Below are 227,286 nucleotides of genomic sequence, written 5' to 3' on the forward strand. Positions count from 1 at the left end.
TTTTGTATACAAGAATTGCAAACAATAAATCGGTGGTCTCGCTGAACGTGCGTGGCCTGTGCGCGCTGACGAATTTGCGCGTAGGAAAACTTGAGGCTGTGAATTGTGCACAAGGTTAACGGCGTTTCAGCGTATTTATTTGTCCAGCGAACTGCCAGTAGCGGCGCGAACCCAGTAAAGTTCGGCGTTGCCGACACCTCATTTGCGAGCCATCGATGAACGAACAGTTGCAGCCCCTGAAGAAGCCGACCAAGACCGGCAAGACTCGCACCGGGACGCAGGACGATATCGTTTATGCGCACATCTTCGATGCCATCCTCGAGCAGCGTCTGGCGCCGGGGACCAAGCTCAGCGAAGAGGCGCTCGGCGAGATATTCGGCGTCAGCCGCACCATCATCCGCCGCGCGCTGTCGCGTCTGGCCCATGAAGGGGTGGTGCTGCTGCGGCCCAATCGCGGCGCGGTGGTGGCCAGTCCTAGCGTTGAAGAAGCGCGGCAGATCTTCTTCGCCCGCCGTCTGGTGGAAAAGGCCATCACAGAGCTGGCCGTGCAGCACGCCAGCGACGCGCAGCTCGCCGAGCTGCGGCAGATGGTGACTGATGAGCGTGATTGTTTCGACCGAGGCGATCGCGGGGCGGGTATCCGCCTGTCCGGCGAATTTCACCTCAAGCTGGCGGAGGCGGCGAAGAACGCGCCGCTGGTGAGCTTCCAGCGCAGCCTGGTTTCGCAGACCTCGCTGATCATCGCCCAGTATGAAAGCGGCAATCGCTCGCACTGCTCGTACGACGAACACAATGAACTGATCGACGCCATCGCTGCCCGCGACAGTGACAAGGCGGTGCGCCTGATGATGCACCACATGGACCACATCGACAGCAAGCTGAACCTCGAGGAAGACAGCGCCTCGGGTGATCTGCATGCAGTCTTCTCGCACCTGGGCCTGGCGAAGAAGAAGCCTCGCACGGCTCGCTAGCGTTGCCCCGCGCGCTGACTCGTTCTGAGTCAGCTCCGTCAGTCATCACCTGCCGCGGTGGCGGCAGAGCCATGCCGGCCTGCCAGTGCCGGTCGCCCGCCAGGACCGCACGCTGCAACCCGATTCAGCACTGATCACGGCATCAGTACGCTTCCCGACTCCGATCCGATGCGCATAGCCGCGCTGTTCAGTGAATCGGCTTGAATTTATCTCGTTAGTGTTATGTTATAACTATTATATGTTGCGCGCTGGCGTCTCTCGTTCCTGTTCCCCGGAGGCCTGAGTGGTGCGCATTGTCTGCATTTGAATGCTGAACACCGAGGTGACGATGATCGAATGCCACAGCCTGCAATGGGGCTCGGGTAGGCACCCGCTCACGCCGCCATTGGATTTGCGGTTGGCTGCGGGCAGCCTGACAGCTGTCATCGGCAGCAACGGATCGGGCAAGAGCAGCCTGCTCAAGGTGTTGGCCGGGTTGGATCGGCCGCTGGCTGGGCGGGTCGATGTGCGCGTACCGCGCATGGGCGGGGTGGCTTATCTACCGCAACAGCAGCATGTGGATAGGCAGTTTCCGATCCGACTTGCCGAACTGGTGAGCGCCGGTTTCTGGCGCAGCCGGCTCGGGCGTGACGAGCGTCGGGCGCGGCTGCGCCGGACGTTGGCGGATTGGGGCCTGCTCGATCTGCAAACCCAGGGGCTGCATGCATTGTCCGGCGGCGAGCTGCAGCGCGCCTTACTGGCACGGCTGAGCCTGACCGATGCCCAGGTGCTGTTGCTCGACGAGCCCGAAGCGGCACTGGACGATGTCGGCCTGGGCTTGCTCTGGCAGCACATTGAGCGTTGGCAGCAAGAGGGCAGAACCCTGGTGCTGGTCACCCATAACGTTGGTGGGCTGATCCAGAAGAATTGTGATGGTCTGTTGATCGCCCGCAGCGGCTGCAGCAAGGCACCGATCCGCCAGTTCATGGCCGAGCGGCAACGGCTTGGGCAAGTCGCTTGACGCCGGATTTCCTCTGGGCGCCGTTCGGCGAGTTCGCCTTCATGCGCCGGGCGCTGTTTGGCGGCGTTGCGCTTGCCTGCAGCGCGGGGCCGCTGGGCGTATTTCTGATTCTGCGTCGAATGAGTCTGATCGGTGATGCCATCGCCCACGGCATCCTGCCCGGTGCAGCATTGGCGTTCTGGCTGTTCGGCTTGAGCCTGCCAGCATTGACCGCGGGCGGCTTGGTCGCCGGTCTCGGTATGGCGGGCGCAGCGGCCTGGGTCACACGGCGCACCGGGCTACGCGAGGACGCCAGCCTCGCCGCGCTGTATCCGATTTCGCTGGCCAGCGGCGTGCTGCTACTCGGGCTGGCCGGGCGAAAGCTGGATCTGTTGCACCTGTTGTTCGGCTCGGCGCTGGCTGTCGATACGACCACGCTGTACGGCATGCTCGGTACTGCAGGGTTCAGCTTGTTAGTGCTTCTGGTGATCTTTCGCGCCTTGGCGCTCGACAGCCTCGATCCGCTTTTTCTGCGAAGTATCAGCCGTTTCGGTCCGTTGGCGCACGCCGCGTTTCTGACGCTGGTGGTACTCAATCTGGTGATCGGCTTTCAGGCCATCGGCGCGCTGATGGTGGTGGGGCTGATGATGCTGCCCGCTGCCGCAGCTCGCTTCTGGAGTCGTCGACTGCCGGTCCTGCTACCGCTCGCTGCGCTGATCGGCGCGGTGTGTGTCTGGCTGGGGTTGCTGCTTTCCTTCTACGCAAGTTTGCCCAGCGGGCCGTGCATCGTGCTTTTGGCTGGCGCTTTCTATCTTTTCTCGTTGGTAGCCGGCCCGGTTCACGGCCTGTTGCGCTCGACGTCTTTTCCAATGACCGTTTGAGGTGTTGATCATGCGTTACCTGCTTTTCGCGCTCGCTTGATGGCTCCCGCTCTCACTGCATGCGGCTGACAAGCTCAACGTGGTGACGAGCTTCAGCATCCTGGCGGACCTGACCCGCGAGGTCGGTGGTGATCGTATCGAGCTCACCAATCTGGTCGGTGCTGACGCCGACGCTCACCTCTACGAGCCCAGCCCGGACGATGCCAAGGCGCTGCTGCGTGCCGACCTGATCATCGCCAACGGATTGGGTTTCGAGCCTTGGCTGGAGCGCGTACTTGCCAGCAGCGAGCCCAAGGGCAAGCGCATCAATGCCAGTGCGGGTGTCGTTCCGTTGATGCTGGATGAAGATGGCGAGCGGGTTCCCGATCCGCATGCCTGGCAGAGCCTGACCAATGCCGAGATCTACGTGCGCAACATCGCTAAGGCGCTAGGCGAACTGGACCCGGCCAATGTCGATGCTTACAACCAGCGCCGCGACGCTTACCTGACCCGTCTGCATGCGCTGCTGAAAAAAGCGGACGCCCAGATTGCTGGTTTGCCCGCAAGCCAGCGCAAGGTGGTTACAGCCATGACGCCTTCGGCTACCTGGGGCAGGCCTGGCAGCTGAAGTTCATCGCGCCGCAGGGACTGTCCACCCATGACGAGCCCTCGGCGGCTGAGGTCGCGGCCTTGATCCGGCAGATACGCAATGAAGGGGTGCGAGCGGTGTTCGTTGAGAACATCCGCGATCCACGGCTGATCCGCCAGATCGCCGACGAGGCCGGCGCCAAGGTCGGCGGCACGTTGTATTCGGATGCGCTGGCCAGCGAAGGGCCGGCCAGTACCTATCTCGGCAGTGCGACCTGAAAGTCGCATGGGTTTCTGTTCCGCAGGTTAACGCCCGACGGAACCGACTGTTCCACCACTCGTTCCCTACCCAGACAGGCGTGGCCGGCAACAGCCGGGTCTGAAGCTCTGGGGACAATGTAACCGCCGATATTTCGGTAGGTCGAACCGCGAGGCCAGACTGAATCTGCCAGCATCAAGGCGGAGAGGTGCTAGGGATGAACGGGTACGGCTAACACAAGTGAATCTCATATAAACGTCGTCATAGTAGCCAAGCCAAAGATGCTGACAGGCTTGAACCAAAAGGTGCGCGGCCAGGCAGGGGCTCTTACCGATAGCCCCTCGTGGATGTGGTGCCGCCGGCGAAATCGAGGAGCCCGACCCGTTCGGAAATCCATGCGGAACAGGGTAAGCCCGTAGCGTTGCCGATTTCGGCAGGTGAGCTGTAAAGCAAGCTGTTGATGCTGCGGGTAAAGGAATGTGGAAAAAGCGAAGGTCACCCTGTAATGGGGTGAATACAGATTGAAACATCATCTGGCGCGAAAGCGAGCAGACTTCCACACGGTCTTCCATGGCGAGAAAACCTGATCAATCGTTGTACGGAGGAAAGCAGATGGCAGTGTTCGCACCCAATGCGCAAGCAACGGCGAGCATTGGTGCGCCTTCGAACTTCATATCGGCCTGGCCCCAACACTGGAACCAGATCGAGTCGCAAGTGAAACGACTCCAGGTACGTATCGCCAAGGCAACACGAGAAGGCAGGTGGGGCAAGGTGCAAGCCTTGCAACGACTGCTGACTCGCTCGTTCAGCGGCAAACTGTTGGCCGTGAAACGAGTGACGGAAAACAGAGGCAAGAGAACACCGGGCGTTGATGGCAAGATCTGGTCGACTCCGGTGGCTAAATCGACGGGAGCACAAGCGTTACAGCATCGGGGCTATCGGCCTCAACCGCTGAGACGCATCTACATACCCAAAAGCAATGGCAAGAAGCGTCCGCTGGGAATTCCAACGATGCGGGATCGTGCGATGCAGGCGCTGTGGAAACTGGCACTTGAGCCGGTTGCCGAAACGCGTGCAGACCCCAACTCCTATGGATTTCGGCCGCAGCGATCCACTGCCGATGCAATCGCACATTGCTTCAATGCACTGGCGAAACGTGGTTCGGCGCATTGGGTACTGGAAGCTGACATTCGAGGCTGTTTCGACAATATCAGTCACGATTGGCTGCTCACCAACGTGCCCATGGATAAGGTGGTTCTGCGCAAATGGCTTCGAGCGGGGTATGTCGATCAGGGAGCCTTGTTCGCAACGGAGGCAGGAACCCCGCAAGGGGGAATCATCTCTCCGGTACTTGCGAATTGGACGCTGGATGGCCTGGAAGATGTCGTCCATGCAAGCGTGGCTTCGACAGCGCGCAAGCGTAAGCCATTCAAGATACACGTCGTACGATATGCCGATGACTTCATCATCACAGGGGCCACGAAAGCTGTTTTGCAACATCAGGTTCGTCCTGCAATTGAGGCGTTCCTGAAAGAGCGAGGCTTGGAACTCTCTGATGAAAAGACTCAGATAACGCATATCTCGCAAGGCTTCGATTTTCTGGGCCAGAACGTACGCAAGTACGCCGGCAAGCTACTCATCACTCCGGCTCGCAAGAGTGTGAAGGCATTGCTGGATAAGGTGCGGGAAATCGCGAACGCAAACAAGACGGCGACTCAAGCTAACTTGATCTTGACCCTGAACCCGGTGATCCGAGGATGGGCCATGTATCATCGCCATGTTGTCGCCGCCAAGCGTTTCGCATGGATCGACCATCAGATTTGGCAAGTGTTATGGCGCTGGGCAGTTCGCCGGCACGCCATGAAAAGTGCCCATTGGGTAAAACAACGCTACTTTCGTGTCGTGGGTCAACGGCACTGGGTTTTCGCCACCCAGGAGAAAGCGCGCGGCATGAGTCAACCCGCTTGGCTGTATGCCGCCGCCAGTGTTTCGATCGTGCGGCATATCAAAATATGCAGTGCAGCGAACCCGTTCGATCCGGCATGGACGTTTTACCTTGAGCGCCGAAGAGCGCATCGTCAGGTTACCCAGTCTCACTCAGGCTGCTGGAAGGCTTGAGCCGTATGAGGGGTGACTCTCAAGTACGGTTCTTAGGGGAGGCAGGAGTGGTAACACTCCTGCTTTACCCGACTGTTCGAGCACAACCTCGATACGCTGATGGCTGCGCTCAAACCGTAAGGTCGAACGCGAGTCATTGATTCTTGCGCCACCAAGCGTCGTGCGATCCGGCGGTGGATGTATAAGTGACATCCACCCTACGAACGGCGGTTGTGGTTCCGGCCCGTAGGGTGGATCACGCTTCACCGATCCACGCGGTCATCAAGCATGGAGACGACCGTTGATGATCAGGTTCGTGATCGGCTGGTCAGCACACCTTGCGGTGCACTGAAACCCCGGCGGCGAAGGTTTCCTTCACCGCGCGGTCGTCGCCGAGGATCATCAGGGCGAAGAGCTTTTCCTGCAGGGTCGTCGCCTGGCTCAGGCGATAGTCAATCAGCGGCGTCGCCTTGTAGTCGAGCACCACGAAGTCGGCCTCCTTGCCTGGCTGCAGGTTGCCGATCCGGTCGTCCAGATAGAGCGCCCGCGCGCCGCCAAGGGTGGCGAGATAGAGTGCCTTGAACGCGTCGAGCTTCTGGCCCTGCAGCTGCAGCACCTTGTACGCCTCGTTGAGGCTGGCGAGCTGCGAGAAGCTGGTGCCGCCGCCGACATCGGTGCCCAGGCCGACGCGCACACCGAAGCCTTCCACCTTGGCCAGGTCGAACAGGCCGCTGCCGAGGAACAGGTTGGATGTCGGACAGAACGACACCGCCGAGCCGGTCTCACCGAGGCGTTTGCACTCCTCGTCGCACAGGTGGATGCCGTGGGCGAACACCGAGCGCGGGCCGATCAGGCCGTGGTGGTCATAGACGTCCAGGTAGCCCTTGCGCTCGGGGAACAGCTCCTTGACCCACTCGACCTCCTGCTTGTTCTCGGAGATGTGGGTGTGCATGTACAGGTCGGGGAATTCGGCGAAGAGCTTGCCGGCCAGGCTGAGCTGCTCCGGCGTGCTGGTCGGGGCGAAACGCGGGGTGACGGCGTAATGCAGACGGCCCTTGCCGTGCCAGCGCTCGATCAGCTCGCGGCTGTCGGCGTAGCCGGACTCGGCGGTGTCGGTGAGGAAGTCCGGTGCATTGCGATCCATCAGCACCTTTCCGGCGATCATCCGCAGATTGCGCTTTTCGCAGGCCTCGAAGAAGGCGTCTACCGATTGCTTGTGCACCGTTCCGAACACCAGCGCGGTGGTGGTGCCGTTGCGCAGCAGCTCGCCGAGGAACAGCTCGGCCTGCTCGCGGGCATGCGCCATGTCGCTGAAACGGCCCTCGTTGGGGAAGGTGTAGGTTTCCAGCCAGTCGAGCAGCTGCGTGCCGTAGGAGCCGATCACGCCGACCTGCGGGTAGTGGATATGGGTATCGACGAAGCCAGGGGTAATCAGCGCATCCGGGTATTCGACTATCTCTGTGCCGGCCGCCAGGGTCGGCAGCAGCTCGGCGGCATGGCCGATGCGCGCGACCTTGCCGTCTTCGACGACCAGCAGGCCGTCCTCGAAGTATTCATGGGATTGCTCGACGCCCACGTCGCGCGGGTCGGCGAGGCAGTGGAGCAGGGCGGCACGGTAGGCTTTGGTGCTTGGCATGGTGACTCTCGAAATCGTTGTATGAGGGTGATGCGTTGACATGGCAGGCCGCCGCCGGAGGCGCGCCTGCAACGAGGTCGGATGGTCAGTTTCTCTGGGCGCGGCGCGAAGCGGGGACCAGCATCGGTACCGGCTTTTCACCGTCGGCGGTCTTCTCGCCGCCCTTTTCACCGAAATGCGCGTTGTAGGTGGCGATCACTTCGCCGGCGATGGACACGGCGATCTCCACCGGCAGCTTGCCCTTCACCTCGGCGATGCCCATTGGGCAGCGCATGCGTTGCACCGTTTCGGCCCCGAAGCCACGGTCGCGCAGGCGGTGTTCGAATCTGGCGCGTTTGCTCTTCGAGCCGATCAGCCCGTAGTAGGTGAAATCGTTGCGCGAAAGGATCGCGGCGGTCAGCTCCAGGTCCAGCTGATGATTGTGGGTCATGACGATGAAGTAGCTGCCGGCGGGCATGTTATCCACTTCCTCGACCACATCGTCGTTGACCACCTTTTCCACGCCGCGCGGAATCTCGGCGGGGAATTCGTTATCGCGCGAATCGATCCAGCGCACCTTGCACGGCAGGCTGGCTAGCAGCGGCACCAGCGCGCGCCCGACATGCCCGGCACCGAACACGGCGATATGCGCCTGCGGCTGGCCCATGGGCTCGAATAGCAGCACCGTGGCGCCACCGCAGCACTGACCGAGGCTGGCGCCGAGGGAGAAACGCTCGAGACGGGTGTCGCGGCTGCGCTTTTCCAGCATTTCGCGGGCGATCTGCTGGGCTTTGTATTCAAGATGGCCGCCGCCGATGGTGTCGTACAGGCGCTCACGGCTGACCACCATCTTCGAACCGGCATTGCGCGGCGTCGAGCCGCGCTCCTCGATGATGGTCACCAGCACGCAGGGTTCGCCTTGTTGTTGCAGTTCGGCGAGGGCGTCGATCCAGACCGTGTTGCTCATGGTTCTGTCCTTCGTATCGTCCGGTGGCGTGTGTAAAGCGCCGCCACCGGGACATTCGTGTTGCGCTAACGGTGGACAAGCACAGCGTTGTCCGCCCTACGTCAGGCCGGAGTCGTCTGCGTTGCCGCAGACGTGCTCGCCGCCTGCTTCAACTTGCGCATCTGCTCCACGCCCCAGAGCACGCGCTCGGGCGTCGCCGGTGCGTCGATTGTTGGCTGCGCTTTGTAGTCTGCCAGGCTGGCCACGGCGTCCTTGATCGCACACCAGACCGAGATGCCGAGCATGAACGGCGGCTCGCCGACGGCCTTGGAGTGGAACACGGTGTCCTCGGGGTTCTTGCGGTTCTCCACCAGCTTTACCCGCAGATCCAGCGGCATGTCTGCCACCGCCGGGATCTTGTAGCTGGCCGGGCCGTTGGTCATCAGCTTGCCCTTGTCGTTCCAGACCAGCTCTTCCATGGTCAGCCAGCCCAGACCCTGGACGAAGCCGCCCTCGACCTGGCCGATGTCGAGGGCCGGATTCAGCGAGGCGCCGACGTCATGCAGGATGTCGCTGCGCAGCATCTTGTATTCGCCGGTCAGGGTATCGACGATCACTTCCGAACAGGCCGCGCCGTAGGCGAAGTAGTAGAACGGCCGTCCGCGCGCCTGGCTGCGGTCGTAGTAGATCTTCGGTGTGCGGTAAAAACCGGTGGACGACAGCGAAACCTGGCCGAAATAGGCCTGCTGGATCAGCTCATCGAAGCTGATGTACTGGTCGCGCAGGCGCACCTGGCCATTCTTGAACTCGATGTCTTCTTCGAATATCTGCCACTTGCGCGCGGCGAACTCCACCAGTCGCTGCTTGATGGTCTGCGCCGCGTTCTGCGCCGCCTTGCCGTTGAGGTCGGCACCGCTGGAGGCCGCCGTCGGCGAGGTGTTGGGCACCTTGTCGGTATTGGTGGCGGTGATCTGAATGCGCTCGATATCCACCTGGAACACCTCGGCCACCACCTGCGCGACCTTGGTGTTCAGGCCCTGGCCCATCTCGGTGCCACCGTGGTTCAGGTGGATGCTGCCGTCGGTGTAGACGTGCACCAGCGCGCCGGCCTGGTTGAGGAAGCTGGCGGTGAAGCTGATGCCGAACTTCACCGGCGTCAGCGCCAGGCCCTTCTTCAGGATCGGGCTTGCGGCATTGAACGCGCGGATATCTTCGCGTCGCTTTGCATAGTCGCTGCTGGCTTCCAGCTCGGCGGTCATCTCCTCGAGCATGTTGTGCTCGACGGTCTGGTAGTAGTGGGTGACGTTGCGCTCGGTCTTGCCGTAGTAGTTGCGCTTGCGCACCTCGAGCGGGTCCTTGCCCAGCTCGCGGGCCACCGCGTCCATGATCTCCTCGATGGCGACCATGCCCTGTGGGCCGCCGAAGCCGCGGTAGGCGGTGTTCGAGGCGAGGTTGGTCTTGCAGCGATGGCCATTGATGGTGGCGTCGCCCAGGTAGTAGGCGTTGTCGGAGTGGAACATGGCGCGATCGACGATCGAGCCGGAAAGGTCCGGCGAGTAGCCGCAGTTACCGGCGAGATCGATCTCGATGCCGTGCAGCAGACCGTCATCGTCGAAGCCGACGTCGTACTCGACGTAGAAGGGGTGGCGTTTGCCGGTCATGGTCATGTCTTCCATGCGCGGCAGGCGCATCTTGGTCGGCCGACCGGTGAGGTGCGCGATCACCGCGCACAGGCACGCAGGTCCCGCGGCCTGGGTTTCCTTGCCGCCGAAGCCGCCGCCCATGCGGCGCATGTCGATGACGATCTTGTTCATCGGCACGCCGAGCACTTCGGCCACCAGCTTCTGCACCTCGGTGGGGTTCTGTGTCGAGGTGTAGACGATCATGCCGCCGTCTTCGGTGGGCATGACCGAGGACACCTGTGTCTCTAGGTAGAAGTGCTCCTGCCCGCCGATGTGCAGCGAACCCTGCAGCCGACGCGGCGCGCTGGCCAGGGCCGTGGCCGAGTCACCACGCTGGTGGGTGTGGCTGTCGAGCACGAAATGCTTCTTGTGCAGCGCCTCGACCACGTCGAGTACCGGCTCCAGGTCTTCGTATTCGATGATCGCGGCCATGGCCGCCTTACGTGCGGTCTCCAGGCTGTCGGCAGCCACGGCGATCACCGGCTGGCCGATGTACTCGACCTTGCCGTCGGCCAGCAGTGGATCGCCGGGCAATACAGCGCCGATATCCAGCTGCCCGGGTACATCCTGAGCAGTGATGGCAATCGCGACGCCCGGCACTTCATAACACGGCGCCGTGTCGATGCGGACGATGCGGGCGTGGGCCCGGTCGCTCATGCGCGCATAGATATGCAGCTGGTTGGGAAATTCTAGGCGGTCGTCGACGTACACCGCCTCGCCCGAGACATGCTTGGGCGCGCTGTCGTGCTTGACGCTGCGACCGACGCCGGTGACCAGGTCCTGGGTGAACAGCGCCGCGATTTCTTCCTGAGTGCGGGTGGTTACGTGGTTAGACATAAGCGGTCACCCTCGTCTCGGTCTTCGGTGCATGTTGTTCGAGGAAGCACTTGCGCAGCAGGTTCTGTGCGACCAGCAGGCGATACTCGCGACTGGCGCGGAAGTCGGTCAGCGGCGTGAAGTCTTCGGCCAGTGCATCGCAGGCCGCCTCCACGGTCTGCTGGTTCCAGGGCGCGCCGTTCAGGGTCGCCTCGCAGGCCGCGGCGCGCTTGGGAATCGCCGCCATGCCGCCAAAGGCGACCCGGGCATCGGCGACCACGCCATCGGTGATCTGCAGGTCGAACGCGGCGCAGACAGCGGAGATGTCGTCGTCCAGTCGCTTGGAAACCTTGTATGCGCGGAACAGGCGATTCGGTTTAGCGCGGGGCACTCGTACCTTCTCGATGAATTCTCCGGGCTGGCGCGCGGTGACCTTGTAGTCGATGAAGTAATCCTCGAGCGGCAGGGTGCGGCTGTTGGCGCCCTTGCGCAGGACGACGTCGGCACCCAGGGCGATCAGCAGCGGCGGCGAGTCGCCGATCGGCGAGGCGTTGCCGATGTTGCCGCCAAGCGTGCCCTGGTTGCGGATCTGCAGCGAGGCGAAGCGCTGCAGCAGCTCGCCGAAATCCGGATACTCGGTTGCCAGCGCGGCGTAACAGTCGGTCAACGGGGCGGCTGCACCAATCTCGATATGGCGGTCGGCGATCTGGACCTGCTTCATCTCGGTGATCTGACCGACATGGATCATCACCGGCAGCTCGCGATGGAACTGGGTGACCTCCAGTGCCAGGTCGGTGCCACCGGCAAGCAGCCGTGCGTCGGGATTGGCGGCGTAGACCTCGGCCAGTTCGGCGACGGTCAGCGGCGACAGGCAACGCTTTTCGCCGTCGCTGAGCTCGGCCATTTCACGCGGGGCGATGGCCTTGAGCTGGGCGATGGTCTCGGCTTCGCGGGCATCGAACTGGTCCGGCTGCTTGGCACAGCAGGCCTGTTCGGCGGCTTCGAGGATCGGCCGGTAGCCGGTGCAGCGGCAGAGGTTCCCGGCCAGGGCTTCGTGGGCCTGGTGCGGATCGTATTCGTTGACCGCGCCGGCGTTCTTCTGCAGGGCGAACAGGCTCATGACGAATCCGGGGGTACAGAAGCCGCACTGCGAGCCGTGACAGTCGACCATCGCCTGCTGGACGCTGTGCAGCTGACCTTGGTGCTTGAGGTCTTCGACGGTGATCAGTTGCTTGCCGTGCAGGGCGCAGACGAAGGTCAGGCAGGAATTCAGGGTGCGGTAGCGCAGCCGATCGCCGACCAGTTCGCCGACCACAACGGTACAGGCGCCACAGTCGCCGGAGGCACAGCCTTCCTTGGTGCCCGTCTTGCCGCAGTGTTCGCGCAGGTACTGCAGCACCGTGGTGTTGGGGTCGAGAGTCTGCTCGCTGCGCAGCTCACGATTGAGGAGAAACTGGATCAAGGCGGTGCCTCCGACTGTTGTTGTTCTGACGCGCAAATTATCGCTATCTGACTTTTCGGTCAACTTATTCCTGACTCAAAAGTCAATGCGGCATGCGCGCGCAGGTCGGGCGAGGGCTAGGTGGCCATCGCCCGGTTTTTCTTACTGCAAGTAAAGCCCGCTCAGGCCGATTCGGCCTCGCTCTGCCGTCGGTAGGCGTAGGTCTCGGCGAAGCGCGAGAGCATGTACCGGCTGCAGGTGGTGCTCGGGTATTTCGGCGGGTTGGTTTCGTCGTAGCAACCGGGCAGGCAGGCGATTTCGGTGTCCGGATGCGGCTCGGCGAAGAACGGCATGGAGTAGCGGTCCACACCCAGCGGGCTGATCACGCGATGGGGCGTCGACTTGTAACGGTCGTTGCTCCAGCGCGCCATCATGTCACCGATGTTGACTACGTAGGTGCCCTCGATGGGCGGTGCGTCGATCCACTCGCCCTTGACGTTCTGCACCTGCAGGCCGCCGGCCTGGTCCTGATAGAGCAGGGTGACGCAGCCGTAATCGGTGTGCGCGCCGGCGCCTTGCTGATCGGCGCTGGTGGCGGTCTGCCGGGGCGGGTAGTGGATCATGCGAAACACGCTGATGGGCTCGACGAAACGCTTGTCGAAGAAGTTCCGCTCGATGCCAAGGGCGAGTGCGATGGCACGCAGAAGCGTGCAGGCAAGGTCCTGCATGTCGCGGTAGTGCCCTTCCATCAGCTCGGTCCAGCCTTCGATCTGCAGCGGATGACGGTTGGGCCCGCGCAGTGGTTTGCCGGCCAGTACCTCGGGATGATCGGCAGGCATATGGAAACCCATGTCGAAGGTTTCCTTGAGGTCGCACGGCTGGCTCGGGTCCAGCTGCTCGGTGGCGACGGCACCGTAGCCGCGGTGGTGCTGGCTCTTGGTGATGTCGATCTTCAGCTTTTCTTCGGCGGGCAGCGCAAAGAAACGCTGAGCATGGTCGGTGAGGGCGGCGATGCGCTCGGTGCTGATCGGATGACCCTTGATGTAGAAGAAGCCCCACTCGCGGCAGGCGCGGTCGATCGCCTCGGCGACGGCCAGATGGCCGGCCTCGTCGGCGTTATAGAGCGGGGAAATATCGATGATGGGCAGTGAATTCATGGCTGACTCCGGTACGGCGCCGACGGTCTTCTCGTACCGGCGGCTTTCGAGGGCAATGCCCCCTGCGTGCGGTTCGCCAGGTGGCGGGACGGCACGCAGATTCCGCAGTGCACCGGGCGGGGCCGGCGCGGGTAACGCTTACTTCGGCATTTCAGCCTTGACGCCTTCGACGTAGTAATTCATCGAGGCGAGGTCCTTGATGCTGGCGGTCTCGCCGTCGGCGATGCGCACTTTCCCAGCCTGGTCCTTGATCGGGCCGGTGAACGGGTGGAATTCACCGCTCTTGATGCTGGCGATGATCGCTTCGGCTTCGGTCTTCACATCGGCTGGCACCAGATCACTGATCGGCAGGCTGATGCTGTCCTGGGCCAGACCACCCCAGAAGTCTTCGGATTTCCAGGTGCCGGCCATCACCGCTTCGGCGGACTTGGTGTAGTGCGGGCCCCAGTCGTTGACGATGGAGGTCAGCACGGCCTTCGGTCCGAAGTGCTGCATGTCCGAGGCGTAACCGACGGAGTAGACGCCACGACGCTCGGCGGCCTGGATGGGGGCCGGGCTGTCGGTGTGCTGGAAGATCACGTCGACGCCCTGGTCGATCAGCGCGTTGGCGGCATCGGCTTCCTTGCCCGGATCGAACCAGGTGTTGACCCACACTACCTTGATCTCGGTGCCGGGGTTGTACTTGTCCAGCGCCAGCTGGATGGCGTTGATGTCGCGGATCACTTCCGGAATCGGGAAGGAGGCGATGTAGCCGACCTTCTTGGTCTTGGTCATCTTCGCCGCGAGGAAGCCGCCGACGTAGCGGCCCTCATAGGAACGGGTCAGGTAGGTGCCGACGTTCTTCGCCTGCTTGTAGCCGGTGGCGTGCTCGAAGGTGACCTTGGGGAACTGCTTGGCGACCTTCAGCGTGGGGTTCATGTAGCCGAAGGAGGTGGTGAAGATCAGGTCGTAGTCGCTCTTGGCCATGTTGCGGATGACCCGCTCGGCATCGGCGCCTTCCGGCACGTTCTCGACGAAGCTGGTCTTCACCTTGTCGCCCAGTTTTTCTTCCATGTACTTGCGGCCCTGCTCGTGCTGGTAGGTCCAGCCGTGGTCGCCGATCGGGCCGATGTAGACGAAGCCGACCTTCAACGGATCGGCGGCCGACGCTGCGGCGGTCGTCAGTGCGGCGCTGAAGCCGATCGCTGCGGCGAGTGCACGCAGCAGGGTTTTCCGAGTGTTGTTCTGCATGGCGGATGACGCTCCTGTTTGTCTAGCTACAGAGCCTGTGTTGGCTGATAGCTGGTTAGCAAAAAGCTGACCAACTGGACAGATACCTTCGTTGTGCCGGATTGCGGGCGCTTCGACTCGACGCTGATGCCTGGTCGGGGCTTGCGCTGGTGCGCCAGTAATCCACGGCGCCCAGCTTTGGTGCAAGCCTCGATCATTGCCGATTAGCCGTTTACCAGCTGCCGGGCCGCCTGCTGGTGATCGGCGATCAGCCTCTGTACGTCGAGGCCTTCGACCTGGCCGTCGATGACACGCCACTTGCCGCCAACCATCACCCGGTCGGCGCGGTCGGCGGCGCACAGCAGCAGCGCGGCGACGGGATCGTGGCTGCCGGAGAAGCGCAGTTCGTCGAGCTTGAACAGGGCAAGGTCGGCCTGCTTGCCAACCGCCAGTTCGCCGATGTCACCGCGCCCGAGCAGGCGCGCCGAGCCGCGGGTTGCCCAACCGAGGACCTTCTCTGGCGTGATCTTCTCGGCGCCGTAGCGCAAGCGCTGGATGAACAGCGCCTGGCGCGCCTCGAGCATCATGTTGGAGGCATCGTTCGAGGCCGAACCGTCGACGCCCAGGCCGATGATGGCGCCCTTGTCCTCAAGCTCCAGCGTATGGCAGATACCGGAGGCCAGGCGCATGTTGGAGCTTGGGCAATGGCAGATGCCGACCCCAGCCGCGCCCAGGCGGTGAATCTCCACCTGGTTGAAGTGGATGCCATGGGCCAGCCAGGTCCGCGGGCCGAGCCAGCCGACGCTCTGCAGATAGTCCACGGTGCGCATGCCGAAGCGCTGCGCGCAGAACTCCTGCTCGTCGAGCGTCTCGGCCAGATGGGTATGCAGACGTACGTCGCGCGCTTCGGCCAGCTCGGCGCAGGCACGCATGATGTCGGTGGTGACCGAGAAGGGCGAGCAGGGCGCCAGGGCGATCTGGATCTGCGCGCCGTCGCCGCGCTCGTGGTAGCGATCGATCAGCCGCTTGCTGTCGGCAAGAATCGTCTCGGCGTCCTGCACCACGCTCTTGCAGGGCAGGCCGCCGTTCTCCTTGGACAGGTTCATCGAACCGCGGGTGAGCATGGCGCGCATGCCCAGCTCGCGGACGGCCTCGACCTGAATGTCGATGGCATCCTCGAGCCCGCCCGGAAACAGGTAGTGGTGATCCGCCGCCGTGGTGCAACCAGACAACAGCAACTCGGCCAGCGCCACCTTGCTCGCCAGCTGCAGCGCCTGTGGCGTGAGCCGCGCCCAGACCGGGTAGAGGGTCAGCAGCCAGTTGAACAGCGGCTCGTTGACCACCGGCCCCCAGGCGCGGGTGAGGGTCTGGTAGAAGTGGTGGTGGGTGTTGATCAGCCCCGGCAATACCACGTGTTCACGGGCGTCGAAGGTTTCATCCACCGGCAGCGTGGGCGTGGCGCCGGCGGCAAGCAGTTCGGTGATGACACCGTCTTCGATCACCAGTCCGCCTTGGGCTTTCTGGTCGTTGGCAGTGAAGAGGGCGAGGGGGTTCTTGATCCAGATTCGATGAGCAGCCATGGCCGGCTTTCTCCTGAATGGTTGAGTTCAGAGTAGCCAGCTCAGTTATGCCCTGTCTGCTGATCCAGGAGGCGGAGCGGTGGATGCCTCGCCGGGGGAGGAAGATAAAGGGTTTGGGGTGGGTTTGTCACAGGGCTGCCAAGGGTTGGGTAGTGGGAGCGGCCAATCCGACTCCCGAGATAACCCTTGTGGCCGTCATCACCAAGGCAGCGGATTGCCCTGGTAATCCAGGTACCGATGCCCACCCTGTCCAATGGCCTGGGTAACCTGCTCGAGCATACCGCGCGTGCTGGTCTCGACATCCAGTGGCGCCTGGTCGCCGCCCATGTCGGTCTTGACCCAGCCCGGATGCATCGACAACACGGTCAGCCGGGTCTCGCCCAGTCCGGCGACGAAGGTTCGGGTCATGTGATTCAGCGCGGCCTTGCTCGCGCCGTATAGGTCCATGCCCATGCCCGGACCGGTTTCGACGCTGCCGAGGATGGAACTCATAAAGACGATCACGCCCTGCGCAGGATCGACCAGCGGCAGCAACCGCTCGGCCAGGCGCACCGGTGCGACGGCATTGGTGAAGAACAGCTGGCCGACTTCTGTTTGAGTGGCTTGCGTGGCCGGTTTGTCCTGCGGGCCGGCGACGCCGGCGTTGACGAATAGCACGTCGAGTCTGGTACCGGCCAGGCGGGCGGCCAGCTGGTCTACGCTGCCTGCATCGTCCATATCCAGCGTTTCGACGCGCACCTGCGGTATCTGGCTGAGGGCTTCGGCGTGCTGCGGGTTGCGCACCGTGGCGATCACCTGCCAGCCTGCGGCGCAGAACTGTTTCGCCAGGCCGAAACCCAGACCGCGGGAAGCGCCGATGATGAGTGCTGTTTTTTGCATGCTGCGTCCTCGGTAGGTCATGACTGACCGGCAAGAATAGCGCGGCTGCGACGCGCGCGTGCAGCAATGCTGGGGTGCGACATCTGGTCGTCGTGCGAGTGTTGCAAGCGGTTTCGCGGTGGTGGTCATAGGGGCGCTGTTTCGGCTCTGATGGGCCAGCGTTGCCGGTGTTTCCGGCATCATCGAATCAAGATCAGGGGGATCCAATGCCCGACCCGCAAACACAGTCGAACCGCTGGCATGCTCGGCAGAGCGATGAGGCGTTGCTCGAACTGGAGTCCTCGAGCGCCGGCCTCAGCCACGAACAGGCCCGACAGCGCCTGCTGCAATACGGTCCCAATAGGCTCGATGAGGCCAAGCCGGCGAGTTTCTGGCAGCGCCTGCTGCGTCATCTCAACAATCTTCTGCTTTATGTGCTGATCGCCGCGGCGCTGGTAACCGGTCTGATGGGGCATCTGGTCGACACCTTCGTGATCCTGGCGGTGGTGGTGGTCAACGTGGTGATCGGCTTCGTTCAGGAGGGCAAGGCGGAAAAAGCGCTGCAGGCGATTCGGCATCTGCTGGCGCCGCACGCGGTGGTGTTGCGCGATGGTCGCCAGCAGAACCTCGATGCCGCCGACCTGGTGCCCGGGGATGTGGTACTGCTGGCTTCCGGCGACAGCCTGCCGGCAGACGTGCGGCTGCTGCAGGCGCGCAACCTGCGTATCGACGAGGCAGCGTTGACCGGCGAATCGGTGCCAGTCGACAAGCAGGTCGAGGCCGTGGCCGCCGATGCTTCCATCGGTGATCGGCTTTGCATGGGCTATGCCGGCACGCTGGTGACCCAGGGCCAGGCGCGTGCGGTGGTGGTCGCCACGGGCGCGGCGACCGAGATCGGGCGTATCGGGACAATGCTGGAATCCGTCGAACAGGGCACCACGCCGCTGCTGCGCAAGATGTCCGATGTTGGCCGGGCGCTGACAGCCGTGATCCTGGCCGCGGGCGTGCTGCTGTTCCTGTTCGGCACGCTGGTGCGCGGCATGGGCGCCGGCGAGATGTTCATGGCGGCGGTGGGGCTTTCGGTCGCGGCGATCCCCGAGGGGCTGCCGGCGATCATGACCATCACCCTGGCCATCGGCGTGCAGCGTATGGCCAGTCGCAATGCGGTGATCCGGCGCCTGCCGGCGGTGGAGACGCTGGGCTCGGTGACGGTGATCTGCTCGGACAAGACCGGCACCCTGACGCGCAACGAGATGACGGTGCAGGAAGTGATCTGCGCCGGGCAGGCACTGGAGGTCGAAGGCGCGGGCTATGCACCGCAAGGTGCGTTGCTGTTCGAGGGCGTGGCAGTCGAACCGGCGGCGCTGGCAGCGCGCACGCCGGCAGCCAGCGCGCTTGCTGAAGCCGCGGCGCTGTGCAACGACGCCAGCCTGCACGAGAAGGACGGACTGTGGACCCTTGCCGGCGACCCCACCGAGGGCGCGTTGCTGACCCTGGCGATGAAGGCAGGACTGTCGCCGGCCAACCTCCACGTCGACCGTCCGCGGCTGGACGTGATCCCCTTCGAGTCGGAACACCGCTTCATGGCGACCCTGCATGCCTGCGAAGGCGGCAGCGAAGTGCTGGTCAAGGGCGCGCCGGAACGGATCCTGGCCATGTGCGCGCGGCAGCTCGAGGCCGACGGCCAGGAGCGGCTGCTGGATCAGTCGCACTGGCATGAACAGGTCGAGGCGCAGGCGCGGGCCGGTCGTCGCGTGCTGGCGCTGGCGCGGCGCAGGCTGCCGGCCGGCAAGGAGGCGATCGAGCATGCCGACGTTGCCAGCGAGCTGACCCTGCTCGGGCTGGTCGGCATTATCGATCCGCCGCGTGACGAGGCGATCCGTGCGGTGGCGCAGTGCCGTGCAGCTGGCATTCGCGTGGTGATGATCACCGGCGACCACGGCGTCACTGCCAGTGCCATTGCCAGACAGCTGGGCATGGGGGATGACATCAAGGCGATCACCGGGCCGGAGCTGGAGCTGATGGATGAAGCGGCCATGCGCCAGGCCGTCGCCGAGGCCCGGGTGTTCGCCCGCGCCAGCCCGGAACACAAGCTGCGCCTGGTGCGTGCGCTGCAGGCCAATGGCGAGGTGGTCGCCATGACCGGCGATGGCGTCAACGATGCGCCAGCGCTGAAGCAGGCCGATGTCGGCGTGGCCATGGGCATGAAGGGCACCGAGGCGGCCAAGCAGGCCGGCGCCATCGTGCTCGCGGACGACAACTTCGCTTCCATCGCCCATGCGGTGGAAGAGGGGCGCACCGTCTACGACAACCTGCGCAAGACTGTGACCTTCCTGCTGCCGATCAACGGCGGCGAGTCGCTGTCGCTGCTGCTGGCGGTGCTGCTCGGTATCGCGCTGCCGATCACGCCGGTGCAGGTGTTGTGGGTCAACATGGTCAGCTCGGTGGCGTTGGCCATGGTACTGGCGTTCGAACCGACCGAGGCGGATTTAATGCAGAGGCCGCCGCGGCGGCCGGACGAGCCGATGCTGTCGCGCTTCGTCATCTGGCGGATCTTCTTCGTTTCCGCGCTGTTTCTCGCCGGCATCTTCGGCATGTACCAGTGGATGCTGACGCAGGGCGCGTCGATCGAGGCGGCGCGCACCGTCGCAGTCAACACGCTGGTGTGCATGGAGGTGTTCTATCTGTTCAGCGTGCGTTATCTGAAGGCGCCTTCCTTCACCGTGCAGGGCGTCAAGGGTACGCCGCGGGTGCTGGTGGCGGTGTTCGGTGTGTTCGCCCTGCAGCTGATGTTCACCTACGCGCCGTTCATGCAGTCGCTGTTCGCGTCCGAGGCGTTGCCGCTGGCGACCGGTGTGCTGGTGGTGCTGGCCGGGGTGGCCGTGCTGGTGATTCTGGAGATCGAGAAGGCGCTGTTGCGTCGGATGGGCGTTGGCCCGGCGTGAGTCAGGCTTGCGCAAAGGTCAGAGCGGCGGCAGCTCTTCCATCAGGTCGGTCGTGTACACGCCGGGGATATGCAGCTCGCTCTTGGCCAGCTGCTGGCCTTCCATCTGCGGCTGGGTTACCCAGGTGAGGATGTCGTAGTAGCGGCGGATGTTGGCCACGAAGTGCACCGGCTCGCCGCCGCGGGCATAGCCGTAGCGGGTCTTGCTGTACCACTGCTTCTGTGCCAGGCGCGGCAGCATCTGCTTCACGTCCAGCCACTTGTTGGGGTCCAGCCCCTCGGCTTCGGCGAGTTTGCGGGCGTCTTCGAGATGCCCTCCGCCGACGTTGTAAGCAGCGAGGGCGAACCAGGTGCGATCGGGTTCCTGCACGCTTTCGGGCAGGCTGGCGTGCACCTTGACCAGGTATTTGCCGCCGCCCTGGATGCTCTGCACTGGGTCCAGGCGGTTGGTCACGCCCATGGCGTTGGCGGTGCGCAAGGTCAGCATCATCAGCCCGCGCACGCCGGTCTTGGAGGTGGCCTCGGGCTGCCAGTGGGATTCCTGATAACCGATCGCGGCCAGCAGGCGCCAGTCGATGCCGTGTTTCCTGGCGGTCTCGCGGAAGGCTTTCTCGTAACGCGGCAGACGCTGCTGCAGATGCTTGGCAAAGGCGTAGGCGCCGACGTAGCCGAGTACGTCCACGTGACCGTAATAGCGTTCGCGCAGGCGCTGCAGCGTGCCGTTCTCCTGGGCCTGTTCGAGGAAGGAGTTGGCGGCCTTGAGCAGGCTGTCGTCCTCGCCCTTGGCCACGACCCAGGCCAGGCTGTTCTGCTCGCCGACATCGAAGCCGGCGCGGATGTTGGTGAAGTACACCTGGTTCATGGACATCTCGTTGGATTCCACCAGGGTCAGGTCGATCTGCCCCTCGTCGACCATGCGCAGCAGGTCGACCACTTCCACGGCGTCGGATTCTTCGTAGCGCAGGTCGGGATATTCGGCCTGCAGTGTGGCGAGCTTCTCCGCCTGGCTACTGCCTTTGAGCACGAGGATGCGCTTGCCGATCAGGTCCTTGGGGCTGGTCGGACGGCGCTGGCCGCTGCGGTAGACGACCTGGGTGGTAACGTCCAGATAGGAGCGGGTGAAGCGTGCCAGTTCCTGCCGGCCTTCGCTGGCGACCAAGCCGGCGGCGGCGAGCGCCGGGCCGCCGGGCCGGTTGAGACGGTTGAAAATGTCTTCGATGTTGTCGGCGGTTTCGATCTGCAGCTCGACGCCGAGATTGCTGGCGAAGCGCTTGGCCAGCTCGTACTCGAAGCCGGCTTCGCCGTTGCGGTCCTGGAAATAGGTGGAAGGGCTGTTGCGGGTGATCACGCGCAGTACGCCTTCCTCCTGTATACGCTCAAGCTCGCTGGGCTTCTCGGCGCAGCTGCTGAGCATCAGGAAGAGTCCGGTCGCCAACAGCCAGATGGCGCAGCGCTTGCGGAACACGGTTTGGGCAAACATCGGCGCAGTATACGCAAAGGCGAACCGCCACCATATCTGGACAGCGGTCGGGCTCTCTGCTAAGCGAGCACCTTCCTACGGCAGGGAGATGCTGCCAAACGACCGTGGCGCGCAAGTTCGGCATAATGCCGGCCCGTGCCGCCACCGACTCCGAGAGTTTTGCGAAACATGACCGAGGTTCAGCCCAAGCCCTGGTTCGTCTATCTGGTGCGCGCCGCCAACGGTGCGCTGTATTGCGGTATCAGCGACGATGCACAGCGTCGTTTCGCCGAGCACCAGCGCGGGCGCGGCGCGCGTTTCTTTCACTCCAGTCCGGCGCAGGCGCTGGTCTATGTCGAGCCTTGCGCCAGCAAGGGCGATGCGTTGCGTCGCGAGATCGCCATCAAGCGCCTGGACAAGCGTGCCAAGGAACGCCTGGTGAGCCTGGCCAGCCCCGTTGCGTGAATGACGCACCAATCAGCCGGTAGGCTCGGTGGAGCGGAGCGTCTAAGCTGATGCTCTTCCACGGGGCGACGCCCCATCTCGAGACCTCTGGCGGAGCCTGTCATGCACGAGCTGATCCTGCACCACTATCCCACCTCGCCCTTTGCCGAAAAGGCGCGCCTGATGCTGGGGTTCAAGCAGCTGTCCTGGCGCTCGGTGATGATCCCTCCGGTCATGCCCAAGCCCGATCTGACCGCGCTCACCGGTGGTTATCGACGCACGCCGGTGTTGCAGGTCGGCGCCGACATCTATTGCGACACCGCCCTGATCGCGCGTCGGCTCGAGGCCGAAAAGACCACCCCGGCGCTGTTCCCGGAAGGCCAGGAGTTCACCGCCGCGACGCTTGCCCAGTGGGCCGATTCGGTGCTGTTCCTGAACGCCGTGAGCCTGGTGTTCCAGCCCGAATCCATGGCCGTCCGCTTCGCCCAGGTGCCCAAGGAGTTCGTCCAGATATTCAGCAAGGACCGTGCGCAGCTGTTCTCCAACGGCTCGGTCAGTCGCGTTCCGCTGGAGCAGGCGAAGAGTGATTGGCCAACCTTCATGACCCGCCTGCAGCAGCAGCTGGCGCGGGAGGAGGGCGAGTTCCTGTTTGGTGCGGCGCCGTCGATTGCCGACTTCGCCGTCGCGCATTGCCTGTGGTTCCTGCGTGCAACGCCGGTCACCGCGCCGCTGGTGGATGGCTACCCGGAGGTGGCGGCCTGGCTTGGCAAGGTACTCGGCGTGGGCCATGGCTCCAGCAGCGAGCTATCCGCCGAGGATGCGCTGCGCATGGCGCTGGAGGCCGAGCCTGCGCCGCTGCCGGACGAAGCATTCAGCGAGCCGAATGGTTTTCAGGAAGGGCAGAATGTGGCCATCGCCGCAGTTGATTACGGCGCCGATCCGGTCGAGGGTGAGTTGGTCTTCGCCGGTAGCGAAGAGCTGATCCTGCGCCGCAGCGATGACCGCACCGGGGTCGTGCACGTGCACTTCCCGCGTGTCGGCTATCGCATCGAGGCGCGCTGAAGACGCCTCAGTGCGGCGTCGGTGATTCGCCGGCGCGCAGCTTCGGCAGCTCGCGGGCGAGCGTGCGGAAGTAGGCGATGCGCTCGTAGCACAGCGTAAGCTCACCGCTGATGCGGTTGAACCAGGCGTCCGGCGCGCCGCAGGTGGACATGCGCAGGGTCAGGTCGCGGGGCAGCTCGAAGGCATCGCTGGCCTTCGCCGCGACCGCTTCCAGCTCGCCGCTGGCGCGAATCTTTTCCAGCAGTTCGGTACCACCCGGCAGATGTCCGGGGGGTGTGTCGTAGATCACCCGAATGCGGTGCCGCGCCGGTCGCTCGTCGCTGCGGCCGAAGTGCTCGCGAAACCACTGCACTGCGTGGGCCGCCTGTTCGTATTCCTCGGGACAGTACAGCGCGCGTTCCACCGGCAAACCGCTGACTTCCAGCACCCAGTCGAGCCGATCCGGGTCGCTGCCGTAGGCCAGGCAGGCGATGTTGTAGAAGCGCTGGGCGTCCAGCGCATGGCTGTCCCAGACCGGTACCGGGGAGCCGTCGCGTTCCGCGTTCTGCCATTCCAGACGCCAGTAATCGGCGACATCCATCAGTTTGGCGTAGAAATCGTCGCGGTGCTGTTCCTGCTGCAACAGGAACAGGCCCATGAAGCCGAGCTGGTCGGCGGCGTCTTCCTCACGCCCCAGTACCGGCAGCTGCAGTTCGCTGATGAGCAAGTGCCCCATCTCGTGCATCAGGGTGAACTCGGAGTTGGCGACCGTGAAGCGGACCTCGTCCACCGACAGTTCCGGCGCTGTTTCGCCTTGCTGCGCCTGCGCCAGCAGCGGCAGAAGCAGCAGTGGCAGTAGAGCGAGGCGCTTCATGGCGTGCTGTCCAGATCGGCATGGGTGAACGGCGCCGGACGTGTCGGCCAGTCCAGTGCCAGGCGCTCGAACGTGCGGGCGAGCAGACTGGCGACGAGCAGGTCGCGCAACCAGCGGTGGTCGGCCGGTATCACGTACCAGGGTGCTTCGCGGCTGTGGCTTTTGCTCAGCACGGCCGCCCATTGCGCCTGCTGCTGGGCGAAGTTGCGGTGGTCCTGCAGATCGCCGAGGGTCAGCTTCCAACGATTTTCCGGCTGCTCCAGGCGCCGATGCAAGCGGTGCTTCTGCTCGCCGGCAGACAGCTGCAGGTAACACTTGAGCGGCTGGATACTGGCGGCCGGCAGCTCGCGCTCGAAAGCCAGGATTGCGGCCTCGCGCTGCGGAATATCGGTAGGCGAGCACAGGCCGTCGCGCAGATCGCTGACCAGCGCTTCGTAGTAGCTGCGATTGAATACGCCGAGCATGCCGGGCGCCGGCAGCCGCTCCCGGTAGCGCCTGAGGAAGTCCTGGCGACGTTCTTCTTCGCTCGGCGCCTGGAAGCTGTGCGGCGACAGCCCCAGCGGGTCCAGGCCACCCAGCACGTGGCGGATCACGCCGTTCTTGCCGGAGCAGTCCGGCCCCTGCAGCACGAGCAGCAGGGCGTCGCGGCGGTTGGCCCAGAGCATGGTCTGCTGCACCCGTAGCCATTCCTTCAGGCTTGCCAGCTGCGCTTGAGCCTGTGCTTTGTCCAGGCCGTGGCAGCGTGCCGGATCGCGCGCCAGCGGCGCCGCCGGGTCGCAGAGGCAGTCATCGAGAATGGCGTCCGCCAGGCGCATGGCGCGGTCAGTCCTTGCGCCGCTTGAGCTGGTCCTTCAGTTGGGTCGGCAGCTGGCGGATGATCAGCATGTCGCGCGCCTCGTCGTACTCGACCTTCGAGCCCAGCAGATGCGACTCGAAGCTGATCGACAGCCCTTCGGCGCGCCCGGTGAAGCGCTGAAACTGGTTGAGCGTGCGTTTGTCGGCGGGAATTTCCGGCGACAGCCCGTAATCCTTGTTGCGGATGTGCTCGTAGAAGGCGCGCGGGCGTTCTTCGTCGATGACTCCGGACAGCTCTTCGAGCGACATGGGTTCGCCGATCTTTGCCTGACTACTGGCGTAGCCGACCAAGGCGCTGGTCTTCTCCCGCGCTTTTTCCTCGGGCAGGTCCTCGCTTTCGACGTAGTCGCTGAAGGCCTTGAGCAGCGTGCGCGTCTCGCCCGGGCCATCGACGCCTTCCTGGCAGCCGATGAAGTCGCGGAAGTACTCGGACACCTTCTTGCCGTTCTTGCCCTTGATGAAGGAGATGTACTGCTTGGACTGCTTGTTGTTCTGCCACTCGGAGATGTTGATCCGCGTCGCCAGGTGCAGCTGGCCGAGGTCGAGGTGCCGGGCTTCGGTCACGTCCAGCGAGTCGGTAACGGTGACGCCGTTGCTGTGGTGCAGCAGGGCGATGGCCAGGTAATCGGTCATGCCCTGCTGGTAGTGGGCGAACAGCACGTGGCCGCCGGTGGACAGGTTGGATTCCTCCATCAGCTTCTGCAGGTGCTCGACTGCCTGGCGGCTGAATGCGGTGAAGTCCTGATTGCCTTCCATGTACTGCGCGAGCCAGCCGCTGAACGGATAGGCGCCGGACTCCTCGTGAAAGAAGCCCCAGGCCTTGCCCTGCTTGGCGTTGTAGCTCTCGTTGAGATCGGCCAGCAGGTTCTCGATAGCCTGGGAGTTGCCCAGCTCCGAGTCACGGGCGTGGAGCACGGCAGGGGTGCCGTCCGGCTTTTTCTCGATCAGATGGACGATGCAGTGGCGGATGGGCATGGTGGTCTCACGGCTGGAATGCAACAGGTTGGGCAGTTTACCCGAGAGCGGGTGGTACGTGCCTGCAGCCGAAGCTGCGGTCTGGCGGAGTCGATCTGTGTCAAGGACGCCTCGCGGCGTTGGGGTTAGCCTGCCGTACACAAGACGATAGCGGGAGGCGTAGATGAGCAGAACCTTGGCATGGCTGGGTGTGGTGCGAGGTCGTTTCCTGCTGCTGACGCTGAGCTGCGTGGCGCTCGGGGTGGCCTTGGCGGCGCGCGGGGGCGCGGAAGCGATGTCCTTCAGCGATGCACTGCTGGTGCTGCTCGGCGCCCTGGCCGCCCATGTGGCAGTCAATGCGCTCAACGAATGGTGCGATTACCGCAGTGGACTGGACCTGCAGACCCGCCGCACGGCGTTCAGCGGTGGCAGCGGTACCTTGGTGACCCATCCGCATCTGCTGGGTCGCACATTGCTGCTCGGTCTCGGCAGCCTGCTGACCTGCGCGCTGATCGGCGTGTTGTTCCTGCTGCGCCAGCCGCCGCTGTTGCTCAGTCTGGCGCCGATCGGTCTGGCGGGACTGTTGCTGGTGCTGCTTTACACGCCTTGGCTGACCCGCCACCCCTGGCTGTGCCTGTTCGCGCCGGGCTTGGGCTTCGCGCTGATGGTGCTGGGTACGCGCATCGTTCTCGGCGGCGCGCCGGATCTCGGCGATCTGTGGTTGATCCTGCCCCCTCTGCTGCTCTGCAACAACCTGCTTTTGCTTGGCCAGTTTCCGGACATTGATGCCGACCGCGCTGTCGGCCGGCGTACCCTGCCTATGCATATCGGCTGTACCAACGCCGTGCGCGTGGCGTTTGCGCAGTGGCTGCTGGCCTATGGCGTACTCCTGGCTGTGCTGGCGCAGCCAGGTCTGGCCGGTGGCGCACTCGGCTTGTTGACCTTGCCGTTGGCCCTGCGAGCGGCATGGTTGCTGCGTCGCGAACCGCTGCAGGCGCAGCGCCTGCTGCCGGCATTGGGGCTGAGCGCTGCGGTCAGCGTGGCGGCGCCGTTGTTGATGGCCGTAGGGTTGCTGGCGCTTTAGCGTTCCGCGAGAGCGGAGGGCACCCGATCGGACACATGGGGTGACGAAAGAAAGGCTTAACTGAGTAAACTGGTCGCCTTTTCTTCGAGGAATGACCCCCATGACCGCTGCATGGCGCAACTCTGCCTGGATTCTCGCTGGTGGCTCGCTGATCCTCGCGATTTCGCTGGGTGTGCGCCACGGCTTCGGTCTGTTCCTGCCGCCCATGAGTGCCGAGTTCGGCTGGGGTCGCGAGGTGTTCGCCTTCGCCATCGCGATACAGAACCTGATCTGGGGCCTGGTGCAGCCGGTGACTGGCGCGCTGGCCGATCGCTTCGGCGTGGCTCGTGCGGTGCTGATCGGCGGCATTCTCTACGCCGTTGGGCTGGCATTGATGGCGGTGTCCGATTCGCCGACGACCCTGACGCTGAGTGCCGGGCTGCTGATCGGACTGGGGCTGTCAGGCACCTCGTTCTCGGTGATCCTCGGCGCAGTCGGGCAGGCGGTTCCGCCGGAGAAGCGCAGCATGGCGATGGGCATCGCCAGCGCTGCGGGCTCCTTCGGCCAGTTCATCATGCTGCCCGGCAGCCTGGGGCTCATCGAGTGGCTGGGGTGGTCCTCGGCGCTTATGGCGCTCGGTTTGCTGGTGGCGCTGATCGTGCCGCTCGCGGGGATGATGCGCAGCCCCGCGCGGCCTCCGGCGGCACCCGGAACTCAGCAGTCGCTGGGCGAGGCGCTGCGCGAAGCGGCCGGGCATTCCGGGTTCCGTCTGCTGGCGCTGGGCTTTTTCGTCTGCGGCTTTCAGGTGGTCTTCATCGGTCTGCACCTGCCGGCCTATCTGGTCGATAAGCATCTGCCGGCGCAGGTCGGTACCACGGTGCTGGCACTGGTCGGGCTGTTCAACGTCGTCGGCACCTACACTGCGGGCTGGCTGGGCAGCTGCTACTCCAAGCCAAAGCTGCTGGCCGGGTTGTATCTGATTCGCGGTGTGGTGATCAGTGTTTTCCTGCTGGCGCCGCTGAGTGTCTGGAGCGCGTACGCATTCGGCATCGCCATGGGCTTGCTGTGGCTGTCCACGGTGCCACTCACCAACGGTACGGTGGCGACCATGTTCGGCGTGCGCAACCTGTCGATGCTCGGCGGTATCGCCTTCCTTTTCCATCAGCTGGGCTCGTTCTTTGGCGGCTGGCTGGGCGGCTGGCTGTACGACCGTACCGGCAGTTACGATCTGGTCTGGCAGATCGCGATCGCGCTGAGCCTGATGGCGGCGGTACTCAACTGGCCGATTCGTGAGCAGCCAGTCGAGCGCCTGCGCGAGGCGCAGGTCAACTGATGCGGCCGCTCTGGCTGGGTATGAGCGTCGCCCTGGTGCTGGGTCTGCTGATGCTGGCCTGGTGGGGCTGGCAGCGTGGCGGCCTGGCGCTGCTGCAGATTGGGCTGGGCACCTGCTGATTCAGCTGGCCTGCGATCTCGTGATTCCTTCTTTTCCGCGTGGCCGGTTTATCCGGTCGCGCCAAAGCTGCCATGCCCGCAATAGTGATCCCATAGCCTTGCTTTCCAGTTCGAAAAACGGCGACGAACGTGACGGAATCAATTCGGTATTCATCGCTCCAAAGCGAAGCGGCGTAGAAGAAGTTAAGAACAAATCGCCGGTTCTTAGCAGCAACCTACCGGCTTTTGTGCATACGCCTGCGATCGAGTGGCAGCCTGGCAACCCTGTTCTAAGCTCGGCTGTCGCATAACCGTCATCAACAGTTGGTAAATACCTGCGGCACGCAGTCAATGGAGCAACAAGCAATGTCCACCCTTACCGAACTCGCCCAACAAATCGCCAAGCTCTATCCGTTGAAGGACAAGCGTGTAGGCAAGCGTTATCGCGTGGTAGGCGAGCTGGCCGGGATGACCGAACTGGAAGAGATCAACGGTGAACCGCGCTATATCCAGACCATGGCGCTGAAGAACAAGCAGCTCTGGGACGTGGCGGTCTAAACCTTTCCGTTGACGCCTGCCTGAATTTCACCCTTTCGCCCAGCGCTCGGCGCGCCAACTCGCTTGCTCCGTTTGACTCAGGAAGGTCCAGGCGACGAAGCGGCTCTTCTTCTGCCCCTGAGCCATGTCCAGCGTGTGCATCTGGCGGGCACCGAGGCGTTTCAGCCGCGCCTCCAGCGGCGCCACGTTGGCGCCCTTCGATACCAGGGTACTGAACCAGTAGACCTGTCTGGCGAACGCGACGCTTTCCTCCGCCATGCGCGCGACAAAGGCCGCTTCGCCACCTTCGCACCAGAGCTCCGCCGCCTGACCGCCGAAATTGAGCGCGGGTAGTTTGCGGCTCGGATCGAGCTTGCCGAGGTTACGCCACTTGCGCTGGCTGCCACTGCTGGCTTCGGCCTGCGATGCATGGAAGGGCGGATTGCACAGCGTCAGGTCGAAGCGATCCTCGGGCAACATCACCCCCTTGAAGATGTGCTTCGGCGCCGCCTGTTGTCTCAGCTCGATGGCCTTGACGAGGCCATTGGCCGAGACGATGGTGCATGCCGAGGCCAGAGCGGTGGTGTCGATATCGCTCCCGGTGAAGTGCCAGCCGTACTCCCGATGGCCGATCAGCGGGTAGATGCAGTTGGCCCCGGTGCCGATGTCCAGTGCGCGAATCGCGGCGCCGCGGGGTATCGCGCTGGCCTTGTGCTCTCCGAGCAGGTCGGCCAGGCCGTGCAGATAATCGGCGCGCCCCGGCACCGGCGGGCACAGGTAGCCCGGCGGGATATCCCAGTGCTGGATGCCGTAGAACTGCCGCAGCAAGGCGCGGTTGAATACCCGCACCGCATCCGGGTTGGCGAAGTCGATGCTTTGCTTGCCGTAGGGATTGAGGATGACGTACTCGGCCAGCTCCGGGCAGCCAGCAATCAGCGCCGGGAAGTCGTAGCGGCCGGTATGGCGGTTGCGTGGATGCAGTACGGCCTTGCCGGGTTCGGCACGGCCGGGCTGCGGAGTCGAGGACGGGGATCTGCGCGGCATCTGATCAGCGGGAGGTTGGCGGCTGGGGCGCGCATTGTCCCACAACCGCTGCCCGCGGATAGGTCTCGTTGCTAACGGCGGCGCGGCACCATCAGCATCCACAGCAGGCCCCAGAGCAGTGCCCCGGCGCCGAGCCAGAAGGCGCTGTGCAGGCTGCCGCCCATGCCCATCCAGATGCTGGTCAACCAGGGGGCGGCGAGCTGGGTCAGGCCGTAGAGTGCGATCAGCGCCGCTGACAGCCGCGGCCCCTGGTGTGGATGCAGCGCCCGCGCCAGGCGCTGGGTCAACAGCACGGTGCCGAGAAAGGTGCCGCCGACCAGTACCGCACAGAGCAGGATGCCGACCGCGCCGGGCAGCAGTAGCGCGGCCAGTACGCCGAGCAGTTGGGTGAGATAGCTCAGGCGCAAGGCGATGTCGTCACCCATGCGCACGCCGAGACGATTCCACAGCCAGGGCGCCGGCAGCGTCGCCAACGCCACCACCAGCCAGCTGCCACCGATGAGGAAGTCACCGGGCTCCACCTGCAGACGCGCGACCATCGGCAGGAAAGTCATCGGCAGGATGTAGCCCATGCCGGCGCCAGCGTAGGAAAGAAACAGCGGTGTGCTGGAGCGATCGAGCAGCTTGCCGCTGGGTGGCTCCTCCGCAGAATGGGCCTTTTCCTCGTCAGGCATGTCCAGCTGCGACAGCTGCCGCCAGCCCCACCAGGCCAGCGGTATCGAAAGCAACGCCGCCGGCCACCAACGCTCGGCTCCCATCAGGTACCCGTCGCTCAGGCTCACCAGCAAACTGGAGAGAATCAGCCCGACGCAGACACCGAGATAGACCAGGCCGCTGGAGGAAACGCGCTGCTGTCGCGCCAGCCATTCGAGGATCAGCGAGGGCGCCTGAACGAATACCAGACCGTTGCTGATGCCATTGGCCAGGCGCAATGCGGCGAGGGCGTCAGCGGATTCCGCCTGGGTCTGCAGCAGGGCGCTCAAGACGTGTAGCGCCAGTGCCCAGGGCAGCGTACGGCGGATCTGCGCGACGCGATGCCAGCGCACCGCGAGCAGGGCGCCGATCAGATAGCCCAGGTAGTTCCAGCTGGCGATGCTGGCGCCTTCCTGCACGGTCAGCAGGCCGTCCTCCACCAGCCAGGGCAGCAGAGGGGTATAGACGAAGCGGCCAAGGCCATGGACGACCAACAAGAGAACGGCACCGGCCAGCAGGACCGGAAACAGGGCGACACGCTGAGGCATGGAATCTGTTCTTCTTAGAATGAGAGCTGGAGCTTAACGGCTGGCCCTTTCAGCCGCCATGCCACTTTTCGCTGGCTACCCGTCGGTGGGTGTCCCGAGGCAGCCGGCATTCATAGCGGAAACAGCAGCGGCACCAGCAGCACCGAGACGATCATGACCAGCGCGGTAAAAGGCACGCCAACTCGGACGAAGTCGGCGAAGCGGTATTGCCCAGGACCGAGCACCAGGGTGTTCACCGGCGAGGAAATCGGCGTCATGAACGCGGCGGAGGCGGCCAGCGCGACGATCATGGCGAACGGATAGGGCGAGGCGCCCAGCTGCTCGGCGGTGGACAGCGCAACGGGTGCCATCAGCACAGCCGTCGCCGTGTTGGAGATGAACAGCCCGATCACTGCGGTCAGCAGAAACAGGCAGGCGAGCAAGGCATGCGGTCCGGCATCGCCGAGCAGGCCGACCAGCCCCGATGTCGCCAGGGCGATGCCGCCGGTCTTCTGCAACGCCAAGGCGAACGGCAGCATGCCGACGATCAGCACCAGGCTTTGCCAGTGAATCGCCTTGTAGGCGCTGTCCATGTCGATGCAGCGGAACAGGCCCATGACTAGGCAGCCAATCAGCGCCGCCAGCACGTTGGGCACCAGGCCGCTGACCATCAATGTCACCATCACCGCCAGCCCGAGCAGCGCGAACGGTGCCTGGTTGGCCGCGTGCGCCACGTCGTCCACCTCGGCCGGCAGGCTCAGCACGAGGAAGTCGCGGCTCATGCCCTGCAGACGGTGAATATGCTTCCAGCTGCCGGCCACCAGCAGCGTATCGGCTGGCTTGAGCTTTTCATCCACCAGCAGCCCCTGCAGGGCTTGGCGATTGCGGCGCAGACCGACCACGTTGAGCTTGTGCCGGCTGCGAAAACCCAGTTGCTGGATGGTCTTGCCCGGTAGGCGCGAATCCGGTGGCAGCGCCACTTCCGCCAGCCCCAGCTCGCGACCGTGCACCGAATAGTAGGAGGTGCTGAGTTGCAGGGGTTCGAGGCCCAGCTCCTGATAGGCGCCGAGCAGGCCGATGGCCGGGCTGGCCAGATCGACCAGCAGCACATCGCCGACGAACAGTTCGGTATTGCCCGTCGCGATCAGCAGAAGGTTGCGAAAGCGGTCATGGCGCTCGACGGCGATCACGTTGATGCCGTACTGAGTTCGCAGCTTCAGCTCGTCCAGCGCCTGGTTGGCGAGAATCGATCCCGGCATCACCCGCAGTCGCCGCTCGCGTTCTTCCAGTCGATACTCCCGCGCCAGATCCGCCAGCGTATGGCGATGTTCTGTCGTTTCGCTGCGCTTGTCGCTGCCCAGCCAGCGGCGCGCCAGCAGCATATAGCCGACGCCGAGCAGCAGAATCGCCAGGCCGATGGGGGTGAAATCGAAGAAGGAGAAGCCGTCGAGCCCGGCGCGGCGCAGTTCGCTGTTGATCACCAGGTTCGGCGGCGTCGCCACCAGCGTCAGCATGCCGCTGATCAGGCCGGCGAACGCCAGCGGCATCATCAGCCGCCGTGGCGAGACCTTCATGCGATTGGCGATGCCGAGCACCACGGGAATGAAGATCGCCACCACGCCGGTCGAACTCATCACCGAGCCGAGCGCCGCGACGGCCAGCATCAGCAGAATCAGCAAGCGGGTCTCGCTGCTGCCGGCGGTACGCATCAGCCAGTCGCCCAGGCGATAGGCGATGCCGGTGCGCACCAGGCCGTCGCCGATGACGAACAGGGTGGCGATCAGCACCACGCTCGGATCGCTGAAACCGGCCAGTGCCTCCTGCACGCTGAGCACACCAGTGAGCGGCAGCGCGACCATGGCCAGTACCGCCACCACGTCCATGCGTGGCTTGTTCAGCGCGAACAGGCCGATGCAACCGGTGAGCAGGCCGAGAACCAGCAGCAGGTCGCCACTCATGGTCGATCAGGGATATTCGAGAATGGATTTGATACGCGGCAGGTTGCGCTCGATCCAGCCCTTGTCGATGGCACCCCAGTCGCGGATGGCGTAGTGGCCGGCATTGTGGCGTTCGCCGTCGTCCTGCTCGAAGCTGCAGTCGATGTCCAGCTCCGCGAGCGCGGCAAGGGTGTCCTGGGCGGTGCGCCGCGGCATGCCGGTCGCGGCCATCAGTGCAGGGACACTACAGGCGGTGCCGCTGTCGATCAGCCAGGCGACGTAGAGTCGGCGATAGAAACTGGTTTTGGTCTTGCTGACGGTCATGGAAGGTCCCTGGCCAGGTCGTCTGTGGGGGCAGCGACCTGGCCAGGCTCGCTGCGGTTTAGCGCAGGGCGAGCATGCCGATGTAGGTCGCGGCGCCCGCAGTGTAACCGAGGAAGGCCAGCAAGCTGACGCGCTTGACGTACCAGGTGAAGCTGATCTTCTCCATGCCCATCGCCGCGACGCCCGCTGCCGAGCCAATGATCAAGGTGCTGCCGCCGGTACCGGCGCAGAAAGCGAGCATCTCCCAGAAGTTGCCATCGACGACGAACTGCGACAGCCAGCTGGTCTCCTCGGGGCTGGCAGAAGCCAGTACGGCAGGGCTGACCAACGGATACATCTTCATCGCACCGGCCACCAGCGGCACGTTGTCGACCACGGCCGAAAGCAGGCCGATGGCGTAGGTGATCGGGTAGATGTGGCCGAGCGATTCGCGCAGGGCGGTCGCGACCTGGGTCAGGTGGCCCGCGGTAGCGAGACTGGATACGGCCAGCAGAATGCCGAGGAAGAACAGCACGCTGGGGGTGTCCACCTTGCGCAGAACGCCGACTACCGAAAGCGGGTGCTTGTCTTCGGCATTCTTGTTGCGGTGGATGAACTCGGTGGTCACCCAGAGCACGCCGAGGCCGAAGAGGATGCCCATGTAAGGCGGCAGGTGGGTCACGGTCTTAAACACCGGGACGAAGAGCAGGGCAGCGAGGCCAAGACCGAGTACCAGATTGCGCTCGAATACGGTGGTGGTCGGTGGGTGCTTCTCGGCCAGGTGAGCACGAGGACGTGGGCGTGGTGCCTCGCCGCGCAGACGGAAGCTGAGAATGATCAGCGGCACCAGCAGGCACACCAGGCTTGGCAGGAACAGACCGGTGATCACGCCGGAAGCGCTGATCTGGTTACCGATCCAGAGCATGGTGGTGGTCACGTCACCGATCGGCGACCAGGCACCACCGGCGTTGGCGGCGATTACCACGACGCCGACGAACAACCAGCGCTCGGGACGGCCGCGGATGAGCTTGCGCAGCAGCGAGACCATGACGATGGTGGTGGTCAGGTTGTCCAGTGCTGCGGAGAGGAAGAAGGTGAGGAAGCCGATGATCCACAGCAAGTGCACGCGCTTGCGGGTCTGGATGCGGTCGGTGATTACCTTGAAACCTTCGTGGGAGTCGATCAGCTCGACGATGGTCATCGCGCCGAGCAGGAAGAAGAGAATCTCCGAGACTTCTCCCAGTTGATGACGCAGCGATTCGACCACCACCGCCGAGGAGTCCCCGGGGTTGTGGCTGCCGGGTTGCAGCAGCGGAAGTATCTGGTCGGCGCCCAGCACCAGAATGGTCCAGGTCACAACCGCGGTCAGGATCGCGGCAGCGGCCTTGTCTATCTTCAGGGGATGTTCAAAGGCTATGCATAGATAGCCTATGACGAACACGACAGCCATGAGTGCATACATCGGAGGGACTCCATCTTGAGGAACCTTGCCGGGCATGCGGGTGTGTCGACGCAGCCTCAGCGGCTGGCAGGGGAACGATTCGCTAGCGAGGTGAAACAAATCGGGGCGGTGGACTGCCCTGGGAGACGGTTGCGCGTTCGGCGAAATACGTGGGGCATTGCGCTTCGCAGCAGGGGGCTCATTTCACATCGTCGAGCTGTTCGTCTTGGCTTTAACGGCCTGCCAGTTTGAAAAGGGGTGTTTCATGTGCGGCATAGTGTATCAGCGTTGCCGGTAATAACTTGTCATCAATCAAGATGACCTCCTTAAGCAAAAAGGCCAGCACCTTTCGGGCTGGCCTTTTGCGTTTACCGCGTCCTGATCAGAGCGTGGCGATGCGGTCGCGCTGCTCCTGCAGCCTGGCTTTGGCCTGTTCGGCCTCGGCCAGTTTGGCGCGTTCCTTGTCGATCACCTCGGCGGGTGCCTTGTCGACGAAACCGGCGTTCGACAGCTTTCCGCCGACGCGCTTGACCTCGCCGTCCAGCCGGGCGAGTTCCTTGTCCAGGCGAGCCAGTTCGGCATCCTTGTCGATCAGGCCAGCCATCGGCACAAGCACCTGCATGTCACCCACCAGCGCGATGGCCGACAGCGGTGCTTCTTCGCCGTCGTTGAGCAGGCGCACGCTTTCCAGCTTGGCCAGTTTCTTCAGCAGCGGCTCGTTGTCGGTCAGGCGGCGTTGATCGGTAGCCGAGGCGTTGCCCAGCACCACGTCGATGCGCTTGGCCATGGAGATGTTCATCTCGCCGCGGATCTGGCGGATGCCCAGCATGAAGGCCTTGAGCCACTCGATATCGCCTTCGGCGGCTTCGTCGATACGCTCCGGGTTGAACTCCGGCCACGGCTGCAGCATCAGCGTTGGACCGGACTTGCCGGCGAGCGGCGCGACGCGCTGCCAGATTTCCTCGGTAATGAACGGCATGAACGGATGCGCCAGGCGCAGCGCGGTTTCCAGAACGCGCACCAAGGTGCGGCGGGTACCGCGCTGGCGTTCGGCGCTTGCGGTCTCGTCCCACAGCAGCGGCTTGACCAGCTCCAGGTACCAGGCGCAGTACTCGTCCCAGATGAACTCGTACAGCACTTGAGCGGCCAGGTCGAAGCGGAACGCCTCCAGCTGTCGATTCACTTCGCTTTCGGTACGCTGCAACGCGGAGATGATCCAGCGATCCACCGACGAGAGCTCGACGGGCTCGCCGTTGACCCCCGTGTCCTTGCCCTCGGTGTTCTCGAAGACGAAGTTGGCGGCGTTCCAGATCTTGTTGCAGAAGTTGCGGTAACCCTCGACGCGGCCCATGTCGAACTTGATGTCGCGGCCGGTTGAGGCCAGCGAGCAGAAGGTGAAGCGCAGGGCGTCGGTGCCGTAGCTGGCGATGCCTTCGGGGAACTCGGCGCGGGTCTGCTTGGCGATCTTCTCGGCCAGCTTGGGCTGCATCATGCCGCTGGTGCGCTTGGTCAGCAGTTCATCGAGGGTGATGCCATCGACGATGTCCAGCGGGTCGAGCACGTTGCCCTTGGACTTGGACATCTTCTGCCCCTGACCATCGCGTACCAGACCGTGCACGTAGACGGTCTTGAACGGAATCTGCCCGGTCAGGTGAGTGGACAGCATGATCATCCGGGCGACCCAGAAGAAGATGATGTCGAAGCCTGTGACCAGCACGTCGGTGGGGTGGAAGGTCTTCAGGAACTCGGTCTGCTGCGGCCAGCCGAGTGTGGAAAAGGTCCACAGGCCGGAGCTGAACCAGGTGTCCAGCACGTCCTCGTCCTGACGCAGTTCGACGTTGTTGCAGAGGTTGTACTTGCTGCGTACCTCGACTTCATCGCGGCCAACGTAGACGTTGCCGGCTTCGTCGTACCACGCAGGAATGCGATGGCCCCACCAGAGCTGACGGCTGATGCACCAGTCCTGGATGTCGCGCATCCAGCTGAAGTACATGTTCTCGTACTGCTTGGGCACGAACTGGATCTCGCCGCTTTCGACGGCGGCGATGGCCTTCTCGGCCAGCGGTTTGGTGGAAACGTACCACTGGTCGGTCAGCCACGGCTCGATGATGGTGCCCGAGCGATCACCTCGGGGGACTTTCAGCGCGTGGTCGTCGATCTTTTCCAGCAGGCTCATGGCGTCGAACTCGGCGACGATGGCCTTGCGCGCATCGAAGCGGTCCATGTGCGCGTAGCCGTCCGGCAGGTTGGCATCGATCTTGTCGTTCGGCGTCCCGTCGATGTTGAACACCTGGGCCTTGGCGAGCACCGCGGCGTTGCGGTCGAAGATATTGATCAGCGGCAAGTGATGACGCTTGCCAACCTCGTAGTCGTTGAAGTCATGCGCCGGGGTGATCTTCACGCAGCCGGTACCGAACTCGAGGTCGACGTAGTCGTCGGCGACGATCGGGATCAGGCGGTTGACCAGCGGCAGCATGACGTGACGGCCGATCAGGCTCTTGTAGCGCTCGTCCTCCGGGTGCACGGCGATGGCGGCGTCACCGAGCATGGTTTCCGGACGGGTAGTGGCGACCACCAGGTAATCCAGGCCGTCTGCAGTCTTGCAGCCGTCGGCCAGTGGATAACGCAGGTGCCAGAGATGACCTTTCTCGTCATGGTTCTCGACTTCGAGGTCTGAGATCGCGGTGTGCAGCTTGGTGTCCCAGTTGACCAGGCGCTTGCCGCGATAGATCAGGCCGTCCTCGTGCAGGCGAACGAAGGCTTCCTTGACCGCCTCGGACAGGCCATCGTCCATGGTGAAGCGCTCGCGCGACCAGTCCACCGAGGAGCCCAGGCGACGGATCTGCCGGGTAATGGTGCCGCCGGACTCTTCCTTCCACTGCCAGACCTTCTCGAGAAACTTCTCGCGTCCAAGGTCATGACGCGAAACGCCCTGCGCGCCGAGCTGGCGCTCGACCACCATCTGCGTGGCGATACCAGCATGGTCTGTACCTGGCTGCCACAGGGTGTTGCGGCCCTGCATGCGGCGCCAGCGGATCAATGCATCCATGATGGCGTTGTTGAAGCCGTGACCCATGTGCAGGCTGCCGGTGACGTTCGGCGGCGGGATCATGATGGTGTAGGGCTCGCCGGAACCTTGCGGGGCGAAATAGTTGTTCGATTCCCAGGTCTGGTACCAGGAAGTCTCGATGGCGTGCGGCTGGTAGGTCTTGTCCATGCGGCGGGACCCTTAAAACGGCTGGTCGGAAAAACGGGCAAGTATAAAGGCAAACGGCCGCGAGATTTCGCGGCCGTGCTTATTAACTGCGCATTGTCGCGGATGACTCAGGAGCGAGGCGGGGGCGTGCGTACCAGGCGCTCGATTCGGCTCTCGAGGCGACGCTTGAGTTCCGCCTCGATCTGCGGCACGAAGTCGTCGATCACTTCCTGCAGGATCAGATTGGCCGCGGTGCGCAGTTCGTGGTCGATGTGCCGTTCGGCCAGGGAGCGAAACGCGCTGCGCACGCTGGTTTCCCGCGGCTCGTCGTCGCTGGCGCTCGCGGCCGGAACGGCAGGCGCTGGCTCGACGATATCGGACAGCAGCGGAATGCTGTCCGGGTCCAGCGCGGCCGGAGCCTCGTCTGGAAAATCGTCACCGAGCAGGGCGCGGATGGACTCGAGATCGCTCAGCAGTTCGGCGGGTTTGTTCGGGGCTTTCGGTGTCATCTCAGAAGTTTCCGGGGCTTGAGCATCCCGGCGGCTGCCAGGGGTTTTCCCTTGCTGTCGAATGGTTGGTCTTAAAGCTCGACCCGTTTCGGATCATAGCCCTGGCGTCGATACAGGCGGAAATTCTCCCGGCAGGCGGTCAGCAGTTGCGGTTCCTGGTTGACGATCTCGATGACCCGGCTGAACTGGTCGATGTGCGACGAAAGCGTCGATGCCAGGTTGATCAAGAGGCCCTGCGTGAATTGAGGTGCCTGGTCGACACCGATCACCACCGGGGCCTTCGGGTCGTCGACGTGCTGCTCGTGGGGAATGAAGCGCTCGGCGCGAAAGTCCCAGAGTAGCTCGTCGACTTCGCTCGACTGCGTTTCATCGACGCAGCGAATGAATACCTGCATGCCGTGTTGCCAGCCCTTGGCCGCCAACTGACAGGCCGCCCGCAGGCGGCCGGTCGGGTTGGCGTCGGGCAGGACGTAGAATTCGATCCGCGTCATGGGCGTGCTCCGCTCTGGCCGGGCAGCGCAAGGCGGCTCCGGCCCGAGGGATCAGGCGCGACGGCCAGGTGCATCTCAGTTGACCCGGTCCAGCAGGTACTGGGTCAACAGCGGCACGGGCCGGCCGGTGGCGCCTTTTTCCTTGCCGCCGCTGGTCCAGGCGGTGCCGGCGATATCCAGGTGCGCCCAGGCGAACTTCTTGGTGAAGCGCGAGAGGAAGCAGGCAGCCGTGATGGTGCCTGCTTTGGGGCCGCCGATGTTGGCGATATCGGCGAATGGACTGTCCAGCTGTTCCTGGTATTCGTCGAACAGCGGCAGCTGCCAGGCGCGGTCGGCAGCGTTCTCGCCAGCCTGCAGCAGTTGCTGCACCAGGGCGTCGTTGTTGCCCAGCAGACCGGAAGTGTTGCTGCCCAAGGCGACGATGCAGGCACCGGTCAGCGTGGCCACGTCGATCACCGCGCGCGGTTCGAAGCGTTCGGCGTAGGTCAGCGCATCGCACAGCACCAAACGGCCCTCGGCATCGGTGTTGAGGATTTCCACGGTCTGGCCGCTCATGGTAGTGACGATGTCGCCCGGACGGGTGGCGCCGCCGCTGGGCATGTTCTCGGCACAGGCCAGCAGGCAGACCAGGTTGATCGGCAGCTGCAGCTCCAGCACGGCCTTGAGTGTGCCGAGTACGCTGGCGGCTCCGCCCATGTCGTACTTCATCTCGTCCATGCCCTGGCCCGGCTTGAGGCTGATGCCACCGGTATCGAAGGTGATGCCTTTGCCCACCAGGGCATACGGCTGCTCGCCCTTCTTGCCGCCGTTGTACTGCATGACGATGATGCAGCCGGGCTGGTCGCTACCCTGGGAAACCGCGAGGAAGGCGCCGGCGCCGAGATCGCGCAGCTTCTTCTCGTCGAGCACGTCGACCTTCAGGCCCTTGTAGGCCTTGCTCATCTGCTTTGCCTGTTCGGCGATGTAGGTCGGGTGGCAGACGTTCGGTGGCAGGTTGCCGAGGTCGCGGGTGAAGGCCATGCCACTGGCGATCGCCGAGGCTTCGCGGGTCGCGCGTTCCACGTCGGGCTGCTCGCTCTTGTCACACAGGAGGATGATCTTCTGCAGAGCGCGCGGGTCGGCTTTCTTGCTCTTGAAGCGATCGAACACGTACTGGCCGTCGGCAAGGATTTCCACCAGCAGGCGAGTGCGGCCGTAATTGTCGCGGCCTTTGATCTGAACATCCTGCATGGCGAAGGCCGCATCGGCACCGCCGAGACCCTTGATTGCGGCAAGTGCGGCATTGGCGATCTTGCGCCACTGGCGGTTGTCCAGTTCGTCGACCTTGCCGATCCCGACCAGCAGTACGCGCTCAGCCTTGAGGCCGGGCAGGCCATGCAACAGCAGGGTCTGACCCGCTTTGCCCTGGATGTCGCCACGCTTGAGCGCAGTGCTGAGCGCGCCGCCGCTGGTGCTGTCTACGTTCTGCGCGACGCTGCCGAGAAGGCAGTCATCGCCGAGCGGCAGAACCAGGGTGGCGGTCTTCTGGGTGGAGGCTTTGGCGCTTTTGACAACAAATTCCATGACGTGGTGTCCCCAAGACAAAGAGTCGGGTTTGCAGGATAATGCCGGGCTTATTTTTCCGGTGGTTCGCCTGTTCGGTCGTTGCTAACGACTGCGCTAGGCTAGAAACGTTGCAATCGTCGATGCTTCCGCGATTGTTTCGGCGCGGGGGTCCGCGTCCGCTCGGTGCGTCATTACCCAATTTCCAACGGCCCGCTCCGGCGGGCCGGCAACTGGCGGCTAGTTTGAGCGTTGCCGCCAGAGCCTGACAACCCTGGAGTGTCTGGTTTGATCGTCTTTCGTTACCTGTCCCGAGAGCTGCTGGTCACCATGAGCGCGGTCAGTGCCGTGCTGCTGGTAATCATCATGAGTGGCCGTTTCATCAAGTATCTGGCGCAGGCTGCGCAGGGACTGCTCGACCCAGGGGTGCTGTTGCTGATCATGGGCTTTCGTCTGCCCGGCTTTCTGCAGCTCATCCTACCGCTCGGACTGTTTCTCGGCATTCTGCTGGCCTACGGGCGCCTCTATCTGGAAAGCGAAATGACGGTGCTTTCGGCCACGGGCATGAGCCAGCGCCGGCTGCTGGTCTACAGCCTGGCGCCCGCCGCCCTGGTGGCGGTCGTGGTGGGCTGGCTGAGCCTGGGGTTGGCGCCGCAGGGCATCGCCGAGGTGGACCGTATCCTCAATCAGCAGGACTCCCTGACCGAGTTCGACACGCTGGTGCCGGGGCGCTTTCAGACGTTGCGCGGCGGTTCACGGGTAACCTACACCCGCGAACTGTCGGCTGACCGCAGCGAGCTCGGCGGGGTGTTCATCTCCGAAACCAATGTCTCGCGTCAGACCGGAAAGGAAAGCGGGCTGTCGGTGCTGGTTGCCGAGAGCGGACGGCAGGAAGTCCAGCCCGATGGCAGTCGCTATCTGATTCTGGAAAACGGCTATCGTTATGACGGCAACCCGGGGCAGGCCGGTTACCGCGCCATCCAGTACGACACCTATGGCGTGCTGCTTCCCAAGCCGGAGGTGAACATGGAGCTGAGCGAACGTGAGGCGCTGCCGACTCGGGAGCTGCTCGGCAGCGACAACATCCGTCATCGCACCGAGCTGCAGTGGCGCTTCTCATTGCCGTTGCTGGTGTTCGTCGTTACCGTGCTCGCGGTGCCGCTGGCCAAGGTGAATCCGCGGCAGGGGCGTTTTCTCAAGCTGCTGCCGGCGATCCTTCTGTACATGACCTACCTTGCGTTGCTGATCGCCGTGCGCGGTGCGCTGGACAAGGGGCGAATCCCGATGGCGCTGGGCCTTTGGTGGGTGCACGGGCTGTTCCTGGCGATAGGCCTGTTGATGCTTTACTGGGAGCCGATCAGGCTGCGGATGAAGAAGAGCATTGCGCAGCGGGAGGTGGCTCGTGGTTAAGCTGGATCGCTACATCGGAGTCCATGTCTTTCTCGCGATTCTGACTGTCCTCGGCATCATCGTGGGTCTGGCTCTGCTATTCGCGTTCATCGATGAATTGAGTGATGTAGAAGGCAGCTACGGGCTGGGCGATGCCCTGCAGTACGTACTGCTGACGTCGCCTCGGCGTCTGTATGAAATGCTGCCTATGGCGGCGCTGATCGGTTGTTTGATCGGTCTTGGCACGCTTGCCAGCAGCAGCGAGCTGACCATCATGCGCGCGGCTGGTGTCTCGCTGGGGCGCATCGTGGTGGCGGTGATGAAGCCGATGCTGGTGCTGCTCATTGCCGGCATTCTGATCGGTGAGTACGTTGCGCCAGCGTCCGAGGACATCGCCCAGGCGCGGCGCTCCCTGGCGCAGGGCGCAGGCGAGGCGCAGAGCAGCAAGCGCGGCCTGTGGCACCGGCAGGAGAACGAGTTTGTGCACGTCAACGCCGTGCAGCCCGGCGGCATGCTGGTGGGGGTGACACGTTATCGCTTCGATGACGAGCGCCGCTTGCTGTCGTCCAGTTTTGCCCGTCGCGCCAGCTATCAGGCTGATCACTGGCTGCTCGAGAATATCTCGACCACCCATTTTCGCGGCGATCACACCGAGGTGGTGCGCACGCCGCAGGAACGCTGGGATGTTCAGCTGACGCCGCAGCTACTCGGGACGGTGGTGATGGAGCCGGAAGCGCTATCAATCACCGGCTTGTGGCGCTATATCCACTACCTGGGTGAGCAGGGGCTGAACAACGGTCGTTACTGGCTGGCGTTCTGGACCAAGGTGCTGCAGCCGGCCGTCACCGTTGCGCTGGTGCTGCTGGCGATCTCGTTCATCTTCGGGCCACTGCGCTCGGTCACGCTTGGTCAGCGCATCTTTACCGGCGTAGTGGTCGGCTTCGTGTTCCGCATTATTCAGGATTTGCTCGGGCCGGCTAGCCAGGTGTTCGGCTTCTCGCCGTTGCTTGCGGTGGTGCTGCCAGCGGGCATCTGTGCACTCATCGGTGCCTGGTTGCTGCGTCGGGCGGGATGACGGGTGCCTCCGGCGCGAACCGCCGGAGGCGCTGTCGACAAGGTTTGGGTCAGTGTTGGCTCGGTGCGCAGAGCAAAGTCACTTCTTGTGAATGTTCTTCGGTAGCTGAACGGCCTGGCTCTCCGAGTACATGTCGTGCCAAGTGCGGTTCTGTTTGTCGAGCAGCATCCACCAATAACCCATGCCCAGGCACAGCAGCGAAACCAGTGCGATCAGAAAACGCAGAAGCGCCTGCCAAAGATCGATGGCGGTTCCGTCTGCATTCTGGATCCGGATGCCCCAGACCTGCATGCCCAGCGTTTGGCCGCTGTGGGTCCAAAACTTGGCGAAAAAGCCGAACAGGCTGAACAGCAGCAGAGTCGAGAGCAGGGGGTCGATGTCCAGGCGGCCGGCATCCGCGAGCTGCTGCAGTTGTTCACTGCCGTAGAGCAGGCGCAGCAGCACTTGCTGATAGAGCAGTGTCACTACCATCATCAAGGCGATGCACAGCAGGCTGTCATAAAACATTGCAGCAAGCCGGCGTACCAGGCCGGCGGCGGGAAACTGGCCCTGCGGGCTGAGCAGGTGTCTGCGCATTGGGTGTCTCGATCAAAGAGGTGGGCGGCGCATTCTACGGAATTGCGCGCATAAAAAAGCCCCTGATGTTGCCATCAGGGGCTTTTCGGAGAGGCTTAGCCCAGGATCTGAACCTGGTCTGCCTGCATGCCCTTTTGACCTTGCACTGCGACGAAACTGACTTTCTGCCCTTCTTTCAGGCTCTTGAAGCCGTTGCCTTCGATCGCGCGGAAGTGCACGAACAGATCCGGACCGCTCTCGGGAGTGATGAAACCAAAACCTTTCTCGTCGTTAAACCACTTGACGGTACCGTTCTGACGATTCGACATGTCTTTGTATCCTTGAAACTCAAAAGTAGAATTGCCCCTGCAGAGCAGGAAGCTGGAACTGGTTGCAAGGAGTAAGAGAGTCGAGCGGAGTAGCGGATCTGAAGATCTACTGCACCAGGTCACGAATCAACAGCGACCCATGCAAACACAGTGGGCACACTCTACGATAACTCGCCAGGGAATGCCAACCCCTCGGAGCCATAGAATTTGCCTGTCCAGGCGGCGCCATTTGGCGCTTTTTGACGTGGCTTTGACTCGCCTTATTCGCTGTTGCGAGAGAGGCAGTGCCACGAGTCGACTGCATCGATATCGAGTGTCAGTCTGAGGGAAAGCGATGTAGCTGACGTTGCTTGCCGTGCTGCCGATCCAGATTGTCCGGATGCTTGCATGCGGCCTGATGCGCTTTGAAGCTTCGCTACGGCGTTAGACTTGCATGCGATCCGGTTACCCGTTTCGCTAAGCATGCAGCTTGGCTGCGTTGTAGCGATTCACTGATGGTGCCTCGAGAGAGACTCGAACTCTCACGTTGTTACCAACGGCGGATTTTGAATCCGCTGCGTCTACCGATTCCGCCATCGAGGCACAGTGGGCGCGCAGTATAGGGATGCGCGACGGGGTGGTCAATCGCTTGGCGTGGTCAGGTCGACGTGTTTCGGATAAGATTTGCGCCCTTTCCGCGTCCCGACCTCCGATCCATGCAAGTTGCCGATTTTTTCTTCCAGCTGCCCGATGCCCTGATCGCACGACATCCCCTGGCGGAGCGGCGCGCCAGTCGTCTGCTGGTGCTCGAAGGCGAAACGGGAAAGCTCTCGCATCGCAACTTCGCCGATCTGCTGGACCATGTGCGGCCCGGCGATCTGATGGTGTTCAACAATACCCGGGTGATCCCGGCGCGCCTGTTCGGTCAGAAAGCTAGCGGCGGCAAGCTGGAAATCCTTGTCGAAAGGGTAGTCGGCAATCGCAGCGTTCTGGCGCATGTCCGTTCCAGCAAGTCGCCCAAGGCCGGATCGAAGATCCTGCTCGATGGCGGCGGCGAAGCAGAAATGATCGCCCGGCATGATGCGCTGTTCGAACTCGAGTTCGACGAGGATGTTCTGCCGTTGCTCGAGCGCATCGGGCACATGCCATTGCCTCCTTATATAGACAGGCCTGACGCCGCCGCTGACCGCGAGCGTTACCAGACCGTCTACGCGCAGCGCGCCGGTGCCGTGGCTGCGCCGACCGCAGGACTGCACTTCGATGAGGCGCTGCTGCAGACGCTGCGTGAGTCTGGCGTGGAAACGGCCTACGTTACCCTTCATGTTGGCGCCGGCACCTTTCAGCCGGTGCGCGTGGAGCGTATCGAAGAGCATCACATGCATCGCGAATGGCTGGAGGTCGGCCAGGATGTCGTCGATGCGGTGGCGGCCTGTCGCTCCCGTGGTGGGCGCGTGATCGCTGTCGGTACTACCAGCGTGCGTTCGCTGGAGACGGCGGCGCGCGATGGTGAACTCAAGCCGTTCAGTGGCGACACCGATATCTTCATCTACCCAGGCAAGAGCTTTCATGTGGTGGATGCACTGGTCACCAATTTCCATCTACCTGAATCCACGCTGCTGATGCTGGTTTCCGCCTTCGCCGGTTATCCGGAGACCATGGCGGCCTACGCCGAAGCGGTGGCTCAGCGTTATCGCTTCTTCAGTTACGGCGATGCCATGTTCATCACCCGCAATCCCGCGCCGCGCGGCCCCGAGGAAACCCAATGACTCGCTCCTGCCATATGTCCTTCGAGTTGCTTGCCACCGATGGCAAGGCGCGCCGCGGACGTCTGACCTTTCCGCGCGGCACCGTCGAGACGCCGGCGTTCATGCCAGTGGGCACTTACGGTACCGTCAAAGGCATGCTGCCACGTGACATCGAGGCGATCGGCGCGCAGATCATTCTGGGCAACACCTTCCATCTCTGGTTGCGCCCTGGCACTGAAGTGATCAAGCGCCATGGGGACCTGCACGACTTCATGCAGTGGCAGGGGCCTATCCTCACCGACTCGGGCGGCTTTCAGGTGTTCAGCCTGGGCGCGATGCGCAAGATCAAGGAGGAGGGCGTCTACTTCGCCTCTCCGGTAGATGGCGCAAAAGTCTTCATGGGGCCGGAGGAGTCGATGCAGGTCCAGCGTGACCTGGGCTCGGATATCGTGATGATCTTCGATGAATGCACGCCTTATCCCGCTGACGAAGACGTGGCGCGGCGTTCGATGGAGCTGTCGCTGCGCTGGGCCAAGCGCTCGAAGGTCGCCCATGGCGACAGTCCGGCTGCGCTGTTCGGCATTGTTCAGGGCGGTATGCACGAATCTTTGCGCATGCGCTCGCTGGAAGGGCTTTGCGAGATCGGGTTTGATGGCCTGGCGATTGGCGGCCTTTCGGTTGGCGAGCCGAAGGAAGAGATGATCCGTGTGCTGGATTTTCTTCCGCCACAGATGCCAGCGGATAAGCCACGCTATCTGATGGGGGTGGGCAAGCCGGAGGACTTGGTCGAAGGTGTGCGGCGCGGCGTCGATATGTTCGACTGCGTGATGCCAACGCGCAATGCGCGAAATGGGCATCTTTTCGTTGATAGCGGTGTGATCAAGATCCGCAACGCCGTTCACAAACACGACGATTCTCCGCTGGATCCGAGCTGTGACTGTTACACCTGCAAACATTTCTCCCGCGCTTATCTGCATCATCTGGATAAATGCGGCGAAATGCTGGGTAGCATGTTGAATACTATCCATAACCTGCGGCATTACCAGCGGGTTATGGCTGGTTTACGCGACGCCATTCAACAGGGTACATTGGCGGCCTTTGTCGACGCCTTTTATGCCAAGCGCGGTCTGCCAACGCCGCCGCTTGCGTGACGTGCCAGAACAAAACAATCCTTTCTGCAACAGGAGTGCTACATGAGCTTTCTGATTCCCGCCGCCTATGCCCAGGAGGCTGCTGCTGGTCCTGCTGGTACTGGTTTCGAGTGGGTTTTTCTGGTCGGTTTTCTGGTCATCTTCTACCTGATGATCTGGCGCCCCCAGTCCAAGCGTGCCAAGGAACACAAGAACCTGATCGCCGGCCTGCAGAAGGGCGACGAAGTGGTCACTTCCGGCGGTATCGCTGGCAAGGTCACTAAGGTCGCCGATGACTTCGTGGTGATCGAGGTGTCTGACAACGTTGAGCTGAAGTTCCAGAAAGTGGCGATCGCCGCAACGTTGCCCAAGGGCACACTGAAAGCCATCTGAGCTGACTTCATTCAATATCGACGGGGCGCGCAAGGCGCCCCGCGTTCATTAAACGGGCTGCGTCATGCTCAATAGATTCCCTCTCTGGAAATACCTGCTGATTCTGGCAGTGCTCGCGATCGCCTTTATTTACTCTGCTCCCAACCTCTATCCGGATGACCCGGCGATTCAGGTTACCGGTGCCAGCACATCGCAGGAGATCGGCGAGGCAGACCTCGAGCGCATCAGCAAAGCACTCGTGGATGGTGGTATCGCGGTCAAGTCTGCGTCCCTGGACGAGCAGGGCCGAGGTGGCCTTGTGCGTCTCGAGCGTCAGGATGATCAGTTGCCGGCAAAAGATATCGTGCGCCGAGCGCTCGGCGACGCCTACGTAGTTGCGCTCAATCTGGCGCCTACGACTCCCGACTGGTTGCGCAATCTTGGCGCAAGCCCGATGAAGCTTGGTCTGGATCTCTCCGGTGGTGTGCACTTCCTCCTGGAAGTGGACATGGACAAGGCAATTGAAACGCGCCTGAACGTCTCCGAGGGTGAGGTCAAGAGTCTGCTGCGCAAGGAGCGTGTGCGATACCGCAGTCTGCCGAATCTGAAGGATTCGGTGCAGTTGGGCTTTGCCGATGAGGCTACCTTGGATGCCGCCCAATCGCTCATCCGCAAGGAATTTACCGACTTCGAGCTGACGTCCGCAGAGCGCAACGGCCAGTACGTGCTGCGTCTGACGCTGACCGAAGCCAAGCTGGCGGAAATTCGCGAGTACTCGATCAAGCAGAACCTGACCACGGTGCGTAATCGCGTCAACGAACTCGGCGTGGCTGAGCCGTTGGTTCAGCGTCAAGGTGCCAATCGGATCGTCGTCGAGCTGCCGGGGGTGCAGGATACGGCCGAGGCCAAACGTATCCTCGGCAAGACGGCGAACCTTGAGTTCCGCCTGGCTGCCGATTCAGATGCATCGCGTGCTTCCACCGAAACCTTCGAGTTCCGCGAAGAGGGCCGCCCGCCGGTTCAGCTTGAACGCACACTGATCATTACAGGTGATCAGGTGACCGACGCCCAGGCCAGCTACGACGAGAATGGCCGTCCGCAGGTGAATATCCGGCTCGATGGCCACGGCGGCGATCTGATGAATCGCGCCACGCGCAACAATGTAGGGCGCAGCATGGCCGTGATCTTCATCGAGCAGCGGCCGATGACTCGCTATGTGCGGCAGACGGTTGATGGTGTTGAGCAGGAAGTGCGCGTCGAGACCTTCCAGGAAGAAAAGACGATCATCAGCCTTGCAACTATCCAGTCGCCACTCGGCAGCCAGTTCCGCATCACCGGCCTCGATGGCCAGGGCGAGTCGTCAGAGCTGGCGTTGCTGCTGCGTGCCGGTGGTCTGGCGGCGCCGATGTACTTCGCAGAAGAGCGCACCATCGGCCCGAGCCTGGGCGCGGAGAACATCAAGCTGGGCGTCCAGGCAGCCATGTGGGGCTTCCTCTTCGTCGCCATCTTCATGGTGCTGATCTACAAGTTCTTCGGTGTGTTGGCGACCATTGCGCTGCTGTTCAATATGGTCGTGCTGACAGCCCTGATGTCGATGCTCAATGCCACGCTGACCCTTCCGGGTATTGCCGGTATCGTGTTGACCATGGGTATGGCGGTGGATGCCAACGTGCTGATCTTCTCGCGAATCCGCGAGGAGATCGCCAATGGCATGTCGATCCAGCGCGCCATCCATGAAGGCTTCGATCGGGCCTTCTCGGCGATCGTCGACGGTAACCTGACCACTCTGCTGGTCGGCGGCATCCTGTTCGCCATGGGGACCGGCCCGATCAAGGGCTTCGCGGTTACCCTTTCGATCGGCATCCTGACGTCGATGTTTACCGCAATCATCGTGACGCGCGCCATGGTCAACCTGATCTACGGTGGCCGCGATCTCAAGAAGCTGTGGATTTAAGGGGCTAGCACGATGAAACGCGTAATCAATTTCATGGGTGTCCGCCATGTGGCCTTCGCCCTGACCGTGGTGCTGACCGTTGCGTCACTGGCGAGCCTGGTGGTCAAGGGGCTCAACTTCGGGTTGGACTTTACTGGCGGTACACTGATCGAGCTCGGCTATGAGCGCCCGGTTGAACTCGAGCAGGTGCGTGGGCAGCTGGTGCAATCCGGTTTTGGCGACGCTGTAGTGCAGAGCTTCGGTGCGACTACTGACGTGCTGGTGCGCATGCCGGGCGACGATCCTCAGCTGGGAGAGCGCATCGCTGATGCATTGCGCGGCGCTGACAGTGCCAACTCGGTGAGCGTCAAGCGAGTCGAGTTCGTCGGGCCTGCGGTGGGTGAGGAGCTGCGCGACCAGGGTGGCCTGGGCATGCTGCTCGCGCTGGGTGGTATTCTGGTCTACGTGGCCTTTCGCTTTCAGTGGAAGTTCGGTCTCGGTGCCGTGCTGTCGCTGTTCCACGATGTGATCGTCGTTCTCGGGGTGTTCTCCTTTTTCCAGATATCGTTCGATCTCACTGTGCTGGCCGCTGTGCTGGCGGTTATCGGCTATTCGCTGAACGACACAATCGTCATCTTTGACCGGATCCGCGAAAACTTCCGCATGCTGCGCAAGGCGGAGCTGCTGGAAAATATCAATATCTCCACGACGCAAACCTTGCTGCGCACCATGGCAACTTCGGTATCCACGTTGCTGGCTGTCGGTGCGCTCATGGTCTTTGGTGGCGAGAATCTGTGGGGCTTCTCGTTGGCGCTGTTGATCGGCGTTGGAGCAGGCACGTACTCGTCGATCTATGTCGCTGGCATGCTGCTCGTCTGGCTGAAGCTCACCCGTGACGACCTGATTCCACCAGTGGTGGAAGAGGAAGCGGACGAGCGCCCCTGATCTTCTTCGAACTTCCGCAGCCTAGAGGAGTCCAAGGCTGCGGAACGGGCGCAGCCCGAAGGAAGAGGAAGTCATAGTGAACAAGTCCATGTTGGTCGGTACGGCGCTCGGAGTGGTGGTCGCCACGGCTGGCGGCGCTTTCGCTACTTATAGTCTGGTTGATCGCGGGCCGAAATTCGCCGATGTGCTGGCGGTGGAGCCGATCAAGGAAACCATTCGGACTCCGCGAGAGGTTTGCAAGGATGTCGCGGTGACTCGGCAGAAACCAGTGCAGGATCAGCATCGCATCGCAGGTACAGCAGTGGGTGCGGTGGTTGGTGGCCTGCTCGGCAATCAGGTTGGTGGCGGTACCGGCAAGAAAATTGCGACGGTCGCCGGTGCGGTCGGTGGCGGTTATGCAGGCAATCAGGTGCAGGGCCGCATGCAGGCCAGCAGCACCTATACCACTACCGAAACACGTTGCAGCACGGTAACCGATTCGCACGACAAGATCGTCGGCTACGACGTGAAGTACGACCTCGCCGGCAAGGTGGGTCGCGTACGCATGGATCGCGATCCGGGTAGCCAGATCCCGGTGCAGGATGGACAGTTGTCGCTATCGCAGCAGTGAGTTGAGCGATTGTGCAGCAACAAAAAAACGCCCCGTTGGGGCGTTTTTTTATGCCGCTATCGTTCTCAGCGCTTGAGAGAAGGTGTCAGGTGCGGCTGGATAGTGGTCAGTACCGCCTTGAAGCATTTGGTGTTGCCGGCAACGATCTGGCCCTTCTCAAGGAAGTCATGGCCGCCGCTGAAATCGCTCACCAAGCCGCCGGCTTCCTGGATCAGCAGTGCGCCTGCCGCCATGTCCCATTCGGAAAGGCCAAACTCCCAGAACGCATCGAAGCGGCCTGCAGCGACATAAGCCAGGTCGAGGCTTGCGGCGCCGGCACGACGTAGGCCGGAGGTCTGGCCGACCAGGCTGCGGAACATCTTCAAGTAGCTGTCCAGGTTGTCCATCTGGCCATCCTTGAACGGAAAGCCGGTGCCGAGCAGTGCGCCGTCCAGGCTCTTGCGTGCGCTAACGCGCAGGCGGCGGCCGTTCAGGGCGGCGCCGCGGCCGCGGCTGGCGGTGAATTCTTCCTGGCGTACCGGGTCCAGCACGACCGCGTGTTCCAGGCGCCCGCGGTACTTGCAGGCGATGCTGACGGCGTAGTGAGGAATGCCGCGGACAAAATTGGTGGTTCCATCCAGCGGGTCGATGATCCACAGGTAATCGGCGCCGTCCCCGCTGCCTTCGAGCAGTCCGCCTTCCTCGCCCAGGATGCCGTGATTCGGGTAGGCCTTGCGCAGCGCATTGACGATGCTCTGCTCTGCGGCCTTGTCGATTTCGGTGACGTAATCCTTCGCTTCTTTCTCGTTGACCGAGATTGCATCCAGGCGATCGGTGGAACGGACAATCAGTTCGCCGGCGCTGCGGGCGGCGCGCAGCGCGATATTCAGCATGGGCTGCATGGATCAATTACCTGGTCGTTAAAGAAAGCGCGAAATTCTATCAGGAAAGCGCCGGCGCATGTAGCGTCACGGTGGTGGTTGCAGGGGGCGGCAGATGGCGGATCGGGAGCCGCTTCCTGTAAGCTTTCTGCTCGCTTTCAAGCAGAGAATTATTGTGTCGCTGCAGAACATTCGTGTCGTGCTGGTCAATACCAGTCATGCCGGCAACATCGGTGGTGCGGCTCGCGCCATGAAGAACATGGGGCTTTCGCGCCTGGTCTTGGTCGATCCCGAGGATTTCCCGAGTCCCAACGCCGTGGCCAGAGCGTCCGGTGCAACCGACATTCTCGATAGTGCACGGGTCGTTGCAACGCTGGAAGAGGCGCTGGCTGGTTGCAGTCTGGTGCTCGGAACCAGCGCTCGTGATCGGCGCATTCCCTGGCCGTTGCTCGATCCTCGGGAGTGCGCGTCGGTTTCCGTGGAGCAGTCTGCAGGGGGCGGCGAAGTCGCATTGGTATTCGGTCGCGAGTACGCGGGGCTGACCAATGAGGAGTTGCAGCGCTGTCAGTACCACGTCCATATCCCGTCTGACCCACAGTTCAGTTCATTGAATCTCGCTGCGGCCGTGCAGGTGCTTACCTACGAGGTGCGCATGGCCTGGTTGGCTGCCGAGGGGCGGCCAACCAAGGTCGAAAAACTGGAAACCACGGCGATGCTGGATGCCCAGCCCGTGACTGTCGACGAGCTGGAGAATTACTTCGGTCATCTTGAGCAGGCTCTGGTGGATATCGGCTTTCTCGATCCGGCCAAGCCCAGGCATCTGATGCCCCGATTGCGTCGGCTCTACGGGCGCAGCGGTATCAGCAAGCTGGAAATGAATATCCTGCGCGGTATTCTCACCGAGACACAAAAGGCTGCCCGCGGCGAGCCTCACAAGCGGAGAAGTGATTGATGTTCGAACGCATGCGCGAAGACATTCAAAGCGTTTTCCATCGCGATCCGGCGGCACGCAATGCGTTCGAAGTTCTGACCTGTTATCCGGGGCTGCACGCCATCTGGATTCATCGCCTGTCCCATTGGCTGTGGGTGCATGAATTCAAGTGGCTTGCGCGGATGTCCTCGAATCTGGGGCGCTGGCTGACCGGGGTCGAGATCCATCCGGGCGCCAGGATTGGCCGGCGATTCTTTATTGATCACGGGATGGGCATCGTCATTGGCGAGACCGCGGAAATTGGCGATGACGTGACGCTCTATCACGGCGTGACACTCGGTGGCACCAGCTGGAATAAGGGCAAGCGCCATCCGACGCTTGAAGGCGGTGTAATCGTGGGGGCGGGCGCGAAGATCCTCGGGCCGTTCACCGTCGGCGCGGGCGCGAAGATCGGCTCCAATGCGGTGGTTACCCGTGAAGTGCCGCCGGGAGCGACGGCGGTTGGGATTCCGGGGCGGGTGATCGTCAAATCCAGCGATGAGCAGGAAGCCAAGCGCAAGGCCATTGCCGAGAAGATCGGATTCGACGCCTATGGCGTCAGCGAGGATATGCCCGATCCCGTCGCGCGAGCCATTGGGCAGTTGCTGGATCATGTTCAGGCCGTAGAGGAGCGCTTGGAGGGCATGTGTGGCGCGCTCAAGGCGCTGGGCAGCGATTATTGCGCCAAGGACCTTCCGGAGCTGCGAGAAGAAGACTTCGTTGAAGTGAAGTCCGACGCTGGCGATGCCCGCACCTGAAGTGCGCGGGCTGGCAGCAGCTGGTATCATGCCGGCCCGCTGCCTCCGGCCGGGCGTGGTCCAGACTAAAGACCTACTGAATTAATAGGTCTTATAGTTGACTCAAATACTCGGGAATTGCATAATTGCGCCAAACCGTAATGCTTGGTGCAGACCGATGCGATTAACCACCAAAGGCCGTTATGCCGTGACCGCCATGCTCGATCTGGCGCTGCATGCGCAGCATGGGCCGGTCTCCCTGGCCGATATTTCCGAGCGGCAGGGTATTTCCCTTTCCTATCTCGAGCAGCTTTTCGCGAAGCTGCGCCGCGGCAGCCTAGTGACCAGCGTGCGAGGGCCCGGCGGCGGCTATCAGCTTTCTCGCGACATGGCCGGCATTCAGGTCGCCCAGGTCATCGACGCTGTGAACGAGTCGGTCGATGCCACGCGTTGCCAAGGTCTGGGCGGCTGTCACTCTGGCGATACCTGCCTGACTCACCATCTGTGGTGTGACCTCAGCCAGCAGATTCATGAATTCCTTAGCGGCATCAGCCTGGCCGACCTGGTCAAGCGCCAGGACGTGCAGCAGGTCGCCCTGCGCCAAGACATGCGCAAGGCTGGCGGCACTTCGCCGCATATGGACAAGATAGAAACGTCCGCCATCGATTGAGCAGGGCGACTGCCTGATAGGAGATATCTGAATGAAATTGCCGATTTACCTGGACTACTCTGCGACCACACCTGTGGATCCGCGTGTTGCCGCCAAGATGATCGAGTGCCTCACCAACGAAGGCAACTTCGGCAATCCGGCGTCGCGCTCTCATGCCTTTGGCTGGAAAGCCGAGGAAGCCGTGGAGAATGCGCGCCGTCAGGTTGCTGAGCTGGTCAACGCCGATCCCCGTGAAATCGTCTGGACATCCGGTGCAACCGAGTCGGACAACCTGGCCATCAAGGGCGTCGCGCATTTCTATGCGTCCAAGGGCAAGCACATCGTCACCACCAAGATCGAGCACAAGGCGGTACTGGATACCACTCGCCAGCTCGAGCGCGAAGGCTTCGAGGTCACGTATCTCGAACCGGGCGAGGATGGCATCGTCACGCCAGTGATGGTCGAAGCTGCGCTGCGCGACGACACTATTCTTGTGTCGGTCATGCACGTGAACAACGAGATCGGCACTATCAACGACATCACCGCCATCGGCGAGCTGACCCGTTCTCGCGGCATTCTTTTCCATGTCGATGCGGCGCAGTCGACCGGCAAGGTCGAAATCGATCTGGAGAAGATGAAGGTCGATCTGATGTCCTTCTCTGCTCATAAGACCTATGGGCCGAAGGGCGTGGGTGCGCTGTATGTTCGCCGTAAGCCCCGCGTCCGCCTTGAGGCACAGATGCATGGCGGTGGCCATGAGCGTGGCATGCGTTCCGGTACGCTGGCTACGCACCAGCTGGTCGGCATGGGCGAAGCCTTTCGTATTGCGAAAGACGAAATGGCCCAAGAGAACGAGCGCGTTCGCTCCCTGCGTGATCGCTTCTACAAGCAGGTCGAGCATCTCGAAGAGCTTTATGTGAACGGTAGCCTGACCGCCCGTGTGCCGCACAATCTGAACCTCAGCTTCAACTACGTCGAGGGTGAGTCGCTGATCATGGCGCTCAAGGATCTGGCGGTATCGTCTGGCTCCGCCTGTACGTCCGCTTCGCTGGAGCCGTCGTACGTGCTGCGTGCCCTGGGTCGTAACGACGAATTGGCGCATAGCTCCATCCGTTTCACCTTCGGTCGGTTCACTACTGAAGAGGAAATCGACTACGCAGCGCAGAAGGTTTGCGAGGCCGTCACCAAGCTGCGCGAGCTTTCGCCCCTGTGGGACATGTTCAAAGACGGCGTCGACATTTCCAAGGTCGAGTGGCAAGCCCACTGACCGGCGTCAAGCGCCGCACAGCCTGATCTAAGAGGATTGCACCATGGCATACAGCGATAAGGTCATCGACCACTACGAAAACCCGCGCAACGTCGGCAAGTTCGACGCTGAAGACCCGAGCATCGGTACCGGCATGGTAGGTGCGCCGGCATGTGGCGACGTGATGCGTTTGCAGATCAAGGTCAACGAGCAGGGCGTCATCGAAGATGCCAAGTTCAAGACCTATGGTTGCGGCTCCGCCATCGCGTCCAGCTCGCTTGCTACCGAGTGGATGAAGGGCAAGACCCTGGAAGAAGCGGAAACCATCAAGAACACGCAGCTGGCTGAAGAGCTGGCGCTGCCGCCGGTGAAGATTCACTGCTCCGTGCTCGCCGAAGATGCGATCAAGGCGGCTGTGCGTGATTACCGCGAAAAGAAAGGTCTGCTTTAAATAGGGAGGTTGCGATGGCTATCACCATGACGCCCGCTGCAGCCCAGCACGTTCGCCGTTCGCTGGACGGGCGAGGCAAGGGTGTAGGTGTGCGACTCGGGGTGCGTACGACCGGCTGTTCCGGCTTGGCGTACGTACTTGAGTTCGTCGACGAAACGGCAGCCGAAGACTCGGTGTTCGAGAGTCATGGGGTCAAGGTGATCATTGATCCCAAGAGCTTGGTATACCTCGACGGCACGGAACTCGACTTCGTTCGCGAAGGGCTCAACGAGGGCTTCAAGTTCAATAACCCGAACGTTCGTGGCGAGTGTGGCTGCGGCGAGAGCTTCAATATCTGAGGACGCCGTGGGTACTCCCTGTCATTTTGCATTGTTCGAGTTGAAGCCCGAGTTCGAGCTGGATCTCGCGTCTCTTGCCGATCGCTATCGAGAGCTTGCTCGCCAGGTTCACCCTGATCGCTTTGCCGACGCTGGCGAAAGCGAGCAGCGTCAGGCCCTTGAGCGCTCCGCCAACCTCAATGAGGCCTACCTGACGCTCAAGAGTCCGAGCCGCCGGGCAAGGTATCTGTTGGCCATCGAGGGGCATGAGGTTCCACTGGAAGCGACTGTTCAGGATCCCGCGTTCCTCATGCAGCAGATGCATTGGCGCGAGGAGCTTGAAGAGCTCCATGAGCAGGCCGATCTGGATGGCGTAGCGGCGTTCAAGTCGCGCCTGAAGCAGGCGCAGCAGGGGCTTAACGATGATTTCGCCCGCATCTGGCAGGATTCTGAGCGGCGTGCCGATGCTGAGCGTCTGGTTCGACGCATGCAGTTTCTCGACAAGCTGACCCAGGAAGTGCGCCAACTCGAAGAGCGCCTCGACGATTAACCCCGCGCAGCGCCCGGCGTTGCGCCCGATATCAGACAGACATGGCCTTACTTCAGATTGCCGAGCCCGGACAAACCCCCCAGCCCCATCAGCGGCGCCTGGCTGTCGGAATAGACTTGGGGACCACCAACTCCCTCGTAGCTGCCCTGCGCAGTGGTGTCACTGCGCCGTTGGCCGATGCTGATGGGCAAGTGATCCTGCCGTCGGTGGTGCGCTATCACGCTGACCGCATTGAGGTTGGCGCACAAGCCAAACTTGCCGCGGCCACCGATCCGTTCAACACCATCAGTTCGGTCAAACGGCTGATGGGTCGTGGGCTGGCCGATGTGAAGCAGTTGGGCGAACAGCTGCCGTACCGCTTCCGTCAGGCTGAGTCGCAAATGCCGTTCATCGAGACCGTTCAGGGCGCCAAGAGCCCTGTGGAAGTCTCGGCTGAGATCCTGCGCGCACTCCGTCAGCGTGCCGAGGCGACCCTGGGCGGTGAACTGGTCGGTGCGGTGATTACCGTTCCTGCCTATTTCGACGATGCCCAGCGTCAGGCGACCAAGGACGCCGCGCGGCTCGCTGGGCTCAGCGTGCTGCGCCTGCTCAACGAGCCGACCGCGGCCGCCGTCGCCTATGGTCTGGATCGTCATGCCGAAGGCGTCGTCGCGATCTACGATCTCGGAGGTGGTACCTTCGATATTTCGATTCTTCGCCTGACCAAGGGCGTTTTCGAGGTGTTGGCCACTGGTGGCGACACGGCTCTGGGTGGTGATGATTTCGACCATGCCGTAGCGGACTGGATTCTCGAGCGTGCCGGTGTGTCCGACGATCTCGAGCCGGGCGCGCAGCGTGAATTGCTGAAGATTGCCTGCGATGCCAAGGAGCATCTGAGTGATGTGGATGCGGTGGATGTCGCGTATGCCGGCTGGTCAGGCGAGCTGCAACGCGAGACCTTCGATGCGCTGATCGAGCCGATGATTGCGCGCAGTCTCAAGTCCTGCCGGCGTGCTGTGCGGGACTCGGGTGTGGAGCTTGAGGAGATTACCGCAGTGGTCATGGTCGGCGGTTCGACCCGAGTGCCAAGAGTGCGCTCGGCAGTTGGGCAGCTGTTCGGTCGCGAGCCACTGACCGACATAGACCCTGATGAGGTTGTGGCCATTGGCGCGGCGATTCAGGCTGAAACCTTGGCTGGCAATAATCGCGATGGGGAAGAGCTGTTGCTGCTCGATGTGATCCCGCTGTCCCTCGGGCTGGAGACCATGGGCGGGCTGATGGAGAAGATCATTCCGCGCAACACCACGATTCCGGTGGCGCGCGCGCAGGACTTCACCACCTACAAAGATGGCCAGTCGGCCATGATGATTCATGTGCTGCAGGGCGAGCGCGAGCTGATCTCCGACTGCCGTTCGCTGGCTCGATTCGAGCTGCGCGGTATTCCGCCGATGGTCGCCGGGGCGGCAAAGATTCGCGTCACCTTCCAGGTCGATGCTGATGGCTTGCTCAGCGTGTCCGCGCGTGAGTTGGCATCCGGCGTGGAGGCGAGTATTCAGGTCAAGCCTTCCTATGGCCTCACCGATGGCGAAATCGCCAGGATGCTGGAGGACTCTTTCCGCAAGGCGGACGAGGACCGTGACGCCCGGGCGTTGCGTGAGCAGCTGGTTGATGCCCAGCGCCTGCTCGAGGCGGTCGAGGCTGCGCTGGCCGTCGATGGCGAGCGCTTGCTGTCTGCTGAAGAGCGCGTGGCGATCGACTCCCAGGTCGCCGAGTTGCGCGGATTGCTGGACAGCCAGGATGTGCTGGCCATCGAGCGCCAGACCAAGCGCCTGAGCCAGATCACCGACGCCTTTGCTGCGCGCCGGCTGGATTCGACCGTCAAGGCCGCGCTGGCCGGGCGGCGGCTAAACGATATCGAGGATTGACCCAGATGCCGCAGATCATTTTCCTGCCCAATGCCGACCATTGCCCTGAAGGCGCCGTTATCGAGGCGCAGACCGGCGAGACGGTGCTGGACGCCGCGCTGCGCAATGGCATCGACATCGAGCATGCATGCGAAAAATCCTGTGCCTGCACCACCTGCCACGTTGTGGTTCGCGAAGGCTTCCAGTCACTGGAAGCTTCCGATGAGCTGGAGGACGACATGCTCGACAAGGCGTGGGGGCTTGAGCCCAATTCCCGGCTGTCCTGCCAGGCAGTGGTGGCTGATGCCGATCTCGTCGTGGAGATTCCGAAGTACACAATCAATCAGGTTTCCGAAGGGCACTGAGGGTGGGCGTCATGCAGCTGAAATGGAGTGACGTGCAGGAAATCGCCATCGAGCTGGCCGAGCGCAAGACCGATGTAGATCCGCGCTATGTGAATTTCCTTGATCTGCATCGCTGGGTGGTGGAGCTTCCGGGCTTCGCCGATGAGCCCGGTCGGGGCGGCGAGAAAGTGCTCGAAGCCATCCAGTCGGCCTGGATCGAAGAGGCCGAATAGAGCGGTTTCGAAGTTTTCGTTTTCCTCCGGTTGGGTGTTTCGGGACCGTTCGGCGGTCCCTGGCGCCATCCGGGCTTCTACCCTCTACCCTTATGTTTTTTGACATGAACCCGCGTATAATCCGCGGGTTTACTCGTTCGCTTTAACCCATCAGTTTTGGAGTCCTACATGGCCCTGCAACGCACCTTCTCCATCATCAAGCCCGACGCTGTCGCCAAGAACGTCATCGGCGAAATCACTACCCGTTTCGAGAAGGCCGGCCTGCGCGTCGTCGCTTCCAAGATGGTTCAGCTGTCCGAGCGCGAAGCGGCTGGCTTCTACGCCGAGCACAGCGAGCGTGGCTTCTTCAAGGATCTGGTTGCTTTCATGACTTCCGGTCCAGTCATCGTTCAGGTTCTGGAAGGCGAAGACGCCATCGCCAAGAACCGTGAGCTGATGGGCGCCACCAACCCGAAAGAAGCTGCTGCCGGCACCATCCGCGCTGATTTCGCCGTTTCCATCGACGAGAACGCCGTGCACGGTTCCGATTCGGAAGCTTCCGCTGCTCGTGAAATCGCTTACTTCTTTGCTGCCACCGAAGTGTGCGCACGCATTCGCTGATTGAGCGAAGGTGAATTCAATGATTGCCACGACCGGTAAAGTGAATCTGCTCGGGCTTACCCAGTCGCAACTGGAGAGCTTCTTCGAGTCCATCGGGGAGAAGCGTTTTCGCGCCGGTCAGGTGATGAAGTGGATTCACCATTTTGGTGTCGATGATTTCGACGCCATGAGCAATCTCGGCAAGGCCTTGCGCGAAAAGCTCAAGGCCTGCGCCGAGATTCGCGGCCCGGAGGTCGTCAGTGAAGACATCTCCAGCGACGGCACCCGCAAATGGGTCGTGCGTGTCGCCTCGGGCAGCTGTGTGGAAACTGTGTACATCCCCCAGGGCGGACGTGGAACGCTGTGCGTGTCCTCGCAGGCCGGATGTGCGCTGGATTGCAGTTTCTGTTCCACCGGCAAGCAGGGCTTCAACAGCAACCTGACAGCGGCCGAGGTGATCGGTCAGGTCTGGATTGCTAACAAATCATTCGGCTCCATCCCGGCGAAAATCGATCGCGCGATCACCAACGTGGTGATGATGGGGATGGGCGAGCCGTTACTGAATTTCGACAACGTCGTCGCTGCCATGCACATCATGATGGACGACCTTGGTTACGGGATTTCCAAGCGCAAGGTGACGCTCTCGACCTCCGGCGTCGTGCCGATGATCGACGAGCTGGCCAAGGTCATCGACGTTTCTCTGGCATTGTCGCTGCACGCACCCAACGATGCGTTGCGCGATCAGTTGGTGCCGATCAACAAGAAGTACCCGCTGGACATGCTGCTGGCGGCATGCAAGGGCTATATCTCGAGGCTTGGCGAGAAGCGCGTGCTGACCATCGAGTACACCCTGCTCAAGGGCATCAACGATCAGCCCGAACATGCCGAGCAGATGATCACGTTGCTGGCGGATATCCCGTGCAAGATCAATCTGATCCCGTTCAATCCGTTCCCTCACTCCGGATATGAGCGGCCGAGCAACAATGCCATCCGCCGTTTTCAGGACATCCTGCACAAAGGTGGGCACAATGTAACGGTGCGTACCACCCGCGGCGAAGACATCGACGCGGCTTGCGGTCAGCTCGTCGGCCAGGTGCTGGACCGGACGCGTCGAAGCGAGAGATACATCGCTGTGCGTGAGCTACAGAGCGAGCCAGGTGCGGCGCAAACTGCTTCGAACCGATCCTGAGGGGGATGCTGATGATTTTGCGCGCTGCGCTGCTGCTTCTACTGACCGGCCTGTTGGCCGGTTGTGTGTCTTCTGGATCCACTGATCCGCTGAGAACCGACGAAGGTCGCCAGCAGGCCCGCGACGCCTATATTCAATTGGGGATCGGCTACCTGCAGCAGGGCGCCGCCGCGCGCGCCAAGACGCCACTGCGCAAGGCTCTCGAAATTGATCCGAACAGCGCCGATGCACACGCCGCCCTGGCTTTGGTATTCCAGACCGAAATGGAAAACGACCTGGCCGACAAGCACTACCGTGAAGCGCTCTCCAGTCGCAAGGACGCCCGCATACTCAACAACTACGGCAGCTTTCTGTTCGAGCAGAAGCGCTACCCCGAAGCCATGGAGCGTTTCCGTCAGGCTTCCGAAGACAACATGTATTCCGAGCGGGCTCGGGTCTTTCAGAATCTGGGTATGACTGCACTGCAGTTGGGCCAGCGTGAAGAGGCCGAACTCCATTTCACCCGCTCGCTGCGCCTCGACAGTCGCCAGCCCCGCGCGTTGCTCGAGCTTGCACTCATGGCCTTCGAGGACAAGCAATACGTTCCAGCCAAGCGTTACTACGATAGCTTCAGCCAACTGGCCGAGCAGAACGCACGGAGTCTGCTGCTCGGTATCCGTCTGGCCAACATCCATCAGGACCGCGACACTGCTGCAAGCCTCGCGTTGCAGCTGAGGCGGCTGTATCCCGGTACGGATGAATACAAGCAATATCTTTCGGAGCAACGATGACCGCGCCGCACCAAGAATCCGCTGCACCGATGGGCAACAACCCCGGCGAGACGCTGCGTATAGCTCGCGAAGACAAGGGCTGGCCGCTGTCTGCAGTTGCACAGCAGCTGAATCTCACCGAGCGCTCGCTGGCTCGCATCGAGGCCGGCGATTTCAGTCAGTTGCCAGGGCACACCTTTGCCCGGGGTTACGTTCGTGCCTATGCCAAGTTGCTGGGGTTGGATCAGAATCGCCTGGTTCAGGAGTTCGACCTGCACACCGGTACCAACGCTTCTGGAAGCAACGTCAACAGCCTGGGGCGCATCGAAGAGCCCGGCCGTCTGTCGCGAAGCTTCATGCGTTTCTTCGGCTTTGCCTTGTTGCTGCTCCTGGCTGCAGTCGCCTGGTATTGGTGGCAGGAACGCATGGCTCGAGAGGCCACGACGCCACCGGTGTCGGCGCTGGAGCGAATCGAAGTGGAAGGCGCGGATGGAACCACCGAGATCCATCTGCTTGATCGCGCTGACGAGGGTGCCGAGCAGCAGAGCGAACAGCCAGTCGAGCAAACAGCACCGCTAGCCGATTCGAACGAGAGTGAAGCGATCGAGTCTGAGCAACAGGCGCCAGCCACCACTGATGTGCAGGGCACCATCACCGAGCCGGCGGGCGAGGCCGCGGAGTCTCTGCCGCTGACGCTGCCTGACAGCCCCACGCAAAGCGCTGACGCAACGGCCTCCCAGGCTCCCACGAGTGCCTCGAACGACACCGCCCCGCCAGTAGCCGGCGAGGCGCAGCTGGAGCTGAGTTTCACCGCCGATTGCTGGACGCGAGTCAGCGATGCCGACGGACGAGTACTGTTCAGCGCGCTGGCCAAGGCCGGGACCAGCAGGGCGGTCAGCGGCAAGGCACCATTGGACGTACATCTGGGCTACGCTCGCGGCGCCCAACTCAGTTACAACGGCGAAGCTGTGAACCTCGCCTCTCATATGCGCGGCGAGACAGCGCGCCTCAAGCTCGGACAGTAAGCTGACCATGCATTCCGAATCTCCTATCAAGCGTCGCCAATCCCGCAAGATCTGGGTGGGCAATGTGCCGGTCGGTGGTGATGCGCCGATTTCCGTACAGAGCATGACCAATACCGAGACCTGTGATGTCGAGGCGACGGTTGCGCAGATCCAGCGCCTGGCCAATGCAGGCGCCGATATCGTCAGGGTTTCAGTGCCTTCCATGGAGGCTGCCGAGGCCTTTGGGCGCATCAAGCAACTGGTGCAGTTGCCGTTGGTGGCCGACATCCATTTCGATTATCAGATCGCTCTGCGCGTGGCCGAGCTCGGCGTTGATTGCCTGCGCATCAATCCGGGCAATATCGGTCGCGAAGATCGCGTGCGCGCGGTGGTCGATGCGGCGCGCGACAAGGGCATCCCGATCCGCATCGGGGTGAATGCCGGTTCGCTGGAAAAGGACCTGCAGAAAAAGTACGGCGAGCCGACCCCGCAGGCGCTGGTGGAGTCCGCCCTGCGCCATGTCGATCATCTCGATCGCCTGGACTTCCAGGACTTCAAGGTCAGCGTCAAGGCTTCCGATGTATTCATGGCGGTCGAGGCCTATCGGTTGCTGGCCGGGCAGATCGAACAGCCGCTGCACCTGGGCATTACCGAGGCGGGTGGACTGCGTTCCGGCACTGTGAAGTCCGCGGTCGGGCTGGGCATGCTGCTCGCTGAAGGCATCGGTGACACCATTCGCGTGTCGCTGGCGGCCGACCCTGTCGAGGAAATCAAGGTCGGCTTCGATATCCTCAAGTCGCTGCGTCTGCGTTCACGTGGTATCAACTTCATTGCCTGCCCGAGCTGCTCGCGGCAGAACTTCGATGTGGTCAAGACCATGAACGAGCTGGAAACCCGCGTGGAAGACCTGCTGGTACCGATGGACGTTGCCGTGATCGGTTGCGTGGTGAACGGTCCAGGAGAGGCGAAGGAGGCCCATGTCGGGTTGACCGGTGGCAGCCCTAACAACCTGGTCTACATCGACGGCAAGCCGGCGCAAAAACTGAACAACGAAAATCTCGTCGATGAGCTGGAGCAGCTCATCCGACGCAAGGCCGCCGAGAAGCTCGCGGCCGACGCGGCGGTCATCGCGCGCAGCTGATCTTTAAGGAATCCCATTGAGCAAGTCCCTGCAAGCCATTCGTGGCATGAACGACATCCTGCCTGCGCAGACCCCGACCTGGCGTTATCTGGAAAGCACCTTCGCGCAACTGCTCGACAGCTACGGCTACAGCGAGATTCGCCTGCCTATCCTGGAGTTCACCGACCTCTTCGCTCGCGGCATCGGTGAAGGCACCGACGTGGTCGACAAGGAGATGTACACCTTCCTCGATCGCAACGAAGAGTCGCTGACCCTGCGTCCTGAAGGCACTGCCGGCTGTGTGCGCGCCGTGCTCGAGCATGGCATGACCGGTGGCGGTCAGGTGCAGAAGCTCTGGTACACCGGGCCGATGTTTCGTTATGAGAAGCCGCAGAAGGGCCGCTATCGGCAGTTCCACCAGATCGGCGTGGAAGTCTTCAACCAGCCTGGGCCTGATGTCGACGCCGAGCTGATCGTGATGACGGCGCGCCTGTGGAAGCAGCTCGGCCTGGCCGACGCTGTAACGCTGCAGCTCAACAGCCTGGGCTCCAGCGAAGCACGTGCGCGCTACCGCGATGCGCTGGTGGCCTACCTGCAGCAGCGTTTCGATCAGCTCGACGAGGACAGCCAGCGGCGCCTGACGACCAATCCGCTGCGTATTCTCGACAGCAAGAATGCCCAGACTCAGGCGCTGCTGGCCGATGCACCGACGCTGCATGACTACCTCGACGATGAGTCGCGCGTGCATTTCGAAGGCCTGAAGGCGCGCCTCGATGCAGTCGGCATCGCCTACGAAATCAACCCGAAGCTGGTGCGTGGTCTGGATTACTACGGTCGAACCGTGTTCGAGTGGGTTACCGACAAACTGGGCTCGCAGGGCACCGTCTGCGCTGGCGGCCGTTACGATGGCCTGATCAGTCAGTTTGGCGGTAAGCCTACCCCGGGTGTCGGCTTCGCCATGGGCGTCGAGCGCCTGGTGCTGCTGCTGGAAACCCTTGGTCTGGTGCCGGACGCCCTGAGCCCGGCGCCGCATGCCTATATCTGCGCATTCGGTGAGCCTGCTGAGCTGGCAGCACTGGCTCTGGCCGAGCGCCTGCGCGATATGCTGCCAGGGCTGCGCCTGCTGGTGAACGCCGGTGGCGGCAGTTTCAAGAGTCAGTTCAAGAAAGCGGACAAGAGCGGCGCGCGCTTTGCGCTGATCCTAGGTGACGACGAACTGGCAGGGCGCGTGGTAGGTTGCAAGCCGCTACGCGACGACAGCGAGCAACAAAGCATTGCCTGGGATGCTCTGCCCGAGCGTCTGGCTGCCTGCCTCGAGCAGGTCTGAGACTAAGCGAATGAAAGGAGTGACAGCGTGACCTCGGGTACCGAAGAAGAAACACTGGCGCAGATCAAAGACTGGTGGCAGCGCAACGGCAAGCCTCTTCTGTTTGGGGCTGTGCTCGCTCTGGTCTTGGTGTTCGGCTGGCAATTCTGGCAGAACCATCAGGTCAACCAGGCGCAGGGTGCCTCGGTGATCTATCAGCAGCTGCTCGGCGCAGCGCTGGAAGAAGGTGAAGCCGATGCGGCGGAAGTTGCGCGATTGGGCAATCTGCTGAAGAAAGATTTCGCCGGCACGCATTATGCGCAGTACGGCAGCCTGTTCGTGGCGAAGGTGGCGGTCGAGTCGGGGCGGTTGGACGAAGCGGCTAGCGAGCTTCGCGCCGTGGTCGACAAGCCCGCCGACAAGACGCTGGACGAGCTGGCTCGTCAGCGTCTGGCACGCGTTCTGGCTGCGCAGGACAAGGCAGAAGAAGCGCTCAAGCTGCTGGACGGCAAGGCTGATCAGGCCTTCGCTGCCAGTCGCGAGGAACTGCGCGGCGATCTGCTGGTGCAGCTTGGCCGACGCGACGAGGCACATGCGGCCTACACCGCGGCGAAAGAGTCGCTGTCCCAGGATGCGGCCATCGGTGGTCTGCAAATGAAGCTGGATGATCTGGCCCGAGGGGAGGCGTAAACGATGCGCTGGAAGACTGCAGCATTGCTGACCCTGGCCGTACTGGCCGCGGGTTGTAGCAGCAAGGACACTAAAGAGCCGGAACCGGCGGAGCTGACCAAGTTCGAGGCGGAAATCTCCTTGAAGAAGGAGTGGAGTCGTTCGATCGGTGAAGGGCAGGGCAAGACCTACAACCTGCTGACGCCGGTGGTGTATGGCGACCAGATTTACGCCGCCGATGTCGAAGGGCTGGTGGTATCCATGGATCGCCTGACCGGCAAGGTCAACTGGAAGAAGAAGCTTGATACGCCGGTTTCCGGCGGGGTAGGCGCCGGGTACGGCCTGGTGCTGGTTGGCACCCTGCGCGGTGAAGTGCTGGCGCTGGACGTCAGCACGGGCGAGGAGCGCTGGCGCAGTCAGGTCAGCAGTGAAGTGCTGGCTGCCCCGGCCGTCAATGGCGACATCGTTCTGGTGCAGACGCAGGACGATCGGCTGATCGCGCTGGAGATGGATACCGGCGCGCAGCGCTGGAGCTACGAGAGCTCTCCTGCGGTGCTGACGCTACGCGGGACCGGCGCACCGCTGCTGACCAATCAGCTGGCCGTTGCCGGCCTGTCCAGCGGCAAAGTGGTCGCACTGGATACCCGTCGTGGGCTTCCGGTCTGGGAGCAGCGCGTTGCCATTCCGCAAGGACGTTCGGAGCTTGAGCGGGTCGTCGATATCGACGGTGGTCTGCTGCTATCCGGTGGCACGCTCTACGTCACCAGCTATCAGGGCCGTGCCGCGGCACTGGAACTGGAAAGTGGTCGTGTCCTATGGCAGCGCGATGCGTCCAGCTATTCGGGTGCTGCTCTCGGCTACGGTAGCGTTTACCTGAGCCTTGCCGACGGCACTGTCGAGGGGATCGACGAGCGCTCCACGACTGCTCTGTGGCGCAACGAGTCCATGGCGCGCCGCCAGCTTTCGGCTCCCGCAGTATTTTCCAGCTATGTTGTGGTGGGTGACATCGAAGGCTATCTGCACCTGCTGAGCCAGGTCGATGGTCGTTTCGTCGCTCGCGAGCGTATCGACAGCTCTGGCGTCCGCGCCCGTCCGGTAGTCGAGGGCGACTGGCTGTATGCCTTCGGCAATGACGGCAAGCTGGTGGCGTTGACTATCCGTCAGGCTGACTGACCGCAAGTTGCGCCCACGGCTCCGCCTGGCGGAGCCCTGAATATTCGGCCGCTGCAATGCAGCGGCCTTCGTGTTTTCTGAAATATCGCAGTGGAGAGCCGCATGGTTCCCGTAATCGCCCTGGTGGGCCGCCCGAACGTCGGCAAGTCCACCTTGTTCAATCGTCTGACCAAGAGCCGCGACGCCATCGTGGCCGAGTACGCCGGTCTGACCCGAGATCGCCAGTACGGCGAGGCCAAATGGCAGGGCCGCACCTACATCGTCATCGACACTGGTGGTCTGACCGGCGATGAGGAGGGCATCGACGCCAAGATGGCCGAGCAGTCCCTGCAAGCCATGCAAGAGGCCGATGCGGTGATGTTCATGGTTGACGCGCGTGCCGGCATGACGCCTGGCGATCAGATGATTGCCGAGCACCTGCGCAAGATGAACAAACGCCACTTCCTGGTGGCGAACAAGGTCGACAGCATCGATCCGGATATCGCCCGAGCGGAATTCAGCCCGTTGGGCCTGGGCGACGCCCTTCCGATCGCCGCCGCACATGGCCGTGGTATCACCCATATGCTCGAGCAGGCGCTCGGCATGTTCCCCAAGGACAACGCCGAAGTTGCCGAAGCCGAGGGTGAAGAGGGCGAGACGGTTGCCGAAGGAGAAGAGCTCAAGCGCATCCCTGGACCGAGCGAAAAGGATGGCATCAAGATCGCCATCATCGGCCGGCCCAATGTGGGCAAGTCGACGCTGGTCAATCGCATGCTCGGTGAGGAGCGGGTCATCGTTTATGACCAGGCCGGTACAACCCGCGACAGCATCTACATTCCCTTCGAACGTGATGACGCCAAGTACACACTGATCGACACGGCCGGTGTGCGCCGTCGCGGCAAGATCTTCGAGGCCGTAGAAAAGTTCTCGGTGGTCAAGACGCTGCAGGCGATCCAGGATTCCAACGTCGTGATTTTCGTCATGGATGCCCGCGAGGGAGTGGTCGAACACGATCTGAACCTGCTCGGCTTCGTGCTGGAAAGCGGTCGGGCGTTGGTCATCGCACTGAACAAGTGGGACGGCATGGAGCCGAGTGAGCGCGACTATGTGAAGACCGAGTTGGAGCGCCGGTTGTTCTTCGTCGAGTTCGCCGACATCCACTTCATCTCCGCCAAGCATGGTACCGGCGTCGGTAATCTGTACAAGTCCGTGCAGGCCTCGTTCACTTCAGCCGTGACGCGATGGCCCACCAGCCGTCTGACGCAGATCCTTGAAGATGCGGTTCGCGAGCATGCGCCGCCGATGGTTGCCAGCCGCCGGATCAAGCTTCGTTACGCGCACTTGGGCGGCGCCAACCCGCCGCTGATCGTGATCCATGGCAACCAGGTCGACTCGATTCCAAAGTCCTACACCCGTTATCTGGAGAACACCTACCGACGCGTCTTGAAGCTGGTCGGTACGCCCATCCGTATCGAGTACAAGGGCGGAGAAAACCCTTACGAGGGCAAGAAAAACACGCTTACCGACCGCCAGGTCAACAAGAAGCGCCGTCTCATGTCGCACCACAAGAAGGCCGAGAAGAAGCGCCGCGACAAGCGCTGACTGCTCAGCGATCTCCGTCGAACGACTGGTCCATATCCAGGGCCGGTCGTGCGTGGCGCGGCGTGCCGACCTGACGAGCCGGATTGCCAACCACCGTGGTATGCGGCGCAACGGGATGCAGCACGATGCTGCCGGCGCCAACCTTGGCGCCTTCGCCAATCTCGATGTTCCCGAGAATCTTCGCTCCAGCGCCGATCATCACGCCGCTGCGTACCTTCGGATGGCGGTCGCCGCCTTCCTTGCCCGTACCGCCCAGGGTAACGCCCTGCAGGATCGACACGTCATCGCCCACCACAGCGGTTTCGCCGATGACAATGCCGGTCCCGTGATCGAGCATGATGCCGCTGCCGATGCGGCTGGCCGGGTTGATGTCGATGCCCAGGCGTTCATTGCTGCGTGCCTGGATGAACATTGCCAGCAGGCGTTCGCCCTGTTCATGCAAGTGGTGCCCGACACGATAGGCCTGTAACGCCAGATAACCCTTGGAGAACAGGAACACTTCCAGCGCGGTGTCGAACGCCGGGTCGCGGCTGACGATTGCCTGCAGGTCAGCGCACGCCACCTCGGCGAGCGCTGCGGCCTGTTGGTGAATGCCAGCGAAACGATCAGTCAGCGTACGGCTCTGCTCGGTGCTTTCCGCCAGCGCATGGCCAATGCGCTGGGCAAGCGCGCAGCCGAAATCGGGATGCTCGAGGATAGCCCGCTGGAATAGCGCGGCCAGGGTCGGCTCCGCATCCAGCGCGTGAAGCGCCTGGGCGCGTAGCTCGTTCCACAGCGGGCTGACTGAATGACTGGGCATGCGAGGTTCCTTATGGTCGATACGCGAGGGTGCTCGTTCGCTGCACTGTAGCAGCCCGATGGCAGGCGCCGTGCACCCTCGTATCGTGCATCGCTGTTCGGCTATTCTGTTTGCCTTCCTGCCGAACCCCCGTGCGGCAGGCTTGTCGGAAGGCTGACATGCTCATCAGTAAACTGCCCAACGTTGGCACGACCATCTTCACCACCATGTCCCAGCTGGCCGCGGACGTCGGTGCGCTGAATCTCTCCCAGGGCTTTCCCGATTTCGATGGCCCCGACGCGCTGCGCGAGGCACTGGCCCGCCACGTCATGGCGGGACACAACCAGTACGCACCGATGACCGGATTGCCGGCCCTGCGTGAGCAGGTCGCGGTGAAGGTAGCCGGGCTGTACGGACGGAAAGTGGATGCCGCCACCGAGGTCACGATTACCCCGGGTGCTACCCAGGCGATCTTCTGTGCGATCCAGGCAGTGATCCGGCCGGGTGACGAGGTCATCGTCTTCGATCCGTGCTATGACAGCTACGAGCCATCGGTGCAGCTGGCTGGTGGCGTCTGCATTCACCAGCAACTGAGCCTGCCGGATTTCCATATCGATTGGCAGCGCCTGGCCGATGCCATTACCCCGCGCACGCGGATGATCGTGCTGAATACGCCGCACAACCCCAGCGGTGCATTGATCGATGCTGATGATCTCGAACGTCTGGCGGCGCTGATCCGCGAGCGTGACATCTATCTGCTCAGCGACGAGGTCTACGAGCATCTTGTGTTCGACGGCCGCGAGCATGCCAGCGTGCTGCGCCACGATGAGCTCTATCAGCGCGCATTCGTCGTCAGCTCTTTCGGCAAGACCTACCATGTCACCGGCTGGAAGACTGGATACGTGGTGGCGCCGCCTGCACTCAGCAGCGAGCTGCGCAAGGTGCACCAGTACGTCAGTTTCACCGGTGTCACGCCGCTGCAGTGGGCGTTGGCCGATTTCATGGCCGAGCATCCCGAGCACATCAGCGAGCTACCGGCGTTCTATCAGGCCAAGCGCGATCTATTCTGTGACCTGCTGGCGGGCTCGCGCTTCAGCTTTACCCGTGCCACCGGAACCTACTTCCAGCTCGCCGACTATTCGGCTATCCGTCCTGATCTGGATGACGTCGCCATGGCTGAGTGGCTGACCCGCGAGCACGGGGTTGCGAGCATTCCGATTTCGGTTTTCTACCAGAGCCCCCCGGCCGATCTGAGGCTGGTGCGCTTCTGCTTCGCCAAACGAGAGGAGACGCTGCGTCAGGCGGCGGAAAGACTATGCGCGATCTGAACAATCTGCCCGACCTCGAACTGGCGCTGGTGCAAACCAGCCTGATCTGGCAGGACGCTGCGGCCAACCGCGAGCGCTTCGCCGTACTGCTGGATCAGGCCAGCGGTGCGGACCTGATCGTCCTGCCGGAGATGTTCACCACCGGTTTTTCCATGGATTCGGCCGCGCTGGCCGAGCCGGAAGAGGGGCCGACCTACGCCTGGCTTCGCGCTCAGGCCGCGCGACTGGATACGGTGATCACCGGCAGCGTGATCATCGAGGCGGCCGACGGAAGTCACCGCAACCGACTGCTCTGGGCGCGCCCGGATGGTGAGGTGCTGCACTACGACAAGCGTCATCTGTTCCGCATGGCGGGTGAGCACAAGCACTACACGCCAGGGCAGCAGCAGGCGCTGTTCGAGGTGAACGGTTGGCGCGTGCGCCCGCTGATTTGCTACGACCTGCGCTTCCCGGTGTGGAGCCGCGATCCACACGGCACTGACCTGCTGCTCTACACGGCGAACTGGCCAGCCGCGCGCCGCGATGCCTGGAATCGCCTGCTGCCGGCGCGGGCCATCGAGAATCTGTGCTATGTCGCGGCGGTCAACCGAGTCGGCGAAGACGGCAAGGGCTATCCCTATAGTGGCGACAGCCAGGTGCTCGACTTCAAGGGTGACACGCTGCTGAACGGCGAAGAGCGTGATGCCGTGTTGCGCTGCACGCTGCGCTCACGCGATCTGGCGGCGTTCCGCGAGCGCTTCCCGGCCTACCACGATGGCGATCAGTTCGAGCTCAAACCCTAGGCCCGGACCTCGGGCGATAGCCTGCTGCACTAAGGCGAGGCAGCGCGAGGTGCTGCGCTAACGGCGGGGAGCGTGAACGGCTGTTGTGGGGAGGCTCCCACCCTGGCGGCCGGGCACCCGCTGGTTAGTGCGTTGTGCTGTGGCGCCGTCGACGCCACAACAGCCAGCCATAGATCAGCAGATTGACCAGCAGCACTATTGCCGCCAGCACATATTGCACCGGTATGCTCAGCCAGGCCGGGTAGATCAATGGCAGCAGGTAGTGCTCGATAAAGCCCGCCTCATACCCCGCGTCACCCGCCAGCCGTCGCAGCAGATTCTCCCAGTACGTCAGCGGACACGGCCTCCCGGTCAGCTCGACGAAAACGCCCCAGACGATCGCCGGAATGTGCAGCAACACGAAGCCGCGTTTCCATGCGACCAGCAAGCCGCCAAACAGCACGAAGAGAATGAACCCGAGGTGCAGGAGCAACACGGCGTCCGCGCCAACTCGATAGAGCATTGGGCTACGCCGTCGCGTCTGCGCGACTCATGCCGCGGATCTGACGATCCTGCAGGCGCGCCATGAGGGTGACGGACAGTAGAGCGCCGAGCATTGCCATGAACATGTCCGATTGGGTATCCCATGGATCGCCCTGGGTGCCGAGAAAATCCTCCGCGCCCTGCCCGGCGATAAGCGCCACCCACCATTCGATGAGCTCATAGAAGGCGCTGAAGGCCAACGCGACACAAAGTGCGAGAAAGCCGAGCATCTTTCCTGGCGCGACGAAGCGCAGGCGGAGCAGGATCTCCCGCGCCAGCAGCGCGGGCGTCACACCCTGAATGAAATGGCCGAGCTTGTCATAGGGGTTGCGGCTGAGGTCGAACCATTCCTGCACCCAGAATCCCGGTGGTACCCGCGCGTAGGTGTAGGTGCCACCGAGGATCAGGATCAGCGCATGAACGGCGATCACCACGTAGAGCAGTCGCGTCAGCGGCAGGCGCTGGTGGCTCCACAGCAGCAGGGGCGCAGCGATCAGTACCGGAGCGACTTCCAGCAACCAGGTGGCACGGTCATACGGAGCGATCGCGGAGCAAGCCAGCGCCAGCAGCACTACCAACCCCAGCGTTGAATAGAGTGTTCTGTCCTGCATCGAGTTAGCCGTCGTGATCGATCCAGCCGGCAGCATGCCGGGGAGCCAGTCGGCCTGCAACCGGACGCAGGGTCAGGGCGCCTCAACCCTGGCGGGCGGCCGCCGCTGCCGAGCGGGAGAGCGAACGATTGCAGCGCCGCAGGTCGACGGCACCGACATAGGCATTGGCATTGCCCTGCACGCAGGCGATGCGCTGGTTGCGCGTGCGCTCCCATTCGCTGACCGGATGCTGGCGGTTCCAGATGTCGTACAGGCGCCGGTCCTGTTTCGACAGGCGCAGTTTGTAGCGCTCGCTCATGTACAGATAGGTGCGGGCGATGGCACCGCGGCTGTACTCGGGTGGCATGGCCGTGCGCTGCTTGAAGTTCACCACGAAGGGGCAGGCACCGTACTGGGTGGGCTTTTCGCTGAGCATGCCGAAGCCGAAGTTGCTGCGGTCGCCGTTCACCTCGCCGACCACCGGAACCAGGTTGTGCAGGTCGGCCTCGGCCAGGCTGAAGATGGGGTCTTTGGCGGTGCACTGCTTGCGCCCGCCCTGTTGCCAGCACTGACGCTGATGGCCGATGACCCAGGCCGGGACGATATGCTCCCACTCCACCCGTTGAGCGCGCTTGGGCTGCTTGCGCGGGACATACCCGCAGCTGCGCAGGTCGATGCGATTGCCCTTGAAGCTGCAGCCGCAGTAGAAGTCCACCGGTCGGTCGGCATAGAGCGTCCAGGCGACCTTCTTCGCTTCGCGGAAGGTGCGAGGCGCATCGGCGTAAGTGTTGGTGCAGCAGAACAGGGCAAGCAGAAAGAGACTGAGGCGGCGCATGGAATTCTCGACAACTGAACGAGTGTCGCATCCATGCGCGGGCCGGCATCTTACCTTTCGTTTAAGTAAAAGTAATAAAAAACAATAACTTGCATGATGTCATCAGGCCTTCATACGGCCCAGGCGGTTGATCTGCAGAGAGGCGAGAATGATCGCGCCGCCGACCGCGAGCAGTGTCAGGTTGGTCGTGGTGCCCCAGAACAGCAGGTTGAGCAGCAGACCCACCGGCACGGCCATGTTGTTCATCACCGCCAGGGTGCCGGCATCCACCAGTGTCGCGCCCTTGTTCCAGCAGAACTGGCCGACGGCGGTGGCCAGCACGCCCATCCAGATCAGCACCGCCCATTGCGTCGTGGTGGTCGGCAGCTTTTCCGCATTACCGAACAGCAGCCACGCCGGCAGCACGATCAACAGTGCGCCGAGGAAGAAGTAGCCGAAGCGGCGATGCAACGGCACGTCGGAGGGGTACCGCTGCGCCAGATGCTTGTAGAACACCTGGCCGGCGGCGAAGGTGAAATTGGCCAGCTGCATGAGCAGGAAGCCGCCGAGAAAATCGCCGGAAACCCCGTCGTAACGGATGAGCCCGGCGCCGAACACCGCGACGGCTGCCGCGACCAGCGCCCAGGGGTTGAAGCGACGGTTGAGCGCGTCGTCGATCAGCGTCACGTGCAGCGGCGTGAGCACGGTGAACAGCAGCACTTCGGCGACCGTCAGCACGTTGAAACTCATGTACAGGCAGAGATACGTCACGCCGAACTGCAGCGCGCCGACCAGGGTCACGCCGGCGATGAAGCCGGGGGCGACACCGCGCCAGCGGGTCAGCGGCAGGAACACCAGGCCGGCGAGAATCACTCGGGTCAGCACTGCGAAATAGCTGTCCACCTGGCCGGCCAGGTAGACGCCGATCAGGTTGAAGGAAAAGGCCCAGAGCAGGGTGACGAAGATCAGATAGCGCATACCGCCTCCACGACGAAGGCCGGCGACCTTAGCGGCTGCGCATGAAAGAGGGAAGGGCTGGCGCGCCCGCAGGCTCGCCAGCCGAGCGGTCAGGCCGCTTTCAGGGTGGCCATGTCGATGACGAAGCGGTACTTCACGTCGCTCTTGAGCATGCGCTCGTAGGCTTCGTTGATGTCCTGCATGCGGATCATCTCGATGTCCGAGACGATGCCGTGCTCGGCGCAGAAGTCGAGCATCTCCTGGGTTTCGGCGATGCCGCCGATCAGCGAGCCAGCGATGCGGCGGCGCTTGAAGATCAGGCCGAACACGCTGGGCGACGGGTGCGGCGAAGCCGGTGCGCCGACCAGCGTCATCGTGGCGTCGCGCTTGAGCAGATTCACGAACGCATCGAGGTTGTGCGGCGCGGCAACGGTGTTGAGAATGAAGTCGAAGCTGTTGACGTGCGCAGCCATCTCCTCCTTGTTCTTCGACACCACCACTTCCGACGCGCCGAGGCGCAGCGCATCTTCCCGCTTGTCCGGCGAGGTGGTGAACAGCACGACCTTTGCACCCATAGCGTTGGCGATCTTCACCGCCATATGGCCAAGACCGCCGAGGCCAACTACACCGACCTTCTGCCCCGGGCCGACCTTCCACTGGCGCAGCGGCGAATAGGTGGTGATGCCCGCGCAAAGCAGCGGCGCGACGGCGGCGAGGTTGTCGGTGTGGTTGATGCGTAGCACGTACTTTTCGTCCACCACGATGTTGTCGGAATAGCCGCCAAGGGTGTTCTCGCCACCGCCGAAGGCTGGACCGTTGTAGGTGCCGACGAAGCCGTTCTCGCAATACTGCTCCAGCCCCTCGCCACAGGAGGAGCAAGTGCGGCAGCTGTCGACCAGGCAGCCGACGCCGGCGATATCGCCCGCCTTGAACTTGCTGACGTTCGCGCCGACCGCGCTCACGCGGCCGACGATCTCGTGGCCGGGCACGGATGGATACAGCGTGTTGTTCCACTCATTGCGTGCGGTATGCAGGTCCGAATGGCAGACGCCGCAGAAGAGAATCTCGATCCGTACATCGTTAGGCCCAACTTCGCGGCGCGAAAACGAGTAGGGGGCGAGCGGGGCGCTCGGGTCGAGGGCGGCGTAACCGATGCTGTTGCTCATGACGGCTCCTTTGTTCGTTCGGGATTTGCAGAGGCCAAGCCTAATGGCACCGGAAACAGGAGCGTTTGCACAATCCTGCCGATGGCTGACGTGTTTCTGCCGAATTGCCGTGGCCTGGCTGACTGAGTTGGGAGGGTATTGGGAGGCGAACAGTTCAGTCGCTCACCGCAGTCGGGCGCGACCGGCGACGCGTGGCGGCGTCGCAACAATGTGCCGGCGCCATCGGTGATGGCGCCGGCGGGACGAGCTTGCCGGCGTGGCGCTCAGGAATGGCGAGCCCGATGGGCTCGCCGCAGGGGCTCAGGCGGCCTGCTCCTGCGCCTCTCGCAAGGCCCGGTTCATGGCACTGAACAGCGCACGGATGCTGGCGGTGGTGATGTTTTCGTCGATGCCGATACCGTGCAGCGGGCGCTCGCCGTCCAGGCGTACCTCGATATAAGCAGCGGCCTTGGCGTTGCTGCCGGCGCCGATGGAGTGCTCGTGGTAGTCCATGATTTCCAGCTTCACTGGCAACGCGGCGACCAGCGCTTCCAGCGGCCCCTTGCCGATGCCGCGCCAGTGGGCCACCTCGCCATCGGTCGCGACTTCCACATCCACCGCACTGGTGCCGTTCTCTTCCTGCAGGCGATGGCCCTTGAGCGTGTAGGGAGCGGTGGCTTGCAGGTACTCGGCTTCCAGCAGCGCATAGATCTGCTTTGCGCTCATTTCCAGGCCGAGGCGGTCGGTTTCCTTCTGCACCACTTGGCTGAACTCGATCTGCATGCGCCGCGGCAGGCTGATGCCGTACTCCTGCTCGAGCAGGAAGGTGATGCCGCCCTTGCCGGACTGGCTGTTGACGCGAATCACGGCCTCGTAGCTGCGGCCGATGTCGGCCGGGTCGATCGGCAGATACGGCACCTCCCAGACGCCCTCCTGATCCTGCTGGGAAAAGCCCTTGCGAATCGCATCCTGGTGCGAGCCGGAGAACGCGGTATGCACAAGGTCGCCGACATAGGGGTGGCGCGGGTGTACTGGCAGCTGGTTGCATTCCTCCACCACCTTGCGCACGGCGTCGATGTCGGAGAAGTCCAGTTGCGGGTCAATGCCCTGGGTGTACATGTTCAGCGCCACGGTGACCAGGTCGACGTTGCCGGTGCGCTCGCCATTGCCGAACAGGCAGCCTTCGACGCGATCGGCGCCGGCCATCAGGCCCAGCTCGGTGGCGGCCACGCCGGTGCCGCGATCGTTGTGGGTGTGCAGGCTGACCAGCACGCTGTCGCGACGGTCGACGTGGCGGCAGAACCACTCGATCTGGTCGGCGTAGATATTGGGTGTGGCGGCTTCCACCGTGGCCGGCAGGTTGAGGATCAGCTTCTGCTCAGGAGTCGGCTGGAACACCTCGATCACGGCGTTGCATACCTCGACCGCGAATTCCGGCTCGGTGGAGCTGAAGATCTCCGGCGAGTACTCGAAGCGCCACGCGGTTTCCGGGTTCTGCGCAGCCAGGCGCTTGATGATCTGCGCCGCGTTGACCGCGATGTTTATCACGCCGGCCTTGTCCTGGTTGAAGACGATGCGGCGGAAGCTCGGCGCGGTGGCGTTGTAGTAGTGGACGATGGCCTGCTTGGCGCCCTTCAGTGATTCGAAGGTGCGTGTGATCAAATCTTCACGGGCCTGGGTCAGCACCTGGATAGTGACGTCGTCGGGGATGTGCCCACCTTCGATCAGCTCGCGGACGAAGTCGAAGTCGGTCTGTGAGGCAGAGGGGAAGCCGACCTCTATTTCCTTGATGCCAACCTGCACAAGCGTCTTGAAAAAACGCATCTTCTTCGCGGCATCCATCGGCTCGATCAGCGACTGGTTGCCATCGCGCAGATCTGAGCTCAGCCAGATCGGTGCCTGGGTGATCGACTTGGACGGCCAGGTGCGATCCGGAATATCGATGGCCGGAAAGGCGCGGTATTTTTTCGATGGGTTCTTGAGCATGGTCATGGCGTTTCCCCAGGTAAAGCTCGAGCTAGCAACTTGTTTGCCCAGTACGGGCAGTGGTTTATGGTGCAAAGCTATTGCTTCATGGTTGGGTCTTGCAAGTCCTGATAGAAAATTGATTGTTTATTGCTGTATTCAGACCTTGTAGGTGATTTGTGCTGGTCCGAAGGTGAAAAGAGAAGATTGATTGCTCGACTCTGTTGCGGCCTCATGTCGCAGCGGACGGCGCGAAAAGGCTGTGCGATCATCCAGCCATTCCATAGGGTCATGTCACGAAGGCCACGCAGGTGACACGCAAACGGTATTCGACAATGAGCATTTGGCTTGGCCTGTTCGCCATGCTGATGATCCATGTCGGCCCGTTGTTCTCCGCCGTCCAGGCCGCCCAGGCCAGTGCGCAGCATCATCACCATGCCGAGCATGAGCCAACCGCCCACGGTCATCATGGCCCGGCGCGCGCGGGCGAACCCGCTTGGCTGACCGCGCTCGAACTCTGCGGCTACTGCGAGCTGCTGACCGTTAACCCGCCGCTCAGCTTGTCCGTTCACCTGGTTCTGCCGCGGCACGAGCCGGGCTATATCCAGTCACTTCCCGAACAACCGCTGCCGCCAGCGCTGCGCCGCAGCATCGGCCATCCCCGCGCTCCACCGCATTTCCACTGCTGATCGCCATCAGCCGCCTCGTGGCGGCCAAATCACATGCAGAAGTGGAAGTTCTTATGTCCAGCATTACTCATGGCTGTACGGCGCGAGCGCGCCTGTCTGAGCGTTTTTCGATTCAACCATCCCGCCTGCGTTGGCAGTTCGCCCATGCCGCGCTGCTGGGAATGCTCGCCAGTGGCGCACTGGCCGCGGAGGCTGAGCATGCCGGCCATGCGGAGCACGCCGAAGCCGTTGAACTGGCGCCGATGGTCATTACCGGCGTCGGCCAGCAGTCCCCACTGACCGTGGTGACCGATCCCAAGATTCCCCGTCAGCCGATGCCGGCCAGCGACGGTGCCGACTACCTGAAGACCATTCCCGGCTTTTCCGCCGTGCGTAACGGCGGCGTCAACGGCGATCCGGTGTTCCGCGGCATGTTCGGCTCGCGCCTGAAACTGCTCTCCAACGGCGGCGAGATGCTCGGCGCCTGCCCGAATCGCATGGATTCGCCGAGCTCGTACATCAGCCCGGACACCTTCGACAAGCTCACGGTCATCAAAGGGCCGCAGAGCGTGCTCTGGGGGCCAGGTGCCTCGGCCGCCACCGTGCTCTTCGAGCGCGAGCCGGAGCAGTTCAGCGAGCCGGACTACCGCCTCAACGGCAGCATGCTGACCGCCTCCAACGGTCGCTTCGACCGCAACCTGGACGCCGCCGCCGGCAACAGTCAGGGCTATGCGCGGCTGATGGCCAACAGCTCCCAGGCTGACGATTACGCCGATGGCAACGGCGATACCGTGCCGTCGCGTTACGACAAGTGGAACACCGACATCGCCCTGGGCTGGACGCCGGATGCGGACACCCTGGTCGAGCTGACCGCCGGCCGCGGCGATGGCTACGCACGCTATGCCGGGCGCGGGATGGACGGCAGCCAGTTCCAGCGTGAGAGCCTGGGGCTGCGCTTCGAGAAGACCAATCTCGGCGAGACCTTCTACGGGCTGGAGGCGCAGGTCTACTACAACTACGCCGACCACATCATGGACAACTACAGCCTGCGCGATTTCGTGCCGTCGATGATGATGCCCAACCCGACGCTGTCGCGGGTCGACCGGCGTACGCTGGGTGGCCGGCTGGTCGGCACCTGGCAATGGACGGATGTCGAGCTCAAGGCCGGGGTCGATGCCCAGCGTAGCGAGCACCGCAAGGTCATGAACCCGGCCGGCGCTGCCAACCAGATGGTCAACGCTGCGGGAAGCGACGCACTGCCCTGGGTGCCGGACGCGATGTTGCACAGCTACGGCGTCTTCGGCGAGCTGACCTGGCAGCTCAGCGAGCGCGAGAAGCTCATCAGCGGCCTGCGCCTGGACCTGCACGAAGCGACCGACGAGCGGGAGTTCTTCCGCAGTCATGACGCTTCGAGCATGCCCATTGTTTCCCGCAACTGGGACAACCCTACTGCCGGTGAAACGCGTCGCGACACGCTCTACAGCGGCTTCCTGCGCTATGAGGAGGAACTCGTCAGCCTGCCCGCGACCTGGTATGCCGGCCTCGGCCATGCCGAACGCTTCCCCGACTATTGGGAGTTGTTCGTTTCCAATCCCGGCCCGGTGGGCACGCTGCAACCCTTCGACTCGGTGCGGCCGGAGAAGACCACGCAGCTGGACGTCGGCCTGCAATACGCCAAGGGGTCGCTGGAGGCCTGGGTTTCCGTCTATGCCGGCCTGGTCGAGGATTACATTCTGTTCAGCTATGTGCCCGGCGTAATGCCCGGCATGCTTCGCGCCGAGGTCAGCAACATCGACGCTACCATCGCTGGAGCCGAGATGGGCGCCAGCTACCGTTTCACCAGCAACTGGAAGGGAGATGCGAGCCTGGCCTATGCCTGGGGCAAGAACCGCAGCGACGATCGTGCCATGCCGCAGATCCCGCCACTGGAAGGACGTCTGGGCCTGACCTACGAGCGAGACAACTGGAGCACCAGTGGCCTCTGGCGCGTGGTCGCCTCGCAGGGTCGGGTTGCAGAGAACCAGGGCACGGTGGTCGGCAAGGACTTCGACGAGAGCGCCGGCTTCGGCGTGTTGGCGGTCAACGGCGCCTACCGGCTGAACAAGAACTTCAAGCTCAGTGCGGGCGTCGACAACCTGCTGGACAAGGCCTACAGCGAGCATCTCAATCTAGCCGGCAGTGCGGGCTTCGCCGATTACGGCCTTGAGCCCACCAGCCGAGTCAACGAACCGGGCCGCACCTACTGGGCGCGGGTCGACATGAGCTTCTAACGAGACAACGGCGGTAAAGGAGCGAGGGTTCGCCTCGCTCCGGACGTAGGTTGGCGCTGAGGCGCGGGGCGTGCTGGAGCGGCTCGCGGCGCTGGCATCAGGGATGACGCATGGGCAGCGCTCAAGGCGGTTTCAGCGGCTTCGTGCCTCAGCGCCAACCTACGATTAACTTCTTTCCTCGGCCGGATGTCCTTCCGGTTGCTGCAATGCTGGCGCGCCCGGCTGGCGCAGTGAATCGCGCCAATCGCGTACATCGCCTCCGCTTGGGTGCTGGAATACCCGCAGACCGAATTCCGGCAGGATCGCCAGCAGGTGGTCGAAGATGTCTGACTGGATGGCTTCGTACTGCGTCCACGCCACCGTATTGGTGAAGCAGTAGATTTCCAGCGGCAGGCCGTCCGCAGTCGGGCTCAGTTGGCGCACCATCAGCGTCATGTTCTGGTGCACGCCGGGGTGGGCGCGCAGATAGCGCTCGACATAGGCGCGGAACGTCCCGAGATTGGTCACCCTGCGGGTGTTGACCGGGTCCTGCCCACGCTCGGCGAGCTTGGCGTTCCACTCGTCGATCTCCTTGCGCTTGTTGACCAGGTAATCCTCCAGCAGGCTAAAGCGATACAGCCGCTTGCGCTCGTCGGCATCGAGAAAATGCACGCTCTGCTGATCCAGATACAGGCTGCGCTTGATGCGCCGGCCGCCGCTTTCCTGCATGCCGCGCCAGTTCTTGAACGAATCCGAGATAAAGCGCTTGGTCGGGATGCTGGTGATGGTCTTGTCCCAGTTCTGCACCTTGACGGTATGCAGCGCGATATCGATCACGTCGCCGTCGGCATTGAGCTGCGGCATCTCCACCCAGTCGCCGACGCGGATCAGGTCGTTGGAGGTGATCTGTACGCTGGCCACCAGCGAAAGCAGGGTGTCCTGGAAAATCAGCATCAGCACCGCCGCCATGGCACCGAGGCCGGAGAGCAGGATCAGCGGCGAACGGTCGATCAGAGTGGCGATGATGAGGATGGTGGCGATCGCGTAGATGACGATCTTCACCACCTGCAGATAGCCCTTGATCGGGTGCAGGCGGGCGTCCGGTCGGCGCTGGTAGACCACGTTGATGATGTCGAGCACCGCGCCGAGCGCCAGCGCGATGGTCAGCACGATGAAGCCGCCGCAGACGTTCTGCACCACGGTCACCGCGGCTTCCGGCAGGCCCGGTACGGTCGTCACGCCAAGCGACAGCACCAGTGCGGGGACGATGTTCGACAGCCGCTTGATGATGCCGAAATCCTGCAGTTCGCCATCGCGGGTGTGGCGCAGTAAACGGTAAAGGCCACGCACCAGGATGCGCTTGACGATCCAGTTGGACAGCCAGGCGGCGAAGATCAGCGTGGCACTGGCGAGCAGCGTCTGCAGTTCGGGGTGGGCTCTGAGCCAGTCCAGCCAGCCGGCCAGATCGTCAGACATGTGAATCTCCATTGAGAGGTGAGGGCGCGGCCTTGGCAAATTGCCTTGGCCGCTGCCCGGCTTGTCGGTGTGGCTTGGTCAGCGGATAAATTCGCGGCTGATACTCTTGAACAGTTCGGTGCCGGCGCGTTCCATCCATTCGAAGGCAACCATCTCCCGCGAGACGATCACCGCGCCGGCCTGGCGCATGCGCTCCAGTGCCAGCGCCTTGTCGCTGGCCCGCCGCGAGCTGACGCCTTCTTCGACGACGAAGACTTCGTTGCCACGGGCGCGTAGGTCCAGCACCGTCTGCAGCACGCACACGTGAGTCTCGCAGCCGCAGATGACGAACTGCCGGCGTTCGCCACCCGGGCGCTGGAACAGTTCGCCGTCGCCGGCCGCGGAAAAATGCAGCTTCTCGACAATGACGGTCTCGTCGACGTTGTCACGCAGAGCGGAAATCGTGTGGCCGAGGCCCTTGCTGTACTGCTCGGTCAGCAGCACCGGCACACCGACTCGCTGCGCCACCTGTTGCAGCCAGGCGGTGTGCTCGGCCATGGCTGCATTGTCGAGGATCACCGGAAACAGGCGTTCCTGGATGTCGATGATCAGCAGGGTGGAATCCGTTGCTTTGATACGCATCGCAGTGCTTCCTCGTGGTTCAGGGTTTGTAGGCGCCGATGAAGATGGCCGGGTCGACGCGGGCATCGTTCAGGCTCACGTTCCAGTGCAGATGGGGGCCGGTGGCACGCCCGGTCGCGCCGACCTTGCCGAGCACCTGGCCACGCGCCAGTTGGTCGCCGACCTTCACGCCAATTTCGGAGAGATGGCAGAACATGCTGATCAGCCCCTGGCCGTGGTCGACGAAAACGGTCTTGCCGTTGAAGAAGTAGTCACCAGTGAGTATGACCTTGCCGGCCGCCGGTGCCTTGATCGGCGTGCCGCTCTTGGCGGCGAAATCCAGGCCCGAGTGCGGGTTACGTTCCTCGCCGTTGAAGAAACGGCGCAGGCCGAACGGCGACGACAGCGGGCCGTCCACCGGGCGATCGAACAACAGATTGCTTGGCTGGTTGGCGCTGAACTGCCGGTAGGCGCGGGTCTGTTCGTCCAGTTCGCGCTCGATGCGCTTGAGGTCTGCCGGATTGGGATTGACCTGGCGCTGGTTCTTCAGCGTGATGTGCTGCGCTCGATAGTCGCGGCTCTCGACCTGGAAGGCTTGGGGACGGCCATCGATCTCCAGCTGCTGCGCGCCCGGCTTCACCGGCAGCGGGATGCCGACGATGGCGATCCAGCGTTTGCCATCCTCACGCACCACCAGGGTTGGCTTGCCCTGATAGCGAGCCTGCGGTGCGCTAACGTCGTCACCTAGCTCGATCACGGCAACGCCGCCGGGCACAGGCTTGTTCAGCAGACGGGTGATGAAGCCCTCGGCATGGGCGCAAAGGGGAAGGGCGAGGCACAACAGCAGGGCGAGAAGGCGTGGCATGAAAGGATCCGCTGGAATAAACGGCCCATCCTCGCGTAAAGCTGCGCTGGGGAAAAGGCTGGCCATCTGGCGACCGCCGGTCAGAGCAGCGGCAGCGTGACCGGTGCCAGATGATTGTCTTCCACCCGCACCTCCAATTCGCCCTCGCCGAGCCTGGCCTTGAGGCGCTGGCCAGGTTGCGTCTGGCTGGCGCTGCGGATCGCCTGGCCGCGCTCGTCGAGCAGAATGCTGTAGCCGCGGCTGAGTGTGGCCAGCGGGCTGACCACATTAAGTGTCTGGGCGAGGCCCTGTAGCTGTTGCCGGCGGCCTTTCAGGTTGGCCTGCATCGCTCGCGGCAGACGCGAGGAGAGGTGTTCGAGTCGCTGCAGCAACAGATTCAGCGAACGCCCCGGGTGTTGCGCGGCCAGGCGTGTTTCCAGGCGGGCCAGACGCTCCCGGCCGCTGCACAGGCGGCGGTCGACGGCGCGCAGCAGGCGCTGCTCGAGGTCGTCGATGCGCTGGGCCTGCTGCTGCAGCCGTTCGCCGGGGTGGCGCAGGCGGCGGGTCAGGCCTTCCAGTCGCATGGCGTCACGGTGCAGACGATCACGCATGCGCAGCACCAGACGCTGTTGCAGCCCGCTCAGCCGGTGTTGCAGGTCGGCGCTGCTGGGTGCCAGCAGCTCGGCAGCCGCGGATGGCGTTGGCGCGCGGACGTCGGCGACGAAGTCGGCGATCGAGACATCGGTTTCGTGGCCCACGGCGCTGACAATCGGCGTGACACAGGCATCCACCGCGCGCGCCACCGCTTCTTCGTTGAAGCACCAGAGGTCCTCCAGCGAGCCGCCGCCGCGAGCCAGAATCAGCGCATCGAAGCCCTGGGCATCGGCCAGTTGCAGTGCGTGGACAATCTGCGCGGTGGCTTCGCGACCTTGCACGGCGGTGGGGATCAGCGTCAGCTCGACTTGCGGCGCGCGGCGTTTGAACACCGAGATGATGTCGCGGATCACCGCGCCGGTCGGCGAGCTGACGATGCCAATGCGTCGCGGGTGGGCGGGCAGGGCGGCCTTGCGTTCGGCCGCGAACAGACCTTCGGCGCTGAGCTTTTCCTTGAGTGCCTCGAAGGCCAGGCGCAAAGCGCCGTCACCGGCCGGCTCCAGCGTATCGAGAATCAGCTGGTAGTCGCCGCGTCCCTCGAACAGCGAGACCTTGCCGCGTACCCGCACCGCCAGGCCGTCGCGCAGGGCCTGGCGAACCCGCGCCGCGTTCTGCCGGAACAGCGCACAGCGCACCTGGGCGTTCTTGTCCTTGAGGGTGAAATAGATGTGGCCGGAAGCCGGGCGGGCGAGGTTTGAAATCTCGCCTTCGACCCAGACCTGGGCGAACACGTCCTCGAGCAACAGGCGGGCGCGACCGTTGAGCTGACTGACGGTCAGCACTTCGCGATCGAGATTGAGACGCTGGAAGGGATCTTTGAGCATGGCGGCGATGATAAGCCGGGCGCGGCCAGGCGCAAACCGAAACTGCTTCGCCTCCGTCCAGCGGGCCTTGACCGGCCAACGGGTGGCGCTAAGCTGCGCGGCCTTTCTTCATCTCCCGTTCCGAGCCGCCATGAGCCACAGTCAAGCGATCATCGTGCCGCGCATTTCCACATTCCCAGCGCACGAAGCCAAGGCGCGGATGATTCTGCGCTGGCTGGCCGAGCGGCGCATCGTCGAGGCGCTGCCGACCACTTGTGGTCGCGGTGTTGGCGGCATGGGCTACGCTATCGCTTCCGGCGCGCGCAGTGTCGTGCAGCATCCGGATCGCATGCCTTTTGGCGAAGCCATCAACGGCCTTGAAGTGGTGACCAAGCGCTGCATCTACACGCCAACACGGGATTTCGCCGAGGAGGCAGGCTGCCCCGAATGCCGTCGCGAGATTGGCGAGGCGTTGTTTGAAAGCCTCGACGAGTGGATGCCTAAGCAGACCGACAATTTCACCTGTCCGGAATGTGGCTTCGAAGACGACATCAACGGCTTCCTGTTCATTCCGGCGTGCGGCTTTTCCAATCTCGGCTTTATCTTCAATGGCTGGGGCGAGGCCGGCCTTCGCCAGTCGTTTCTCGATGAATTCGCCGAACGCCTGGGCTTCAAGGTGGCGCTGGTGATTGATCGGCCGTGACCGGTCGGTCATTTCGGCGATGCCGCGCATTTCGCCGTGCGCGACGCGCCTCACATCCGCATTGAGCGTGAAGGGGTGCGTGGGTATAATGCCGCGCTTCCTTTTTCCCGCCTGGGAGCCCCCGCCATGCTGCGTATCAGCCAAGAAGCCCTGACTTTCGATGATGTTCTCCTGATCCCGGGATATTCCGAGGTTTTGCCGAAGGATGTCAGCCTGAAGACCCGTCTGACCCGCGAAATCGAGCTGAACATTCCGCTGGTTTCCGCGGCCATGGACACCGTCACCGAAGCGCGCCTGGCCATTGCCATGGCTCAGGAAGGCGGCATCGGCATCATCCACAAGAACATGAGCATCGAGCAGCAGGCTGCCGAGGTGCGCAAGGTCAAGCGTCACGAGACCGCCATCGTTCACGATCCGGTCACCGTCACGCCGGAAACCAAGATCAGCGAGCTGCTGCGCAAGGCGCATGAACTGGGCTTCTCCGGCTTTCCGGTAGTGTCCGGCAAGGAGCTGGTCGGCATCGTCACCGGTCGAGACCTGCGCTTCACACCCAATGCCGGCGACTCCGTCGCAGCGATCATGACGCCCAAGGACAAGCTGGTCACCGTGCTCGAAGGCACCGCCCTGGAAGAAATCAAGACCGAGCTCTACAAGCACCGCATCGAGAAGATGCTCGTGGTAGACGGCAATTTCCACCTGCGCGGCCTGGTCACCTTCCGCGACATCGAGAAAGCCAAGACCTACCCGCTGGCCTCCAAGGACAGCCAGGGTCGTCTGCGCGTCGGCGCAGCGGTCGGTACCGGCGCCGATACCGGTGAGCGCGTCGAAGCGCTGGCCGCTGCCGGTGTCGACGTGGTGGTGGTCGACACCGCTCACGGTCACTCCCGCGGCGTGATCGACCGCGTGCGCTGGGTGAAGGAGAATTTCCCGCAGGTGCAGGTGATCGGCGGCAACATCGCCACCGCCGAAGCCGCGCTGGACCTGGTCAAGGCCGGCGCCGACGCGGTCAAGGTCGGTATCGGCCCGGGCTCGATCTGCACCACCCGCATCGTTGCCGGCGTCGGCGTACCGCAGATCTCCGCCATCGCCAACGTCTCGGCTGCGCTGGAAGGCACCGGCGTGCCGATGATCGCGGACGGTGGCATCCGCTTCTCCGGTGACCTGTCCAAGGCCATCGTCGCCGGCGCCAACGCCGTGATGATGGGTTCGATGTTCGCCGGTACCGAAGAAGCGCCGGGCGAGATCGAGCTGTTCCAGGGCCGTTCCTACAAGGCTTATCGCGGCATGGGTTCGCTGGGAGCCATGTCCCAGGCGCAGGGCTCCTCCGACCGCTACTTCCAGGATTCCGCCGCCGGTGCCGAGAAGCTGGTGCCGGAAGGTATCGAAGGCCGCGTACCGTACAAGGGCTCGCTGGCGGCGATCATCCATCAGCTGATGGGCGGCCTGCGTGCTTCCATGGGCTATACCGGCAGCGCCACCGTCGACGAGATGCGCAGCAAGCCGCAGTTCGTGCGCATCACCGGTGCCGGCATGGCCGAGTCGCACGTGCATGACGTGCAGATCACCAAGGAAGCCCCGAATTACCGAGTGGGTTGATCCGCTCAGCTAGACAGGCGCCGGAAGCTGGCAGCGGGAGTCGGGAGAAATCCTGGCTTCGGCTTCCAGCTTCCGGCTTTCAGCTTCAGGCTCTTTCCGAAGGAAAGCTCATGGCTCACCAAGACATTCACGCCCACCGCATCCTGATCCTCGACTTCGGTTCCCAGTACACTCAGCTGATCGCCCGCCGCGTGCGAGAGATCGGCGTGTATTGCGAGCTGCATCCGTGGGACATGAGCGAGGACGACATCCGTGCCTTCGCGCCACGCGGCATCATTCTCGCCGGCGGCCCGGAGTCGGTTCACGAGGCAGGCAGCCCGCGCGCGCCGCGGGCCGTGTTCGATCTCGGTGTGCCTCTGTTCGGCATCTGCTACGGCATGCAGACCATGTCCGAGCAGTTGGGTGGCAAGGTGCAGGGCTCCGACGTTCGCGAGTTCGGCTATGCCCGCGTCGATCTGGTCGGCAAGTCGAAGCTGTTCGACGGCATCGAAGACCACATGGATGACGACGGTGTGTTCGGCCTCGACGTGTGGATGAGCCACGGCGACAAGGTGACCACGCTGCCGGAAGGTTTCCATATCCTCGCCAGCACGCCGAGCTGCCCGATCGCAGCCATGGGTGACGACGACCGCCGTTACTACGGCGTGCAGTTCCATCCGGAAGTGACCCACACCCGCCAGGGCGGCCGCATCCTTTCCCGTTTCATTCTCGACATCTGTGGCTGCGAAGCGCTGTGGACGCCGTCCAACATCGTCGAAGACGCCATCGCCCAGGTGCGCGCTCAGGTCGGTGACGCCAACGTGCTGCTCGGCCTTTCCGGCGGTGTCGATTCGTCGGTGGTCGCGGCGCTGCTGCACAAGGCGATCGGCGATCAGCTGACCTGCGTGTTCGTCGACAACGGCCTGCTGCGCCTGCACGAGGGTGACCAGGTGATGGCCATGTTCGCCGAGAACATGGGCGTCAAGGTGATTCGCGCCGACGCCGAGGCACAGTTCCTCGGCAACCTCGAGGGCGAGGCCGATCCAGAGAAGAAGCGCAAGATCATCGGTCGTACCTTTATCGACGTGTTCGATGCAGAAGCCAGCAAGCTGGACAACATCCAGTTCCTCGCCCAGGGCACCATCTACCCCGACGTGATCGAGTCGGCCGGCGCCAAGAGCGGCAAGGCCCATGTGATCAAGTCGCACCACAACGTCGGCGGCCTGCCGGAGGAAATGAACCTCAAGCTGGTCGAGCCGCTGCGTGAACTGTTCAAGGACGAAGTGCGCAAGATCGGCCTGGAACTCGGCCTGCCCTACGACATGGTCTACCGTCACCCGTTCCCGGGCCCGGGGCTGGGTGTGCGCATCCTCGGCGAAGTGAAGAAGGAATATGCCGACCTGCTGCGTCGCGCGGATCACATCTTCATCGAAGAGCTGCGCAACTTCGACTGGTACCACAAGACCAGCCAGGCCTTCGTGGTGTTCCAGCCGGTGAAATCGGTCGGTGTGGTCGGCGACGGCCGCCGCTACGCCTGGGTCGTCGCGCTACGCGCGGTGGAAACCATCGACTTCATGACCGCACGTTGGGCGCACCTGCCTTATGAGTTGCTGGAAAAGGTGTCCAACCGCATCATCAACGAAATCGAAGGCATCTCCCGCGTGACCTACGATGTGTCGAGCAAGCCGCCGGCCACCATCGAGTGGGAATGATCTGAAGCAATGAGGGCAGCCCAGGCTGCCCTCATGCTATGCGCAGCCTCCGCAGAGAGGCGCGTCGAGCCTGATGGGCCCATGAATTCGGACTGGCTGGAGCCCATGCATGTCCTTTACCCGTAGACAGATTCTCACCGGCCTGGCCGGTCTTGGTGTCGTCGGTCTCGCCGGCAGTGGCGCGCGCTACTGGCTCGGCCGCCCGGCCGACATCACCACTCATGACTACGAACTGATTGCCGCCCCGCTGGACGTGGAGCTGGTGCCTGGTCACGTCACGCCTGCCTGGGCCTATGGCGGGCAAGCGCCTGGCCTGGAGCTGCGTGGCCGTCAGGGCGACTGGCTGCGGGTGCGCTTCATCAACAATCTGCCCGAGCCCACCACCATCCATTGGCATGGCATTCGTCTGCCGCTGGAAATGGATGGCGTGCCCTACGTATCGCAGTTGCCGGTGTTGCCCGGCGAGTTCTTCGACTATCGCTTCCAGCTGCACGATGCCGGCAGCTTCTGGTATCACCCGCACACCAGCAGTGCCGCGCAGCTGGGCCGCGGGCTGGTCGGTCCGCTGATTGTCGAGGAGCGCGAGCCAAGCGGTTTCAGGCACGAGCGTACGCTCAACCTGAAAAGCTGGCATGTCGACAAGCAGGGGGCGTTCACCAAATTCAGCGTGCCGCGCGAGGCAGCCCGTGGCGGTACGCCGGGCGTGCTGTCGACGGTGAATGGCACACATGCGCCCACGCTTGATCTGCCGGCCGGGCAGGTCGTGCGGCTGCGGCTGCTGAATCTCGACAACACCCTGACCTATCGGCTGAACCTGCCAGATAGCGAGGCGCGCATCTATGCGCTCGATGGACATCCGGTCGCTCCGATGCCGCTGGGCAAGGAGTACTGGCTCGGTCCGGGCATGCGTATCGACCTGGCGCTGAAGGTGCCGGAGGCCGGCACGGAGCTCTCCTTGCGCAATGGTCCGCTACGGCTGGCGACGCTGCGCTCGGTGGCGCATGACGAAGTCGCCGGCGACTGGCCGCCGGCGTTGCCGGCCAATCCCGTGGCGGAGCCGGATCTGCAGCGTGCGGAAACGCTGCGCTTCAACTTCGAGTGGGCCGGTACCTTGTCGACAGACGCCGCGCAGGGTGGCGCCTATACCTTCTGGCAGATCAACGGCGAGGCCTGGGACATCAACGACAAGACCTGTGCCGATCGCCCGATTGCGACGCTGAAAAAGGATGGTCATTACATCTTCGAGCTGCGCAACCTCAGTCAGTACCAGCATCCGATTCATCTGCACGGTATGACCTTCAAGGTGATCTCGTCCAATCGCCGCAAGATCGATCCGTGGTTCACCGATACCTACCTGCTGGGCAAGAACGAGACGGCCCGTATCGCGCTGGTCGCCGATAATCCGGGTGTCTGGATGTTTCACTGTCATGTCATCGACCACATGGAAACCGGGTTGATGGCAGCGATCGAGGTGGTATGAAACAGGGCGGAGTAGGGCAGTGAGGACGCCGCAGATCATCGACCGCAGCCAGGACGAGCGCTTCATGCGCGAAGCCCTGGCGCTGGCGGCGCAGGGCGCTGCGTTGGGAGAGGTGCCGGTGGGCGCCGTGCTGGTGCAGGACGGGCAGATCATTGGGCGCGGCTTCAACTGCCCGATTTCCCGGCACGACCCCAGTGCCCATGCGGAAATGGTCGCGGTGCGGGATGCGGCGCAGGTGCTGCAGAACTATCGGCTACCCGGCGTGACGCTCTACGTCACGCTGGAGCCGTGCAGCATGTGCGCCGGTCTGATCGTGCATTCGCGGATCCAGCGCGTCGTCTATGGCGCTACCGAGCCGAAGGCCGGCGTGGTTGTCAGTCGCGGCCAGTTTTTCGATCAGGGCTTTCTCAACCACCGGGTGCTGGTCGAGGGTGGTGTGCTAGCCGAGGAGTGCGGGATGGTGCTCAGCGAGTTCTTCCGCCAGCGCCGGCAGAAGGGTTAGCGCGCCGCTGTTGTCGGCTGCAGCGTTTCATGGGCGGCGACGCTGCCCTGTGCCGGAAATACCACCAGATGGTCGGCGGCGATGGCGATTCCGACTTCCTGCCCGGTGGGGTAGTCCGCATGGCTGGTGAAGATCGCCACCAGTTGATTGCCGGTGGGCAGCTGCAGCCGGTACAGCGTCGACGCGCCGAGGAAGGTCTTGCCTACGATAAGCGCCCGCAGCGGGCTGTCCGGCTTGTAGACGATGTCATCCGGGCGCAGCAACACATCCACTGAGCTGCCTGCCGGCCAGGTGTAGGCGCGGTTGCCGCGAATCACACCGAGTTCGGTCTGCACGGTTTCCGGGTCGAGCAGCTGCCCGCGGATGAAGTAGCCCTGGCCGATGAAGCTGGCGACGAAGGGCGTCAGTGGCTCGTGATAGAGGTTGAACGGGGTGTCCCACTGCTCCAGCCGGCCATCCTTGAACACGCCGACCTGATCGCTGACGGCAAAGGCTTCTTCCTGATCATGGGTGACCAGAATGGCGCTGGTGTTGCGCGCCTTGAGAATCTCGCGCACCTCATGGCTGAGGCGCCGACGCAGTTCGACGTCGAGGTTGGAGAACGGCTCGTCCAGCAGCAAAAGTGCAGGCTCGGGCGCCAGGGCGCGGGCCAGTGCGACGCGCTGCTGCTGTCCCCCGGAGAGCTCGTGCGGATAGCGTTTGCCAAGGGCGGCCAGGTGCACCAGTTCGAGCATCTCGGAGACGATTTGCGAGCAGTCAGGCTGCTTGCGAATCCCGAAGGCGATGTTCTCCGCCACGGTCAGATGGGGAAACAGCGCGTAGTCCTGAAAGACCATGCCGATGCGGCGCTTCTCCGGCGCCAGGGTGAAGCCCGAGCGGGAAATGACCGACTCCGCCAGGTGGATTTCGCCCTGGTGCACCGGCTCGAAGCCGGCGATGGCACGCAGCGTAGTGGTCTTGCCGCAACCGGACGGGCCGAGCAGGCAGCCGATGTCGCCACGGTTCAGATGCAGGTTGAGGTGCTGGACGATGCTCTGCTCGCCGTAGCCGCAGGCCAGGTCACGCAGTTGCAGCAGCGGCGGCTCGTGTTTCATGCGTGGTGGTAGGCCGGCTCGACGAGAAACTCCAGCAGCGCCTTCTGTACATGCAGGCGGTTCTCGGCCTGATCCCAGGCAACGGAGCGCGGATCGTCGAGCAGGTCGTGGCTGATCTCCTCGCCGCGGTGGGCCGGCAGGCAATGCATGAACAGCACGTCCTCGGCAGCGCAATCGAGCAGAGCGCGGTCCACCTGATAGGGGCGGAACGTGGCCAGGCGTGCAGCGGCTTCGTCTTCTTGGCCCATGGAGGCCCAGACGTCGGTGCTGATCAGGTGTGCGCCTGCAGCCGCTTCGCGCGGATCACGCATTACCTGCACGCGATCACCGGCGCGCGCCATCAGCTCGGCGTCGGGCTCGTAGCCTTCGGGGCAGGCGACCTTGAGTTGGAAGTCGAACTGGATAGCCGCTTCTATATAGGTATTGCACATGTTGTTGCCGTCGCCTATCCAGGCCACCGTCTTGCCGGCGATGCTGCCGCGGTGCTCATGGAAGGTCTGCATATCGGCCATCAGCTGGCAGGGGTGCAGGTCATCGGAAAGACCGTTGATGACCGGCACGCTCGAGTTGGCGGCAAAGTCGGTGAGGGTCGAGTGGGCGAACGTGCGGATCATCACCGCATCGAGCATGCGCGACATGACGATGGCCGAATCGCTGATCGGCTCGCCGCGCCCGAGCTGGGTGTCGCGCGGGGACAGGAAGATCGCTTGGCCGCCGAGCTGGATCATGCCGGCTTCGAACGACAGTCGGGTGCGGGTCGAGGCCTTCTCGAAGATCATGCCAAGCACGCGATTCTTCAGGGGTTCGAACAGGACGCCGCGCTCGCGCAGATCCTTCAGCTCGATGCCGCGGCGGACCAGGCTGTTCAGCTCCTGGGGCGTGCAGTCCATCAGTGAGAGAAAATGCCTTGCGCTCATATCAACTACCTTTATTGCCGCAGCGCGATCCAGTGCTTTTCGACAGAAAAAGGGGACCGACGACTGGGGGTCGCACGGGGAGCGACGAAACGGGAAAGGCGCGATCTTATCCAGAAAGCGAGCATAGGCGCAAATCCGCAGCCCACGGCCTCCGGTGGGCTGAATCGCCGTGCTGGCGGCCTTTGCGCCGCAACAAAGCCGAGTCCTCCGCTCGGCTTTCCCACGCTTTTTCCGTTACAATGCGCGGCAACCGTGTCTAGCCGAGGTACTCCATGGATATCATCGAAACCATCAAAGAACAGATCGCCAACAACCCGGTGCTGCTTTACATGAAGGGTTCGCCCAACGCCCCGCAGTGCGGCTTTTCCGCTCGCGCGACCCAGGCGGTAATGGGCTGTGGCGAGAAGTTCGCTTATGTCGACATCCTGCAGAACCCGGAAATTCGTGCCAGCCTGCCGACCTATGCCAACTGGCCGACCTTCCCGCAGCTGTGGGTGAATGGTGAGCTAGTCGGTGGCAGCGACATCATCCTCGAGATGTTCGAGAACGGCGAGCTGCAGACCCTGATCAAGTCCGCTGTCGGCAAGACCGAGGCTTAAGCCTGGTCTGACCGCGTAGGCTTTGCTGATGCCCGCATCGAAGGATGCGGGCATTTTTGTTTGTGCCGCTCTGCGGAATAACGCCGCTCGGCTGACGCGTTGATCTTTATGGTCTTTCCCGGGTCAGAGGTCGCGGTGAGGGTGTTTCCCTCTGTTCTGTTTGATCCCTTGAAGTGAGAGACGCCACCTGATGCCCTATATGCGAATGCTGCCCTTTCTGATCGTGCTGGCGGTCGTCCTGTTCAACGGCTTGAAGCCGGAACCGGTACCGCAGCTGTTCGATCAGCAAGACAAGCTGCATCATCTGCTGGGTTTCGCCGCGCTGGCGTTCACCCTTCGTCTGGCGTTCCCGCGGGTGCCATTCCTGTGGGGGCTGGGTCTGACAGTTATTGCGGCACTGTCGATCGAGATCGGGCAGGGCATGCTGCCTTATCGGACCGCCTCGCGCTGGGACATGCTGGCCAATGTGTTGGGCGTGCTGCTGGGCTGGGGCTGCTCGGTTGTGGCGCAGGGCTGGTGGCGTCAGCGGCTGGGCGAGCCGCTGACCGAGTAGGAAGCGAATAACCTGGGACGCAGTCCCTGATGAGAGTCCGGCGGCAATAAAAAGCCCCGGTATTAACCAAGGCTTTGAAATTTGGCTCCGCGACCTGGACTCGACAGCGAAGCTGAACGCGCTTCAGCGCGGCCCCGAAGGGGGGAGCGAAGCGAATAACCTGGGCCGCAGTCCCTGGTGAGAGTCCAGCGGCAATAAAAAAGCCCCGGTATTAACCGAGGCTTTGAAATTTGGCTCCGCGACCTGGACTCGAACCAGGGACCCAATGATTAACAGTCATTTGCTCTACCGACTGAGCTATCGCGGAACAACGGTGCGTATCCTACTGTTTGCAAAAGAGAAGTCAACCCTTTGCGCCGCTAGGAACGACGCCGCGCCCGGGGTCTGAGAGGGCCCCGGGCGGCTGGAGTCAGAGCACCTGAACGATGGCGTCAGTGACGTGACCGATGTTGTTGCGGTTCAGTGCGGCGGCGCAGATTCGACCGGTGCTGATGGCGTAGACGCCGAACTCGACACGCAGTCGCTCGACCTGCTCGGCCGTGAGGCCTGAGTAGGAGAACATGCCGCGCTGGGCGGCAACGAAACTGAAGTCTGTCGTCGCGCCTTTGGCCGCTAGTTGCTCGACCATGCTCAGACGCAGCTCGCGGATGCGGCTGCGCATCTCGCCCAGCTCGGCTTCCCACATGGCGCGCAGTTCCGGGCTGTTGAGCACCGCGGAGACGATCGTGGCGCCGTGGGTCGGCGGGTTGGAATAGTTGGTGCGGATCACGCGCTTGACCTGCGACAGTACGCGAGCCGACTCCTCGCGGCTCTGGGTGACCATCGACAGCGCGCCGACGCGTTCGCCGTACAGCGAGAAGGACTTGGAGAACGAGCTGGAAACGAAGAAGGTCATGCCCGACTCGGCGAAAAGGCGCACGGCGGCGGCGTCCTCTTCGATGCTGTCGCCGAAGCCCTGGTAGGCGATGTCGATGAACGGCACGTGATCCTGGGCACGCAGCACGTCGAGAATCTGCTTCCAGTCATCCAGGTTCAGATCGACGCCGGTCGGGTTGTGGCAGCAGGCGTGCAGCACGACGATGGAGCGGGGTGGCAGGTTCTTCAGGTCCTGCAGCAGGCCGGCGCGATCGATGCCGTGATTGCTCGCGTCATAGTAGCTGTAGTTCTGGACCGGGAAGCCGGCCGACTCGAACAGCGCGCGATGGTTTTCCCAGCTCGGGTTGCTGATGGCAACCACGGCGTCCGGCAGCAGGCGCTTGAGGAAGTCTGCGCCGACTTTGAGTGCGCCGGTTCCGCCGAGCGCCTGGGTAGTCACCACCCGGCCTTCGGCGATCAGCGGAGAATCGTTGCCGAACAGCAGCTTCTGTACGGCAGCATCGTAAGCGGCAATGCCCTCGATCGGCAGATAGCCGCGGGGCGCGTGGGCAGCGATGCGGGCATGCTCCGCCTCGACCACGGCGCGCAGCAGTGGAATGCGACCTTCTTCGTTGTAGTAGACACCGACACCGAGGTTGACCTTGTTCGGCCGCGTGTCGGCGTTGAAGGCTTCATTGAGGCCGAGGATAGGATCGCGCGGCGCCATTTCGACAGCAGAGAACAAACTCATGGTGAGGGGGCTCGAAAGAGAAGAGTGACTAGATTCACCACCCTCGCGTCGGCGCGCAGGGTGATGCGCAAACGGGGCGGTAGTATAGCGGTCAAGCCTGTTGCCTGCGATATGCTACCGAGGTTTTCTGATCACTTTCGGTGCGTTTTGCGTACTGGAAAGATGGGCGGTTTCTCGGCTCTGCGCGCCCATCGCTGGTGGCGGAATTCAGGATCCGCTGGCTGTCGCGCCAAACCGCTGGATGGCTGTTCGAAAGTTCGGCTGCCAAGCTCGCACATGTTACCTAGAGAGGCGAAATGTCCAAGTTCGAACTGGTCACCCGTTTCAAGCCGGCCGGCGATCAACCGGAGGCCATTCGGCAGATGATCGAAGGCATCGAGGCGGGGTTGTCGCACCAGACGCTGCTGGGCGTTACGGGCTCGGGCAAGACCTTCAGCGTCGCCAACGTCATCGCCCATGTGCAGCGGCCTACGCTGGTGCTGGCGCCGAACAAGACGCTGGCCGCGCAGCTCTATGGTGAGTTCAAGGCGTTCTTCCCGAACAATGCGGTCGAGTATTTCGTTTCCTACTACGACTACTATCAGCCGGAAGCCTATGTGCCGTCGTCGGACACCTTCATCGAGAAGGATGCATCGATCAACGATCACATCGAGCAGATGCGTCTGTCGGCAACCAAGGCGCTGCTGGAGCGCCCGGATGCGATCATCGTCACCACTGTGTCGTGCATCTACGGTCTGGGTGATCCGCAGTCATACCTGAAGATGGTCCTGCACGTCGATCGTGGTGATCGGCTCGATCAGCGCGAGCTGCTGCGCCGGCTGACTGGCCTGCAGTACACCCGCAACGACATGGATTTCGCTCGTGCGACCTTCCGTGTGCGCGGCGACGTGATCGACATCTTCCCGGCGGAATCGGATCTCGAAGCGGTGCGCATCGAGCTGTTCGATGACGAGGTGGAGAGCCTGTCGGCCTTCGATCCGCTGACCGGGGAGGTGATCCGCAAGCTGCCGCGATTCACCTTCTATCCCAAGAGCCACTACGTAACGCCGCGGGAAACCCTGCTCGACGCGATAGAGAAGATCAAGGACGAGCTGCGCGAGCGGCTCGATTACCTGCGCAGTCAGAACAAGCTGGTGGAGGCGCAGCGGCTCGAGCAGCGCACGCGTTTCGATCTGGAAATGATCATGGAGCTGGGTTACTGCAACGGCATCGAAAACTACTCGCGCTATCTGTCCGGGCGCGATGCCGGCGAGCCGCCACCGACGCTGTTCGACTACCTGCCGGCCGACGCGCTGCTGGTGATCGACGAGTCCCACGTTTCTGTGCCGCAGGTCGGCGCGATGTACAAGGGCGACCGCTCGCGCAAGGAAACCCTGGTGGAGTATGGCTTCCGTCTGCCATCGGCGCTGGATAACCGGCCGATGCGCTTCGACGAATGGGAGGCGATCTGCCCGCAGACCATCTTCGTCTCCGCGACGCCCGGACCTTACGAGGCCGAACATGCTGGCCGCGTGGTGGAGCAGGTTGTGCGTCCGACGGGGCTGGTCGATCCGCAGATTGAGGTGCGTCCGGCGCTGACGCAGGTCGACGACCTGCTGTCGGAGATTCGCAAGTGCGTGGTCAAGGAGGAGCGGGTGCTGGTCACCACGCTGACCAAGCGCATGGCCGAGGACTTGACCGACTACCTGAGTGATCACGATGTGCGCGTGCGCTACCTGCATTCGGACATCGATACCGTGGAACGGGTCGAGATCATCCGCGACCTGCGGTTGGGCACTTTCGATGTGCTGGTGGGCATCAACCTGCTGCGCGAAGGCCTGGATATGCCTGAGGTGTCGCTGGTGGCGATCCTCGATGCGGACAAGGAAGGCTTCCTGCGTTCAGAGCGCTCGCTGATCCAGACCATCGGCCGCGCGGCGCGCAATCTCAACGGTCGCGCGATTTTGTATGCCGACAACATCACCGGGTCCATGCAGCGCGCCATGGACGAAACCGAGCGGCGGCGCAACAAGCAGATTGCCTTCAACGAGGCCAACGGCATCGTGCCCAAGGGCGTGAAGAAGGACGTGCAGGACATCCTCGAAGGCGCAACCGTACCGGGCTCGCGCAGCAAGAAGCGGCGTGGCGAGGCGAAAGCGGCGGAGGAGAGTGCGCGTTACGAGAACGAACTGCGTTCGCCGAGCGAGATCACCAAGCGGATTCGTCAGCTGGAAGAGAAGATGCTGAGTCTGGCGCGCGATCTGGAGTTCGAGGCGGCCGCCGAGGCGCGCGACGAGATTCACAAGCTGCGCGAGCGCTTGTTGCAGGTCTAGCAAGCTATTCTGGCGGATCGACCGTTTCGGCCTGTCCCAGAGCGTCTCCTTCGGGACGCTCTCGCTCTGCTTCCCGGTGTTCGGCTGGAGCCGGCTGCGCAGCGCCTGCTAACATTCGTCCCTTTCCGTATGTCCCTACCGTCCGAGAGCACTCATGACCACGGTTCGCACCCGCATCGCGCCATCTCCGACCGGCGATCCCCACGTCGGTACTGCCTACATCGCGCTGTTCAACCTGTGCTTCGCCCGACAGCACGGTGGCCAGTTCATCTTGCGCATCGAGGATACCGATCAGGTGCGCTCGACCCGTGAATCCGAGCAGCAGATCTACGATGCGCTGCGCTGGCTGGGCATCGAATGGGACGAGGGTCCGGACGTTGGCGGTCCGCATGGCCCGTACCGGCAGAGCGAGCGCGGCGAGATCTACAAGAAGTACTCGGACGAGCTGGTCAGCAAGGGTCATGCGTTCCCGTGCTTCTGCAGCAGCGAGCGCCTGGATCAGGTGCGTGCCGAGCAGATGGCGAACAAGGAAACGCCGCGTTATGACGGCCATTGCATGCACCTCGATCCGGCCGAAGCTCAGCGTCGCATCGCTGCTGGTGAATCCCATGTAATTCGGATGAAGGTGCCGAGCGAAGGCGTGTGTCAGGTCAACGACATGCTGCGCGGCACCGTCGAGATCGGCTGGGACCGCATGGACATGCAGGTGCTGATGAAGGCCGATGGCCTGCCGACCTACTTCCTCGCCAACGTGGTCGATGACCACCTGATGGGCATCACTCATGTGCTGCGTGGCGAAGAGTGGCTGCCGTCGGCGCCCAAGCTGATCAAGCTGTACGAGTACTTCGGCTGGGAGCAGCCGCAGCTGTGCTACATGCCGCTGCTGCGCAATCCCGACAAGAGCAAGCTCTCCAAGCGCAAGAATCCGACTTCGGTGACCTTCTACGAGCGCATGGGTTTCCTGCCACAGGCGATGCTCAACTACCTCGGGCGCATGGGTTGGTCGATGCCTGACGAGCGCGAGAAATTCACGCTGAACGAGATGATCGAGCACTTCGACATCAATCGCGTATCGCTCGGCGGACCGATCTTCGATCTGGAGAAGCTTTCCTGGCTGAACGGCCAGTGGCTGCGGGAACTGCCGGTCGAACAGTTCGCTGCCGAAGTGCAGAAGTGGGCATTCAATCCGCAGTACATGATGCAGATCGCGCCGCACGTGCAGCAGCGCGTGGAAACCTTCAGCCAGATTGCGCCATTGGCTGGCTTCTTCTTCTCCGGTGCATTGCCGCTCGACCTCGCATTGTTCGCGCACAAGAAGCTCGATGCGACGCAGGTGCGCCAGGTTATGCAGCTGATTCTGTGGAAGTTGGAAGCACTGCGCCAGTGGGAAAAGGAGCGCATCACCGCGTGCATCACCCAGGTGGCGGAACATCTAGGCTTCAAGCTGCGCGATGTGATGCCGCTGATGTTCGCCGCCATCACCGGGCAGGCCAGTTCGGTATCGGTACTCGACGCGATGGAGATTCTCGGCCCGGATCTGACGCGCTTCCGCCTGCGCAACGCACTCGAGTTGCTCGGTGGCGCGTCGAAGAAGGAAGCCAAGGAGTGGGAGAAGCTCGCGGCGTCGATTGTCTGAGTGCGGGGCAGGGGCGGTGCTTGTGACCAGCATCGCCCCGAGGTGGTGGCGTTACCATTCGTCGGTGGTAAGTAGTTGTTCCTAATGCCAAAAAAACTTCGGCCCGTTGGAAATTGTTGTTGACACTACTTGGGGGCGCCCCTAATATGCGCCCCGTCCTCGAGATGGGGCTATAGCTCAGCTGGGAGAGCGCTTGCATGGCATGCAAGAGGTCGACGGTTCGATCCCGTCTAGCTCCACCAATCTCGAAGAGCAGAATTTGCCACCAGCTTGTATTTGCCGCATAAGCGATACAGGTTGCGCTTGAAGGGTTTGCGTCCCCTTCGTCTAGTGGCCTAGGACACCGCCCTTTCACGGCGGTAACAGGGGTTCGAGTCCCCTAGGGGACGCCATTATTAAGCGATGTTCGACATCGCGCGTCGAGAGACGATAAATCCGGGGCTATAGCTCAGCTGGGAGAGCGCTTGCATGGCATGCAAGAGGTCGACGGTTCGATCCCGTCTAGCTCCACCAATCACGGCTTGTCGATTGATTGTTCGGCAGGTTTGCGAAGGTTTCGTCCCCTTCGTCTAGTGGCCTAGGACACCGCCCTTTCACGGCGGTAACAGGGGTTCGAGTCCCCTAGGGGACGCCATTTTTATTGCCCGTTTTGGGCTTCAAGGGGTCATCTTTCATGAGATGGCCCTTTTTGTTTTGCGTGGTCGAAAAGTCGTTTTAGCCGCACTGCGCTGAATGCCTTGTCATTGCTCGCAGCAACAGGCGTGACTCGTCGCGGCGGCTGCGGTTTCATAGGTCATCGCAAACGGCCAACGAGGCTTGCAACGAATGAGCTGGGATCAGGCGGACGCGTTTACCATCGACCTGCAGGTGCAGTCCGAGCATATCGACGAGCTGGGCCATGCCAACAATGCGGTCTATGTAACCTGGCTTGAGCGGTGTGCCTGGCAGCATTCGCAGAGTCTGGGATTGGGCATCGACGACTACCGTCGCCTCGATCGGGCCATGGCAGTGCTGCGGCACGAGATCGATTATCTGGCCGCGGCCTACGAAGGCGATCTGCTGCAGTTGGTAACCTGGATTTCCGAATCCGATCAGCGTTTGAAGATGAAACGTAATTTCCAGCTGATCCGACCGGCCGACGGCGCTACGCTGCTGCGCGCGCAGACGACTTTCGTTTGCATCGAGCTCTCCAGCGGGAAACCCAAGCGCATGCCGCCTGAGTTCATCGACGGCTACGGCAAAGCGCTGGTGCAGCCGTACCCGCTGGAGCTTTGACGAAGCTGGTTGCTCAGCCGCGCTGCTCGGGCTTCATGACGTCGCTCTCGCGGCGCTTCTCGGCATCCTCGCGCCAGTCCTCCTGGATTTCCTCTTTCATCTTCGGGTCGGCGCCGTCATCTTCGTTCTCGCGAACCATTCCCTCGCCTTTCTTTTCCTGCTGGATATTGGTGCCTTGCGGCTGAGTGTTCATCATGTCCTGGTCGGCCAGCGCAACCGCGGAAAACAAGCTGCCCAGTGCGATGATGCCTGCGTACAAGATTTTCATCTGAACCTCCGGCTGTCGGGTGATAAAGGACTTACCATCTCAATAACCGACCTGCTGCGCTGAAGATTCGTTCACTCCTGCCCGGTGCCCCGTTTTCCGTGAGTCAGTCCACCCTTCGCAAGATCATCCATATTGATTGCGACTGCTTTTACGCCGCGATCGAGATGCGCGACGACCCCAGTCTGGCTCGGCGGCCGATCGCAGTTGGCGGCGCTGCGGATCGGCGCGGGGTCATTGCCACGTGCAACTACGAGGCGCGTGCATATGGTGTTCGCTCGGCCATGGCGTCCGGGCACGCACTGAAGTTGTGTCCTGATCTGCTGATCCTGCGGCCCCGCATGGATGCCTACCGGGAGGCTTCGCGTGAGATCCATAACATCTTTCGCACCTACACCGAGCAGATCGAGCCGCTGTCGCTGGACGAGGCTTATCTGGACGTCACTGCCTGCGAGCATTTTTCCGGTAGCGCCACGCGTATTGCCGAGGACATCCGGCGTCGGGTCTGGCAGCAGCTGCGCATCACTGTGTCGGCGGGTGTTGCTCCGAACAAGTTTCTCGCCAAGATCGCCAGCGAATGGAATAAGCCCGACGGCCTGTTCGTCATTACCCCGACACAGGTCGACGATTTCGTACAGGCGCTGGAGGTCAAGCGGCTGCATGGTGTTGGTCGCGTCACCGCTGAGAAGCTCGGCCGGCTCGGCATCCGCACCTGTAGCGACTTACGCGAGTGGCGCAAACTGGATCTGGTGCGCGAGTTCGGCGCGTTCGGTGAGCGGCTCTGGGGGCTGGCGCGCGGCGTCGATGAGCGGTCGGTGCAGGTGGAGAGTCGGCGCCAGTCGGTGAGCGTCGAGCAGACCTACGACAAGGATCTGCCGGACCTGGCGGCGTGCCTGGAGCGTCTGCCGGAGCTGCTGCAGCAGTTGGCTACCCGCATGGCGCGCCTGGACAACGGCTATCGGCCCGGCAAGCCCTTCGTAAAGCTCAAGTTCCATGACTTCACCCAGACCACGATGGAGCAGGCTGGCGCCGGACTCGAAATCGACGACTACGCCGATCTGCTCGCCATCGCCTTCTCCCGTGGTGCGCGGCCGGTTCGGTTGATTGGCGTAGGCGTGCGGTTGGTCGATCTGCGCGGTGGTTTCGAGCAGCTCACTCTGTTCTAAGAGCGCCAGTTTCCTTTTCCTGCATCCATCGCGTGCTCATTCCGCTGACTACCGTTCGTCAGGTGCGTAGTTTGTGATGCCCTCGTGCGACGAAAGGGCTTAAGCCGATATAGCGCCAGCTTATTAATTAACCCAGAATGCGCGCGATACTTGACGTCCTTAGATTGACGCTTTTCTGGTGCGCGATTGATTTACGACAATATTTGGACGCACCCATCGGATATTGTTAGAGTCACGCCAGATGGCAATATGCTATCTATTTGACGCCCTCAATATCGATTCTCTGCTTTCTGGCAGTTGAGCACCGACGTCTTGGCGAGGGAGCCAGTGGTGGGTCTGTTTTCCAAAACCAAGAAATCAAAACCAGCCGGCATGCTCGGCATCGAGGCTGGTCCGCAAGGCATCGCATTGGCGCAGGTCGTTCGGGCGGCTGGTGCACGGCCGATGCTGCCGTACTGCGAACACCTGGAAGGCAGTGCCGACGCACAGGCAGCGCTGCTGGAAAAAACCGTAAGCGAGCGGGCCTTGCAGGGCCTGCCGGCAAACGTGCTGCTACATCCTTCCGAATACCAGATGTTTCTTCTCGAAGCGCCTGAAGTGCCGCCGCAGGAATTGCGTGACGCCATGCGCTGGCGCATCAAGGACATGATCAGCCAGCCGCTGGACGATGTGGTGATCGACTGTTTCGCACTGCCCGAGGACGCCTATCGCGGGCGCACGCGCATGGTCTATTGCGCCGTTCTCGAGAAAACCCGGATGCAGCATTACGCCCAGCTCGTGCGTCAGGCCGGTCTGCACATGGCGAGCATCGACATCACCGAGATGGCGTTTCGCAACCTGGGCTCGCTCGCCGGCGCCGAAGGCATGAATCTCGCACTGCTGCGCCTGCGCACCAGCGAAGGCCTGATCTGCATCCAGAACGGCGCCGACCTTTACATGGCGCGGCGTATAGAGCAGGGGCTGGCCCGTGCCGCCCAGGATTTGAGCAGTACGACACTGGAGATCCAGCGCTCGCTTGACTACTTCGAGAGCCAACTCGGCAAGGGCTATATCAATCGCTTGATGTTGCTGCCCATGAAACAGGATGGCGAGCGCGCCTATCAGGGGCTGGCCAGTGGCCTGGCGGTGAACCTGCAACGCCTCGACCTGCGCGAGCTCTTCCCCGGCCAGCCGGGTGCCGAGATGTCCGAAGCGCAGCAGGCGTTCTGCATTGGCGCCGTCGGCGCCGCCCTGCGTCAGGACGCCGTCTGATGCAGAACGTCAATCTCTATCAGCGCGAACGTCGTCAGCAGGGTGGCCCGCGTCCGCGGCAACTGCTGCTTGGCGCATGTGTACTGGCGCTTGCCCTGGCGTCGCATGCTGCCTGGCAGGGCTGGAACCTCAAGCAGCGCGCCTCGGACCGTCAGTTGGCCGAGGCGCAGGCGGTTTCTGCAGAGGCGCAGCTGGCCGCCTTCAAGGCCAACTACCGGGAACCGACGCTGGATACCCGGCTGCCTGCGCAACTGGCGGAGCGGGAAGCGGAGAACCGCCAGCTGCAACGTCTCGCAACGCATCTGCGCGCGCTCGATGGCCAGCTGCGTAGCGGCTTCGCGCCAGTGCTGACGGCCCTGGCCGATCGGCACCCGCCGCGCGGGCTCTGGCTGACCCGCATCCGCCTGCAGGCTGGCGGCAGCGACATGCTGTTGCGCGGGTTGAGCCAGGATCAGGAACTACTTCCGCTTTATCTGGAAAGCCTCGGGCGCAGCAAGACGTTGCAGGGTCGCGAGTTCGGCAGCTTCGATCTGCAGCGCGACGAGAGTGGCCTGCTGGCGTTCCGCCTGGCATCCCGTGCGGCGGAGGAGGGCGACGATGAATAGCGCCATGCAAACCCTGCGGCAGCGCTGGCAGGCGTTGGCACCGCGCGAACAGTGGCTGAGCGTGCTGGTCGGCGCTTCCCTGCTGGGCATGCTTTATCTACTGCTGGTAGCTGAGCCGCTCGCCGAGCGCATCGTCCAGCAGGACAGCCAGCTGCGTCTCGCCGAAGCCCGTCAGCTGGAGGCGAACAATGCGTTGCTCGAGCTTCAGGCCAAGCTCGCAGCCGACCCCAATCGTCCTTATCGCGACGCACTCGATATTGCACGCACCAGCCGCGAACAGATTCTGCGCAGCATCGACGAGGAGACCCGCTCACTGGTTTCACCTGCACGCATGAAAGCGCTGCTGCAGGACCTGCTGCGCCGGCAGCCTCATCTGCAGATGGTCGCGCTGCAGAGCTTCAGCGCGCCGCTGGAGTTGCCGGCCAGCGCGACGGATGCGGCGAAGGATGCGTCGCCAGCGGCGGTCAGCTTCTACCGGCACGGCCTGCGTCTGACCCTGCAAGGCGGCTACTTCGACCTGCTCGATTACCTGCAGGCGGTGCAGAACAGTGGCTGGCGTCTGCATTGGGACAGCCTGGACTATCACATCGATGAGGCCGGGCCGGACAAGGCGCGGATCACGCTGGAACTGCATACCTTGAGTCGCGAAGCGGGGTGGGTTGGTGTCTGATTTTTCTCGTGCGTTCTGCTTGTTCCTTTTGCTGCCCGCTTCGGCCTACGCGCTCGATCCCACCCGCCCGCCCGCGGCGTTCGTGACCGCTGCAGCGGAGCGCCAGGCACCGGCGACGCTGCACCTGCAAGCCATTTTCCGTGGTGCACAGAGCGCCCGGGCGGTGCTCAACGGCCAATCGCTGAGAGTCGGCGACATCCTGGCCGATGCCCGAGTCCTGGCCATCAACACGAATTCCGTCCTGATCGAGCGCGACGGTCAGCAGCAGACGCTGCGTCTGGTTGCCCCGATCATTACTCCGAGCCAAGTCCGACCATGATGCCGACCCTTTTTCCACGTCTCGGCTTGCTGAGCCTGTTCTGCCTGCTGGCCGCCTGCCAGACATTCGAGGACGGCGACAAGCGCCTCTACGAGCAGAGCAACCGTATGTTCGAAGAAAGCCTGCAGCAGACCCAGGCCAAAGCGCTGCCGCCGCCGTCGGTACAGGCTGCGCTGATTCCGCCGCTGAGTGTCGACGGCAGCTCGGCTGTCAGTGGCCCGCGCTTCGATGTGGTCGCCAACGACATGCCGGCCCGCGAATTCTTCCTCAGCCTGATGGACAACGCCGGGCAGAACCTGCTGGTACACCCGGCGGTGACCGGCAACATAACCTTCAGCCTGCGCAACGTGACGCTGGAAGAAGTCCTCGCGGCGGTGCGCGACAGCTACGGCTACGACTATCGCCGCACCAGCTATGGCTACCAGATCCAGGCCAATACCGCAGTCACTCGCACCTATGACCTGAACTACCTCAACCTGCAGCGACAGGGCATGACCGATACCCGGGTCAGCTCCGGTCAAGTCACCACCAGCGACAACACCGACACCGGCGCAGGCGGAACCACGACCAACTCGACCTCCAGCACCGTCAACGCCAGTCAGCTGCTGACCAGCAGCAGCGTCGACTTCTGGAGTGAAGTGCGCGAAGTCGTGGCGATGATGATCGGCAGCGAGGCGGACAACAGCGTGGTGGTCAACCCTCAGGCCGGACTGCTGGTGGTTCGAGCATCCAGTGCCGACCAGCAGAACGTCGAGCGCTTCCTGCAGCAGGCGCAGCGCAACCTGCAGCGGCAGGTGATTCTGGAAACCAAGATTCTCGAAGTGAGCCTGTCCGACGGCTTCCAGTCCGGGATCAACTGGGCGCAGCTGGGTTCCATGGGCAACGCCGACTTCGCGCTGGGTGTACAGGGCGATACGCTGGATGGCGTCAACAATGTCGGTGGCGTGTTCAGCGCTGCGGTCAGCGTCGGCGACTTCAGCGGCGTGCTGCAGCTGCTGGAAACCCAGGGCGATGTGCGGGTGCTTTCCAGCCCGCGGATTTCCACTCTCAACAACCAGAAGGCCGTGATCAAGGTCGGCACCGACGAGTTCTTCGTCACCGACGTTTCGACCACCACCACCTCGCTGGCGGGCGGCACCACCGCGCCCGATCTGGACATCACCCTGACTCCGTTCTTCTCCGGTATCTCGCTGGACGTCACTCCGCAGATCGACGAGAACGACCAGGTCACGCTGCACGTCCGTCCGACCGTCAGCCGCGTTCAGGATCAGAACAAGAGTATCCAGCTGGGCGGTTCCGACAACGTCTTCAACCTGCCGCTGGCGCTGTCCACCACGCGCCAGTCGGATTCCATCGTGCGCGCGCGCAGCGGCCAGGTTGTGGTCATCGGTGGCCTGCTGGAAAACCGCAACAGCAACAACGACGCCAATATTCCCTGGGCCTCCAAGCTGCCCATCGTCGGCAGCCTGTTCCAGCAGCAACGCAAATCGCTCGAGCAGACCGAGCTGGTCATCCTGGTGCGCCCGCAGGTGATCGACGATCAGGTCTGGCTCGACGAGCTGCGCCGCAGCGCCGATTCGTTCCGGCAGGTCAGGTAAGCATCGGTATGTACGAAGCATTCTTCGGCCTGCAGGAAAAGCCATTCGCATTGACGCCGAATACCGGCTTCATGGTTCGCCTGCCGCCTTACCAGGCCTGCCTGAACCTGCTGCGCGTGGCTCTGGCCGAAGGCGAGGGCTTCATCAAGGTGACCGGCGAAGTGGGCACCGGCAAGACCCTGCTCTGCCGCGCGCTGCTCAAGCAACTGGATGCCGAACACTACCAGCTCGCCTGGCTGCCGAATCCGGCGCTCGGACCCATGGCGCTGCGCCAGGCGCTGGCCCATGAGCTGCATGTGCCGCGGGTCGAGCAACTGGACAATCACGGGTTGCTGACGGCACTGCATCGCCGGCTGATCGAGCTGGCCGGCCAGGGCAAGAGCACCGTGCTGTTGATCGATGAGGCGCAGGCGCTGCCACCGGCCACGCTGGAGGCCCTGCGACTATTGACCAATCTGGAAACCGAGCAGCGCAAGCTGCTACAGGTGGTGCTGTTCGGCCAGCCTGAGCTGGACGCTACGCTGGCCAGCGAGAATTTCCGGCAATTGCGCCAGCGCATCACGTTCTCCTATCGCCTGCGCCCGCTGGATGTCAGCGATACCAGGCGCTACCTGCATGAACGCCTGGCGGTTGCCGGTTATCAAGGTGAACCGCTGTTCAAGCCGGCCGCGATTCGCCTGCTGGTCAAGGGCAGCGGTGGCATCCCGCGGTTGCTCAACATCCTGGCCAACAAGTGCCTGATGGCGGCGTTTGGCGAAGGCCAGCGACGGGTCGGCCGCCGCCACGTACGCCGTGCCCTGGCCGATACCGAGGGTGCGCGACCGTTCCTGCGTGCAGCCCTTCCGTTGCGTTGGGCATTGCTGGCGGGTGCGGCAACCCTGAGCCTGCTGCTGAGTGCATTGCCATGGCTGTCGCAGCTGGCCGAGGTGCGGCCATGAGCCTGGTCAACGACATGCTGCGCGATCTCGAAGCGCGCGGCGCGGCATCCGGCGGTCAGAGCCCATTCCTCGACATGCAGGCCGTCGATGAAACAGCCGCAACGCGGCGTCAGCGATCGGCACGGCTGCGGCGCTGGTTGTTGCCGCTGGCTATCGGAGCGTTGGTCGTCGCGGCATCGGTGGTGCTGTTCGAACGTTTCGCGCAAGCCCCCGCTGTGCAGGAGTTACCTGCTGCCGCTCCGGTGGTCGCTGCGGTGCCTGCAACTCAGCTCCTCGACGTCTTGCCGCAGCAAGACGGTGGCCGTTTCGTGCTGCAGTTGCTGCTGGATCGCTCGATCAGCTATCAGCGCACCGACGAAGGCGGCGCGATCAGTCTGCGCCTGCCGGATGTGACGCTCGCCGGTGGCCCGCGAAACGGCCGCGTGGAGAGCAATGGCCTAAGCCTGTCCTGGCGAGTGGAACAGCAGGGCGACCAGGTGCAGGTGCTGCTGCTCGGCATGACCGATCGCCTCGACGTGCGTGATTGGCTAGAGCCGGCCGCTGGCCATGCGCAGCTCTGGCTGGAAGTCCACATGGATGGCGCACCAGTGGCCGTTCCTGAGGACCTGGAGCTGCCTTTTGCCGAGCCGGCATTGGACGAAGCGAGCCTGCCGGACTGGGTCACCCGCACGGCGCCTGACGCACAGGCCGCGCCGGTTATCGCGCCGGATGTGCAACCGGTCGCCGAGCCAGCCCCAGCCCCGGTTGCCAGACCCCAGGTTGCCACCAAACCCACCGTGCAGATCGGCAGTCATCGACCGGACCCGCTGGCCCAGGCGCGCGATGCGCTGCAACAGCAGACCTTCCCCCGTGCCATCGAGCTGCTGCAGGCGCTCCATGCCGCACAGCCGGACAACGTCGAGGCGGCCCGCTGGTTGGCTCGTGCTTACCTGGCGGCTGGACAGATCGAGCCATTGCTCGAGTGGCTGCCGGCCCGGCTGCAGAGCCGGCCGTTCGATGCCGAGCTGCGTATGCTGCTAGCCCGTGGCCAGCTGCAGAGCGGCGACAAGCAAACCGCGCTCGCCACCCTGGTGCAGAACGCGCCGTCGCTGGCGAGCGATCCGGGCTATCACGCACTGCTGGCGGCTCTGCAACAGCAGGTTGGCGACTGGACGGGCAGCGCTGCGGTTTATCGCCAGCTGGTCGCTTTCCAGCCGCAGCAGGCGGCCTGGCAGCTGGGCTTGGCCATCGCGCTGGAACAGATCGATCAACCCGCCCGGGCGGCGCGCCACTACCGTCTGGCCGCGCAAGGGCAGGGGCTCGATGACAACTCGCGGCGCTTCGCCGCCGAACGTGCCGGCGTACTCGGAGGTGCCCGATGACCGCGCAAGACATGCGCCAGCGCAAGATTCGTCTCGGCGATCTGCTGGTCCAGGCCGGCCTGATCAGCGAGGCGCAGCTGCAGCAGGCGCTGCAGGACCAGAAGCGCACCGGCTCCAAGCTCGGGCGCACGGTACTCGACCTCGGCTTCATCGACGAAGGCCGCCTGCTGCGTGCGCTGTCCGAGCAGCTGCAGATTCCCTTCGTCGAACTCAAGCACTACAAGTTCGACAACCAGCTGACCCAGAGCCTGCCCGAGGCAGTCGCCCGGCGCTTCCGGGTCATCGTGCTGTCCCGCCAGGGCGATGGTTTGCTGGTGGGCATGACCGACCCGCTGGACATCTTCGCCCAGGACGAGATCGAGCGCCTGCTGGGCAAGCGCGTCCACCCGGCGGTGGTGCGGGAAAGCGAGCTGCTCGGCGCGCTGGACCAGCTTTACCGCCGTACCAGTGAGATCGCCTCGCTGGCCGGCGAGCTGGAAGGTGAGCTGCAGGAAAGCGACTTCGACCTCTCGCGCCTCGGCGAAAGCAACAGCGATGCGCCGGTGGTGCGCCTGCTGCAGACGCTGTTCGAGGACGCCGTGCAAATGAAGGCTTCGGACATTCACATCGAACCGGACGAAGGCGTGGTGCGGATTCGCCAGCGTATCGACGGTGTGCTCAACGAACAGGTGATGAAGGAACACCGTGTGGCTTCGGCGCTGGTCATGCGTCTGAAGATCATGTCCGGCCTGGATATCTCGGAAAAGCGCCTGCCGCAGGACGGCCGTTTCAACATCCGCGTGAAGAACCGCAACCTCGATGTGCGGGTTTCCACCATGCCGGTGCAGTTCGGCGAATCGGTGGTCATGCGTCTGCTCGACCAGAGCGGCGCCATGTTCAAGCTCGAAGGCACCGGCATGCCGCCGGCGATGCTCGAGCGCTTCCGGCGCCTGCTGCAGCGTCCGCACGGCATGGTGCTGGTCACCGGCCCGACCGGCTCGGGCAAGACCACCACGCTCTATGCCGGGCTCTCCGAACTGAACAGCCCGGAGAAGAAGATCATCACCGTCGAGGACCCGGTGGAGTACCGCCTGCCGCGGGTCAACCAAGTGCAGGTCAACGCCAAGATCGAGTTGACCTTCGCCCGCGTGCTGCGCGCCGCCTTGCGTCAGGACCCGGACATCGTCCTGGTCGGTGAGATCCGTGATCAGGAAACCGCCGAGATCGGCCTGCGCGCCGCACTGACCGGCCACCTCGTACTCTCGACGCTGCACACAAACGATGCCCTGACCTCGTCCATGCGCCTGATCGACATGGGCGTCGAGCCTTTCCTCGTCGCCACCGCGCTGAATGCGGTGCTGGCCCAGCGTCTGATACGCCGCGTGTGCGAAAACTGCATGGAGGACGATCAGCCCGATCCTCGGCAACTGGCCTGGCTGGAGGCGCTGCACGGCGGCTCGCTGCGCGACAACCGCTTCAAGCGCGGCAGTGGTTGCCATCAATGCCACAACAGTGGCTATGCCGGCCGTGTCGGTGTGTACGAGCTGCTGGAACTGGACGAGCCGATGATCGCCGCCCTGCGCCGCGGCGACCCGCAAGGCTTCGCCGAGGCCGCGCGCCAGCAGGCGCACTATCGACCACTGGCGGCTTGCGCGCTGGATTACGCCATCGCCGGCGTCACCAGTATCGAAGAGGTGCTGAAGGTCTGCGCCACCCTTGCGGACGATGAGGTGATCGCGTGATCGCCGCTAGTCTCCTGCCTATCGCGGCCGTAGGCGCCAGCGCCACGGGCGCCGTCCGGTCGCTTCGCGGGGAGCCTGCCGATGCCTAGCTTCCGCTATACCGGCCGCGATATGCGCGGCGCACGGGTCAGCGGCGCGCTCGATGGCGCCAGCGCTGACGCCGTGGCCAGCGAGCTGGTGTCGCGCCAGATCACCCCGCTGACCATCGATGCGGAGCGTGCCCAGGCCGATAGCGTCGACGTGTTTGCCGTGCTGCGCGAAAAGCTGCGGCGTAAACGTGTTGATCTGGACGAACTGATCATCTTCAGCCGCCAGATGTACAGCCTGAACAAGGCCGGCGTGCCGATCATTCGCGCCATCGGCGGTCTGGCCGAGTCCAATCGCAACCTGTATTTCCGCGGCATCCTGCAGGACGTGCGCGCCAGCCTCGAAAGTGGCCAGTCCATGGCGGTGGCGCTGAATGCGCATCCCAAGGTGTTCAACAATCTGTTTGTCAGTATGGTCAGCGTCGGCGAGAACACCGGCCAGCTCGATCAGGCGTTCAAGCAGCTGTCTGCCTATCTCGAGCTGGAGCGCGAGACCCGCAAGCGCATCAAGCAGGCCACGCGTTATCCGATCTTCGTGCTGGTGGCCATGGGGGTGGCGCTGGGTGTCATCAACCTCCTGGTGATCCCGGCGTTCGCCAAGGTCTTCGCCCAGTTCCACGCGCAACTGCCGTGGGCCACGCGCGTGCTGATTGGTACCTCCAACTTCATGCGCGACTATTGGTGGCTGTTGCTGCTGGGCATCGTTGGCGGGCTTTACGCGTTCTTCAAGTGGATCGAAACCGACGCAGGGCGCTTGCGCTGGGACCGCATCAAGCTGCGCCTGCCCATCGTCGGCGGCATCTTCGAACGCATCGCCCTGGCGCGCTTCACCCGCACCTTCGCGATGATGTATCGCGCCGGCGTGCCGCTGCTGCAGACCCTCTCGATCAACAGCGCCAGCGTCGGCAACCAGCATATCGGCCAGGCGATTCTCGGCATTCGCGAAAGCGTCGAACGCGGCGAAGCGCTGACCCGTTCGGCTCACAACTCCGGTCTGTTCACCCCGTTGGTACTGCAGATGATGGCCGTCGGCGAAGAAACCGGCGCGCTGGATGACCTGTTCATCGAAGTCGCCGACTTCTACGAGCAGGAGGTGGACTATGACCTCAAGCAGCTGGCTGATGCCATCGAGCCGATTCTTATCGTGGCCATGGGCGTGATGGTGCTGATTCTTGCGCTCGGCGTGTTTCTGCCGATGTGGGAACTGGGTAGCGCGGCGCAAGGGAGGGGTTGATGGACATACGAATCGCGACATTTCACATGAGCCACGGAGGCACGATGCAACGACACAAGGGTTTCACCATGATCGAGCTGGTCGTGGTCATCGCCATCCTCGGTATCTTGGCCGCGGTCGCCTTGCCACACTTCATCGACTCGGCCAAGGACGCCCACCGCGCCAGCGTGCGCAGCGCTGGTGGTGCGCTGACGTCGGCCGTCTCGCTGGTGCGCGGCCAGTACGAACTGAATCGCGGCGGCGGCAGCAATGCCTGCCTGGCAGGAAATTGCCAGATTAACGTACAGGGCTACGGCAACGGCGCGATGGATGTGAATGCCAACGGCTGGCCCGTAGGCACCGAACGCAGCGGCACTCCGCTCGCCAACACCAGCATGTCCGCCGATGAATGCCGCAACCTCTGGAGTAACCTGCTGCAGGCGTCCTCGCAGAGCCTGACCGGCACCAATCCGGCATTCACCGCCACGGCCAACGGCACCCGCTGCCTGTTCACCTACAACCTCGATGGCGGCGACGACGTCATCGAATACAACGCCAATACCGGCGAAGTCTTCGTCAACTTCAACTGAGTCAACAAGGAGCGACAACTATGAAGAAGCAACAGAGCGGTTTCACCATGATTGAGTTGATTATGGTGATTGTTATTTTGGGGATTCTGGCGGCGTTTGCTTTGCCGAAGTTTGCGGATTTTGGAAGCGATGCTCGGGCGGCGTCTATTAACGGCGCGCTTGGCTCAGCTAAATCTGCATCCGCGATTGTGCACTCTGCGGTGCTTGCTAAAGGTGTTACGGCAGGTACCAGCGGGGCGGCTGATTACATCACGTTGGAGGGCAAGCAGATCACGGTGGCTAATGGTTACCCCACTGCCGATGCGGCAGGCATTCTTGCAGCTGCAGGACTGGAAAATGATTTTAATATCACCTCAGGGACGGTCGTTCAGAAAGGAACGCCTGCCAGCATAACTACCTGTGGCTTCGTGTACACCGCAGCAGCTGCTAACGGGGCGCCAAGCTTTTCTGCAGTAAGTGGCGGTGCGCTTCCCGTGACTGGCGCCAACTGTCAGTAATGAACTTCTGAATATGCCCCTTGAGGTTAGCAGTCGTCTCGCCGGCAGGGGCTGCGCAGGTACGTCGTATGGGGCCAGTCGTGGCTTCACAGTCGTCGAGCTGATCATGACGCTCGTCATCATCGGCATCCTCGCCGCCGTGGTGGGGCCGCGTTTCTTTGATCGAAAGGTGTTCGACGAACGCCTTTTCTTTGAAGAGACGGTCTCGGCTGTGCGCTATGCACAGAAGCTGGCCCTGGCCAGCGGCTGCCTGACCGAGGTCAGTTTGGGGACTGGTGGCTACCATCTGCGCCGCGCCGCGAACTGCACCTCGGGCGCGTTCAGCGCAGAGGTGCAGGGGGCGGATGGCCAGACGCCCTTCGCCAACACCGAGGTGCCCACGGGCGTGTCGGTGTCGGCGACCAATTTTCCCGTGGTGTTCGACTCGCTGGGGCGTCCCTCCGGCGCGGCGAGTGCCACCATCGGTGCGTTCACCTTCAGCGTGACCGCCGAAACCGGGCTGGTGCAATGAAACTCCAGCGCGGCATGACGCTCGTCGAACTGGTGATCACCATCGTGATCATCGGTATTGCGGCAGCGGCGCTGTTCACTGCCATGGCCTCGATAACGGCACGCTCCGCCGATCCTTTGCTGCGTCAGCAGAGCCTTGCGATTGCCGAGGCATATCTGGAAGAAATCGAGTTGCAGGCGTTTGCCCCGCAAGCGAACGCCGCGTGCAACCCGGTGCGTGCCTGTTTCAACGACGTTCGCGACTACGCGGGGTTGTCCGAGGCGCCGCGTGATGCATTCGGTACTGCGATTGCTGACTTGGCAGCCTATAACGTCGCCGTTTCGGTGAACGGCCCAGACGCCTGGAGCGGCGTTCAGTCCCTGCGTATTGACGTCAGCGTAACCGATCCAGCTGGCGCTACATTGCGGCTGAGCGGCTATCGCACCTGCTACGGCGAAACGGACGCCTCGGGGGCAAGCCTATGTCCCTGAAGCCGCGCGGCTTCACCTTGGTGGAGCTGGTTATGGTCATCGCACTGGCTGGCCTGGTGGCTGTGATGATTTCAACGGTGTTGGGTCGGCCGATGGAAAGCTTCGCGGCGCAGAGTCGTCGTGCCGAGTTGGTCGATCTTGGCGCGGGCGCCCTGCAACGGATGGCGCGCGATGTCAGGCTTGCGGTTCCCAACTCGCTGCGCGTGTCCGCTGACGGGCAGGCCGTCGAATTGCTGTTGATCCATAGCGCCGGCCGATACCGCCCGAACCGCAACGACAGCGATGGGCTACGTTTCGGCGAAGTCGCGACCAACTGCGGAAGTACAACAGCGGACCTGAGCTGCGACAGCGTCCAGCTGCTTGCTCCATCGATGGATCTCTCGGGGGCGCGCTGGATGGTGCTATACAACGTCGGCGCCGAGTCTGGCGGTATACCACTCGCTGGCTCGAACGTCTGGAAGTTTGCCAATCCGGGTGTGATCACCCCGAGCGGGACAACCTTTTCGCTGCGAGCCGGTGCGCCGGCGGGCGAGTCGCTCATTGCTCTCGGCAACCTGCCCTCCGGTGGCTTCCGCTTCGCCCTGGCATCTCCCCAGCGGCGAGTGTATCTGGCTGAACGTGTTGTGGGGTATCGCTGCCAGGGTGGCGAGCTGGTGCGATACAGCTATGAGGAATTGCTGGATGACATTCCTTCCTCGCCACCTATGGGCTCCAGTCCTCGAAAAGTCGCCGAGCACGTTAGCCAGTGTCGCTTCAGCTACCGAGCTGGTACTGCGCAGCGGGGAGGGTTGCTAAGCCTTGCGCTCGGTATCGCTCAGGAGGGTGAGACTCTTCGCATCACCCAACAGGTTCATGTCGACAATGCGCCCTGATTTGCGATCACCGCAGCATTCGGCCGGGTTCGGGCTGGTTGCGGCCTTGTTCCTGATGATTGTGGTGACCGTGATCATCGTGACCATGGCGCATCTGTCAGCCACTCAGCACGGGATCAGCAGCCTTGCGATCCAACAGGCGCGCGCATACCAGGCTGCACGAGCAGGGCTCGAGTGGGGTATCGCGCGGGCTCTGGAAGACGGGGCCTGTCCTGCAGGCTCGTTGAACCTGAGCGGCAGCCTGTCGGAGTACAGCGTGGCGGTAACCTGCACCTCGAGTGCTTACATGGAAAACACATCCACCGTCGCGATCTACCGGCTGACCGCGACTGCACAGAACGGCACGCCGGGAAGCCGCTCGGATTATGCCTATCGCCAGTTGACCGCCGTCGTGGAGCGTTGAATTGAAACAGGGAAGCGTGATGGTGCATCTATTGTTGGCCGTCTGTCGGCTCTTGCCCGTATGGACGCTGCTCCTGGCAGGACAGGCGATGGCCGAGAGCTATGCGCTGGAGCCTAACCAGAAGAATCTGCCCCCATGCAGCGGTACCTGGAGCAAGAGCAACGGCAATAGTGTCTTCACGTGCTCGGGCCAGGTAACGCTAAGTGCGGGCGACATGCTCGCTGCAAGCGGTGCTGTAACGCTACGGGCTGTCGGTTTCTCGATTGCCAGTGCCACCGTCGGCAGCAGCAGCTGGCCAATCTCCATAGAGGCTGACTGGAATGGCGTCACGACGACCGGCACGTCCAGTTTTAGTGGGGCGGTGTCGTCCAACGGCAATATTTCGTTGGGCAACGCGACAATCGCTGGCAGCCTGACTGGGAAAAACTCGGTCACGATGAGCGGTGGCAGCGTCGGAGGGGATGTCAGCTCGGTCTCGGGCTCGATTCGGCTCACCAGCGTCGCAGTGGCAGGCACGGTAACTGCCAATAGCGAATCCATCACGCTTAGCGGCGGCAGCGTGGCCGGGCTGGTCAACAGCGACTGCTGTAACGTGGTAACCACTGGAACCAATCTTCAAGGTGGAGCCCGTTCGGGGTCGTCTTCGCTATCGATTACCGGTGGGACCATCCAGGGCGATTTCTCCTCGGTAAACAACCCCGCCACGTTCAGTAACGTGACGATGCTGTCCGGTACGGTCGTAGCAGGGTCGATTTCTTTTACCGACAGCACGGTTGGCTCTTCGGCCGCGTCTGTCACGATGACGTCTCGCTACAACGCAATCAGCCTGTTTGGATCGCAGGTCTATGGTGACCTCACTGCGCCGAGTTACTCCACGGTCAATGTGCGCGATGGCAGTGCCGTCTATGGCACCTGCCGGCCAAACTCCACGCCGGCGAACGCCTGCAAGAGCAAGACTTTGCTGCTTAGCTGGTGGCTGAACGAGGGGAGTTGGAGTGGAGCGGCTGGCGAAGTACTGGATCGCTCCGGCAACAACCTTAACGGTCAGGCCTACAACGGTGCGTGGACCGCAGCTACGACGCCGGCGCTTCCCACGGTTGGCGGACAGGGCACCTGCCGTTATGGCAGCTTTACTGCTGCGTCCCGGCAATATGTTCAGACCGCGCATAGTGATCTGCTGAGCCTGCAGCAGGAGTTCACCATTGGAGTGTGGGTCAGACCGCGGACGCTACCAGCAAGCGGCCTCATGAGCATTCTGTCCAAGGACGAAAACTACGAGTTCCACCTGCGCCCGGACGGCACGGTCAACTGGTGGTGGCAAACCACCGGCCCGAACGCCACCCGGGAGTTCAGCAGTACTGGCAAGGTGGCGGTTGGCCAGTGGAATCATGTGGTAATTCGTTATACCGCGGCCCAGCAGTCGATCTATATAAACGGAGCGGTGGCAGGCCAGGCGAGCCTCAGTGGTACTCCGCTCGCCAACAGCGATCCACTGCAACTGGGCTGGGACCAGCTCGCCGGTCGCTATTTCGACGGCGATCTCGACGAGTTGCGCATCTATCAAGGCGCGCTCAGCGACTCGGATATCGCTGCGTTGGCGACCGAGCGCCATGCCTGTAGTCAGGCACTGCAGTGCGTCAGCGATGATTTCGACAGGCCGCTGTTGGGCACCGATTGGGTGGTATCCAGTCGAGGCCTCACGGGGTTCACGCCTGCCATCATCGGCAACCGACTGCGCCTGACCAGCAATCAGGGCAACGTGGCCACGGCGAGTGCCTTGCAACGACTGTTTCCGGGAGAGGGCAATTTCATCCAGGCGCAGTTCAAGTACTACGCCTACAACGGCAATGGGGCTGACGGCATCGCGTTGATCCTTTCGGATGCCACGCAGACGCCACAGCCGGGTGGGTACGGAGGCTCGCTGGGCTATGCGCAGCTCAATTCCACCAGCGGCTTCGCAGGGGGGTGGCTGGGTATCGCGCTGGACGAATACGGTAACTTTTCCAACCCGACGGAAAATCGCCAGGGTGGACCAGGGTTGCGGCAGGACTCGGTTTCGATACGTGGCCCAGGCTCCGGCACATCCGGTTATCGCTACCTTGCTGGCACCCCGGCAGGGCTTAATCCAGGGGTAGACAGTGCATCCAGCAACAGCCCTGCACCTGGCCACATCTACCGCATCACCATAGACGCGCGAACGGCAGGCAAGGCGCTGGTTACCGTCGAGCGCGATACTGGATCAGGATTCGTGGTGCTTCCGGGGTTGGAGAGTTTCGATGCTCTGGCCGCATCAGGCCAGACGTCGATCCCGGAAAATCTCTACTTGTCCCTGACGGGGTCCACCGGTGGCTCGAACAACATCCACGAGATCGATGACCTGCAGGTCTGCGCAAGCGAGATCAAGCCGATCGGCCAGCAGATACATCATTTCGACCTGAGCTACTCGACGCCTGTCCTTACCTGCAGCCCCCAAGAAGTCATCGTTACGGCGTGCCTGAATGAAGATTGCTCGCAGCGCTACACGGATCCAGTATCAGTCGCGCTGACCTCCACGGATGGCGCAGTCTGGCAGAACGGGAGCACCGTCAACTTCACAGGTGGCCAAGGCAGGGCGAGTGTCCAGGTCACCAAAGTGGGCGAAGCCGTGATTGGCGTCGGCGGATCGACCCCGTCGGCGTTGTCATTCAATACCACGACCTGTTCGACAGCAGGGTGCAAGCTGATGGCCGTAGAGAGCGGCTTTCTGTTCGATGTTCCTACGCTTACCGCGGCCAAGCCCCAGGAAGAGATCGCCTTCCGTGCGGTCAAGGCCGATCCAGACGATCCGTTGGAGTGCAAGCCGGGCTTCGCGGGCGGCACGCGAAACATCGTGTTCAGTTCAACCTATGCCAATCCGGCGACTGGCACTCATCCTGTGATCGTCAATGGTCAGGCAATAGGCGCGAACGAGACTGAGGTGCCGCTCAGTTTCGACAGTCAGGCAGTTGCCAGGCTTTCGGTGCGCTACGACGACGCCGGCCTGATGACCCTGGCAGCACGATATGCGCCCACATCGGGCAATGAGGCAGGGCTGCTGATGCACGGCAGCGACCAGTTCGTCAGCAAGCCCTACGGACTCTGCATCCAGACGATTCCTGCGGCGGAACAGGCGTGTGCCAGTGACGACACCACGTGCCCATTGTTCAGCAACGATGGGACGATCATCCGGGCCGGCGATCCTTTCCCGGTCTCGGTTCGGGCAGTGGGTTGGCAGAGTGACGGCGAGGCGCTTTCAGCTGACCAGTTGTGCGTTGGGAATATCACGACGCCGAACTTCGAGTTGGCCGGGATCGCTCTGACCAGTGAGTTGCTGGCTCCCGCGTCCGGCGAGACCGGGACGCTCTCATTGACTGCTTACTCCCATGTTCGGGGTGTAGAGACGAAGCTGGTCGACGCCGCTCAGCAGACCGTGATGTCTATATCGGAAGTGGGCATCTTTCGCTTGGTCGCCACGCCGCCGGATTATTTCGACGAACCGATAGATGGTGGAAGGAGCAACCGGCTCGGAAGGTTCTCACCGGCATTTCTCGGCGCTACCGGCAGCGCCAGCCTGACGCCCAGTTGCGGCCTAAGATTCAGCTATCAAGGCCAGCCGATGGATTTCGCTGCCGGATGGGAGCCGTCGCTGACTGTTACTGGCTATAACCGCCAGGGTAGCGTAACTCAGAACTATGATCGCGGAGAGTTCTGGCGCCTGCTTGCACCAGAGGTCGGTGACTATGCATCGGCCGTAGGGCGTGCCGGGTTGGACGCGCGCCTTTTCGCGACCGGGAGCTCTACGGTTGCAATCGTAGGAGCGGATGACGGCGATGGCAGCAGGACTTATCGCTGGAGCGGTCAGTCGCTCATGTATTCCCCTGCCGACAAACCATCGGCGGACGATCTGCCATTCACCGCGAGGGTCGTCCAAACGTTTTCTGCGCCCAGTTTGACCGACGCCGACGCTGTGTGTGTGGCGGATACCGATTGCCAGCCTTTCAGCTACGCCTTCACCGATCAGCCCGGCAGCGAGGTGCGGCTTGGTCGTATCCAGATCGGCAATGCGCATGGCTCGGAGCTGCAGCCGTTAGTGCTGCCGCTCACGATCGAGTCCTGGCAAACGACCGCAGGCGGCTCCGCTTTTCGGATTGAGACTGAAGACCAATGTACTAGCGAGGCTGCGCTCGGCAGCGTGCAATTGGACGGTTTCACCGACCGGCTTGCCAACGGCGAGACAACTGCGGTGTTAGCCAGCATTGGCTTGGGAACGGGCCAGGTGGCGCTCAGCGCGCCGGGCTCCGGAAATGATGGATCAGTCCAGGTATCGCTGCCGGGCATGCCTGAGTGGCTTCGTTATGACTGGAGCGGCGCTGGGCGCGAGGCGGGTCGGGGCCTCGCCTCCTTCGGCATCTACGCAGGCTCGAAACCGCTGATCTTCCGCGGAGAAGTCTATCGCTAGGAGGCCGGGTTACCGCAAACGCAAAAAGGCCGCTCAATGAGCGGCCTTTTCGTCCGGGTGTAAAAGAGGGGAATCCCTGGCCTGCCTGTACCAGGGTCCCCGAAACTGGTTGATTCAGTCTATGCACTGGATGTGCCAGTTTCGTGAAGGTCGGCAGGCGGCTTTGCTCGGACTTGTTCGCAGGCGCTGAGCGCCGGAATCCGCGGGGCGGCGGGTCCCAGGCGCTGTGTCAGATGCGTCGTAAGGAAGGGTCGGCAGATGTGATCTCGCGTGAAAGCAGTGCGCATGCCTTGTTGCATGCGCACATTTGGCGCGTTATTCCTGTTCCGGCCAGAGCCGTAGCGGGGTGCCCTGGGCGGGCCAGAGGCGCAGTTGGTCGATGTTGGAGACATCCCAGCGCTCGACGCGATTGAGCAGATCGAGGAAGTGGTGCTCCTGCTCCATGATTTCCTCCGCGCACATCTTGCGTGTGCTGCCCAGGTTGCTGAAGCGGATCTGCTGGCCATCACGCTCGTAACTGCCGAACCAGTGGTTGCAGCCCGCGTTGCCGTAGGCGCGGCCGTCGCTCAGCGTGAGCGAGACGGGGGTGCGGCCGATCACGGCGTCATCGCCGATCCATTCGGCGATGTAGGTGACGTCGCGTTGCAGTTCGAGCTGTTCGGTGGCACAGCCTGTCAGGCCTAGGACTGCGATGAGTGGCAGGATTCGTGGAGTCATGCCTGTTGCTCCTTCTGGCAGCTGGGGCAGCGGTGCTGGTTGTTCTGACCGGACCAGCCCAATTCGGTGATGCGCGCCTGTGCGGCGGGCTTGCGCGCGGCCTCGCCGAGCTTGGCATCCACGGCGAACTCGAAGTCCAGCTGTTTGCCGCAGCTGTCGCAGGCGACCTGCCAGTTGAGGATTTCCAGTTCGCGGAATACCGGCCCGCTGGCCACCGCCATCCATTGCCCCGGTGGGTTGATCAGGTGGCGGACCTTCTCCACTGTCAGGCGCTGGGAAAGGTCGCGGCTGCCCTTGAGCGTGACGATCAGTACATCGCCGCTGCGAATCGAGCCGCCATTGCCGGTTACCTGATAGCGGCCCGGCGCCAGCGCACGGCATTCGGTGAGGGTGTGGGCGGGGTTGAGCAGGGTGTAGCGGAAATCGTGTTCGGCCATGACTCGTGATCGACGGTGAGTTGTGCGCGCAATGCTAGCACGCGGCCCGGCGGCAGGCGTGCCGCCGGGACGAATCACGGTCGAGAAGCGAGCCGATCACTGCGCCCGAGCGGTTGCCGGCGTGCCGAAAGTGTCTTCGAAAAAGCGTTGCATGTCGCGCCAGGAGCGTTCGTCCGCGGCCTTCTGATAGGCGACGTCCAGGCCATTCTTCTGGTGGGCGTCGGCGCCCGGATTGGTGAAACCGTGCTTGGCGCCGGGCAGGCTGACGAACTGGTAGTCGGCACCGGCCTTGACCATCTCGACGTTCAGCGCGGCGATGTCGTCGGTGCTGATCATGCTGTCCTCGCTGCCATGCTCGACCAGCACACGCGCCTTGACGCTGCCGGGGGCGGCGCGGGTTTCGGTGGCCAGCGCGCCGTGGAAGCTGACCACGCCTTCCAGCGGCACACCCTGTCGCGCCATGTCCAGAACCACCTTGCCGCCGAAGCAGTAGCCCACCGCGCCCAGTTTGGCGGTATCGGTCTGGGCCTGCTCCTTGAGCAGATCGAGGCCGGCATTGAAGCGGCCCTTGGCAGCATCGGCGTCCTTCAGTGCCGCCTGCATGAAGCTCATGGCGTCTTTCGGGTGATCGGTGTTCTTGCCTTCGCCGTACATGTCGATGGCCAACGCGCTGTAGCCCAGCTCAGCGAGGTCGCGAGCGCGCTGCTTGGCGTAGTCGTTCAGCCCCCACCATTCGTGTACCACGACGATGCCGGGACGCTTGCCTTCGATGGCGTCGTCATAGGCGTAATAGCCGATCATCTCGGTGCCATCGGCAGCGGTGTAGGGGATTTCCTGCGTCTGAATCTCGGCATTCGCAGTGACGCTGGCAACCATGAGCAGGCCGAACAGGCAGTGGCGCATCGTGAGGTCTCCTTGACGGGGCAATACGGCGTGAGTGAGCGGAGGGAAAAGCATAGCGGGTTCTTCGACTGCCGGGGCGGGGCAGGGGTTCGCCGGGGAGCCTGCGGGCGGCTGGCTACGCACGTCGGCGGGAAAATAAAAAGCCCCGCCAGGAGGCGGGGCTCGGTGCAGACGCAGGACCTGGTTCAGCCCCCCAGATAAGCGTCACGGACCTTCGGATCGGTCAGCAGATCCTGACCGCTGCCCTGCATGACGATATGCCCGTTCTCCAGCACGTAACCGCGGTCGGCCAGCTTGAGCGCCTGGTTGGCGTTCTGCTCGACCAGGAACACCGTCACGCCATCCTCACGCAGCTGTTCGATGATCTCGAAAATCTGCTGGATGATGATCGGCGCCAAGCCCAGCGATGGCTCGTCGAGTAGCAGCAGCTTGGGTTTGCTCATCAGCGCGCGGGCGATGGCGAGCATCTGCTGTTCACCGCCGGACATGGTGCCACCGCGTTGCTGGTAGCGCTCCTTGAGCCGCGGGAACAGGCCGAGCACCTTGTCCAGTTGCTCCTGGAAGTTCGTCTTGCCGGTGAAGAAGCCGCCCATGGAGAGATTTTCCTCAACCGTCAGGCGGGCGAAGATCCGCCGCCCTTCGGGTACCACGGCGATGGCCTTGCGCATGATGTCGCAGGTCTGCTGGCCGACCAGCTCCTCGCCCTGGAAGCGGATGCTGCCACTGGCCGCCTGCGGCGAGCCGCACAGGGTCATCAGCAGGGTCGACTTGCCGGCACCGTTGGCGCCGATCAGGGTGACGATCTCGCCCTGTTCGACCTGCACGTTGATGTCGTGCAGGGCCTGGATCTTGCCGTAGAAGGTCGAGACGTTTTCGAAAGTCAGCATGCTTACGCCTCCCCCAGATAGGCTTTGATCACGTCCGGATTGTTACGGACTTGCTCGGGTGAACCATTGGCCAGCGGGGTGCCCTGATTGATCACGTAGATGTGGTCGGAAATGCTCATGACCAGCTTCATGTCGTGCTCGATCAGCAGCACGGTGACCCCGTGTTTGTCGCGTAGCATGGCGATCAGGGCCTTGAGGTCCTCGGTTTCTCTGGGGTTCAGGCCGGCCGCCGGTTCGTCGAGCATGAGGATGCGCGGGCGCGTCATCATGCAGCGGGCGATCTCCAGACGGCGCTGCTGGCCGTAGGCGAGGGTGCCTGCCGGTCGATTGGCGACATCGGTCAGATTGACCTGTTCCAGCCAGTGCGCAGCGAAGTCCATCGCCTCGCGCTCGCTCTTGCGAAACGCCGGCGTCTTGAACAAGCCGGCAAGGAAGCCGGTGTTCAGGTGACGGTGCTGGGCCACCAACAGGTTTTCCACGGCCGTCATGTCCTTGAACAGGCGGACGTTCTGGAACGTGCGCACCACGCCCTGACGAGCGATCTTGTGGCCAGGCAGGCCGTGGATCGGCGTGCCGTCGAGGAGGATTTCCCCCGCGGTCGGCTGATAGAAGCCGGTCAGGCAGTTGAACACCGTGGTCTTGCCGGCGCCGTTGGGGCCGATCATCGAAACCACCTGTTTGTCATGTACCGTCAGCCCCACCTCGTTGACCGCCAGCAGGCCGCCAAAACGCATCATCAGGCCGCGTACTTCTAGAATCGGGCGGCTCATTGCTTCAGCTCCAGGTGTGGGCGTTGCATCGGCAGCAGGCCTTGCGGACGCCAGATCATCATCAGCACCATCAGGGCACCGAACATCAACATGCGGTATTCGCTGAATTCGCGCATCAGCTCAGGCAGCAGGATCATCACGATGGCTGCGAGGATCACCCCGAGCTGCGAGCCCATGCCACCCAGCACGACGATGGCGAGGATGATCGCCGACTCGATGAAGGTGAACGACTCCGGCGATACCAACCCCTGGCGTGCGGCGAAGAAGCTGCCGGCAAACCCGGCGAAGGTTGCACCTAGGGTGAAGGCCGAGAGCTTGATCACGGTGGGATTCATGCCCAGCGCGCGGCAGGCGATCTCGTCTTCGCGCAGGGCTTCCCAGGCGCGTCCGATAGGCATGCGTAGCAGGCGGTTGATCACGAACAACGTCAACAGCACCAGTAGCAGGGCAATCAGGTAGAGGAAGATCACCTTGTTCACCGAGTTATAGGCCACGCCGAAATACTCGTGGAACGTCTGCATGCCCTCGGCTGCGCGGCGGTCGAATGACAGGCCGAACAGGGTCGGTTTGTCGATGCCGCTGATGCCGTTCGGGCCGCCGGTGAGGTCGGTCATGTTGCGCAGCAGGATGCGGATGATCTCGCCGAAGCCGAGAGTCACGATGGCCAGATAGTCACCGCGCAGGCGCAACACCGGGAAGCCCAGCAGGAAGCCGAACAGCGCCGCCATCGCGCCGGCGATGGGCAGTGCAGTCCAGAACCCGACCCCGTAGTAGTGCGAGAGCAGCGCATAGGTGTAGGCACCGACGGCGTAGAAGCCGACGTAACCCAGGTCGAGCAGGCCGGCCAGACCGACGACGATGTTCAGGCCGAGGCCGAGCATCACGTAGATCAGGATCAGCGTGGCGATGTCCACCGCGCCACGTGACCCATAGAACGGCCACGCCAGCGCGACGAGGATCAGAGCGATGATGATCCAGCGTTGGGTCGAGGGCAGGGTAAGGAAGCTGCCTGCACCTGCGGGTACGCTCGGCAGGCTCGGGCTGGCGGCCCAGCCGGCGGCCAGGTGAGTACGGAACAGTTGCCAGACGAACATGGCTACCGCGCAGGCAGCAATGATCCAGAACGTACCGGCTTCGGCGCCATGCACTTCGACGCGAATGCCGACGGTGGTGAGCTTCAGGCCGAATACCGGTACCGCAACGGCGATGACCAGCAGGGCGCTGAAGAAGGCTGTACGGAGATTGCCGGTCATACCTTTTCCACCTCCGGGCGGCCGAGGATGCCGGTGGGGCGGAACAGCAGGACCAGCACCAGCAGGCTGAACGCCACGACGTCCTTGTACTGGTCGCCGAAGATGTCAGCACCGAAGGCCTCGGCCACACCAAGCACCAAGCCGCCGAGCATGGCGCCTGGAATGCTGCCAATGCCGCCGAGTACTGCAGCGGTGAATGCCTTGATGCCGGCGAGAAAGCCGATGTGCGGGTTGATCACGCCGTACTGCATGCTGATCAGCACAGCTGCGATGGCGGCCAGCGCAGCACCGATGACAAAGGTCAGGGCGATGATGCCGTTGGTGTTGATGCCCAGCAGGTTGGCCATCTTCAGGTCTTCTGCGCAGGCGCGGCAGGCGCGCCCCAGACGTGACCGCGAGATGAACATCGTCAGCCCGTACATGGCAACGAAGGTGACCACGAAGATCAGGATCTGCATGTACGAAATCACCACGCCATTCATGGTGCTTTCACCGAACACCAGATTGCCCGGCATCAGGTTGGGAATCGCCTTGTCCTTGGAGTCCTGAGCCAGCAGCACGACGTTCTGCAGGAAGATCGACATGCCGATGGCCGAGATCAGCGGAATCAGGCGATTGCTGCCACGTAGCGGGCGGTAGGCGACCCGTTCGATGCTGTAACCGTAGGCGCTGGTGACGATGATGGCGGCGACGAACGCACCCATCATCAAGATAGGCAGCGCATCCAGGCCCATCATGGACAGGCCGACAATGGCGATGAAGGCGACATACGAGCCGATCATGTACACCTCGCCGTGGGCGAAGTTGATCATGCCGATGATGCCGTACACCATCGTGTAGCCGATGGCGATCAGCGCATAGGTGCTGCCAACGGTGAGCCCGTTGATCAGCTGTTGTAGGTAGTGGTAAAGCTCAGGCATCACTGCTCTCCCGAAGTCCCTGCAATTGCGTTTCGGTCTGCTGCGCTGCCCACGTCGAACGCACCGCACACCCTGGCGCGGCGCCACTGCGGTACGGTGCCCTGCGGATCACGCACGGCATCGGTTCGAGGTGGGCCTGCTGTTCAGGCCGCTCGTTGAATTACAGGTACGGCAGGGCGACCCGGGTGCTTTTGGCTGGGCCGCCTGCTTAAAACAAAGCCCACAAGCAAGTGTGGGCTTCGTCAGGCTGATGGAATTTACTTGGCTTCGGTCTTGGTGCCGTCCTGGTGCCATTCGTAGACGACGAAGTTGAAGTCCTTCAGGTCGCCCTTCTCGTCGAAGGAGAGCATGCCGGTCGGAGTGTCGAAGGTATTGCTGCGCAGCGCCTCGGCGACCTTGGCGGTGTCGGTGCTGCCGGCTTTCTCGATACCTTCGGCAATGACCTGCACGGCGGCGTAGGCGGGGAATACGAACGGGCCGCTCGGGTCCTGCTTCTTGGCCTTGAAGCCGTCTACCAGTTCCTTGTTGCGCGGGTCCTGATCGAACGACTTCGGCAGCGTCACGTACATGCCTTCGGAAGCCGGGCCGGCGATGGCGGAGATTTCCGAGTTGCCGACGCCTTCCGGACCCATGAAGCGTACGTTCAGGCCTTTTTCCTTGGACTGACGCAGCAGCAGACCCAGTTCCGGGTGGTAGCCGCCGTAGTAGACAAAATCCACGCCTTCACGCTTGAGCTTGGCGATCAGCGACGAGAAGTCCTTGTCGCCGGCATTGATGCCTTCGAACAGGCCGACCTTGATGTTCTTGCTTTCCAGGGTCTGCTTGACGGCAGTGGCGATGCCTTCACCGTACTGCTGCTTGTCATGGATGACGGCGACGTTCTTCGGCTTGACGTGGTCGGCAATGAAGTTGCCGGCGGTCGGGCCCTGCAGGCTGTCGAGGCCGATGGTGCGGAAGATCAGCTCGTAACCGCGGGAGGTGATGTCCGGGCTGGTGGAAGCCGCGGTGATCATCAGGATGCCTTCGTCCTCATAGATGTCGGACGCCGGCTGAGTGGAGCTGGAGCAGAGGTGGCCGACAACGAACTGCACTTCGTCATTGACGATCTTGTTGGCCACCGCCACGGCCTGCTTCGGATCGCAGGCGTCGTCGTAGCGTACGCCTTCCAGTTGCTGGCCGTTCACCCCGCCGGCCTTGTTGATCTGCTCGATGGCCATTTCGGCCCCGATGAACTGCATGTCCCCGTACTGCGCCACCGGCCCGGTTACCGGCCCTGCCAATCCGATGCGGATCGTGTCGGCGGCCAGGGTGTAGCTGGCTGCGCCGGTCAGTGCCATTGCCAGGAAAATTTTCGAAAGACGCTGGTTGGTCTTCATAAGTGCTCCACTTGCATCGTTATTGTTTGAATCCTGCGGGCCCGAGTGCCGTTAAGAGGCGAACATCCCGAAACGCTCCGGCAACTGTACCGGCACAGTGTAGAAGTGTCTCCTCCGTTTGCACAGCCGGCAGATTCAACCGTTTGATGGGAATCGGGGCGCGGGTATCATTGCGCGCTTTCCGAACCTGGTGATTCCCATGGCCGACGACGCAAGCACTCTTTATGCCAAGCTGTTGGGCGAAACCGCAGCGATTACCTGGGAAGAACTGCAGCCGTTCTTCGCTCGCGGAGCGCTGCTGCAGGTGGCTGGCGATGCTGATCTGGTCGAGGTGGCGCTAGCCGTCGCCGAGGACGATCAGACCAAGGTAGCGGCGTGGCTCCACGGCGGACAGCTGTCGAAGATGCAGCCCGAGCAGGCGCAGGACTGGCTGGAGCGTGACCCCGACCTCTGGGCCGTCGTGGTCGCACCCTGGGTGCTGGTGCAGGAGCGCGTCGGCAAACCTGCATTGCACTGAAATGGGGCGAGCTCAGGTTTAAGTCAGCCTCGCACCCAGCGCTGCCTGGCCCAGGCACTCAGGCTGTCGACCGCCAGTACCATCGCCAGCATGGCCAGAATCACCGTCGAGGCTTGGGCTTCCTGGAACAGGCTGAGGCTCATGTAGAGCATCTGGCCCAGGCCGCCGGCGCCAACGAAGCCGAGCACGCTGGCCATGCGAATATTGTTTTCCCAGCGGTACAGCGTGTAGGCCACCAGTTGCGGCCAGAGCGAGGGCAGCGTGCCGTAGCAGAATGCCGCGATGCGTCCGCTACCGGCCAGGCGAAGGGCGTCGGCGGGCTGCGGCGGGGTATTTTCCAGCGCTTCGGCGAACAGGCGCCCCAGCACGCCAGCCGTGTGCAGCGCCAGCGCCAGGGTGCCGGCGTTTGGCCCGAGCCCCGCTGCCAGCACCATCAGCGCGGCCCAAACCAATTCCGGAATCGCCCGTAGCGCATTGAGCAGCAGGCGCGATGCTGCCTGCGCCAGCAGACCGAAACGGCCAGCCGCGGGGAGTGCCAGCAACAAGCCGAACAGGGCTGCGAGCAATGTGCCGACGGCCGACATCGCCAGTGTTTCCAACGTGCCGCGAGCGATCGCCTGCAGATGCGCGGGCGACAGGTCCGGCGCCATGAATCCCGAAGCGTAGGCGGCCATCTGCGTAAGGCCGTCTCGGCTGAGCAGCGCGGCGCTTTCCAGCTGTAGGAAGGCAAAGGCAGCCACCACGGCCGCGACCAGCCCGGCCGGAATCAGCAGGCGCGACAGCCGTCTCATGTGAATCTCCAGCGCAGCATTCGGCTCAGCAGATCGGCCAGCAGCACCAGCGCGAGGAACGTCAGCAACATGGAGGCGACTTCGCCGCCGGCGAACATGCGCATCGACAGGTCCATCTGCTGGCCGAGTCCACCGGCGCCGACGAAACCCATCACCACCGAGGCGCGGATCGCACATTCCCAGCGGTAGACGCTGTACGACAGCATCTCGCCCGTGGCCTGCGGCAGCACGCCGTAGAGAAATGCCTGCAGCCGCGAGGCGCCGGCACCGAGCAGTGCGCGGGCGGGGAGCGGGTCGACCGACTCGAAGATCTCGGCGTAGACCTTGCCGAGCATGCCGGCGTAGGTGATGGCGATGGCCAGCACGCCGGCGGTCGGCCCCAGGCCTACGGCGCGGACGAACAACAGCGCCCAGACGATTTCCGGGATGCTGCGCAGCACGATCAGCAGGCCGCGTACCGGCCAGCGCAGCGCTTGCGCCCACCACGCAGGGCGACCCGCACGGCCGAGCGCCGAGAGCGACAGCGCGCGGGTGGCAAGCAGGGCGCAGGGGAAGGCGACAGCCAGGGCCAGGGTCATGCCGGCAGTGGCGATCGCCAGGGTCTCCAATGTCGCCTGCCAGAGCAGGCCGAGGAATTCGCCACTGTGCTCCGGTGGCCAGAACGCTGAGAGAAACGTGCCCATGGTGTCGGCATTGCTGCCGTCGAACAGCACACCCAGGTCCAGCTCGCTCAGCCTTACCCCTGGCCACAGCAGCGCCACGGCCAGCAGGGTCAACATCAGGCGTGGCGCGGCGGCAGGATCGTGTCGGACAGTTGCGGGGTTCAGCATCGCGGAATGTTCAGTGGCGGGGTCGCTGCAGCAGGTGGCGACGGGGCATGCTGAAGCTGCTCATTGGCATACAGCGCCGCCAGCTCGTCGGGGCCGATTTCGCCGGCAGGCTTGTCGAACAGGATGCGGCCGTCACGCACGCCGACGATTCGCGGAAAGTGTTCCAGTGCCAGCTCCACCGCGTGCAGGCTCGCCAGCAGCGTGGCGTTGCGACGTTGCGCCTCGCGGTTGAGCACGCCCAGCGTGTGACTGGCGAGCACCGGGTCCATGGCTGAGACGGGTTCGTCGGCGAGGATCAGCTCCGGCGCCTGGTAAAGCATGCGGGCGATCCCGACCCGCTGCAGCTGGCCGCCGGATAGCTGATCGCAGCGCATGTACAGCTTGTCGGCAAGATCGAGGCGCCCAAGCGCCTCGGCAGCGCCACGGCGGTCCAGAGGATAAAGCAGGGTGAGGAGGCTTTTGGCTAGCGACCATTTGCCAAGACGCCCCGCCAGTACCGCCGTCACCACCCGCTGTCGCGGCGGTAGCGGCGGCGCCTGGTGGATCAGACCGATCTGGCTGCGCAGGCGTTGGCGAGCGCCCGCCGAGAGTGTCCAGGGGCGTTTGCCGAGCAGCTCGAGATCACCCTGATCAGGCTTGAGCGATGTGGCCAGCAGGCGCAGCAGCGTGGTCTTGCCAGCCCCGGACGGGCCAATGATGGCGACCCGTTCACCCTGCGCAACCTGCAGGTCGAGCCCGCACAGTGCGATCTGGCCGCCAGCGTGGGTGTGGCCCACGCCGGCCAGCTTCAGCGCCGGCTCAGGCTCAGGCTGTGCAGCGAGGCCTGGCGCCGGCGGTGTCTGCAATGTGCTCATTGCTGATGCTTACGTGCCATCACTTGAGCAGGCCGGCGGCGCGCGCGGCTTCTTCGATTCCGGCGTAGTTCTCCGGCTTGGTCTCGATAAAGCGACTAGCAGCCTGCAGATCAAGAATCGCCTTGTGCTCCGGGTTGTCCGGATCGAGGGCGAGGAAGGCAGCCTTGATCTTCTCGACCAGCGCCGGGTCGAGGTTGCCGCGCACGGTCCAGTTGTAGTCGTAATAAGGCGGAGTGGTGGAAATCACGCGGACCTTGTCGGTGTCGACCTTGCCGGCCGCGACCAGCTTGTCCCACACCGAGGCGTTGAGCACGCCGGCGTCGGCCTTGCCGGCCTCGACCCAGGCGGCGGTGGCATCGTGGGCGCCGGAGTAGGCGATGCGCTTGAAAAACTGTTCCGGCTGGATGCCGTCCTTCAGCATGAAGTAGCGCGGCATCAGGCTACCTGAGGTCGACGACACGGAGCCGAAGGCGAAGGTCTTGCCCTTGAGGTCGGCCAGCGACTTCACCTCAGGATCGGCGGTGATGAACTTGCTGGTGAACTGCTCGTCTTGCTCGCGCTGCACCAGAGGGATCGCATCGCCGGTCTTCAGGCGCGTCTGGACGAAGGTGAAACCGCCGAGCCAGGCGAGATCGAGGCGGTCGGAAGCCAGGGATTCGACCACGGCCGCATAGTCCGATACCGGGGTGAACTTCACAGGCATGCCCAGCTGCTGTTCCAGGTACTCGCCCAGCGGCTTGAACTTGCGAATCAGCTCGGTCGGGGCTTCGTCGGGGATAGCGGAAACCCGCAGGGTTTCAGCGGCGTGGGTAGTAGCAATAGACAGGGACAGGGCAAGGCCGGCGACGGCTGCCAGGGAGCGCTTCAGCATTGAGGGTTCTCCGGTTCAATAGCGGAAAAAGCGCGCGGATTATAGAGCGTGGCAGGCGTGTGGCGCCAAGGGAAAGCTGCACAGGGATGCTTGGAGCGCTTCTGGCACATTTCCATTGCAGAAATATCGTGTAACACGACGAACTTTTTTCAGGCCCTAAACCTAAGTGATCTGTAGTGGCCGAATATGTGCAATGTGCCACCCCCGCAGGCAAAGGAAGCGAATGTGAAGTGCGATAAGAAGCGTCAGTCCACCATGGTCTGGGCAGATGGTCACTCGTTCAGAGAGGTAGCGCGAATTCAGGCGCAACCTGTTGGCAGCGCGGAAATACGCAGCGTGCCTTTGACCGAGAAGATGTTCACCGAGGCGCGTATCGCAGCTGTCCTGCTCGGCCCACTGCTGATCGACCTGCCTCAGGGCTGATTGGGCGACCTCGCTCCGGCCAGCGCCGCGGCAGCGCGAGGGATCGCAAGCCGCGGCAAGGCGTTCAACGTATCAGCAGGTGCGCTCAGGCGCCGGCGAACAGTACCAGCAGCACCACACCGAGGATCAAACGGTAGATCACGAACGGCAGCATGCCGACGCGCTCCAGCAACTTCAGGAAGATGTGGATGCACAGGTAGGCACTCACCGCCGACAGCACCACACCCAGCCCCATCGCCGTCCAGTCAACCGCTACCCCGCCTTCCACCAGGTCGAGTGTGCTCAGCCCGCTGGCAAGCACGATCACCGGGATCGACAGCAGAAAGGAAAAGCGTGCTGCGCCGGAGCGCGACAGGCCCAGCAACAGCCCGGCGGTCATCGTCACGCCCGAGCGCGAGGTGCCGGGAATCAGCGCCAGCGCCTGGGCGCAACCGATCAACAAGATGTCCTTCCAGTTCAGGCTGTGCTCGTCGCGCGTTTGCGGGATTCGCCGGCTGACCACGTCCGACCACCACAGCAGCAGACCGAAGCCGATGGTCGCCCAGGCAATCACCAGCGGCGAGCGCAGCTGGACTTCGATGAAGTCCTTGAACAGCAGCCCGGCGATGCCGACCGGAACCGTTCCAAGGATCACCGCCCAGGCCAGCCGGCTGTCACCGACACGCTCGCGGCGGGCTAGCGATGCGAACCAGTCGCGCGTCATGCCGAAGACTTCCAGGCGGAAGTACCAGACCACTGCGGCCAGGGTGCCGAGGTGCACCGCCACGTCGAATGCCAGTCCCTGGTCGTCCCAACCCACCAGGTGCGGGAAGAGGATCAGATGAGCCGAGCTCGATACCGGCAAGAACTCGGTTAGTCCCTGCACGATGGCCAGGACGATGATCTGAATTAAATCCATTGCTTGTTTCCTGCGATTTCTTCTGATGCACGCGCGTTGCCAAGGGCAGGCGTGCGTTGAGCGGATGGGTCTGCGCGAGGCGATGCCTCGGGGCCTCCTTCAGAGGCGCTCGACGGCGGATCGTTCCAGTTGGTCGGGCAATTTGCTGGATCGGTCACAGTGGCATTGTGGCAGCAGGAGGGGGCATTGAGCAGTTGAGGGATGAGGGAGGTACATCGTTTGGCCGTTCCTGGCGGTGCGGCGCTAGAATCACGACCTCGTTCGTCTAGGAGCCGCCTCATGTCCGACCTGCCAACCCTCGCTTTTGCCGGTATCGGCCTGATGGGCCTGCCGATGTGTCGACGTCTGCTGGCGGCGGGGTATCGCCTGGCGGTGTGGAATCGCTCGCCCGAGAAGTGCCAGCCGCTGGTAGAGCTGGGGGCCAGGGCGGTGGCGACGCCCGCTGAGCTCTGTGCCGAGGCCGACATTGTGCTGTTGTGTCTGGCCGACACCGCCGCTGTGCGCGAGGTGCTTTTCGGCAAGGGCGGCATCGCCGAAGGTGGCAAGGCCGACAAGCTGCTGGTCGATCACTCGAGCCTGGAGCCGACGGCAACCCGCGACATGGCCGCCGAGCTGGAATTTCGCAGTGGCATGCGCTGGGTCGATGCCCCGGTCTCCGGTGGAACGCCGGGCGCGGAAGCCGGCAGCCTGGTGATCATGGCCGGCGGACGCGCCGAGGATGTCGAGCGGGTACGGCCGGTGCTGATGAATCTGGGCCAGCGCCTTACCCATATGGGTGGGGTCGGCGCCGGCCAGGTGACGAAGGTCTGCAATCAGATGATCGTCGCCTGCAATGCGCTGGTGATCGCCGAGGTCGTGGCCTTGGCCGAACGTGCCGGAGTCGACGCCAGCCTGCTGGCACCGGCGCTGGCCGGCGGCTTCGCCGATTCCAAGCCATTGCAGATCCTCGCCCCGCAGATGGCAGCGAGCGAGTTCGAACCGGTGAAGTGGCATGTACGGACCTTGCTCAAAGATCTGGATACGGCTGTCAAACTGTCCCGTGAGCAGGGATCGGCGACGCCCTTGAGCGGCCTGGCCGCGCAGCTGATGCGCCTGCACGGCAGCCAGGGCAATCTGGAGCGCGACCCCGCCACGCTGGTGCAGATGTACCGGGAGGGCGACCAATGAAGATCGCCGCTAATCTATCGCTGCTGTTCACCGAGCTGCCGCTTACCGAACGCATCCTCGCCGCCCGCACCGCCGGTTTCGATGGCGTGGAGATCCAGTTTCCTTACGAAGTGCCGGCCATTCGCCTGAAAGAGCAACTCGAGCGCGCCGGCATGCCGCTGGTGCTGATCAATCTGCCCGCCGGCGATCTGCTGCAGGGCGGACCAGGTCTGGCGGCGGTGCCGGACCGGCAGGAGGCCTTCGACGCTGCTCTGCAGGAGGCGCTGACCTATGCGCTGATGGTTCGACCGGCCAGTGTCAACGTGCTGCCGGGCCGCCTCGCCGAGGGCGTCGACCGCGAGCTGGCGCTGGAGACGCTCGAGCACAACCTGTGGAAGACCGCCGACGCCTTCGACATGCTCGGCATCCGTGTGCTCTGCGAAGCGATCAACCCGCTCGACATGCCAGGCTTTCTGATCAACAGCGCGGCGGATCTGGAGGCTCTGCTGCAGCGCGTCGATCACCCCAACTGCCTGGCGCAACTGGATTTCTACCATATGGCACGCCAGCAGCTGGACCTGCCCAGCTGCATTACCCGGCTGGGCGAGCGCATCGGTCATGTGCAGTTCGCCGACTGCCCGGGCCGCGGCGCGCCTGGTAGTGGTGAGCTGGACTTCAGCGCAGCGCTGCAGGCCTTGCAGGCCAGCGGCTACCAGGGCTGGCTGAGCGCCGAATACAAACCGGGGGAGCAGGGCACCGAAGCCGGCCTGGGCTGGCTGGCCGAGTGGCGCGGGCGCTGAGCCATCGCGGGGCATAAGCGAAGGTGATGTTCGGAGACAGGATCAGGCACAGACTCTAGAGTCATGGTCGAGTCCCGGCTGGTCTGCGGCCGGAATATAAGAACAATCGAGACCGACGTCATGCAGCCTTCCACCCAAGCATCCAACGCCTGGCGCGTGCTGTTTCTGCTCTTTCTGGCGAACCTGTTCAACTTCTTCGATCGCACCATACCGGCGATCATCGCCGAGCCGATCCGCCTGGAGTGGAGCCTCAACGATTTCCAACTCGGCCTGATCGGCACCGCCTTCACCATCGTCTACGCCATTGCCGGGCTGCCCCTGGGGCGCATGGCGGACCTCGGTTCGCGGCGCAAGATCATGGGCTGGGGGCTCACCGCGTGGAGCGGCCTGACCGCGATTAACGGCCTGGCCTGGAACTTCTGGAGCTTCCTGCTGGTGCGCATGGGCATCGGCATCGGCGAGGCCAGTTACGCGCCCGCCGCCAACTCGCTGATCGGCGACCTGTTTCCGGCGCACAAGCGCTCCCGGGCCATGGGCATCTTCATGCTCGGCCTGCCGTTGGGCCTGTTGCTGGCGTTCTTCACCATCGGTTCCATGGTAGAGGCGTTCGGCAGCTGGCGCGCGCCCTTCTTCATCGCCGCGGTGCCGGGCCTGGTGCTGGCGCTGTTCATCTTTCTGATCAAGGAGCCCAAGCGCGGCGCCGCCGAGACCGTCAAGGTTTCCCAGGAGCCGGTGCAGCAGCCGATCCGCAAGGTGCTGTCGATTCGCACCTTCTGGTGGCTGGTGCTGGCCGGCCTGGCATTCAACTTCGCCACCTATGCCTGCAACGCCTTCATGGTGCCGTTGCTGATGCGTTATCACGGTGTCTCGCTGGTACAGGCGTCGGTCGCCACCGGCGTGATCGTCGGCTTGACCGGCCTGTTCGGGTTGACCCTGGGCGGCTGGGTCGCTGACCGTATCCACCAGCGCTACGCCCGTGGTCGCCTGATCTTCGCCGCTGTGAGCATGTTGATCGCGACCATCGCAACCGGCTATGCGCTGCTGGCCGGCCGCATCGAGGTCGGCATGTTCGTCGCGGTGTTCAGCATTGGCTGGTTGTTCTCCTACAACTTCTATACCTGCGTCTACACGGCAATTCAGGACGTGGTCGAACCGCGCCTGCGGGCCACGGCCATGGCGCTGTTCTTTGCTGGCCTGTACCTGCTGGGCGGCGGCATGGGGACAGTAGTGGTGGGGCTGCTCTCGGACCACTTCGCCGAAGGGGCGATGCTGGCAGCGGGCGCCAGCGAGATGGCCGAGGCCTTCCGTGCCGAGGGTCTGCACGGGGCGATGTATCTGATACCGGCGTCGCTGCTGCTGACCATGCTGTTCCTGTTCCAGGCATCGCGGACCTTCTGCGCCGATGCCAAGCGCATGACTGCCGGGATGACGGCCGATGCGCCCGGCGCGGAGGCGGTGCCTGCCTGATACGTTTGCGTTATGGGGTTTGTGCCCGGACCAGCGATGGCCGGGCATTTTTTTGTCTGGAGAAAGCCATCGAGGGGCTAACCGACGATAGGCCTGCATCGGCGGGCCGCCTCCTTTACACTGCGCGGCCGTTTTTTCAGTACCCGTGGAACACGCCATGCTCAACGCCTCATCCGCCCGCGCCTGCGGCATCGACTTCGGTACTTCCAACTCCACGGTTGGTTGGTGGCGCCTGGACGTGGACCCGCTGATCGCGCTCGAGGGCGAGCAACCGACCTTGCCGTCGGTGGTGTTCTTCAATCTCGAAGAGCGCCGGCCGGTCTACGGTCGGCAGGCGCTGAGCGAATATCTGGAGGGCTATGAAGGCCGCCTGATGCGTTCACTCAAGAGCCTGCTCGGCTCCAAGCTGCTGAAAAGCGAAACCACCGTGCTCGGCAGCGCCATGCCGTTCAAGGAAATCCTCGGCCTGTTCCTCGGCACCCTCAAGCAGCGCGCCGAAACGGCTGCCGGCCGGCCATTCGAGGAAGTCGTGCTGGGGCGGCCGGTGTTTTTCGTCGATGACGACCCGCAGGCCGACCGGGAGGCATCGGACACCTTGGCCGCTGCCGCCCGCAAGATCGGCTTCAAGGACGTGTCCTTCCAGTACGAGCCGATCGCCGCGGCCTTCGATTACGAGTCGCGTATCGAACGCGAAGAGCGCGTGCTGATCGTCGATATCGGCGGTGGTACCTCCGACTTCTCGCTGGTGCGGCTGTCGCCCGAGCGTCGGGACGTCGATGATCGACAGGCTGATATTCTCGCCACCGGCGGTGTGCACATCGGCGGTACCGACTTCGACAAGCAGCTCAGCCTGAGCGGGGTGATGCCGTTGTTCGGCTATGGCAGCCGGATGAAGAGCGATGCACCGATGCCCACCAGCACCCACCTCAACCTGGCCACCTGGCACACCATCAACGCCGTTTACGCGCCAGCCTCGCTACGGGCGTTGCAGAGCATGCGCTACGACATCGTCGACCCCACCGGTATCGACCGGCTGTTCCGCTTGATCGAGCAGCGCGCCGGACACTGGCTGGCGATGCAGGTGGAGCAGGGCAAGATCGAGCTGACCGAGGCGGAGCAGTTCGCCATCGACTTCCAGCGTATCGAGCCGCAACTGCAGGTCGAGCTGACCCGCCAGGGCTTCGAAGGCGCCATCGCCGCACTGCTTGACCGTATCGGTGGCAGCATCAATCAGCTGCTGGCGGATGCCGGCGTGCGCCATGAAGAGGTCGATACGGTGTTCTTCACCGGTGGCTCGAGCGCCATTCCGGCACTGCGCGACAGCGTTGCCGGGCTGCTGCCCCGTGCACGGCATGTGGAAGGTAATCGCTTCGGCAGCATCGGCAGCGGATTGGCCATCGAGGCGCGCAAGCGCTACGGTTGAAATGAAATCCCGGCGTTGCTGACACAAATCTTCACACTGCCGGGATAACACCCGGCGTGGCGTGCGGGTCTCAATACGGATGCTCCAGCGGAGCGTGTCATTGAGGGATAACGCAAATGGCCTATCGAATACGCCCGGCGCGCAACGCTGCCAAAGAGGTGCGCAAGGCCGCGCTGGGGCGCATCAACAAGGCGATCCAGGCGCTCTGTGTCGAGCCGTCCGAGCGGGCCGAGGGCGTGCACCAGGCGCGCAAGCGCTTCAAGGAATTGCGCGCGCTGCTGCGGCTGGTGCGTGAACCGCTCGGTGCGCGTTTCAGCGTCGACAATCGTCGGCTGCGCGATGCCGGACGACGCCTGGCCGAGTCACGCGATGCCGCCGCGATGCTGGAAAGCTGGGACGCCCTGGCGCGCACCGATCAGCCACTGTTCGTCAGCGATGCGTTCCGCCAGATCCGCCTGCGCTTGCAGCAGCGCGCCGCGCCGGATGGTGAGGTGCATACCGGCTTCGACGTGGAAGTGACGCAGGTGCTGGGTGACCTGCGCGCACTGACTCGCGACGTGCAGCACTGGAAATTGCCGGGCAAAGGCTTCGGCTTGCTCGCCGCGGGCTTTCGGCGAACCTATGCCGACGGTGTGCGGGATCTCGCACGTGCGCAAAAGGCGGACTCGGATGAGTTGCTTCACGAATGGCGCAAGCGGGTGAAGGACCACTGGTATCACTGCCAGCTGCTGTCCCCGTGCTGGCCGGATGCGCTGGAAAGCCGTGCGGAACAGCTCAAGCAGGTCGCCGACGCGCTGGGCGATGACCATGACCTGGCGGTGATGACTGAGCTGATGCGGTGTGAGCCCGAGCTGTTCGGTACACCGGATACCCGTGAAGCGGTGCAGCGCTGTATCGAACAGCGGCGGGCGCAATTGCAACAGCGCGCGCTGCGCCTGGGCCGCCGCTTGTATGCCGAACCGCCAAAGGCGCTGGCGGAGCGGGTCGGGGCGTACTGGCGTATCGCACGTAAGGAATCGGAATAATAGGAGCACGCCTCGACGAGGCCGTTCTCGGGGAAGCGCGGACCGCCTCGTTCAGGTCGGGAACGAGGTGGTCCAACCGCTGGCGCGTTGACCTGAACGGATGGGCTGGACACCGCCTTCAGGACACACGGGCAAAGCGCTGCCGGCTCAGCCGGCGACCAGCACCCGTATTGCCTCCAATCGCAAGGCCGCCTTTTCCAGTGCTGCCAGGCCGTCTTCGCGCTGCTGACGCAGGGCTTCGATCTCGCTGTCGCGCACGCTCGGGTTGACCGCCTGCAGGGCTACCAGGCGCGCCAGTTCCTCGTCCAGGCCGGCCTTGAGCTTGCGTTGTGCTTCGGCAACGCGCTCGCTGTGACGCGGTGCAATCTTGGCCTCGGCGGCGGCGATCTGGGTTGCCAGCACATCGCGCTGAGCCTGGACAAACTTGTTGGCGCTGGCTCGCGGCACGCTTTCCAGCTGATCGTTGAGCGTATCGAAGGCCACCTTCGAGGCCAGGTCATTGCCGTTGCCGTCGAGCAGGCAGCGCAGCGCCAACGGCGGCAGGAAGCGGCTCAGTTGCAGCGCGCGCGGCGCCACCACTTCACTGACGAACAGCAACTCGAGCAGCACGGTACCCGGCTTGAGCGCCTTGTTCTTGATCAGCGCGACCGCGGTATTGCCCATGGATCCGGACAGCACCAGGTCCATGCCACCCTGCACCATGGGGTGTTCCCAGGTGAGGAACTGCATGTCTTCGCGGGCCAGGGCCTGTTCGCGGTCGTAGGTGATGGTCACGGCCTCGTCGTCGCCCAGCGGGAAGCTGGCATCCAGCATCTTTTCGCTGGGGCGCAATACCAGGGCGTTTTCCGAGTGGTCTTCGCTGTCGATGCCGAACGCATCGAACAGCTGCTCCATATAGATCGGCAGGGCGAACTGGTCGTCCTGCTCCTCGATGGCTTCGACCAGTGCCTTGCCTTGTTCGCCGCCGCCGGAATTGAGCTCCAGCAGGCGGTCGCGGCCGCTGTGAAGCTCCGCTTCCAGGCGCTCGCGCTCGGCGCGGGCCTCGTCGATCAGCAGCTGATAGGCGTCGTCGTCACCTTCTTCCAGCTGCCCCAGCAGACGCTGTCCGAAGCGGTGCTGCAGGGCGTTGCCGGTCGGGCAGGTGTTGAGGAAGGCGTTCAGTGCCTGGTGATACCACTTGAACAGGCGTTCCTGCGGGCTGGTTTCCAGGTACGGCACATGCAGCTGGATGGTGTGCTGCTGGCCGATGCGGTCGAGACGGCCGATGCGCTGCTCGAGAAGGTCCGGGTGCGCCGGCAGATCGAACAGCACCAGATGGTGGCTGAACTGGAAGTTACGGCCCTCACTGCCGATTTCCGAGCAGATCAGCACCTGCGCGCCAAACTCCTCGTCGGCGAAGTAGGCCGCGGCGCGGTCGCGCTCGAGGATGCTCATGCCCTCGTGGAACACAGTCGCCGGAATGCCGGAGCGCACGCGCAGCGCGTCTTCCAGATCCAGGGCGGTCTCGGCATGGGCGCAGATGACCAGCACCTTGTACTTCTTCAGCATCTTCAGCGTGTCGATCAGCCACTCGACACGCGGATCGAACTGCCACCAGCGGTTGCTCGCCTCGCCGTCGTCCTGCTGGCTCTGGAAGGCGACCTCCGGATACAGCTCGGCATGCTCCCCTAGCGGCAGTTCGAGGTATTCGGCCGGGCAGGGCAGCGGATAGGGATGCAGCTGGCGCTCCGGGAAACCCTGCACGGCGGCACGGGTGTTGCGGAACAGCAGACGGCCGGTGCCGTGACGGTCGAGCAGCTCGCGGATCAGCCGGCTGCTGGCCTCGATGTCGCCATCGGTGGCGGCGGCCAGCAGGGCTTCGCCCTCGGCGCCGAGGAAATCGTGGATAGTCTGGTGTGCCTGCTGTGAGAGACGGCCCTCGTCGAGCAGCTCCTGCACGGCTTCGGCCACCGGCTGGTAGCTGGAGCTTTCGGCGCGGAAGGCATCGAGGTCATGGAAACGATTCGGATCGAGCAGACGCAGACGGGCGAAGTGGCTGTCCAGACCGAGCTGTTCCGGAGTTGCAGTCAGCAGCAGCACGCCGGGGATCACTTCGGTCAGCTGTTCGACCAGCTTGTATTCGGCGCTGGCACCTTCCGGGTGCCAGACCAGATGGTGCGCTTCGTCCACCACCAGCACGTCCCAGCCGGCGGCAAAGGCAGCATCCTGGGCGCGTTCGTCTTCCTTAAGCCATTCCAGCGATACCAGTGCCAGCTGGGTGTCTTCGAACGGGTTGCTGGCATCGCTCTCGATGAAACGCTCGGCATCGAACAGTGCGACTTCCAGGTTGAAGCGGCGGCGCATCTCCACCAGCCACTGGTGCTGGAGGTTTTCCGGAACCAGGATCAGCACCCGGCTGGCGCGGCCTGAGAGCAACTGGCGATGGATGATCAGCCCGGCTTCGATGGTCTTGCCCAGGCCCACTTCGTCGGCCAGCAGTACGCGCGGGGCGATGCGGTCAGCGACTTCCTTGGCGATGTGCAGCTGGTGCGCGATGGGTTGCGCACGCACGCCACCGAGGCCCCACAGCGAGGACTGCAGCTGGGCGCTCTGGTGCTGCAGGGTGTGGTAGCGCAGGCTGAACCAGGCGAGCGGGTCGATCTGCCCGGCGAAGAGGCGGTCGCTGGCCAGACGGAACTGAATGAAGTTCGACAGCTGGGTTTCCGGCAGGGTGCGGGCTTCGTTCTGTGCGGTCAGGCCGTGGTAGACCAGCAGGCCGTCGACGTCGTCGACCTCGCGCACGGTCATCTTCCAGCCTTCGAAATGGGTGATCTCGTCACCGGGCACGAAGCGCACCCGCGTCAGTGGGGCGCTGCGTGTCGCGTACTGGCGCGTTTCTCCGGTCGCCGGATAGAGCACGGTGAGCATCCGTCCATCCTGGGTCAGGATGGTTCCGAGGCCGAGTTCTGCCTCGCTGTCGCTGATCCAGCGTTGCCCCGGTAGATACTGCTGCGCCATGCTGCCTCCCGCTGTGAAAAAGCCGGCTATCTTAACGGAACGTCGTCATCAGAGCGACGACCGATGGCGACTGTTCGACGCATGAAGTGTAGCGGTCCTGTTAAAGTTGGCCGGTGCCGCGGCCGATTCATCGGTAACGAGGGGTAACCAGCATGCTGCCACCCATCCCATCAGGCGTATTCCCGGTCAACGCCCAGCAGGACGTGGTCAAGCCGCGCCCGGAGATCGCACCGGTGGCACCCGTGCAGCCGAGTTCGGACGAAAGTGCGGTTACCCTCGACCGACGTCATCCGCAGGAGAGCGCCGAGATGCTGCGCGACGAGCAGCGGCGGCGTCAGCGCCGGGGTTATACCCCGGAGGAACTGGCGACCGGCGAGACTGATGAGCAGGACCAGGCCGAGCTCGAAGAGCTGCCGCGCCAGGGACTCTGGGTTGACGTCGAGGTCTGAGGTGTTCACGAACGACCCGAGCCACGCTTCATCGATCGAGTTGCCGGACGCCGCACTGGACTACTACCCGGAGTGGGTCGACAGCGAAACCGCCGATGCCTGGCTGAAGGAGCTCGTCAGCGCCACGCCCTGGTCGCAACCCGAAATCCGAATCTATGGCCGTCACGTTGCAGTACCACGCATGGTCGCCTGGTACGGCGACGCGGACGCCGGGTATCGCTATTCCGGCCTGCGACATGATCCGCTGGCCTGGACACCGCTGTTGCGCGACATCCGTGAGCGTCTGCAGCACGAGACCGGTCAGCGCTTCAACGGTGTGTTGCTCAACCTGTATCGCGACGGACGCGACGCCATGGGCTGGCACAGTGACGATGAGCCCGAGCTGGGCGACTGCCCCACTGTCGCTTCGCTGAGCTTGGGCGCTGAGCGGCGCTTCGATCTGCGGCGCAAGGGCAGTGGGCGGATTCAACACTCGCTCGTCCTCGCACATGGCTCGCTGCTGGCCATGAGGGGCACGACGCAGCATCATTGGCAACACCAGATCGCGCGGACCAGCAAGGTGCTGCAGCCGCGCCTCAACCTGACCTTCCGCCTGATCGAGACGAGGCCGAGCAAATGAGCAGCGACGATAAGTTGATCGACTTCAGTGCAGAGCGCGCAAAGCGCATTCACGACCTCAACGACAAGCGCCTCGAGGAGATGCGCAAGACCTTCGAGCAGGTCCTGCCGCTGGGCAAGGCGAAGAAGAAGGGCAAACGCTCTCCGAAGAAGCGTTAATCGCGCCCCCCTTCAACATTGCACAGATCGATTCGCTATTAGCCGCTCGGCTCTCACCACACTTCTGCTGCTGCCCTGCCGTTTTTCGCCTCAAACACCCCTGTTTTCTTGACCTGGATCAGTCGTTGCTCACGGCTGTGTGCGCTGCTTTGTGGCCATTGACCCGGGTCAATTTTTTTAGGGGGGAGCGGGTTTAACTTGAACCCATCGAATAGCGAATCAGGTTTCGGAGGTAGGTCTCATGTTTGTCGATGATGTGGTGCTCGCAGGGGTGGTCACGGTCGGCCTGATGGTCGCCTTCCTCGGAGGCTTCGGATATTTCATCTGGCGGGATGCGCACAAGAAGTAAGCGATTCCCGGCAGATTCAAAGAGCACGCAAGGCATTTAGGCGACCTATGGTCGCCTTTTTTTTTGCGCGCGATTTACCGGCGTGTCTGAGGTTGGACGAATACGATCGTCGTGAACGCCGGTACCTCGAACTCCCCACTGGTGACCTTGGCCTGGCGGCTGATCGGGTCGACCGAACCCTTCAGCACCGGGTGCAACTCGTAGCCGTCCGCGCCCGGCAGGCGAACCGGCCTGTCCGAGGCATTGATCACCACCATCAGCGAGCTGTAGCGGCGGTCCAGATCGCGGCCGTCACGCGGACCATCGGCCAGACTGAAGGCGATCACGCCGGGCTGCTGTTCGGGGCCAGTGTTGTGAAACTGTAGGCGCCGTTGCACCTCGCGGGCGCTGTCGAGCTGGAACAGTGCGCTGTCGCTACGGGTTTTCAGCAGCTCGAGGAAACGTCGTTTCGCCGCGACGATGTCGGTGGTGCCCGGTTTGGCCTGCGGGTCGACAATGATCCTGCGAATCAGCGGCCAGTTGTCGCCGTCCTTGTCCGCGCGCGGCAGGCCCTTGTTCCAGTTGTTGTCCTGGTAGCTGAAATCCACCGCGTTGAACCAGTCGCCCGAATCGTAGCTGTCGCGCTGCATGGACTTCGATCGCAGGATGTCCGAGCCGAGATGGATGAACGGCACGCCCTGGCTGAACAGCGGCACCGACAGCGCCACCATGTGCAGGCGCACCCTGTCGGCAACCGACAGGCTGCTGGCCAACTTGTACTGGTTGTTGTCCCACAGCGTCTGGTTGTCGTGCTTGGAGACGTAATTGACGGTTTCCTGCGGGTCCAGCGTATAGCCGGCGGGCTGGCCGTTGTAGTCGATCTCGCTACCTTTGCGCGTGCTGCCGTCGGCGGTCACGAATTGGAAGTCGCGTAGCCCGCCAGCAATGCCGACGCGGATCAAATCGGTGGCGTGCAGCAGTTGCGCTTTTTCCTGAGCCCCGGCGCCGCTCAGCTCGTTGGGTCGCAGATAGAGCCCGTTGGCGAAGCCCTGGTTGCGGCGAATGCTGTCGCCGCCGTCGAAGGGGCTGCCGCCACGGACTGCATCACGTTGCCGATCATTGAAGGTACCGACGCCGGTGCCGGCCATGTTCAGTTGATTGGCGTTGATACCGCGTGCGTTGCCGGCAACCTCGCCGAATTCCCAGCCTTCTCCGTAGAAATAGGTGTCGCGATCGATGCGGCGAACGGCGCGATACGCATCGACGATCTGCTCGCGCATATGGTGACCCATCAGGTCGAAGCGAAAGCCGGCGATCTTGTAGTCGCGGGCCCAGACCTTCAGCGAGTCGATCATCAGCTTCGCCATCATGCGATGTTCGCTGGCGGTGTTCTCGCAGCAGGTCGAGGTTTCCACCGCACCGGTAGTCGGGTTGCGGCGGTGGTAGTAGCCGGGTACGACCTTGTCCAGGACGGACTTGTCGGCCAGGCCGGAAGCGTTGGTGTGGTTGTAGACCACGTCCATCACCGTGGCGAGGCCATTGCCGGCCAAGGCCTGCACCATCTGGCGGAACTCGATGATGCGCTGCACGCCTTCGGCATCGCTGGCGTAGCTGCCCTCGGGCGCGGTGAAGTGGAAGGGGTCGTAGCCCCAGTTGAAGTCATCCAGGCCGCGCAGGTCGTTGTACAGCGATTGCGCCTGACCGCTGGCCGGGTCGAAGCCCTCTAGCACCTGACGGATGCTCGCTGCGCCACAGTACTGCGCCCAGCGCTCCCGGGCCGCATCCGACAGGTCGCAGAGCTTGGCGAAGGGGTCGTCCAGATTGATCCGCCGAGCGGGGTCTTCGTCGATGGTCGCGATGTCGAACACCGGCAGCAGCTGCACGTGGGTGAGCCCGGCCTTCTGCAGGTCGCGCAGGTGCCGCATGCCGTTGCTGTTCTGGTGGGTAAACGCTGCGTAGGTACCGCGCAGCGCGGCCGGCAGGCTGGCGTCGCTGGCGCTGAAGTCGCGCAGATGGGTTTCGTAGATCACGCTCGCTTCGGGGAGCTCCGGATGTGGCGGACGCGCGGCATCCCAGCCAGCTGGCTTGAGGTCGCCGGCGTTCAGGTCGACGACCTGGGCGTACTGGCTGTTGCGCGACAGGCTCAGGGCGTAGGGATCGCTGACGAGCGTCGTCTCGATCCTGCCGCTGCTTGGTCGGTAGGCGGTGACTTCGTACTGGTAGTACTGGCGATCCAGCGAGCGCGGGCCTTCCAGACTCCAGACGCCGAGCCGCTCCCGCATAGACTTCGGATAACCGGGCAGCAGCTGTTTGGCGGCATCGAATACGTGCAGGCGAACCCGCTGTGCGGTCGGTGCCCAGAGCTTGAAGGACACACCTCTGGCATCGAGCGTCGCGCCCAGCTCGCCGTTGTAGGCGAACAGCATGTCGAGGATGCCGGCGGTCTGCACTTCGGTGGCATCAATGACCCGGTCGTCCGCGTCATAGGCGATTACCACCAGCTGGCTCGTCACGGCGCGGCGCAGGTCATGTGCGCCGGCCGTGATCCGGTACGCCGGGGCTTCGGCCAGATGCGGGTGCCGGCGCCTGAGGCCATTGCGCAGGCTGGACGGCTGCATCGCCAGGGCCTGCCCGCCGTTGACGGTTCGCGCCTCGCTGTCGATGCGGATGCTGGCGTCGCTGGCATAGCGCAGTTCCAAGCGGCTGGCGCCCGGCGCACCGCCCACCAGAGCGAGCGTGAACGGATCGAGCCAGTGCGCCCGCGCGCCCTTGATCGCCACGGCGCTGCCGTTCAGCGGCGTGCTGGACAGCTGTGGGTTGCCGCTGACCGTGAAGACACGACGGCCCAGTTCGTCGAAGCGCCAGGCCAGGTCGCCACCGCCCAAGTCCTTTTCGTCGCCCTTGTGCATGATCAGATTCAGGCAGCTGGCATTGGCGCTCAGTGGAATGCGGTACAAGGCGCCGTACCGCGGGTCGGTATCCACCGCCGCGAGCGGTTGCGCCCAGCTGGTTTCAGTCGCACTTCCGCTGCAGTCGGTGGTGTTCCACAGGTGCGGACCCCAACCGTTGTAGTCACCATCGGCGCGCTGATAGTAGAGCAGGGCCTCGTCGGGGCCAGGGTCGAGCGGGGTAGCCGAAGCGGATTGCATGGCCAGCGAGAAGCCGGCAAGGGCGAGCGCCGCCAGGCGCCGATAAGCGATCGAGCGAATGAGCATGGGTGAGGGTCCCGTTGTTGTTCTTCTTGTACTGCTCGCTGGATGGTCGGCGTGGGGTATCCGATACGCATCCTCCGTTGGGGAACTGCTCGGGGCGTAGGCCAAGGCCGTAATGGCGTTCTGCTTGTCGCCCGTGCCGGGCAGGCGGAGGGGTTGCGGGAAATGAAGAGGGCGCCAATCAGGCGCCCTCGGTTTGCCCCGTCCATGAACGGCGAGGCGATGAACGTAGGGATGCTCAACCGATGGTGATCGGCGGCAGCTCCTTCAGTTCTACGGTCTCCTGCTTGCGTGGCGCGAGCACTTCCGCCTCGCCATCGACCACCTGCTCATCGTTCTGGTTGAACACGCGGGTGGCGATGCGCACGCGGTTCTTCGGCAGCTTCTCGAGGATTTCCAGGCGCACGGTCAGGGTGTCACCGATCTTCACCGGACGGGTGAATTTCATGGTCTGGCCGAGATAGATGGTGCCCGGGCCCGGCATGGTGCAGGCCACGGCGGCGCTGATCAGCGCGCCACTGAACATGCCATGGGCGATGCGCTCCTTGAACAGCGTACCGGCCGCGAACTCGGCATCCAGGTGGACCGGGTTGCGATCGCCGGACATGGCCGCGAACAGCTGGATGTCCTTTTCCTCTACGTGTTTTTCGAAGCTCGCCTGCTGGCCGACTTCCAGTTCGGCGTAGGGCGTGTTGCTGATGGTGCTCATGGACAGTCCTCAGATGCTGGGGCGGGGCGCGTCAACTGCTGCGCCTGATCGAATCAGGTTCCGCGCAACCGGCACAGCCCGGTACTTGCGCGCTGGGGCTGCATTCTAGATGCATGCAGCACGATTGTCCCGGGTGCAGGCCGTCCCGGCAGCGTGACGAAAGATTCACGGCAGTGATTTGTGGGGCTTGGACTGTTGCGTCGCGACGCTGACCTGATAAGTTCGCCAGAGCCCGCTGTGCGCGGGCCAGACACTCTCAGGTAAAGAGGCCAATAACAATGCAGCCTGAATTCTGGAATGACAAACGCCCTGCTGGCGTGCCCAACGACATCGATCTAGGTGCTTACCGCTCGGTCGTCGAAGTGTTCGAGCGAGCCTGCAAGACCCACGCGGACCGCCCCGCATTCAGCAATATGGGTGTCACCCTCAGCTACTCCGATCTGGAGCGCCACTCCGCCGCTTTCGCCGCCTGGCTGCAGCACCACACAGATCTGCAACCCGGCGACCGCATCGCCATTCAGATGCCCAACCTGCTGCAGTATCCCATCGCGGTGTTCGGTGCGCTGCGTGCCGGCCTCATCGTGGTCAATACCAACCCGCTGTACACCGCGCGGGAGATGCGCCACCAGTTCCAGGATTCCGGCGCGCGGGCGCTGGTGTATCTCAATACCTTCGGCCACCACGTGCAGGAGGTGCTGCCCGATACCGCCATCGAGCACCTGATCGAAGTGCGCATCGGCGACATGTTGCCGCCGCTCAAGGGCGCGCTGGTCAACGCGGCGGTCAAGCACCTGAAGAAAATGGTGCCGGATTACAGCCTGCCGCAAGCCGTTTCCTTCAAGGATGTGCTGCGCGACGGCGCACGCCACAGCCACAAGCCCGCGCCGCTGGAACTCGACCACGTTGCCGTGCTGCAGTACACCGGCGGTACGACCGGTGTGGCCAAGGGCGCGATGCTGACCCACGGCAACCTGGTGGCGAACATGCAGCAGGTGCGGGCCAACATGCAGCAGCTGGACGATCAGGGCCACCCGGTCATCCGTGAAGGTCAGGAAGTGATGATCGCGCCGCTGCCGCTGTATCACATCTACGCCTTCACGGTTAACTGCATGTGCATGACGGTGACCGGCAACCACAACGTGCTGATCACCAACCCGCGGGACATCAATGGCTTCGTCAAGGAACTGCAGCGCTGGCAGTTCTCCGCATTCCTCGGGCTCAACACGCTGTTTGTCGCGCTGATGGCTCACCCGCAGTTCAAGAAGATCGACTTCTCCCGGCTCAAAGGCACCAACTCGGGCGGCACTGCCCTGGTTTCGGCAGTCGCCGAACGCTGGAAGAGCCTGACCGGCTGCACCGTTGTCGAAGGCTACGGCCTGACCGAAACCTCGCCGGTCGTCTGCGCCAATCCTCATGGCGAACATTCGCGCCTCGGCACGGTGGGGCTGCCGGTGCCCGGTACCACGGTCAAGGTAATCGACGACGAAGGCAACGCCTTGCCGCTCGGCGAGCGCGGCGAGCTGTGCGTCAAGGGGCCGCAAGTGATGAAGGGCTACTGGCAGCGTCCCGAAGCTACGGCCGAGGTGCTGGACGAGGAGGGCTGGCTGAAGACCGGCGACATCGCGGTGATCGACGAGGACGGGTTCGTCAGCATCGTCGACCGCAAGAAGGACCTGATCATCGTCTCCGGTTTCAACGTCTACCCCAACGAGATCGAGGACGTGGTGATGGCCCACCCGAAGGTCGCCGCCTGCGCCGCTATCGGTGTCGCGGACGAGAAATCCGGCGAGGCGGTCAAGCTGTTCGTCGTGCCCAGCGATCCGACTCTCACCCAGGAAGAACTGCAGGCTTATTGCCGGGAGAATTTCACCGGCTACAAGATGCCGCGGCACTACGTTTTCCGCGATGCATTACCGATGACGCCGGTGGGCAAGATCCTGCGCCGCGAGTTGCGTGAAAGCGCCTGATAGCGACAGGCGCAGCCCGCAGAGGGCGGCTCAAATTGAGTGACCGGGATATATGTTCCGGTCACTTTATGTCGAATCAACGCGTTCCGGACTCTGTTCGCTCCTGGGCAAAGCTGCTAACCTCGGGCACGCTTTTAGCCCGATTAGTGGTACAAAAGTTAACAAATCACAACAAAACAGCTGCCATCGCGCAGTAATAAAGCTGTTGCTTAGGAGTGGGGTTCATGACCGATAACTTCTGGAAGGATAAGTATCCTGTTGGTGTCTCCAGCGAGATCAATCCCGACGAGTATCAGAACATCCAGGCTGTGCTCAAGCAGTCTTGCGAGCGTTTCGCCGACAAGCCGGCCTTCAGCAATCTCGGCAAGACCCTGACCTATGGTGAGCTGTACAAGCTGTCCGGCGATTTCGCCGCCTATCTGCAGCAGAACACCGATCTTCAGCCCGGCGACCGCATCGCCGTGCAGCTGCCCAACCTGATCCAGTACCCCATCGTGGTGTTCGGGGCCATGCGCGCCGGCCTCATCGTGGTCAACACCAACCCGCTGTATACCGCGCGGGAAATGGAACACCAGTTCAACGACGCCGGCGCCAAGGCGCTGGTCTGCCTCGCCAACATGGCGCATCTGGCCGAGGAAGTGCTGCCCAAGACCGGCATCAAGCACGTGGTCATCACCGAAGTCGCCGACATGCTGCCGCCGCTCAAGCGCATGCTGATCAACGCGGTGGTCAAGCATGTGAAGAAGATGGTCCCGGCCTACAGCCTGCCGAAGGCGGTCAAGCTCAACGACGCGCTGGCCCTGGGCCGTGGCAAGGCAGTGCGGGACGTATCGCCGAGCAGCGATGAAGTCGCCGTGCTGCAGTACACCGGCGGTACCACCGGCGTCGCCAAGGGCGCGATGCTGACCCACCGCAATATTGTCGCCAACATGCTGCAGTGCAAGGCGCTGATGGGGTCGAACCTCAATGACGGCAGCGAGGTGCTGATCGCCCCTCTGCCGCTTTACCACATCTACGCCTTCACCTTTCACTGCATGGCGATGATGCTCAGCGGCAACCACAACATCCTGATCTCCAATCCGCGCGACCTGCCGGCGATGATCAAGGACCTGTCGAAGTATCGCTTCAGCGGCTTCGTCGGCCTCAACACGCTGTTCGTGGCGCTGTGCAACAGCGAAGACTTCCGCAAGCTAGATTTCTCCGCGCTCAAGGTCACCCTGTCGGGCGGCATGGCGCTGCAGCTGGCGACGGCCGAGCGCTGGAAGCAGGTGACGGGTTGCCCCATCTGCGAAGGCTACGGCCTGACCGAAACCAGCCCGGTGGCCTCGGTCAATCCGATCGAGCACATCCAGATCGGCACCATCGGCATTCCGGTTCCTTCGACGCAGTTCAAGGTCATCAATGACGATGGCCAGGATCTGGCGCAAGGCGAGATCGGCGAGCTGTGCATCAAGGGCCCGCAGGTGATGAAGGGTTACTGGCAGCGCCCCGAGGCCACTGCCGAAGTGATCGACGCCGAAGGTTGGTTCAAGTCGGGCGATATCGGTGTCGTTCAGGAAGACGGCTACATCCGCATCGTCGACCGCAAGAAGGACATGATTCTGGTCTCCGGTTTCAACGTCTATCCCAACGAGCTGGAAGACGTGCTCGCCGGTCTGCCAGGGGTGCTGCAATGCGCCGCCATTGGCGTGCCGGACGAGAAGTCCGGTGAGGCGATCAAGCTGTTCGTGGTGGTCAAGCCGGGGGAGAGCCTGACCAAGGAACAGGTCATGCAGCACATGCACGATAACCTGACCGGCTACAAGCGCCCGAAGTCAGTGGAGTTCCGCGACAGTCTGCCGACCACCAACGTTGGCAAGATCCTGCGCCGTGAGTTGCGTGATGAAGAGTTGCGCAAGCTGGGCCACAAGAAGTAGGTACTCGTACCTCGACGAAAAAACCCCGCCTCGGCGGGGTTTTTTCGTTTTTGCGAACAGCGTTCATCGGCAGCGCCCGTCACAGCTTGAATTAGCGCTTGGTAGCGTTCTCCTCGTTATGTAGTCGGTGGCACAATGGCACTACTTAACCGCGTTTTTCATGGGGGATTTCCAGATGCTGTCATCACTACGATTGCGAGTGAAGCTGCTCTTGCTTGCCCTTGGCCCGATTCTGCTGCTCGCTGTCCTGCTCAGCGGCGTTGCGGTGATCGAGCTGCAGGATCTGGCTGACCAGCAGGAAACGCAGACCCGCGCCAGTCTCATCCGTGACCGACGCGCCGAACTCGAAAGTTACGTGCAGCTCGCCCGCAATGCGATTGCGCCGATCTATGAGCGCTCCGCCGAAGGCGACCTGCAGGCCCGCGATCAGGCCGTGGCGCTGCTGGAAGGGCTGACCTACGGCCGCGAGGGCTACTTCTGGGGTTACGACGGGCAGTCCGTTCGCGTGTTCCAGGGCGCTACCCGCGAGCGTATCGGTGAGAACTTTGCCGACTTCAAGGACCCGAATGGCGTGTATGCGATTCGTGAACTGGTCAAGGCGGGTCAGAACAGTAGCCACTACGTCGACTACAGTTTCGCCGTGCCGGGCAGCAATGCACTGGTGCCCAAGGTCGGCTATGCCGAGTACCTGCCGAAATGGAACCTGGTATTCGGCACTTCGCTGAACCTGGATGACGTCGAGCGCGATGTCGGTGAGGCTCGGGCAGCCTTCCAGGCGCGCATCGACAGTCTCACGCTGATCATGCTTGGGTCCGCGCTGCTGCTGCTCATCCTCGTTGCCGTGCTCGCGGTGCTGATGAGCAATGCCATTCTGCGGCCGCTGCTGCAGATCAAGCAGAACCTCGACGACATGGCCGAGGGCGATGGCGACCTGACTCATCGCCTGCCGGTTACCAGCCGTGACGAGCTGGGTGAGCTGTCGGCATCGTTCAACCGCTTCGTCGAGAAGATCCACGTGCTGGTGCAACAGGTCGCCGGAACCACCGCGAAGCTGACCGGCCTGGTGGGTGAAGTCGCCAGCCAGGCGCAGCGTTCGGAGCACGCCATGGCCGATCAGCGCAGCGAAACCGACCAGGTGGCCACGGCAATCAACGAGATGTCGGCCGCTGCCCACGAAGTGGCGATGAGCGCCCAGCGTGCCGCCGAGGCCGCGCGCGAAACCGATCAGCAGGGCCTTGCGGCCAAGCAGGTCGTAGACCAGAGCATTCACCAGATTCACGAACTGGTGGGCGAGCTGCGCGGCAGCGGCGAGTCGCTGGAGGGGCTGCAACAGGACGTGAAAGGCATCGTCGGTGTGCTCGACGTGATTCGTGCCATTGCCGAGCAGACCAACCTGCTGGCGCTCAATGCCGCCATCGAGGCAGCCCGTGCCGGCGAGGCGGGGCGTGGCTTCGCGGTGGTGGCTGACGAGGTAAGGGCGCTGGCCAGCCGCACGCAGCAGAGCACCGGCGAGATTCAGGGCATGATCGATCGCCTGCAGAACGCAACTTCGAACACCGTCAGCACCATGCTGCGCGCCGGTGAGAAAGGCGAGAGCACTCGTGATCACGCCAATCAGGCCGGGGAGTCGCTGGATGCCATCTCCGCACTGATCGGCACCATCAATTCGATGAACGCGCAGATCGCCGCCGCAGCCGAAGAGCAGACCGCCGTGGCCGAGGAAATCAACCGCAGCGTGCACCATATCGCCGACGCGGTGGACGGTGTGGCCAGCGATGCCGCCCAGGGCGCGCAAACCGCACGTGAACTCAATGGTCTGGCGGAACAGCTCCAGCGGCTGGTGGGACAGTTCCGCATCTGATCGACAAGTCGCTCTAGAACGGGCCATCACGAAACCCTGCCAGGCAGGGTTTCGTCGTTCATGGGGTAAAGAAAGATCCCGCCAGGTCGACAACCCGAAGGTACTTGCGCAATTGGTGCTTAAGTGGCGCCTGTTTTTTGTCGCAATTTCTCTTGCTACAAGTACCTAAAGGAATCGATCAGAATGCTCTCCAATCTTCGTTTACGAATGAAGCTGCTGTTGCTCACGCTGGGCCCGATTCTACTGCTCTCCATCCTCCTCAGCGGCATCGCCGTCTATGAATTGCGCGCACTGGCCGAACAGCAGGAAGAGCACACCCGCAAGAGCCTCATTCAGGATCGGCGTGCCGAGCTCAAGCATTACGTCGAGCTTGCGCGCAATGCCATCGGGCCGATCCATGAGCGCTCCGCCGAAGGCGACATGCAGGCGCGCGATCAGGCGGTGACCATTCTCGAGCGAATGTCCTATGGCAAAGACGGCTATTTCTGGGGCTATGACTCCAAGGCCGTGCGCATCCTGCAGGGCAACACCAAGGACAAGATCGGCCAGAGCTTCTACGACTACCGTGACCCGAACGGTGTCTACGCCATTCGCGAGCTGGTGCGCGCCGGCCAGGACGGCAGCCACTACGTCGACTACAGCTTTGTGCTGGGTGACAGCAGTGTGCTGGTGCCCAAGGTCGGCTATGCCGAATTCCTGCCCAAATGGAACATGGTCTTCGGCACATCGTTGAACCTGGATGGCGTCGAGCGCGACGTGCAAGCCGCGCGGGCAGAGTTTCAGGAGCGCATCGACGGGCTGGTAGCCATCATGCTGGTTTCGGCGTTCGCGCTGCTGGCGTTGATGGCGCTGCTAGCCGTCTTCATGAGCAATGCCCTGCTCAGTCCGCTGCTGCTGATCAAGCGCAACCTGGATGACATGGCCCAGGGCGACGGCGACCTGACCCAGCGGCTACCGATCACCAGCCAGGATGAACTGGGTGAGCTGGCCATGTCGTTCAACCGCTTCGTCGAGAAGATCCATTCACTGGTACAGCAGGTCGCCGGCACCACCACGCAATTGAGCGGGCTGGTCGGTGCGGTGGCCAGCCAGGCGCAGCGCTCGGAACAGGCCATGGCCGACCAGCGCAGCGAGACCGATCAGGTCGCCACGGCGATCAACGAGATGTCGGCCGCGGCCCACGAGGTCGCGATGAGCGCCCAGCGTGCCGCCGAAGCGGCGCAGCAGACCGATCAGCAGGGCGTTGCGGCCAAGCAGGTAGTCGATCAGAGCATCCGCCACATTCACGAACTGGTGGGCGAGCTGCGTGGTAGCGGTGAGTCGCTGGAAGGGCTGCAGCAGGACGTGAAAGGCATCGTTGGTGTGCTTGACGTGATCCGCGCCATCGCCGAGCAGACCAACCTGCTGGCGCTCAATGCGGCCATCGAGGCAGCCCGTGCCGGTGAGGCAGGTCGCGGTTTCGCCGTGGTCGCCGACGAAGTACGTGCCCTTGCCAGCCGTACCCAGCAGAGCACCGGTGAAATCCAGGGCATGATCGACCGTCTGCAGAGCGCCACTTCCAACACCGTCGCCACCATGTTGCGCGCTGGCGAGAAAGGCGAGAGCACCCGTGACCAGGCCAACCAGGCCGGTGAGTCACTGGATGCCATCTCCGCACTGATCGGCACCATCAACTCGATGAACGCGCAGATCGCCGCCGCAGCCGAGGAGCAGACCGCCGTCGCGGAAGAGATCAACCGCAGCGTGCACCACATTGCCGATGCGGTGGACGGTGTGGCCAGCGACGCCGCTCAGGGAGCCCAGACCTCCCGCGAACTGAATGGACTGACCGTGCAACTGCAGCAGCTGGTCGGTCAGTTCCGAATCTGATTCGACGTTCTCCGGCGGCAGGTGCAACGCCTGTCGCCGTTGCTGAACGGCGCTGTTTCCAGCGCCGCTCCGCCAGAAGTCACTAAAGCGCCTCGATGAAGTTCCCTGCAACCCGATCAACGGTGCTACCGGCGGGCGGCTGTCTCAGAACCGAGACGGCGGCCGTTCGGTCTAGCTCCCTATGGCCGCGTCCGCTGAAAGCAGTAGGGGACGATGGCGCAAGCCACAGGCGGCCTGCCCATCAATCCGTTGCAAGGATGAGTTACCCATGCACAAAAAAAACAATGCTGTTCGGGTAGTTGCTTCTCTCGCATTACTTACCGGCAGTGTCGCGTTTGCGGCGCCGCAGGTAGACACCCCGCAATTCAACGACTTCTGGACGCCGGACAAGCCCAACGCGGCGTTGTGCCGTTCGCCCTTGCTGGTCGGCACTCCGGTCGGTTTGCCGCGCTGCATGCAGGCGAGCAACGTCATGAAGCACCTGGAGGCGTTGCAGGACATCGCCATGATGAACGACGGCAATCGTGCGTCCGGTCAGCCCGGTTATCAGGCGTCGATCGACTACGTGCGCAGCCGCCTGCAGCGCGCCGGTTATCGCGTCGAAGTGCAGGCCTTCCCGTTCCTCGCCTTCTATCCCGTCAGCCCCGGCACGCTGAGCGCCGTGGCGCCGCAGCCGGCCCAGTACGTCTGGGAGGAGGATTTCACCTACGCCGATCAGACCGATCCGGGCAGCGTCACCGCGCCGGTAGTGCCGGTCGACCTGGCTCTCGGCGCTGGCAACACTTCCACCAGCGGCTGTGAGCCCGAGGACTTCGCCGGTTTCCCGGCCGGTGCCATCGCCTTGATGCAGCGCGGCACCTGTCCGTTCGGGCAGAAGGCGAGCAATGCCGCGGCGGCCGGTGCGGCTGGCGCCATCATCTTCAACCAGGGGGACACCGAGGACCGCAAGGGGCTGCTGGTCGCAACCCTGGGCGAGGACTACAGCGGCGGCATCCCGGTGATGTTCTCGACCTACGATAACGGCGTGGCCTGGTCGCAGACCGCGGGGCTGCAACTGAGCATGAACGTCGACGTGGTGCGCGAGCAGACCGAGACCTACAACCTGCTGGCCGAAACGCGTCGCGGCGATCCGGGCAACGTGGTCATGGTCGGCGCGCACCTGGACTCGGTGTTCGAAGGGGCGGGCATCAACGACAACGGCTCGGGCAGCGCCGCGCTGCTGGAAATGGCGCTGCTGATGAGCAAGGCGCGGCCGGAAAACAAGGTGCGCTTTGCCTGGTGGGGCGCGGAGGAGTCCGGCCTGGTGGGCTCGACCTACTACGTCACGCAGCTACCGGACGAGGAGAAACAGCGCATCAAGGCCTATCTGAACGTCGACATGATCGGTTCGCCGAACTATGCCAACTTCATCTATGACGGCGATGGCTCCGACTTCGGCCTGCAGGGGCCACCAGGCTCGGCTGCCATCGAACGCCTGCTGCGCACCTACTTCCAGCTGCGCAATGCGCCGTCTGAAGGCACCGAGATCGACTTCCGCTCCGACTACGCACAGTTCTTCGAGGACGGCATTGCCTTCGGCGGTCTGTTCACCGGTGCCGAGGACATCAAGACCGAGGAGCAGGCGCAGCGCTACGGCGGCGCAGCCGGCCAGCCGTTCGATCCGTGCTATCACAACGAATGCGACAACCTTGGCAACATCTCCACCGAGGCGCTGGAGTTGCACGGTGACGCGCTGGCCTTCGCCACCAGCTGGCTGTCGCTGTCGACCCGGATGATCGATGACGAGATCGCCGCGGCGGCTGAGCAGAGAATCGGCAGCATGCGCATCCAGCAGGTGCAGGAGAAGTCGCGCTGGGGTCACTGGATCCGTTGATCGGCTGAACACCGCGCCGGCATGCCGGCGCGGTCCCTGCACACACCCTTTCCCTTCGGCCGGCCGGGCAAATCTGCGACAATCGCGCCCTTCTCGAATTGCCCCACGGCTGTCCATGACCGACGCAACGCCCGCTATCGATACCCTGCTGAAGAATCTCGACCAGGCCCTGTTCGCTGATCGCCACCGCCTGCGCCGGCAGCTGCACGAGCTGAGAAAGCAGCCGGACGAGGCCAAACTGGCCCAGTGGCTGGAGCGTTTTCAGGCATCCGCCGCCAAGGTCGAGGCGCGCAGGCAGAGCGTGCCGCGCATTCGCTACGACGATAGCCTGCCAATCGCCGCCAAGCGCGACGAGATCAAGGCCGCGCTGGAAAAGCATCAGGTGCTGGTAATTGCCGGTGAGACCGGCTCCGGCAAGACCACCCAGCTACCGAAGATCTGCCTGGAGATCGGCCGTGGCGTGCACGGGCTGATCGGCCATACTCAGCCGCGCCGGCTTGCGGCACGCAGCGTCGCCACTCGCGTGGCCGAGGAAATCGGCACGCCACTGGGTGAGCTGGTGGGTTATCAGGTGCGTTTCGAGGATCAGAGCAAGGACAGCTCGCTGATCAAGCTGATGACCGATGGCATCCTGCTGGCCGAGACGCAGCACGACCGCTTCCTCGAGCGTTACGACACCATCATCGTCGACGAGGCCCACGAGCGTTCGCTGAACATCGACTTCCTGCTCGGTTTTCTCAAGACCCTGCTGCCGCGGCGGCCGGATCTGAAGGTCATCATCACTTCGGCGACCATCGACCTGCAGCGCTTTTCGGAGCATTTCGACGGTGCGCCCATCGTCGAGGTCTCCGGGCGTACCTACCCGGTGGAGACCTGGTATCGGCCACTGGCGGCCGAGATCGACGAGGACGGCAACCGGGTGGAGGACGACCTGACCGTCGACCAGGGCATCCTCGCCGCGCTGGACGAGATCGCCGCCCACGAGCAGAGCGTCGGCAAGCGCCCCGGCGATGTGCTGGTGTTCCTGCCCGGTGAACGCGAGATTCGCGACGCGGCCGAGGTGCTGCGCAAGGCCAATCTGAAGTTCACCGAGGTGCTGCCGCTGTACGCGCGGCTGACGCCGGCCGAGCAGCAGAAGATCTTCCAGCCGCGACCGGGGCGCAAGATCGTGCTGGCCACCAACGTCGCCGAGACCTCGCTGACCGTGCCCGGTATCCGCTACGTGATCGATTCCGGTACCGCGCGCATCAGCCGCTACAGCTACCGCGCCAAGGTTCAGCGGCTGCCGATCGAGGCGGTGTCCCAGGCCAGCGCCAACCAGCGCAAGGGGCGCTGCGGGCGGGTCGAGCCGGGTATCTGCATTCGGCTTTACAGCGAGGAAGACTTCCTCGGCCGGCCGGAATTCACCGATCCGGAGATCCTGCGCACCAACCTCGCCGCGGTGATCCTGCAGATGCTGCATCTGCGCCTGGGCGACATTCAGGATTTCCCCTTTATCGAGTCGCCGGATGGCAAGGCCATCAGCGACGGCTTCAACCTGTTGCAGGAGCTCTCGGCGGTCAATCGCGAGAACCAGCTGACCCCGCTGGGCCGCCAGCTGGCGCGCCTGCCGATCGACCCGCGACTGGGTCGCATGCTTCTCGAAGCCGCACAGCAGGGCAGCCTGGCCGAGGTGCTTATTGTCGCCAGCGCACTCTCGGTGCAGGACGTGCGCGAACGTCCGGCCGACCGCCAGCAGGCCGCCGATCAGGCCCATGCGCAGTGGAAGGACCCCGACTCGGACTTCGCCGCGCTGATCAATATCTGGCGCGGTTTTGAGGAAAAGCGCCAGGAGCTGGGCTCCAACCCACTACGCACCTGGTGCCGGAAGAACTTCCTCAACTATCTGCGTCTGCGTGAATGGCGCGACGCGCATCGCCAGCTGACGCTTATTGCCCGTGAACTCAAGCTTGGCGCTCCCGCGGAGAATCGCGGTCAAGACCGCTCCCACAAGGGCGGCGATACCCGTGGGAGTGGTCTCGACCGCGAAAAGAACACTGCGGAGCGAGCACCGGAACACGCCGGCGCTCCCGCACCGACCACCGACACCAAGGTCAACGTCATCCTACGCCAGCAGGCCGAAGCCAGCGAGGCGGCGCAGAAGGCCAAGAGCTACGCGGCCGTACACAAGGCGATCCTCGCCGGCCTGCTCAGCCAGATCGGCAACAAGACCGAGGAGGGCGACTTCCTCGGCGCGCGCCAGCGGCGCTTCTGGGTGCATCCCTCCAGCGTGATCGGGCGCAAGAAGCCCAACTGGCTGATGGCCGCCGAGCTGGTGGAAACCACCAAGCTGTTCGCGCGCATGGTCGCCAAGATCGAGCCCGACTGGATCGAGCCACTGGCCGGCCACCTGATCAAGAAGAACCACTTCGAGCCGCACTGGGAGAAGAAGCGCGGACAGGTGGTGGCCTACGAACAGGTAACGCTCTACGGCATGATCGTCGTTGGCCGTCGGCCCGTGCATTACGGCCCCATCGATCCGCCCGCTGCCCGCGAGCTGTTCATCCGCGAAGGGCTGGTACGCGGCGAGATGCACAGCCGTGCGCGAGCGCTCAGCGCCAATCGCGAGCTGCTCGAGCGCCTCGACGAGCTGGAAGCCAAGGCACGCCGCCGCGACATCCTCGCCGATGAGGAAACCCTGTTCGACTACTACGCTGCGCGGCTGCCGGCGGACATCTACCAGACCGCCAGTTTCGAGAACTGGTACAAGCGCGAAAGCGCGAAAGACCCGCAGCTGCTGATCATGCGCGAGGAAGACGTGCTCGCCCGCGAGGCCAGCGAAGTCACCGCTGCGCAGTACCCGGATTACCTGCGCATCGGCGAGCTGCAGTTGCCGCTGGAATACCATTTCGAGCCCAACCACCCGCGCGATGGCGTGACCTTGCGCGTGCCGGCGCCGCTGTTGCCGCAATTGCGCAGCGAGCGGCTCGACTGGCTGGTACCGGGGCTGCTGGAAACGAAGGCGGTGGCGCTGGTGCGCAACCTGCCCAAGGCACTGCGCAAGAACTTCGTGCCGGTGCCGGATTTCGTCGGCGCCGCGCTGGCCAAGATCACCTTCGGTGAAGGCGCGCTGCCGGAGGCGCTGGGCCGTGAACTGCTGCGCATGACTGGTGCACGCGTATCGGACGACGCCTGGGCCGAGGCGGCAGCCGGTCTGGAAAGCCATCTGAAGATGAACATCGAGGTGGTCGACGCCCGCGGCAAGTTCCTCGGTGAGGGGCGTGATCTGGCTGAGCTCACCGCGCGCTTCGCCGAGGCCAGCCAGGCCGCCCTGGCGCCGCAGCAGCAGAAGGCCGAACAGAAGCCGGTCGAAGCCAAGGGTTTTGCCCAGGTCGCAGAAAAGGCCCAGGCGAAGATGGCCGGGCTGTCGATGACCGTCTACCCGGCGCTGGTGGAAGAGGCAGGGGTGGTCAAGGAAGGCCGTTTCCCGACCCAGGCCGAGGCCGAGTGGCAACATCGTCGCGCGCTGCAGCGCCTGTTGTTGCAGCAGCTGGCGGAGCCGGCCAAGTACCTGCGCAACAAGCTGCCGGGGCTCACCGAACTGGGCCTGCTCTACCGTGACATGGGCAAGGTCGATGCGTTGGTCGAGGACATCCTGCTGGCCAGCCTCGACAGCTGCATCCTCGACGGCGAAGCCCAGCTACCGCGTGACGGCGCCGCACTGGCGTCCCTGGCCGAGCGCAAGCGCGGCGACTGGACCGCGCATGCCGAACGCCTGGCGCGCCTGACGCTGGAAATACTCAAGCACTGGCACGGCCTGCAGAAGCGCTTCAAGGGCAAGATCGACCTGGCCCAGGCGGTGGCGCTCAACGACATCAAGGCGCAGCTGGGCAACCTGGTCTATCCGGGCTTTGTTCGCGAAACGCCTGCCGAGTGGCTGAAGGAGTACCCGCGCTACCTCAAGGCCATCGAGCAACGCTTCGAGAAGATCGGTGCGCAGCTGCAGCGTGATCGCGTCTGGTCCGGCGAACTGGCCGGCTACTGGGAGCAGTACCAGACACGCCTGAAGAAGCACTTGCAGGAAGGCAAGCGCGATGCCGAGCTGGCACTGTATCGCTGGATGCTCGAGGAATATCGCGTCTCGCTCTGGGCACAGCAGCTTGGCACCAGGATGGCGGTTTCGGACAAGCGCCTGAACAAGCAGTGGAGCCAGGTCGAGCCCTGAGGTCGGGGCTGGCACGAATCGTCAATCGCAGGAAGCCCATGGAAACTCGCAACAGGCTGGCGGGCGTCGCCGGCTCGCTCGCCGCATCGACGCTCTTCGCAACGCTGTATTACTACACGTCGCTGCTCGAGCCGCTGAGTGGCCAGCAGATCTACGGCTGGCGCATTCTGCTCACCGCACCCTGCCTGGCGTTGCTACTGCTCGCCATCGGTCGCTGGGGCGAAGTCCGCGAGATTCTGGTGCGCCTGCCAGCCGAACCGCGGCTGTGGCTAGCGCTGCCGCTGTCTTCGGCGCTGGTCGGCTTGCAGCTGTGGCTGTTCATGTGGGCGCCGATCAACGGCCACGGGCTGGACGTTTCGCTCGGCTACTTTCTGCTGCCGCTGACACTGGTACTTACCGGGCGCCTGGTTTTCGGCGAAACGATCAGTCGATTGCAACGCCTGGCCTGTCTGCTGGCGGCTGTGGGCGTGGGCAACCAGCTGCTATTGGCTTCGTCACTGTCATGGCCGGTACTCGCCGTTGCCCTGGGCTACCCGTGCTACTTCGTTCTGCGCCGCAAGCTCGGCACCGCCAGTCTTGGCGGGCTCTGGGTCGACCTGGTCATCAGCTTGCCGGTTGCTGCGCTGTTCGTCCTAGGCAGCGGTGAAACGTTGAACCTGCTTGCCGGCAATCCCCGCCTGACATTGCTGATCGCCGGCCTGGGCGCGCTCAGCGCGCTGGCGCTGGGGCTGATGATCAACGCCAGCAAATACCTCAGCCTGACCCTGTTCGGCCTGCTCAGCTATGTCGAGCCGGTACTGTTGGTGGTCGTGGCGCTGCTGCTTGGCGAGAGCATCGCGCCGGACCAGTGGCTGACCTACGGGGCGATCTGGGCGGCGATTGTGGTGTTGGTCCTCGAAGGATTGCGGGCGCTGCGTCGGGGGCGAGGGTAGCGTTGGTAGTCATTGATCAGGTGCCGAGGTTTCATCGGGCAGGCGCCGGCTGCTAGGGCAGAAAGCGGCACTGCATGGCCGCCGCTCAAGCCTGTTAGTTGCTAGATCATCTGCTGCGCAACCAGCCCGGCGACAATGGCCAGCCCCAGCGCGCCGAGCAGCATGCCAAGGCGCCATGCGGATTTACCTGGCTCACGAGCAGGAGCGGCGGCAACAGGTGCCGCCGCGTGCAGCGGGTTCGGCGTGGCAGGGCGGGGGCGGGAAGGTTTCGGCTGGGGGGCGACCGTGGCGGGCAGGTCGGTGGCGCGGACGAATACGGTAGCGTCTTCGTCGACGACTTCCGGGGTGCTGACCTTGGGCCCGATCACCAGCAGTGTGGTATTGCCCAGCTGGATCTGGTCGCCCGGCTGCAGCACAGCGGTCGTGACCTTCTCGCGGTTCACCAGCAGGCCGTTGGCTGAGGCCAGGTCCTTCACTTCCAGCACATCGCCCTTGAGGTAGAACTCGGCGTGGCGGCGGGACAGCTCCGCATCGCTGAAGCAGAGTTCGCATTTCACCGAGCGGCCAAAGGTCATCGAGCCGGTGATGTGGTACTTGTGGCCCTGGTTCTCGCCCTTGACCACCTGCAACAGCCAGCGCGGGGCGCTCGCCACCTTGGCGCCGGCCTTGGCCGGATCGACGATCTGCAGTTCCAGCGCGCCCAGGCGCAGGCGGTCGCCGGAACGAATCTGGTAGTGCTCGCCGACCTTCTCGTCATTGACGTAGGTGCCGCCAGGCGTGCCGAGGTCGGTGAGGTAATAGAAGCGGTTTTCCAGCAGCAGTTCGGCGTGAAATGGCGCGACCCCGGTGTCGTTGGCCACCAGTTTGTTGCTGCGGTCCGAACCGAGGGTGAAGCGTTCATCGGCAAGCCAGACCGGACTTTGGCGATTGTCAGCGAAGTGGATCCTGAGCATGGCGCGGTACCTTTTAGCGGAGCGGGCGACGGTCTGAGCCAAACGGCGCTCGGCGAATTATTGGTTGAATATCCGGTTCCACAGGCGCTTGACCGGGTTGGCCGGCGCTTGCGAGGTCTGCGTGTTGGTCGGCGCGGCGCGTGAGGTGCTGGCCGTTGTGCGTTTCACCGGGCGCGGGGCCCGGGCCTTGGCAACCCGCTGAGCATGCGCGTCGTGCAGCGCGAGCAGGGGCGCATAGTCCGGGGTGGCTTCCAGCCCCTGCTGGATGTACTCCAGCGCAAGGGCGAACTCGCGGCGCCCGTAGGCTGCTTCGGCTAGCTCGACATAACGCTCGCTGACCTGTACCAGCCCGTTGCGGGCCACCTCGTTTTCCGGCAACCAGCCCAGCACCTGCTGGTAGTAGTGCACCGCGCTGTCTTCGGCGGGTTGCAGCAACTGATCGTTTGCCAGCCGTTGCGCCGCCAGTTCCAGTGCCTGGGCGATGCGCGCATCGAGCACGCGGCGTATGCCGTCGAGGGCCTCGACATTGTCCGAATCCAGGCGCAGGGCCTGGCGGTAGTAGTAGTCGGCATTGTCGAACGCCGGTGCAGTCAGTTGCCCCTCATCCAGGCGTGCCTCGGCGCGCGTGAGGTAGTCGTTGATGCGGCTGTATTGCAGCCACTGGTAGCCGCCGGCGGCCAATGCGGCGACTGTCACGATCAGCGCCGCACCGATCACCGCCCAGCGTCCGATGCCACGACGTCGACGGCGGCGTCTTGTCGGCGCCTCGATGAATGCCGCCGGTGCGATGCGGGTCTGGTCCATGTCCGGCTCGGTGAGCGTGTCGATGGCTGCCAGCAGCTCACGGCAATTGCCGAAGCGCTCATCCGGCTGCTTGGCCAGCATGCGGTCGAGCAGTGGCTGGTAGGGCGCGAGCGCTGGCGGCAGTTGCGGCAAGGGCATCTGCAGGTGGTTGAGCACGGTTTGCGGATAGCTGCTGGCGCGGAACGGGTTGGTCCCGGTGAGCATCTCGGCGAGTATCACGCCGAGGCTGTAGATGTCGCTGCGGGCATCGAGTGGCTGGCACTGGGCCTGCTCCGGGCTGCTGTAGGCAGGGCTGCCGACGGCGATGCCGAAGTGGGTGAGCTCGTTATCCAGCTCTACGGCCTTGGCTACGCCGAAGTCGGTGAGCACCACGCTGCCGTCGTCACGGAAGAGGATATTGGCTGGCTTCACGTCTCTATGGACTAGCCCGCCGTCGTGCACCACCGCCAGGCCGCCGGCCAGCTGACGGATGATGTCCAGCGCGCGCGATGGTGAGAAGACGATGCCGCGGTGTTGCGCCAGGTCGCCCCCGCCGAGGTATTCCATGGCCAGGTAGTGCCGGCCATCGGCGATCTGGCCGATGTCGTGGATGGTGATGATGGCCGGGTGGCGCAGCGAGGCGACGATATGGCCTTCCTGGATGAAGCGCTCGGTGAACGCTGCATCTTCCGTGCGCAACAGCACCTTGACGGCCACCTCGCGATCCAGCGACAGCTGGGTGGCCAGATAGACCTCGGCCATTCCGCCTTTTCCGAGCCGCTTGTGCAGGCGATAGCCCGGTATTTCCAGCATCCGATGCATTGTAGAAACTCGCGCTTGCTTACGACTTGAGGGGTTTTAACAGCATGTTGATGAAGCGCCGCCCGCGGGACTCGGCCGCCGGGAGGGGGGCGGTGCGGCCGATCACGATGCAGGAGATGTTGTCGCGGCCGCCGTGTTCATTGGCCTGGTCGATCAGCTGTTCCACCAGGTTCTCGAGGGTATCGGCAAAGGTGCAGCTGGCATGGATCTGCGCGTCGGTCAGCTCGTTGGTCAGGCCGTCACTGCATAGCAGCAGCAGCTCGCCGGGCTTGAGGGTGCCGCTGTGCGCACCGACTTCCAGCGGCGCCTCGCGTCCCAGGCAGCGCAGGATGATGTTGCGCCAGGCGTGGCCTTGAGCCTCGGCCGGCTTCAGCTCCCCGGCGTCGATCATCATCTGCACCCAACTATGGTCCCGCGTAAGCTGCTCGATACCGTTGGAGGTGACCAGATAGGCGCGGCTGTCGCCGACCCAGGTGAGTTCGAAGTCGGCACCCGTGAAATGTGCTGCGACCAGCGTGGTGCCCATGCCGTCGTCCACAGCCGCGTCAAGTACTGCCTGGTTGGCGTGCTGAACCGCTGTCTGCAGCGGATTGCCGCCCTCGATCGCCTGCTGCAGCGCAGACAGTGCCAGGCTGCTTGCAACCTCCCCGCATTGATGCCCACCCATGCCGTCGGCGATGGCCCAGAGCCCCAGCTCCGGCGCGCAGAGCAGTGCATCTTCATTATGGCTGCGCCTGCGCCCTGGCGAGCTTTGCCCGGCGTAGTCCAGCAATGAATCAGAAAGGGTAGGTTGCATGCGAGGGCCTGCGGCACGACGTCGAGCGAGCATGATGCGTGGGGCTCGTAGGGCTGTCATCGACCAGCACCGCGACAAGCGCAAAACTGTTAACTCGCGCAAAGGGCAGCTTTATTTTTCGGCTGTTATCCGCGAATGCTGGTAGCCCGATATGAGCAAGCGCGTTCACGCAAACCGGCCAGCTAAAAGTTACTATTGCTGGCGCTGCTTCCCTGTAGTCTCGGCTTCCGCTCCTCACTGACACACCTGTCGTCGCTACAACCATCCGTTTCAGTCACGAGGAGCAAACCATGCGCTTGGCCGATTTCATTCTGGAAAACATCGAACCCATCCTTCAGCAGTGGGAAGATTTCGCCAAGACGATGACACCCGCCGCCAACGGCATGGATTCGGTGGCGCTGCGGGACCATGCGGAGCAGATGTTGCTGGCGATCGCCGCCGATCTGCGCACGGCCCAATCGGTGAAGGTGCGGATCGCCAAATCCCATGGGAAGGCGTCGCCGTCACGAGATGCCACTCCCGCGGAAACCCACGCTGACATCCGCTACTCGTCGGGCTTCACGATCGCGCAGGTCATCGCCGAGTACCGGGCATTGCGCACCAGTGTGCTGGTCCTGTGGATGTCGTCCGATGCAACGTCGAAAGAGCACGAGATTTCGGACATCATCCGCTTCAATGAAGCGATCGATCAGGCCCTCGCCGAGTCTGTGGTCTGCTATGCGGACGCCGTGGATGCCGCGCGAAATGTCTTTCTCGGCATATTGGGCCACGACCTGCGAAGCCCCCTCGGCGCCATATTGCTGAGTGCTGACGTACTGCTACGCACAGCGGATCTGCCCCCAAAGCCGACCATCAACGTGTCGCGTATCTATACGAGCGTCAAACGCTCCATCAAGATCGTCGGCGACCTGTTGGACTTTACCCGCACGCACTCAGGCGTAGGCATCCCGGTGCGCATGGACAGCGAAGATCTGGCGCTCGCGTGTGAAGGCATGGTTGAAGAGGCGAGGGCATACAACCCCGACCGACAGATCGTCCTGCAGTCGGAGCCGAGTCTTCCTGGGCAGTTCGATAAATCGCGAATGGAGCAGGTGATTGCCAATCTGATTGGCAACGCCGTCGAGCATGGCGAGGCGGGGACACCGATCACGGTCAGCCTGAAAAGCGATGAGGGGATCGCCGCGCTGACGGTTCACAACGTCGGCCGGCCCATCGCCGAATCGGCAAAAAGCAGCCTCTTCAATCCGATGGTGCGTCACATCCAGAGCGGCAACGCCGAGTACGGTGCGGGCGCGGGGCTCGGCCTTGGACTGTATATCGCATCCGCCATAGTCGATGCTCACCACGGCAGTATCGAGTTCGAGTCGATGGCCGGTAGCGGCACCACGTTCACGGTGCGCATACCCCTGGGCGGCGAGCAGGCTGCATAGTGCAGCCCACCTCAAGCAGCGGCTATCTGCTCAATTCGTACGCGCACATGTTGACTGTTGCCGCCAGATTCAGCGATTCGATGGCGCCACACCCGGGAATCGTGAATGGCTGGGCTTTGAGTGAGGCCAGCTGTTCGCGTGGCACGCCGCGGGCTTCGTTGCCGAACAGGTAGCAATCGAAGGCGCGGAAACTCGCCGATTGCACCGGCTCGCCGCTCATATCCAGGCAGGCGATGCGCTCGAAGCGGGTGTGCAACGAATCCAGTCCAACATCCAGCTCCATCGGCGCATGAAAGATAGCGCCCATGCTCGAACGCACGACCTTTGGGTTGTAAGGGTCGACGCTGCCGGGGCTGAGCAGGCAGCGAAAACCACCGAACCACGCCAGCGTGCGCAGGATGGTGCCGAGGTTGCCCGGGTCCTGGATTTCATGCAGGTAGATGGCGCGCTCACCCGCGACGGCCGCAGCAACCGGCGCGCCTGTCGCTGGCATCGGCACCAGCGCAACGATGCCCTGCGGGGTCTTGGTATCGGCGATCTGCGCCATCTGGCGATCGCTGATCAGGTGGGTCTTGAACGGGCTTTGCCAGTGCTCGTAGGCGCTGGTCACATACAGCTCGCTGCGTTGCAGCAGCGGGTTATGCAAGGCCGCCTTCTGCAGCTCCAGCACCAGATGCTCGCCCTCCACCAGAAAATGCCCGAACTCGGTCCGGTACTTTTTCTGGTGCAGCTTCTTGATGTCGTCGAATTTCATCAGGGCGGCGCTCAGTTGCTCTGCACTTCGGTGTGTTCCACTTCAGCCAGCATCGACTTGGCCAGCGCCTCGGCGACCTTGATGCCATCCACGCCTGCCGAAAGGATGCCGCCGGCGTAACCGGCGCCTTCACCGGCCGGATACAGACCGCGCAGGTTGAGGCTTTGCAACGTCTCGTTGTCACGGGTGATGCGCACCGGCGACGACGTGCGGGTTTCGATTCCGGTAAGCACCGCATCAGCACGATCGAAGCCGCGGATCTGCTTGCCGAACGCCGGCAGCGCCTCGCGGATCGCCTCGATTGCATATTCGGGCAGTGATGGCGCGAGATCGCCCAGGCGCACGCCCGGTTTGTAGGAGGGCTCGACCTCGCCGAACGCGGTCGATGGCACGCCGCGAATAAAGTCGCCGACCAGTTGCGCGGGGGCGCAGTAATCGCTGCCACCCAGCTCATAAGCGCGCGATTCCAGGCGCTCCTGCAGCTCCACGCCGGCCAGCGGGTCGCCGGGGAAATCCTGCTCAGGGTTGATGCCTACGACGATGCCCGCGTTGGCATTGCGTTCGTTGCGCGAGTACTGGCTCATGCCGTTGGTCACCACGCGGCCTGGCTCGGAGGTGGCGGCAACCACGGTACCGCCGGGGCACATGCAGAAGCTGTAGACCGCACGGCCGTTCCTGGCGTGGTACACCAGCTTGTAGTCGGCGGCGCCGAGTTCCGGGTGGCCGGCGTACTTGCCCAGCCGGGCCTGGTCGATCATCCCTTGCGGGTGTTCGATGCGGAAGCCGATGGCAAACGGCTTGGCCTCGATGAACACGCCCTGGCGATGCAGCATGCGCACGGTATCGCGGGAGCTGTGCCCCAGCGCCAGCACCACATGGCGACTCTTGATCGTCTCGCCGCTGGCCAGCACCACGCCTTCGAGTTGGCCATCGTTGATCACGAGATCGGTCACTTTGCTCTCGAAGCGTACTTCACCGCCGAGGGCGATGATCTCCTCGCGCATGGTCGAGACCACACCGGTGAGCCGGAAAGTGCCGATGTGCGGCTTGCTCACATACATGATCTCGGCCGGTGCGCCGGCACGAACGAACTCGTGCACCACCTTGCGCGCGTAGAACTTGGGGTCCTTGATCTGGCTGTAGAGCTTGCCGTCGGAGAACAGCCCGGCGCCGCCCTCGCCGAACTGCACGTTGGATTCCGGCGTCAGGACCTTCTTGCGCCACAGCGCCCAAGTGTCCTTGGTGCGGCTGCGCACATCCTTGCCGCGCTCCAGCACGATGGGCTTGAAGCCCATCTGTGCGAGCAACAGCGCGGCGAAGAGTCCGCAGGGGCCGAAGCCCACCACCAGCGGGCGCTCGCTCAGATTGGCTGGCGCCTGGCCTACAGGGTAGTAGTTGGTGTCCGGCGCTGGACGCACGTTGTGGTCATCGGCAAAACGCGCCAGGACGGCCGCCTCGTCGCGGGCCTCCAGATCGATGATGTAGATGAACAGAATGACGCTGTTCTTCTTGCGCGCATCGTAGCTGCGCTTGAATACGGTGAAATTCAGCAGATCGGCGTCGCTGATGTTCAGGCGTTTGACGATGGCCTGGCGCAACTCATCGGCGGAATGATCGAGGGGCAGGGACAGCTCGTTGATGCGAATCATGGCGGTAATCCTGGCCGGTGACTCCGGCAGAGGAAGAAGAAGGGGCGGGGAGTAGGGCGCGGATTGTACCCGTCGCCGCTCATGCCTGTCAGGCTGCGCTGATGGCCTTCCACGGCCTGTGTGCTGCGACCAGCGCCCGCGGGGCGGCATTATCGGCTTATAATCGCCGCCACTTTGCGTCCAATGGTTGTGCCTTGCTGCGCCTGTTGGTCCGTGTCTTACCTTGATTCTCCGTGGTTGGCTCTATCATGAAACGATCCAAAAGCAGCCGTCGTTGGCTGGATGAACACGTCAACGATCCCTTCGTCAAACGCGCCCAGAAGGACGGCTTGCGCTCGCGCTCCAGCTACAAGCTGATCGAGCTGAACGAGAAGGATAAGTTGATACGCCCCGGCATGCTGGTCATGGATCTCGGCTCGGCCCCCGGTGGTTGGTCGCAGGTGGCCGGCGGTATCGTCGGTGAAAAGGGTAGGGTGCTGGCGACCGACATTCTGCCGATGGGCGGGCTGGATAACGTCGACTTCGTGCAGGGCGACTTCACCGAAGACGCCGTTTTTCAGCAGATCCTCGACATGCTCGACGGCCGGCAGCCCGATCTGATCGTCTCCGACATCGCGCCGAACATCAGTGGCGTCGCCGCCGCCGACCAGGCCGCTTCGATGTACCTGGTCGAGCTGACCCTCGACATGGTTCGCCAGGTGCTCAAGCCCGGCGGCAACTACGTGGTCAAGGTCTTCCAGGGCGAAGGCTCGGACGACTTCCTCAAGGATGTGCGCAGCTCGTTCGAGAAGGTGTCGATCCGCAAACCGGAAGCATCGCGCCCGCGTTCGCGTGAGGTCTATCTGGTGGCGAAGGGGTTCAAGGGCTAAGGGCACTTTCAGTGCCCTGCCGCGCGTTCCGCTCCCGCTACATCTGAGCTGGCTGATACATCGATGGGCAATCAATGCTGACCTACCTCGTGCGTTATCCCTCGGCAGCGCTGCTGTTTGTCCAGCTGCTCGGCATCCTGCTGTACCCCTTCATGGAAAACACCCCGCTCGGCCGCGCTGCCTTTGGTGCATTCGGCGTTGTAGTGCTGGTCCTGGCGTTGCGCATCGTCAACCGGAGCCCGACGCTGCATTCGCTGGCGTTCCTGATGGCCGCTGCGATCCTCGGACTGACGCTTGCCGTCGAACTGACAGCCATGCCCGGCCTGCACCTGGCGTTGGTCGTGACCGAGTCGATGTTCTACTTCTACGCGGCGGCTGGCCTGATCGGCTACATGATGGAAGACCAGCGCACGACGACGGACGAACTGTTTGCCGTCGGTGCCACCTTCACGCTGCTGGCGTGGGCGTTCGCCTACGCCTATGCGGCCTGCCAGCTCGTTGCCCCGGGCAGTTTCGTCGCTATCCTGCAGCCGGATGAGCCTCGCTCGTGGATAGAACTGCTGTTTCTCAGCGTCACCGTACTCTCCGGTGTTGGCCTCGGTGACATCCTGCCGCTGCGGCCTGTGGCGCGGGCGCTGGTCATGCTCGAGGAAATTGCGGGGCTGATGTACATCGCCCTGGTCGTCTCGCGGGTAATCGGGCTGACCATCCGCCGTTAATGACGCCTCCTGCAACGCCGCCCTTCCGACTGCCCTGTCGCCGAGAGAAACGCCAGGCAAGGCCTTAGCCGATCGCCCGCAAGAACCGTCCAACCCGCTCCAGCACTACGTCCGGCTGCTCGCGATGCGGCACGTGGCCGACGTCGGGCAGCAGCGCCTGTTCGACATGGCCGCCGGCGTGCCGGGCGATCAGTTGCGGGTGGCGCTCGGAGCCGAATTCGTCGTTGTCGCCATGGATGGCCAGTGCCGGGCAGCGGACTTGAGGCAGGGCGTGGGCGAGGGTCCAGGAGGCGAAGTCGGGCGCGAGCCAGGTGTCGATCCACGCGCTGAGTACCCAGTCGCTGCGCTCGCCGTGGTAGCGGCGCAGGCGTTCGCGCTGTGCGGGGGCGGCGAACCAGCTTCTGGCCTGGCGGATGCCTTCCAGCGTGCGGGGTTCGACGAAGGTGACCGCCGACATCGTGATCATCGCCTGGCAGGCTGCGGGATATTGCGCGGCGCAATGCACCGCCATGCTGCCGCCGACGCTGTGACCGACCACCACAAAACGCTCGATACCCAGATACTCCAGCACTTGGGCGAAGCCATGCGCGGCTTCATCCTCGACGAAGGTCGGCGCAGGCGGAGCGGTCAAGCGGTCGGAGCGACCGAAGCCCAGCCGGTCATAGGCGACCACCGTGCGGCCGGTAGCCTGGGCGAGCGCGGCCGGGAAATCCTTCCACTGTTCGATGCAGCCGAGCGACTCATGCAGCAGCAGGATCGGTGCGCAGTTCGGACGCAGCGTGCCGGCGTCGGGGAACCAGCTGCGGACGAACATCTGCCCATGCGTGCTCTGTACCCAGAGGTCTGCCGGAGCGTTGCCAAGCGTTGCGCTAGTGGTCATGGAGGGCTTTCCTGAGCGGTGCGGACCACATAGCAGTACTGGTCTTTTACGTAAACGTCAACATGCAGTGGCGGATGTATCGACAGTGTGCTGCAGCCTTCGGGCAGGCAATGCTGCCGAAACCCGCACTGATGCGCGGCACAACGTGCGGGCGTTCTGGAGGCAAATCAGGTCAGCGCAGGGTTGGAGCCTGGCGGCATGGCCCGCTACGGCAGGAGCGCATCAGCTCAGATAACGCTGGAACCAGGCGATGGTGCGTTGCCAGGCCAGCTCAGCCGCCTGCTCGTCGTAGCGCGGGGTGCTGTCGTTGTGAAAGCCATGCTGGGTGCCCGGGTAGATGTAGGCCTCGTAGTGCTTGCCGGCCGCCTTGAGCGCGGCTTCATAGGCGGGCCAGGTTTCATTGACGCGCTCGTCGTGTTCGGCGAACTGGAACAGCAATGGTGCCTGAATCTTCTCCACATCCGCCGGATTGGCCTGACGGCCATAGAACGGCACTGCCGCCGCCAGTTCCGGGTATGCCACCGCGGCGGCATTGGCCACGCCACCGCCATAGCAGAAGCCGGTGATGCCGACCTTTTCGGTGGTGGCTTCATGAGCCATCAGCCATTCGATGGCGGCGAAGAAGTCGTTCATCAGTTTCTGCGGGTCGACCGCGGCCTGCAGTTCACGGCCCTTGTCGTCGTTGCCGGGATAGCCGCCGACCGAACTCAGCCCGTCCGGTGCGAGGGCGACGAAACCGGCCTTGGCCACGCGCCGTGCGACGTCTTCGATATAGGGGTTGAGGCCGCGATTCTCGTGGACGACAACGATGCCTGGCACCTTGCCCTCGGCCTTGGCCGGACGGACCAGGTAGGCGCGCACCTCACCGTGGCCGTTGGGCGATGGGTAGCTGACGTATTCGGCGATGATGTCCGGATCGGTGAAGGCGACCTGCTGGGCCAACGCATAGTTGGGCGTGAGCGCATCGAGCACCGCCACGGCGGCCGTGCTGCACAGCGTGAAGGCCGCGGCGCGGTCGAGGAATTCCCGGCGGCTGAGCTTGCCGTGGACGTAGAAGTCGTAGAGCTCGAGCAGTTCGGGGGCGAAGTCTTTCGCGGTAAGACGTTCCATCGGCGGCTCCGTCGAGTATCGAAAGCGATGCTGGGTGTTTGCGCTGACAGCGGGTGCAGCAGCCAGTGTAGTCAGCCGGGCTGCAGGCGCTGCGTTTGCAGACGATCTTTACGGTTCAGCGTGGCGGGCGTGGGCGAGGTGGCTCGACGGGCGTCAGCTGGCCGTCCTTGCCGAGGTGCAGGCGCATGAAGTCTTCGGCAAGCAGCAGCTTACCGGCGTAAAGGGCGCTGGCTTCGGCGCACAGGTCGTCGATCGAGTGACCACGCCCGGCGTTCTTCTGATAGCGCGCGCTGAAGTGGGTCAGCACAAGATTCGGCAGGCCGACCGTTTGCGCAAAGCGCGCCACCGATGCCGCCGTGCTGTGGCCAAAGTCATTGCGCGCGTCGTTGGCCACCGCTTCGGTGTAGGTCGCCTCGTGCACCAGCAACTGGGCGCCGCGGCAGGCGTCGGCAAGCAGATCGGGACGATCATTGTCGCCGCCGATGACGATGCGTTGCGGCGCACGGCTGAAGCTCAGGTAGTCGTCGCTGCGCAGTTTCCGGCCTTCGTGCTCGACATCGAAGCCGCGTGCCAGCTGGCCCCAGAGCGGGCCGCGGGGCACGCCGTCGCGCTCGAGGCGGTCGATGTCCAGCCGCGGATCAGGCCGGGCCTCGGTGAAGCTGTAGCCGTAGCAGGGCACACGGTGGGACAGGGCGGTGGCCTCGATGCGCATGTTCAGGTTGCGCCACTCGCCCAGCGATTCGACCGCGTGAAAGTCGAGGTCGTAGCCCAGCCAGCTCTGGCTCATCTCCAGCGTGGCGCGCACCCAGGTTTCGATGCCCTGCGGCGAGATGATTGTCAGCGCGGCCTTGCGCCCCATCATCCCGGCGCTGGCGAGCAGACCGGGCAGGCCGTAGCAGTGGTCGCCATGTACATGGGTGATGCAGATGGCGCGCAGGTCGTGCAGAGACAGCGGCGTGCGCAACAGCCGGTGCTGGGTGCCTTCGCCGCAGTCAATCAGGTACCAGCTCTTGCCGGTGTCCTCCAGCAAGGCCAGAGCGGTGACATTGCGCGCGCGGGTGGGGGTGCCGGATGAAGTGCCGAGAAATAACAGATCCACGCCGCCGTTCCTTCCTGCCGTTCAACTGATCCGCGAAAGGTTGAGCCTTTGCCGGCTCCGCTGCAATTGCATTTTTGCGACGCCGCGGTCCTGACCGGCCGGCTGGCCGAGCGCCGCGGACCTCGCACTGTCGCAGGGCCGCTTCAGAGGTACTTCAGCCAGGCAATGTCCCTGCGCCGTGCCTTGAGTTCGGCGAACCAGCGCACCGCCGGGAACAGCAGCACCGCCAGCGCCAGGGTGCACAGCCACAGTGGCCACACCGCATCGAAGCCGAAGTGATTGCCGCGGTTCAGACCCCAGATCGCCACGGCGGCGATGTAGAGCAGCTTCAGCACGTACAGGTGCAGCAGGTAGAAGAACATCGGGGCCGCGCCGAACACGCTGAGCGGTCGCAGCCAGGCGCGGCCCTGCTTGCGTTCGAAGCAACGCAGGAGCAGCAGGCCGCAACCCAGCGTCAGGCACAGGAACAGCAGCGACGGTGGGTACTTGGTGACGTTGAGCAGGCTCATCAGCGTGCGCAGGCCGTCCTCGCCGACGACCCAGGGCTGCTCGCCGTAGCTGTTGATCAGCCGCAGCAAAACGAAGGTCAGCAGGGCACCTTGAGCCCAGCCGCCCAGGTAGCGCTGGCGTCGCTCGGGGTCGGCGTTTCTGGCGAACCAGGGCCCGACAGCGTAGCCAAGGGCGATCACGCCGATCCACGGTAGCAGCGGGTAGGAGGTGCGCAGCTGCAGGTTTTCCGAAACCTCGATCCAGCCGCGGTCGTGCAGGATGGCCCAGGGGACGTGCAATGCTAAGTCTGCGGAGAACTGCAGCGGGTCGAGCAGGTTGTGGCCGCCAATGATCACCAGTCCCAGCACGATCAGCGCAGGGCGCGGCAGCCAAAGCAGCGCCGAGAGCGCCAGCATGCTCAGGCCGATCGCCCAGATCACTTGCAGATAGATCACCTGCGGCGGGAACTGGAACGTCCAGGCGAAGTTGACCAGGGTGAATTCGAGCGCCACCAGGAACAGCCCTCGTTTGAGCAGAAAGCTCGACACTGCACGGCGGTCCTGGTGCTTTTCGCCATAAAGAAAGGCCGACAGGCCGGTCAGGAAGATGAATACCGGAGCGCAGAGATGCGCCAGGGTGCGGCTGAAGAACAACGCCGGCTCGGTGACCGCCACGTCCATTGGGTCGGGCACCTGCATATGCAGCAGGAAGGTTTCGCGGACATGGTCCAGCAGCATGAACAGGATCACCAGGCCGCGCAGCGCGTCGATGGATTGCAGGCGCGCCGCGGCTGGCGGAGTGAAATCGGGGGAGGGCATGAGCGGCTCACAGCAGGATGATCGCAATGCAGGCGCAGACTCGCTGCGCCCGCTGAAAGGTGCGATACGTTATAACAAAAGTCGCTGCCTCTCCAGATGCGAATCAACCACGATAGTCCCCGGCGTAAAAGGGCTGAATGCTTCAGCCCTGCTCGCAGTTAACCATCCACGATACGCCGAAGCGGTCGGTGAGCATGCCGAAGCGCTCGGCCCAGAAGGTTTTCTCCAGCGGCATGATCACCGTGCCGCCCTCGGCCAGTGCGGCGAACAGCTTTTCGCTTTCATCCACGCTGGTCGGATGCAGGGAAACCGAGCAACCCTTGATGCCTTCGTACGGCCCGCCACCACAGGTGTCGGGCAAGGAGTCGGAGGCCATCAGCACACCATCGCCGAGGTTCAGGCAGGCGTGCATGATCCGCTCGCGGTACTCGGCGGGAAACTGCTCGGCATCCGGCGCCTGGGCAAAGGTCATCATTTCCAGCGTGCCGCCCAGCACATCCTTGTAGAAGGTGAACGCTTCGCGGGTGGTGCCGTCGAGGGTGAGGTAGGTGGTGATCTTCATTGCTTGCTCCTTGCGGTCATTGATTGAGTTGCGCGCGCAGGCGGTCTTCCTGCTCGCGCAGTTCGGGGGTGAACTCGGCGCCGAAGTCTTCCGCTTCGAATATCTGGCGAATCTCGATTTCCGAATCGCCGATGGCCGACTGCGGGCAACGCTTGACCCAGTCGACGGCCTCCTGCAACGAGGCGGTCTGGAACAGCCAGTAGCCGGCGATCAGCTCGCGGGTTTCGGCGAACGGGCCGTCGACCACACTGCACTGGCCGTCGCTGAAACGGACACGCGCGCCCTTGCGGCTTGGCTGCAGGCCCTCGCCGCCGAGCAGCACGCCGGCATTGGCCAGGTCTTCGTTGTAGCGGCCCATCGCCGTGAGAACGTCCTCGCTGGGCATCTCGCCGGCTTCGGTTTGTGGGGTGGCCTTGATCATCACCATGAAACGCATCGGTGGACTCCTTCAGTGGAATGGAAAGAGCCTAGACGGGCATACGGCAATTTCCGCCGGCTCCGATCATTGGTCGAACGGGCGCGGAAGGAATCGACAGGTCTTTGAGAAATTCTTTGCTCAGGGCAGTGGATAGGTCAGCAGAAGCAGATGCAGGCTGTTGACCGCACCGTGCAGAAACACCGCGACCCACAGGCGGTCACCGGAGTAATGGAAGGCCAGGCCGTAGCCCAGACCGGCCAGCGTGGCGAGCCCGGCGAAACCGAAGCCTGCCGGCAGGTGCGCGGCGCCGAACAGGGCAGTCGCCAGGCCGATGCCGGCGACCGCACCGAAGCGTCCGACCAGTGCACGCTGCAGCAGGCCGCGAAAGATCAGCTCTTCGGCCAGGCAGGTGATGCCCAGGTTGATCAGCAGCCAGGGCAGGAACAGCGCCGGCCCTTTCGGTTGCCAGCCCAGCACGCCAGAGGCCAGCGCCAGCAGCGGGACGAGAATCAGGCAGGCGCCTGACGCAAGCAGGGTGAGTCTGATCGAGCGCCAATCCGTTCGTGGCTGGCCCAGCCACCAGGCCAGCAGCAGTGCCGCGACCATCGCCTTGCCCGGGCTGATGCGCAATTGCCAGGCCGAGGCTCCGCCCAGATCCTGCGGTGGGCCGAGCGGCAGCGGGCTGAAGCCGGGCAGCAGATGTGCGGCGAGCAACAGGGCGCCGAGCAGCGTACCGAACAGCCACGGCGAGTAGGGGATGTGCGGCTGAGCGACAAGCCAGCCAGCGAATAGCAGAACGGCCAGCGCGCCAACCGGCTCGATCATGCCGAGGGCCAGGCCGAGCGATAGCGCGACGACCGGAATGCAGTAGTGCAGCCTGCGAATCACACTATTGCAGCCGATAACGCGCGAGCTCCTTTGGCGTGAGCACGCGCATGCGCCACGGTTCGATCAGCTGCATGTCGTCCGCCAGCCGCGTATTGACGCCCATGTCCCGGAAGTAGATGCGTGGTGCGCGGTGTGGTCGCTGGCTGATGGACTGCGCCGACTCGCCATTGGCCACGTACGGCCGATGCAGGCCGACATAGCCGCGCACGGTGCGCTGTCGTCCCGCCGCCAGCAGATAGATGCAGCTGCCCTGGCAGACCGCGGTCGCCGGCACCAGGGCGTCGAAGCCCGTCTCGCGCAGCAGATAGCCCATGCGCATGGCTTCCGCTGCGCTGCCGCCGATGTTGTCGAGGATCAGCAGCTTGCGCGCGTGTTTGCCAGGGTGGGCCATGATGCCCTTGAGCAGCGCCTCGTAGTCACCCGGCGCAATCTGTTCGGTAACGCGTGCGACCAGCACCAGGCCCTGATCTTCATGTTCCAGCGGCAGCACCTCGACCTTGGCGTGGGCAGTGCAGGCGAACAGCGCCAGTGCGCAGAGGGTGACGAAGCGAAGCATCGAGCGGGCAGTCCTGAAATGGGAGGTGGCGAAGATACCCGCAGCGCCGGCTTTCGCCTACTGCGACCTTCGCCCCTCGCTCGGGCCTGGATTGCGTATCAGCGTGCGGCGTCTTCGGCGGACAATGCGCGAATCATCGCCGTCGTCAGATACAGCCGCGGCGCGATGCTCGACAGCTCGATGTACTCGTCTTCCGAGTGCAGCCCGGCACCGACCACACCCATGGTTTCCAGCACGGCCGGCTTGTCGCTGTCCGGCACATAGGCGTAACCGGCATCGGTGCCGAAGCGCATGGCGATCGGCTCGATACGCTGGTCGATCTCGCCATACAGGCGCTGTGCGGTTTCGGCCAGGCGCTCCGATGCCGGATTCTTCGCCAGCGGTGGGCGGCCCTTGTCGACGCGCAGCTCGACGCGGGTTTCGTCGATCAGCTTGTTCTCGATGATCTTCTGCGCATCGGCGAGCACGCGTTCGGTCTCGCTGATATCGGAGTAGCGCATGTCTGCTTCGGCGGTCGCCTTGTTCGGGATGATGTTGCGCTTCTCACCGCCGGCGATCATGGTCCAGCTGACCGTGGTGCCCTTGTCCGGGTCGCCCAGGTCCTTGAGCTGCACCAGCTGGTGCGCCAGTTCCAGCACGGCGTTGCGACCCTCCTCAGGTGCGGAACCGGCGTGGGAGGATTTGCCGTTCACCTCCAGCATCACCGCATTGATGCCATTGGTGGCGGTGGTCACCGCATCGCGATCCGGCGGCTCGTAGGAGAAGACGTAATCATGCTTGCGGGCCAGTTCGGCGATGATCTTCTTCGAGCCCGCCGAGCCCATTTCCTCATCCGGGTTGAACAGTACGGTGATCGTGCCGTAGGCGTCGAACTGCTGCGCCTTGAGCAGCTCCAGCGCATGCAGGATCATCGCCACGCCACCCTTGGCATCGGCCACGCCGGGGCCGTAGGCGCGCTTCTCGTCCATGCGGAACGGGCTCTCCGCGGCGGTGCCTTCGGCGAACACCGTGTCGTAATGCACCATCAGCAGGAAGTCCTTGTCGCCGCTGCCCTTGAGGGTGCCGACGATGTTGTCGCCGGCCGATGGTGCGGCCGGGCTGGTGCTGACCTCGGCACCCAGTGCCTGCAGGCGCTCGACCAGCATCTGGCTGACCGTGGCCAGACCCTCGGCCTGGCCGGTGCCGGTATCCACCGCCACCAGCTGCTTCACGGTTGCGATATAGGCGCTCTGTTCGGCCTTGGCCTGTTCGAGCAGCTCGGCAGGTTTGATTTCGGCGGCCATGGCGGACAGCGATGAAAGGCAAAGCGCGACTGCAGCAGCAATCGGGGCGACGGCGCGTACGTGCATCGGAATAACCTCGGATCGCGGGGGTGATGAGCTTGAGAGCGCGGCCAGGCCCGCAACGTTCCGAAGCATCGCCGCACGGGTCGCAGCCGCGCGGAGAATGCTAATGTCTGCCTTTTCCACTTGCCGGAGAACTCCAGGTGTCCCTGACCACGCCCTACGATCCGCAGAACATCTTCGCCCAGATCATTCGCGGCGATGCGCCCTGCTACAAACTCTACGAGGATGACGACGTACTGGCCTTCCTCGACCTGTTCCCGCAGTCCTTCGGCCATACGCTGGTGATTCCCAAGCGCTCGGCGGCCTGCAACATCCTCGATGTGGATACCGACGCGCTGGCCAAGGTCATGGCCCTGGTGCAGAAGCTCACCCGGGTGATCGTCGACGAGCTGCAGCCGGATGGTGTGCAGGTCGCGCAGTTCAATGGTGCGCCGGCGGGGCAGACGGTGTTCCACATCCACGTGCATATCGTGCCGCGCTACTCGGGCGAGGGGCTCGGCATTCATGCCGCCCGCAAGGCCGATCCAGCCGATCTGGAAAAGCTCCAGGCGCGCTTGCAGCAGCGGATCGCCGCGCAGGGCTGAGCCAGGCCGCGATGTCGTGGCGGGGTCAAGCCCGCTGCGACCATCGCAGCAGCCAACAGGCACCAAAGTACAATTCGTGCCCGGCAGGGGGCTTCATACCCTGCGGGCATGATGCTTTCATTGCCCTTCCTCACCCCGTTCGTTCTGCGCGCTCGCCGCGCGCTGTTGGCGCTTGTATTGCTGCCCCTGTGGGCACAGGCGCAGGAGCTGCCGGTGCTGACCCTCAGCGTGCTGCAGTTCGGCACGCCGCACTGGGAGCTTGAGCATCTCAAGCGTCAGGGGCTGGACCGCGCCAACGGTTTCGAGCTGAAGGTGCGACTGGTGGCCGATGTGCCGGCCTCGCGACTGGCATTGACCAGCGGCAGCGTCGACGGCGCGGTGAGCGATCTGCTCTGGGCGCAGGCGCGTTACCAGGCCGGCACGGCTTATCGCTACGTACCTTTCTCCTCCCAGATTGGTGAGGTGCTGGTGCCCGAAGGCAGCGCCATCCGCACGCTGGCCGACCTGCGCGGCAAGCGCATCGGCGTCGCTGGCGGGCCGGACGGGCTGGGCTGGCAGTTGCTGCAGCATGCCGCGGCCCAGGACGGAATCGATCTGTCCAAACGGGCGACTGTTCAGTACGCCGCACCGCCACTGCTCAGCCAGGCGCTGCGCCGCGGTCAGGTGGATGCGCTGCTGACCTTCTGGCATTTCTCCGCGCGCATGCGTGGCGAGGGTGGTGTGCAGGTGGCGTTCAGTCTCGATGATCTGCTCCGATCATTGGAGCTTGATCCCCACCTGCCGGTGCTCGGCTATCTGTTCTCCGAATCCTGGGCCGTCGAGCATGAGGCGCTGCTGCAGCGTTTCGCCATGGCGTTGGGCCAGACCAAGCACGAGCTCGCCAGCGAGCCGGCGCACTGGCAGGCGCTGCGGTCGCTGATGCGTGCCGACGAGGATGGCGTGTTCGCCGCGCTGCGTGACAGTTTCCTCGCCGGCATTCCGCAGCCGCTGGATGAGCGGCGTATCGCCGACCTGCAACGACTGTTGACCCTCACCGGCGCCGATCCGGCGAAACTGATGCCGGCCGCGTCATTCCAGAGCACGCCATGAACGGCTCGCGCTGGGCCTGCTGGATCGCCCTGCCATGCGCGGTGGCACTCTGGACGCTGATTGCGCTGGTCGTGCAGACGCCGCTGCTGCCGAGTCCGGCCGCCGTGCTCGACACCTTCTGGCGGGCCACGCAGAGCGGTGAACTGCCCGAACATCTGCTGGTTACCCTGCGTCGCGTGCTGTTCGCCTTCGTGCTGGCGATGGCACTGGGCACGCTGCTAGGCGTGTGGATGGGCCGCTCGCGGCTGGCCAATGCCGTGCTCGATCCGCTGCTGGTGCTGTTTCTCAACCTGCCGGCGCTGGTCACCATCATCCTGCTCTACGTCTGGTTCGGTCTGGTCGAAGCTGCGGCGGTACTGGCGGTGGTGATCAACAAGGTGCCGAACGTGGCCGTCACCGTGCGCGAGGGCGCACGCAGTATCGATCCCAAGCTGGAACAGATGGCGCTGGTCTACCGTTTCACGCGCTGGCAGCGGATCAGGCATGTCTGGCTGCCGCAGCTGTTTCCCTACCTGATGGCCGCCACTCGCGGCGGGCTGGCGCTGATCTGGAAGATCGTGCTGGTGGTCGAGCTGCTCGGTCGCTCGGATGGCATCGGCTTTCAGCTGCATATGGCCTTTCAGGTGTTCGACGTGGCGAGCATCCTCGCCTACAGCCTGGCCTTCATCGCCGTGGTCCAGCTGATCGAACTGGCGCTGTTGCAGCCGCTGGAGCGTCGCGCATCGTCCTGGCGCGAAGCGGGTGTGCGCCATGCTTGAGCTGCGCCTGGATGGCCGTCACCCCGTGCTGGGCGTGATCGATGCGCAGGTGCGCGAAGGCGATCGCATCTGTCTGCTCGGGCCGTCCGGTGTCGGCAAGACGACGCTGCTCAACGGCATTGCCGGGCTCGATCCGCAGCTGCGGCCGATGATCGAGCAGCGCGCCGGCTTGCGCGTCGGCTACCTGTTTCAGGAGCATCGCCTGTTGCCCTGGCGCACGGTGCGACAGAACCTGGCGCTGGTCGGCGCGAGCGCGGCGGACATCGAGCGGCTGCTGGCCGAGGTCGGGCTGAGTGGCGCGGCCGATAGCCTGCCGGATCAGCTCTCGCTGGGCATGGCGCGCAGGGCGGCACTGGCGCGCTGCCTGGCGATCAAGCCGGATCTGTTGCTGCTCGACGAACCCTTCGCCTCGCTGGATGCCGAGCGCGCCGCCGAACTGCGCGGCCTGATCGCCCGCCTGCTGGATCAGCACCCGGCCATGGCGATGATCTGCGTGACCCACGATCCGCGCGATGCCGACGATCTGGCCAACTGCCTGTGGTACCTGAGCGGCGTCCCGGCGACATTGCGCTGCGATGAGCCGCTCGGCAGCGCCGCCAGCCTCAGTCAGCTCAGCGAGCGCCGCGCCTGAGCGGCATTCAGCCGGCCAGCAGCTGCGTCAGCGCGTGTAGCGCCAGACCGACCAGCCCGCCGACCAGCGTGCCGTTGATGCGGATGTACTGCAGGTCCTTGCCGACGCTCTGTTCCAGCTGCTCGACCAGCTCGCGGCTTTCCCAGTTCTCCACGCGCTGCGCGATATAGGCGCCGATCTGCCCGCGATAGCGCTCCAGCAGGCCGGGCGCGGCGGCCAGCAGTTGCTCGTTGATCCAGTTGCGCATGGATTCGTCCGCCGCCAGGCCGTCGCCGAGGCCGCGGCAGAGGCTGACGATGCGTCGGCCGATGCGTGAATCGTCACTGGCCAGGTCGCTCTCCAGCCAGGCGGTGAGTTCCTGCCAGAGGTTGCCGAAATAGGCGCTGGTAGCCGGGTGCTCCAAGAGCTGCGCGAGGATGCGCTCGACCTCCAGGGCGTATTGCGGGTCCTGCTCCAGGCGCTCGATGTATTCGCTGACGTGTTCGTCGAAACGCTGGCGGATCAGATGCTCGGGGTCGGCGGCGATCTCGGCGATCAATGCGGACAGGCCATCGACGAACTTGTTCGCCGACCAGCCGCTCACCGGCCGGCTCAGGCCGAGATAGCGCAGGGTGCGGATTTCCCGGCTGATGGCGTCGGCGACCAGCGCGCGGGTTTCCTCATCCTGCATGATCGAATCGAGGCGGATCAGCAACTCGTCGAGCATCGCCTGATGCCGGCCCTGGCTGGTCAGCACGCGCAAGGCCTGGGCCAGCGGGGCGGAGAGGTCGAACCTGCGCAGTCGCGTGGTCACCTTGGCCTCGACGAAGGCGCGCACGCGCTCGTCATGCAGCGCGGCGATGCCGAAATGTGCAACGCCGGTGAGCCTGCGGCCGACCGCCTCGGCATTGCTCGGATGGCGTAGCCAGCCGGCCAGGCGCGAGGCGATGTCGAGTTCCTGCAGCTTGGCGAGCACCAGCGGCGTGGCGAGGAAATGCGTGGTGATGAAGCTGGACAGGTTCTGACCGATGCGTGCCTTGCTGCGCGGGATGATCGCCGTGTGCGGGATCGGCAGACCCAGCGGGTGGCGGAACAGCGCGGTGACGGCGAACCAGTCGGCGATCGCGCCGATCATGGCGGCTTCGGCGAACGAGGCGACGTAGCCCCAGGCCGAATGGCTGGCTTCGAAGCGTGTCGCGACGATGTAGAGCAGGGCGGCCAGTAGCAACAGAAGGCCGGCGACCAGCTTCATGCGCGAAACCGGTGACTGCCAGGCGCTGATCATGGAACGCATGCAGGTCCTCGTCGTGTGGGCGAATGGAATCTCTAGGGGGTAGACAGCGAAGCAGGGCGATGAGGTCGGCGCTTGAATGAAACGCATGATGATGCGGATCGTCAGGCGGTTGGGCTAGCTGGGCTGAAACTTGCCTGCAGGATGGATTCGTACGGCAGCCTGGACCAGGCCGGTGCCGCTGCTTGAGACGGCACGGCTGCGCCGAGGTCCACCCGACGGACTCTGCTGAATCGCCGGGTGGATGTCGCTTCGCGCATCCACCGGAACACGCCCGGTGGATGTAATCGCCGGAGGTGGATCAGACCTCGTCGTCCTCTTCCTCGCGGATCAGCACGTACTGGCCTTCGGCATCGTTCAGGCAGTCCCAGACGTAGAACATCGATACCTGGCCCGGGCTTTCCGTGACGGCGGCGTAGTCGCCGGGCACGGCAGTGAAGTAGACGCCGGAGTCGGGCGCTGCCTGGCAGGCGATGCGGGCGACGACGAAGGCTTCCGGCGCGGTGCCGTCGAAGTAGTCGTCACGGTCCTTGGCATCCCATTCGGCTGGCGCTTCAAAGGGGCCGCTGATGACGATGCGCGCGTCACCAAGATCCTGCTCTTCCGCTTCCTCGTCGTATTCGTCGGGGCGGTACAGGGTGCATTCCAGGGCTTCCGGGTTTTCGAGAATGGCCGCGCGGGATTGTGGGGTGAGTGTCTGCATGGAATCTCCGACTGCGGTTGGGTGTGAGGGGGCAGTGTGGTGGAGCGGCTCGGGCAGTGCAATCGGTTGCATGGTCGCGCCCGCCGATAGTGGCACGGGATCGGTCGGGCAATCCTGCGGCGGCGCCACGGCAACCTTCGGACCGCCGGTGCCGTGCGGTTCGAACGTCGCGTGGTTTGTCGCCTCCAATCGATATCAGTCATCCACCCGCGACAGCCGAGGCAACCATGAAGGCAGATGACCAGCAGGCAGGCGATGAGCCTGATGTGACCATGACCGATGGAGGCGAAAAGAACGCCGGCGAAGACCCGGACTACGACGACCAGCCTTCGCCGCTGGACGATCCTGACGAGCCTGAGACGTTGCCGGACGATCCGGACATCCAGGGAGAAGACGGTTCCGGCGAGCCGAGCTGACCCATCCGCCCACGACAATCGCCGCCCCAGAGGAGTCACCATGAACATTTATCAGGTCAGGCCCACCGAAATGGGCTGGGAGCTGGAAGACCAGCAAACCCAGAAAACCGTGCTGCGAACCCTCACCAAGGACGAGATGTACAGCGCGCTGGATGCCTACATGGACGGCCGCGCCGCGTCGGTCGAGGTATTCGGTCGCGATGGCGAGCTGGAGGAGGCGCGTCCCTATCCGGGGAGCCATCACCTGTAGACATAGCCGCCTGTTTGGTAAGTTCAGTCGGGCAATTTCGGCGCCCATGGCCCCGATACTGTGTTGCTGCTCCTTGCCATAGCCCGCTATGACTCGCCGCAGCGCCTTATCTCGGAGCCCTGTTCATCCGAACTTGCCTCAACCAACTCACTACACAGGCCACTAGGGCAATTTCCTTCAATACCATGCCCTGTCGGGCCCATAGCCTGCCCACCATCTTCCACTGGTAAGCAGAGTACTCATGGACCCCTATCTCTCGATGGCTGCGTTCGCCCTGGCCTCGTCGATTACTCCTGGCCCGGTCAACCTGGTCGCGCTCAACTGTGGCGCGCGTTTCGGCTTTCGCGCCAGTGCTCGGCACATCACCGGTGCAACTGTAGGTTTCACCCTGTTGCTGCTGCTGATCGGCCTCGGGCTTTACGAGCTGCTCGAGCGGGCGCCGATTCTGATGCGTGGCATCCAGTGGGGCGGGGTCGCCTTCCTGCTCTACATGGCCTGGAGGCTTGCAGTCGATGATGGCCGTCCGGAACCCGCTGCGGCCGGCAATGGCCCGTCGCTGCTCGACGGCGCGCTGATGCAATGGCTCAATCCAAAGGCCTGGCTGGCGTCAGTGGCGGGCATGGGGCTGTTCGCGGCGAATGGCGATGTGCTGCGGGTCTGGCTGTTCGCCGGCCTGTATTTCGTCATCTGTTATGGCTCGATTGCCTGCTGGGCCGGAGCTGGCGCCTTTCTCAGCCGCTACCTGCAGGAGCCGGGGCGGGTGCGCTGGCTCAATCGAGCGATGGCACTGTTGCTGGCAGGCAGTGCGTTCTATCTAGTGGCGGGCTGAGCCCGGCGCGATGCGATCCCGGTACTGCCCGGGCGTCGCCGCCAGCTGACGTTTGAAGGTGCGCTGGAAGTGCGCCTGGTCCGCAAAACCGGCGGCCAGTGCTACCTCGGCGAGGTCATGACCCTGGCGCAGCCAGTGCTGGCTGCGCTGGATGCGACGGTTGAGCAGATAGGCATGCGGGGTCATGCCGTAGTGCTGCCTGAAGGTGCGGATCAGATAGGACGGCGACAGCGCGGCTGCCTGGCAGATGTCTTCCAGGCGCAGCGCCTGGGTACAGTGTTCGGCAATGTAGTCGGCCGCCCGTCGCAGCTGTTCGACGGGCTCAGCGCCCGGGCTGGCGGCTGCCGGGGCAAGGGTCTGCTGCAGCAGCGTGAAGTACTCGACCGCCGTGCTCTGCCGCTGCAGCGTGCCCGCCTGCGGGTCGAGCAGGGTCGCGTACAGCCTGGTCAACCCGGTGAACAACGCCGGGTCGAGGCTCTGGATCGGCGTGTAGGGAATGAAGCAGCCGTCGGTGCTGACGCCCAGTTCATGCTGCAGCGCGCCCAGCCAGCGCGTGTCGACGTAGAACATCAGGTACGACCAGGGTTGGCCGTCGATGGGGTTGCAGGCATGCACCGTTTGCGGATTGATGATCACCACGGCGCCGCGGGCGATCCGCTGGCGTGCCGTGCCGTTGAAGTAGGTGCTGGCGCCGGCGGTGATCGCGCCGATGGAAAAGGTCTCGTGACAGTGCGGCGCATAGCAGACCCTGCGCCCATCGGCGACCGCCCGCGCCTCGAGGAAGGGTAGGGCGGCGTCGCGCCAGAAGCGTGGCTGGCTGTCGTCCGGATTGTTCACGTTGTGCCTGCCGTCATCGATACGAAACTGTAGTCAGACTCTAGCAATCATTCGGCGCTCTGGCATGCTCGACGACCAGGTTCGCCATTTCAGTCCCGGCCAAGGAGTTTCCATGCGTCTGACCCTCGCTTTCACTGCACTGCTGTCGCTGGCTGGCTGTTCATCCTGGCAGCCCGATGCCGAGGACATCGAACCGGTGCCGGCCGAGCGGGTGCTGGCCTACCAACAGCCCCTGGAGAACGCCGGTGAGGTGGTGGTGACGCGGGATTTCGGCTTGCGTGGCGGCGGCTGCTACATCGCCGTGCTGATCGATCGTGAGCTGGCTGCGCGCATCCACGTCGGCGAGGTGGTACGTTTTCAGGTGCCGGCCGGTGCGCGGATCGTCAGCATCGGCACCGATCCGCTGGACGACACGCTGTGTGGCAAGCTCAGCCTGCGCCGCGAGAAACTGGCGCAGGTGCAGGCGGGGCAGACGCTGGAATATCGCGTCATCAGCGACAACCGCATCGGCTTCGATATCGTGCCGGTCGAGCCCTGATGCGGCGGATTACTTGATCACCGTCCGCGCAGTCTTCAGATAGTCCGCGCCGTAGCTGCTGACTTCGTCGGCGCTCTCGGCTTCCGAGGCGATGTGGATTTCCTCCAGGGTATCGTTCAGCCCGTCCATTTCCTCGACGATTTTCTCCAGCGCCGCTTTCAGCGTGTAGGTCAGTTCGTGGATCTGCGCCATGTTCTCCGGTGTCTGCTCCTGCGCCAGGGCCTGGTCGAGGCGGGTGTTGTATTCGGAGAATTGCTTCACCGCCTCGGCCAAGTTGCTAGGTGGCGGTGCCTCGGCGAAGGCATGGTTGGCGACGATGGTGGTCAGCGCCAGAGCGGCGGTCCGGATAAGCGTTTTCACGACAGGTCCCTTGCTGAATTTGGTCGGCCGCGAAGGTATCACCTGCGGGTACTGACGCTGTGTAGTAGCGCACAGTCTGCGCTGCGTCATTAGTCGCATGCCGCGTCGCACGGCAGGGCTGGCCCGGGAAATTCATCGGCGGTGCAGACCTCATCACTGTCGCTCCTGCAAGGCCGCAGCCGCTGCTGAGTTGAACTGTCCGACCGCTCTGGCACGCACCTTGCGATGATTTTTCATTAAAGGGCGACCATGCTTGGCCGATATGATCTCGCGTGCTGGCATTCCGCCTGTGCTCGGCAGGCGTCTGTAGACCCAACAACAAGATCACGCTCCCGCTTCCTCTTCCGCGATTCGCGTCCTGCAACAGGACCACTCGGCACGTCCCACGCCCGACGCGCCGGTTCGACCGTTATGCCTCACTTTTGCCAATTTGCCGCTCCTCACGAACGGCACGCCATATGGAAAAGAACGAATGATGCAGCAACTGACAATCCGTGCCCGCCTGCTGATTCTGGTCGGGGCCATGCTTGCGGCCTGCCTGGTGATCGGGCTGACCGGGCTCAATGCCCAGCAGCGCAGCGTGGCCGGGCTCAACACCGTGTACCTGGACCGCGTCGTGCCGCTGCGTGACCTCAAGCTGATCGTCGACCTGTACGCGGTGAAGATCGTCGATGCGACGCACAAGGCCCGCAGCGGCATGCTCAGCTATCCGCAGGCGCGTGACGAGGTGCGCAACGCCCGCGCCGAGATCAACCGGCTCTGGCTGGCATACCTGAACACCCACTTGGTCGATGCCGAGCGGCAGCTTGCCTCGCGGATCGAGACGCTGATGAAGGCCACGGAGGAACCCTTCGACGCCCTCGAGCGCACGCTGGACCGGCACAGCGAGAAACGTCTGGCGGCGTTCGTCATCAACGACCTGTATCCGCTGGTCGATCCCATCTCCGAGGGCTTCTCCCAGCTGATCGAGCTGCAACTGGGCGAGGCCAAGGCCGAGTACGAACAGGCGCAGGCGCTCTATCAGCGCAACCGCCTGCTGAACATCGGCCTGTTGCTGGCGCTGCTGGTGGGCGGCGGCCTGTTCGCCATGGTGATGCTGCGCAGCATCAGCCGGCCGCTGGAGGAGTTGAAGCAGGCCGCGGCCGCAGTGGCTGCGGGTGATTTGAGTCGCACCATCGAGTGTCGCGGCAAGGACGAAATCACCGAGGTGCAGCAGTCGATCCGTCAGATGCAGCGCACCCTGCGCGATACGCTGCAGGACATCCAGGGCTCGGCGACCCAGCTGGCGTCGGCTGCCGAGGAGCTGCACGCGGTCACCCAGCACACCGCCCAAGGCATCCATCAGCAGAACGAGGAAGTGCAGATGGCCGCCACCGCGGTCACCGAGATGTCCGCCGCGGTGGACGAAGTGGCCGGCAACGCCAACCGCACCTCCGATGCTTCGCGCGATGCCGAGACGGTCGCCGACGACGGCCGCCGCCAGGTGACTGCCACGCGGCAGACCATCGACCAGCTGAGCGACAAGCTGCAGCAGACCGCGGCCACCGTGACCCACCTGGCCCAAGAGGCTGCGAGCATCGGGCAGGTGGTGGATGTGATTCGCGCGATCGCCGACCAGACCAATCTGCTCGCGCTCAACGCCGCCATCGAGGCCGCGCGGGCCGGCGAGGCTGGACGTGGATTCGCGGTGGTCGCCGACGAGGTGCGTAACCTCGCGCAGCGCACGCAGAGCTCGACCCAGGAGATTGAACGCATGATCGGCGCGATCCAGAGCGCTACCGAGCAATCGGTGCGCGACATGCAGCAGAGCAGTGAATTCGCTACGCGCAGCCAGACCATGGCCGGCGAAGCGGATCAGGCGCTGGGGCTGATCGCCGAGCGCGTCGGGCAGATCAACGAGATGAACCTGGTGATCGCCAGCGCCGCCGAGGAGCAGGCACAGGTCGCGCGGGAGGTGGATCGCAACCTGGTGGCCATCCGTGACATCTCAGAGCAGAGCGCCACCGGCGCGCAGCAGACCTCGGTGGCCAGCGACGAGCTGGCGCGCCTGGCGACGCAGCTCAACCAGCTGGTCGGGCGCTTCCGTCTGTAAGCGAAGAGGGATGGGCTGACGCGGTCGGGACATGCATTGTGGCAATCCGACCGCGAACCCGGCTGCACGAATGCATTCCTATGTACGGAGTTTCCCGATTCGTACCGAACAGGAGTCGCGCGTGAAAACAGCCGTGTCCGCCCTGGCGCTTGCCGCCGGTCTAACCCTGAGCCTGCCGCTGCTGGCCGAAAGCCGAACCGCCTACGGCCCGCAGCTGGAAGGCTTCAGCTATCCGCATCCGCTCAAGCATTACCGTTTCGAGTCCCAGGGCAAGGCGCTGGAAATGGCCTTCATGGACGTCGAGCCGCAGGGCAAGGCGAACGGCCGCACGGCGCTGTTGCTGCATGGCAAGAACTTCTGCGGGGCGACCTGGGAGCGCACCATCGAGGTGCTCAGCCAGGCCGGTTACCGGGTCATCGCTCCCGATCAGGTCGGTTTCTGCAGCTCGAGCAAGCCCGAGGGTTACCAGTTCAGCTTCGCCCAGTTGGCGCACAACACCCAGGCGCTGCTGGAGCAGGAAGACATCGAGCAGGTTACCGTGATCGGCCATTCCATGGGCGGCATGCTGGCCGCGCGACTGGCGCTGAACTACCCACAGCGGGTCGAGCAGCTGGTGCTGGTCAACCCCATCGGTCTGGAAGACTGGCAGGCTGAAGGCGTGCCGTACGCCTCGATCGATCAGCTCTATCAGTCGGAACTCAAAACCAACTTCGACAGCATCAAGGCCTACCAGCAGAAGTTCTACTACAACGGCAGCTGGAAGCCGGAGTACGAGCGTTGGGTCGGCATGCTCGCCGGAATGTATGCCGGGGACGGCAAGGAACAGGTCGCCTGGAACCAGGCACAGACCTCGGAGATGGTTTTTACCCAGCCGGTGATCCATGAGTTTTCGCGGATCAGGACGCCGACCTTGCTGCTGATCGGCGGGCTGGATCGCACCGCGCCGGGCGCCAACCGTGCGCCGGAGGATGTCGCCAAGCGCCTGGGCAACTATCCCGAGCTGGGTCGCCAGGCTGCCGCGATGATTCCGGATGCGACGCTGGTGGCCTTCCCTGATCTTGGGCATTCACCGCAGGTCGAGGCACCAGAAGAATTCCACCGTGCGCTGCTCGAGAGGCTGGAGGCGCAGCGCTAATACGTGTCAGCCGCGCTCCGCTGCTTTCACCAGGGGCGGCTGCGCGGCACCTAGGCGTTGCCCGCCCGATTCCAGCAGCGCCTGCAGCGCTCGGCCATAGGCGCCGAGCGCCACGCGCAGGCTGTTGTTGTGCGTGGCGCCCTCGACCAGCAGCAATTGCTTGGGCTGGCGCGCAGCCTGATACAGCTGCTCGCTGAAGCGCGGCGGCACATAGCGGTCATCAGTGCCGTGCACCACCAGCAGTGGCATGCCGATCTGGTCGATCTTCTCCAGCGAATCGAACTTCTGCGACAGCAGCCAGCGCACCGGCAGCGAGGTGTCGGACACGGCTGTCGCCACGTCGGCCAGCGAGGTGAAGGTCGACTCGATGATCAGCGCGCGCGCCTCGGCCGGTACGCTGTCGCGCTCGGCCTGCTGCCCGAGTTCGGCGGCCAGGTCGACGGCCACCGCGCCGCCGAGGGAATGCCCGTAGATGAAGCGCTTGCTGGGATCCGGCTGGAATTCCTTCAGGCGTTCCCAGCCGATGCGCGCATCGGCATACACGCTGCGCTCCGACGGCAGGTCGCCAAGGCTCTGGGCGAAGCCGCGGTAGTCGATGGCCAGCACCGAGAAGCCCAGCGCGCGCAGCTGTTCCAGACGAAAAAGGTGGCCGGTGAGGTTCCAGCGCACGCCGTGCAGGTAGAGCAGGGCGGGTGCATCGGCGTTGGCGGCCGGCCACCACCAGGCATGAATGTTCTGCTCGTCACCGAACGCGGAATCGGTCAGCTGCAGCTCCTCGACGCCACGCGGCAGGCCGCTGAACCAGGACGCGGTGCCCGGTTCGATACGGAACACCAGCTCGCGCTCTTTCTGTTCGAGCACCGAACAGCCGACCGGAAGACCGACGGTGAACAGGGTAATCAGCAGCAGGCAGAGCCGCCGGGCTTTGCTGCGGAACAGGAAGAAATGCTGCAAGGTCAGGGTCTCGAAATCAGGAATCGTAGATAGGACCCGCTTGCCGAATGATCTGCAAGGCGGGCCATCGCTTCACTGATTACTGCATGTTGCGCGCCATTGTCGTCACGAGCGGACGGCCGGCTTCGGCCTCAGGAGCAGCAGGTCGCCTGCCCGGCATCGGCGTCCTGTACCGCGCGCTCGATCTTCCAGGCCCAGGCGAACACCAGCAGACCGCCAACGGCGGTAGCCGCGCCGATATAGCCGGTGGATGTCCAGCCGAAGCCGGCGGTGATCGCCAGCCCGCCCAGCCACGGACCAAGGGCATTGGCGATGTTGAAGGCGGCATGATTGGACGCCGCGGCGAGGGTCTGCGCATCCGCGGCGACATCCATCAGATGGGTCTGCAGCGCGGGCGACAGCGACACCATGGTGCCCACCGCGAATACCGCCGGAAAGATCGTCCACACCGAGTGCGCTGCCAGCGGGAATACCAGCAGCACCAGCGCGCTCCACAGTAGCAGCCAGGCGACCGCTTTGAAGCGCAGCCGATCGAACAGCCAGCCGCCGACCAGATTGCCGACGATGCCGCCAAGGCCGAACGCGGCGAGGGCGAACGGAATCCAGCCGGCGCTAACGCCGGTGACGTTCAGCAACGTCGGCGCCATGTAGCTGAACACACAGAACATGCCAGCGAAGCCGATCGAGCTGATCGCCAGCGCCAGCCAGACCTGTGGCCGGTTGAACGCACGGATTTCGTGCAGCGGGCTGTTGCGCGGTTCGTTGCGGTTCGGCGGCAGGAACAGCGCCACCAGCAGCACCGTCAGCAGGGCGATGGCACCAACCAGGGCGAACGCATAGCGCCAGCTCGCCCATTGTCCGAGCCAGGTGGCCAGCGGGTTGCCGATCAGGATTGCCACGGTCAGCCCCATCAGCACGCGGGCGACGGCCTGGGCGCGTTTGTCCGGCGGCACCATGGAAGCAGCCACCAGCATCGCCACGCCGAAATAGGCACCGTGGGGCAGGCCGGTGACGAAGCGAAAGATCATCAGCGTCGAGTAATCCGGCGCCAGGGCGCTGGCGAAGTTGCCCAAGGCGAAGAAACCCATCAGCAACAGCAGCAGGTGCCGGCGGAACAGCCGTGAGCCGAGGATCGCCAGTAACGGTGCGCCCACCACCACGCCCAGGGCGTAGGTGCTGATCACGTTGCCGACCTGGGGTTCGCTGATGCCCAGCCCCTCGGCCACGTTCGGCATCAGGCCCATGATGGCGAACTCACCGGTGCCGATGGCGAAGCCACCCATGGCCAGCGCCAGCTCGAGCAGCAGCACGGCGCGGGCGGAAAGGGGTGGAGTCGCTGCGGTAGCTGGCGCCGTCATGGTTACCTCGTCGCGTCGAAAAGGGGCGGCATTATTCACGCTGGTTCGCGTAGGTAAAGCCCTACCGCCAAAGAAGCAGATGCTCTGGGGGTTTGGGAGTGCTTCAGCCCGCGGGAGTTCGCCCGTCCCGGACGGAAATTCACGGGGCCTGCCGCAGCCGACAGGCCCATCCAGATGGATGGTCGACTGGCGCCGTTTTCCTGGCTCTCGTTCTTGATCGTGGTCACGGTGACCGCCCGGTCGGCTCCGTATTTTGCGCGGCAACTCCCGCGCGTCCGGTTGCCACTCTCAGTCTGGCTTTAGCCAGGCGCCGCGTCCGGAGTGACACGACGTCGAGCGGCGCCGTGCAGTGCCACGTCACGTCAGGACATGTCCCATGAAATTGCTGTTTTTCCCCGCCGAACTGTTGATGAACCGGCTCAGCTATCCGATCAAGTTCGGTGTGCTGGGGCTGCTGGTCTTCCTTGCCTTCGCCAGCCTGATGCTGACCCTCGCCGGCCAGCTCAACCGCACCATCGAGCGAGCGGAGAGCGAGCTGGTCGCCACAGCGCTGGCGCGCCCCTTGTCGAGCCTGATTGAGCTGACCCAGCAGCATCGCGGTGTGTCCGCCATGCTGCTCGGCGGCAACACGGACATGGCGGATCGGCGCTCCGCCCTGCAAACCCGTGTCGATACCGCCCTGGTGGAGATGAGCCAGGCACTGGCCGAGGACAAGCGCGTCACGCGCGAGTGGCAGGCGATCGGTCGAGACTGGGATGGCATCAAGCTGGCCGTGCAGAGCTGGTCCCAGCCGCAAAGCTATGACGCGCACACCGCGCTGATCGCCCAACTACTGGACTTCCAGACCCAGGTGGCGGACGCCTACGGCCTGACCTTCGATCCCGAGCCGCAGACCTATTACCTGATGACCACCGCGGTTAGCCGCATGCCGTTTCTGATCGAGCGGCTGGGCCGCCTGCGCGGTAGTGCGTCGGCGATACTGGCCAGGGGCGAGATGAGCGAGCCGCAACGCACTGCGCTGATTGTGCTGACCGAGCAAATCAAGTCGGCGACCCAGGACATGGAGCGCAGTATCGACAAGGTGGTTGCCGAGCGGCCGGAACTCCAGCCGCCGTTGAGCCGCGCCGTCGCCACCATGCGCGAACGTGGCCTGGTGATCGATGCGGTGGTGCAGGACATGGTGGTGCGTGCTGACTTCAGCAGCACCTCGTCAGCGCAGTTCTTCGACATGACCACCGAGGCGATCAGCATCGGCTATGCGCAGATGCGCGACGTGCTGCTGCCAAGCCTGGACGGCCTGCTCGAACAGCGTATCGAGGACGCCCGAAGGTGCTGCTCGGCAACCTGACCGTGCTGCTGGTGGTGCTGGCGGTGATCGGCTATCTCTCGGTGGGTGCCTATCTGTCGGTGGTGGCCAGCATCCGCAGCCTGCGCGCCGGCAGCGAGCGGCTCGCCGCTGGCGATCTGACAACCCATATCGATCTGGCTGCGCGCGACGAGCTGCGCTTCGTCGCCGGCAGCTTCAACGACATGGCCGACGCCATGCGCGGGCTGATCGGCAGCATCAAGAACAACTCCGACCATGTCGCCGACTCGGCGCGCAGCCTGGTTACCGCCTCGGGGCAGATCCATGTCGCCTCGCAGTGCCAGAGCGACGCCGCGTCGAGCATGGCGGCGGCGGTCGAAGAAATGACCGTCGGCATCGAGAGCATCGCGCGCAACGCGGGCGAGGCTGATGCACTGGCGCATCGCTCTGGCGAACTGTCGCGTCAGGGCGGTGAGATCGTCGCCGCGGTGGTCGATGAAATCAGCCAGATCGCCGTATCGGTGGGCGATTCGGCGCGTACTGTGGCCGAGCTGGGCGAACGCTCCGGGCAGATCTCGGCCATCGTCGGGGTGATCGGTGACATCGCCGCACAGACCAATCTGCTGGCGCTGAATGCGGCGATCGAAGCGGCGCGGGCCGGTGACCAGGGGCGCGGCTTCGCCGTGGTGGCCGATGAGGTGCGCAAGCTGGCCGAGCGTACCGCCAATTCCACCAAGGAGATCGCGCAGATGGTTGCGGCCATCCAGCAAGGCACAGAGGGCGCGGTACATGGCATGGAGCAGGGTGTGGTGCGAGTCAATGAGGGCGTCGCACGCGCGCAGCGGGCCGGCGAGGCCATGGGTGGCATTCGCGAGGCGGCCAATCAGGTGCTGTCCACCGTGGCGGAGATCTCCAATGCCTTGCGCGAGCAGAGCGCGGCGTCCGCCGAGATCGCCCAGCAGGTGACCACCATTGCGCGCATGGCCGAGGAGAACGGTGAGGCGGTAGGCAGCAATCACCACACTGCCAGCCGCCTCAGCGACCTTGCTGGCACCCTGCTGGACAACGTCAGCCGCTTCAAGGCGAGTTGAGCACGTGTGCAGCGACGGCGCCAGGTGGCGCCGTCGGCCTTAACGCCAGGCGGTCACAGCAGCTCTATGCCGAAGGGGCGCATGAGCAGCGCGAACAGCCCGAAACAGACGACCGTGATGCCTGCGCTGGCCAGCAGTGCCAGCCAGAACCCCAGCCGTGGGAGCAGCAGCGGAAACGCCAGGAACATCGGCAGGGTCGGTAGGACATACCAGAAGGTATGCCAGGCGTGGTTGGCGATCTTCTCCGGCGATTGCTTCTCCAGGTACAGCCAGATCAGCGTGAGGAGGGTGATGAGCGGCAGCGCGGCAATGAAGCCGCCGAGCTTGTCGCTACGCTTGGCCACCTCCGACACCAGCACGACCATGGCAGCGGTCAGCGCGTATTTGGTGATGATCCAGGACATGGGTTTCTCCCGTACGAGCCGCAGCCCTGGCCGAGTTTGGCCAGGGCTGCGGTGGTTACGCCGAAAACGAAACTCAGAACACCTGTTCGATGGTGATGTATTCGCCATCGGTGCGCAGGGTGAGTTTCACCGTCTCGTTGGTGCGGTTTCGCCAGAACCAGCCGTGCTTGCCGTCGAACGCGGCGACCAGTTCACCCTGCAGCTCAGGCGCATTCTTGCCCTTGCCATAGCCATGGTAGAAGCCCTTCGGTGCCTTGTAGGGATCGCCGTGGGTGTCGTAGTTGAGGCGCCCGCCATTGGCCGTCCAGTGGAAGTTCGCCTTGGCGCCTTGCTTCATTTCCAGCTTGATCTCGGTGGCCTGGTTGGGCTTGAGTGTCAGGTTCACCTCGTGCTGCTGGGTGGCGACTTTTGGTGGCTCCGGTTGCGCAGGCGTTGGCGCGGCCGCCGGGGCTGGCTCGGCCTGTGCCGCCACCAGTTCATCCTTGTCCGGCGTTGTTGCGGCAGGTTCGGCTAGAGCGGCTTCGGCCGGCGGCTGCGCTTCGGTCGCGGCTTCCTCGGCCAGGGTCTGCTTCAGCTCGCCCATCTGGGTCAGGCCCAGCAGTCGGCCGGCACCGGTCGGGTCGATGGCATACTCGGCGGGCATCACCACGGTTACCAGCAGCACGCCGGCGGCGATCAGGGCGATGAGGGTGGAGCGCAGCAGCTGGCCGCTGCTGGGCAGCTCGCTCAGGTCGGGACGTTGGTTGTTGTACATGGGGCAAATTCCTTACGAAGACAGGGCCAGGCCGGTGAGCTGGTAGCCCATCAGCAGGAAACCGGCGCTCATCATGGCGACGTTGGCGGTGTAGGCGTGGCGCCAGAAGCCGGCGGTGCGCCGCCAGTAGCCCATGGCAATGAGGATGGCGCTCAGCGCTAGCAGCTGGCCGACCTCGACGCCGACGTTGAAGGCGATCAGGTTGGCGATCAGGCCATCGGCGGCAATCTCGTATTCGAGAATCTTGGTCGCCAGGCCGAAGCCATGGATCAGGCCGAACACCAGCGTCGCGGCGCGGGTATCGGGCTGATAGCCGAACCAGCGTTGAAAGGCGCCGAGGTTGTCCAGTGCCTTGTAGACGACCGAGAAACCGATGATGGCGTCGATCAGATAGGCGCTGACGCTGATCTCCATCAGCACGCCGAGCAGCAGGGTGACCGAGTGGCCCACTGCGAACAGGGTGACGTAGAGCCCCACGTCCTTGAGCCGATAGAGGAAGAAGATCACCCCGAAAAGGAACAGCAGGTGGTCGTACCCGGTGATCATGTGCTTGGCGCCGAGGTAGACGAACGGCAGCAGCATCACGCCGGAGCTTTCCTGGATGAAGCCCTTGTCGCCTTCGGCCACGCCATGGGCGAGTGCGTCGGGCACGAGGAAGAACAGCAGCATGCCGAAAACCGGCAGCAGCGAGTGGCGCAGGCGTGCGTAAAACGCAGCGAGCCCGCGCAGGGATTGCGAATGCATGGAATGGTCCTGAGCTGGTGAGAAGAGGTCGCCTGAGGCGACCGCGGTCGCAGCAGGATCAGGCGCGAGGTGGACGCTCGATGCGTGACACCGGCCCTTCGGGCAGCGCGCGCCGTGGCCAGGCTGGCAGGTCGGTGCGCTCGGGCTGCGCAGACAGGCTGAGCAGAAGCATGGGATGGGGTGTTTCGTGGATGTGATCGCCAAGCACGTGCACGTGTTGCAGCTGGCACAGCGTGCAGTTGCCGGGCTGCCATTCATGGCTGGGAGCGTGATGATGGTGATCGTCGTGCCAGTGGGCGCCAGCACCGTGCTGAGCCGCGCCGTTCAGCCACGACAGCGCATGGCCGCCCCAGCCCATCAGCATGGCGATGAGCAGTGCGGATACCAGCGGGGTCTTGAGGCGTTGGCGGATCATCAGCGATCTCGTGTTGCAGGCGTCGCACGCAAAGCAGGGTATGCCGTTTCGCCTGACACCGCGCGCTGCGCATCGTCAGGTCGACGCGATTCTGGCAGCCATCGTCGGATCTGTCTGCGTGTACTGCCATTGCTCAATGGGCTAATTTCCCTTCCGCCTTGGTAGTAGTCTGAGTGCCCACGGACGCTGGGCACCGGTGCCACTGTGGCTGCTCATAGCGGCCAGATCCAGAGAATCGCCGGCACGGCGCAGAGCACCACCAGAATCGACAGCGGCAGGCCCAGCCGCCAGTAGTCACCGAAGCGGTAGCCACCCGGCGCCATCACCAGCGTGTTGGACTGATGCCCGATGGGCGTGAGGAAAGCACAGGACGCACCGATCGCGACCGCCATCAGGAACGGATCGACTGACGCATCCATGCCGCGTGCCAGGCTGATCGCCACCGGGGCAGCGAGGACCGCGGCGGCCGCATTGTTGACCACGTTGGAGATCAGCATCACTGCCACCATCAGCAGCGCCAGCGTCGCTGCAGGTGGCAGTGAATGGCCAACCGACAGCAGGGCGTCGGCGATCAGCTGCGAGCCCCCGCTGGTTTCCAGCGCCTGGCCGACCGGCAGCATGGCCGCGACCAGCACGATGACCGGCATGTCGATGCTGTCGTAAATGCGGCCCATGGGAATCAACCCGACCAGAATCATCACCAGCGCGCCGGTGACCAGCGCAGTGGCCGCCGGCACTAGGCCGAAGGCGATGGTCGCCAGGGTGATGGCGAAGATGGCGCTGGCCAGCAGCACGTTGCGCGGGGTGGTGATGCTCAGCCCGCGGGACGCCAGCGGCAGGCAGCCCAGACTGTTCAGACTCGACTGCAGGGCATCCTCGCGGGCCTGCAGCAGCAGGATGTCGCCCGTGGCGAAGCGGATCTTGCCGAGCCGTTGGCGCAGCCGCTGCCCCTGGCGGGCGACGGCCAGCACGTTGACGCCGTGACGTTCGCGCAGGTCGAGGCCGCTGGCGGTTGTGCCCACCAGTATCGAGCCGGGGGAGATGATGGCTTCGGCCAGGGCCAGCTCGCCGTGCCGGCTCTTGTGATTCTTTTCGGTCCTCTCGTCTTCGAGCGCCTGTTCGGCGGCCTTCTGCTCGTTCTGTGCCTTGTCCTCCTGCTCGTCAACATTGGCCGCCAGCTCGACGCCGGTGACGTCGAGCAGCGCCTTGAGACTGTCCGAATCCGCTTCCACCAGCAGGATGTCGCCCTCGCGCAGCACCTCGTAGGTGGACGGCATGCGCTGGCGCTCGTCACCGCGCACCAGGGCGATCACCTGCACATCGGCTTCGTCCTTCACTGCATTGATCAGCGCGTGCAGGGTGCGCCCGGCGTACTTGCAGCTTTCCGGCACTCGCACTTCGGTGAGGTAGGTGCTGATCTCGAACAGATCGCCGTTGCCTTCCTGCTCCTGCCGCCGCGGCACCAGCCGCCAGCCAAGCAGCGCTATGAACAGCACGCCGGCGACGGTCACCGCAGCGCCCACCGGGAGAAAGGCGAACATGCCGAACGGCGCCTCGCCAGCCTCGGCGCGATAGCCAGCGATGATCAGGTTGGGCGGGGTGCCGATCAGCGTCAGGGTGCCACCAAGCAACGAGCCGAACGCCAGTGGCATCAGCAGATACGACGGTGAGCGCCCGCTCTGGCGCGACATCCAGATCGCCACCGGCATGAACAGCGCCAGCGCGCCGACGTTGTTCATGAAGCCCGAGCTGAGCGCGACGATCCCGGTCAGCGCGGCGACCTGTGCCCACGGCCGCTCGCCGACCTGCATCAGACGTCGCGCCACGGAATCCACCACGCCGGCGTTGAGCAGTCCGCGGCTGAGGACCAGCACTGCGGCCACCGAGATCACGGCGGGGTGGCCGATGCCGGAGAACACCTCGTCCGCCGGCACGACGCCGGTCAGTGCGCAGGCGAGCAGCGCGCCGAGGGCGACCAAGTCGTAACGCCAGCGATTCCAGACGAACAGCACCAGCGTTGCCGCCAGTACGCCAAAGACGATCAGCTGTTCGCCGGTCATGTACTTTTCTCCAAGCCGCCAGGAACCCGCAGCGCGTTGGCGCCTTGGTTCGGGGCGGTAATGCCAGTGGAAACTAGGATGAGGTATTGCGCTGCAGGCCACCTGGCTGCAGGGGTAATGCGGCTGTCATAAACAGACTGCGGTCGCTGCGCAAAGGTGCCGGCAGGATATGGCAAAAATGTGCGCTGCGGGGCAAGGTGGCGGCACAACAATTCGAAAGGTCCTTGCCATGCCCGAGTCCGTTGCCCTGCACTGCACCGATGGTTTCACCCTCGCCGCGCAGCTGTGGCGGCCGGCAGGCGCCGAGCGCGGCGCGGTGATCATCAGCTGCGCCACCGGGGTACTGTCGCGCTATTACGCACGCTACGCGAGCTTTCTCACTGAGCACGGTTTTACTGCACTGACCTACGACTTTCGCGGCATCGGCGGCTCACGACCGCAGCGCCTGCGCGGCATGCAGATGCGCTGGCGCGACTGGGGCGAGTATGACTTCGATGCCGCGGTGCGCTATATGCGTGAGCGTGATCCGCACGGGCTGCTGGTTGCAGTGGGGCATAGCGCCGGTGGCTTCATGCCGGGCTTTGCCGAAGCCGCCAGCGAGGTGGACCGCTACCTCAACGTGGCCGGACAGTACGCCTACTGGCGCGACTACGCCGCTGATCAGCGCCTGCGTATGTACGCCAAATGGCACCTGTTCATGCCCGCGGTTACCCGGCTGGCTGGCTATTTTCCCGGCCGGCGCTTCGGCTGGCTGGAGGACCTGCCGGCGGGCGTCGCGCTGGAGTGGTCCCGGCGCGGCGCGCGCCTGGAAGACAGCTACCCGCCTGACGAACACGAACTGCTGTTTAGCCGCTTCGCCGCGATTCGTGCGCCGATCCTCGCGGTCAGCACCAGTGACGACGAGTTCGCCACGCCGGCCGCCATGCGCCGCGGGCTGGGCTACTTTCTCAATAGCCCGCGCCAGTTGGTTCAGCTCAATCCACGCGTGATGGGCTTCGAGCGCATCGGCCACTTCGGCCTGTTCCACGACCGGCACCGCAACGGTTTCTGGCGCGAGACGCTGGAGTGGATAGCCGAGGGTCGCAATCCCTGGCTGGCCGATGAGGTGATCGAGCCCGGTGCCGCGCTGAACAGCGACGCTGCCATTCCCTTCGGCACGCCATCGGGCTATAAGCCTGGCCCATGAACAAGACCGCCCTTCAGCAACAGATCATCGCCACCCTCGAAGCCGACCGCGAGGTCGCCAGGACCGTGCTGGCCGCGACCCACGAGGCCGCCACCCATGCCGAGAGCAAGGCCGAGAACAAGTACGACACCCGCGGGCTGGAAGCGGCCTACCTCGCCGACGGGCAAAGACGACGTCTGCACGAGATCGAGACAGCGCTGGCCGCCTACCGCAACCTGCAGCCGACCATCGGCTCGGACGAGTACGTGCGGGTCGGAGCGCTGCTTTGCCTGGAGCACGATGGCGTCGAACGCTGGTTCTTCCTCGGCCCGGATGCCGCGGGGCTGAAATTGCAGCATGAAGGCCGGGAGATTCTGGTGATCTCGCCGCGTTCGCCGTTGGGGCACGGGCTGCTGGGGCGCAGGATCGGTGACGAAGTGGAGCTGCGGGTCAACGGCCAGCCGCAGTGCTACGAGGTGCTGGAGATTCACTAGGGCAGCTGCTTGTTTCGGGCTGGTCTGGGGTAGGCGCGATTCGCGGTCAAGAACGCTCCCAGGCTGCGCCTACCGAGTCTGGAAACGTAACCACCCCCGAGCTGTGGCTCAGTCTGCGGTTGCCGGCTTGCGTCGGCGAGCCGGTTTGCGTGGTGCGGCGCTGCGTTTCTTCTTCCATGGTTTTCCGCCGCGGCCGGCGGCCATCGGCGGGCCGCTGATGGTCATGCGCAGACCGGCGCAACGTTCGACCAGTTTGCTCATCCACGCCGACTGTTTGGCGACGAATTCTTCCAGCGGCATCTCGCCGCTCTGCACCATGTCCAGCGCCTGCTCCCAGATCGCCGTGGTCCCGGGGTCGGCAATCGGCCGCGGCACGGCGTCGATCAGGCTGAACGCCGCCGGTGTCGCCGCCAGCGCCTTGCCCTGGCGAACCAGATAACCGCGGTCGAGCAGTCCCTGGATGATCCCGGCGCGGGTCGCCTCGGTGCCGATGCCGGTGGTGTCCTTGAGTTTCTGTTTCAACCGCGGATCGTCCACCAGCTTGGCGACGTTCTTCATCGCCTTGATCAGGTCGCCTTCGGTGAAGGGTTTCGGCGGCTGGGTTTGTTGGTCCTTGAGCGTGATCTCGCCCACCGCGTAGTCCTGACCTTGTTGCAATGCCGGAAGGCTCTGTGGCGCGGGAGCTTTGCGATTGCCCCGTGCCGGCGCCAGCGCTTCGGGCATGGCGCGCTTCCAGCCCGGTTCGACGATGCGCTTGCCCACCGCCCGCAGCGCCTGGCCGGCGCAGTCGAAGTCGGCCTGGGTGCGGTCGTACTCGTGGTTGGGCAGGAACTGCGCCAGATAGCGCGCGCGGATCAACTCGTACACCGCACGCGGTCGCCCGGACAGACGTTCCAGACCCCGCGCTGCTGCGGTGGGGATGATGCCGTGGTGGGCGCTGACCTTGGCATCGTTCCAGGCCCGTGAGCGGCGCGACAGGTCCAGATGCGGCTGCAGCGCGGCGAGCGTCGGGTCGGCCTGAGTCAGCGCCGCGACAATGGCCCGCGCTTCGCCGTGCTGGCTCAGCGGCAGGTAGCCGCAATCGCTGCGCGGGTAGGTGATCAGCTTGTGGGTTTCGTACAAAGCCTGGGCGATATCGAGGGTTTCCTGAGCGCCGAGGTCGAGCTTCTTCGAGCAGACTTCCTGCAGCGTGCCGAGATCGAAGGGTAGTGGTGCCGCCTCGCGCTGGCGCTCGGTCTTGAGCTTCAGCAGGCGAGCGCTGGCGGCGTTGCGCATGGCGTCCGCAGCATGCTGCGCACGAGCCTGATCGAGGCAGCGGCCCTGGTCATCGCAATGGTCGTCCGGCGCCTGCCATTGCGCGGTGAACGCGTTGCCATCGGCGAGCAGCTGCACATCGATGGCCCAGAACGGCACCGGGATGAAGTCGGCAATGCTGCGGTCGCGGTCCACTACCAGGCGCAGCGTCGGCGTCTGTACCCGGCCCACCGGCAACACGCCCTGGTAGCCGGACTGGCGGCCGAGCAGGGTGAACAGCCGGCTCATGTTCATGCCGATCAGCCAGTCAGCACGCGAGCGGCCGAGGGCGGCGTGGTAGAGATTGAAAGTCTCGGCGCCGGGCTTGAGCGCGGCCAGCGCCTTGCGGATCGAGGCGTCGTCCAGGGCCGACAGCCACAGCCGGCGGATTGGCCCGCGATAGCGGCAATGCTCGACCAGCTCGCGGGCGATCATCTCGCCTTCGCGGTCGGCGTCGGTGGCGATCACCAGTTCGCTGCATTCGCCGAGCAGGCGCTTGACCGCCTTGAACTGGCTGGCGGTCTTCGGCTTGACCAGCATCTTCCAGCGTCCCGGCACGATTGGCAGGTCCGCCAGCACCCAGCGCTTGTAGCGCGGGTCGTAGGCGTCTGGCGGGGCGGTTTCGAGCAGATGGCCGATGCACCAGGTCACCGTCACCCCGGCGCCCTGCAGGCAACCGTCGCCACGCCGGTTGGCGCCGAGCACCTTGGCGATGTCGCGGGCCTGGGAAGGTTTTTCGCAGAGATAGAGTCGCATGGAGGCTGTGACGGCAGCGGTCGATGGCGCGAAGCATGTGCACAAACGGCGCTTCAGGCAATCTTTATCTGTATGTGCATACAGTTGTTGTGCGCCGATACCGGTCGTTCTTGAGCATGATCAAGTCTGGCGACGGCGAGGAGGCTTAGCCTGTGGTCACTGCAACAACGCCAGAAAAGGCACGCGCAATGGCCAAGAAATTTCCCCTCGAACCTTCCCACCCCGAACGTGTGTGCTGGGGCTGCGACCGCTATTGCCCGGCAACTTCGATGGCCTGTGGCAACGGCGCGGGCCGCACCCAGCATCCAGCGGAAATGTTCGGTGAGGACTGGTATCTGGATGAATGCTGGGGTATCGACCCGGAGCTGATCGCCAAGACCCGCAAGGAGTCGTCGAGCTGATGTTGCGCGGAGTCCTGCGCTAGGCGCGGTCGGCGAAACGCTGCACCACCACACTGCCAATGATGTCGCCCTCGACGTTGACCGCCGTGCGCACGGTATCCAGCAAGCGGTCGATCGGCAGCAGAATCGCCACCGCCTCGGCCGGCAGGCCGACCGCCTGCAACACCATCACCATGGTCACCATGCCGGCGCTGGGAATCCCCGGCGCGCCTGTGGACGCGATCATCGCCGTGAAGAACACCACCGCCTGCTGCGCCAGGCTCAGCTCGATGCCCATCAGGTTGGCGACGAACAGCGCGGCGGCCGCTTCGTAGAGTGCGGTGCCGTCCATGTTCATGGTCGCGCCCAGCGGCAGCACGAAGCCGGCGATGCCCGGGCGCACCTTGAGGTTGTCCTCCGCGCAGCGCAGGGAGATCGGCAATGTCGCCGCGCTGGAGCTGGTGGCAAACGCCGTGATCAGCGCCTCGCGGGTGCCGCGGAAAAACCACAGCGGCGATTTGCCGGTCGTGAGAAAGAGAATGCCGGGCAACACCACGATGCCGTGGAACAGCGTGGTGGCGAACACCAGCACGATGAAGCCGCCCACCGCACTGAGCAGCGCGACATCCTGCTCGGCCACCAGCTTGATCAGCAGCGCGAGGATGCCCAGCGGCGCCAGGCGCATGATCCAGCCGATGATCCGCATCATCAGCTCGAGAAATTCCTGCAGCACCACGAGTATATTGCGGTAGCGGTCGCCGCCGGCCACCAGGGCGATGCCGATGAACATGGCGAACACCACGACGGCCAGGATGCTGCCGTTAGCCAGTGCGGCGAAGGGGTTCTGGAACAAGTTGGCGAAGAAGTGCAGGAAGAACTCCGGCAGCGTCAGCTGACGCGCCTCGAAGTCGTTCATCGCCTCGGCGAACAGGTCCAGCGACAGCCCCGCGCCCGGCTTGAAGATGTTCGCCGCGACCAGCGCCACCAGCATCGCCGCACTGGTGGTGAGGGTGAAGTAGACCAGCGCGCCGCCCCACACCCGGTGCACCTGATGGTGCGCCTGCAGATTGGCCACGCCGACCACGATGGAGGTGAAGATCAGCGGGATCAGCACCATCTTCAGCAGGCCGATGAAGATGCTCCCGGCCAGGGTGCTTGCATAGAGCACGCCCTCGCGTACGGGCGCGTCGGTCGGCAGTGTGCCGGTCAGCCAGCCGATGGCGACACCCAGGCAGGCCGCGACAAGAATCTGCAGGTTGAGACTGGGCAAAGGGGTGGCTCCTCGGATCGGTAGCGGTGGCGCTAAGCAAAAGAATGAACGCTGCGGCAAAAAGTTCGCATCGCGCGGCGCAATCATACAGACGCGACGCAACCGACGTGCCAATGACCTGGCGTCGGCGGGCCGCTGACAAAGCCTCGCGGCTGGGTTTTCATGACCGGGCAGCTAGAAGAGGGCGCGAGTCATGAGCGATCAGGACATCGAACAACGCATCGCCCGCGATATCGCCAGATGGCAGCGTGGCGTGCAGGAAAAAGGCGAACCGCTGGTGATGGACGAAGGCTGGCTGCAGACGCCGCCGGGCCTGCGCTTGCCGTTCTCGGTGCTGAAAAGCGCCGGGGTGCCGCCACGGGAGGTGGAGTTGCTGGCGCAACGTGCCGCGTTGCGCGAACGACTGGATGCCTGCAGCAATACCCAACAGCGCGAGCGGCTGGAGCGCGAGCTGAGCGGGCTGGAGCAGCACATCGCCTTCCGGCTGGAGGCGTTGCAGCGCCTGGGCCGCGGTTGAGCGCCTAACTGGCGTTCGCCCATGGCAGGAGTAGCATGCGCATTCGGTCAATTCCTACAGGACGAAACACGTGGCTACAGCACGAATCGGATTTCTGCCGGCGGCGTTGATCGCCGCGGCAGTGGCCTTCGCCGGCTGGTCGGTGGGGCAGGGCGTTGAGCGTTTCCGCATGGCCGACCGCACGGTGACGGTCAAGGGCCTGGCGGAGATGGACGTGAAGAGCGACTTTGCGGTTTGGACGCTGGGCTTTCGCCGTGGTGGCGATCAGTTCGCCGAAGTGCAGAAGGGGCTGAGCGAGGATCGCCAGCTGGTGCTGGATTTCCTCCGCGAGCAGGGCTTCACCGACGCGGAGATCGAAGTGCGACCGTTGCAGGTCCAGGATCTGCTGGCGCGTGAATGGGCCTCGCGTGATGTGGCGCTGCGCTTTAACGGCCAGGGCCAGGTGCTGGTCAAGTCAGAGCGCGTCGACGCGGTGGGTAAGGCGGCCAATGCCATCGATCCGCTGATCTTGGCCGGTGTTCAGCTGGATACCGAGATGAACGGCTTCGCCGGGCCGCGTTATCAGTTGCGTGGGTTCAATGAGCTCAAGCCGCAGCTGCTGGAAGCCGCCACCAGCAATGCCCGTGAGCAGGCGACGCGTTTCGCCGAGGATGCTGGTGCCACGCTGGGGCGCTTGAAGAATGCCAACCAGGGGGTGATTCGGGTTATCGATGACGATGGCAGCGATATGGACAGTGGGCGGACCGTGGGGAAACGGCTGCGGGTGGTGAGTACCTTTGAGTACACGCTGGATTGATTTGAGCTGAGTCCCTGAATGACGCGCCAACCGCCTGCCAAGGCGGATCAACCGCACTGCCCGGGCGCTTTCAAGCCCGGCAGCCAAGACAGTGAGCCGAATAGGCGACATTATCGGCTCACCACATGAGCCGAATAAGCTCGCTAATCGGCTCACAGACGAGCAGTCCTCATGAATGACCCGCTCTGGATCTGGCAGCAGCCAATCAGAAGTGCGCAATGCCGGCTCGTAGAAGTTGGGCCGAGGCCTGCATCGCTGCGGCTGAACCAGGCAAGGAAGTCGTCCAGTCGTTCTTCCTACCAGGCTGTGGCCGAAGTCTCGAAAGCAACCGCCACGCGCCATCCGAGCTACCTTGTCGAGAAGGGCTGCCGTGCCCGGCTGCCCGGCTGCGGGCGCAGCACGCGCTACCGGATACAGTAGCCGGCACACGCTCAAGGCTGACCCCGCAGAGACAAAGGGGCGTACGGAGGTGCGCGACACTATCGTGCCATTACGCCAAGTTTCGCTACTATCCGGTTAATTCAGAATTACCCAGGGATAAGAAATGGACTTCACCCCCATCATCGCGCAGGCCTGGGGCATGCTGGCTTGGTTCATCCCGGCCGCCCTTCTGATCGGCCTGCTTAAATCGCCCTGGGCCAAGGGCCATATTGGCGAACTCCTGGTGCGATTGTTTGCCCATTGGCAGTTGGACAAGCAGACCTACCGCCGCCTGCACAATGTCACCTTGAACACGCCAGACGGCACCACGCAGATCGACCACGTTTTTCTTTCGCCGTACGGCATTTTCGTACTGGAAACGAAGAACATGAGTGGCTGGATCTTCGGTAGCGAAAAGCAGGCGCAGTGGACGCAGAAGCTCTACAAAAGCACGTTCAAGTTCCAGAACCCGCTACGCCAGAACTACAAGCACCTCAAGGCCCTGGAAGCCACCCTTAGCGTTAGCCCCGAGCACCTGCACTCGGTCATCACCTTTGTCGGCGGCAGCACCTTCAAAACCGAAGTGCCGGCCAACGTGACCCAGGGCATCGGCTTTATCCGCTACATCAGGTCATTCCAGCAACCGGTATTCAGCGAGGCTGAGGTCGACGCCATGCTGCATGCCCTGCAAGCCGACCGCCGAGCGCCAACCCTCGCCACCCACCGTGAGCATGTGCAAAACCTCAGGCGCCGTAGCGATCCAACCGCAGAACGACAATGCCCGAAATGCGGCAGTGCGCTGCTGATCCGCACCGTGAGGTCGGGGGCAAAAGCAGGGCAGCAATTTTGGGGATGCTCAGCGTTTCCCAAGTGCCGGACGATGCAGAGTCTTTGAAATGCAGAAAGGCTTGAAGCGTAGTCTGTGTCCAGCTACTCGTTTTTAAGATGCCCAGCTGTCACTGACGGTCTCGGCATCAGAGCCAGGTCTTGCTGGTTGTTTTGGTTTGTTTTTGCACGAACCAACAGGCAATACCGAACGCCCCTTTTAGGAGGGTGAGTGGAATCGTTGCGTAAGGGGGTGAGCCGCATGGATGCGGCGAAAGGCTTAAAGGGCCATGGACGGCCCTTGTAAGCCGACCCCTGAAGCGGCGATGGAACGAACGAACCCCGGCGCAGCCGGGGCCGGATGGAGGGGCAAGCGTTTTTGGTTACTTTTTCGGCGTCTGGAAAAAGTAACTCGCCCAGCAGGGCGAAACCAAGCTCTCAAGCAACTCGCCAACCGGCCTGGTTCCGCGTAGTCAACTCGCCCGACAAATCAATGCCCTGGCTGCCAAGGCTGCCCCAGCGATACCGGCGCGTACAACCGCGTGCGGATCGCATCCCGCGACAGCAGCACCAGTACCAGAATGGTCGCCACATACGGCAGCATCGCCAGCAGGTTGCCGGGGATCGCCAGGCCGAGGCCCTGCGCCACCAGGTGGAGGATGCTGGCCAGACCGAACAGGTAGGCGCCGAGCAGGACGCGGCTCACCCGCCAGCTGGCGAACACCACCAGGGCCAGGGCGATCCAGCCGCGTCCGGCGGTCATGTTTTCCGCCCACATCGGCGTGTACGCCAGCGACATGTAGCCGCCGGCAAGCCCGGCCATGGCGCCGCCGAACATCACCGCCAGGGTGCGCACGCGCAGCACCGGCAGGCCCATGGCACTGGCGGCATTGGGGTTCTCGCCGACAGCCTGGATGATCAGGCCGATGCGGCTTTTCAGCAGCACCCAGGCCACCAACGCAAACAGTGCGAAGGACAGGTACACCAGCAGATCCTGGGCGAACAGCATGCGGCCGATCACGGGAATCTCGCTGAGCAGCGGAATGGCGATCGGCTCGAAGCCGGCCAGCGGCTTGCCGACCCAGCTGGCACCAACGAAGGACGAAAGGCCGACGCCGAAGATGGTCAGCGCCAGGCCGGTGGCGACCTGGTTGGCATTGAAGCCCAGTGCCACCATGGCGAACAGCAGCGAAAGCAGCACGCCGGCCAGGCAGGCGAACAGCACGCCGAGCCAGAGGTTGCCGCTGGCGAAGGCGACGATGAAGCCGATCACCGCGCCGAACAGCATCATGCCCTCCTGGCCGAGGTTGAGTACGCCGGTCTTCTCGCACACCAGCTCGCCGAGGGCGACCAGCAGCAGCGGCGTGCCGGTGCGGATCATGGCGTAGAAGATATTGGTCAGCAGATCCATGTCCATCGGTCAGGCCTCGAACTTCAAGCGGCAGGCAGCGGGTGAAAGGGTAAGCAAGCGGGCGAGCGCGATCATGTGGCCGGCTCCTCTTTGGCGCTGACGAGCGCCGGTTTGCGTGCCCACAGCTTCAGCCGCGGGCGGTAGAGGATCAGTACGTCGCAGGCGAGCAGGAAGAACAGCACCATGCCCTGGAACAGCTGAGTGATGGATTGCGGCAGGTTGGCGGCCATTTGCGCGTTCTCGCCACCGAGGTAGAGCAGCGCCATCAGCAGGCTGGCGAAGACGATACCGATGGGGTTCAGGCGACCGAGGAAGGCCACGGTGATCGCCGCGTAGCCATAGCCCGGTGAAACTTGCGGCACCAGCTGGCCGATTGGCCCGGTGACTTCGGCGACACCGGCCAGCCCGGCCAGGCCGCCGCTAATCAGCAGAGCGATCCATACCAGCTTCTTGTCGCGGAAACCAACGAAGCCGGCGGCGCGCTTGTCCAGGCCGAGCACCTTGATCTGGAAGCCGAGAAAACTCTTTTGCAGCAGCACCCAGACCACCACCAGCGCCAGCAGGGCGAAGTAGAAACCGCCATGCACGCGCAGCCCTTCGATCAGCTCGGGCAGCCGGGTGGCGTCGCCGAACATCGCCGACTCGGGGAAGTTGAAGCCTTCCGGGTCCTTCAGCGGGCCGTGCACGGCGAACAGCAGCAGGTTCAGCGCAATGTAGTTGAGCATGATGCTGGTGAGGATTTCGTTGGCGTTGAACGCCGTCTTCAGCCAGGCGCAGAGCCCGGCCCAGGCGGCGCCGCCGAGCGTGCCGAGCAGCAGTGTCAGCACCAGAGACCAGCGCGAATCCCAGTCGATGATGTTGACCGCCAGCGCGCTGCCGGCCAGGGCGCCGATGAGTAGCTGGCCTTCGGCACCGATGTTCCAGATGCGCGCGTTGTAGACCACCGCCAGGCCGAGGGCGCAGAGCAGGATCGGCAGCGCCTTGACCAGCAGTTCGGAGATGCCGTAGAGATCGCCGAGCGGGTCGATCAGCAGCACCTTGAGGGTTTCCAGCGGCGGATGGCCGAGCAGGGCGAAAAGCAGCGCGCCGCTCAGCAGCGTCAGCAGTGCCGCCAGCAATGGCGAGAACCAGAGCATGGCCCGTGAGGCCTCGCCGCGGGGTTGCAGGGATAACAGCATGATGGATTCTCGTCAGGCGGCAGAGGTGGAAACAGGGGTGTCGCTGGTATCGAACTGGCCGGCCATCCAGCGGCCGACTTCGACCGGGCAGGTGCTGGCAGTAGCGCGCTGTGGCGACAGCCTGCCGTCGCTCAGGGCGGCGATGCGGTCGCTGATCTGGAACAGCTCCTCGAGGTCTTCGGAGATCACCAGGATCGCCGCGCCGGCATCGCGCAGTTCGATCAGCGCGCGGTGGATCGCGGCTGCCGCGCCGACGTCCACGCCCCAGGTCGGGTGCGCGGCGATCAGCAGCTTCGGCTGCTGCAGGATTTCGCGACCAAGGATGAATTTCTGCAGGTTGCCGCCGGACAGGCTCGCCGCCGGGGTCTGTGCGTCCGGCGTCTTCACGGCGAAGCGCTGGATGACCTGTTCGGCGAAGGCGCGCACCTTGCCGCGGCGGATCATGCCGTGCTCGACCATGTCGGTCTGCTGATAGGCGGTGAGCAGGCCGTTGTCGGCCAGGCTCATGCTCGGCACCGCGCCGTGACCGAGACGTTCGGCCGGCACGAAGGCCATACCATGGCGGCGGCGGGCGTCGGGGCGCAGATGGGCGACGTCGTCACCGAGAAAGCGGATGTGCATGGCCTGGGCGGCAGGCAGGCGCTGTTCGCCACTGAGCAGGGCGAGCAGCTCGTCCTGGCCGTTGCCGGCGACTCCCACGATACCGACGATCTCGCCGGCGCGCACTTCCAAGTCCACCTCTTCGAGGGACACGCCGAACGGATCGGCGTTGTGCCAGGACAGTCGCTCGACCCGCAGGAACGGCGCGCGGCCCTCGCTCTTCGGGTATTCGGCTTCCAGCCCCTCGGCATCGCCGACCATCAGCCGCGCCAGTTCCAGGTCCGAGCAATCGGCCGGCACGCACTCGCCGGACACGCGGCCGGCGCGCAGCACCGTGGCGCTCTGGCACAGCGCGCGCACCTCGTTGAGCTTGTGGCTGATGAACAGGATGCTGCAGCCCTCGGCCGCCAACCGGCGCAAGGTCACGAACAGCTCGTCGGCCTCCTGCGGGGTAAGCACCGAGGTCGGTTCGTCGAGGATCAGCAGGTGGATGTCCTGCATCAGGCAGCGGATGATCTCCACCCGCTGGCGCTCGCCGATGGACAGGCTGTGCACCAGCCGTTGCGGCTCCAGCGGCATGCCGTAGCGCTGCGAGACCTCGCGGATCTTCGGCTCCAGCTGCTTCGGCGTACCGGCCTTGGCGCCCAGCGCCAGGGCGATGTTCTCCGCTACCGAGAGCGTCTCGAACAGCGAGAAGTGCTGGAACACCATGCCGATGCCGCGCTCGCGGGCCTGCGCCGGGTCGCGCATGGTCACCCGTTCGCCTTGCCAGTGGATTTCGCCGGCGTCCGGCTGGGTCACGCCGTAGATGATCTTCATCAGGGTGCTCTTGCCGGCGCCGTTCTCGCCGAGCAGGGCGTGGATCTCGCCCGGCTGGATCGACAGGTCGATACGGTCGTTGGCCAGGCAGCCTGGATACTGTTTGGTGATGCCGCAGAGCTGGAGGCGTGCGGTCTGGGATTCGGGCATGGAGGCGTCCGCTGGGTTTTTCATGACCAGGGTGTAGCAAAAAGCTGGCCAGGCAGTCAGGAATTGAGGTGCGACGTGGCCACGGCAGCTGCGCCACCGGTTAGCCATGCGACGATGTTAGCCGGTGCATCGCTTTGGTGCTTCACTCGGTGACACCGTCGTGTCGATGCACTGCCATGGGGCGGGACGACCGCAGGCCGGATGGGCTGCTAAGCTAACCGTCCTTTCCGCTTCCACCGGTTGCCTGCATGAACCAGATGGACCTTCATTCCGCCGAGGAAACGATTGCCCAGCGTGCCGCCCTGGCGCGGCTGATCGATGGCCTCTTGCGCGACGACGGCATGCATCCCACCGCGATTGACGACCTCTACCTGATCCGCTGCAGCGCGCCGAGCGAACTGGTGCACGGGCTGCACAAGCCGGCGCTATGCATCATCGTGCAGGGCAGCAAGGAGGTGCGCCTGGGCGACGAGCTGTACACCTACGATGCGCTGCACTACCTGGTGGTATCGGTCACCGTGCCAGTGGCCGGTCGCGTGCTGGAGGCCTCATCCGGCGAGCCGTACCTGTGCATCCGCCTGGATATCGACCCGGCAATGGTCGCCACCCTGGTGGCCGAAAGCGCGCCCTTGAGCCAGCCCGTGGAAGGGCCGGCGCGCGGGGTTTATCTGGACCGCATCGATGCGCCGTTGCTGGATGCCACCTTGCGTCTGGTGCGGCTCTTGGCCAGCCCGCAGGACATCCCGGTGCTGGCGCCGCTGGCCATGCGCGAGATTTTCTACCGTCTGCTTTGCGGTCGGCAGGGGCGCCATCTGCACGAGATCGCAGTGCGCGACAGTCAGGGCCATCGTGTCACCCGCGCCATCGAATGGCTGAACCGCAACTACGTCGAGCCGCTGCGCATCGAGGAACTGGCGCAGCGGGTCAACCTCAGCAGCTCGACGCTGCATCACCGCTTCAAGGCGCTCACCGCGATGAGCCCGCTGCAATACCAGAAGCAGCTGCGCCTGCAGGAGGCGCGGCGGCTGCTGATCGCCGAGGGGCTCGATGTGTCCAGCGCCGGCTACCGGGTCGGCTACGAAAGCCCCTCGCAATTCAGCCGCGAGTACAGCCGGCTGTTCGGCGCCTCGCCGGTGAAGGATCTGGCCCGGCTGCGCAGCACCGCTTAATTCAGCGCGGCGCCGGGTCCGGCACTTCGCGTAACGCCTGGGCTGCGTCGATGGCGCGCGGGAAGCCAGCGGTGACGGTCGTCAGGTACACCACCTCCTTCAGCTCCTCACGGGTGACGCCCAGGCGCAACGCGTAACCGGCGTGGACCTTCATGTATTGCAGATTGCCCTGCGCGGCGAAGGCGGCGATCACCGCCAGCTGGCGGGTGCGATCATCCAGCTCGCTGCGTCCCCAGACATCGCCCAGCGCATAGCCGGTGATGCCCTCGGCGAGAAACGGATAGTCCTCGCGCAGCGCCTCGAGCACCGGTTGCCCGGCACCGCCGGACAGGTGATCCATTACCTCGACGCCGCGTTCGTGGCGCTCGTTGCCGGCGGCTTCCAGCGAGGCGAAGGTCAGCGAGCCGAACACGGCCAGGCAGGCCGCGGCCAGTGTGTTGCCTGTACGAAGGGTCATGGCGGCGTCCTCAATAGGGGCTGGCGGTGGGGCGCACCACCAGCTCGCTGACGTCGACATCGGCCGGCTGGTCGATGGCATAGGCGATGGCGCGGGCGATGGCGTCGGCCGGAATGGCGATGCGGCGGAAGTCGTCCATGGCCGAGCGGGCGGTGTCATCGGAAATGCTCTCGGCCAGCTCCGATTCGGTGACGCCCGGTGACACCAGGGTCACGCGGATATCGCCACCGACCTCCTGGCGCAGGCCTTCGGAGATGGCCCGCACCGCGTACTTGGTGGCGCAGTACACCGCCGCGGTCGGGCTCACCGCGTAGGCGCCGATGGAGGCGATGTTGACGAACTGGCCGGCGCGCTGGCGCTGCATCAGCGGTAGACCGGCAGCGATGCCGTGCAGCACGCCACGGATGTTGACGTCGATCATGCGGTTCCACTCGTCGACCTTCAGCGCGTCCAGTGGCGAAAGCGGCATCACCCCGGCGTTGTTGACGATCACGTCGATGCGGCCGAAGCGCTGTTCGGCGAAGTCGACGAAGGCCTGGGTGTCCTCGCGGCTGGTGACGTCCAGCGCGTGGCAGGCGGCAACGCCACCGCTTTCGTCGATCTCGGCGACGAGCTTTTCCAGCCGATCCAGGCGTCGCGCGCCCAGCACTACCGTTGCGCCCTGGGCCGCCAGCAGCTGCGCCGTGGCTTCGCCGATGCCGCTGCTGGCGCCGGTGATGAGTACGACTTTGCCGTTGATGTTCGACATGGGTTTGTCCTCCGCAGGTTGATTCGGGCGACGTCGGTGACGCCGTGGTTCGAATGTTGCGACGGAGGGCGGTGGCGGCGTTATGGCGATCCTGCCGGGCGCTTGCCTGATTCTGGCGCCGCCTACCAGATGCCTTCGTGCAGGGCGGCAGCCTCGTCCTCCAGCAGCGGGCCGAGCACCTCGACCTTGCGCTGGCCGGCCTCGAAGACGATGCGGCACGGCAGGTCCAGCGTCGGGTTCTCCGGATGGTTGCCGGTGAGGTCCTTCAGGCTGCGCTCGGAAAGGCCATAGACCACGCGACCCAGGCCGACCCAGTAGGCGGCCCCGGCGCACATGGCGCAGGGCTCGGCGGAGGTGTACATGCTGCAGCGCGAGAGGAATTCCGGTGTGTAGCGGGTCGAGGCGCGGGTCATCAGCACGCGCTCGGCGTGGCCGGTCATGTCGTGGTCGGGCATGTAGGCGTTGCCCTGTTCCAGCAGCACCTCACCGTCCGGCCCGACCAGAATGGCGCCGAACGGGTGGGTGCCGTTTTCCAGTGCGCGGCGGGCGACGTCGAAGCTTTTGCGCAGCAGGGCGAGATCGTCGAGAGGCATGGCGTTATCCAGACTGAGATGAAGAGGTGGTGGGCTTCAATGCCCAGCCTTGGGCAGGCTCCAGGGAAAGCAGACCTTCTGCAGCAGCCCGATCAGGTGGAACAGCAGCAGGCTGATCACCACCAGCATCAGTAGCGCGGCGAAGGCTTGCGGCACCTGGAACATCGAGGTGGAGAAGTTGATGAAGTAGCCCAGGCCTTTTTCCGCCGCGACGAACTCGGCGACCACCGCGCCGATCACCGCCAGGGTGATGGAGATGCGCAGCGCCGAAAACAGGTGCGGAATCGCATAGGGCAGGCGGATGTTGCGGTACTCGCGGGCCTTCGATGCGCCCAGTGAGCGCGACAGCTCCACCAGCTCCTCCGGCGTAGCCAGGAGGCCGGTGACGCAGGAAACAACGATGGGGAAGAAGGCGATCAGGAAGGTGATGAACACCCGCGGCAGGTCGCCGGCGCCCATCACCACCACGATGATTGGTGCCACCGCGACGATGGGCGTGGACTGCACGATGACCAACAGCGGATAGAGGGTGCGCGACATCACCCGTGAAGAGGCCAGGGCGATGGCCAGCGGGATGCCGATCAGGATCGACAGGCCGTAGCCCATCAGCGTTACCCGCAGGGTGGCGAAAATATGCTCGGCCCAGGCACCGAGGCCGACCTTCTGCGTCGCCGCGAAGATGGCGCTGGGCGAGGGCAGCACGAAGCTCGGCAGCTTGAGCAGGCGGCAGGCCGCTTCCCAGATCAGCAGCAGAACGAGCAGGGCGAGCCAGGGTGCGAAGCGGTCGGTCAGCGCCTTCAGGCGTTGTGCCCGGGGCTTAATGGTCGGCATGGCGCGAGAAGACCTTGCGGCGGATATGGTTGGCGAGCTCATTGAAACGTGGCTCCGTGAGGGTTTCCATGGACCGCGGGCGCGGCAGGTCGACGTCGATGATTTCCTGCACACGGCCGGGGCGCGCCGACATCACCAGGATGCGGTCGGCCAGCAGCAGCGCTTCGGGAATCGAGTGGGTGATGAACAGCACCGTCTTCGGGCGTTGGGTCCAGATGTTCAGCAGCTCCAGGCTCAGCTCGTCGCGGGTCAGGGCGTCGAGGGCCGAGAAGGGCTCGTCCATCAGCAGGATTTCCGGGTCGTGCAGCAGCGCCCGGGCAATCGCCGCGCGCTGCTGCATACCGCCGGAGAGTTCGTCCGGGCGCTTGTTGCCGAAGTCCTTCAGCCCCACCAGCTCCAGCAGCTCCTCGCCGCGGGTGATCTCCTGGGCGGTGACGCGGCCGTATTTGTGGCGCATGGGAAAGGTCAGGTTGTCGCGGATGTTCAGCCACGGCAGCAAGGTCGGTCGCTGAAATACGATGCCGATCTCGTCGCGCGGGCCGTCCACCGGGCTGCCGTAAATGCTGACCTGGCCGTGGGTCGGACGTACCAGCCCGGCGAGGATGCGCAGTAGCGTGGACTTGCCGCAGCCCGAGGGGCCGAGCACCGCGATGAACTCGTGGCGACCGATGTCGAAGCTGGCGTTGTCCAGCGCCACCACCTCGCTGCCATCGGAGGAGGTGAAGACCTGGCTGACCCGATCAAAGCTGATGTTGGGGCGCGGCGTGGCGGGCAGGGCGACGGCGTTCATGGCTTCACTCGCTCAGGCTGGTGTCGATGGCACTGGCCGGGTCGAGGCTGTCGATCTGCATGCCCTGCGCCTTGGCGACCCATTCCCAGGTAGTGGCCAGCCGCTTGGCGTCGAAGCCCGGGCCCTCGGCATCGCTGATCTCGTTCTGCATCAGCGGCACCGAGGCGACGAACTGCTCTTCGGCCTGCTGCTGGTCAACTTCGGCGATCATCTTCTTCAGCGCGGCGGCTGCGGCAGCCGGGTCGGCGATGGCGTTCTTCTGCGCCTGCTGATAAGCCTTGACGAACTTCTTCGCGACCTCGGGATTGCTCTGCACGAAGCGCTGCGAGGCCACCAGCGACAGGCCGTAGCCCTCGAAGCCGTATTCCGACCAGGGGATGGTCTTCAGCGTCTTGTCCGCCTCGCCGAGGGCGCGGACGAAGCCGGGCGCAACGGTCAGCCAGTTGATGGTGGCGTCCACCTTGCCGGTGGCGAGCATCGGCGCCAGCGCGCCGGGGTCTAGCTTGAGCAGCTTGACGCTGTTCGGGTCGATGCCATTGCGCTCCAGCAGCAGCGGCCAGACCACGTTGGAGGCAGAGAAGGTCGGGGTGGCCACCGTCTTGCCGACGATGTCCTTGAAGCTCTCGATGCCCGAGCCTTCGGTGGTGAAGAAGGCGTCCGGCTGCTTGTTGTAGATCGGGGCGACGGCAACTACCGGCACCTCGCCCTGGGCCTTGGCCTGCAGCAGCGAGGCCAGGCCGGCAGAGCCGAAGTCCGCGCTGTTGGTGGCCAGCTTGGTCACCACGTCGCTACCACCGCGGGCACTGGCGATTTCCACTTCGATGCCTTCTGCGGCGAACAGGCCCTGTTCGACACCTAGGTAGATCGCCGCCTTGTCGCCGGCTGGCAACCAGTCGTTGAGCCAGCGCACCTTGTCGGCGGCCAGGGCGGTTTGGCTGAACAGCGCGAGCAGGGCGCTGGCGACCAGGGTTTTCTTGAACATGGTGAAGCTCCTTGAAGGTTCGGCGTGATAAGCGCGATGCAATAAACGGGTCAGTGCACCGGATGTGGATGGCGATCGAAGAAATCCACCAGGGCGGCGAGCAGCGCGCCGGGCATGGCCAGTTGCGGCGCATGCCCGCAATCGAGCACTACCCGCTCGGCCCCAGGCACCAGCTGCTGCATGCGCTGTTGCACCCGTGGCAGCACGGAGCGGTCCTGCGTGGCTTCGATATACAACCGCGGCAGACGACCGAAACTCTCGGCACTCCAATGCGCGGCGATGTCGCGGCCACCATCGGGCTGCACCGTCAGGCGGCGCGCGGCAGTGATGGCGGCCTGTGCCGGTGCATCGTGGAAGAACACCGCGCAGGCGGCATCGCCCGGTACGCGGCTGCCGCCGGGCGCGGCTTCGAGATAAGGGCCGATGCCGCTGACTTCGGGGAAGTCGCGGGCGAGTTCGGCGCAGAGTTCGCCGAAGCCTATGCCGCTGGGCAGCATCATGCCGGCGACATAGGCGACCCCTGCGATGCGCTCGACATAAGCCTCGGCCACGGCAGTGGCGGTGATGCCGCCGCCGGAATGCGCCACTAGCTGAATCGGGCCAGGCAGCGTCTCGATCAATGCGCCGACGTGCTCGACATAGCGCTGCAGCGAGACCTTGGCGAGTGGCGTGTCGTCATGGCCGTTGCCCGGCAGATCGATCGCGTGGGGCCTGTGCCCGGCATCGCGCAGGCCTTCGAGCAGCGAATCCCAGACCCAGCCACCGGCCCAGGCCCCGTGGATGAGGACGATGTCAGCCATAGGTCCTCCGGTACATCTCGCGGTGGTGTTCTTCCACCGTTACGGCGGGGTAGCGTGGCGACTCGCCCGGTGCGAGGCAGGTCGGCAGGCACTCGACCACATGGTCCGGGTTGCCGCTGAAGAAGAACGGCACGCTGTAGCGCTCTCGCCCGGAGATATTGACCACCCGGTGCAGCGTCGAGCGGTACTGATCGTTGGTCCAGCGGGCGATCATGTCGCCCAGATTGACCACATAGGTGCCGGGCACGGGCGCTGCGTGTATCCAGCTCTCGCTGTGGCGATCCCAGACCTGCAGGCCGGGGTTCTCGTCCTGCAGAAGCAGCGTCAGCCCGCCGAAATCGGTATGCGCGCCACAGCCCTTTTCGCCGGGTGCGGCGTTCGCCGGCTGCGGCGGGTAATGCAGCAGGCGCAAGGTGCTCATGGAGTCGCGGCAGAAGCCGGCGAAATGATCCTCCGGCAGTTGCAGCGACAGCGCGATGGCGCCCATCAGTCGTGCCGCCAGCGCATTCATCGCGTCGCGATAGCGCTCCATGGTTGGGCGAAAGTTCGCAAGCTCGGTCGGCCACTGGTTGGCGCCGTGGTTGAAGCGCCCGACCAATACCCGCGGGTCGTCCTCGGCCAGCTCCTCGCCGATGTAGAAGCCCTCCTTGAGATCGGCCGGCGCACCGGCTTCCAGCACCTGCCCGCGCAACGGCTCATAGCCGCGATTGGCCTTCGAGAACACCTTGTCCAGCGCACGCTTGCTGGCCTTCGGTTGGGCGAAGAAGTCTTGTGCCTGCTCGAACACCGCCTGCTGCAGCGCTGGGTCGACGCCATGGTTGGCGATGCAGAAGAAGCCGACCTCGCGACAGGCCGCGCCGATGCGTTCGGCCACGGCAGTGCGCTCGGCAAGGTCGGGAGAAAACAGCCCGGCGATATCGATCAGCGGCAGCGCGGCGGCTTCGAGATGGCGGGCACAAAGGGACTGGTTCATGGCTCGATCCTGCTCTGCCGACGCGAAATGGCGGTCGGCGAGCGCAGTATCTGGGGGGCCATGCTGTGCGCAGAAGCAGAGAATATCGAGCAAGCCGATGCCGTTTCGGCAGCATCTTCCGGTGCTTCAAAAGGAGGCGGAAGGTGTTTCTGAAAGGTGCACTGCAAGGGGCCGGCGTTGTGGCGTTTTCAAATCTGACGCAGAAATATGCGACGTTCGCGCACCATATAGGTGCGGTTATCCCGCCGCAGAGAAGGCAATTATTTTTTCGGGCAAACAGGAAGGCGTCAGTCATGAGCGCCTTCCGCCTCGCTCTAGGGTGTGTTGACCGCGTCGAGAAGGGCCTCGGCTAGGGTCTGGCTGGTGAAGGGTTTGGCTAGCACACGCAGCCCGTGCTCGGCAGCGAGACGCTCGGTGTAGCCTGTCGCGAGGATGATGGGCAGTTCGGGATACAGGCCTTGGGCTTCCGCCGCAAGACCAACCCCGTCCAGCCGTCCGGGCATGACGATATCCGAAAGAAGCACATCGATAGGCGGGCGCGTGCCATCGGCGAGCCTGGCCAAGGCTGAATCCGCGTCCTGCGCCTCGTCGACCAAATAGCCCAGTTCCTCAAGCATCGACATCACCACCTCGCGCACCTCGGCGTCGTCGTCGACCAGGAGTACCCGTGTGGTTCGGTTGGCACGTTCCGGTGCCTTCTCTACCGGGCCAGCCGGTTCGCTGCGGTGTTCGACGCGTGGCAGCAGCAGGCGGACGCGGGTGCCCCTGCCGACTTCGCTGTCGATCGCTACCGCGCCGCCTGATTGGTGCGCGAAGCCATAGACCTGCGCCAGACCGAGGCCCGTTCCCTCGCCGATGGCCTTGGTTGTGAAGAAAGGCTCGAATGCCCGCGCCTGGACCTCCTTGCTCATTCCACAACCTGTGTCGAGGACGTCGACGGCGAGATAGGTCCTTGTCCCCAGGCTTGGCAGGGCGATGTCTCCATGCGCCACGTCGTGCAGGCTGATGCTCAACGGACCGCCGTCTGGCATGGCGTCCCGTGCATTGATCGCCAGGTTGAGGATGGCCAGCTCGCATTGCACCGGGTCCAGCGCCGCCGGCCATGGGCGGTCCGGCAAGTCGAGCTGTAGAACGACGTTATTGGGCAACGCGCCGGTCAGCAGTTCGTGCATGCCGAGAATCAATGCGCGCAAGTCGAGCTGCTCGACATCTCCAGTGCGGTTTCGACTGAAGGTCATCAGGTGCCGCGTAAGGCGGGTAGCCCGTTGAGCCGAACGCTGGCATGCCTCGATGGCGCGCTTGGCTCGGGGGTTTGGACTCAGCATGTCGGCCAGCTGCAAGCCGACGGTCATGCTTTGCAGAAGGTTATTGAACTCGTGCGATATACCCGCGGTGAGGTTGCCCAGCGCTTCAAGTTTCTGGCCCTGCAGCAGCGCCCGATGCGAGCGTTCGGCCTGGGCGACGGCTTCCTCGACCCGCTCTGCCATTTCCTGGCTCGAGCGGTGAATGGTCTTGCTGGCCTGGGCAAGTACCTGCGCGGTCCGGTCGGTCTCGTCCATGCCGGTCCGAGGTGCCTCGAAGACTTCCCCTCGGGCTAAGGCACCGGCTGCCTGGTCGAGTTGAGTCAAGGGGCGGGTGATGGTGCGGCCGAGCGCAATGGCCAGTCCGATCGCCGCCGCGAGCACCAGCAGGATGCCGATGGCCGCGGTTCCGATGGGCTTCAATACGCTTGCGAGCAGGTCCTCACGGGGAATGCCGATCAGTACCGTCCAGCCTGAACTTTCACCACGGCTGATAAAAGAAACCACGCGTTGATTGTCGCGGGTGACGGAAATCAGCTTGCCTTGGCGAGTCGCTAGCCCGCGCAAATCGGCGACGAAGTTGTCGTCCGCGGCTTCACCTACATGTCTGCTGGGGTCCCGGGTGCGCGCAACGATAGTGTGTGTCTGGTCCAGAACGGCACCAAGCCAGCGCTCGGGAAGCTCCTGAGCTTGCAGCAGGGCTTCGATGCGGCTGACCGGAAACTTCATGGTCAGGTAGTAGACGACTCGGCCGTCACGCATCACCGGGCGGTGAATGGCGACGCTGTGCACGCGCGTCAACGGGTCGCGAAACATCGGACTGACGTCTAGCAGCGGGGTGTTCTCGAAGCCTGGCAGGCTCGGTGGCATCGGCAACGGCGCGCCAAAAGGGTAGTCCGTATCAGCCAGGGGCACGCCGTTCGGGTCGAATATGGTTACGCCGGTGGCTATCGGTTGAACGGTCTGCTGTAGACGTTCATGAAACGCACGCAGATCGCCACTCACCAGTGTTGGCGAGGCGGCCAGCGTCGTGACCACTGCGCCGAAGCGATCAAGTTCGCGCTCAACGGCAAGACTTACGCCGCGCGTGGTCTCGTACATACTTTGGTCGATCTGCTGTGACTGCGCTCGGTAAACCGAATAGGTTGCAAACAGCGCGAAGGCCAGCGCCGGTGCGATGACGGCGATGACCAGCCAGATGAGACGGGCGCGTATCGACACGAAGCAAGTTCCTGATCGGAGCAAGAGTCAATGCGGGTTCGGCATCATGTATGAGCCCGTTGCTTTCGTAGGGCCTAGTCAGAAGACCGCAGGCGCGCCGGCTTGTTACGACGTTACAGACCAATGACGGCATCGAACCAACCGAACTTCAGCGGGAACACCTGCGCGTCGCCTCGGCTGAAGGTGGGCTGACGGATTGACCGACCCGCCTGGAACGCCCCGTAAGGAAGGGGTGGATCAGTGAACTTCCACACCATCGATAGCGGTGCGCAACGAGATTGCCAGTTCTTCCAGCCGGTAGGGCTTGGCCAATACGTGCACGCCTTCTGCGGCGGCAGATTGCTGTGCGGCTTCGGCGTAGCCGCTGGTAAGTAGCACGGGGACGCCGAGGTCGCGGGTGCGGATTTCGCGGGCCAGTTCAACACCGTTCATGCCGCCCGGCATCATCACGTCGGAGAACACGATGTCCACCTGACAGCCGTTCTGCAGCGCGCCCAGCGCGTCTGTGGCACTGGCGGCATGGGTGACGCGATAGCCGAGATGTTCGAGCATCTCGCCGACCAGTGCCGCGACTTCTTCATCATCGTCCACCAGCAGTACGGTACCGGCCGAGGCGTCGGGGCTGTCGTCTTCGACAGGCCGTTCGCCGTCGGGCTGATCGGGCACACGCGCCGAACGTGGCAGCAGCATGATCACGCTGGTTCCGCGATCGCATTCGCTTTCGATCCACACGGTGCCGCCGGACTGCCGCGCGAAGCCGTAGACCTGTGCCAGCCCGAGCCCTGAGCCTTTGCCGATCTCCTTGGTGGTGAAGAAGGGGTCGAATACGCGGGTGCGAACCTCCTCGGGAATGCCGGTGCCCGAGTCGGTCACCGTGAGGCGGACAAAATCGCCGGTGATGCCCAGCACCGTTTCGCCAGGTGCATTGCTGGCTTCGATCAGGATCGAGCCGCCGTCGGGCATGGCGTCGCGGGCATTCACGGCCAGGTTGAGGACGACCAGCTCCAGCTCGCCAGGGTCCACTTCGACCGGCCAGAGATCCGGCTCGAACTGCACTTCCACGTGCACGTCGCCGCTCAGGCTGCGGTCGAGCAGCTCGCGCATGCGGCCGATGCGCAGCACCAGGTCGACCGACTCGGGTTCCAGTGACTGGCGGCGGGAGAAGGCGAGCAGTTGCCGGGTAAGGGCGGTTCCGCGTTGCGCGGCCTGGCGCATGCCGTCCATCAACCGCTCGCGGCGTGCAGGATCGGCGCGGCGGTCGAGCATGTCGAGGCCGCCGGAGATCACCATCAGCAGGTTGTTGAAGTCGTGGGCGATGCCGCCGGTGAGCTGGCCGATGGCTTCGATCTTCTGCGCCTGGCGCAGGGTTTCTTCGATCTGCGCGCGCTCGGCCATCTGTGTGCGCAATTCCTGGTTGGCCTTTTCCAGTTCGCTGGTGCGCTCGACGACCAGCGCTTCGAGCTGATTCGAGGCGCGCTCACGGGCTTCGAGCAAGGCCCTGACTTCGTACTGGCGATGCCGCCCGCGCAGGGCGGCTTTCACCGCGCTGGTCAGGGTGATGCTCTGTACCGGGCGTTCCAGCAGGGAAACGTTGCGCAGCGCCGCCACCATGCGCTGACGCCATGCGGCGACTGCCGGCTGTTGATGCTTGCTGGTGAGGACCACGAATGGAAAGTCGGACCACGCCGGTTGCTGATCGACCCAGGTGGCCAGTGCTTGGAGGTCCTGACCGAAGAGGCCTTCTTCGGCGATGAAAACGGCGTCGGCATCGGTTTCGGCGCGACGTAGCACCTCATCGACACTGTGGCAGACAACGGCGTCCATGCCGCTGCGGCTGAGCAGTTCGGCCGAGGCGGGACCGTCCCGGCCGATGGGGGCATAGACGACTACGATGGGGCCTTCTCGTTTAGTGGGCGTCGTCATGCTCGTCTGTCAGTAGCTGAGTCGCATCACCGGTGTATTCCGGTGTGCCCGATAGGATGCCGCTGAAGTGGCTGAGCGGCGGCCCGACCTCGAGGCCGGCGCTACTGAGGCGGTACTCACGGACGGTGTTTTCATGCCGTCCGCTGCGCTTTTTCACCACTGACAACGCCCGGCGAACGACGCCGGCATGCTCGAAGTAGCGCTGCATGATAACCGCATCGCTGAGATAGCTGATATCCACAGGCGTATCCATTGGGCCGACCAGGCCATGCTGGGCGAGCACCATGATGCTGATCACGCCTTTCTGGCCCAGATAACTCAACAGCTCGTGCATCTGCAGAATCAGGAATCGGCCATCAGGCATCGCGTGCAGATAGCCGTTGAGGCTGTCCAGGATCACCAGTTCGGCGCCCCGAACTTCCACGCTTTTACGCACCGCGGCAGTGAATTCGCCAGGTGACAGCTCGGCGGGATCGACCTGTTGCAGATGTAGCAGCCCCTGTTCGATCCATGGCTCCATGGGTAGGCCAAGCGCCCGCCCGCGCGCCAGCAGGGTGCTGATGTTCTCGTCGAAGACGAAGAAGGCGACCTGCTCACCGCGCTCGCATGCCGCTACTGCGTAGCTCAATGCCAGCGAGGATTTGCCGACACCCGCCGCACCGACCAGAAGCGCATTGGTGCCGCGCTCGAGACCACCGCCTAGCATCTTGTCCAGTGCCGGATTACCGGACGAAGCTAACTCTCCAGAGAAGCAAGAGTGATGCTCCGCGGCGATGAGGCGTGGGTAGATCTGCAGGCCGCCCTTGCGGATGGCGAAGTCGTGATAGCCCCCGCGGAACTGGATGCCGCGCATCTTGATCACGCGCAGGCGTCTGCGCTCGGCGCCGTAGTCGATAGCCAACTGCTCCAACATGACCACACCGTGGGAGATGGAATGCAGCTGTAGGTCGCCCATCTCCGAGGTCTGGTCGTCGAGCAGAATCACCGTGCAGTTGCGAGTGGTAAAGAAGTGCTTGAGCGCCAATACCTGCCGGCGGTAGCGCAACGGGCTTTGCGCCAGCAGGCGCATTTCCGAGAGGCTGTCGAAGATCACCCGCGTCGGATTTGTTTCGCTGACACGGTTGAACACCTGCTGGGTAGTTTCGCTCAGCTCTATTTCCGCCGGATGCAGTACGGTCAGTTCCAGCTCAGGATCGAGGCTGGTCTCTGGTGATATCAGTTCGAAAATATCGATGCCCTCGAGCGTCCAGCCATGACGCTTGGCGACCAGCTCCAGTTCGTCCTTGGTTTCCGAAAGGGTTACGTAAAGCACGCGCTCGCCCTGGCGGACCCCTTCGAGCAGGAACTGCAGCGCAATGGTGGTCTTGCCCGAGCCCGGGCTACCTTCGTACAGGTACATGCGGTTGGGGTCGAGGCCGCCGCCGAGAATGTCATCCAGTCCCTCGCTGCCAGTGGAGATGCGAGGGGGTTCATCGTCTGGTTGGAAAGAAGGATTGGTGAAATCGGTCATTCCGTTCTCCTTAACGCAGGCGCCGCTGCGTGCTTCGTTCCCACTCCTGCAGGTCCATATCAGGACGGAGGCGGAGGGGAACAGGCCCGTTATTCGCCTGGTGGGCAGGTCGGGCTGAATGCCGCTCGAATCGTCGGTTGATGCGCTTCTGATGTGCCGAAAATTGCGCGTTTGGCGGTCGACGTTCGAGGGGCGCAGTCATTTAATCCGACTCGCCAGCCGCCTGCCCGTTCCGCATGAGTGTGCTCGGCACCTTCGCTGCAGCGCGCTCTCCAGGCGGCGCGACCATCTGCTGCGCGGTCCCCCCGGGCGCTTCGCTCGTTGCCCTTGAGCTACTTCGAACCACTCCGCTGCGCAACAGACTGCAACCATTGAACCTTGGATCATGGGCCGGGCTGGCCCATGATCAGCCTTTGCCTTTGCGGGTCGCCTGCATGTCTCGATTCTCTCGTCCGTCGGCTTCGGCACTGGGCCGCTTTCTGCAACTGGGCGGTACTGGCGCGCGCATTGCCGGCAACCTGCTGGTGCAGCGCATCACGCCAGGCAAGGCGCGTATCGACTGGGTGCCGGTCGGTGAACTGCTCGGTGATGCGCTTGGGCAGATGAAGGGCCCAGTGCTGAAGCTCGGTCAGCAGGCTTCGCAATGGCAGGACCTGCTGCCCGAACCGATCAGCGCGGCGCTGGCGCGCTTGCAGAACCAGGTGCCCTCGCTGCCATTCGATGCGCTGCAAGCCAATCTGCAGCGCGTCTACGACGGCAAGCTGTACGAACTGTTCGAGTCCATCGAGCCGGAGCCCGCGGCGGCGGCCTCGCTGGGCCAGGTCCATCGCGCTCGGGATCGGCAGGGCAGGGCGCTGATCATGAAGGTCCAGTACCCCGGCATCCGCGCCATCTGCGATGCCGATCTGCGCCAGCTGCGTCGGTTGATGCCGCTCGGGCGACTGTTCGGCACGCCGCCCGCGCGTCTCGATGCGGTGTATATCGAGCTGCAACGGGCCATTGCCGAGGAACTCGACTACGAGGCTGAGCGCGCCAACCTCCAAGCCTTCCGCGAGCACTTCAGAAACTGGCCGGGCATCCGCATTCCCTTTGCCGCGGGCGAACTCTGTCGGCCCGGTGTGCTGGTGCTGGAAGACCTGCCGGGCCGCTCCATGGCCGAGGTCGAACAGGCCTCGGCGGAGGTGCGCCAGCGCCTGGCCGAAACCCTCTGCGAATGGCTGGCCGAGCAGGCATTCGGTCTGCAACGGCTGCATACCGATCCGCATCCCGGCAACCTCGCCTGGACCGAGGCCGGCGAGCTGGTGGTCTATGATTTCGGCAGTGTGCTGCGCCTGGAACCGCGTTTGCTGGCGGGCTACGTACAGATCTTCGAGGCGCTGCGCGGTACCTCCAGCGAGGCGCTGGAGCCCGGTTTTCAGGCCCTGGGCGGACGCCAGCCGGGAAGCACGCCGCCGCACGGGCTATACCGAAGCATTCACCTGATGCTGCACCCACTGCTGCAACCCGGCGCGCCGTGGGACTTCCGCGAGGCGGCGCTGCATCAACGGCTGTCCGAGCTGTTCCCCCTGATGATGTCCGCACTCGGCAGCCTGCAACCGGCCTCCGGCACCTTGCTGATCAATCGCACCCTGGAGGGCCATTACTGGAACCTCTACCGGCTCGGCGCTTGCCTGTCCATCGCCGACCTGCTCGCCGAACAGATCGAACGCTGGCGCAGCGAAGCCGGCGCCCGTCGACCGTAAATCTGGAGATTGTCATGCCGTTGGAATCATTCCCCGAAGGGTTTCGTGCGCTGGTCATCGGCGCATCCGGTGGCATCGGCGCCGCATTGGTCGATGCCTTGCGCAGCGATCCGCGCTGCGCATCGGTCATCGCCCTGAGTCGCTCGTCCGAGCCGGCGCTCGACCTGACCGATCCCGCCAGCATCGAACAGGCCGCGACCAGAGTGGCGGGGCAGGGGCCGTTTCACCTGATCGTCAACGCCGCCGGCGTGCTGCACGGTGCCGACTTCATGCCGGAGAAGCGCCTGGCTGATCTCAACCAGGCGCAGCTGCTCGCCACCTTCCAGATCAACACCTTCGGCCCGGCCATGCTGCTGCGCCACTTCAGCGGCCTGCTCGACCGCCAGCGTGGCGTGTTCGCCATGCTCTCGGCCAAGGTCGGCAGCATTGGCGACAATCGGCTCGGCGGCTGGTACAGCTACCGCGCCTCCAAGGCCGCGCTGAACATGCTGATCAAGACCGCTTCCATCGAAATTCGCCGTAGCCAACCGAATGCGGTGCTGTTGGCGCTGCATCCGGGCACGGTGAACTCACGGTTGTCACAACCATTCCGTGGCGCCGAGATCGGCCGGCCGGCAGCGGACGCCGCGCAGGATCTGTTGCGCGTGATCGACGGTCTGGGGCCGGAGGCCAGTGGTGGGTTTTATGCCTATAGCGGGGAAGGGTTGCCGTGGTAAGCGCAGGCGCAACTTCAGGTCAGATCCAACCATCGCGTTTCGTCGGCTGCTGACCCAAAGACCAGCCGTGAAGGCTTGTGCTAGACGCTTTTCTTTCGATTGGCGTTGAACTACCCGAGCCGCTACCCTCGACCCGCCTGTTTAATTCCCGTCCCGCTGCATCAGAGGTTGCGTTGACTTCGACGATGAATGATTACGCGTTCAAACTGGCCAGCTACTGGCGAAACTCCCTGGCTGATGCCGAGAACGGCAACGGCGCCCTGTCTCCGAGCCAGGCCGATAAATTCCTCATGCTGCCAGCCGAAGTCCTCGCTTCTGGATGCCTGAGCGAAGGTCTGCTCACCCAGCTGTTCGCGAACGAGCCCGAAGATCGAGCGGACATCGAAATCACCCTGCGGCCATGGGTTTACCGCGCCCGCCGCGAGCATGGTCGGGCTCGCAATGGGTTGCCGGCGATCATCACGCCGGTCATCTGTCAGGTCTCGGTGACCCGTGAGGGGAGGCTGCAGCCACATGGGCAAGCCCTGATGCCGCGCGACATCCTCGAACCGCTGGACCGCGACAATTTCGCCATCGGCGCGCAGGCCGACCTGGACGCGTTTCTGTCCGCCGAGGATAGCCAACGGTTCGACCCGCCTGTAGATGCCGAAGCCCTGAGCAAAGACCAGCATCAGCAAAACTGGCGCGAATTCCTGCAGTTCTGCATGAAGATGTTCCGCCAGGTCAGTAACGACTGGGACGGCGCGGAAGATCGCTTCGAACTGGCCGGCTTCGGCTATCTGTTCAAGGAAGAGAAGGCAGAGGGCTTCAGCCGCAATATCGTCGCGCTTTATGACCATCTGCGTGATACCCGGCCTGCGGTGCCGCTGTTCGAGCGCTTCGCCCAGCGCGAGCGCAGCCCTGACGAACCTTGCCTGCCGGCCAATGGACTGTTTGCCGAACGACTCGCCCATGCAGGTGACGAATACGCCCTGGCGCCGGCCCAGCGGGATAGCCTGAGCCATCTGCTGAATGGGCGAGCCGGCGATATTCTCGCGGTCAACGGGCCGCCCGGTACGGGCAAGACCACCCTGCTGCTGTCGGTCGTCGCCTCGCTTTGGGCCAGGGCTGCCGCAGCGGGCGGGGAGCCGCCGGTGGTCGTGGCCAGCTCCACCAACAACCAGGCCGTGACCAACATCATCACCGCCTTCGGCAAGGATTTCGCGACAGGCAGCGGCCCATTCGCGGGCCGTTGGCTGCCGGATATCAGGAGCTTTGGCGCCTACTTTCCCAAGGCGTCGGCCGAAGCGGAAATGGCCCGCACCTATCAGACCCGGAGCTTTTTCACCGAGCTCGAATCCCAGGAGTACCTGGACAAGGCCCAGCAGA

At 63.7% G+C, this 227,286-nt stretch carries 205 protein-coding genes, 6 tRNA genes and 3 pseudogenes (1 of these 214 cut by a window edge); 116 read left to right on the forward strand and 98 right to left on the reverse strand.

The genetic code is table 11. From position 1 onward, the window contains the following. The first annotated feature begins 215 nt into the window (after positions 1–215). The 5 genes and pseudogenes from LW136_RS05755 (at position 216) to ltrA (ending at position 5,775) form a co-directional block, all read left to right on the forward strand. Positions 216–971, forward strand: coding sequence for a GntR family transcriptional regulator (locus tag LW136_RS05755; protein ID WP_041013162.1), 756 nt, complete (start codon positions 216–218; stop codon positions 969–971). Between the two features lie 328 nt (positions 972–1,299). Continuing rightward, complete coding sequence (locus LW136_RS05760; protein WP_041013317.1) at positions 1,300–1,971, forward strand: metal ABC transporter ATP-binding protein; 672 nt, start codon at positions 1,300–1,302, stop codon at positions 1,969–1,971. A 41-nt stretch (positions 1,972–2,012) separates the two neighbouring features. Continuing rightward, positions 2,013–2,831: a metal ABC transporter permease gene (locus tag LW136_RS05765; RefSeq protein WP_052462818.1), complete on the forward strand. Its 819-nt coding sequence runs from the start codon at positions 2,013–2,015 to the stop codon at positions 2,829–2,831. Positions 2,832–2,886: 55 nt separating this feature from the next. Beyond that, positions 2,887–3,677, forward strand: a pseudogene (locus LW136_RS05770) (metal ABC transporter substrate-binding protein). A gap of 592 nt (positions 3,678–4,269) precedes the next feature. Then, positions 4,270–5,775 carry a group II intron reverse transcriptase/maturase gene (ltrA, locus tag LW136_RS05775; protein ID WP_011911882.1) on the forward strand — a complete coding sequence of 502 codons (1,506 nt, stop codon included), beginning with the start codon at positions 4,270–4,272 and terminating at the stop codon, positions 5,773–5,775. Positions 5,776–6,082: 307 nt separating this feature from the next. Here the strand turns inward: ltrA and guaD are convergent, their stop codons facing one another. The 8 genes from guaD to LW136_RS05815 form a co-directional block, all read right to left on the reverse strand. Continuing rightward, positions 6,083–7,390 carry a guanine deaminase gene (guaD, locus tag LW136_RS05780; RefSeq protein ID WP_041013164.1) on the reverse strand — a complete coding sequence of 436 codons (1,308 nt, stop codon included), beginning with the start codon at positions 7,388–7,390 and terminating at the stop codon, positions 6,083–6,085. 85 nt (positions 7,391–7,475) lie between these two features. Next, positions 7,476–8,336, reverse strand: coding sequence for a xanthine dehydrogenase accessory protein XdhC (gene xdhC / locus LW136_RS05785; RefSeq protein ID WP_041013165.1), 861 nt, complete (start codon positions 8,334–8,336; stop codon positions 7,476–7,478). 101 nt (positions 8,337–8,437) lie between these two features. After that, a complete protein-coding gene (gene xdhB / locus LW136_RS05790; protein ID WP_041013166.1) occupies positions 8,438–10,834 on the reverse strand; it encodes a xanthine dehydrogenase molybdopterin binding subunit in 2,397 nt (798 codons plus the stop codon). Beyond that, complete coding sequence (gene xdhA / locus LW136_RS05795; protein ID WP_041013167.1) at positions 10,827–12,275, reverse strand: xanthine dehydrogenase small subunit; 1,449 nt, start codon at positions 12,273–12,275, stop codon at positions 10,827–10,829. Before xdhA ends, xdhB begins: the two co-directional genes overlap by 8 nt. Before the next feature lie 161 nt (positions 12,276–12,436). Continuing rightward, positions 12,437–13,411, reverse strand: a complete 975-nt coding sequence (locus LW136_RS05800) for a 2-oxoglutarate and iron-dependent oxygenase domain-containing protein (RefSeq protein ID WP_041013168.1) — start codon at positions 13,409–13,411, stop codon at positions 12,437–12,439. Positions 13,412–13,549: 138 nt separating this feature from the next. Next, positions 13,550–14,641, reverse strand: a complete 1,092-nt coding sequence (locus LW136_RS05805) for a BMP family ABC transporter substrate-binding protein (RefSeq protein WP_041013169.1) — start codon at positions 14,639–14,641, stop codon at positions 13,550–13,552. A 203-nt stretch (positions 14,642–14,844) separates the two neighbouring features. After that, complete coding sequence (locus LW136_RS05810) at positions 14,845–16,200, reverse strand: 8-oxoguanine deaminase (RefSeq protein WP_041013170.1); 1,356 nt, start codon at positions 16,198–16,200, stop codon at positions 14,845–14,847. Between the two features lie 198 nt (positions 16,201–16,398). After that, positions 16,399–17,079: an SDR family oxidoreductase gene (locus LW136_RS05815; protein ID WP_041013171.1), complete on the reverse strand. Its 681-nt coding sequence runs from the start codon at positions 17,077–17,079 to the stop codon at positions 16,399–16,401. 206 nt (positions 17,080–17,285) lie between these two features. On the opposite strand from LW136_RS05815, the gene LW136_RS05820 reads away from it, so the two are divergent. Then, positions 17,286–20,003, forward strand: coding sequence for an HAD-IC family P-type ATPase (locus LW136_RS05820; protein WP_041013172.1), 2,718 nt, complete (start codon positions 17,286–17,288; stop codon positions 20,001–20,003). Positions 20,004–20,021: 18 nt separating this feature from the next. On the opposite strand, the gene mltF is transcribed toward LW136_RS05820, so the two are convergent. Beyond that, on the reverse strand, positions 20,022–21,482 hold the full coding sequence (mltF, locus tag LW136_RS05825; RefSeq protein ID WP_041013173.1) for a membrane-bound lytic murein transglycosylase MltF: 1,461 nt from the start codon (positions 21,480–21,482) through the stop codon (positions 20,022–20,024). Positions 21,483–21,650: 168 nt separating this feature from the next. Here mltF and LW136_RS05830 point away from each other — a divergent pair, with 168 nt between their 5' ends. Next, on the forward strand, positions 21,651–21,926 hold the full coding sequence (locus LW136_RS05830; protein ID WP_041013174.1) for a GIY-YIG nuclease family protein: 276 nt from the start codon (positions 21,651–21,653) through the stop codon (positions 21,924–21,926). Positions 21,927–22,028: 102 nt separating this feature from the next. Then, on the forward strand, positions 22,029–22,967 hold the full coding sequence (locus LW136_RS05835) for a glutathione S-transferase family protein (RefSeq protein WP_041013175.1): 939 nt from the start codon (positions 22,029–22,031) through the stop codon (positions 22,965–22,967). 7 nt (positions 22,968–22,974) lie between these two features. Here LW136_RS05835 and LW136_RS05840 read toward each other — a convergent pair whose 3' ends face one another. From LW136_RS05840 to yejK, 3 genes are read right to left on the reverse strand one after another with little or no spacing between them, the layout of a single operon-like run. Beyond that, positions 22,975–23,820, reverse strand: a complete 846-nt coding sequence (locus LW136_RS05840) for a DUF4344 domain-containing metallopeptidase (RefSeq protein WP_041013176.1) — start codon at positions 23,818–23,820, stop codon at positions 22,975–22,977. After that, entirely contained in the window at positions 23,817–24,635 is an 819-nt protein-coding gene (locus LW136_RS05845) for a polyphosphate kinase 2 family protein (protein WP_041013177.1), read from the reverse strand. The genes LW136_RS05840 and LW136_RS05845 overlap by 4 nt, the downstream gene beginning before the upstream one ends. 7 nt (positions 24,636–24,642) lie before the next feature. Further along, the gene (yejK, locus tag LW136_RS05850; RefSeq protein ID WP_041013178.1) at positions 24,643–25,650 is read right to left on the reverse strand and encodes a nucleoid-associated protein YejK; all 1,008 of its coding nucleotides are present in this window, start codon (positions 25,648–25,650) and stop codon (positions 24,643–24,645) included. A 163-nt stretch (positions 25,651–25,813) separates the two neighbouring features. Between yejK and LW136_RS05855 the strand changes: the two genes are divergently transcribed. The 3 genes from LW136_RS05855 (at position 25,814) to LW136_RS05865 (ending at position 28,681) form a co-directional block, all read left to right on the forward strand. Further along, complete coding sequence (locus tag LW136_RS05855; RefSeq protein ID WP_041013179.1) at positions 25,814–26,713, forward strand: prenyltransferase; 900 nt, start codon at positions 25,814–25,816, stop codon at positions 26,711–26,713. A gap of 100 nt (positions 26,714–26,813) precedes the next feature. Further along, on the forward strand, positions 26,814–28,025 hold the full coding sequence (locus LW136_RS05860) for an MFS transporter (RefSeq protein ID WP_014819440.1): 1,212 nt from the start codon (positions 26,814–26,816) through the stop codon (positions 28,023–28,025). Between the two features lie 464 nt (positions 28,026–28,489). After that, positions 28,490–28,681 carry a hypothetical protein gene (locus LW136_RS05865; protein WP_003298204.1) on the forward strand — a complete coding sequence of 64 codons (192 nt, stop codon included), beginning with the start codon at positions 28,490–28,492 and terminating at the stop codon, positions 28,679–28,681. 27 nt (positions 28,682–28,708) lie between these two features. Here LW136_RS05865 and rlmF read toward each other — a convergent pair whose 3' ends face one another. The 9 genes from rlmF to LW136_RS05910 all read right to left on the reverse strand — a co-directional run bounded on the left by rlmF (position 28,709) and on the right by LW136_RS05910 (position 40,364). Beyond that, positions 28,709–29,704 (reverse strand): 23S rRNA (adenine(1618)-N(6))-methyltransferase RlmF, encoded by a 996-nt coding sequence (rlmF, locus tag LW136_RS05870; protein WP_041013180.1) that lies wholly within the window; start codon positions 29,702–29,704, stop codon positions 28,709–28,711. A gap of 71 nt (positions 29,705–29,775) precedes the next feature. Next, positions 29,776–30,945 (reverse strand): YbfB/YjiJ family MFS transporter, encoded by a 1,170-nt coding sequence (locus LW136_RS05875; protein ID WP_041013181.1) that lies wholly within the window; start codon positions 30,943–30,945, stop codon positions 29,776–29,778. 110 nt (positions 30,946–31,055) lie between these two features. Then, a complete protein-coding gene (locus LW136_RS05880; RefSeq protein WP_041013182.1) occupies positions 31,056–32,882 on the reverse strand; it encodes an SLC13 family permease in 1,827 nt (608 codons plus the stop codon). Positions 32,883–32,888: 6 nt separating this feature from the next. Beyond that, positions 32,889–33,185: a winged helix-turn-helix domain-containing protein gene (locus LW136_RS05885; protein ID WP_014819444.1), complete on the reverse strand. Its 297-nt coding sequence runs from the start codon at positions 33,183–33,185 to the stop codon at positions 32,889–32,891. A 58-nt stretch (positions 33,186–33,243) separates the two neighbouring features. Next, positions 33,244–34,626, reverse strand: a complete 1,383-nt coding sequence (gene nhaD, locus LW136_RS05890; protein WP_234174756.1) for a sodium:proton antiporter NhaD — start codon at positions 34,624–34,626, stop codon at positions 33,244–33,246. 361 nt (positions 34,627–34,987) lie between these two features. Then, on the reverse strand, positions 34,988–37,822 hold the full coding sequence (locus LW136_RS05895) for a valine--tRNA ligase (protein WP_041013184.1): 2,835 nt from the start codon (positions 37,820–37,822) through the stop codon (positions 34,988–34,990). A gap of 107 nt (positions 37,823–37,929) precedes the next feature. Beyond that, on the reverse strand, positions 37,930–38,310 hold the full coding sequence (locus tag LW136_RS05900) for a hypothetical protein (RefSeq protein WP_041013185.1): 381 nt from the start codon (positions 38,308–38,310) through the stop codon (positions 37,930–37,932). A gap of 71 nt (positions 38,311–38,381) precedes the next feature. After that, the gene (locus tag LW136_RS05905) at positions 38,382–38,801 is read right to left on the reverse strand and encodes a DNA polymerase III subunit chi (RefSeq protein ID WP_023444164.1); all 420 of its coding nucleotides are present in this window, start codon (positions 38,799–38,801) and stop codon (positions 38,382–38,384) included. A gap of 75 nt (positions 38,802–38,876) precedes the next feature. Then, positions 38,877–40,364: a leucyl aminopeptidase gene (locus tag LW136_RS05910; RefSeq protein WP_041013186.1), complete on the reverse strand. Its 1,488-nt coding sequence runs from the start codon at positions 40,362–40,364 to the stop codon at positions 38,877–38,879. Between the two features lie 267 nt (positions 40,365–40,631). Between LW136_RS05910 and lptF the strand changes: the two genes are divergently transcribed. Continuing rightward, the gene (gene lptF / locus LW136_RS05915) at positions 40,632–41,753 is read left to right on the forward strand and encodes an LPS export ABC transporter permease LptF (RefSeq protein WP_041013187.1); all 1,122 of its coding nucleotides are present in this window, start codon (positions 40,632–40,634) and stop codon (positions 41,751–41,753) included. Next, the gene (gene lptG, locus LW136_RS05920) at positions 41,746–42,807 is read left to right on the forward strand and encodes an LPS export ABC transporter permease LptG (protein WP_041013188.1); all 1,062 of its coding nucleotides are present in this window, start codon (positions 41,746–41,748) and stop codon (positions 42,805–42,807) included. Before lptF ends, lptG begins: the two co-directional genes overlap by 8 nt. Before the next feature lie 78 nt (positions 42,808–42,885). Here lptG and LW136_RS05925 read toward each other — a convergent pair whose 3' ends face one another. From LW136_RS05925 to LW136_RS05935, 3 genes are all read right to left on the reverse strand, one after another. After that, on the reverse strand, positions 42,886–43,383 hold the full coding sequence (locus LW136_RS05925; protein WP_014819452.1) for an RDD family protein: 498 nt from the start codon (positions 43,381–43,383) through the stop codon (positions 42,886–42,888). A 95-nt stretch (positions 43,384–43,478) separates the two neighbouring features. Continuing rightward, a complete protein-coding gene (locus tag LW136_RS05930; protein WP_003298189.1) occupies positions 43,479–43,691 on the reverse strand; it encodes a cold-shock protein in 213 nt (70 codons plus the stop codon). 495 nt (positions 43,692–44,186) lie between these two features. After that, positions 44,187–44,273 (reverse strand) — tRNA-Leu (locus tag LW136_RS05935). A gap of 113 nt (positions 44,274–44,386) precedes the next feature. Here LW136_RS05935 and queA point away from each other — a divergent pair. The 6 genes from queA to LW136_RS05965 all read left to right on the forward strand — a co-directional run bounded on the left by queA (position 44,387) and on the right by LW136_RS05965 (position 50,405). Next, complete coding sequence (gene queA / locus LW136_RS05940) at positions 44,387–45,436, forward strand: tRNA preQ1(34) S-adenosylmethionine ribosyltransferase-isomerase QueA (RefSeq protein ID WP_041013189.1); 1,050 nt, start codon at positions 44,387–44,389, stop codon at positions 45,434–45,436. A gap of 14 nt (positions 45,437–45,450) precedes the next feature. Beyond that, positions 45,451–46,566: a tRNA guanosine(34) transglycosylase Tgt gene (tgt, locus tag LW136_RS05945; protein WP_023444168.1), complete on the forward strand. Its 1,116-nt coding sequence runs from the start codon at positions 45,451–45,453 to the stop codon at positions 46,564–46,566. 42 nt (positions 46,567–46,608) lie between these two features. After that, positions 46,609–46,938 (forward strand): preprotein translocase subunit YajC, encoded by a 330-nt coding sequence (gene yajC, locus LW136_RS05950; protein ID WP_003296020.1) that lies wholly within the window; start codon positions 46,609–46,611, stop codon positions 46,936–46,938. Positions 46,939–47,002: 64 nt separating this feature from the next. Continuing rightward, positions 47,003–48,871 (forward strand): protein translocase subunit SecD, encoded by a 1,869-nt coding sequence (gene secD, locus LW136_RS05955; protein ID WP_041013191.1) that lies wholly within the window; start codon positions 47,003–47,005, stop codon positions 48,869–48,871. 12 nt (positions 48,872–48,883) lie between these two features. Next, the gene (gene secF, locus LW136_RS05960; RefSeq protein WP_041013192.1) at positions 48,884–49,795 is read left to right on the forward strand and encodes a protein translocase subunit SecF; all 912 of its coding nucleotides are present in this window, start codon (positions 48,884–48,886) and stop codon (positions 49,793–49,795) included. A gap of 76 nt (positions 49,796–49,871) precedes the next feature. After that, positions 49,872–50,405 (forward strand): glycine zipper 2TM domain-containing protein, encoded by a 534-nt coding sequence (locus tag LW136_RS05965; RefSeq protein WP_014819457.1) that lies wholly within the window; start codon positions 49,872–49,874, stop codon positions 50,403–50,405. 65 nt (positions 50,406–50,470) lie between these two features. Here the strand turns inward: LW136_RS05965 and suhB are convergent, their stop codons facing one another. Continuing rightward, positions 50,471–51,286 (reverse strand): type III secretion system regulator SuhB, encoded by an 816-nt coding sequence (gene suhB, locus LW136_RS05970; protein WP_023446554.1) that lies wholly within the window; start codon positions 51,284–51,286, stop codon positions 50,471–50,473. Between the two features lie 94 nt (positions 51,287–51,380). Here suhB and trmJ point away from each other — a divergent pair, with 94 nt between their 5' ends. The 19 genes from trmJ to der all read left to right on the forward strand — a co-directional run bounded on the left by trmJ (position 51,381) and on the right by der (position 68,015). After that, positions 51,381–52,217: a tRNA (cytosine(32)/uridine(32)-2'-O)-methyltransferase TrmJ gene (gene trmJ, locus LW136_RS05975; RefSeq protein WP_234174757.1), complete on the forward strand. Its 837-nt coding sequence runs from the start codon at positions 51,381–51,383 to the stop codon at positions 52,215–52,217. After that, positions 52,217–52,993 (forward strand): serine O-acetyltransferase, encoded by a 777-nt coding sequence (gene cysE / locus LW136_RS05980; protein ID WP_041013194.1) that lies wholly within the window; start codon positions 52,217–52,219, stop codon positions 52,991–52,993. Before trmJ ends, cysE (LW136_RS05980) begins: the two co-directional genes overlap by 1 nt. 157 nt (positions 52,994–53,150) lie before the next feature. Next, positions 53,151–53,642: a Fe-S cluster assembly transcriptional regulator IscR gene (gene iscR / locus LW136_RS05985; protein ID WP_014819461.1), complete on the forward strand. Its 492-nt coding sequence runs from the start codon at positions 53,151–53,153 to the stop codon at positions 53,640–53,642. 31 nt (positions 53,643–53,673) lie between these two features. Next, positions 53,674–54,888 carry an IscS subfamily cysteine desulfurase gene (locus tag LW136_RS05990; RefSeq protein WP_041013195.1) on the forward strand — a complete coding sequence of 405 codons (1,215 nt, stop codon included), beginning with the start codon at positions 53,674–53,676 and terminating at the stop codon, positions 54,886–54,888. 43 nt (positions 54,889–54,931) lie between these two features. Then, the gene (gene iscU / locus LW136_RS05995) at positions 54,932–55,318 is read left to right on the forward strand and encodes a Fe-S cluster assembly scaffold IscU (protein ID WP_003284664.1); all 387 of its coding nucleotides are present in this window, start codon (positions 54,932–54,934) and stop codon (positions 55,316–55,318) included. A 14-nt stretch (positions 55,319–55,332) separates the two neighbouring features. After that, positions 55,333–55,656: an iron-sulfur cluster assembly protein IscA gene (gene iscA, locus LW136_RS06000; RefSeq protein ID WP_003298170.1), complete on the forward strand. Its 324-nt coding sequence runs from the start codon at positions 55,333–55,335 to the stop codon at positions 55,654–55,656. A gap of 7 nt (positions 55,657–55,663) precedes the next feature. Next, complete coding sequence (hscB, locus tag LW136_RS06005) at positions 55,664–56,185, forward strand: co-chaperone HscB (RefSeq protein ID WP_041013196.1); 522 nt, start codon at positions 55,664–55,666, stop codon at positions 56,183–56,185. A gap of 41 nt (positions 56,186–56,226) precedes the next feature. Next, positions 56,227–58,089 carry a Fe-S protein assembly chaperone HscA gene (gene hscA / locus LW136_RS06010; protein WP_041013197.1) on the forward strand — a complete coding sequence of 621 codons (1,863 nt, stop codon included), beginning with the start codon at positions 56,227–56,229 and terminating at the stop codon, positions 58,087–58,089. Between the two features lie 5 nt (positions 58,090–58,094). Then, the gene (gene fdx, locus LW136_RS06015) at positions 58,095–58,433 is read left to right on the forward strand and encodes an ISC system 2Fe-2S type ferredoxin (RefSeq protein ID WP_003298166.1); all 339 of its coding nucleotides are present in this window, start codon (positions 58,095–58,097) and stop codon (positions 58,431–58,433) included. A gap of 11 nt (positions 58,434–58,444) precedes the next feature. Beyond that, positions 58,445–58,645, forward strand: coding sequence for a Fe-S cluster assembly protein IscX (gene iscX, locus LW136_RS06020; RefSeq protein WP_041013198.1), 201 nt, complete (start codon positions 58,445–58,447; stop codon positions 58,643–58,645). A gap of 168 nt (positions 58,646–58,813) precedes the next feature. Continuing rightward, positions 58,814–59,245: a nucleoside-diphosphate kinase gene (gene ndk, locus LW136_RS06025; protein WP_003284654.1), complete on the forward strand. Its 432-nt coding sequence runs from the start codon at positions 58,814–58,816 to the stop codon at positions 59,243–59,245. A 19-nt stretch (positions 59,246–59,264) separates the two neighbouring features. Further along, positions 59,265–60,413, forward strand: a complete 1,149-nt coding sequence (gene rlmN / locus LW136_RS06030) for a dual-specificity RNA methyltransferase RlmN (protein WP_014819466.1) — start codon at positions 59,265–59,267, stop codon at positions 60,411–60,413. A gap of 11 nt (positions 60,414–60,424) precedes the next feature. Beyond that, entirely contained in the window at positions 60,425–61,183 is a 759-nt protein-coding gene (gene pilW / locus LW136_RS06035; protein WP_014819467.1) for a type IV pilus biogenesis/stability protein PilW, read from the forward strand. Beyond that, positions 61,180–62,187 (forward strand): RodZ domain-containing protein, encoded by a 1,008-nt coding sequence (locus tag LW136_RS06040; RefSeq protein WP_041013199.1) that lies wholly within the window; start codon positions 61,180–61,182, stop codon positions 62,185–62,187. The genes pilW and LW136_RS06040 overlap by 4 nt, the downstream gene beginning before the upstream one ends. A 7-nt stretch (positions 62,188–62,194) precedes the next feature. Continuing rightward, positions 62,195–63,307 (forward strand): flavodoxin-dependent (E)-4-hydroxy-3-methylbut-2-enyl-diphosphate synthase, encoded by a 1,113-nt coding sequence (gene ispG, locus LW136_RS06045; RefSeq protein ID WP_003298158.1) that lies wholly within the window; start codon positions 62,195–62,197, stop codon positions 63,305–63,307. A gap of 16 nt (positions 63,308–63,323) precedes the next feature. Further along, positions 63,324–64,613, forward strand: coding sequence for a histidine--tRNA ligase (gene hisS, locus LW136_RS06050; protein ID WP_023446543.1), 1,290 nt, complete (start codon positions 63,324–63,326; stop codon positions 64,611–64,613). A gap of 27 nt (positions 64,614–64,640) precedes the next feature. Then, positions 64,641–65,282, forward strand: a complete 642-nt coding sequence (locus LW136_RS06055) for a tetratricopeptide repeat protein (RefSeq protein ID WP_014819471.1) — start codon at positions 64,641–64,643, stop codon at positions 65,280–65,282. 3 nt (positions 65,283–65,285) lie between these two features. After that, complete coding sequence (bamB, locus tag LW136_RS06060) at positions 65,286–66,434, forward strand: outer membrane protein assembly factor BamB (RefSeq protein ID WP_041013200.1); 1,149 nt, start codon at positions 65,286–65,288, stop codon at positions 66,432–66,434. Between the two features lie 102 nt (positions 66,435–66,536). Then, positions 66,537–68,015 carry a ribosome biogenesis GTPase Der gene (der, locus tag LW136_RS06065; RefSeq protein ID WP_014819473.1) on the forward strand — a complete coding sequence of 493 codons (1,479 nt, stop codon included), beginning with the start codon at positions 66,537–66,539 and terminating at the stop codon, positions 68,013–68,015. A 4-nt stretch (positions 68,016–68,019) separates the two neighbouring features. Here the strand turns inward: der and cysE (LW136_RS06070) are convergent, their stop codons facing one another. Then, positions 68,020–68,814 carry a serine O-acetyltransferase gene (gene cysE, locus LW136_RS06070; RefSeq protein ID WP_041013201.1) on the reverse strand — a complete coding sequence of 265 codons (795 nt, stop codon included), beginning with the start codon at positions 68,812–68,814 and terminating at the stop codon, positions 68,020–68,022. A gap of 158 nt (positions 68,815–68,972) precedes the next feature. Between cysE (LW136_RS06070) and LW136_RS06075 the strand changes: the two genes are divergently transcribed. Both LW136_RS06075 and LW136_RS06080 read left to right on the forward strand, forming a co-directional pair. After that, a complete protein-coding gene (locus LW136_RS06075; RefSeq protein WP_041013202.1) occupies positions 68,973–70,121 on the forward strand; it encodes a pyridoxal phosphate-dependent aminotransferase in 1,149 nt (382 codons plus the stop codon). Then, complete coding sequence (locus LW136_RS06080) at positions 70,109–70,903, forward strand: amidohydrolase (RefSeq protein WP_041013203.1); 795 nt, start codon at positions 70,109–70,111, stop codon at positions 70,901–70,903. The genes LW136_RS06075 and LW136_RS06080 overlap by 13 nt, the downstream gene beginning before the upstream one ends. A 124-nt stretch (positions 70,904–71,027) precedes the next feature. Here the strand turns inward: LW136_RS06080 and LW136_RS06085 are convergent, their stop codons facing one another. The 6 genes from LW136_RS06085 to leuA all read right to left on the reverse strand — a co-directional run bounded on the left by LW136_RS06085 (position 71,028) and on the right by leuA (position 76,923). Next, complete coding sequence (locus tag LW136_RS06085; RefSeq protein WP_014819477.1) at positions 71,028–71,405, reverse strand: DUF2784 domain-containing protein; 378 nt, start codon at positions 71,403–71,405, stop codon at positions 71,028–71,030. A gap of 4 nt (positions 71,406–71,409) precedes the next feature. Then, positions 71,410–72,036, reverse strand: a complete 627-nt coding sequence (locus LW136_RS06090) for a DUF2238 domain-containing protein (RefSeq protein ID WP_014819478.1) — start codon at positions 72,034–72,036, stop codon at positions 71,410–71,412. Positions 72,037–72,118: 82 nt separating this feature from the next. Continuing rightward, entirely contained in the window at positions 72,119–72,850 is a 732-nt protein-coding gene (locus tag LW136_RS06095) for an endonuclease (RefSeq protein ID WP_041013204.1), read from the reverse strand. Positions 72,851–72,952: 102 nt separating this feature from the next. Continuing rightward, the gene (locus LW136_RS06100) at positions 72,953–73,807 is read right to left on the reverse strand and encodes a carboxylate/amino acid/amine transporter (protein WP_041013205.1); all 855 of its coding nucleotides are present in this window, start codon (positions 73,805–73,807) and stop codon (positions 72,953–72,955) included. An 89-nt stretch (positions 73,808–73,896) separates the two neighbouring features. After that, positions 73,897–74,952, reverse strand: a complete 1,056-nt coding sequence (locus LW136_RS06105) for an NAD(P)-dependent alcohol dehydrogenase (protein ID WP_041013206.1) — start codon at positions 74,950–74,952, stop codon at positions 73,897–73,899. Positions 74,953–75,252: 300 nt separating this feature from the next. Further along, entirely contained in the window at positions 75,253–76,923 is a 1,671-nt protein-coding gene (gene leuA / locus LW136_RS06110; RefSeq protein ID WP_041013207.1) for a 2-isopropylmalate synthase, read from the reverse strand. 308 nt (positions 76,924–77,231) lie between these two features. Between leuA and LW136_RS06115 the strand changes: the two genes are divergently transcribed. Continuing rightward, entirely contained in the window at positions 77,232–77,585 is a 354-nt protein-coding gene (locus LW136_RS06115; RefSeq protein ID WP_234174758.1) for a DUF2946 domain-containing protein, read from the forward strand. A gap of 53 nt (positions 77,586–77,638) precedes the next feature. Then, positions 77,639–79,834, forward strand: a complete 2,196-nt coding sequence (locus LW136_RS06120) for a TonB-dependent copper receptor (protein WP_041013209.1) — start codon at positions 77,639–77,641, stop codon at positions 79,832–79,834. A 165-nt stretch (positions 79,835–79,999) separates the two neighbouring features. Here LW136_RS06120 and LW136_RS06125 read toward each other — a convergent pair whose 3' ends face one another. The 4 genes from LW136_RS06125 to xseA all read right to left on the reverse strand — a co-directional run bounded on the left by LW136_RS06125 (position 80,000) and on the right by xseA (position 84,211). After that, positions 80,000–81,289, reverse strand: a complete 1,290-nt coding sequence (locus LW136_RS06125; RefSeq protein ID WP_014819485.1) for a mechanosensitive ion channel family protein — start codon at positions 81,287–81,289, stop codon at positions 80,000–80,002. Between the two features lie 78 nt (positions 81,290–81,367). Further along, a complete protein-coding gene (locus LW136_RS06130; protein WP_041013210.1) occupies positions 81,368–81,910 on the reverse strand; it encodes a hydrolase in 543 nt (180 codons plus the stop codon). 19 nt (positions 81,911–81,929) lie between these two features. Then, a complete protein-coding gene (locus LW136_RS06135) occupies positions 81,930–82,754 on the reverse strand; it encodes a M23 family metallopeptidase (protein WP_041013211.1) in 825 nt (274 codons plus the stop codon). 80 nt (positions 82,755–82,834) lie between these two features. Next, the gene (gene xseA / locus LW136_RS06140) at positions 82,835–84,211 is read right to left on the reverse strand and encodes an exodeoxyribonuclease VII large subunit (protein ID WP_041013212.1); all 1,377 of its coding nucleotides are present in this window, start codon (positions 84,209–84,211) and stop codon (positions 82,835–82,837) included. Between the two features lie 130 nt (positions 84,212–84,341). On the opposite strand from xseA, the gene LW136_RS06145 reads away from it, so the two are divergent. From LW136_RS06145 to tadA, 5 genes are all read left to right on the forward strand, one after another. Then, positions 84,342–84,893: a hypothetical protein gene (locus LW136_RS06145; RefSeq protein ID WP_046620509.1), complete on the forward strand. Its 552-nt coding sequence runs from the start codon at positions 84,342–84,344 to the stop codon at positions 84,891–84,893. A 126-nt stretch (positions 84,894–85,019) separates the two neighbouring features. Then, positions 85,020–86,489 carry an IMP dehydrogenase gene (gene guaB, locus LW136_RS06150; protein ID WP_014819490.1) on the forward strand — a complete coding sequence of 490 codons (1,470 nt, stop codon included), beginning with the start codon at positions 85,020–85,022 and terminating at the stop codon, positions 86,487–86,489. A 110-nt stretch (positions 86,490–86,599) separates the two neighbouring features. Next, positions 86,600–88,180 (forward strand): glutamine-hydrolyzing GMP synthase, encoded by a 1,581-nt coding sequence (gene guaA / locus LW136_RS06155; protein ID WP_041013214.1) that lies wholly within the window; start codon positions 86,600–86,602, stop codon positions 88,178–88,180. A 109-nt stretch (positions 88,181–88,289) separates the two neighbouring features. Further along, on the forward strand, positions 88,290–89,660 hold the full coding sequence (locus LW136_RS06160; protein WP_102832462.1) for a multicopper oxidase family protein: 1,371 nt from the start codon (positions 88,290–88,292) through the stop codon (positions 89,658–89,660). Between the two features lie 19 nt (positions 89,661–89,679). Then, the gene (tadA, locus tag LW136_RS06165; RefSeq protein ID WP_046620514.1) at positions 89,680–90,162 is read left to right on the forward strand and encodes a tRNA adenosine(34) deaminase TadA; all 483 of its coding nucleotides are present in this window, start codon (positions 89,680–89,682) and stop codon (positions 90,160–90,162) included. Here tadA and LW136_RS06170 read toward each other — a convergent pair. Together LW136_RS06170 and argF are read right to left on the reverse strand one after the other, a co-directional pair. Further along, positions 90,159–91,256, reverse strand: coding sequence for an ABC transporter ATP-binding protein (locus LW136_RS06170; RefSeq protein ID WP_014819494.1), 1,098 nt, complete (start codon positions 91,254–91,256; stop codon positions 90,159–90,161). The two genes, tadA and LW136_RS06170, sit on opposite strands and share 4 nt — an antisense overlap. After that, entirely contained in the window at positions 91,253–92,173 is a 921-nt protein-coding gene (gene argF / locus LW136_RS06175) for an ornithine carbamoyltransferase (RefSeq protein WP_014819495.1), read from the reverse strand. The genes LW136_RS06170 and argF overlap by 4 nt, the downstream gene beginning before the upstream one ends. A gap of 272 nt (positions 92,174–92,445) precedes the next feature. Here argF and grxD point away from each other — a divergent pair, with 272 nt between their 5' ends. Together grxD and LW136_RS06185 are read left to right on the forward strand one after the other, a co-directional pair. Next, complete coding sequence (gene grxD / locus LW136_RS06180) at positions 92,446–92,772, forward strand: Grx4 family monothiol glutaredoxin (protein ID WP_014819496.1); 327 nt, start codon at positions 92,446–92,448, stop codon at positions 92,770–92,772. Between the two features lie 190 nt (positions 92,773–92,962). Further along, positions 92,963–93,325, forward strand: a complete 363-nt coding sequence (locus LW136_RS06185; RefSeq protein ID WP_031298192.1) for a VanZ family protein — start codon at positions 92,963–92,965, stop codon at positions 93,323–93,325. 231 nt (positions 93,326–93,556) lie between these two features. Here the strand turns inward: LW136_RS06185 and LW136_RS06190 are convergent. Continuing rightward, positions 93,557–93,632 (reverse strand) — tRNA-Asn (locus tag LW136_RS06190). A 102-nt stretch (positions 93,633–93,734) separates the two neighbouring features. Further along, positions 93,735–94,931, reverse strand: a complete 1,197-nt coding sequence (locus tag LW136_RS06195; RefSeq protein ID WP_041013218.1) for an amino acid aminotransferase — start codon at positions 94,929–94,931, stop codon at positions 93,735–93,737. A 296-nt stretch (positions 94,932–95,227) separates the two neighbouring features. Between LW136_RS06195 and uvrB the strand changes: the two genes are divergently transcribed. From uvrB to LW136_RS06230, 7 genes are all read left to right on the forward strand, one after another. Then, a complete protein-coding gene (uvrB, locus tag LW136_RS06200) occupies positions 95,228–97,243 on the forward strand; it encodes an excinuclease ABC subunit UvrB (protein WP_041013219.1) in 2,016 nt (671 codons plus the stop codon). A gap of 154 nt (positions 97,244–97,397) precedes the next feature. After that, positions 97,398–98,879: a glutamate--tRNA ligase gene (gene gltX, locus LW136_RS06205; RefSeq protein WP_041013220.1), complete on the forward strand. Its 1,482-nt coding sequence runs from the start codon at positions 97,398–97,400 to the stop codon at positions 98,877–98,879. Positions 98,880–99,045: 166 nt separating this feature from the next. Further along, positions 99,046–99,121, forward strand: a tRNA-Ala gene (locus LW136_RS06210). Between the two features lie 74 nt (positions 99,122–99,195). Further along, positions 99,196–99,271 (forward strand) — tRNA-Glu (locus LW136_RS06215). A 45-nt stretch (positions 99,272–99,316) separates the two neighbouring features. Further along, positions 99,317–99,392: transfer RNA gene (locus tag LW136_RS06220), tRNA-Ala, on the forward strand. Positions 99,393–99,437: 45 nt separating this feature from the next. After that, positions 99,438–99,513: transfer RNA gene (locus tag LW136_RS06225), tRNA-Glu, on the forward strand. 191 nt (positions 99,514–99,704) lie between these two features. After that, positions 99,705–100,154, forward strand: a complete 450-nt coding sequence (locus tag LW136_RS06230; RefSeq protein WP_041013221.1) for an acyl-CoA thioesterase — start codon at positions 99,705–99,707, stop codon at positions 100,152–100,154. Positions 100,155–100,167: 13 nt separating this feature from the next. Here LW136_RS06230 and LW136_RS06235 read toward each other — a convergent pair whose 3' ends face one another. Then, on the reverse strand, positions 100,168–100,422 hold the full coding sequence (locus tag LW136_RS06235; RefSeq protein ID WP_041013222.1) for a hypothetical protein: 255 nt from the start codon (positions 100,420–100,422) through the stop codon (positions 100,168–100,170). A 98-nt stretch (positions 100,423–100,520) separates the two neighbouring features. On the opposite strand from LW136_RS06235, the gene dinB reads away from it, so the two are divergent. The 17 genes from dinB (at position 100,521) to LW136_RS06320 (ending at position 119,167) form a co-directional block, all read left to right on the forward strand. Continuing rightward, positions 100,521–101,585, forward strand: a complete 1,065-nt coding sequence (dinB, locus tag LW136_RS06240) for a DNA polymerase IV (protein ID WP_041013223.1) — start codon at positions 100,521–100,523, stop codon at positions 101,583–101,585. 330 nt (positions 101,586–101,915) lie between these two features. Then, positions 101,916–102,836, forward strand: a complete 921-nt coding sequence (locus LW136_RS06245; RefSeq protein ID WP_041013224.1) for a type IV pilus biogenesis protein PilM — start codon at positions 101,916–101,918, stop codon at positions 102,834–102,836. Further along, positions 102,836–103,441 (forward strand): PilN domain-containing protein, encoded by a 606-nt coding sequence (locus tag LW136_RS06250; protein ID WP_041013225.1) that lies wholly within the window; start codon positions 102,836–102,838, stop codon positions 103,439–103,441. The genes LW136_RS06245 and LW136_RS06250 overlap by 1 nt, the downstream gene beginning before the upstream one ends. Then, positions 103,434–104,111 carry a type II secretion system protein GspM gene (gspM, locus tag LW136_RS06255; protein WP_041013226.1) on the forward strand — a complete coding sequence of 226 codons (678 nt, stop codon included), beginning with the start codon at positions 103,434–103,436 and terminating at the stop codon, positions 104,109–104,111. The genes LW136_RS06250 and gspM overlap by 8 nt, the downstream gene beginning before the upstream one ends. A 19-nt stretch (positions 104,112–104,130) precedes the next feature. Then, positions 104,131–104,430, forward strand: coding sequence for a Type II secretory pathway component (locus tag LW136_RS06260; protein WP_234174759.1), 300 nt, complete (start codon positions 104,131–104,133; stop codon positions 104,428–104,430). Next, on the forward strand, positions 104,427–106,028 hold the full coding sequence (mshL, locus tag LW136_RS06265; RefSeq protein ID WP_234174760.1) for a pilus (MSHA type) biogenesis protein MshL: 1,602 nt from the start codon (positions 104,427–104,429) through the stop codon (positions 106,026–106,028). The genes LW136_RS06260 and mshL overlap by 4 nt, the downstream gene beginning before the upstream one ends. A gap of 8 nt (positions 106,029–106,036) precedes the next feature. Beyond that, complete coding sequence (locus LW136_RS06270) at positions 106,037–106,966, forward strand: ExeA family protein (protein ID WP_041013228.1); 930 nt, start codon at positions 106,037–106,039, stop codon at positions 106,964–106,966. Continuing rightward, positions 106,963–108,327 carry a tetratricopeptide repeat protein gene (locus LW136_RS06275; RefSeq protein WP_234174761.1) on the forward strand — a complete coding sequence of 455 codons (1,365 nt, stop codon included), beginning with the start codon at positions 106,963–106,965 and terminating at the stop codon, positions 108,325–108,327. The genes LW136_RS06270 and LW136_RS06275 overlap by 4 nt, the downstream gene beginning before the upstream one ends. Further along, positions 108,324–110,048, forward strand: coding sequence for a GspE/PulE family protein (locus LW136_RS06280; RefSeq protein WP_041013230.1), 1,725 nt, complete (start codon positions 108,324–108,326; stop codon positions 110,046–110,048). The genes LW136_RS06275 and LW136_RS06280 overlap by 4 nt, the downstream gene beginning before the upstream one ends. An 81-nt stretch (positions 110,049–110,129) precedes the next feature. Then, a complete protein-coding gene (locus LW136_RS06285) occupies positions 110,130–111,368 on the forward strand; it encodes a type II secretion system F family protein (protein ID WP_003299190.1) in 1,239 nt (412 codons plus the stop codon). 44 nt (positions 111,369–111,412) lie between these two features. Then, positions 111,413–111,937, forward strand: coding sequence for a prepilin-type N-terminal cleavage/methylation domain-containing protein (locus tag LW136_RS06290; protein ID WP_042927815.1), 525 nt, complete (start codon positions 111,413–111,415; stop codon positions 111,935–111,937). A gap of 20 nt (positions 111,938–111,957) precedes the next feature. After that, positions 111,958–112,434 (forward strand): type II secretion system protein, encoded by a 477-nt coding sequence (locus tag LW136_RS06295; RefSeq protein WP_041013231.1) that lies wholly within the window; start codon positions 111,958–111,960, stop codon positions 112,432–112,434. 106 nt (positions 112,435–112,540) lie between these two features. Next, a complete protein-coding gene (locus LW136_RS06300; protein ID WP_234174762.1) occupies positions 112,541–112,945 on the forward strand; it encodes a prepilin-type cleavage/methylation domain-containing protein in 405 nt (134 codons plus the stop codon). After that, positions 112,942–113,415, forward strand: a complete 474-nt coding sequence (locus tag LW136_RS06305; RefSeq protein ID WP_082041277.1) for a prepilin-type N-terminal cleavage/methylation domain-containing protein — start codon at positions 112,942–112,944, stop codon at positions 113,413–113,415. Before LW136_RS06300 ends, LW136_RS06305 begins: the two co-directional genes overlap by 4 nt. 32 nt (positions 113,416–113,447) lie before the next feature. Then, complete coding sequence (locus LW136_RS06310) at positions 113,448–114,287, forward strand: type II secretion system protein (RefSeq protein WP_234174763.1); 840 nt, start codon at positions 113,448–113,450, stop codon at positions 114,285–114,287. Beyond that, a complete protein-coding gene (locus LW136_RS06315) occupies positions 114,268–114,690 on the forward strand; it encodes a hypothetical protein (protein ID WP_234174764.1) in 423 nt (140 codons plus the stop codon). Before LW136_RS06310 ends, LW136_RS06315 begins: the two co-directional genes overlap by 20 nt. Before the next feature lie 88 nt (positions 114,691–114,778). Next, positions 114,779–119,167 (forward strand): DUF6701 domain-containing protein, encoded by a 4,389-nt coding sequence (locus LW136_RS06320; protein ID WP_158525222.1) that lies wholly within the window; start codon positions 114,779–114,781, stop codon positions 119,165–119,167. Positions 119,168–119,482: 315 nt separating this feature from the next. Here LW136_RS06320 and LW136_RS06325 read toward each other — a convergent pair whose 3' ends face one another. From LW136_RS06325 to LW136_RS06360, 8 genes are all read right to left on the reverse strand, one after another. After that, complete coding sequence (locus tag LW136_RS06325; RefSeq protein ID WP_041013235.1) at positions 119,483–119,884, reverse strand: META domain-containing protein; 402 nt, start codon at positions 119,882–119,884, stop codon at positions 119,483–119,485. After that, positions 119,881–120,321, reverse strand: a complete 441-nt coding sequence (locus tag LW136_RS06330) for a hypothetical protein (protein WP_041013236.1) — start codon at positions 120,319–120,321, stop codon at positions 119,881–119,883. Before LW136_RS06330 ends, LW136_RS06325 begins: the two co-directional genes overlap by 4 nt. A gap of 96 nt (positions 120,322–120,417) precedes the next feature. Then, on the reverse strand, positions 120,418–121,224 hold the full coding sequence (locus tag LW136_RS06335) for a dienelactone hydrolase family protein (RefSeq protein ID WP_041013237.1): 807 nt from the start codon (positions 121,222–121,224) through the stop codon (positions 120,418–120,420). Positions 121,225–121,409: 185 nt separating this feature from the next. Continuing rightward, a complete protein-coding gene (locus LW136_RS06340; protein WP_234174765.1) occupies positions 121,410–122,111 on the reverse strand; it encodes an ABC transporter ATP-binding protein in 702 nt (233 codons plus the stop codon). Between the two features lie 2 nt (positions 122,112–122,113). Beyond that, positions 122,114–122,881, reverse strand: a complete 768-nt coding sequence (livG, locus tag LW136_RS06345; RefSeq protein WP_023444302.1) for a high-affinity branched-chain amino acid ABC transporter ATP-binding protein LivG — start codon at positions 122,879–122,881, stop codon at positions 122,114–122,116. Beyond that, a complete protein-coding gene (locus LW136_RS06350) occupies positions 122,878–124,134 on the reverse strand; it encodes a high-affinity branched-chain amino acid ABC transporter permease LivM (protein WP_023444301.1) in 1,257 nt (418 codons plus the stop codon). Before LW136_RS06350 ends, livG begins: the two co-directional genes overlap by 4 nt. After that, complete coding sequence (gene livH / locus LW136_RS06355; protein ID WP_003299167.1) at positions 124,131–125,054, reverse strand: high-affinity branched-chain amino acid ABC transporter permease LivH; 924 nt, start codon at positions 125,052–125,054, stop codon at positions 124,131–124,133. The genes LW136_RS06350 and livH overlap by 4 nt, the downstream gene beginning before the upstream one ends. A gap of 257 nt (positions 125,055–125,311) precedes the next feature. Further along, positions 125,312–126,430, reverse strand: a complete 1,119-nt coding sequence (locus LW136_RS06360; RefSeq protein ID WP_041013239.1) for a branched-chain amino acid ABC transporter substrate-binding protein — start codon at positions 126,428–126,430, stop codon at positions 125,312–125,314. Positions 126,431–126,629: 199 nt separating this feature from the next. Here LW136_RS06360 and LW136_RS06365 point away from each other — a divergent pair, with 199 nt between their 5' ends. After that, positions 126,630–126,947, forward strand: a complete 318-nt coding sequence (locus tag LW136_RS06365; RefSeq protein WP_014821206.1) for a DUF2288 domain-containing protein — start codon at positions 126,630–126,632, stop codon at positions 126,945–126,947. A gap of 23 nt (positions 126,948–126,970) precedes the next feature. Here LW136_RS06365 and phnE read toward each other — a convergent pair whose 3' ends face one another. Genes phnE through LW136_RS06385 form a run of 4 tightly spaced genes read right to left on the reverse strand, consistent with a single transcriptional unit; the run spans position 126,971 to position 130,293 of the window. Continuing rightward, entirely contained in the window at positions 126,971–127,738 is a 768-nt protein-coding gene (gene phnE, locus LW136_RS06370; protein WP_234174766.1) for a phosphonate ABC transporter, permease protein PhnE, read from the reverse strand. Then, complete coding sequence (locus LW136_RS06375; protein WP_234174767.1) at positions 127,735–128,568, reverse strand: PhnE/PtxC family ABC transporter permease; 834 nt, start codon at positions 128,566–128,568, stop codon at positions 127,735–127,737. The genes phnE and LW136_RS06375 overlap by 4 nt, the downstream gene beginning before the upstream one ends. Continuing rightward, positions 128,562–129,422: a phosphonate ABC transporter ATP-binding protein gene (locus LW136_RS06380; protein WP_234174768.1), complete on the reverse strand. Its 861-nt coding sequence runs from the start codon at positions 129,420–129,422 to the stop codon at positions 128,562–128,564. Before LW136_RS06380 ends, LW136_RS06375 begins: the two co-directional genes overlap by 7 nt. Before the next feature lie 19 nt (positions 129,423–129,441). Continuing rightward, positions 129,442–130,293, reverse strand: coding sequence for a putative selenate ABC transporter substrate-binding protein (locus tag LW136_RS06385; protein WP_234174769.1), 852 nt, complete (start codon positions 130,291–130,293; stop codon positions 129,442–129,444). Positions 130,294–130,518: 225 nt separating this feature from the next. Here LW136_RS06385 and LW136_RS06390 point away from each other — a divergent pair, with 225 nt between their 5' ends. Then, complete coding sequence (locus LW136_RS06390) at positions 130,519–130,716, forward strand: hypothetical protein (protein WP_041013243.1); 198 nt, start codon at positions 130,519–130,521, stop codon at positions 130,714–130,716. Between the two features lie 85 nt (positions 130,717–130,801). Here LW136_RS06390 and LW136_RS06395 read toward each other — a convergent pair whose 3' ends face one another. Then, positions 130,802–131,614, reverse strand: coding sequence for an undecaprenyl-diphosphate phosphatase (locus LW136_RS06395; protein WP_234174770.1), 813 nt, complete (start codon positions 131,612–131,614; stop codon positions 130,802–130,804). A gap of 279 nt (positions 131,615–131,893) precedes the next feature. On the opposite strand from LW136_RS06395, the gene LW136_RS06400 reads away from it, so the two are divergent. The 5 genes from LW136_RS06400 (at position 131,894) to LW136_RS06420 (ending at position 137,475) form a co-directional block, all read left to right on the forward strand. After that, positions 131,894–132,781, forward strand: coding sequence for an NAD(P)-dependent oxidoreductase (locus tag LW136_RS06400; RefSeq protein WP_090521607.1), 888 nt, complete (start codon positions 131,894–131,896; stop codon positions 132,779–132,781). After that, positions 132,778–133,560, forward strand: a complete 783-nt coding sequence (locus LW136_RS06405; protein ID WP_234174771.1) for a hydroxypyruvate isomerase family protein — start codon at positions 132,778–132,780, stop codon at positions 133,558–133,560. Before LW136_RS06400 ends, LW136_RS06405 begins: the two co-directional genes overlap by 4 nt. Before the next feature lie 120 nt (positions 133,561–133,680). Next, entirely contained in the window at positions 133,681–135,027 is a 1,347-nt protein-coding gene (locus LW136_RS06410) for a spinster family MFS transporter (protein ID WP_023444478.1), read from the forward strand. Positions 135,028–135,184: 157 nt separating this feature from the next. Beyond that, complete coding sequence (locus LW136_RS06415; protein ID WP_234174772.1) at positions 135,185–136,450, forward strand: Hsp70 family protein; 1,266 nt, start codon at positions 135,185–135,187, stop codon at positions 136,448–136,450. Positions 136,451–136,566: 116 nt separating this feature from the next. Then, positions 136,567–137,475, forward strand: coding sequence for a CHAD domain-containing protein (locus LW136_RS06420; protein WP_234174773.1), 909 nt, complete (start codon positions 136,567–136,569; stop codon positions 137,473–137,475). 147 nt (positions 137,476–137,622) lie between these two features. Here LW136_RS06420 and rapA read toward each other — a convergent pair whose 3' ends face one another. Then, the gene (rapA, locus tag LW136_RS06425; protein WP_234174774.1) at positions 137,623–140,472 is read right to left on the reverse strand and encodes an RNA polymerase-associated protein RapA; all 2,850 of its coding nucleotides are present in this window, start codon (positions 140,470–140,472) and stop codon (positions 137,623–137,625) included. Positions 140,473–140,624: 152 nt separating this feature from the next. Between rapA and LW136_RS06430 the strand changes: the two genes are divergently transcribed. From LW136_RS06430 to ccoM, 4 genes are all read left to right on the forward strand, one after another. Continuing rightward, on the forward strand, positions 140,625–140,921 hold the full coding sequence (locus LW136_RS06430; protein ID WP_014821194.1) for a hypothetical protein: 297 nt from the start codon (positions 140,625–140,627) through the stop codon (positions 140,919–140,921). A gap of 1 nt (position 140,922) precedes the next feature. Next, complete coding sequence (locus tag LW136_RS06435; protein WP_234174775.1) at positions 140,923–141,540, forward strand: alpha-ketoglutarate-dependent dioxygenase AlkB family protein; 618 nt, start codon at positions 140,923–140,925, stop codon at positions 141,538–141,540. Then, positions 141,537–141,698, forward strand: coding sequence for a hypothetical protein (locus LW136_RS06440; protein ID WP_162836510.1), 162 nt, complete (start codon positions 141,537–141,539; stop codon positions 141,696–141,698). The genes LW136_RS06435 and LW136_RS06440 overlap by 4 nt, the downstream gene beginning before the upstream one ends. 241 nt (positions 141,699–141,939) lie before the next feature. Continuing rightward, positions 141,940–142,047 carry a cytochrome c oxidase subunit CcoM gene (gene ccoM / locus LW136_RS22805; protein WP_023444473.1) on the forward strand — a complete coding sequence of 36 codons (108 nt, stop codon included), beginning with the start codon at positions 141,940–141,942 and terminating at the stop codon, positions 142,045–142,047. Between the two features lie 74 nt (positions 142,048–142,121). Here ccoM and pulA read toward each other — a convergent pair whose 3' ends face one another. Together pulA and LW136_RS06450 are read right to left on the reverse strand one after the other, a co-directional pair. Then, positions 142,122–145,241: a pullulanase-type alpha-1,6-glucosidase gene (pulA, locus tag LW136_RS06445; RefSeq protein WP_234174776.1), complete on the reverse strand. Its 3,120-nt coding sequence runs from the start codon at positions 145,239–145,241 to the stop codon at positions 142,122–142,124. 235 nt (positions 145,242–145,476) lie between these two features. Continuing rightward, entirely contained in the window at positions 145,477–145,947 is a 471-nt protein-coding gene (locus LW136_RS06450) for a MaoC family dehydratase (RefSeq protein WP_014821189.1), read from the reverse strand. 278 nt (positions 145,948–146,225) lie between these two features. On the opposite strand from LW136_RS06450, the gene fadD2 reads away from it, so the two are divergent. From fadD2 to rarD, 7 genes are all read left to right on the forward strand, one after another. Next, a complete protein-coding gene (gene fadD2 / locus LW136_RS06455; RefSeq protein ID WP_041013252.1) occupies positions 146,226–147,914 on the forward strand; it encodes a long-chain-fatty-acid--CoA ligase FadD2 in 1,689 nt (562 codons plus the stop codon). A gap of 224 nt (positions 147,915–148,138) precedes the next feature. Further along, entirely contained in the window at positions 148,139–149,830 is a 1,692-nt protein-coding gene (gene fadD1 / locus LW136_RS06460; RefSeq protein WP_041013253.1) for a long-chain-fatty-acid--CoA ligase FadD1, read from the forward strand. Positions 149,831–150,005: 175 nt separating this feature from the next. After that, positions 150,006–151,691: a methyl-accepting chemotaxis protein gene (locus tag LW136_RS06465; RefSeq protein ID WP_041013254.1), complete on the forward strand. Its 1,686-nt coding sequence runs from the start codon at positions 150,006–150,008 to the stop codon at positions 151,689–151,691. Positions 151,692–151,874: 183 nt separating this feature from the next. Continuing rightward, positions 151,875–153,560 carry a methyl-accepting chemotaxis protein gene (locus LW136_RS06470; RefSeq protein ID WP_041013255.1) on the forward strand — a complete coding sequence of 562 codons (1,686 nt, stop codon included), beginning with the start codon at positions 151,875–151,877 and terminating at the stop codon, positions 153,558–153,560. 268 nt (positions 153,561–153,828) lie between these two features. Further along, a complete protein-coding gene (locus LW136_RS06475; RefSeq protein ID WP_041013256.1) occupies positions 153,829–155,433 on the forward strand; it encodes a M28 family metallopeptidase in 1,605 nt (534 codons plus the stop codon). 115 nt (positions 155,434–155,548) lie between these two features. Then, positions 155,549–159,637 (forward strand): ATP-dependent RNA helicase HrpA, encoded by a 4,089-nt coding sequence (gene hrpA / locus LW136_RS06480; protein ID WP_041013257.1) that lies wholly within the window; start codon positions 155,549–155,551, stop codon positions 159,635–159,637. 38 nt (positions 159,638–159,675) lie between these two features. Beyond that, positions 159,676–160,569: an EamA family transporter RarD gene (gene rarD / locus LW136_RS06485; protein ID WP_041013258.1), complete on the forward strand. Its 894-nt coding sequence runs from the start codon at positions 159,676–159,678 to the stop codon at positions 160,567–160,569. Between the two features lie 101 nt (positions 160,570–160,670). Here rarD and LW136_RS06490 read toward each other — a convergent pair whose 3' ends face one another. The 3 genes from LW136_RS06490 to LW136_RS06500 are packed head-to-tail and all read right to left on the reverse strand — an operon-like array spanning position 160,671 to position 163,923. Next, positions 160,671–161,522, reverse strand: coding sequence for an FHA domain-containing protein (locus tag LW136_RS06490; protein WP_041013259.1), 852 nt, complete (start codon positions 161,520–161,522; stop codon positions 160,671–160,673). A gap of 57 nt (positions 161,523–161,579) precedes the next feature. Then, positions 161,580–163,127 (reverse strand): serine/threonine-protein kinase, encoded by a 1,548-nt coding sequence (locus tag LW136_RS06495; RefSeq protein ID WP_041013260.1) that lies wholly within the window; start codon positions 163,125–163,127, stop codon positions 161,580–161,582. 19 nt (positions 163,128–163,146) lie between these two features. Continuing rightward, entirely contained in the window at positions 163,147–163,923 is a 777-nt protein-coding gene (locus LW136_RS06500; RefSeq protein ID WP_041013261.1) for a PP2C family protein-serine/threonine phosphatase, read from the reverse strand. Positions 163,924–164,213: 290 nt separating this feature from the next. Between LW136_RS06500 and LW136_RS06505 the strand changes: the two genes are divergently transcribed. Next, on the forward strand, positions 164,214–165,353 hold the full coding sequence (locus tag LW136_RS06505) for a sensor histidine kinase (protein WP_234174777.1): 1,140 nt from the start codon (positions 164,214–164,216) through the stop codon (positions 165,351–165,353). A gap of 22 nt (positions 165,354–165,375) precedes the next feature. Here LW136_RS06505 and LW136_RS06510 read toward each other — a convergent pair whose 3' ends face one another. Together LW136_RS06510 and LW136_RS06515 are read right to left on the reverse strand one after the other, a co-directional pair. Further along, positions 165,376–166,107, reverse strand: coding sequence for a TrmH family RNA methyltransferase (locus tag LW136_RS06510; RefSeq protein ID WP_041013263.1), 732 nt, complete (start codon positions 166,105–166,107; stop codon positions 165,376–165,378). A gap of 11 nt (positions 166,108–166,118) precedes the next feature. After that, a complete protein-coding gene (locus LW136_RS06515) occupies positions 166,119–167,756 on the reverse strand; it encodes an NAD(P)/FAD-dependent oxidoreductase (protein ID WP_041013264.1) in 1,638 nt (545 codons plus the stop codon). Between the two features lie 248 nt (positions 167,757–168,004). Between LW136_RS06515 and rlmE the strand changes: the two genes are divergently transcribed. Together rlmE and LW136_RS06525 are read left to right on the forward strand one after the other, a co-directional pair. Next, entirely contained in the window at positions 168,005–168,625 is a 621-nt protein-coding gene (rlmE, locus tag LW136_RS06520; protein WP_003300908.1) for a 23S rRNA (uridine(2552)-2'-O)-methyltransferase RlmE, read from the forward strand. A 74-nt stretch (positions 168,626–168,699) separates the two neighbouring features. Next, positions 168,700–169,344, forward strand: a complete 645-nt coding sequence (locus LW136_RS06525; RefSeq protein ID WP_041013265.1) for an ion channel — start codon at positions 168,700–168,702, stop codon at positions 169,342–169,344. A gap of 64 nt (positions 169,345–169,408) precedes the next feature. Here the strand turns inward: LW136_RS06525 and LW136_RS06530 are convergent, their stop codons facing one another. From LW136_RS06530 to LW136_RS06570, 9 genes are all read right to left on the reverse strand, one after another. Next, positions 169,409–170,224: an alpha/beta fold hydrolase gene (locus LW136_RS06530; protein ID WP_041013266.1), complete on the reverse strand. Its 816-nt coding sequence runs from the start codon at positions 170,222–170,224 to the stop codon at positions 169,409–169,411. Between the two features lie 222 nt (positions 170,225–170,446). Then, complete coding sequence (gene yghX, locus LW136_RS06535) at positions 170,447–171,334, reverse strand: YghX family hydrolase (RefSeq protein WP_041013267.1); 888 nt, start codon at positions 171,332–171,334, stop codon at positions 170,447–170,449. 115 nt (positions 171,335–171,449) lie between these two features. Continuing rightward, on the reverse strand, positions 171,450–172,433 hold the full coding sequence (locus tag LW136_RS06540; protein WP_234174778.1) for a ribonuclease Z: 984 nt from the start codon (positions 172,431–172,433) through the stop codon (positions 171,450–171,452). 143 nt (positions 172,434–172,576) lie between these two features. After that, complete coding sequence (locus tag LW136_RS06545) at positions 172,577–173,740, reverse strand: acetyltransferase domain-containing protein (protein ID WP_234174779.1); 1,164 nt, start codon at positions 173,738–173,740, stop codon at positions 172,577–172,579. A 142-nt stretch (positions 173,741–173,882) separates the two neighbouring features. Beyond that, positions 173,883–174,302, reverse strand: coding sequence for a VOC family protein (locus LW136_RS06550; protein ID WP_041013269.1), 420 nt, complete (start codon positions 174,300–174,302; stop codon positions 173,883–173,885). A gap of 16 nt (positions 174,303–174,318) precedes the next feature. Then, a complete protein-coding gene (locus LW136_RS06555) occupies positions 174,319–174,738 on the reverse strand; it encodes a YciI family protein (RefSeq protein ID WP_234174780.1) in 420 nt (139 codons plus the stop codon). 120 nt (positions 174,739–174,858) lie between these two features. Then, positions 174,859–175,608, reverse strand: coding sequence for a CPBP family intramembrane glutamic endopeptidase (locus tag LW136_RS06560; protein ID WP_041013271.1), 750 nt, complete (start codon positions 175,606–175,608; stop codon positions 174,859–174,861). A gap of 1 nt (position 175,609) precedes the next feature. Next, a complete protein-coding gene (locus LW136_RS06565) occupies positions 175,610–176,164 on the reverse strand; it encodes a COG3904 family protein (RefSeq protein WP_041013272.1) in 555 nt (184 codons plus the stop codon). Positions 176,165–176,262: 98 nt separating this feature from the next. Continuing rightward, positions 176,263–177,513 (reverse strand): M20/M25/M40 family metallo-hydrolase, encoded by a 1,251-nt coding sequence (locus LW136_RS06570; RefSeq protein WP_041013273.1) that lies wholly within the window; start codon positions 177,511–177,513, stop codon positions 176,263–176,265. A 137-nt stretch (positions 177,514–177,650) separates the two neighbouring features. Here LW136_RS06570 and LW136_RS06575 point away from each other — a divergent pair, with 137 nt between their 5' ends. The 4 genes from LW136_RS06575 to LW136_RS06590 all read left to right on the forward strand — a co-directional run bounded on the left by LW136_RS06575 (position 177,651) and on the right by LW136_RS06590 (position 180,572). Further along, the gene (locus LW136_RS06575) at positions 177,651–178,094 is read left to right on the forward strand and encodes an HIT family protein (RefSeq protein ID WP_041013274.1); all 444 of its coding nucleotides are present in this window, start codon (positions 177,651–177,653) and stop codon (positions 178,092–178,094) included. Positions 178,095–178,202: 108 nt separating this feature from the next. Next, on the forward strand, positions 178,203–179,183 hold the full coding sequence (locus LW136_RS06580; protein ID WP_192871740.1) for an ABC transporter substrate-binding protein: 981 nt from the start codon (positions 178,203–178,205) through the stop codon (positions 179,181–179,183). Then, a complete protein-coding gene (locus LW136_RS06585; RefSeq protein ID WP_041013276.1) occupies positions 179,180–179,941 on the forward strand; it encodes an ABC transporter permease in 762 nt (253 codons plus the stop codon). Before LW136_RS06580 ends, LW136_RS06585 begins: the two co-directional genes overlap by 4 nt. Beyond that, positions 179,934–180,572: an ABC transporter ATP-binding protein gene (locus tag LW136_RS06590; protein WP_234174781.1), complete on the forward strand. Its 639-nt coding sequence runs from the start codon at positions 179,934–179,936 to the stop codon at positions 180,570–180,572. Before LW136_RS06585 ends, LW136_RS06590 begins: the two co-directional genes overlap by 8 nt. Before the next feature lie 7 nt (positions 180,573–180,579). On the opposite strand, the gene LW136_RS06595 is transcribed toward LW136_RS06590, so the two are convergent. Then, positions 180,580–181,845, reverse strand: a complete 1,266-nt coding sequence (locus LW136_RS06595; RefSeq protein ID WP_041013277.1) for a DUF445 domain-containing protein — start codon at positions 181,843–181,845, stop codon at positions 180,580–180,582. A gap of 298 nt (positions 181,846–182,143) precedes the next feature. Then, positions 182,144–182,545 carry a hypothetical protein gene (locus LW136_RS06600; protein WP_014821159.1) on the reverse strand — a complete coding sequence of 134 codons (402 nt, stop codon included), beginning with the start codon at positions 182,543–182,545 and terminating at the stop codon, positions 182,144–182,146. Between the two features lie 227 nt (positions 182,546–182,772). Here LW136_RS06600 and LW136_RS06605 point away from each other — a divergent pair, with 227 nt between their 5' ends. The 3 genes from LW136_RS06605 to LW136_RS06615 all read left to right on the forward strand — a co-directional run bounded on the left by LW136_RS06605 (position 182,773) and on the right by LW136_RS06615 (position 184,040). Beyond that, positions 182,773–182,961, forward strand: a complete 189-nt coding sequence (locus LW136_RS06605; protein WP_014821158.1) for a hypothetical protein — start codon at positions 182,773–182,775, stop codon at positions 182,959–182,961. A gap of 40 nt (positions 182,962–183,001) precedes the next feature. Continuing rightward, positions 183,002–183,211, forward strand: a complete 210-nt coding sequence (locus LW136_RS06610; protein WP_014821157.1) for a hypothetical protein — start codon at positions 183,002–183,004, stop codon at positions 183,209–183,211. 241 nt (positions 183,212–183,452) lie between these two features. After that, positions 183,453–184,040, forward strand: a complete 588-nt coding sequence (locus LW136_RS06615) for a LysE family translocator (RefSeq protein ID WP_041013278.1) — start codon at positions 183,453–183,455, stop codon at positions 184,038–184,040. Here the strand turns inward: LW136_RS06615 and LW136_RS06620 are convergent. Further along, positions 184,026–184,877, reverse strand: a complete 852-nt coding sequence (locus tag LW136_RS06620; protein WP_041013279.1) for an AraC family transcriptional regulator — start codon at positions 184,875–184,877, stop codon at positions 184,026–184,028. The two genes, LW136_RS06615 and LW136_RS06620, sit on opposite strands and share 15 nt — an antisense overlap. A 112-nt stretch (positions 184,878–184,989) precedes the next feature. Here LW136_RS06620 and LW136_RS06625 point away from each other — a divergent pair, with 112 nt between their 5' ends. Beyond that, entirely contained in the window at positions 184,990–185,415 is a 426-nt protein-coding gene (locus LW136_RS06625; RefSeq protein ID WP_041013280.1) for a 3-isopropylmalate dehydratase, read from the forward strand. Positions 185,416–185,424: 9 nt separating this feature from the next. Here the strand turns inward: LW136_RS06625 and LW136_RS06630 are convergent, their stop codons facing one another. Then, on the reverse strand, positions 185,425–185,775 hold the full coding sequence (locus tag LW136_RS06630; RefSeq protein ID WP_041013281.1) for a DUF6746 family protein: 351 nt from the start codon (positions 185,773–185,775) through the stop codon (positions 185,425–185,427). Between the two features lie 472 nt (positions 185,776–186,247). Between LW136_RS06630 and LW136_RS06635 the strand changes: the two genes are divergently transcribed. Continuing rightward, positions 186,248–187,867, forward strand: a complete 1,620-nt coding sequence (locus tag LW136_RS06635) for a methyl-accepting chemotaxis protein (RefSeq protein WP_041013282.1) — start codon at positions 186,248–186,250, stop codon at positions 187,865–187,867. A 121-nt stretch (positions 187,868–187,988) separates the two neighbouring features. Beyond that, complete coding sequence (locus LW136_RS06640; RefSeq protein WP_041013283.1) at positions 187,989–189,002, forward strand: alpha/beta fold hydrolase; 1,014 nt, start codon at positions 187,989–187,991, stop codon at positions 189,000–189,002. A gap of 6 nt (positions 189,003–189,008) precedes the next feature. Here LW136_RS06640 and LW136_RS06645 read toward each other — a convergent pair whose 3' ends face one another. Both LW136_RS06645 and LW136_RS06650 read right to left on the reverse strand, forming a co-directional pair. Next, entirely contained in the window at positions 189,009–189,956 is a 948-nt protein-coding gene (locus LW136_RS06645; protein WP_234174782.1) for an alpha/beta hydrolase, read from the reverse strand. Between the two features lie 131 nt (positions 189,957–190,087). Then, on the reverse strand, positions 190,088–191,314 hold the full coding sequence (locus tag LW136_RS06650; RefSeq protein ID WP_041013285.1) for an MFS transporter: 1,227 nt from the start codon (positions 191,312–191,314) through the stop codon (positions 190,088–190,090). A gap of 376 nt (positions 191,315–191,690) precedes the next feature. Between LW136_RS06650 and LW136_RS06655 the strand changes: the two are divergent. Further along, positions 191,691–193,711, forward strand: a pseudogene (locus LW136_RS06655) (methyl-accepting chemotaxis protein). A gap of 53 nt (positions 193,712–193,764) precedes the next feature. Here the strand turns inward: LW136_RS06655 and LW136_RS06660 are convergent. From LW136_RS06660 to LW136_RS06680, 5 genes are all read right to left on the reverse strand, one after another. Then, positions 193,765–194,115, reverse strand: a complete 351-nt coding sequence (locus LW136_RS06660; RefSeq protein ID WP_014821149.1) for a DUF3147 family protein — start codon at positions 194,113–194,115, stop codon at positions 193,765–193,767. A 73-nt stretch (positions 194,116–194,188) separates the two neighbouring features. Next, positions 194,189–194,869 carry a hypothetical protein gene (locus LW136_RS06665; RefSeq protein ID WP_041013286.1) on the reverse strand — a complete coding sequence of 227 codons (681 nt, stop codon included), beginning with the start codon at positions 194,867–194,869 and terminating at the stop codon, positions 194,189–194,191. Positions 194,870–194,881: 12 nt separating this feature from the next. Continuing rightward, positions 194,882–195,613 (reverse strand): HupE/UreJ family protein, encoded by a 732-nt coding sequence (locus LW136_RS06670; protein WP_041013287.1) that lies wholly within the window; start codon positions 195,611–195,613, stop codon positions 194,882–194,884. 58 nt (positions 195,614–195,671) lie between these two features. After that, complete coding sequence (locus LW136_RS06675; protein WP_041013288.1) at positions 195,672–196,028, reverse strand: hypothetical protein; 357 nt, start codon at positions 196,026–196,028, stop codon at positions 195,672–195,674. A gap of 212 nt (positions 196,029–196,240) precedes the next feature. Continuing rightward, entirely contained in the window at positions 196,241–198,088 is a 1,848-nt protein-coding gene (locus tag LW136_RS06680; protein ID WP_041013289.1) for an SLC13 family permease, read from the reverse strand. A 229-nt stretch (positions 198,089–198,317) separates the two neighbouring features. Here LW136_RS06680 and LW136_RS06685 point away from each other — a divergent pair, with 229 nt between their 5' ends. Next, on the forward strand, positions 198,318–199,274 hold the full coding sequence (locus LW136_RS06685; RefSeq protein ID WP_041013290.1) for an alpha/beta hydrolase family protein: 957 nt from the start codon (positions 198,318–198,320) through the stop codon (positions 199,272–199,274). Further along, positions 199,271–199,747, forward strand: a complete 477-nt coding sequence (locus LW136_RS06690) for a GreA/GreB family elongation factor (RefSeq protein WP_041013291.1) — start codon at positions 199,271–199,273, stop codon at positions 199,745–199,747. Before LW136_RS06685 ends, LW136_RS06690 begins: the two co-directional genes overlap by 4 nt. 108 nt (positions 199,748–199,855) lie before the next feature. Here the strand turns inward: LW136_RS06690 and LW136_RS06695 are convergent, their stop codons facing one another. After that, the gene (locus LW136_RS06695) at positions 199,856–201,796 is read right to left on the reverse strand and encodes a DNA topoisomerase III (RefSeq protein ID WP_234174783.1); all 1,941 of its coding nucleotides are present in this window, start codon (positions 201,794–201,796) and stop codon (positions 199,856–199,858) included. 188 nt (positions 201,797–201,984) lie between these two features. Between LW136_RS06695 and LW136_RS06700 the strand changes: the two genes are divergently transcribed. Further along, complete coding sequence (locus LW136_RS06700; protein ID WP_003300856.1) at positions 201,985–202,197, forward strand: DUF3079 domain-containing protein; 213 nt, start codon at positions 201,985–201,987, stop codon at positions 202,195–202,197. Positions 202,198–202,216: 19 nt separating this feature from the next. Here the strand turns inward: LW136_RS06700 and LW136_RS06705 are convergent, their stop codons facing one another. Further along, complete coding sequence (locus LW136_RS06705; protein WP_041013293.1) at positions 202,217–203,446, reverse strand: dicarboxylate/amino acid:cation symporter; 1,230 nt, start codon at positions 203,444–203,446, stop codon at positions 202,217–202,219. 193 nt (positions 203,447–203,639) lie between these two features. Between LW136_RS06705 and LW136_RS06710 the strand changes: the two genes are divergently transcribed. From LW136_RS06710 to LW136_RS06725, 4 genes and pseudogenes are all read left to right on the forward strand, one after another. Next, positions 203,640–203,963 (forward strand): hypothetical protein, encoded by a 324-nt coding sequence (locus LW136_RS06710; RefSeq protein ID WP_041013294.1) that lies wholly within the window; start codon positions 203,640–203,642, stop codon positions 203,961–203,963. A 70-nt stretch (positions 203,964–204,033) separates the two neighbouring features. Beyond that, on the forward strand, positions 204,034–204,759 hold the full coding sequence (locus LW136_RS06715) for an SIMPL domain-containing protein (RefSeq protein WP_041013295.1): 726 nt from the start codon (positions 204,034–204,036) through the stop codon (positions 204,757–204,759). Between the two features lie 285 nt (positions 204,760–205,044). Continuing rightward, a pseudogene (locus LW136_RS06720) lies at positions 205,045–205,179 on the forward strand (DUF4172 domain-containing protein); the annotation flags it as partial. A gap of 124 nt (positions 205,180–205,303) precedes the next feature. Continuing rightward, on the forward strand, positions 205,304–206,074 hold the full coding sequence (locus LW136_RS06725; RefSeq protein ID WP_041013296.1) for a nuclease-related domain-containing protein: 771 nt from the start codon (positions 205,304–205,306) through the stop codon (positions 206,072–206,074). A gap of 420 nt (positions 206,075–206,494) precedes the next feature. Here the strand turns inward: LW136_RS06725 and LW136_RS06730 are convergent, their stop codons facing one another. From LW136_RS06730 to LW136_RS06740, 3 genes are all read right to left on the reverse strand, one after another. Next, entirely contained in the window at positions 206,495–207,421 is a 927-nt protein-coding gene (locus tag LW136_RS06730) for an ABC transporter permease (protein ID WP_011914010.1), read from the reverse strand. A gap of 65 nt (positions 207,422–207,486) precedes the next feature. Next, entirely contained in the window at positions 207,487–208,593 is a 1,107-nt protein-coding gene (locus LW136_RS06735) for an ABC transporter permease (RefSeq protein ID WP_041013297.1), read from the reverse strand. Between the two features lie 12 nt (positions 208,594–208,605). Continuing rightward, entirely contained in the window at positions 208,606–210,162 is a 1,557-nt protein-coding gene (locus LW136_RS06740; RefSeq protein WP_234174784.1) for an ABC transporter ATP-binding protein, read from the reverse strand. A 248-nt stretch (positions 210,163–210,410) separates the two neighbouring features. On the opposite strand from LW136_RS06740, the gene LW136_RS06745 reads away from it, so the two are divergent. Continuing rightward, positions 210,411–211,331: an AraC family transcriptional regulator gene (locus LW136_RS06745; RefSeq protein ID WP_031297319.1), complete on the forward strand. Its 921-nt coding sequence runs from the start codon at positions 210,411–210,413 to the stop codon at positions 211,329–211,331. A 1-nt stretch (position 211,332) separates the two neighbouring features. Here the strand turns inward: LW136_RS06745 and LW136_RS06750 are convergent, their stop codons facing one another. From LW136_RS06750 to LW136_RS06800, 11 genes are all read right to left on the reverse strand, one after another. Further along, complete coding sequence (locus tag LW136_RS06750) at positions 211,333–211,788, reverse strand: carboxymuconolactone decarboxylase family protein (protein WP_041013299.1); 456 nt, start codon at positions 211,786–211,788, stop codon at positions 211,333–211,335. A 10-nt stretch (positions 211,789–211,798) separates the two neighbouring features. After that, positions 211,799–212,536 (reverse strand): SDR family oxidoreductase, encoded by a 738-nt coding sequence (locus LW136_RS06755; RefSeq protein WP_041013300.1) that lies wholly within the window; start codon positions 212,534–212,536, stop codon positions 211,799–211,801. A gap of 122 nt (positions 212,537–212,658) precedes the next feature. Beyond that, positions 212,659–213,129, reverse strand: a complete 471-nt coding sequence (locus LW136_RS06760; protein ID WP_041013301.1) for a nucleoside deaminase — start codon at positions 213,127–213,129, stop codon at positions 212,659–212,661. Between the two features lie 36 nt (positions 213,130–213,165). Next, positions 213,166–213,960, reverse strand: a complete 795-nt coding sequence (locus tag LW136_RS06765) for an ABC transporter permease (RefSeq protein ID WP_041013302.1) — start codon at positions 213,958–213,960, stop codon at positions 213,166–213,168. Next, entirely contained in the window at positions 213,947–214,750 is an 804-nt protein-coding gene (locus tag LW136_RS06770) for an ABC transporter ATP-binding protein (RefSeq protein ID WP_041013303.1), read from the reverse strand. Before LW136_RS06770 ends, LW136_RS06765 begins: the two co-directional genes overlap by 14 nt. 4 nt (positions 214,751–214,754) lie before the next feature. Beyond that, the gene (locus LW136_RS06775; RefSeq protein ID WP_234174785.1) at positions 214,755–215,732 is read right to left on the reverse strand and encodes an ABC transporter substrate-binding protein; all 978 of its coding nucleotides are present in this window, start codon (positions 215,730–215,732) and stop codon (positions 214,755–214,757) included. Between the two features lie 50 nt (positions 215,733–215,782). Next, a complete protein-coding gene (locus LW136_RS06780) occupies positions 215,783–216,532 on the reverse strand; it encodes an alpha/beta fold hydrolase (protein ID WP_041013305.1) in 750 nt (249 codons plus the stop codon). Then, entirely contained in the window at positions 216,525–217,505 is a 981-nt protein-coding gene (locus LW136_RS06785; RefSeq protein ID WP_041013306.1) for an isopenicillin N synthase family dioxygenase, read from the reverse strand. Before LW136_RS06785 ends, LW136_RS06780 begins: the two co-directional genes overlap by 8 nt. Positions 217,506–217,819: 314 nt before the next feature. After that, positions 217,820–220,027, reverse strand: a complete 2,208-nt coding sequence (locus LW136_RS06790) for a hybrid sensor histidine kinase/response regulator (RefSeq protein ID WP_041013307.1) — start codon at positions 220,025–220,027, stop codon at positions 217,820–217,822. A 237-nt stretch (positions 220,028–220,264) separates the two neighbouring features. Further along, positions 220,265–221,950, reverse strand: a complete 1,686-nt coding sequence (locus LW136_RS06795) for a response regulator (RefSeq protein ID WP_041013308.1) — start codon at positions 221,948–221,950, stop codon at positions 220,265–220,267. Continuing rightward, the gene (locus LW136_RS06800; protein ID WP_041013309.1) at positions 221,934–223,460 is read right to left on the reverse strand and encodes an ATPase domain-containing protein; all 1,527 of its coding nucleotides are present in this window, start codon (positions 223,458–223,460) and stop codon (positions 221,934–221,936) included. Before LW136_RS06800 ends, LW136_RS06795 begins: the two co-directional genes overlap by 17 nt. 434 nt (positions 223,461–223,894) lie before the next feature. Here LW136_RS06800 and LW136_RS06805 point away from each other — a divergent pair, with 434 nt between their 5' ends. From LW136_RS06805 to LW136_RS06815, 3 genes are all read left to right on the forward strand, one after another. Next, a complete protein-coding gene (locus tag LW136_RS06805) occupies positions 223,895–225,202 on the forward strand; it encodes an ABC1 kinase family protein (RefSeq protein WP_234174786.1) in 1,308 nt (435 codons plus the stop codon). 14 nt (positions 225,203–225,216) lie between these two features. Then, positions 225,217–225,918 (forward strand): SDR family NAD(P)-dependent oxidoreductase, encoded by a 702-nt coding sequence (locus LW136_RS06810; protein WP_041013311.1) that lies wholly within the window; start codon positions 225,217–225,219, stop codon positions 225,916–225,918. Between the two features lie 185 nt (positions 225,919–226,103). After that, positions 226,104–227,286 carry the 5' end (the start) of an AAA domain-containing protein gene (locus tag LW136_RS06815; RefSeq protein ID WP_041013312.1) on the forward strand. Its footprint extends 2,324 nt past the window's final position, so only the first 1,183 of its 3,507 coding nucleotides appear in the window; its start codon is at positions 226,104–226,106; its stop codon lies beyond the right edge, outside the window.

The organism is Stutzerimonas kunmingensis (assembly GCF_021432085.1).
Classification (GTDB): Bacteria; Pseudomonadota; Gammaproteobacteria; order Pseudomonadales; family Pseudomonadaceae; genus Stutzerimonas.

Excerpts from the sequence above, each read along its gene's own strand:
- LW136_RS05755 (WP_041013162.1), top strand. The coding sequence starts at position 216 with ATGAACGAACAGTTGCAGCCCCTGAAGAAGCCGACCAAGACCGGCAAG.
- LW136_RS05760 (WP_041013317.1), top strand. The coding sequence starts at position 1,300 with ATGATCGAATGCCACAGCCTGCAATGGGGCTCGGGTAGGCACCCGCTC.
- LW136_RS05765 (WP_052462818.1), top strand. The coding sequence starts at position 2,013 with ATGCGCCGGGCGCTGTTTGGCGGCGTTGCGCTTGCCTGCAGCGCGGGG.
- ltrA (WP_011911882.1), top strand. The coding sequence starts at position 4,270 with ATGGCAGTGTTCGCACCCAATGCGCAAGCAACGGCGAGCATTGGTGCG.
- guaD (WP_041013164.1), bottom strand. The coding sequence starts at position 7,390 with ATGCCAAGCACCAAAGCCTACCGTGCCGCCCTGCTCCACTGCCTCGCC.
- xdhC (WP_041013165.1), bottom strand. The coding sequence starts at position 8,336 with ATGAGCAACACGGTCTGGATCGACGCCCTCGCCGAACTGCAACAACAA.
- xdhB (WP_041013166.1), bottom strand. The coding sequence starts at position 10,834 with ATGTCTAACCACGTAACCACCCGCACTCAGGAAGAAATCGCGGCGCTG.
- LW136_RS05800 (WP_041013168.1), bottom strand. The coding sequence starts at position 13,411 with ATGAATTCACTGCCCATCATCGATATTTCCCCGCTCTATAACGCCGAC.
- LW136_RS05805 (WP_041013169.1), bottom strand. The coding sequence starts at position 14,641 with ATGCAGAACAACACTCGGAAAACCCTGCTGCGTGCACTCGCCGCAGCG.
- LW136_RS05810 (WP_041013170.1), bottom strand. The coding sequence starts at position 16,200 with ATGGCTGCTCATCGAATCTGGATCAAGAACCCCCTCGCCCTCTTCACT.
- LW136_RS05815 (WP_041013171.1), bottom strand. The coding sequence starts at position 17,079 with ATGCAAAAAACAGCACTCATCATCGGCGCTTCCCGCGGTCTGGGTTTC.
- LW136_RS05820 (WP_041013172.1), top strand. The coding sequence starts at position 17,286 with ATGCCCGACCCGCAAACACAGTCGAACCGCTGGCATGCTCGGCAGAGC.
- mltF (WP_041013173.1), bottom strand. The coding sequence starts at position 21,482 with ATGTTTGCCCAAACCGTGTTCCGCAAGCGCTGCGCCATCTGGCTGTTG.
- LW136_RS05830 (WP_041013174.1), top strand. The coding sequence starts at position 21,651 with ATGACCGAGGTTCAGCCCAAGCCCTGGTTCGTCTATCTGGTGCGCGCC.
- LW136_RS05835 (WP_041013175.1), top strand. The coding sequence starts at position 22,029 with ATGCACGAGCTGATCCTGCACCACTATCCCACCTCGCCCTTTGCCGAA.
- LW136_RS05840 (WP_041013176.1), bottom strand. The coding sequence starts at position 23,820 with ATGAAGCGCCTCGCTCTACTGCCACTGCTGCTTCTGCCGCTGCTGGCG.
- LW136_RS05845 (WP_041013177.1), bottom strand. The coding sequence starts at position 24,635 with ATGCGCCTGGCGGACGCCATTCTCGATGACTGCCTCTGCGACCCGGCG.
- yejK (WP_041013178.1), bottom strand. The coding sequence starts at position 25,650 with ATGCCCATCCGCCACTGCATCGTCCATCTGATCGAGAAAAAGCCGGAC.
- LW136_RS05855 (WP_041013179.1), top strand. The coding sequence starts at position 25,814 with ATGAGCAGAACCTTGGCATGGCTGGGTGTGGTGCGAGGTCGTTTCCTG.
- LW136_RS05860 (WP_014819440.1), top strand. The coding sequence starts at position 26,814 with ATGACCGCTGCATGGCGCAACTCTGCCTGGATTCTCGCTGGTGGCTCG.
- LW136_RS05865 (WP_003298204.1), top strand. The coding sequence starts at position 28,490 with ATGTCCACCCTTACCGAACTCGCCCAACAAATCGCCAAGCTCTATCCG.
- rlmF (WP_041013180.1), bottom strand. The coding sequence starts at position 29,704 with ATGCCGCGCAGATCCCCGTCCTCGACTCCGCAGCCCGGCCGTGCCGAA.
- LW136_RS05875 (WP_041013181.1), bottom strand. The coding sequence starts at position 30,945 with ATGCCTCAGCGTGTCGCCCTGTTTCCGGTCCTGCTGGCCGGTGCCGTT.
- LW136_RS05880 (WP_041013182.1), bottom strand. The coding sequence starts at position 32,882 with ATGAGTGGCGACCTGCTGCTGGTTCTCGGCCTGCTCACCGGTTGCATC.
- LW136_RS05885 (WP_014819444.1), bottom strand. The coding sequence starts at position 33,185 with ATGACCGTCAGCAAGACCAAAACCAGTTTCTATCGCCGACTCTACGTC.
- nhaD (WP_234174756.1), bottom strand. The coding sequence starts at position 34,626 with ATGTATGCACTCATGGCTGTCGTGTTCGTCATAGGCTATCTATGCATA.
- LW136_RS05895 (WP_041013184.1), bottom strand. The coding sequence starts at position 37,822 with ATGGACAAGACCTACCAGCCGCACGCCATCGAGACTTCCTGGTACCAG.
- LW136_RS05900 (WP_041013185.1), bottom strand. The coding sequence starts at position 38,310 with ATGACACCGAAAGCCCCGAACAAACCCGCCGAACTGCTGAGCGATCTC.
- LW136_RS05905 (WP_023444164.1), bottom strand. The coding sequence starts at position 38,801 with ATGACGCGGATCGAATTCTACGTCCTGCCCGACGCCAACCCGACCGGC.
- LW136_RS05910 (WP_041013186.1), bottom strand. The coding sequence starts at position 40,364 with ATGGAATTTGTTGTCAAAAGCGCCAAAGCCTCCACCCAGAAGACCGCC.
- LW136_RS05925 (WP_014819452.1), bottom strand. The coding sequence starts at position 43,383 with ATGCGCAGACACCTGCTCAGCCCGCAGGGCCAGTTTCCCGCCGCCGGC.
- LW136_RS05930 (WP_003298189.1), bottom strand. The coding sequence starts at position 43,691 with ATGTCGAATCGTCAGAACGGTACCGTCAAGTGGTTTAACGACGAGAAA.
- queA (WP_041013189.1), top strand. The coding sequence starts at position 44,387 with ATGCAAGTTGCCGATTTTTTCTTCCAGCTGCCCGATGCCCTGATCGCA.
- tgt (WP_023444168.1), top strand. The coding sequence starts at position 45,451 with ATGTCCTTCGAGTTGCTTGCCACCGATGGCAAGGCGCGCCGCGGACGT.
- yajC (WP_003296020.1), top strand. The coding sequence starts at position 46,609 with ATGAGCTTTCTGATTCCCGCCGCCTATGCCCAGGAGGCTGCTGCTGGT.
- secD (WP_041013191.1), top strand. The coding sequence starts at position 47,003 with ATGCTCAATAGATTCCCTCTCTGGAAATACCTGCTGATTCTGGCAGTG.
- secF (WP_041013192.1), top strand. The coding sequence starts at position 48,884 with ATGAAACGCGTAATCAATTTCATGGGTGTCCGCCATGTGGCCTTCGCC.
- suhB (WP_023446554.1), bottom strand. The coding sequence starts at position 51,286 with ATGCAGCCCATGCTGAATATCGCGCTGCGCGCCGCCCGCAGCGCCGGC.
- trmJ (WP_234174757.1), top strand. The coding sequence starts at position 51,381 with ATGGCGGATCGGGAGCCGCTTCCTGTAAGCTTTCTGCTCGCTTTCAAG.
- cysE (WP_041013194.1), top strand. The coding sequence starts at position 52,217 with ATGTTCGAACGCATGCGCGAAGACATTCAAAGCGTTTTCCATCGCGAT.
- iscR (WP_014819461.1), top strand. The coding sequence starts at position 53,151 with ATGCGATTAACCACCAAAGGCCGTTATGCCGTGACCGCCATGCTCGAT.
- LW136_RS05990 (WP_041013195.1), top strand. The coding sequence starts at position 53,674 with ATGAAATTGCCGATTTACCTGGACTACTCTGCGACCACACCTGTGGAT.
- iscU (WP_003284664.1), top strand. The coding sequence starts at position 54,932 with ATGGCATACAGCGATAAGGTCATCGACCACTACGAAAACCCGCGCAAC.
- iscA (WP_003298170.1), top strand. The coding sequence starts at position 55,333 with ATGGCTATCACCATGACGCCCGCTGCAGCCCAGCACGTTCGCCGTTCG.
- hscA (WP_041013197.1), top strand. The coding sequence starts at position 56,227 with ATGGCCTTACTTCAGATTGCCGAGCCCGGACAAACCCCCCAGCCCCAT.
- fdx (WP_003298166.1), top strand. The coding sequence starts at position 58,095 with ATGCCGCAGATCATTTTCCTGCCCAATGCCGACCATTGCCCTGAAGGC.
- iscX (WP_041013198.1), top strand. The coding sequence starts at position 58,445 with ATGCAGCTGAAATGGAGTGACGTGCAGGAAATCGCCATCGAGCTGGCC.
- ndk (WP_003284654.1), top strand. The coding sequence starts at position 58,814 with ATGGCCCTGCAACGCACCTTCTCCATCATCAAGCCCGACGCTGTCGCC.
- rlmN (WP_014819466.1), top strand. The coding sequence starts at position 59,265 with ATGATTGCCACGACCGGTAAAGTGAATCTGCTCGGGCTTACCCAGTCG.
- pilW (WP_014819467.1), top strand. The coding sequence starts at position 60,425 with ATGATTTTGCGCGCTGCGCTGCTGCTTCTACTGACCGGCCTGTTGGCC.
- LW136_RS06040 (WP_041013199.1), top strand. The coding sequence starts at position 61,180 with ATGACCGCGCCGCACCAAGAATCCGCTGCACCGATGGGCAACAACCCC.
- ispG (WP_003298158.1), top strand. The coding sequence starts at position 62,195 with ATGCATTCCGAATCTCCTATCAAGCGTCGCCAATCCCGCAAGATCTGG.
- bamB (WP_041013200.1), top strand. The coding sequence starts at position 65,286 with ATGCGCTGGAAGACTGCAGCATTGCTGACCCTGGCCGTACTGGCCGCG.
- der (WP_014819473.1), top strand. The coding sequence starts at position 66,537 with ATGGTTCCCGTAATCGCCCTGGTGGGCCGCCCGAACGTCGGCAAGTCC.
- cysE (WP_041013201.1), bottom strand. The coding sequence starts at position 68,814 with ATGCCCAGTCATTCAGTCAGCCCGCTGTGGAACGAGCTACGCGCCCAG.
- LW136_RS06075 (WP_041013202.1), top strand. The coding sequence starts at position 68,973 with ATGCTCATCAGTAAACTGCCCAACGTTGGCACGACCATCTTCACCACC.
- LW136_RS06080 (WP_041013203.1), top strand. The coding sequence starts at position 70,109 with ATGCGCGATCTGAACAATCTGCCCGACCTCGAACTGGCGCTGGTGCAA.
- LW136_RS06085 (WP_014819477.1), bottom strand. The coding sequence starts at position 71,405 with ATGCTCTATCGAGTTGGCGCGGACGCCGTGTTGCTCCTGCACCTCGGG.
- LW136_RS06090 (WP_014819478.1), bottom strand. The coding sequence starts at position 72,036 with ATGCAGGACAGAACACTCTATTCAACGCTGGGGTTGGTAGTGCTGCTG.
- LW136_RS06095 (WP_041013204.1), bottom strand. The coding sequence starts at position 72,850 with ATGCGCCGCCTCAGTCTCTTTCTGCTTGCCCTGTTCTGCTGCACCAAC.
- LW136_RS06100 (WP_041013205.1), bottom strand. The coding sequence starts at position 73,807 with ATGCGCTATCTGATCTTCGTCACCCTGCTCTGGGCCTTTTCCTTCAAC.
- LW136_RS06105 (WP_041013206.1), bottom strand. The coding sequence starts at position 74,952 with ATGAGCAACAGCATCGGTTACGCCGCCCTCGACCCGAGCGCCCCGCTC.
- leuA (WP_041013207.1), bottom strand. The coding sequence starts at position 76,923 with ATGACCATGCTCAAGAACCCATCGAAAAAATACCGCGCCTTTCCGGCC.
- LW136_RS06115 (WP_234174758.1), top strand. The coding sequence starts at position 77,232 with ATGAGCATTTGGCTTGGCCTGTTCGCCATGCTGATGATCCATGTCGGC.
- LW136_RS06120 (WP_041013209.1), top strand. The coding sequence starts at position 77,639 with ATGTCCAGCATTACTCATGGCTGTACGGCGCGAGCGCGCCTGTCTGAG.
- LW136_RS06125 (WP_014819485.1), bottom strand. The coding sequence starts at position 81,289 with ATGTCTGACGATCTGGCCGGCTGGCTGGACTGGCTCAGAGCCCACCCC.
- LW136_RS06130 (WP_041013210.1), bottom strand. The coding sequence starts at position 81,910 with ATGCGTATCAAAGCAACGGATTCCACCCTGCTGATCATCGACATCCAG.
- LW136_RS06135 (WP_041013211.1), bottom strand. The coding sequence starts at position 82,754 with ATGCCACGCCTTCTCGCCCTGCTGTTGTGCCTCGCCCTTCCCCTTTGC.
- xseA (WP_041013212.1), bottom strand. The coding sequence starts at position 84,211 with ATGCTCAAAGATCCCTTCCAGCGTCTCAATCTCGATCGCGAAGTGCTG.
- LW136_RS06145 (WP_046620509.1), top strand. The coding sequence starts at position 84,342 with ATGAGCCACAGTCAAGCGATCATCGTGCCGCGCATTTCCACATTCCCA.
- guaB (WP_014819490.1), top strand. The coding sequence starts at position 85,020 with ATGCTGCGTATCAGCCAAGAAGCCCTGACTTTCGATGATGTTCTCCTG.
- guaA (WP_041013214.1), top strand. The coding sequence starts at position 86,600 with ATGGCTCACCAAGACATTCACGCCCACCGCATCCTGATCCTCGACTTC.
- LW136_RS06160 (WP_102832462.1), top strand. The coding sequence starts at position 88,290 with ATGTCCTTTACCCGTAGACAGATTCTCACCGGCCTGGCCGGTCTTGGT.
- LW136_RS06170 (WP_014819494.1), bottom strand. The coding sequence starts at position 91,256 with ATGAAACACGAGCCGCCGCTGCTGCAACTGCGTGACCTGGCCTGCGGC.
- argF (WP_014819495.1), bottom strand. The coding sequence starts at position 92,173 with ATGAGCGCAAGGCATTTTCTCTCACTGATGGACTGCACGCCCCAGGAG.
- grxD (WP_014819496.1), top strand. The coding sequence starts at position 92,446 with ATGGATATCATCGAAACCATCAAAGAACAGATCGCCAACAACCCGGTG.
- LW136_RS06185 (WP_031298192.1), top strand. The coding sequence starts at position 92,963 with ATGCCCTATATGCGAATGCTGCCCTTTCTGATCGTGCTGGCGGTCGTC.
- LW136_RS06195 (WP_041013218.1), bottom strand. The coding sequence starts at position 94,931 with ATGAGTTTGTTCTCTGCTGTCGAAATGGCGCCGCGCGATCCTATCCTC.
- uvrB (WP_041013219.1), top strand. The coding sequence starts at position 95,228 with ATGTCCAAGTTCGAACTGGTCACCCGTTTCAAGCCGGCCGGCGATCAA.
- gltX (WP_041013220.1), top strand. The coding sequence starts at position 97,398 with ATGACCACGGTTCGCACCCGCATCGCGCCATCTCCGACCGGCGATCCC.
- LW136_RS06230 (WP_041013221.1), top strand. The coding sequence starts at position 99,705 with ATGAGCTGGGATCAGGCGGACGCGTTTACCATCGACCTGCAGGTGCAG.
- LW136_RS06235 (WP_041013222.1), bottom strand. The coding sequence starts at position 100,422 with ATGAAAATCTTGTACGCAGGCATCATCGCACTGGGCAGCTTGTTTTCC.
- LW136_RS06250 (WP_041013225.1), top strand. The coding sequence starts at position 102,836 with ATGCAGAACGTCAATCTCTATCAGCGCGAACGTCGTCAGCAGGGTGGC.
- gspM (WP_041013226.1), top strand. The coding sequence starts at position 103,434 with ATGAATAGCGCCATGCAAACCCTGCGGCAGCGCTGGCAGGCGTTGGCA.
- mshL (WP_234174760.1), top strand. The coding sequence starts at position 104,427 with ATGATGCCGACCCTTTTTCCACGTCTCGGCTTGCTGAGCCTGTTCTGC.
- LW136_RS06270 (WP_041013228.1), top strand. The coding sequence starts at position 106,037 with ATGTACGAAGCATTCTTCGGCCTGCAGGAAAAGCCATTCGCATTGACG.
- LW136_RS06275 (WP_234174761.1), top strand. The coding sequence starts at position 106,963 with ATGAGCCTGGTCAACGACATGCTGCGCGATCTCGAAGCGCGCGGCGCG.
- LW136_RS06280 (WP_041013230.1), top strand. The coding sequence starts at position 108,324 with ATGACCGCGCAAGACATGCGCCAGCGCAAGATTCGTCTCGGCGATCTG.
- LW136_RS06285 (WP_003299190.1), top strand. The coding sequence starts at position 110,130 with ATGCCTAGCTTCCGCTATACCGGCCGCGATATGCGCGGCGCACGGGTC.
- LW136_RS06290 (WP_042927815.1), top strand. The coding sequence starts at position 111,413 with ATGCAACGACACAAGGGTTTCACCATGATCGAGCTGGTCGTGGTCATC.
- LW136_RS06295 (WP_041013231.1), top strand. The coding sequence starts at position 111,958 with ATGAAGAAGCAACAGAGCGGTTTCACCATGATTGAGTTGATTATGGTG.
- LW136_RS06300 (WP_234174762.1), top strand. The coding sequence starts at position 112,541 with ATGACGCTCGTCATCATCGGCATCCTCGCCGCCGTGGTGGGGCCGCGT.
- LW136_RS06305 (WP_082041277.1), top strand. The coding sequence starts at position 112,942 with ATGAAACTCCAGCGCGGCATGACGCTCGTCGAACTGGTGATCACCATC.
- LW136_RS06310 (WP_234174763.1), top strand. The coding sequence starts at position 113,448 with ATGGTCATCGCACTGGCTGGCCTGGTGGCTGTGATGATTTCAACGGTG.
- LW136_RS06315 (WP_234174764.1), top strand. The coding sequence starts at position 114,268 with ATGTCGACAATGCGCCCTGATTTGCGATCACCGCAGCATTCGGCCGGG.
- LW136_RS06320 (WP_158525222.1), top strand. The coding sequence starts at position 114,779 with ATGGCCGAGAGCTATGCGCTGGAGCCTAACCAGAAGAATCTGCCCCCA.
- LW136_RS06325 (WP_041013235.1), bottom strand. The coding sequence starts at position 119,884 with ATGACTCCACGAATCCTGCCACTCATCGCAGTCCTAGGCCTGACAGGC.
- LW136_RS06330 (WP_041013236.1), bottom strand. The coding sequence starts at position 120,321 with ATGGCCGAACACGATTTCCGCTACACCCTGCTCAACCCCGCCCACACC.
- LW136_RS06335 (WP_041013237.1), bottom strand. The coding sequence starts at position 121,224 with ATGCGCCACTGCCTGTTCGGCCTGCTCATGGTTGCCAGCGTCACTGCG.
- LW136_RS06340 (WP_234174765.1), bottom strand. The coding sequence starts at position 122,111 with ATGCTGACTTTCGAAAACGTCTCGACCTTCTACGGCAAGATCCAGGCC.
- livG (WP_023444302.1), bottom strand. The coding sequence starts at position 122,881 with ATGAGCCGCCCGATTCTAGAAGTACGCGGCCTGATGATGCGTTTTGGC.
- LW136_RS06350 (WP_023444301.1), bottom strand. The coding sequence starts at position 124,134 with ATGACCGGCAATCTCCGTACAGCCTTCTTCAGCGCCCTGCTGGTCATC.
- livH (WP_003299167.1), bottom strand. The coding sequence starts at position 125,054 with ATGCCTGAGCTTTACCACTACCTACAACAGCTGATCAACGGGCTCACC.
- LW136_RS06360 (WP_041013239.1), bottom strand. The coding sequence starts at position 126,430 with ATGAAGACCAACCAGCGTCTTTCGAAAATTTTCCTGGCAATGGCACTG.
- LW136_RS06365 (WP_014821206.1), top strand. The coding sequence starts at position 126,630 with ATGGCCGACGACGCAAGCACTCTTTATGCCAAGCTGTTGGGCGAAACC.
- phnE (WP_234174766.1), bottom strand. The coding sequence starts at position 127,738 with ATGAGACGGCTGTCGCGCCTGCTGATTCCGGCCGGGCTGGTCGCGGCC.
- LW136_RS06375 (WP_234174767.1), bottom strand. The coding sequence starts at position 128,568 with ATGCTGAACCCCGCAACTGTCCGACACGATCCTGCCGCCGCGCCACGC.
- LW136_RS06380 (WP_234174768.1), bottom strand. The coding sequence starts at position 129,422 with ATGAGCACATTGCAGACACCGCCGGCGCCAGGCCTCGCTGCACAGCCT.
- LW136_RS06385 (WP_234174769.1), bottom strand. The coding sequence starts at position 130,293 with ATGCTGAAGCGCTCCCTGGCAGCCGTCGCCGGCCTTGCCCTGTCCCTG.
- LW136_RS06395 (WP_234174770.1), bottom strand. The coding sequence starts at position 131,614 with ATGGATTTAATTCAGATCATCGTCCTGGCCATCGTGCAGGGACTAACC.
- LW136_RS06400 (WP_090521607.1), top strand. The coding sequence starts at position 131,894 with ATGTCCGACCTGCCAACCCTCGCTTTTGCCGGTATCGGCCTGATGGGC.
- LW136_RS06405 (WP_234174771.1), top strand. The coding sequence starts at position 132,778 with ATGAAGATCGCCGCTAATCTATCGCTGCTGTTCACCGAGCTGCCGCTT.
- LW136_RS06410 (WP_023444478.1), top strand. The coding sequence starts at position 133,681 with ATGCAGCCTTCCACCCAAGCATCCAACGCCTGGCGCGTGCTGTTTCTG.
- LW136_RS06415 (WP_234174772.1), top strand. The coding sequence starts at position 135,185 with ATGCTCAACGCCTCATCCGCCCGCGCCTGCGGCATCGACTTCGGTACT.
- LW136_RS06420 (WP_234174773.1), top strand. The coding sequence starts at position 136,567 with ATGGCCTATCGAATACGCCCGGCGCGCAACGCTGCCAAAGAGGTGCGC.
- rapA (WP_234174774.1), bottom strand. The coding sequence starts at position 140,472 with ATGGCGCAGCAGTATCTACCGGGGCAACGCTGGATCAGCGACAGCGAG.
- LW136_RS06430 (WP_014821194.1), top strand. The coding sequence starts at position 140,625 with ATGCTGCCACCCATCCCATCAGGCGTATTCCCGGTCAACGCCCAGCAG.
- LW136_RS06440 (WP_162836510.1), top strand. The coding sequence starts at position 141,537 with ATGAGCAGCGACGATAAGTTGATCGACTTCAGTGCAGAGCGCGCAAAG.
- ccoM (WP_023444473.1), top strand. The coding sequence starts at position 141,940 with ATGTTTGTCGATGATGTGGTGCTCGCAGGGGTGGTCACGGTCGGCCTG.
- pulA (WP_234174776.1), bottom strand. The coding sequence starts at position 145,241 with ATGCTCATTCGCTCGATCGCTTATCGGCGCCTGGCGGCGCTCGCCCTT.
- LW136_RS06450 (WP_014821189.1), bottom strand. The coding sequence starts at position 145,947 with ATGAGCACCATCAGCAACACGCCCTACGCCGAACTGGAAGTCGGCCAG.
- fadD2 (WP_041013252.1), top strand. The coding sequence starts at position 146,226 with ATGCAGCCTGAATTCTGGAATGACAAACGCCCTGCTGGCGTGCCCAAC.
- fadD1 (WP_041013253.1), top strand. The coding sequence starts at position 148,139 with ATGACCGATAACTTCTGGAAGGATAAGTATCCTGTTGGTGTCTCCAGC.
- LW136_RS06465 (WP_041013254.1), top strand. The coding sequence starts at position 150,006 with ATGCTGTCATCACTACGATTGCGAGTGAAGCTGCTCTTGCTTGCCCTT.
- LW136_RS06470 (WP_041013255.1), top strand. The coding sequence starts at position 151,875 with ATGCTCTCCAATCTTCGTTTACGAATGAAGCTGCTGTTGCTCACGCTG.
- LW136_RS06475 (WP_041013256.1), top strand. The coding sequence starts at position 153,829 with ATGCACAAAAAAAACAATGCTGTTCGGGTAGTTGCTTCTCTCGCATTA.
- hrpA (WP_041013257.1), top strand. The coding sequence starts at position 155,549 with ATGACCGACGCAACGCCCGCTATCGATACCCTGCTGAAGAATCTCGAC.
- rarD (WP_041013258.1), top strand. The coding sequence starts at position 159,676 with ATGGAAACTCGCAACAGGCTGGCGGGCGTCGCCGGCTCGCTCGCCGCA.
- LW136_RS06490 (WP_041013259.1), bottom strand. The coding sequence starts at position 161,522 with ATGCTCAGGATCCACTTCGCTGACAATCGCCAAAGTCCGGTCTGGCTT.
- LW136_RS06495 (WP_041013260.1), bottom strand. The coding sequence starts at position 163,127 with ATGCATCGGATGCTGGAAATACCGGGCTATCGCCTGCACAAGCGGCTC.
- LW136_RS06500 (WP_041013261.1), bottom strand. The coding sequence starts at position 163,923 with ATGCAACCTACCCTTTCTGATTCATTGCTGGACTACGCCGGGCAAAGC.
- LW136_RS06505 (WP_234174777.1), top strand. The coding sequence starts at position 164,214 with ATGCGCTTGGCCGATTTCATTCTGGAAAACATCGAACCCATCCTTCAG.
- LW136_RS06510 (WP_041013263.1), bottom strand. The coding sequence starts at position 166,107 with ATGAAATTCGACGACATCAAGAAGCTGCACCAGAAAAAGTACCGGACC.
- LW136_RS06515 (WP_041013264.1), bottom strand. The coding sequence starts at position 167,756 with ATGATTCGCATCAACGAGCTGTCCCTGCCCCTCGATCATTCCGCCGAT.
- rlmE (WP_003300908.1), top strand. The coding sequence starts at position 168,005 with ATGAAACGATCCAAAAGCAGCCGTCGTTGGCTGGATGAACACGTCAAC.
- LW136_RS06525 (WP_041013265.1), top strand. The coding sequence starts at position 168,700 with ATGCTGACCTACCTCGTGCGTTATCCCTCGGCAGCGCTGCTGTTTGTC.
- LW136_RS06530 (WP_041013266.1), bottom strand. The coding sequence starts at position 170,224 with ATGACCACTAGCGCAACGCTTGGCAACGCTCCGGCAGACCTCTGGGTA.
- yghX (WP_041013267.1), bottom strand. The coding sequence starts at position 171,334 with ATGGAACGTCTTACCGCGAAAGACTTCGCCCCCGAACTGCTCGAGCTC.
- LW136_RS06545 (WP_234174779.1), bottom strand. The coding sequence starts at position 173,740 with ATGCCCTCCCCCGATTTCACTCCGCCAGCCGCGGCGCGCCTGCAATCC.
- LW136_RS06550 (WP_041013269.1), bottom strand. The coding sequence starts at position 174,302 with ATGAAGATCACCACCTACCTCACCCTCGACGGCACCACCCGCGAAGCG.
- LW136_RS06555 (WP_234174780.1), bottom strand. The coding sequence starts at position 174,738 with ATGCGTTTCATGGTGATGATCAAGGCCACCCCACAAACCGAAGCCGGC.
- LW136_RS06565 (WP_041013272.1), bottom strand. The coding sequence starts at position 176,164 with ATGCTTCGCTTCGTCACCCTCTGCGCACTGGCGCTGTTCGCCTGCACT.
- LW136_RS06570 (WP_041013273.1), bottom strand. The coding sequence starts at position 177,513 with ATGCACGTACGCGCCGTCGCCCCGATTGCTGCTGCAGTCGCGCTTTGC.
- LW136_RS06580 (WP_192871740.1), top strand. The coding sequence starts at position 178,203 with ATGATGCTTTCATTGCCCTTCCTCACCCCGTTCGTTCTGCGCGCTCGC.
- LW136_RS06585 (WP_041013276.1), top strand. The coding sequence starts at position 179,180 with ATGAACGGCTCGCGCTGGGCCTGCTGGATCGCCCTGCCATGCGCGGTG.
- LW136_RS06590 (WP_234174781.1), top strand. The coding sequence starts at position 179,934 with ATGCTTGAGCTGCGCCTGGATGGCCGTCACCCCGTGCTGGGCGTGATC.
- LW136_RS06595 (WP_041013277.1), bottom strand. The coding sequence starts at position 181,845 with ATGCGTTCCATGATCAGCGCCTGGCAGTCACCGGTTTCGCGCATGAAG.
- LW136_RS06600 (WP_014821159.1), bottom strand. The coding sequence starts at position 182,545 with ATGCAGACACTCACCCCACAATCCCGCGCGGCCATTCTCGAAAACCCG.
- LW136_RS06605 (WP_014821158.1), top strand. The coding sequence starts at position 182,773 with ATGAAGGCAGATGACCAGCAGGCAGGCGATGAGCCTGATGTGACCATG.
- LW136_RS06610 (WP_014821157.1), top strand. The coding sequence starts at position 183,002 with ATGAACATTTATCAGGTCAGGCCCACCGAAATGGGCTGGGAGCTGGAA.
- LW136_RS06615 (WP_041013278.1), top strand. The coding sequence starts at position 183,453 with ATGGACCCCTATCTCTCGATGGCTGCGTTCGCCCTGGCCTCGTCGATT.
- LW136_RS06625 (WP_041013280.1), top strand. The coding sequence starts at position 184,990 with ATGCGTCTGACCCTCGCTTTCACTGCACTGCTGTCGCTGGCTGGCTGT.
- LW136_RS06635 (WP_041013282.1), top strand. The coding sequence starts at position 186,248 with ATGATGCAGCAACTGACAATCCGTGCCCGCCTGCTGATTCTGGTCGGG.
- LW136_RS06650 (WP_041013285.1), bottom strand. The coding sequence starts at position 191,314 with ATGACGGCGCCAGCTACCGCAGCGACTCCACCCCTTTCCGCCCGCGCC.
- LW136_RS06660 (WP_014821149.1), bottom strand. The coding sequence starts at position 194,115 with ATGTCCTGGATCATCACCAAATACGCGCTGACCGCTGCCATGGTCGTG.
- LW136_RS06665 (WP_041013286.1), bottom strand. The coding sequence starts at position 194,869 with ATGTACAACAACCAACGTCCCGACCTGAGCGAGCTGCCCAGCAGCGGC.
- LW136_RS06670 (WP_041013287.1), bottom strand. The coding sequence starts at position 195,613 with ATGCATTCGCAATCCCTGCGCGGGCTCGCTGCGTTTTACGCACGCCTG.
- LW136_RS06675 (WP_041013288.1), bottom strand. The coding sequence starts at position 196,028 with ATGATCCGCCAACGCCTCAAGACCCCGCTGGTATCCGCACTGCTCATC.
- LW136_RS06680 (WP_041013289.1), bottom strand. The coding sequence starts at position 198,088 with ATGACCGGCGAACAGCTGATCGTCTTTGGCGTACTGGCGGCAACGCTG.
- LW136_RS06685 (WP_041013290.1), top strand. The coding sequence starts at position 198,318 with ATGCCCGAGTCCGTTGCCCTGCACTGCACCGATGGTTTCACCCTCGCC.
- LW136_RS06690 (WP_041013291.1), top strand. The coding sequence starts at position 199,271 with ATGAACAAGACCGCCCTTCAGCAACAGATCATCGCCACCCTCGAAGCC.
- LW136_RS06695 (WP_234174783.1), bottom strand. The coding sequence starts at position 201,796 with ATGCGACTCTATCTCTGCGAAAAACCTTCCCAGGCCCGCGACATCGCC.
- LW136_RS06700 (WP_003300856.1), top strand. The coding sequence starts at position 201,985 with ATGGCCAAGAAATTTCCCCTCGAACCTTCCCACCCCGAACGTGTGTGC.
- LW136_RS06710 (WP_041013294.1), top strand. The coding sequence starts at position 203,640 with ATGAGCGATCAGGACATCGAACAACGCATCGCCCGCGATATCGCCAGA.
- LW136_RS06725 (WP_041013296.1), top strand. The coding sequence starts at position 205,304 with ATGGACTTCACCCCCATCATCGCGCAGGCCTGGGGCATGCTGGCTTGG.
- LW136_RS06730 (WP_011914010.1), bottom strand. The coding sequence starts at position 207,421 with ATGGACATGGATCTGCTGACCAATATCTTCTACGCCATGATCCGCACC.
- LW136_RS06735 (WP_041013297.1), bottom strand. The coding sequence starts at position 208,593 with ATGCTGTTATCCCTGCAACCCCGCGGCGAGGCCTCACGGGCCATGCTC.
- LW136_RS06740 (WP_234174784.1), bottom strand. The coding sequence starts at position 210,162 with ATGCCCGAATCCCAGACCGCACGCCTCCAGCTCTGCGGCATCACCAAA.
- LW136_RS06745 (WP_031297319.1), top strand. The coding sequence starts at position 210,411 with ATGAACCAGATGGACCTTCATTCCGCCGAGGAAACGATTGCCCAGCGT.
- LW136_RS06750 (WP_041013299.1), bottom strand. The coding sequence starts at position 211,788 with ATGACCCTTCGTACAGGCAACACACTGGCCGCGGCCTGCCTGGCCGTG.
- LW136_RS06755 (WP_041013300.1), bottom strand. The coding sequence starts at position 212,536 with ATGTCGAACATCAACGGCAAAGTCGTACTCATCACCGGCGCCAGCAGC.
- LW136_RS06760 (WP_041013301.1), bottom strand. The coding sequence starts at position 213,129 with ATGCCTCTCGACGATCTCGCCCTGCTGCGCAAAAGCTTCGACGTCGCC.
- LW136_RS06765 (WP_041013302.1), bottom strand. The coding sequence starts at position 213,960 with ATGCCGACCATTAAGCCCCGGGCACAACGCCTGAAGGCGCTGACCGAC.
- LW136_RS06770 (WP_041013303.1), bottom strand. The coding sequence starts at position 214,750 with ATGAACGCCGTCGCCCTGCCCGCCACGCCGCGCCCCAACATCAGCTTT.
- LW136_RS06775 (WP_234174785.1), bottom strand. The coding sequence starts at position 215,732 with ATGTTCAAGAAAACCCTGGTCGCCAGCGCCCTGCTCGCGCTGTTCAGC.
- LW136_RS06780 (WP_041013305.1), bottom strand. The coding sequence starts at position 216,532 with ATGGCTGACATCGTCCTCATCCACGGGGCCTGGGCCGGTGGCTGGGTC.
- LW136_RS06785 (WP_041013306.1), bottom strand. The coding sequence starts at position 217,505 with ATGAACCAGTCCCTTTGTGCCCGCCATCTCGAAGCCGCCGCGCTGCCG.
- LW136_RS06795 (WP_041013308.1), bottom strand. The coding sequence starts at position 221,950 with ATGACGACGCCCACTAAACGAGAAGGCCCCATCGTAGTCGTCTATGCC.
- LW136_RS06800 (WP_041013309.1), bottom strand. The coding sequence starts at position 223,460 with ATGACCGATTTCACCAATCCTTCTTTCCAACCAGACGATGAACCCCCT.
- LW136_RS06805 (WP_234174786.1), top strand. The coding sequence starts at position 223,895 with ATGTCTCGATTCTCTCGTCCGTCGGCTTCGGCACTGGGCCGCTTTCTG.
- LW136_RS06810 (WP_041013311.1), top strand. The coding sequence starts at position 225,217 with ATGCCGTTGGAATCATTCCCCGAAGGGTTTCGTGCGCTGGTCATCGGC.